Origin of the sequence: Nocardia coffeae, from assembly GCF_019890715.1 — a bacterium.
In the GTDB taxonomy this organism is placed as follows: domain Bacteria; phylum Actinomycetota; class Actinomycetes; order Mycobacteriales; family Mycobacteriaceae; genus Nocardia; species Nocardia jiangxiensis.
The window spans coordinates 172,223-402,908 of the sequence record NZ_JAINZY010000009.1; the positions used below are offsets into that span (position 1 = coordinate 172,223).

The window sequence follows — 230,686 nt, forward strand, 5'->3', positions numbered from 1 at the left end:
CCGCCTCCCGCCCCGCCCGGCTGTCCTGTTTCGGCCTGCACGAGTGGGCGATGGTGTACCGCTCACAGGAGGTGCGTCACCAGCAGGTGCCGCTGCGCCTGGGCAGCGCGGGCACCGACGCGGTGGTGGAGTCGATGTCGTTGCGCTGCACCCACTTCGACGCCTTCCGCTTCTTCACCCCCGACGCGGTCCCCCGCAACACCGACCCCCTGACCCGCGACACCCAGGTCCTGCGCGAACAACCCGGCTGCCTGCACGCCAACATGGACCTGTACAAGTGGGCGTTCAAACTCGTCCCCCTGGTCGACTCGGCGCTGCTGCTGGACGGCTTCGAACTCGCCTGTACCGCACGCGAACTCGATATGCGCGCGAGCCCGTACGACCTGTCCGAGTACGGGTACGAGCCGATCGCCATCGAAACCCCGTCCGGGCGAGCCGATTACGTCCGGCAGCAGTCCGATGTCGCGGATCGGGCCGACGGCCTGCGCACCCGGCTGCTCACGGCGTGCCGGGAACTGCTCACCTGTCTGCCCGAGGACACTCGGCCTCGAGTGTTCTAGACGGGCTTCCAGACCGGCGCACGCTCACAATCGTGGGATCGGCCGCGCACCTGGTGATGTCATCGGAACGGATACGGCTGCGGCGTGAGCGTCAGCGAGGGTTTCCGGAACAGCTCCGGCCGCGAGTCGTACGGCGCGATCACCAACGAGATTTCCCGCAGCTCCTCCAGCGTGCGCGGCAGTCCGCCGAGCGCGCAGATCATTCGCATGGTGATCCCGTCGTCGAACTCGGCGTCGACGGTGCCGGCCGCCTCGGCAACCGCACGCATCTGGGCGGGCACCTCGTCGGGATCGTCGAGGTCGGATTCGTCCCCGGAGTGATAGAACAGGGTCTCCCCGTCGACCGCATAGCTGAAGTTGATGTGCCCGGTCATCGCGACGCTGCTGGTGGCGGCCGCGCCGCCCGTGGTGGACAGGGCCGAAACCGTCTCGACCGGCGGACGCTGCTCGAGCTGCCACAGATAGCCGGTCTCGCCCAGGTCGTCGTAGATGAACGTCCAATCGCCGACGCGCCCGGCGATGAGCACCACGGTGGGATTCAGCGGATCGATCGCGGCCCTGGCCAGTGATGCCCGATCATCGGGACTGCGGGTGGGCAGTACACACGGCCGGATGTCCTCGCGGTCGACGCCCAGCACTGCCAGCGCATCGGCGGGTTCCAGATCACGCACGAGGTGCACCAGGTGGTTCGGATCGTGTTCCTCCCCGGCGAGCGCACTGAGCCAAGTGGGACAACCGGTTTCGTCCAGTTGGTCCGGGGAGAAGTAGGGTTCGGGCATATCCGCGATGATCCGGCATCGCGTCGCTCACCGCATGTCGGCGACGATCGATGCGGCACACAGGATGAGCCGAGTCGCCACGACGCCGAACCGCACGCGCTCGCGCACCGGCAACGCCGCCGGCCGGATGACCGGGGGTTTGCTACGGCCGCTCGCCCGCCGGGAATGCGAACGATCCGCACACCGTTGGGCCTGGATATGACGAATGAGAACGTAGAGCTGAGCCCCACGGACTGGGTACAGGATCAGACGAAGACGATCCTCGAGACGGGAACCACCGCGGGCATCGAGATCGTCGGGTCGCCGATCGTGCTGCTGACGTTGCGTGGCGCGAAGACCGGCAAGCTGCGGTACACCCCGGTGATGCGGGTGGAGCACGAGGGTAGCTACGCGGTCGTCGCGTCCAAGGGCGGCGCGCCCGAGCATCCCGTCTGGTACTACAACATCAAGGCGCACCCGGAGTTCCCGCTGCAGGACGGGACCGTAACCAAGGACTATGCCGCCCGCGAGGTCGAAGGCGCCGAACGCGCCGAATGGTGGGAGCGCGCCGTCGCCGCTTACCCGCCCTACGCCGAATACCAGACCAAGACCGACCGTCTGATTCCGGTCTTCGTGCTCGACCCGAAGTAACGAGCGAATTCGCTCACGCGAATCCGGTTGCCCCACAACCGATTGCCGGTCCGGTCAGACGACCGGACCGGTTTTGCGTTCGATGGGCGGCACAGCATTCGGCGGCGCGGCCGGGTTCCGCGGTCTCATCCGCGTCGCAATCCGTCCAGCAGGATGCTCACCATGTGCTGGTTGTAGGCCAGGTCCTCGCCGGGGACGGGCTGACAGAGCAGGGCCACCGCGTGCACCAACTCGCGCGGGCCGATGTCGTCGCGGATCGCGCCGGTCGCGACCGCCGCATCGATGAGCTCGCCGAGTACCGGTTCGAGTCGTTTCAGCAGATGTCCGGCCAGGTCGTCGAATTTCGGGTCGCCCGAATGGATGGCCGTGGCGAGTCCTCGTTTGGTTCCCACGAATTCGGTGAGGCGGTACAACCACTTCGTCAATGCCTCGACCGGTTCGTGGGCGGCGGACAGGGTCGGACCGGCCGCCACGCAGACGTCGATCTCACGTTCCAGGACGGCCGCGACCAGATCGGACCGCTGCGGGAAATGCCGATACAGCGTGCCGACGCCCAGGCCCGCGCGATCGGTGATCTCCTTCGCGGGCGCGTCCACACCCGAGAGCGCGAAGACGCTCTTGGCCGCTTCGAGGAGCGCGTCGACGTTGCGCTGGGCGTCGGCCCGCCGTCGGCGGGGCGCGGGCACACCATCGGTGGCGCCGGGATCTGCACTGGTGGACGGCGTTGTATCGGTCAATTCGATCCTTCGGTTGCATAACCGGAAAGGTTTTCCGTATAGTTCCGGAATAGCTTTCCGCTTATCTCGAGGGTACGACATCCCGCCTTCGACGACCACATCCCGTCCGCTACCCCAGGAGCAATCCATGCAGTACCGCACGCTCGGCCGCACCGGCATCAGGGTGAGCCCCTACGCCCTCGGCGCCCTGATGTTCGCCACTTCCGTCGGCAATCCCGACCCGGACGACTCGGCGCGGATCATCCACCGGGCACTGGACGCCGGAATCAACTTCATCGACACCTCCGACGCCTACGGCGACTCGGAAGAGGTTGTGGGCAAAGCACTTCGGGGTCGCCGGGACGATGTCGTCCTGGCGACCAAGGTCAGCCGTCCGATCGGCCAGGACCCCAATCACCAGGGCGCCTCGCGACGCTGGATCATGACCGAGGTCGAGAACTCGTTGCGCCGCTTGCAGACCGATCACATCGACCTGTACCAGATCCACCGGCTGGACCCGGAGACCGATATCGAGGAGACCCTCTCGGCGCTGTCCGATCTGATTCGCAGCGGGAAGGTCCGCGCGATCGGATCCTCCAACACTCCGCCCTCGGACATCGTCGAGGCCCAGTGGGTCGCCGAACGGCGCGGATACGAACGATTCCGCACCGAACAGCCGGCCTATTCGATCCTGAACCGCGCCATCGAGAGCGAGGTCCTGCCGATCGCGCAACGCTACGGAATGGGCGTGGTGACCTGGGGCCCGCTCGGGCAGGGACTGCTCACCGGACGCATCCGCAAGGGGCAGGAGACCGATGTGCGCCGCGCCCGAATGCTGGGGGCGCTCACCGACGAAGGCCGCATCGAGGTGGTCGAGCAGCTCATCCCGCTCGCCGCCGAGGCGGGGCTGCCGCTGACCCATCTGGCCATGGCGTTCACCATCGCCCACCCCGGCGTGACCAGCGCCCTGCTCGGTGCCCGCACCATGGAACAGTTCGAGGGCCTGCTGACCGGATTCGAGGTCACCCTGAGCGACGACATCCTCGACCGCATCGACGAGATCGTCCCGCCCGGCACCGACGTCGGCACCCTCGACCAGGCCTACCTGCCCCCGGCCCTGCAGCGACCGCACCTGCGCCGCCGCCCGCTGAGCGAGCGCAGCGCCGCCTGAGGAGGAGGCCGAATCCCACTGCCACTCAGAGGATGACGACCAGACCGGCGAGCGCCGCCTGAGCACCGCGCCGAATCCCACTGTCACTCAGGGGATAACAACCAGACCGGCGAGCGCCACCTGAGCACCGCGCCGAATCCCACTGTCACTCAGGGGATAACAACCAGACCGGCGAGCGCCACCTGAGCACCGCGCCGAATCCCACTGTCACTCAGGGGATAACAACCAGACCGGCGAGCGCCGCCTGAGCACCGCGCCGAACCTCACTGTCGCTCAGGGGATGACGACCGGACCGGCGAGCGGCGCCGGCTCGTCGGCCCAGCGGTGGCCGGTCTCGCGCGGCGTGCGGCCGTGCTCGGTCCACTCGGACAACAGTTCCGCGACCTTGCTGTGCATGATCGTGCGCAACCGGTCGAAGGAGTTCTCCGGGTTGTCGTCGACCTCGCCGAGCAGCAGCCACCAGGCCCAGGCGACCGCGCCGGCGTTGGCGACGAAATCGGGCAGCACGGGGATGCCACGCGCGGCGAGCATGGCCTCCGCCTCCGGCGTGGTGGCGGCGTTCGCGGCCTCGACGATGATGCGGGCGGTGATGTCGTACGAGTTGTCCGGCGTGATCGCGTACGAGATCGCCGCCGGGACAAGGATATCGGCGTCCACCGACAGGATCGCGGCGCGCGGCCGCTGCTCGATGCCGTCGGGCAGGCGCGCACGATCGATCTCGCCGAAACCGTCGCGCAGATCCAGCAGCGCAGGAACGTCCAGTCCGTCGGCGCAGTACAGGGTGCCCGCGGCGTCGGCCAGCGCGGTGACCGTCATCCCGGCCTCGTGCAGGTAGTAGGCCGCGGCCCCGCCCATGGTGCCGATGCCCTGGATCGCGACGGTCGTCGCCGCGGGCGACTGCCCCCAGGAGACCGCGGCGGCGAGGCAGGCGTGCGCGACGCCGTATCCGCCGATCACGTCGCCGAGCAGAAAGCCGCCCTCGACCGCGGCGTTCAGCCCGTTGCGGACCCGTTCCAGGGTGGCGGCCGGGTCGTCGGCGCGACGAATCGCGGCGTGGTAGCTCTGGCCCAGTCCGAGCTTCTCGAAGACCTCATCGATCAGGTGCTGCGGGACGCCCAGGTCCTCGGCGGTCACCCAGTGCGCGTCGATCCACGGGCGCATGGCCTCGCAGAACCGCTCCAGCACCTCGATCGCGCGCGGGTCCTTGGGGTCGAAGTCGATTCCGCCCTTGGCGCCGCCGACCGGCAGATCGAAGGTGGCGGTCTTGTTCGCCATCCCGCGCGCCAGATCCTCCACCTCGGTCACCGTGCAACCCGCCCGCATCCGGGTGCCGCCGGTGGCCAGGCTCGATCGCAGGGTGTGCACCACGAGGTAGCCGACCGCACCGGTGACCGGATCCGTCCACTGCAGACGCATATACGGCTCGGGGCGGCGAATGACAGGAGTGACGACCGTTTCGTTCGGTAGGGCCGGAACGGTCTGCGCAGTCACGTGCGGGGTTCCCTCGATGGGTTCCTGTAGCGTCGTCACGGCGAATCGCCTCCTTCGTCCTCGTGCCCCGTACTGCCGCCCGGAGGCGGCACCGGGTCGCGTAATCTCCCGTTCCGGACGTCGTCGTCCCCTGCCGAACTTGGTGTTCGACGTGCCTCCAGCCTGGGGCTAAACCAGTTTGCCCGTCTATTTACGGTTTATTGACGGCGATATTCAGCGTTCCTTCAGAGCTCCCCGTCACCGGCTGCACGAGGGCACCGTCCCGCCTCTAGGCTCGATGTCATGGAATTGTCGCTGGCCCGTCTGCGGATGTTGCGTGAGTTGCACCGGCGCGGGACGATCACGGCGACCGCGAACGCACTGCACTACACGGTTTCGGCGGTGTCCCAGCAGCTCGCGCAGCTCGAACGTGATGTCGGCACCCGCCTGTTCGAGCGCCGCGGCCGCCGACTGCAGTTCACCGACCTCGGGGTTCTGCTCGCCGAGCACGCCGAGGAGATCCTGGCCGCGGTCGAGCGCGCTACCCAGGCGCTCGAGGAAGCCGGTGAATCGGTGGCGGCCAAACTCACCGCAGGGGTGTGGGCGTCGGTGGCCTCCGGCCTGATACCCGACGCGCTCAACACACTCGCGCGCACCCACCCGGGCATTCTGGTGCGGACCAAGGAATTGGCTCCGGAGGCGACGGCCGCGGCGGTCCGCGACGGCGCGCTGGATCTGTCCTTCGTGCTCGAATACTCGAATTACCCGATGACCTGGGACCGGGATCTCAAGCGCACGGTCATCGCGGTCGAGCGGCTGCACGCCGCGGTTCCGGCCGATGCGGTGGCGATGGCCGGGGTGACGCTGGCCGACCTGGCCGAACATCCGTGGATTCTCGCGCCCGCACGCTCGCACTTCGGGCACGCGGTCCGGCTGGCGTTCCAGTCCGCCGGGCTCGCGCCCCGGATCGACCACGAGGTGGAGGAGCAGGCGACCGCGATGGCGATGGTCGCGTCCGGACTCGGCGTCACTCTGGTGTCCGACCTCGGTCTGGCGCTGCGCCCGCCGGGAGTGGACATCCTCCCCCTCGGCGACGCGCCCACCCGCACCGTCTCGCTGGCCTACCGCACCAACACCGCGCGCCGGGCCGCCCTGCTGCTGGTCGTGGACGCGATCCGGACCGCCGCCGCCGCGAAGGGCCTGGCCGTCGACCCGGAACTGCCCGCTCCCGCCGACGAGATCTCCCCGCCCGCACCGTCCTCGTCGCAGGCCGCCGACAGCCTCGAACTCGGCTGAGGCCCGATCAGTTCAACCAGGGATACGGCATCCGGAGAATTTCGACGGTCCGCTCGGCGACGGCTTCGGCGTGCTGCGGAACGCCGCCAGCCCGCAACCCGCGGGTCAGATGCAGGTGCAGCGATTGCAGGGTGGCGAAGGTATTGGACGCCCAGGCCGGACAGGGCCCCGGCTCCGCTCCGGCGAACGCGTCCTCCAGCACCTCGAACCACTCCAGCGCCTGCGCGCTCGTGAGTGTGGGAGTGCGCAGGACGGTGGTGACAGCGCGGGCCAGGCGGGCGTCCTCGAGTTGGCCGTACCGGTAGTCCGTGTCCTTCGCGGCCATCCGCTGTGCGCACAGGCGCAGGATGTCCGGAGCGCGGGCGGGCAGCGCCTCGGCGAAGGCGACCGCGGCGTCCGCGCCGTGGGCGACCGCGTGCAGCCAGCCCAGTGCGGGGTCGTGGCCGCGGACGTCGCGTTCGCAGGGGTACCAGTGCGCGAAGGATTGGTACCAGCGTTCGACGGCGTCGTCGGGAAACGTGATACCGCGAGCCAGGACGACTCGAAACACCAAGGCGGCGAAGGATCGAGCCTGGATCGCGGGATGGTCGGTCAGACGCCCGGCCATCAGTTCGCCGAGGCGGCCGAGTTCGGAATCCAGCACACCACGCCGCCCCCACACCGAGACGGCGGTGTACCCGAGATCATCCCGCACCACCGGATCCGGGTCTGTCAGCATTTCCACCAGGACATCGGCCAACCGGGGCGCGTCGATCCCCTCGGGCACCGGCCAATCGGCGTTCGCCGCTGCCTGCCAATCGATTCCGCCGATACCGACGTTCGTATTCCCCACTCGGCGATGATAGGCCCGCCCAGCCGTCGGTTCGTTCCGCGAGCGGACTGCGGCGACCGCGCTCAGGCGCCCTTCGCGAACCGCAGGTAGAACGCACCGAAGATGAGAACGATCCCGATGTTGACCATGAGGCGCGCCCAGAAGTGGTTCCGGAACAACAGGATGTCCACTCCGACGATGACCACGATCATCGCAAGCACGTAGACCACGATGGTCACCTGCCTTCCCATACCCCTGGTTCTACACCCGTGCTCGCCGCGAGGTGACCGGATCGGCGGTTCGCCACGATCCGGAAAATCGCTTGTCCCCGAGAGTTCGCTGTGGCGTCATGGATGGCGATGAAGCAGCAACGACCGGACACCGCGCGATCCCTCGCCGACGGGCTCAAACTGCATCGGCATCCGATGCGGGCGCACGATCGCGTCCGCACCGTGATCACGCTGCGGCCCGGGACGCGAGTCCGGTTCAGCACCAATCGTTTTCACGACACCTGGCATGTGCTCTCGGACGATCACGGCGCACGCCTGCTGGCGCGGCTGCTGTGGGGTCTGTCCTATCAGGCCCGGCCGGGCACGGTCGTGCTGATCGATCGCCCGTTCCTGCGGCCGACCCCGTTCGACGCCGATCCGGCCGATCCGATCGTGCTGGTTCCAGGTTGGTGCACCACGTTGGACGAGCAGTCGGCCCGAACTCTGAAAAGCCGCCTGCCCCTGGCGAATCCGGCGGGAACCGTGCGCTGGCGGTCCTTCGGACTGGACCGGACGCTCGAGCCCGTGACACTGGACGCCTGGTGGGACACCTGGTGGGATCGGCACCGGCACCGGCCGGACAGCGGCGACGTCACCCGCCGCGCCGGACTGCTCGTCCTGACCACCGACACACCCGACCAAGCCCGCGCATGGGCGCTACAGGCCGCGCGCCTGGATACCGCGAATGCCTACGGCACCGATCACGCCTACCTGGCCGGATACGACGGCGAGATCCAGATCTTCCGGCGATTCGGCCCGATGGTGAACGTCGCCGTTCAGGCCCGCGCACAGGTGCTGTCCGATGCCGAGGCTCCGACGGACCCCGACGAACTGCGAGCCGCGGTCTGGGATGAGGCCGAAATCGTCAGGGGCGAAGGACATTTGCGAATTCGGGTCTTTCGTGACGGAAACTGGACGCTCGGCTACCAGGCCGCGGACATACTGGCCCGTGCGGATGTGCACTCACTGGAGGATCTGGCGACGGTCGGCGCGGTCGAAACCTATCGCCGCCTGCGCGCGACAGGCGTCCACGGGCTGTGCCCGCGCATGCTGTGGGCGATGGAAGGCGCGCTGATCCATCGCGACTGGCGCAGCGTCCCGATCGAACGCCGCCGCGAACTGCTCGCCGAACTCGGCGAGGAGCCATCGCGGCCGCGCCCGCGCCGACGATCTCGCTCCGGCCGAATTCCGCACCGTCACCGCGCTACCGCACCGAGGATGTTCCGCACCGACTGATTTCACCGATACGGTCGAACCCGCCGGATCGATGCGCCGCAGCACTCAGGACGACTGAACGGACTCGATCCGCGCCAACGTCCGCGCACTGCCGTCGACCTCGAGTTGCACCTGCAACGCGCCGTTGCCCTGCCAGGTGCGGATCAGCACGTCGTCATCGGCCATGACCGGACCGGCGTGTTCGAGGACGACCCGAAACGGCGAGGTCCGCGGGAACCGCGCCAACGCCTCCTCGATCGCCTCCCAGTGCACCGCATTGTTGACATGTCCGTAGCGGTCCACGTCGGTCACCCGCAGCGGGAACTGCCAGCGTTGGCCGTCGCCGTCGGTGCGTTCGGTGAGCGCGGCCCGCCAGCGCAGTCGATGTTCCGTGGTCGCCTCGAGCATCGGCGCCATGAAGCGGTCGCTCATCCGGGCGGGACGTCCGGCCTCGAGGTCGACGTGGATGAGGAACATCTCGGCCTCGATCAGCCCGCCGTTCTCGCTGCGCACCTGGATGCGCATGTTGCACCACCGGTTCGAGAGTGCGGACGGCCACCGTCGCAGATGCACCCGATCACCGAATCCGATCGGCGCGAGCATATCGATCACGGTGCGTCGCACGATCCACCCTTGATGCAGATTCCCCTCGTCCACTGCTTGCAGGTGGTCGTATCCGACATCCTGCAGGTACCGCGCCACCGCATCGAGCCGCAATCGCGCCTCGCCATCGGTGTCCCCCAGCCGTACCGGCCACTCCGTGTGGAACGCCCGGCGCTCATCCGCACAAGGCGGCAGTGGAAATGCGATCTCCGTGGACCGATCGACGGCATCAGTGGTGCTCATGAACGCTCCTTTCGCAGGTCACAGGCGAGCCTACCGACCGAACCCGCCCAGACCCGGCAGGACCCCACAAAGCTGGAACGTGCCCGTCGCATTCCGGAAAACGAACCTACTGGCCAGTTATGTGAGTTACCGTTCCGGATTACCGATGTGAGTGCCGATTCTGCACCCGCACAACGGTGTGACACCGGTTGAGAGGTTGGGGGTTCCGCGATGAGGCGGTTCACGGGAATTCGGCGGTCCAAACCGGTTCTGGTGGTGCTGGCCGCACTGCTCGCGGCGGCGACACTGCCGCTGGGCGGGGCGTCGGCCGATCTGCAATCCGATATCGCCTCGCAGGTCCAGCAATTCCTCGACGTCGGTACGACATCGGTCCCGCGCGCCAACTGCGGACCGGGCTCGCTGCCGGAAACCGGTATGCAGGGCGACGTTTCGGCCGCGGACCGCAACAGCGGCCGCAGCAAACAGGGCTATCGCTGCAACATCTCGATGGTCGGCGGCTACACCGGACGCGGCGCGGGCATCACCTCCACCACCTTCGAGCACTGCTCCTACACCGGCTCGTTCTTCCCCGGCAACATCCTGGGCCCGGCACAGGGCGTGCAGGTGCTGGACGTGGCGGATCCGGCGCATCCGGCGCTGACCGCCACGCTCACCGAACCGGCGATGCTGGCGGGCACCTGGGAGAGCCTGAAGGTCAACGTCGCGCGAAAGCTGTTGGTGGGCACCGGCGTTCCGCTCCTGGAGGGCGCGGGACTGCTGTCGGTCTACGACATCTCCGACTGCGCGCATCCGCGCCTGCTCAATCCCGGTCCGGGCAGCAATCTCGCGATGCCGCTCCCCATCACGACGCACGAGGGCGGTTTCTCCCCCGACGGCCGCACCTACTGGGCCTCGGGTATCGCGCCCGGCTTCGTCAGCGCCGTCGATCTCACCGATCCGACCAATCCGCATGTGATCTGGCAGGGCATGACCGGTATCGAGGCGCACGGGTTCGGGATCAGCCCGGACGGCAACCGGATGTATCTGTCGGCACTGGCCGGATTCACCGTGCTCGATATCAGCGCGGTCCAGCGACGCGATCCGAACCCGCAGGTTAACCACATCGGCCGGGTGTTCTGGACGGACGGCTGGGCCACCCAGCACAGCATTCCGGTCACCTACGGCGGCAAACCGTATCTGTTCACCGTCGACGAGGCGGGCGCGGGCGGGGTGAAACTCGTGGACATCTCCGATGAGCGGAATCCCCGCGTGGTCGACAAGATCAAACTGGAGATCAACCTGCCCGACCATCTGGACAGCCAGTTGGCCTCCTCGATGGGCGGTTCGGTGTTCTCCTACGATCCGCACTACTGCGCGGCCGACCGGCCGGACAATCCGACCGCGCTGGCCTGCGGCTGGGAGTCCTCGGGGATCCGGGTGTTCGACGTGCGAGATCCGTTCCACGCCCGCGAGATCGCCTACTACAACCCGCCCGCGCGCACCGGCCAGAACCTGGATCTGTGGAACTCTCCGCATGCGCTCGCCTCGCTCATCGGACCGCCGGCGCTGGAAGGCTTCTCGATGGCCCGCGCGGTGCTGGACGGGAAATTCGATCCGGCCCAGGCGCTTTCGCCGCGATCGGGGATGCTGGCCTTCGGCGATGTGTCCACGGACTGGTGTTTCGCCCCGCCGGAATGGCACGGCAGTCAGCTGTGGACCACCTGTAACGACAACGGCTTCATGGTCCTGCAACTGGACAACAGCGTGTATTCGCCGCCCGCGAACCAGCATTCGATCGTGGGGTCCTGATGGGCGGTCGGGCCTACCGCATCGCCGCCTATGCGGCTACGGCGCTGATCCTGCTGGTCATCGGCGCCGCGCTGCGCCCGGTGATCCTGCCCGAACATCCCCGTCCCGCACCGATTCTCAACGCTGTCGAAATCGGGTTCGCCCAGGATATGACCGCGCACCACGAGCAGGCGCTGTTCATTGTGCAGCGCCTGGATCCCGGCGTGGACCCGACGGTGTTGCGGCTCGCGCGGCAGATCGATCAGTCCCAGCGCATGGAGATCGGCACCATGCTGGGCTGGCTGCGGCTGGCCGGCGCCTCCCCCATGTCCGACCGTCCGATGGCCTGGATGCATACCGAAACCACTGCCGCACCAGCACATTCCGGTATGTCGATGACCACCGCGAGCATTCCCGCCGCGATCACCATGCCCGGCATGGCCTCCCAGGCCCAACTCGACGCCCTGGCCGCTGCCCGCGGCAACGACGCCGCGGTTCTGTTCCTGCAGTTGATGTATCGCCATCATCTCGGCGGCATCACCATGGCGCGCGCGGCCGACCGGGCGCTGAGCTCCGGCCCGGTCAAGGAGCAGGCCCGAGCGATGCTCACCGCCCAGAGCCAGGAAGCCGGAATCATCGCGCTCATGCTGCAACAACTCGGCGCCGAACCACTGCCCTGACCCGGAGTACCTCAGCCCCCGAAGACGACTCTGCCCGCCGGATTTCCGGCGGGCAGAGTCGTGACGGGTTAAACCGGCGGAAAGCCGGAAGACCCCGTGGAGAACCAATTCCAGAACGCGGACGCGTGTGCCAGAAGCACACTCACCATATCGATGGCGGTACTGCCCATCAAACTTCCTAACATCGGGTCGTCGGTTTGCGCTGCCCATGGTAACGGAAAGGTCACAACCGCCCCTCTCAGCAGCGGCAAGGGCGACGGCCGCGGAGCGGACCCGAATGGGGTAGGTACCGACGAGCTATTACCGCCGAGTAACATGACGGTCGTACTTTTTCCATCCGGCTTTCTCGAAATGAGGCAGTAGATGACAGAGCGGATTCAGGTCGGCGGGCTTCAGGTGGCAGGTGTTCTGCACGACTTCGTGCAGAACGAGGCGCTCCCCGGCACCGGTGTGGATTCCGCCGCGTTCTGGACCGGTGCCGAGCAGGTCATCAACGACCTCGCCCCGCGCAACCGTGCCCTGCTGGCCGAACGCGACGAGATCCAGGGCAAGCTCGACGCCTGGCACGCCGAGAACCCCGGCGCCGGGTACGACAAGACGGCCTACAAGCAGTTCCTGACCGAGATCGGATATCTGCGTCCCGAGCCGGCCGACTTCGCCATCGGCACGCAGAACGTGGACGACGAGATCGCCACCACCGCGGGCCCGCAGCTGGTGGTGCCGGTGATGAACGCGCGTTTCGCGATCAACGCCGCCAACGCGCGCTGGGGTTCGCTCTACGACGCGCTGTACGGCACCGACGCCATCCCCGAGATCGGCGGCGCGGAGAAGGGCTCGGGCTACAACAAGGTCCGCGGTGACAAGGTCATCGAGTGGGCGCGCAACTTCCTCGACGACGCGGTGCCGCTGATCACCGGCTCGCACATCGGCTCGCAGGCGTACAAGATCGTCGACGGCGAACTCGAAGTGACCCTCGAGGACGGCACCGACATCGGCCTGGCCGACGCCTCGGCCCTGGTCGGCTACCTGGGCACCCCCGAATCGCCGACCTCGATCCTGTTGCGCCACAACGGCTTGCACATCGACATCCAGATCGACCCGTCCTCCCCGATCGGCAGCACCGACACCGCCGGGGTCAAGGACGTGGTGCTCGAGTCCGCGGTCACCACGATCATGGACTTCGAGGATTCGGTCGCCGCGGTCGACGCCGAGGACAAGGTGCTCGGCTACACCAACTGGCTGGGCCTGATGAAGGGCGATCTGGCCGAAGAGGTCGCCAAGGGCGGCAAGACCTTCACCCGCACCATGAACCCGGACCGCGTCTACACCGGCCTGGACGGCAAGGACGTTGTGCTGCACGGCCGCTCGCTGCTGTTCGTGCGCAACGTCGGACACCTGATGACCAGCGACGCGATCCTGGACGCGAACGGCGACGAGGTGCCCGAGGGCATCCTGGACGCGCTGTTCACCTCCCTGACCGCGATGCACAGTCTGCGCGGCGAGGCCAAGGTCTCCAACTCGCGCACCGGTTCGGTCTACATCGTCAAGCCGAAGATGCACGGCCCGGACGAGGTGGCCTTCGCCAACGAGCTGTTCGGCCGCGTCGAGGGTGTGCTGGGCCTGCCCGCCAACACCCTCAAGGTCGGCATCATGGACGAGGAGCGCCGCACCACGGTCAACCTGAAGGCGTGTATCGATGCCGCACGCGATCGCGTGGTGTTCATCAACACCGGCTTCCTGGACCGCACCGGCGACGAGATCCACACCTCCATGGTGGCCGGGCCGATGGTCCGCAAGGCCGATATGAAGAAGCAGCAGTGGATCGCCTCCTATGAGGACTGGAACGTCGACACCGGCCTGAGCGCCGCGCTGCCGCACAAGGCCCAGATCGGCAAGGGCATGTGGGCGATGCCGGATCTGATGCACGACATGCTCGAGCAGAAGATCGGCCACCCGCGCTCGGGCGCGACCACCGCGTGGGTGCCCTCGCCGACCGCGGCCACCCTGCACGCGACGCACTACCACCAGGTGGACGTGTTCAAGCGGCAGGCCGAGATCGCCCGCGGCGGCGCGCGTGCCACCGTCGATCAGATCCTGGAGATCCCGCTGTCCGCGAACCCGCACTGGTCCGCCGACGAGATCGCCAACGAGCTGGACAACAACTCGCAGTCCATCCTCGGTTACGTGGTCCGCTGGATCGATCAGGGCGTCGGCTGCTCCAAGGTGCCGGACATCAACGATGTCGCGCTGATGGAAGACCGTGCGACCCTGCGTATTTCGAGCCAGCTGATGGCGAACTGGCTGCGGCACGGCATCGTCACCGCCGAACAGGTCGTGGCCAGCCTGGAGCGGATGGCGCCGGTCGTGGACCGGCAGAACGCCGGAGACGCGAGCTACCGGCCGATGGCTCCGGACTTCGCCGGCAGCGTCGCATTCCAGGCCGCGAAGGAGCTCATTCTCGAGGGCTGTGACCAGCCCAACGGGTACACCGAGCCGATCCTGCACCGTCGTCGTCGCGAGGCCAAGGCGCTGGCCGCCAAGGGCTGAGTCTCGAAACGGGCACCGATCCCAGCCACAGCAGGGACACGACCCCGCAGATCCCCCGGCCGAACCTCGTTCGGCCGGGGGATCATTGGTTTCCGGGGGAAGGCGTGGGGATGGGGAGTGAACGTTACTTCTCGGACCAGTCGTCGTCGACCGGCCAGCCGTTGGCGACCAGGTGCGAACGCACGCGGTCCAGGTCCGATTCGCGGGGCAGTTCGTCGGTGATCTCGCTGATCGCGACTCCGGCGTCGACCCGATCGGCGGGCAGGGCGCCGGCCTCGATGAGGGCGTCGGTCACCTGACGGATCTCTTCCTTCGTCAGACGCCGGGCCAGCAGAGCCAGCAACGGAATGTAGTCGTGCTCCGGAACGCCGTGCGGGTAACCCTCCCGCAACCACTCGACGACTTTGCTCAGTACCTCGGACAAGGCCATGTTCCACCAGTTCTGTCGGGCCGGGGACGGATATCGCTTCGCCTGGTCCGTGCCCGGCCGCCCGCGGCACGGCAGGGACGGGCAACTCCGCTGTCATCGTCGTGCCGCGGCCACGTGAGCGCAAGCCGGGCGGTTGCCGTGCGCCACCCGAACAGACGAGTTGGGCCGGGGCACACCGCGAACGGTGTGCCCCGGCCGGCCGGAACGACAGACTCATCGAACGCCGAGCGAGGTCGAACCCGCTCGGCGGGCGCTCATCCCTTCTTCGGGGGCTTCGCGCCGAACAGTTGGACGTCGAAGGTATGACTGATGAAATCCTTTGCGACGTAAAGGATTCCGAGGAGCACCGCGATCGTCACGACCGCGAAGCACACGTACGCGACCGCCTGGAAGACGGTGTTGCGGCCGCTGGGCGCTCCGTTCGCGGTGGCGGTCTCCATCGACCAGAACCGCACCCCGACCGAGAAGATCAGCGGAATTCCCACACCGAGGACCAGCGCGATCAACATCACCTCGCCGAGCGAGGTCGCAATGGCACTTACTGTATGCATCAGAACCCTCCTCAGGCGGCCGTGGTGGCCTTGTCGGCGGTGGCGACGTCGGACGGCGGGGTGAGCCCGCCCTCCCAGTCCTCGTTGACATTGCTGGTGTCGACCTTGTTCTTCCGCGAACGCAGGTAGATGTAACCCGATGCGGCGACCAGGATCACCGCGTCGATCACCACACCACCCAGTCCGGGGACCAGGTCGGTGATGCCCCAGCACACCGCGCCGACGATGGCAGCCAACGGCAGGGTGATCACCCAGGCGACGGCCATCCGGCCGAGCACGCCCCAGCGCACTTCCGCACCCGGCTTACCCAGGCCGGTGCCCAGGATGGAACCGGTCGCGGCGTGCGTGGTGGACAGCGGCAGACCGAACTGCGCCGAGGTCAGGATGATTGCCGCCGAGGATGTCTCGGCCGCGAATCCCTGCGGTGCGTCGATCTCCACCAGACCCTTGCCCAGGGTGCGGATGATTCGCCAGCCCCCCAGGTAGGTACCCAGCGCGATGGCCAGCGCACAGCAGATCTTGACCCACAGCGGGATATCCTGGCTGTTGTTGGCGGAGCCGTACGCGACCAGGGCCATGAAGATCACGCCCATGGTCTTCTGCGCGTCGTTGGTGCCGTGTGCCAGCGAAACCAGTGCGGCCGAGCCGATCTGGCCGATCCGGAAGCTCTTGCGCACCTTGACCTCGTCCGAGGCCTTGGTCAGCCGGTAGACGATGTAGGTACCGATACCGGCGACGATCGCCGCGACGACCGGTGCCAGCAGGGCCGGAACGACGACCTTGTTGATCAGGCCGGTTTTCTCGTTGCCGGTCCAGATCACCCCGGACACACCGAGAGCGGCCATCGCGGAACCGATCAACCCGCCGAACAGCGCGTGCGTGGAACTGGACGGGATACCGAACAGCCACGTGATCAGGTTCCACAGGATGCCACCGACCAGGCCGGCGAACACGATCTGCAACAACGCCATGCCATGGACATGGTCGATCCGTAGCAATCCGGACGAGACTGTCTTGGCCACCTCCACCGAGAGGAACGCGCCGACCAAATTCAGCGCACCGGACATCGCTACGGCCGTACGTGGACCCAACGCACCCGTGGCGATGGACGTCGCCATCGCATTCGCGGTGTCGTGGAAGCCGTTCGTGAAATCGAACGCCAACGCCGTAACTATAACTATCAGAAGGACAATGAGTTCTGCGCTCACTTGAACAGTTTCATCCTGGCTAGTCCCACTCACCACCGCACGGGCAGCTGTTCATCTGACGTTCAGCTGAACATTCACTACTGGTGATACGGCGGAGTCCCATCGGTCACGTGACGCGTCAAGGCGACTTACGTCGTTCATCTACGGGCGATTCGCGTCATCCCGGAGACATCTTCGTTACTCCATTCGCGCCTCGATCACGAGGCCGGTCCGTCGCTCGAGTCCCGGGAATCGCACGCCGCGTTCAGCATTCGTCCGGTGCGGGCACTCCTTGCAGACGTTGATCCAGCCAGGTGATCAGTCCGGGCCAGCCGGTATCCCCCGCCAGGAAGTGCTCGCCGGGGACGTCGCGATAGATCGCGGTGACACCCAGGGCGCACTGCTGGCGGTACAGCTCCCGGGCTCCCGCGGCGGGGATCCAGAAATCCTGGGCGCCGTTGTACACCAGCAGCGGCATGGTCGATCGGCGCGCGGAGACGTCGGTGGCCTCGAACACCTTCTGCGCCACCGCACTGTGCAGCGGATCGGCGATGTTGGCGGCGATATCGATCGGTGGCGTGATCACCCCCGGCACCTCGATCAGGTTCATGCACACGTTCTTCAGCGGTGAGGTGGTCACCTGCTGTGCCAGGTTGTTCATCGAGGTGAGCACCTCGGGATGTTCGCGCCCGATACCGAATACCGCGGCCATGAAGACGCCGGTCGCGAGGTTGGCGTTCATCGTGGTCGAGAGCATGCGATAGTCCGCGGGCACGCCGCCGACCGCCGCACCGACCGCCGAGGACGCCAATTCCGGTGCGTACTCGGACAACAGCACCGCCGCGGCCCGCGTCGCGATCGCGCCGCCGGAGTACCCCGTCATCGCGAACCGGCTCGAGCCGAATTCGGCCGGAAGCAGTTTGCGCGCACCGCGAATGGCATCCAGCACCGCATGACCGGCCACATACGGCTCCGCGTAGGCCATATCCGGGCCCTCGTGGTCGGGAATCAGCACCGCGTAGCCGCGCAGTACGGCCAGCTGGGTCAGCGGCGGGAAGAAGTCCGCACTGTTGGTGTTGGCCGAATACCCGTGCGCCAGCGTGTAACTCGGCGTGCACTGCCGACCGAGACCGTCGATCGCCAGATTGTTCACCAGCATCGGGCGATCGCCGGGGCCGGTCCACGCTCCCGCGGGCAGCACCAGTGAGGCCGTCGCGAAGGAGGGCTCACCGTGCGCACCGGTGGTGCGGAATTTCAGCTGCAGCACCTGGCGCACCGGCGCCGTCAGCAGCGGTGCGGCCGTCGCGGTGACGTCGCGAGTCTCCACGACGTCGCCGGGGGCGAGGCTCGCCAGTCCCGCCGGACGCGCGTCGAACATCGAATCGCCGATGTCCGACGGTAGTACCGCGGCCCGCAGACTCGCCGGATCCGTTGCGGGGGCCTGAGATCGGGTTTGCGCGGACGCCTTCGGAACCGTCGTCGTGGGCTGCGCGATGTCCGGACGGGGCACCACCGCATCGATCCACTGTTGCAGATCAGGAATGCCGAGCCCGTGCGGCACCGGAATCGACGGTAACGCAGGAGGATTCGGCGCGGGCGGCTGTGCCCGCGCGACAGCGGCGATACCGCCGCAGGAGACGACGACAGCCAGAACGACGACACACCGAGCCCACACGAGCCACCCCGCAATCCACGACGCGTACCGAAACGACGGCGGTGGCACCAGCTTCCAACCCCGTGCCACCGCCGCGAATTATGCAGTCGATCGTATCGCTCCCCATGCCGGAGAAGCCGGGGGTTTTTCGACACCGTGACCGGATCGGATCCGGAAACGTGTGCGGGAATAGTTCCGCCGCGGAACTCGTTGAACACGGCGGCACATGCCCGTCGCACGCGGAAAAAAATGACCCGACAGCGGCGGTAACGCTGTGTCACCATGAAGACGATGTAACAACCGCCTCGGCCGTCCACGGCCGTGGCGCGACTTTCGGCGAATACGGAGAGGAGGTGGCCGATGTCTTCGATGAATACCGTTGTCCCGCAGATGTTCTGCGTGTACCCGGCGCGGTTGTCGAATACCCCGTCGCGTGATGCGCGCAAGGGACTCGCGCTCGGCCGCCTCCCCATCGCGGCCTGACCGCCCCACTCCCCGATCCGAATTCCGCATTTTCACGAAACATGGTGACGCCCATGCCATCCCGCCATGCCGCTGCTGCGGCCCTCGACTCGGACAACTGGATACACACCGAAGTGCTGGTGCTCAACGCCTCCTACGAGGCGCTCACCGAGATCGGCGCCGACCGCGCCGTGGTGCTGCTGATCAGCGACGCCGCGGAGACCGTCGTCGAACGTGCACCCCGGTTCCCGATCCGCTCGCAGCGCATGGAAATCGCACTGCCGGAAACGATTCGGCTGCGGCGCTACGTCTACCTCGAGCATCGGGTGCTGGTGCACGACGAGAGCCGTGCCACGCTCACCGGTGTGCTGCGGCGCGACGAGCACCGGTGCGGGTACTGCACCGGATGGGCCCGGACCGTCGACCACATCCTCCCGCGCAGCCGGGGCGGCCCGAACACCTGGTCCAACCTGATCGCCGCGTGCTCGGACTGCAACACCCGCAAGGCCGATCGCACGCCCGCGGAGGCGGGCATGCGACTGCTGTGGGCGCCCAAGGCGCCCAGCGACCTGGCCCGCGCACAGCGCCGGGTCTGGAAGAACCTCACCACGAGCCACCTGACGACCACCACCACATAGCGACACGAGGAGTTACGCCATGACCAACGCAGTGCAGGAGCCGACCCTGATCGACCTGTTCCCGCTCTCGGATGCCAAGGACTGGCAGGCTGCCGCCTGCCGAGGTGATCCGAACCACGACGCCTGGTTCCCGTACCCGTCGCAGGACTTCGCGTACGCACGCGGGATCTGCGCCGGATGCCCGATCCGGCGCACCTGCGGCGACTTCGCCACCCGTACCGGCCAGTCCGGTGTCTGGGGTGGTCACGAGTACGACCGCGGCCGCATGATCCGGGAGTGAGGGCCCCGCCCCGGCATCACCCGATGCCGGGGTTGTGGCCTGCGCCACTGCCCGTCGGAGCATGCTCGGGCGCGCGGAGCGGCGAATATCGCGTGACCATACACTGAGCGTCGTGGGTACACATCGCAGCATCGGCGGATCACGTGGCATCAGCAAAGGTTTGGTTATTTCCGTGGTAGCCGTGCTGTTACTCGTAGTGGCCGTCATCGGCTGGTTCTGGCTCGGACGGCACTCCGCAGACCAGAATCGCAACGCCGCCGCCGAATGCGTCGAAGGCCCCGCAACCCTCGCAGTCACCGTCGATCCGGCCGTATCCGGGCCGGTACGGGCCGCTGCGGACCGATTCAACGCGACCAAACCCCACGTGCGCGACCACTGCGTCACCATCGCGGTGAACACCCAGTCCTCCGCGGCCATGGTCGCGGGCTTCACCGGCAAGTCCTGGGACACCAAGCTCGGCGCACCGCCTGCCCTGTGGATTCCGGACTCCTCGCGCTCGGTGCAATCCATGCGCATTCCGGGTGTGATCGAGGGCACTCCCGAACCCGTCGCGGTCAGCCCGATCGTGCTGGCCGTACCGGAGCCGCTGCGCCAGGCGCTCACCACCGCCAAGACCGCGTGGTCCGATCTGCCCACACTGCAGCAGGGCTCGATGAGCAAGCTCGGGCTGGGCAGCTGGGGCGGGCTGCGGATGGCCCTGCCGAGCGGGGACGGCGCTCTCGCCGCGGCCGCCTCGGTCGGCGCCGCGGTATCGGGCTCCGATCCACTCACCGACGATTCCGCGCATTCCGGGCAGGTGATCTCGGCGATCTCCCGGCTGGCCCAGGACGCACCACAGTCCGCCGATGCGGCCAGCGCGATGAACACCATCGCGACCTCCGCCGGCAATGTCTCCGCAGCGCCCATCCACGCCGTTGCGGTTACCGAGCAGCAACTCAAAGCCAATGGGGGCCTTGCCGAATACCGTCCCAGCGGCGCCGCACCGGTCGCCGACTTTCCGGCCGCACTCCTGACCGGTTCCTGGGTGGATCAGACTCAGCAGGTGGTCGCCGGAATGTTCGCCGACTATCTGCGCGCCCCGGCGCAGCAGCCGCTGTTCACCGCCGCCGGATTCGGCGCCGCCCCACCGCAGCCCGCGCAGGTTCCCGCCAAATCCGTGCTGGACCAGGTTCATTCGGTCCTGGCCAACCCGGTGCTCGGCGTGCAGTCGACGGTGCTGATCGACACCTCCGCGGCGATGGCCGCCAACGACGGCTCGATGACGCGGCTGAACAACACCATCGGAGCCGTCGAGTCGACCCTGGACACCATGCCCGCCGACTTCGGCGTGGGCGTGTGGACCTACGCCGGTGACACCGGCGGCAATCCCTACCGCATCGTCTCCAAGACCGGGCCGCTGACCGACCAGCATCGTTCCGAACTGGCTCAGGCACTGGGCAATATCTCGGCCACCAGTTCCCAGTCGGATCACACCTACCCGGCGCTGGAGGCGGCCTACAAGAGCGCGGTGAGCGGATACGCCTCGGGCCGAACCAATTCCGTCCTGCTGATCACCGGCGGCCCGAACGACAACTCCTCGCTCACCGGCCAGCAGCTGATCTCCGACCTTACCGCCGACACCGCCCACCACGTCCGCGTCGACGTCATCGTCGTCGGCGGCCAGGGCGCGACGACTCTGCAAACCCTCGCCCAGAAGACCGGCGGCACCTACACGAAGGTCACCACCTCCGACGACCTGTCCTTCGGCACCGCGGTCAACAAGGCACTCACCACCCCCTGACCGTCGGTGCGTCCTCGCCGGTGACCACCGACCCGGGCGCATCCGCCGACGAGACGTCGGGCGAGGCGGGTCAGGGTGCGGCGCCGGACAGCGCGTGCGTGCGATAGAAGTCGAAATGTGCGCGGGCCGCGGCATCCCAGGTGTGGGCGGTCGCGAGCGCGAACCCCGTTGCGGCGCGGGCCGAATCGGCAACCAGGGCCTCGGCAAGTCGATCCGCGAGATCGGCGACGTCCACGGCGTAGCCGACGGTCTCGCCGAATACCTCCCGAAGCACCGGTAGATCACGTGCCACCACAGGACGGCGAGCGGCGAGCGCCTCCATCGCGGCCAGGCCGAATCCCTCCTGCACGGACGGGAAGGCGAAGACGTCGCAGGCAGCGATCAGCGCGGGCAGATCGTCGTCGGCGACGGCACCGAGCACTACCGGTTCGATCCCGAATTCGCCACGGCGACGGTCGAATTCCGCGCGATAGTCGCGGTAGTCGAACAGGGTCTCGCCACCGGCGAAGACCAGGGCCAGATCCGGGCGACGCCGACGCAGCAGCCGATATGCCTCGAGCAGATCGATGCTGCCCTTGCGTGGTTCGATCCCGCCGACGGCGAGAACGTAGGGCCCCAGGCGATCTCGCCACCGTTGCCGGGCCGCGGTGGCCCGCGGCGTCGAAGCGGCGGCCGCGGCGAACCGGTCGGCCCGCACCCCGTTCGCGATCACCGTCGGCTCGAATCCCCACCCGGCCCGCACCTCGTCCGCGACCGCCCGCGATACGCAGATCCGCGCGTACGGTGTGACGATCGCCCGCTCGTGACACTCCGCCAGCACCGGAGTGGTGAAGTGATCGAGATGGTGGATCGTGCGCACGCATCGGCCGACGGCGTTCGCACTGATGCAGTCCTGCGCGTGCACCACGTCGTACTCGGCGGCGGAGAAATTGTCCCGCAGCGCCTCGATGGAGCGGACGATCCGGTCTGCGACCTGCTCACCCGGCACCTCCGGGAACGGCACCAGCCGCAGTCGCACCCGGTCGTCCACCGCGCGGAAGAACCCCTGGTCACCGCCGCGCGCCAGCGACCAGACCGTCACCTGCACACCGAGATCGGTCAGCGCCTCGGCCAGGTTCAGGGTGTGCACCACACCGCCGCGCGGTTTGGTCGAATAGGTCAGCAGGGCCACTCGCACGGCACGCCTCCTCCTGGCTCAGCGGTGAATCACCTGGTACGAGAGGGTGATTCGAGCAGATACGTATCGGTCCGGCGCTCGGCCAGGTGGTCGAGAACCCGGCGCGCCCGGACTATCTCGGCCTCGACGTCGACAGTCGCCACGGCCAGCCCGCCCTTGGATCTGGTGGTGGCGAGAATGTCGCCGCCCGGACCGACCACCTTCGCCTGACCGAGGAATCGCAGCTCGCCCTGCACTCCGGTCTGATTCGAGGACACCACGAAGACCTGGTTCTCGGCGGCTCGTGCGCAGTCGTACAGGTCGAACAGCCGGGACTGACGGTCCGCGGGCAGCCGGGCCGCGCGATCGGTGACGCTGGCGGGCCAGGCCGACAGCGCCGCGATGACGGTCGCGCCGTCGAGAGCGAGGGACCGCGCCGACTCCGGAAAGGTCTTGTCGTAGTCGATCAACATCCCGAGCCGGCCGACCGGGGTGTCGAACGCGCCGAAGACGTCCCCCGCCGCATACGCCAGATGCTCCCCGGCGGGCTGATGAACCTTGCGGTGGGTGCCCAGGACGCCGTCCCCGGACAGGCACACCGCGGTGTTGTACCGCAGGTCACCCGCCGCTTCGGCATAACCGATGCATACCGTCGCCGGACCGGCCGCCGCGATCAGGGCGGCGATCTGCGGACTGGCCGGATCGAGTGCCGGCGGCAGGTCGTCCAGCGCCGGACTGCGCAGATCGCCGAGGTATCCGCCGAGCGCCGCGTCCGGGAACACCAGCAGGTCGACGCCGTCGCGCACGGCGGCCTCGATCAGCCCCAGCGCCTTATCCAGCCCGCGCTCCAGATCGCGGCCGAAGTGGCCCGCGACCGCGCCCAGTGTCACCATCGTCATCTCCGCACTCCTCGTCCGGCAGCGTCGTCCGACCGACTCCCGTCGAACATCCTGCCCCACCATTCCGCCCCGCCGTTCACTCCTTCAGCAGCGTCGACGGCCCGGCGGTCGATCATCCGACCGGGTCAGGCGGCACCGAGACCGGTGACGCCGGAGTCGAGTGCCACCGTGATCGTTCCGTCCGGCCAGCGGAACCGGACACCCGGTTCCGCGGTCAGCCGTCCGCACGGCGCGGCGGTGAGCGGGGCCGGAACCGTGTGCACGGGTTCGGGATCGGCGACGATCATGGCGAACCCGGGGAAGCACCCGAGCCAGGCGCCCATCGAGGCCCCGGCGGGCCGCGGGATCGCCGCGATGTCGAGTTCGGCCCCGGTGCCCGACGCCTCGGCGAGCATGCCCAGTGTTCCGGCCAGGCCCGCCATGCTGACATCCTTCGCCGCCGCCGGACGCAGCCGCCCGATCACCTCCGCCATACCCCGCAGTTCGCCGCCGCTGCGCCGACTCGTACTGTCCCACTGACGATCTCGGTATCCCGGCCGCCACTCACCGCCGAGATCGGCGATCAGCGAAACCCGGTCCCCGGCTTTTCCGCCGCCCGCCCGCACCGGCGCGGGCGTCCTCCCGAGCGCGGTGACCGCCAACGCCGCCGGTACGCCGAGTTGGGTATGCCCGCCCAGGACCGGCACGTCCCAGGCGTCGGCGGCCTCGGCCAAACCGCGCACGATCCGGTCCAGGTGCCCCGCGGTGGGTGCGGCGACCGCGTCGAGCAGACCGACCGGACGCGCACCCATCGCCGTGAGGTCGTTGACGTTCACCAGCACCGAACACCAACCCGCCCACTCCGGATCGCGTTCGACCATCGACGGGAGAATCGCATCGCACGCCGCGATCACGTCCGTCCCCGGCACCGGAGCACCGTCGTCGCCCCGGAACCCCTTGGTGCCCAGCCCATCCGGCTGCCGCAGCAGCGGTGTGAGCAGCGTCCCGAGCGGAGCCTTGGTGGCCTCGACGGCGCGTCGCACGAGCCCGACCGGCCACCGCATGCGGCGATGCGCGCGGTCGCCGACGACCGGCCCGGAACCGGTGTCGTCCCACCCCAGATGCCGGAACAGGGCCACGTGACGGTCCTGCACGGTAGCGTCGAAACGCAGCGCGCCGGCCGATTCGACGTGTGCGCACGCCGCACGCACGAGTGCCGCACCGATTCCCCGGGCGTGCCGGGTGTCCACAACCGCAAGCCTGCTCCCCGACCACCAGCCGATATCCGCTCCGGTGGCCGGGTCACGGTGCGAGACCAACCGGACTCCGCCGAGCACCACGCCGTCCGGTGCCACCGCGACCAGAGTGATCGTCTGCGGGTCGGCATCGAACTCGTCGAGATCCGATCGCGGGAAAAGCTTCTGCCGCTCGACGAATTCGCGGTGACGCAGGCGCAGATGGTCCCGCCGGGCGCGTGCGTCCGCCACGGTGACGAGGAATTCGGGTCGCCGGGCGGGCGGCTCCCCCGCCAGGATCGACAGAGCCGAGGCAGGCGCCGCCGAGGAAGCCGAATACGAAGTGCCGTCGAGCATGTCAGGCTCCCATCACCTGAAGCAGGCTGCACGCTCCGCAGGCCGCGCAACCCGCCTGCTGTGCGGATCCACGCATTCCGGTGCGCAGCAGGTGATCCGCCACCGCGCGGGTCACCCGTTCCAGCACTGCCGGATCCGGCGCCGTCGCCCGGTCGACGTCGACGGCCAGGGTGCCCGCGTGCGGACGGAACGGCACCACGAACGGATACACCCCGGATTCCGCCAATTCGATTGCCCCGGAGATCAATTCGTCCGGATCCTCACCGAGGCCGACCAGCAGATAGGTCGACACCCGGTTGCGTCCGAACACCCGGACCGCCTCGCTCCAGGCCCGGCGGTACTCGGCCAGTGGCACGCTCGCCTTGCCCGGCATCCACCGCCGACGCACCGCGTCGTCGAGCGACTCGACGTGGATACCGATGGCATCGGCCCCCGCCGCGCGCAGGTCGGTCAGGACCGACAGATCCGCGGGCGGCTCGCACTGCACCTGAATCGGCAGATCCGGAACCGCCTCCCGCACCGCCCGCACGCATCGGGCCAGATGACGGGCCCCGCGATCCGGCCCCGCCGAGGTGCCGGTCGTCATGACCATCTGGGTCACACCGTCCAGATCGACTGCGGCGCGGGCGACTTCGGCAAGTTCAGCGGGTTGTTTGACCGCGGTGGTGGCTCCGGCACGCAGCGATGCCTCGATCGAGCAGAATCGGCAGCGCTGATCCTCCCGGTATCGGATGCAGGTCTGCAGCACCGTGGTCGCGAGCACGCTGCGGCCGTGCAGCTTCGCGATCTTCTCGTAGGGCACGCCGGTGGCCGTGGTCCGATCGTAGAACCGCGGCCGTTCCACGGCGGTGACCTCGACGCCGGTATCGGTGCCGTCGAACAACACCCGGTCTCCGTCGAAGACGTACGGGCTGTCCGGATTTCGCGGCACCGCGGCAGGTAGACCGTCGATCAGCAGGTGACCGTCGTCGCTGGGCCCGGCGCCTCCGGTGCGGTGCACAGGGGGCGTGCCGCGAATGCCGATGAGCGTCAGATCCACTCGGGTCGAGGGGGTGTTCACAATCGAACTCCGTTCTCGGGCAGGGCATCCGGCACCGTTGCCGAGGACAGCGTGGTGACGACGGACTCGGCGACGTGTCGCGCATCCCGGTCGATGCCCAGGAAACGTCCCGAACCCCAGGTGTGCATCCAGGGCAGACCGACGAAGCTCAACCCGGGCACCTCGGTGACGCCGCGGGTCTGCATCGGACGACCGCCGCCGTCGAATGCGCTCGCCTCGATCCAGCGGTAGTCGGGCCGATAACCGATGGCCCACACGATGCTTCGCACTCCCGCCGCGGCCAGATCGAGCCCGGTCGGATCCGCGGCGGGAGCCCAGACCGGCTCGTAGCGGGACGGCGGCGGCGCGTCGATCCCGGTGTCCTCGATGTAGCGATCGATATCCGAGCAGATCGAGTTGTACACCGAATCGGCCCGATCGAGTGCCGCGGTCAGCGAGGGAGCGAATGCCAGCTCGGTGTCCTTGCCGCCGATGAGCGTGCCGTACAACGTCATTCCCTCGAGGGCGAAGCGGCGCAGATCCACGTCCCGGCCGCCGTCGCGGCCGGTGACGTAGTGGTTGGTCTTCTCCTGCGCCGCCTTGCCGCCCGGATACTGCTGGGCGGGTGTGTCGTACAACCCCATGTCGGCGAGCCAGGTCATGCAGTCGCGGCCGCGGTAGCGGCGTGCCACCCGCGGTGCGCTGCCGACGGCGAGGTGCACCGACCGCCCGGCCAGGTGCAGATCCTCGGCGATCTGCGCACCGGACTGCCCGGTGCCGACGACGAGCACGGCCCCGTCGGGCAACTGCTCCGGATTGCGGTACTGCTCCGAATGCAGCTGCGCGACAGCGGGATCGATAGCGGCGGCGAACGGCGGCAGGATCGGCAGCGGATATCCGCCGGTCGCCACGACCACCTGTGCGCAGCGGAGCGACTCGACACCGGACGCGGATTCCAACGTCAGTTCGAAACCATCTGCGGTACAACGCAATCGACTGACCTTGGTTTGCGTGCGCAGTGGCGGGTCGAAGGTGTCCAGCCATCCGGCCAGCCACCGCACCACCTCGTCCCGGGTCATGAACCCGTCCGGATCACCGCCTTCGTAGCCATAGCCGGGCAGTCGGCAGTGCCAGTTCGGTGTGACGAGTGTGAAGTTGTCCCAACGAGTGTCGGCCCAGGCGTGCATCGGCGTCCCGGACTCGACCACCAGATGCTCGATCCCGGCCCGGCCCAGATACCAGCTGACCGACAGCCCGGCCTGCCCCGCGCCCACCACCACGACCGGAACGTGATTCGCCGCTGTGGTCATGACGGCGCCTGCTCGGGCAGCGGCGGTTCCAGAGCCACGACCTCCACCAACGCGTCCGCCGGGAAAGCGCTTGCCGCGAAGCGGATCTGCTCCGCGGTGGCCCGAGCCGAGGTGCAGGCGAACCCGAACTTCGCCCGCACCCGCTCGGTCGCATGGTCCAGTGCGGTGACGGACCGGTGCACGAAGTCGTCGACGGTGTATTGCGTTCCGGCCGTGAGGAAGTCGTGGACGACCAGACTCGGCGAGTAGTAGCCCACCGGAGCGCCCCCGGGCCACCGGACGGTGAACGTCATCTCAGGCATGCGCGATCTCCCGCCAAGCAGCGGCCGCGTCGTCGGCGGCGACCAGCGGTCCGTACACGTCGGGCCGACGATCCCGCAGGTGGAACATGCCCGCCCGCATGGCCGTGAACGTGCCATCGACATCGACCTCGGCGACCGCCAGTCCGCTGTCCAGGGCGGTCGTGGCCAGGACGTTGCCGCCCGGGTCGACGATCTTGGCATTGCCCACGTATCGCAGCGAACCGAAGCTGCCCGACTGATTCGACGCCACCCAGAACACCTGATTGTCCAGTGCCCGAGCGGTATCGAACAGATTGAACCGGTAGGTCCACCGGTCGTCCTGCAGATTCTCCGCGGTGGCGGTACGGGCCGCCGGCCATGCCGACAGACTGGCGATGATCTCCGCTCCGCCCAGCGCCATCATCCGCGCGGCTTCGGGAAATGCCTTGTCGTAGCAGATCTGCAAGCCGATCCGCCCGACCGGCGTATCGAAGATGCCGTAACCGTCACCGGCCGCATAGGACATGTTCTCGCCCAACGGCTGATGCACCTTGCGGTAGCTGCCGTAGATCCGTTCTCCGTCCAGCAGAACCGCCGCGTTGTACCGGGTTTCGCCGTCCTCGCCCAGTTCGCAGAAACCGATCGCGACGATCATGTCACCGGCTATTTCGCGGACCCGGGCGAGTTCGGGGCCGTCGAGCCGGATCGCCGGGGGCAGTGAGCGTGTCGTGGTCTTGACGGTATCGCCGTGATTGCCCAGGCTGGACAGATAGCCGCCGATCGCGGCCTCGGGAAAGACCAGGAAATCCACACCGCGACGCCTGGCCCGCGCGACGAAATCGGCGATGGTGGCGAAATTCTGTTCCAGATCCCGGGTGAAGTTGGCGGCAACCGATCCGATGGTGACCATGTTGTACCTCGTTACCGAAGAAATACGGGATCACACCATGTAGGTGGAATTGATGATGGCGCCCTTGCGCGCGTAGTGGATGACCGCATCCTGCACATCCAGCGGATGCGCCGGAACGACACCGGTGATCAGATCTTCTTCGCGAGCACCGTGCAGGGCCAGGCCGAATCGGCAGCAGAACACCGTGCCACCTTCGGCGATGAAAGTCGCCAACGCGTCGTTGATATTCTGCTCACCGGGGAATCCGGAATCACCGGTCTTCGGAAATCCGCGGGTGGCGAGGCAGTTCAGCGCACCCGGTCCGTAGAAATAGATCGCCGACTCGAAACCCTTCCGCAGCGCACGGGTGGCCTGCAGAACCGCCACGAACGCCACCGAGGATTCGTGAGCGATACCGTGGACCAGGGTGAAATAGCTCTCCCCGTTCTCGGCCTGGTAGTCGGGGAATATCTTCGTGCCGCCGTACAGATTCGAACCGGCGGGCAGCGACGGGTGCGGAATCTCGGCGAGGGACTTCTCGATATTCTCGGTGATGGTGGCGTCGAATACGGACATGGGGCACTCCCGGAATGGTGGAGAACGGCAACACGATTGCCGTCGGGGAATATCGGACCACGCGTCGTTGCGGAGACGAATCCGGATCGCGGGACGATCCGATACTGTAGCTGTTCCGGCTACAGTTAGATTTCACGCTCGCCGTATTGCGCAATGGTTACCGATGGAATAAATGCCCCACCGAATTCTGTAACATGGTGTGCCCCAGGCCCTCTCCGGCCCAACGACGCGGGCTGTGCCGCGCAGGTCGCGAACCGGAGAGGCGCCGGATGTGCTCGATCAGTCGGTGTAGGCGTCCAGCGGCGGGCAAGCGCAGACCAGGTTGCGGTCGCCGTAGGCACCATCGATGCGGCGCACCGAGGGCCAGATCTTGGCGCGGGCCGCACCCAGACCCTGTGGGTAGACCGCGGTTTCGCGACTGTAGGGGTGGGTCCATTCGCCGACCAGGCAGGCGGCGGTGTGCGGGGCACCGCGCAGCGGGCTGTCCGCGACGGGCCAGACGCCCGCGGCGACCTGGTCGATCTCGCCCTTGATGGCGATCATCGCGTCGATGAAGGCGTCCAGCTCCTCGAGGTTCTCACTCTCGGTGGGCTCGACCATCAGCGTGCCGGCGACCGGGAAACTCATCGTGGGAGCGTGGAATCCGAAGTCCGCCAACCGCTTCGCCACATCGTCGACGGTGACGCCGGTGCGCTTGGTGATCTCACGCAGATCCAGGATGCATTCGTGGGCGACCACGCCGTCCGATCCGGTGTACAGCACCGGGAAGTGCGAATCCAGCCGCCGCGCAAGGTAATTCGCCGACGCGATGGCGGTCAGGGTGGCACGGCGCAGACCGTCGGCACCCATCATCCGGACGTAGGCCCAGGTGATCGGCAGAATCGAGGCCGAACCGTACCGGGCCGCGGACACCGCGTGCGAACCCGTCTCCAGCGGATCACCGGGCAGATACTTCGCCAGATGTTCGCGCACCGCGACCGGGCCGACGCCCGGACCGCCGCCGCCGTGCGGAATGCAGAAGGTCTTGTGCAGGTTCAGATGCGAGACGTCACCGCCGAACCGGCCCGGACGGGCAAGTCCGACAAGGGCATTCAGATTCGCCCCGTCCACGTAGACCTGACCGCCCGCATCGTGCACCAGGGCGCACAGCTGCGCGACCTCGTGCTCGTACACACCGTGTGTGGACGGATAGGTGATCATGATGCAGGCCAGCCGATCGGCATGATCGGCGATCTTGGCGCGCAGGTCGTCCAGGCCGACATCGCCGTTCTCGCGGCACTTCACGACCTCCACGCGCAGCCCGGCCATCGCCGCCGACGCGGCATTGGTGCCGTGCGCACTGGAGGGAATGAGGCAGGTGTCACGCCGGGCGTCACCGCGATCGAGGTGGTAGCGCCGGATCGCCAGCAGCCCGGCGTATTCGCCCTGACTTCCCGCATTGGGCTGCAGGCTGACCCGGTCGTATCCGGTGATGGCCGCGAGCCAGCTCTCCAGATCCTCGACCACTCGCAGGATGCCGGGCACGTCCTGAACCGGGGCGTACGGGTGCAGACGGGAGAATCCGGGCCAGGTGATCGGCTCCATCTCCGCGGCCGCGTTGAGCTTCATCGTGCACGATCCGAGCGGAATCATGCTGCGGTCCAACGCGATGTCCTTGTCCGAGAGCTGCCGCAGATAGCGCAGCATCGCGGTCTCGGTGTGATACCGGGTGAAGGCCGGATGCGTCAGATACTCCGACCGGCGGTCCTCGATGCCGGGCACCGGCGCGCGATCCGAATCTGCTGTCGCACCGAAGGATTCGAGCACGATACCGATATGTTCGGCGGTGGTCGCCTCATCGCACGCCACCGAGACGTGGTCCGCGTCGACCAGGTGCAGATTCACCCCGCGGCCCTGTGCCTTGCCGACCACGGCCTCCGCGCCACCGGGCACCCGCACCAGCACGGTGTCGAAGAACCGTTCGTGCACAACGGCTTCCCCGAGTCCGGCGGCCAGATCCGCGGCGTGCCGGTGCACCTGACGCGCGATGGCCCGCAGACCGTCCGCGCCGTGATAGGAGGCGTACATGGCGGCCACGATCGCCAGCAGCACCTGGGCGGTGCAGATGTTCGAGGTGGCCTTCTCCCGGCGAATGTGCTGCTCACGGGTCTGCAGCGCGAGCCGGTAGGCGGTGCTGCCGTCGGCGTCGACGGACACTCCGACCAGGCGGCCGGGCAGCTGACGCGCGTGGGCGGTGCGCACCGCGAGATATCCGGCGTGCGGCCCGCCGAATCCCAGCGGCACCCCGAAACGCTGTGTGGTGCCGAAACATACGTCCGCGCCCTGCTCGCCCGGCGGGGTGATCAACGTCAGCGCGAGCAGGTCCGCACCGGCCGCCACCAGCGCGCCACGCTCGTGCGCGGCCTCGATCAGCGCGGTCCAGTCCGCGATGCGGCCGGACGCGCCGGGCGTCTGCACCAGCACGCCGAAGAATTCACCCGCCGGCAATTCTGCCGAGTTCAGATCCGCCTCGACGATCTCGATGCCCAGCGGTTCGGCGCGGGTGTACAGCACGGTGCGCGTCTGCGGGAACAGGTCGGCATCGATCAGCAGCCGCGCGGACTTGCTCGCCCGATTCGCCCTGCGCAGCAACGTCATCGCCTCGGCGGCGGCGGTCGCCTCGTCCAGCATGGACGCGTTCGCCACCTCCATGCCGGTCAGGTCCGAGACCATGGTCTGGAAGTTCAGCAGCGCTTCGAGCCGCCCCTGGCTGATCTCCGGCTGGTACGGCGTGTAGGCGGTGTACCAGGCCGGATTCTCGATCAGATTGCGCACCAGCACCGGCGGAGTCAACGTGTCGTAGTAGCCGAGCCCGATCATCGAGGTTGCGACGGTGTTGGCATGGGCCAGTGCGGCCAGTTCGGCGAGCACCTCGTGTTCGGAGGCGGCCGGAGGCAGTACACCCAGGCCGGTGTCGGCGGCCGGGTCGAGGATGGCGGCGGGGACCGCGCGCCCGGCCAGATCGTCGAGCGAACGCACGCCCACGACGTCGAGGATCTCGGCGAGGTCGGCGGAGTCTGGACCGATATGACGGTCGGCGAAGGGACGGGTCACGGCAACTCCCAGGGGTCGGGCGGCGTCGACGGGCGGGTCGACAACGTCGGGCCCTCCCCCTCTGTCGTGGCGCCTGAGAGATTCGGGGCACGCGCGCGGCGGACCTTTTCCCCATGGGCGGCTGGTCCGCATTGTGTGCGGCCAGCTCTTTCCAGAGGCGCCCACTGCCCGCACGGTCCCTTGTGCCTGAGAGATTGACGGGGAGGTGCTGCTCCTTCGGCGCCCGGGACGAAACCCGGAACTCTCCCGCACGGCATTGGCGCACCGCCAGTCTAGTAGCCCCTGTGTATCGCCTGTGTTACTCCCCCGCCTCTCCGCGACTTCAGCGTGCCGTTGAGTGCCGCGAGACTTGTGCATCGCGCCGACAGCAAGGTAGTCGGTTACTTTCTGGGCGTCCCCGGGGAGTTACCCATGTACTCCGGAAATCAGTTGTCACCTGGCAAGCTCCCCGAAGATGCGGGCGAGCCCCGCGATCGTGGCCGCGGGGCTCGTCGAACTCTCGGATGATCTCTAGCCGGTCTTGCGGTTCTCGCGGACCTTCCGGCGGAACGCCAGTTCGTCCTCGGGACGCTCGGAGGCGGTGTGGCTCTCGGCCCGCTCGGCCGGGAAGGCCGCGATCGCGCCGGTCAGCTCCCGCATCGCACCGCTGACCGCGATGCCGAACACGCCCTGCCCGCCCTGCAGTAAATCGACTACCTCCTCGGGCGAGGCGCATTCGTAGACCGTCGCGCCGTCGGAGAACAGGGTGATACCCGCGAGATCCTCGACTCCGCGACTGCGCAGGTGGTCGACCGCGATACGAATGTTCTGCAGCGAGATGCCCGCGTCGAGCAGTCGCTTGACGATCTTCAGAACCAGGATGTCCTTGAACGAGTACAGCCGCTGGCTGCCCGAACCGGTGGCGCTGCGAATGGACGGGACGACCAGGCCGGTACGAGCCCAGTAGTCCAGCTGCCGATAGGTGATACCGGCCACCTGGCAGGCACTCGGCACCCGGTAACCCACTAGATCGTCGGGCACCGTGTCGTCGGGGAACAGTCCTGGCTGCACCACCGCGGCGGGCCGCGCATCTGCTGCCGTGGCGGGCCGCGCCTGTGATGTCTGCTGCGGTTGGTCTCCCACTGACTACTCCCTCACTGCATCGCCGAAGAGAACAACGGCCTAACTGTCGAGGCTACTCCCTCGATTGTCTCGGCAGCACAGGCATGGAACCAAACTCCGCGCGCGGCGTGTTTCTCGACCTCTACTAGAGGTCGAGAGCACATTCCGGGCTTCAGCTGTCGGTCGCCTTGAAGTCGTCCGGGGAGACCGATTCGAGGAACTCCTTGAACTTCTCGACCTCGTCCTCACGCTCATCCGGCATCACCAACCCCGCTTCCTCCAGCACCGGCTCCTCGGCATAGATCGGGCAACCCACACGCAGTGCGATGGCAACCGAGTCCGAGGGCCGCGCCGAGATCCGCAGATCGTTCTCGAACACCAGGTCCGCGTAGAAGGTGCCTTCCTGCAGATCGACGATCCGGACTTCCTTGAGGGTATGGCCCAGATCGTGGATCAGGATCTTGATCAGGTCGTGGGTCAGCGGGCGAATGGGCGTGACGCCCTCCTGCTCGAGGACGATCGCCGTGGCCTCGGCCTGGCCGATCCAGATGGGTAGGTACCGGTCCCCGGCCACCTCACGGAGCAACAGCACGGGCTGATTCTGAGGTTGCTCGACGCGGATGCCGATCACACGCATTTCAGTCATGACTCGCCACTGCCTCCCATACTCGCGGCCGTCCAGCGTGCCACTACGAAACCGGCCGTATCACCGAGTCTAGGCGAAGATTTCAGCCGCCGAGGGCAGCGCGCACCGACGTCTTCACCAGGCTCGTATGCAACGTGAGTGAGAGCGCCGCGAGTTCGCGCACCGTCTCCTCCGCGCGGGCGCGGGCGTCGGCGTCCCGGCTCTTGGCGATCGGGGCCGCGATCTGAGCGATCATCGCGGCCTCGCGATCGGCGGCCAGTTTGAAGGCCCGCAGATGCCGGGCCTCCAAACCGAATTCGCTCATCGCCTTGGCCGCGCGCGCCAGCGTCACGGCCTCGGTGTTGAAGTATCCAGCCGCGCCCGGAGTGATCAGATTCGCGCGGATCAGCTCGGTGAGAAATTTCTCATCGATACCGGCCTGCTCGATCAGATCCGCACGGGCGATACGGATTTCGCTGTCGAACCGGAGCTCGTCCGGTGTCACCTCACCGGGCACGACGCCCAGGCGCCGGGGTGGAGACAGAGCGCTGCCGGGGCGGACGGGCTCGGGTGCACTCCCCGGTCCATCGGCCCCGTCCGCTCGGGCGCGCGCCTCGCGCACCCCGAGCGTCGCGGCACCGCTGTCGATCGCCTCGAGCTGCTCCTTGATCACCTTCAACGGCAGATACTGATCGCGCTGAGCGGTCAGGACGAACTTCAGCCGCTCGACATCCGCGACCGAGAACCTGCGATAACCCGAAGGTGTGCGCTCCGGGCTGATCAGCCCCTCGGATTCGAGGAAGCGAATCTTGGAGATGGTGATGTCCGGGAAATCCGGACGCAGCAGATCCAGCACGGAGCCGATCGACATCCCTCCGCGGGTCCACTGCGCAGCGCCTGTCATTTCGTACCGGCTCCTACAGCGCGCCTGCCGCATCACTCGCGGCGGGCCGCGGACCGGTCAGGAACACCAACCGGAACTTGCCGATCTGCACCTCGTCACCGTTCTGCAGCTCGGAGGAGTCCACCGGTTCACGGTTGACGTAGGTGCCGTTCAGGCTGCCCACATCCACCACCTGGAAGGTGTCGTCGTCCTGACGGAACTCCGCGTGCCGCCGGCTGACGGTGACATCGTCGAGAAAGATGTCGCTGTCGGGATGACGCCCCGCCGACGTGGTCGGCTGATCCAGCAGGAATCGCGAACCCGCGTTCGGGCCGCGCTTGACCACCAGGAGGGCAGCACCCGCGGGCAGACCCTCGACACCCTGCACCGGCTGTTCGCCGGTCTGCTCACCGGAGCGCGACGCGTCGACCTCGTTGAGGAAGTCAGCGCGGAATACCGACGTCGTCTCGGCCGCGCTCTCCCCGTAACCCGGGTCTTTGTTCTCGCTCACCCTTGCTCTCCTCCTCGAACCGATTATCCGTACAAGCATCCGATTCCGGCATTGCCATCACCCAGCGCGACCGGCTGTCGCGCCCTTGGACATTGCGGCACCGGTCGCCCGCACATCTGTTGGCTTTGACCGTACCCTGCCAGGGCGATCCCGTGCAGGTAGAACTGTGAAGGCTGCTTCAGCCCCCGATAACTCCTTGGTAACCTGCGGCATCGAGCAGTTCGCCGAGCGTTGCATCCAGTGCCGCGGCGTCGGGAACCTCGAGCTCGAACATCCAGCCCTCGCCGTACGGATCGCTGTTGAGAGTCTCCGGCGTGGAATCCAGAACCTCGTTCACCGCAACGACTTTCGCGCTCAGCGGGGAGTAGATGTCCGAGACGCTCTTGGTGGATTCCACCTCCGCGATGCTGTCACCGGCAGGGGCATCGCTGTCCAGCGCAGGCAACTGTACGAACACGATGTCGCCGAGCTGCTGCTGGGCGTAGTCGGTGATGCCGACCTGCACCCGGGTCGGGCCCGTGCGCCGGACCCACTCGTGCTCCTCGGTGTAGCGCAGATCCTCGGGAAGGGCGGTCAATGCTCATGTCCTTTCACGGGGCGTCCTTTCACGGGCGTGGCGATCACTCTAATCGTTGGGGAGAATCACGCGGAGTGGCCGGTATCGTCCGGGCAACCGCGAGGGCCTTGCCGAGATAGAGCAGTCCCGTCCAGATATAGACCGCCGTGCCCCAGATCAGAAATGCCCAGCCGAACGCACGGCTGAAACCTGCCAGCGGCCAGTGCATCCGGCCCGCCAGCAACCACGGCAGCGCCGACATCAACGCGAACGTCGCGGCCTTGCCGAGATAGATCACCTCGGGCGGATCCAGGCGCCTGCGGCGGTAGATCGGCAGGACCGCGGCCAGGATCAGATCGCGCCCGATCAGCACCACCACGAACGGCCACGGGAGGATTCCGCGCACCATCAGTCCGAGCACCGTGGCCACCAGGTAGAGCCGATCCACGAACGGGTCCAGCAGCGCGCCCAGCCGTGAGTACTGATCCAGCAACCGAGCGAGTTTGCCGTCCAGATAATCGGTGACGGCGCTGGCGATGAGCAACGCGAACGCCCACCCGTCGGCTTTCACGACCAGCAGCAGCCACAGCAGGACCGGAACCCCGATCAGCCGCAGCGCGCTGAGCGCGTTGGGCAGGGTGAGGATGCGGTCCTCGCGCCGCGGGGCCGGTGGGGCGCCACCGGATTGGCTCGTCACAGCCTGTTGCTTACCCGAATCGGCCCGGCGTCGCCATTCGGGCACGCCGGAGGGGGTACCGGAGATGTTGCGGGCCGAGTTCCGGACCGTCGGGCGGGGTGAGGAGAATGAGCGGTGAAAGCGTTTCATGCGATGTGCTCGTTCGAGAGGAAGACCATGCCCGACTTCGATTACGACGTCGTAGTGATCGGCTCCGGGTTCGGCGGGAGCGTGAGTGCGCTGCGGCTGACCGAGAAGGGGTACCGGGTGGCCGTCCTCGAGTCCGGTCGCCGCTGGCCCGCCGAGGCCATCCCGAACACGAATTGGAATGTGCGCAAGTCGCTCTGGGCCCCGCGACTGGGCCTGACCGGGCCGCAGCGGATCAGCGTGCTGGGCAAGTGCGCGGTGTTCTCCGCGGCCGGGGTGGGCGGCGGTTCGCTGATCTACGGCAACACCCTGTACGAGCCGCTGCCGAACTTCTACGAGGACCGGCAGTGGGCGCACATCACCGATTGGCGCAGTGAGCTCGCGCCCTATTACGACCAGGCCAAGCGCATGCTCGGCGTGGCGCCGAATCCGCGCACGACCCCCGCCGACGAGGTCATCCGCGCGATCGCCGACGATCTGGGCGTCTCGGACACCTTCCATCCGACCAACGTCGGGGTCTTCTTCAACGAGGACGATCCCGGCGCCGAGGTCGACGATCCGTACTTCGGCGGGGCCGGACCGCGCCGCAACGGCTGCGTGCACTGCGCGCGCTGCTTCACCGGCTGCCCGCACAATGCCAAGAACACCACCCCGACCAACTACCTGTACCTGGCCGAGGAGGCCGGGGCGCACATCTTCGAACTGACCACCGTGGGCAAGGTCCGGCCGATGATCGGCGGCGGCTACGCCATCGAGACCGGCCGCTCGGATCGCTGGGTTCGCAAGCAGCGCAAGACCTTCACCGCCGAGCAGGTGGTCTTCGCCGCGGCCGCGCTGGGCACGCAGAAGCTGCTGCACAAGATGCGCGACGAGAAGGTGCTGCCGAAGCTGTCCCCGCGGCTGGGCGAGCTCACCCGCAGCAACTCCGAGGCGATCCTGAACGTGGTCAGCCGCGACCGGCGCGATTTCGCCGAGGGCATCGCGATCACCTCCTCGATCCACCCCGAACCGGACACCCACATCGAGGTCTGCCACTACGGCAAGGGGCAGAACGCGCTGTTCCCGATGTCGGTGCCGATCGTGGACGGCGGCGCGTTCCGGTTCCTGCGCTTCCTGCTGGCCATGTTCACCCAGCCCATGGTGTTCCTGCGCAGCCTCAACGCCCGGCACGCCTCGGAGAAGTCGGTGATCCTGCTGGTCATGCAGTCGCTGGACAATTCGCTCACCTCGTTTCGGCGCTGGGGCAGGCTCAAGACCAAACAGGGCACCGGCGCACCCAACCCGACCTGGATCCCGATGGCGCACGAGGTCGGCCGCCGCTTCGGCGAGAAGGTCGACGGCGATGTGCACGGCCTGGTGATGGATGTGTTCAACATCCCGGCGACCGCGCACTACATCGGCGGCTGTGTCATCGGCGAAAACCCCGACGACGGCGTGGTCGACCCGTACCAGCGCGTCTTCGGACATCCGGGCCTGCACATCGCCGACGGCTCGGCGGTGACCGCGAATCTGGGCGTGAACCCGTCGCTGACCATCACCGCACAGGCCGAACGCGCCATGGCGTTCTGGCCCAACAAGGGCGCCCCCGATCCGCGCCCGACCCTGGGACGCGCGTATCGGCGCATCGAACCGGTCGCCCCGATCCAGCCGTCGGTCCCGGTCTGGGCCCCCGGCGCACTGCGACTGCCGATCACCCCGGCCGACCCCGCCGTCCCCACCATCTGAGCGACACATTCCCCGCGAGTGAGTTCGACCACGATCCGGCGGGTCCGACTATCCTGTTGACCGTGAGATGCGTGCTCTCCCAACCACAGCGAACGCGCCAGCGGCGAAGCATCTCCGTGCGCCGGAACAGTCAGGCCGAATACGCCAACCCCAAAGTTTTTCGGCGCGGCTCGTCGTTCAGTCCTCGAAGCGCATGGCCGAAGGCCGAGTCTCGAGGGCGCAGCGACGAGCCATTCGGGCGCCGAAAAACCCGCCGGAGCGAAGCGGAGGCCGAAAATACAGAAGGGCGGGTCGCCAATGCTCGTGCGCGTGCAGAACTCCGCGGGGACGCTCGCCGAGCGGGTGCTGATCGATTGGCTGCGCACCTGGAAGGGGCCGGGCGATCCGCACGGCGTCGCCATGGTGAACTGCAGCCTGTTCCACGACAAGCAGCTGCACCAGTTCGACGCGATCGTGTGGACCCCGACCAGCTGCGTGGTCATCGAGGCCGAGGCGCTGGTGGAGCAGGTGTCCGGGGAACTCGAGGTGCCGCTGGACGGTCCCTGGCGGGTCGGCAGCCAGGTCGTCTCCCTGGAGGGCGGCCGGCGCAACCCGATGGACTCCTCGCGTAGGCACACCTATGCGCTACAGGCGTTCCTGGCCGAACGCGGCCTCGGCCAGCGCGTGGTGCAGGGCCTCGTGCTGGTGGTGCCGCCGCAGGGTTCGAATGTGCGGTTGCGGCAACTCTGGGACGATCCCGGATTGCAGGTGGTGATCGGCGACCACCAGCAGCATCTGGCCGACTATCTCGACGCCCTGGCTTCCATGGGACGCGCGCAGTGGACGACCAACGAGGTGGCGCTGGGTTTCCGCGCCCTGAATCTGCTCCCTTATCTGCCCTCGCCGCAGGATCTGGTCGCCGAGGGTTTCGGCGGCCCGGTGGACACCACCCTGTGGCGCGGCGGGCCGCAGCAGGCACAGGCCGAGGCGTTCCGCGAGGAGATGACTCAGACCGAACAGCTCGCGGCAAGACCGGCCACGATGGCCATGCCCTGGTACAGCCCGTGGAAGCTGTACCCCAACGAGCCCGGCGAAATGGATCTGCGCCAAGGGGGCATGCGGGTGCTGCTCACGCTGGGCATGCTCGTCGCGGTGGCGTGGCTGCTGTGGTTCGTGATCACGGCCGTCGTTCAGTTCGCCCCGGGCTGAACGGGATTCGCACCGCGGCGCAGCGTGCCCGGGAGCGCCGCGTACATCGCGGTCACCAGGGCGATGGCGGTGGCGGTGCCGCCGAGTACGTCGGTCGGATAGTGGTAGCCGAAGCCGACCATGCCGATCGCGATCGCCGCCAGTAGCACCACCGTCAGGGCCGTCGCGCCGATCCGGAGCCGCGGCGTCGGCACGATCAGCACGAAAGCCGTTGCGATGGCGATGAATTGCACCGTGTGGCCGCTCGGGTAGGCGAGATAGTGGTGAAGCTGCCTGTGCCACACGTATTTCAGCGCGTAGGTGTTGATCGCGACGACGAGTTCCGGTGCCACCAACAGGAATCCGGCTCGCCACCAGTCCCGTCGCCACGCGTACCACAGCACCCCGAGCAGCAGGACGGCCAGCACGACGAGCGCGTCGCTGGGCGTCACCAGTATCCGGTAGACGGTGTGCTGGGTGTCCAGGGTGGCGTGGATCCGGTCGTCCACCACTCGATCGAATCCGGTCGGCCCGCCACCGACCGGGAAGGCCAGCGGCAGCAGGACGGTGACCAGGACGCCGAGGATCACCACCGTCGCAAGCGAAACGATCCGATAGGACGGCAGAGCGGACGCGCTTTTCACGGCACCGACCTTATCCGCGCCCGTCCGCTCCGCCGTGTGCCGCCGCCGAAGCCCGGTTACCGCCCCTGATGCACGCTCGCATCGTCCAGCATGGCGGCGCGCAACGTGCTCTCGGGCACGCCCAGCGCCTCGACCAGGGTCAGCGCGTGCGGGCGCAGGCGGTCGACCAGTTCGTTCACGCCGCGACGCACCTGTTTCGCCCGATCCACCGACATGAACCGGTGCATGATGTACCAGGCCTGGTTCTGTTCCAGCGAGGAGTAGACGTACAGATCGCACACCGAATCGGCCAGCGCGCGAGCCTGCTCGTCCTCGATGTCGGCGATGCCCTCGATGAACGCCTCGAGCACGAGCCGCTCGATATGCGCCTCACCGGCCAGCAGGATGTGGTCCTGGGCGTTGTTGAACGCCTCGAAGGGCCCGGTCTCCTTGGCGCGGGCCTGCAACCGGTGCGCGGCCGTGCGCACCAGATAGTCCTCGCGGTCGGCGAGCAGTTGCAGCTGCACCGCGCGACGGGACAGATCGCCGTCCTCGACCGAATCGCCGCCCCGGTCCCGCAGTCGCTGAATCAGTTGGCGCACACCGGAACCCTCCCGGGCGACGTCCCGCGCCATGGTCGCGGCGAAACGCACCCAGCCCAGCGCGTCCAGATCACGCACCTCGTCGGCGTAGGCGGTGAGCAGTTCCTTGGCGACCAACTGGGTGAGCACCACGTTGTCGCCCTCGAAGGTGGTGAACACATCGGTGTCGGCCTTCAGCGTCACCAGCCGGTTCTCGGTGAGATAGCCTGCGCCGCCACATGCTTCGCGGCATTCCTGAATGGCCCGGGTGGCGTGCCGGGTCTGCGCGACCTTGAATCCGGCCGCGCGCTTCTCCAGGGCGCGCTGTGCGCCGGGATCCAGATCCTGCCCGGTCTGCACCAGATGCATCCGGCGGACCAGGTCGTTCTGCGCGAAGGACAGCGCGAACGCCCGCGCCACATGCGGCAGCAGCCGACGCTGATGGCTGCGGTAGTCCAGCAGCACGACCTCCTCGCCGGTGTCCGGATCGTCGAACTGACGTCGCTGCTCGGCGTACCGGACCGCGATGCTCAGCGCGACGCGCGCGGCCGCCGCGGCCGCGCCGCCGACGCTGATCCGCCCGCGCACCAGCGTGCCGAGCGTGGTGAAGAATCGGCGGCTCGGGTTCTCGATGTCGGAGCTGTACGCGCCGTCGGGGGCGACGTCGGCGTACCGGTTGAGCAGGTTCTCGCGCGGAATGCGGACGTGGTCGAACCGGATGCGGCCGTTGTCGACGCCGGGCAGGCCGCCCTTGAGCCCGCAGTCCGAGGTGGTCACGCCCGGCAGATCGTTACCTTCGGCGTCGCGCAGCGGCACCAGGAAGCAGTGCACTCCCCTGCCCTCGCCGTCGGTGATCAGCTGGGCGAACACCGCCGCCATCCGCGCGTGTTCGGCCGCGCCGCCGATGTAGTCCTTGCGGGAGGATTCGGTCGGGCTGTGCACGACGAATTCCTCGGTCACCGGATCGTAGGTGGCGGTGGTCTCGAGCTGGGCCACATCGCTGCCGTGCCCGGACTCGGTCATGGCGAAGCAGCCCAGCAGGTCCAGCGACATCAGCCGGGTGACCACGTCGCGATGCCGTTCGGTGCCCAGATTCTCCACCGCGCCGCCGAACAGACCCCACTGCACGCCGCTTTTCACCCATAGCGACAGATCGGTGTAGGCGAGCATCTCCAGCCCGGTCACCGCGCCGCCGGGGTCGGCGGTGCCGCCGTGCTCGCGCCGGAATCCGCGTTCGGCCAGACCGAATTTGGAGACCAGCCGCATCTGCTCGAGCACTCGGTCCCGCGCCGCGTGATAGTCCAGGTAGGGGTCCCCGAACAGCCGCTCGTCGTCCAGCCGCGGCCGGGCCTGCTCGCGCACATCGCGCCAGGGGCCGTCGAGCGCCGCACGAAGAATGTCCGCTGTCTGATTCCCGGGAGATGCCATGCCCCGACCCTAACGACCGGATCCGGGCCGCGCCCCGTGACCGGGCTCACCGCGATGACGTGTCGGAGTGTTCGCGTGACCACAGAATTGCGAGCCGGGCTGACACGAGTGGGGGGCACCCTCTACCTTGCTCTGTGTGAGTGAGGAAGTCGACGCCGAAACCGTTGAGGAGCCGGAAACCCCGCGTCCGCGTCCGCGCTGGCGGCGCGCGGTCGACTGGGTGACCGACCGCATCGTCGCCGAGCGCAAAGCCACCGTCGACGCCGTCCTCGAGGCGCCCGCACCGCTGAAGCCGATCGATCTGTCCGACGACGCCGCCATCACCCAGGTGATGGAGCTGGCCGAGCGGGTCGGCGAAGTGGTGCTCGCCTCGGGCACCGCCGTCACCGACACCACCACGCAGATCGAGTTCGTCGCCGCCACTTACGGTTTGTCGCAGTGCGACATCGACGTCACCTTCAACTCGATCCGCATCTCGGCCGATCGCGGGCCCACCATGCCACCGGCGTCCACCATGCGGATCGTCAACCACCGCACGCTCGACTTCACCCGCCTGGCCGCGGTCGACCGGCTCACCCGCCGCATCCGCCGCGAGGTGGTGCCACCCGAGGACGCGCACGCCGCGCTCGACGAGATCACCTCCGCACCGCACCCCTACAACCGCTGGGTGGCGACCGCGGGCTGGGCACTGCTCGCGGCCTCGATCGGCCTGCTGCTGGGCGGCGGTCCGATCGTCGCCGCATCCAGTTTCGTGGCCACCGCCGCGATCGACCGCACCAATCGCGCGCTGAACTACCGCGGGTTGCCCTCGTTCTTCCAGGCGATCGTCGGCGGCGCGATCGCGACCGTGCCCGCGATCCTGCTCGCCACCTTCGCCGGACGACTGGACACGAATCCGTCGCTGGTCGTCGCGGCCGGAATCACCGTGCTGCTGAGTGGATTACAGCTCGTCGGCTCGGTCGAGGACGCGATCACCGGCGCACCGATCACCGCGGCGGCGCGCATGCTGGATCTGCTCATGATGACCGGCGGGATCATCGCCGGGGTCGCCCTGTCGCTGCGGGCAGCCGACATGTTGAACGCGGTCGCACCGTCGATCGACATGAATTCCTCGGCCAGCATCACCAATCTGCCGCTCAAGCTCATCGCCGGTGCCGTGGCGTCGTTGGCCTTCGCGCTCGCGTGCTACGCCGAACGTCGCGCACTCGCCGCCGCCGCGATCAGTGGTGCGGCCGCGACGCTGTGTTTCCTGCTGGTGCAGCGCTCGAGCTTCGGACCGGTGATGTCCTCGGGTGTGGCCGCCTGCGTGGTGGGTCTGGCCGGTGGTCTGATGGCCCGCCGAGCGCTGACGCCGCCACTGGTCGTCGCGGTCGCCGGAATCACTCCGCTGCTCCCGGGTCTGAGTATCTACCGGGGCCTGTCGGCGCTGCTCAACGATCAGCAGGCCACGGGGCTGAATCAACTGCTCGCCGCATTCGGCGTCGGCTGTGCGCTGGCAGCCGGGGTCACGCTCGGTGAGTGGGGAGCGCGATTCCTGCGTCGGCCGCGAATTCTGCTGCGCTTCCGCGGGATTCACCCGCCGACGTTCGCCACCGGCGAGATGCCGGTGGTGCCGCCGAAGTGAGCGGGTCGCGTATCCCGTTGCCGCGGAGCGCGACTCACGCCCCGATGCTGCGGGCCAGATCCTCGAGCGTCGCGTCGAACAGAATGTCCGGATCACTCACGGCCATCGGATAATTGCCGAAGACCTCCAGGGTGACGTGCCCGTAGATGCGCGCCCAGAAGGTGGTCATCAGGTAGGTGACGCCCAGATCCAGCTTCTCGGCCGGGAACTCCTGCCCCGATTCGGCCAGTACCTCGAGCAGATCGGCCTGGAATCGCTTCAGATCCGGGCACAACGCCTCCGGGATCACCTCGGGCGACGGGGTCACGATGTCGTAGGTGGTCAGCAGCAGACCGGCCGCCTGCAGGAAGATTCGGCCGAAGGGTTCGTCGAATTGCCGCATGGCACTGGCGTTCTCCCCGGCGGGCGAGGCGAACACCAGCGTGAATTCCGGTGCGTGATCCAGCGCCCAGCGCCGGAAGCCCCGGCACACCGCCAGGAGCTGTACGACGCCGTCGTCGGGGAGTTCGGCGACCTGCTGGGCGAGTTCCTCGGCCAGATCGGTGCAGATGTCGCGGCGCAGGGCCGCGACCAAGTCCTCGCGCGAGGCGTAGTAGCGGTACAGCGCCGGGGCGGTGATGCCCAGGGCGCGCGCGATCGCGCGCAGGGTCACCGCCTCCGGGCCCTGTTCCGCGAGAAGGGATCTGGCCACCCGGCGGATGTCCGTGTCACTCACCGCGGGAGCGCGGCCCCGGCGTGCGGGGACACGGGTGGCCTGTCCACTGATCGACCGGGGCCCGTTGTGGTTGGGCACGTTACCTCCTCCGGGCCCGACCGCTCATTCGTAAGCAACCTGCCAGCTCTTGATTCCGTTCAGCCACCCTGAGCGTAGCCGCACCGGCTCGGAAATTTGCCGCAGGTTCGGCATCACGTCGGCGATGGCGTTGAAAATCAGGTCCAGTTGCAGGCGCGCCAGGTTCGCTCCGACGCAGTAGTGGGTGCCGGTGCCACCGAACCCGACGTGCGGATTCTCCTCGCGCAGCACGTCGAATTCGAAGGGCTTCTCGAACCGCTCCTCGTCGAAGTTGGCCGAGGCGTAGAACAATCCGACGCGCTGTCCCTTGGCGACCTGCTGCCCGCCGATCTCGGTGTCCGACAGGGCGGTTCGCTGGAACGCGATGACCGGCGTGGCCCAGCGGACGATCTCGTCCGGCGCGGTGCGCGGGCGCTGCTCCTTGTACAACTCCCACTGCTCGGGGAAGTCGACGAACGCCTTCATCCCGTGCGTGGTGGCGTTGCGGGTGGTCTCGTTGCCCGCGACCGCCAGCAGGATGACGAACCAGGCGAATTCGTCCGAGCCGAGGGATTCACCGTCCATATCGGCGGTGACCAGCTGGCTGACGATGTCGTCGGCCGGACAGCCGCGCCGCTCCTCGGCCAGGTTCCAGGAGTAGCCCATCACTTCGGCGGTGGCCATCTTGTGGTCGCCGCCGAATTCCGGGTCGTCGTAGCCCATCATGGTGTTGGACCACTCGAACAGCTTGCCCCGGTCGGACTGCGGGACGCCGAGCAGTTCCGCGATCGCCTGCAGCGGCAGTTCGGAGGCGATCTCGGTGACGAAGTCGCCGCCGCCGTTCTTCTTGGCCTCGTGCACGATGCGCTCGGCGCGCTCGCGCAGGGCGTTGCGCAGGCTCTCCACCGCGCGCGGGGTGAATCCGCGGGAGATGATCCGGCGCAGTTTGTCGTGCGAGGGCGGATCCTGGTTGACCAGCATGCCGCGCTGGATGTCGATCTCCTCGCGGGCGATGTCCTCGTAGAAGCGGATCACGGCGGTGTTCTCGAAGTTGGAGAACACCTCGGGCTTCTTGGAGATCTCCTTGATGTGGTCGAGCTTGCTGACCACCCAGTAGCCATCGTCGGCGAAGCCGGCGATGTTGTGCGGCTGCTCGACCCACCAGACCGGAGCGGTGCGCCGCAACTCCGCCCACTCAGCGACGGGCAAACGGCTGGCGAGCAGGTCCGGATCGGTGAAGTCGAAGCTGTGTGACAGGGACGGAGCGGACACGGGTACCTCCTTTGGAACACGTTCCGGATGAGTGAACCACACCACACCGATTTTGTGAACACCTATTATTAAACTCCGTAAACCTTTCATTCGGAAGGGTACGGCAAGCGGTGGGTCAGTACGCGCCAGATGGCTGCGGACAACCGAGCCAGCGCGTCACCGCCGTCCTCGTCCGCACGCCAGGCGATCACGTGATCAGGTCGCACCAGCAGCGCGCCGCGATCGCCGATACCGATCGAATCCTCTTGGCCCGCTGTGCATTCGGCGGGCGCGGTGACCGCATCCAGGAATGCGCCGTACCGGTCGAGTGCGCGTGCGGCCCGCAGCCACGGGCGGCCGTTCGCTCCGACGAGCAGCAGGTAGCGACCCTCGCGCACCAGGTCCAGCGTCGAACTGCCGGAGTCGCCGGGCAGTGGCCGGTGCACCAGGCGGGTGCCGACCTCGCCGCGCCAACGCTGTGGTTCGTCGGCCGGGGGCAGGGCCGGGTCCGTGCCGGACATCGGGTAGCGATAGCCGATCGCCACCGCGGCCTCACTCGGCAATTCGGTCCCGGAGCCGTGTCCGGCGCGTGCCATCGCCTGCGCGACCGTCGACTCCCCCACCCCGCGCCGCTCGGGCTCGTAGTCCTCCAGCAGGGCGGGATCGGCGTCGCCGCGCAGGACCGAGACCAGCTTCGCGCTGAGATTCCAGGCGTCCTGAATACCGGTGTTCGCGCCGAAACCCCCGGCCGGCGGGGTGACGTGCGCCGCGTCTCCGAGCAGGAACACCCGGCCCGCACGGTATCTCTCGGCCACCCAGCCACCCATCTGCCACGACCGCGCGCCGGTGATCGACAACTGCGCGGCGGGGATCCCGAGCGCGCGGGAGACCAACGCGGCGTTGCGCGGACCGTCGAACGATGCCGGGTCGGTGCGGCTCGGGTCGTAGTTCACCGAGACCACGCCTCGGTCGTAGCCCGTACGCCAGGTCAGGTACGCCCGTTCGGGCAGTTCCGTCCACGCCATTGCCAGCCGACGCCCCGCCAGCACCGCACGCAGATCCGCGGTGTACCCGATCTCCATGACGTGCGCGATGGTCGGCTCGCCGATTCGCCCGATACCCAGCCGCTCGCGCACCTCGCTCGCCTGCCCGTCCGCTGCCAGCAGATATTCGGCGGCGAGCCGATACTCCCGGCCGTCCGGATCGGCGATCCGCGCACACACGTGCTCGCCGCGGTCCTCGAATCCGATCAGGCGGTGTCCCCACCGCAGGTCGGCGCCCGCGGCACGGGCGTGCGCGCGCACGACCTCCTCGACCTCGGACTGCGCGAGAAGCGCACTCGGACAAGGCGATACCGCGGTCATATCCGCCGCGGCGGGCAGCTGCCAGCGACGCAGTTCGGGCCCGGCCAGGGAGGTGACCTGCGCGGCGTGATCGGCCGGCGGCAGGGCTGCCTGGCGCGCGCAGATGTCCTTGTCCGCACCGACGGAGCGGTACGCCTCCATGGTGCGCGGGTAGAAAACCTTGGCACGCAATCTGTTCGAGATGCCCGTGTGTTTCTCGACCAGGACGGGCACGATGCCGCGCGCGGCCAGAAACAGGGCGGCCGATACCCCGACGATGCTCCCGCCGACGATCAGGACGGGGGTTCGTGGCATCTCGGCCCGCTGTTCGATGGTCATGTGACCATGGTGTTGGCGGGCGGGGAATGACTCCAGCCGGACGCGATCTGCCGTTCGAAACCGTCATCGGCGGACGACTGCTCGAAAGAATCCGCCCACACCGGTGATACTGCGGCGGAAGTCCGCTACGAGTCAGTGACGCACCCGCCACCGGTTCCGGAGGCACCCGCGTGCCATCGACGCGGTTCGCGAGGCCCCTCGAAACAGCTCGCCCCGGGACACCGGTCCCGGGGCGAGCGAGTCGAATTCGATCAGTCCAGTTGCAGTTCCGGCGAGTAGATGTCGAGCCAGGTGTGCAGGTCGACGGTGCGGTCCAGGTTGCCGCGCGTCATCGCGTCCATCCGCAACGGATCCTGGGTCACCGCACTCTGCAACCACGCCCGGTCCACCAGCCCGAACACCGGCGAATCCTTCTCGGCCAGAATCTCTTTCGCCAGCTGCTGCAAGTTCGCCGCGTAGCCCGGGTCCTGCGTCGAGGGGTAGGGGCTCTTGACGCGCTCGACGACCGACTGGGGCAGAACGTGTTTCGCGGCGTGCCGCAGCAGGCTCTTCTCCCGGCCGTCGAAGGTCTTCAGCGACCACGGCGTGTTGTAGACGTACCCGACCAGCCGATGATCGCAGAACGGCACCCGGACCTCGAGTCCGACCGCCATCGACGCGCGGTCCTTGCGGTCCAGCAGCGCCCGCACGAAACGTGTCAGATGCATGTGGCAGACCGTGCGCATGCGGTGCTCGACCTCGGACTCACCATCGAGGTGCTCCACCTCCGCGACCGCCGAGGCGTACTGATCGGAGATGAAGTTCTCCAGCTGAAGACGTTCGCGCAGTTGGGGTTCGAGCATCTGCCAGCGCCCCTCGCCGGTGATCGAGTTGTTGAACGCCAGCCACGGGAAGGTCTCCTCCTTCAACGCGACCTCGTCGTGGAACCAGCGGTAACCACCGAACACCTCATCGGCCGACTCACCCGACAGCGCCACCGTCGACTGCGCGCGAATCGCCTTGAACAGCAAGTAGAGCGAGGAATCCATATCGCCGAGCCCGGCCGGGATGTCGCGGGCGGTGATCACCGCGCGGCGCACCGCCAGATCCGACAGTTCGGACGGGTTGAGCACGACGTCCTCGTGCGCGGAGCGGACCAGTGCGGCGACCTCGCGCACGTACGGCGAGTCGGGGGTGTCGCGCATCTCGTCGGGGACGAAATTCTCCTCCTGATCGGCGAAATCGACGGAGAAGGTGCGCAACTGTTCGCCGTCGCGAGCCAGCCGGGTGGCGGCCAGACCGGTGATGGCGCTGGAATCCAGTCCGCCCGACAGCAATACGCAGCGCGGTACGTCCGAGATGAGCTGGCGGTCCACGATGTCGGTGAGCAGCTCGCGCACCTTCGCGACGGTGTCCTCCTGGCTGTCGGTGTGCTCCACCGCATCCAGCCGCCAGTAAGTGCGCTCGTGAATTCCGTTGCGGTCCACCGTGATCAGCGTGCCGGGCAGGACCTCGTACATGCCCTTCCACAGCGACCACTTGGGCTGCTTGGTGAACGCGAACAGCTCGCGCAGTCCGTCGTTGTCCACGACCTTGCGTGCGCGCGGATTCGCCAGGATCGCCTTGGGCTCCGAGCCGAACAGCACGCCGTCCGGGGTCGGGTAGTAGTAGAACGGCTTGATCCCCATGCGATCGCGGATCATCACCAGTTTCTCGGTGCGCTGATCCCAGATCGCGAAGGCGTACATGCCGTTGAGGTGATCGACCACCGACTCGCCCCACTGCAGGTAGCCGTGCAGCACGACCTCGGTGTCACTGTCGGTCCGGAAGGTGTGGCCCAGCGCCGTCAGCTCGGCGCGCAGCTCGTGGAAGTTGTAGGTCTCCCCGGAGTACACCATGCCGATGTCGCCGGAGGGAGTGTTGATGCTCATCGGCTGGGTGCCGCCGGGCAGGTCGATGATGGCCAGGCGGCGGTGCCCCAGCGCACCGTGTGTCCGCACGAACGTGCCCCGCCCGTCGGGCCCGCGACAGGCCATGGTCTCGGTCATAGCGTCGAGGACACGCTGTTGCTGGGTCAGGTCGGAGTCGAACGACACCCAGCCCGCGATTCCACACATGTTCACGCCCTCCAATTAGTTAGCAACGATAACTACACGTAACTCCGTTGTAACACGCCAACATTCGCCGCCGCTAGACCTTCGTCGCCAGAAAGAAATGGGCCGTGTCGCAGCCTTCCGGGCGCGTCGCGATTCCCGGCCCGCCGACCTCGCCGAATGCCGATTCCCACAATCGAAACGACCGAGCGCTGGACGATTCACGTTGCTGCAAAAGCACTTTCGTGCTACACCGCTCGAATTACCGGACATCACCGACAAACCGAACATCCACGGCAATGCCGACTTGACCTGTCAACGCCATACACGTTGCAACACACCGCGATCCCGACATCCGACGTACCGCCCGACGTCCACATCCACCCAACGCGCCCGGTTCACCAACGAACCCGTGTACGGGCCGGATCGCCACACAGCCGAGGCGTTGAGCCGACCGCCGCCCCGCGACGAAGCAGTCCGAGCGCCACTATCCGGCCCGATCCCAGCGAGCACTCTCATCGCCCGTCGCCCGGGAAGACCCCGGCGCCGCGCGTCCGCGCGTAACCGGACACGTACCCTCTGGACGCCCCGTTCTCGTCCGAAAGTTTGATTCGACGAAGCCGCCGACCAGGTATCGTCAGTGGGAAGTTAGGTAACCCAAAGTAGGCCGGAGCGTTGCCCGGGAACGAAGCGAGGACAGCAGCATATGCCCGACACCACTACTCCCTTCTCCGCGCAGATCCGTACCGCTACCGAGCGGCAACATGCCGATGCGGAGAACTCCACGTTCATGAGCGATATGCTCGGCGGCGGGCTGGGGGTCGCGGCGTTCTACCGGTACACCGGGCAGTTGTGGCATGTCTACAGTGCGCTAGAGGAGCATTGCGACGCACTGGCCGCCGATCCGGTCGCCGGGCCGTTCGTCCGCCCCGAGCTGGCGCGAGTGGCGCACCTGGAAGACGACCTGGCGCATCTCGGCGGCACGGACTGGCGCGAGGATCTGGATCCGCTGCCCGCGACCGCCGCCTATGCCGAACGGGTGCGCGAATGCGCTCAGCAGTGGCCCGCCGGGTATGTCGCGCACCACTACACCCGGTACCTCGGGGATCTGTCCGGCGGGCAGGTCATCCGCGGGACCGCCGAGAAGCTGTGGCAGTTGCCCAAGCGTGGCGATGGCGTGCGGTTCTACGTCTTCGACCAGATTCCGAACCCGGCGGCGTTCAAGCGCGAATATCGCGAACTGCTCGACGCCCTGGCCGTGGACGATCTCGAGAAGCAGCGGGTGCTGGGCGAATGTCAGCGCGCCTTCGATTTCAACTCGGCGATGTTCCGCGAACTGGCCGCGGAATTCCCGACCCGACGGCAGGGCTGAGCCGACCGCACGCATCCGCGGTGCGGGATGCCCACAGATAACCGACCCCTCCGAGAGTTATCTGAAAACCGTTGACACAGATATCAATCGACGCCCTCACGTGGTGATACGTCACACACCACGAAGGGCGCCGTTTGGTTGCGGAGACAACGGCATGCCCGCTAAAGTTACTCACCAGTTAGGCACGACGGTGTTCCTACTGGGCCACAACGTCTGCTAGCGAAGCAGTCCGTCAGCGGCCGATTCTCACGTCCGCATCCACCGCCGAATGTCGGACGAACAGTGCCATGCGCAGCCGAAGTTGTTGCGCCACACAATGTTCGACATGCAGGAGGGGCGATGGTTTCGTATATCGTGACCGGCGGCACCGGATTTCTCGGACGCCGGGTGGTTCAGAATCTGCTCACCGGTGATCCCGAGGCGGTGATCCACATCCTGGTGCGCGAGGCCTCCGCGGCCAAGCTCGCCGAACTGGCGCTCGACTGGCAGGCCACCGACCGGGTCTTCCCGCTGATCGGCGATCTGACCGCGAACAACCTTGGGCTGCATGATGATCCGCCGCAGGCAGAGCACGTGATCCACCTCGGCGCGCTCTACGACATGACCGCCGACGAGGAAACCGCCTACGCCGCCAACGTCCAAGGCACCCGCGCGGTGATCGAGCTGGCCACCCGACTGGACGCGGTGCTGCACCACGTCTCGTCGGTGGCGGTCGCGGGCGATCACCGCGGCCAGTTCTTCGAGGACGATTTCGATCTCGGCCAGAACCTCGAATCTCCTTATCATCGAACCAAATTCGCGGCCGAGAAGTTGGTTCGGGAGACCGAGGGGCTGCGCTGGCGGGTCTATCGCCCGGCCATCATCGCCGGGGATTCGACCACCGGCGAGATGGACAAGATCGACGGGCCCTACTACTTCTTCTCCGCCATCGCCCGGCTGGCCGCACTGCCCTCGGAACTGCCGATGATGCTGCCGGATCTGGGCTGCACCAATATCGTTCCGGTGGATTACGTGGCCGCGGCAATGGGCGAGCTGATCCGCCGCCCGGGCCTGAACCGCCGCACCTTCCACCTGGTCAACCCGGAGCCACAGCCGTTTGCTCAGGTCTACGCCGCACTCGCTCGTGCCGCGGGCGCACCCGCCGGACTGGGCACGCTACCCGGCAGCCAGAGCGCGTTGACCATGTTCGGCAAGATCCCGGGCCTACCGCAGTTACGCGATTATCTGTTGCAGCAGTTCGGTATTCCGGCCGAGGTCGCACCGCACGTCACGTTCGCCTCGGAATTCGTCTCCGATTCCACCCGCGCCCAGCTGCGCGGCATCACCCCGCCCGCGTTCGAGGAGTACGCCGGGACGCTGTGGGAGTTCTGGCGCAGCCGCCTGGACCCGGACCGGGCGCGCCGCACCGACGGCGATCCGCTGCGCGGACGGATCGTGCTGATCACCGGCGCCTCCTCGGGAATCGGCCTGGCCACTGCGCATGCGGTCGCCCGGCGCGGGGCCACGGTGCTGATGGCCGCCCGCAGCACCGACGAACTCGAAGCCGCCGCGGCCGAGGTCCGCGCGAACAGTGGTGCAGCACAGGCATATTCGTGCGACATCACCGATGAGAAGGCGGTCGAGCTGCTGGTCAAGCAGGTGCTCGCGGACCACCGCCACATCGACTACGTGGTCAACAACGCGGGCCGTTCGATCCGCCGATCGGTGCTCAACTCCACCGACCGGATGCACGATTTCGAGCGGACCATGGCGGTGAACTACTTCGGCGCGGTGCGGCTGATCCTGGCGGTGCTGCCGGCGATGCGCGAACGCCGGTTCGGGCATTTCGTCAACATCTCCTCCATCGCCGTGCAGACCAAACTGCCACGTTTCGCCGCGTACGTCGCGAGCAAATCCGCGCTGGACACGTTCAGCGAGATCGCCGCGGTGGAGAACGCCGATGCCGGAATCAGTTTCACCTCGGTGCGGATGCCGCTGGTGCGCACCCCGATGATCGCCCCGACCGACCTGTACCGCTCCCTGCCGGTGCACACCCCGGAGCAGGCCGCGGCGATCGTGGTGCGCGCGTTGACCGAACGTCCGGCCCGCATCGACACCCCGATCGGCACCTTCGCCCAGGTCGTGGACACGGTGATGCCTTCGGTGAAGAAGGCGATCCTGCATCGCGGTTTCCGGATGTTCGGCGAGTCGGCCGCGGCGAAGCCGGGTGGACAGCGTCCGGACACGAGCGGAACCGAAGGCCGAAGCCCACTGCTGGCCCTGGCCCCGATCGTGCAGCCACTCATGGGAATGCCCGGCCCGGCCACTCGCATCACCAACCGAATTCCCGGTCTGCACTGGTGAGGCCCATATCCGCTCCGGCGTGACCGGTCACGCCGGAGCGGATACCGCTTTCGCACGGGATCGGCTCTGGCACAATCACACTGCGGGCAAGGGCCGCGACGGAAATTCACCCGAGTGCAGCCCGCACGCAGTGTCGGTCTGCCAGAGTCGAGGGTTATGAAGCTGCGTCGCCGCCTGATCGAAGCGATGATCGCCGTCATCGGCGTGGTGTTGATGGTCAGCTGCGGGGGTCACGGTACCGCGCCGTCGAACTCCTCGCATGGCAACCCGGTGCCGCTGGTGTCCACCGACGATCTGCCCGCGGCGCAGCCCGGCGAGGTGCATCTGTTCGGCATCAACGATCTGCACGGCAATCTGGAACCGCCCGACGGGAGCAACGGGCACGTCGGCACGTATCAGGCCGGGGGCGCGGCATATCTGGCCACGCACCTGGCGAAGCTGAAGGCGGCCTATCCGGCCAGCGCGATCCTGTCCGCCGGGGACAATGTCAGCGCCAGCCCGCTGGTCTCGGCGCTGTTCCACGACGAGCCCACCATCGACTACCTGGATTCGCTCGGGGTGGCCGCATCCGCGGTCGGCAATCACGAATTCGACCACGGCACAGCCGAATTGACGCGGTTGCAGGAGGGCGGTTGCGCGGCCGACGGCTGCTCCCCCGGACAGCCCTTCACCGGAGCCGCATTTCCCTATCTGGCGGCCAATGTCACCGATGCGTACGGCCAGCTGCCGCCCGGTCTGAAACCGTGGACGATGTTGCAGATCGGCGGCCACAAGATCGGCGTCGTCGGCACCGTCACCCCGGCGACGGCCGATATCGTGATGCCCGACGCCATCCGGGGTTACACCTTCGGCGACGAGGCCGACGCGGTGAACAAGTACGTCCCGGAGATGGTCGCCGCGGGCGCGGAAACCGTGGTGGCGCTGGTACACGACGGCGGCGCGCAGCAGACACACGGCGCGGCGATCGACTACAACGGCTGCGCGAATATCAGCCCGAACGTCGCCGCCCTGGCCAACCACATCGATCCCCGGGTGAAGGTGCTGTTCACCGCGCACACGCATCTGGCCTACAACTGCACCATCGCGGGCAAGGTGGTCACCCAGGCCGCGTCCTACGGCCGCTTGATCACCGACGTCACCCTGCGCTTCCACGACGGCACCGTCGATGCGAAGGCGGTCAATCGCGTGGTCACCCGTACCGTGACCGCCGATCCGGCCGCCGCGAAGCTCGTCGGTTTCTTCGCCGATCAGGCCCGCCCGCGCGCCACGCACGTGATCGGCACCAGCGCCGGGCCGCTGTCCAACGAGCCCACCCCGGGCGGGGATTCACCGCTGGGCGATGTGATCGCCGACGCCATGCTCGCGGCCATGGCGCCCGATCACGCCGTGGCCGCATTCATGAATCCCGGTGGCGTGCGGGCGGATCTGAGCGGCGGCGCGATCACCTACGAGCAGGCGTACACGGTCCAGCCGTTCGGCAATGCGGTGGTGACCGTGGCCCTGACCGGCGAGCAGATCCTGCATCTGCTGGAGCAGCAGTGGGACAACAAGACCACGCCCGGCGTGCTGTCGGTGGCCGGAATCACCTACTCCTATTCCGATTCCGCGCCCACGGGCCACAAGATCCTCGACGACACCGTGCGGATCGCGGGGCAGATCCTGGATCCCCGTGCGGTGTACCAGGTTTCGACGAACAACTTCCTCGCCTCGGGTGGGGACGGGTTCAGCGTCTTCGCTCAGGGGCAGCAGAGCGCGGTCGGTCCGGACGATCTGGCCGCCTTCAACGCCTATCTGGCGGACCGGGCGAAGATCGAACCGCCGACGAGCCGCGTGCAGCGCCGCTGATCACAGCCGGGCGGCCACCGAGGCACAGGCGTCCAGCAGGGCCGGGACGAAGACGTCGGCCTCCAGGACGCAGGCCGCGTGCCCGGCCCTGGCCAGGAAGATCTCCGCACCCGGGATCAGCTTGGCCATCTCCAGCTGCCGATGCACCGGCAGCGCTCGATCGCGCGTCGTGATGACCACTGCCGCAGGCACTTTCAGGGCGCCGAGCCAGGAGGAGGAATCGAAGGCGCCGAGTTCGGCGATGGCCCGCGCCATTCCCCAGCTGCTCACGCTGCGCATCTCCGAGCGGGCCCAGCGATCCAATCGCCCGGTCTCCCAGGAGATCTGTGGCAATCCGGGCAGATGCTCACCGGTGCTCGCGACCCGGCGCGACGCCGTGCCGGAGGTGAGCCGTCCGAATGCGTCCATACCGGCGTGGAAGGCCCGTTCGCGCAAGGTCTCCCGGAACCGATACGTGGTGGCGCACAGCACGATACCGCCGACCCGTTCGGGAAAACGGTGCGCGACGAGCTGGGCGACGATGCCGCCCATGGAGTATCCGGCCAGGATCGGGCGTTCGGCGCCGACCAGATCCGCGACCGCGATCACGTCTTCGGCCAGATCGTCCAGATCGAAACGGGGCGAACGGATTCCGTGTCCGTGCCAACGTTGGTCGAACAGCACCACGCGATACGCGCGGGACAGTTCCTCGAGCGCGGGGAACCAGTTGAGCATCGCGGTGGTGACCATGCCGTGCAACAGGATCAGCGTCGGCGCCCCGGCGGGGCCCGGGATGTCGACCAGATAGGTCCGGCCGCGGCCGGGTAGTTCCACCATCGTCCCGGCGGGCACCCGATCGAGCCGGGTGATCCGGCCGCCCAGCCGACGTCGCAGCGGCCTCGCCGCCGAGAACCGCGCGCCCGCCTGCCGGTTCGCCGCGTTCGGATCGGCCATCGGCTGCCTCCTGGTGCACTGCCCGCGACGGATGAGAACGTGTTCCACCCGATGATCGCATACGCCCGGCGGGCCGATATGCCCGGCTCAGGAGCAGACGGCCACCACGGAAGTCACCACGGACGACATCGGCCGCGAGACGGTGGCCGCCGGAACCTGCGCGGGAAGTGCGTAGAGACTGCGACCGGTGTGCTGCGAGCGCCCCGGGTCCACGACGATTCCCGGCACGACGACCTGATGACCGTCCGCATCGGTGACCAGGGCGGTGAACGGACCCGCTCCGGCGCCGGAGATGGTCCAGAAGTTGTCCGTGCGCCGCGTCAGGGTATGCCCGTCGCCTCCCGCCATGGGACGAATCTCCACCCGGCTCAACGGATTTCCGGTATCGCTGAACTGGATGCCCAGCCAATCGGCCGAGGAGCCGTCCTCGATCCGGTACACCAGATCCGGCGAAGGCGGCGGGTTGTGCACCCGGCCGATGCCGATCTGCGCGACACCCGAACCCGGATCGGCGATCCGCGCGAAGGCCGCGGCGCTCAGATCGTATTGGTGCGCACCGCATCCCGGGCAGTGGTCCACGATCTGCGCCCGCACCGACCCCAGCGGACCGTACAGGTCGACGTATCCGCCGCAGGCCGCGCTGCCGTCGTATTCGTCGGTCGGCACCCCGACGTAGTAACCGTCCGAGGGCAGATCAGGGAACGAACACGCCACGTCCGGGCTGAACGTGTAGTACCGCGCCTGCGCGAGCACCGGCGGATCGACCCGTTCGGTGATCGGAATCCGCTGGGACACCGGCGTTCTCGGCATACTCACGGTGGCCGGTCGCGGCCCCGCATCCGACGCGGCGGTCCGGCAGCCCGTCGGATCCGGACGCACCGCCCACACCGCGGCCGCTACCACCGTCACTGCGATCAGCGACGCCCACAACCACGACCGCACGCTACGAGCATGGTCCTGCTGCGATACCCGATGCATCGACCCGCCTCCACCCTCCACTCGCCGTGTATCTCTCCAGCAAAGCATCAGATACTGAGACAAAGTGGGTGAATCACAAACTCTACCTGCATTACTCGGCGTGTCACCGGCGTGTCAGGGAATGAGTGCAGCGGCTCCCGCAAACTTTCCGCTTGCCAGATCCGAGAGCGCCCGGTCCGCGGCGTCCAACCCGTACGGGTGCACCGTCACCTCGAGCCGATGCGCACCGGCGAAGGTCAGGAATTCGCGGGCATCACCGCGGGTGTTGGCCGTCACCGACCGAATCTCCCGCTCCTGGAACAGGTGACGCTGATAGTTCAGCGCCGGAATGTCGCTGAGATGGATGCCCGCGATCGCCAGCACACCACCGCGGTCCAGCGCCGCCATGGCCGGCGGCACCAGAGTGCCGACCGGCGCGAACAGGATCGCCGCGTCCAGCGGGACCGGCGGCGGATCCGCGGCCCCCTGCGCCGAGGCCGCCCCGAGCGCCACGGCCAGCTCCTGCGCGGCCCGATCACGTGTCATGACATGTATCTGCGCCCCACGCGCCAGCGCCACCTGGGCGGCCAGATGCGCACTGCCGCCGAATCCGTAGATACCCAGCCGCCCGCCCTCGGGCAGCGCAGCGCGCTGCAACGCCCGATATCCGATGATGCCCGCGCACAGCAGCGGCGCCAACTCCGCATCCGTATACCCGGACGGCAGTGGGTGCGCGTAATCGGATGGCACCGTGGTGAATTCGGCATATCCCCCGTCGGCGTCCCAGCCGGTGTAGCGCGATCGCGGACACAGATTCTCCGCGCCGCGACGGCAGAACCGGCACACCCCGCAGGTGTGCCGCAACCACGCGATGCCCACCCGATCCCCGACCGCGAACTCCTCGGTGGCGTCCGCGCCGCGTGCGACCACCTCGCCGACGATCTCGTGCCCGGGTACCACCTCGGGCCGGTGCACCGGCAGATCACCCTCGGCCACATGCAGATCCGTGCGGCACACCCCACAGGCCAGCACCCGCACCAGCAGATCACCCGGACCCGGCTCCGGAACAGGTACCCGAACCCGCGTCAGCGGTCCGCCGGAGATCGGCCCCGGCCGGGTAACCTGCCAGGCGGTCATCTCGCTCGTATCCGCCGCCGGTCGACTCGTCGACTCACTCATGGCTTCACCTCGCTTCCGCTCGGCTGTGCACGTGACCCGCTCATGCCCCGTCCGCACGGCCGATCGGAGGCATTTCCGCTGGCCGCTTGACTTCGAGCACACTCCAGATCGTAGCGTTGCACCCATGCGATTCGCCTTCAAAACCTCACCGCAGAACACCACCTGGGCCGACATCCTGGCGGTCTGGCGGGCCGCGGACCAGATCGACGTCTACGAGTCCGGCTGGACATTCGACCACTTCTATCCGATCTTCTCCGATTCGACCGGCCCCTGCCTCGAGGGCTGGACGACGCTCACCGCGCTTGCCCAGGCCACCACGCGTCTGCGACTGGGCACGCTGGTGACCGGAATCCACTACCGGCACCCCGCGGTGCTGGCGAATATGGCTGCGGCACTGGACATCATCTCCGGCGGGCGGCTCGAACTCGGCATCGGCGCGGGCTGGAACGAGGAGGAGTCCGGCGCGTACGGCATCGAATTGGGCACCGTCCGTGAGCGACTCGACCGTTTCGAGGAGGCATGCCAGGTCCTGATCGGCCTGTTGAGCCAGGAGACAACGGATTTCGACGGCAAGTTCTACCAGTTGAAGGGCGCGCGCAACGAGCCCAAGGGCCCGCAGCAGCCGCACCCGCCGATCTGCATCGGCGGCAACGGCGAGAAGCGCACCCTGCGCATCACCGCCCGTTACGCCCAGCACTGGAACTTCGTCGGCGGTACCCCCGAGGAGTTCGCCCACAAGCGCGAGGTGCTCGCCGCGCACTGTGCCGACATCGGCCGCGATCCGGCCGAGATCACCCTGTCCGCCCATCAGCGGCTGGAGCCCGGTCACAGCTACCCGCAATTCCTGGAGCAGATCGCCGCATTCGAGGACAAGGGCCTGGATCTGGCGATCATCTACATCCCCACCCCGCACGACCCGGCGGTGCTCGAACCGCTGGCCGAGGCGATCCGCGACTCCGGACTGCTGAAGTCCTAGCCCGATCGAGCCGGCCCCCGCGCCGGAGCATGTCCGATGAGCGGGCACGACCATCGTGACCACCGCGATTCCGGCCTACCGTCGAAGCAGTCCTCACTACGGAGTGGGGAGGTCAACGACAGCAGTTTCGGAGGTCCGTGGATGTCGCACGAGGTGGTTCGCCGAGTCGAGGAGGTGGCCGGGAAATTCGCCGCGGCCGCCGATGCGACCGAGCGCGGGGGCAAGCTGTCCGACGAGAGCGTCGCGCTGGTCCGGGAGACCGGCGTGATGCGCCTGCTGCAACCCGCCGAATTCGGTGGATATGCCGCGCATCCTCGCGATTTCGCCGAGGCCGTGATGGCCGTGGCGAAGCGGTGCGGCTCCACCGGCTGGGTGTGCGGGGTCGGCGGCGTACATCCGTGGGAGATGGCGCTACTGGACCGCCGCCTGCAGAACGAGCTGTGGGGCGAGAATCCGGACGTCTGGATGGCCTCCCCGTACGCGCCTCAGGGCACCGCCACGATCACCGACGACGGCTATATCGTCAAGGGCCACTGGAACTTCTCCTCCGGCACCGACCACTGCGACTGGGTCGTGCTGGGCGCGCTGGTGTGCACCGCGGACGGCGCACCGACCACGCCCGGACAGGTGATCCACGTGGTGATCCCGCGCAAGGACTACACGATCATCGACGACTCGTGGGACGTGATCGGCCTGTGCGGCACCGGCAGCAAGGACGTCGTCGTGGACGGCGCCTACGTGCCCGCCTACCGCACGATCGACTCCACCGAGGTAGCCGAGGGTGAACTCGCCGCCGAACGCGCCGGGCGCACCGAAACCCTCTACAAACTCCCCTTCTGGGCGATGTTCCCGCTCGGCATCACCTCCGCGGTGATCGGCATCTGCGAGGGCGCCCTGGCCGCGCATCTGGACTATCAGCGCGAGCGGGTCAATGCGATGGGCACCCGGGTCAAGGACGATCCCTATGTGCTGTCGACGATTTCGGAGGCGGCCGCGGAGATCGCCGCCTCACGCACCCAGCTCATCGACGGTGTGAGCCGCCTCTACGATCTGGCCGACGCGGGCACCCCGATCAGCTTCGAGGACCGTTCGCTGGTGCGCCGCAACCAGGTTCGCAGCGCCTGGCGCGCGGTCGACGCGGTGGACGAGATCTTCGCCCGCTCCGGCGGTAACGCTGCCCGCAAACGCACTCCGCTGCAACGCTTCTGGCGCAACGCCCACGTCGGCCTGCAGCACGCCATCCACACTCCCGGATCGCTGTACCACTCGGTCGCCCTGACCTCCATGGGCGTCGAGCCCGAAGGCCCACTGCGAGCGATGATCTGAGATCCGACGACTGTGCGCCCGTCCGAATCGGACGGGCGCACAGTCGTTCCGGTTCGAGGCGGTCAGTTGACCTGACGCCCGGTACCCTCCCAGTAACGCGCGCGCAACGCCTTCTTGTCCGGCTTACCCAACGGGCTCAACGGAATACTGTCCGCGAACTCGACCGTCTTGGGCGAGTACACCGCACCCTTGTGCTCCTTGACCAGCGCCTGCAACTCCTCGACCTCGACCGTTTTGCCGGGTCGCAGCACCACGATCGCGGTGACCGACTCGCCCCACTTCTCGTCCGGCACACCGATCACCGCCGCGGCGGCCACCGCGGGATGCGCGGACAGCACGTCCTCGACCTCACGCGGGAAGACGTTGAATCCACCCGAGACGATCATGTCCTTCTTGCGATCGACGATGTACAGGTAGCCCTCGTCGTCCTTGCGAGCCACGTCACCGGTGTGCAGCCAGCCGAATTTGGTTGCCTCGGCGGTCTGTTCGGGCTTGTTCAGGTAGCCCTGCATGATCAGCGGACCGCGCACGCAGATCTCACCGGGCTCGCCGTCGGGCACCTCGTTGCCCTCGTCGTCCAGCAACGCCACGTGCAGCCACGGCACCGGACGCCCGCAGCTGGACAGGCGTTCGGGGCGGCTCAGATCGTGATCGGCCTTGCGCAGCGCCGAGATCGCCATCGGGCATTCGGCCTGACCGTAGAACTGGAAGAAGATCGGGCCGAACCGTTCGACGGCCTCGGCCAGCCGCGCCGGGGAGATGGCCGACGCGCCGTAGAAGACGGTCTCCAGACTCGACAGGTCGTACTTGCCCAGGTCCGGATAGTCCAGCAGGGCGTAGAGCATCGTCGGCACGAGCATCGTCGCGGTGATCTTGTACTTCTCGATCGCCTTGCACAGCTTCTCCGGATTGAATCCGGGCAGCACCACGATCGAACCGCCGCGCATACTGGTCGGATTCCAGAACGCGCCGCCCGCGTGGCTCAGCGGCGTGCAGACCAGGAACCTGGTCTCGCTGGGCCATTCCCATTCGGTCATCTGGATGCGCAGCATGGTCGCGGTGCCGCGGTTGCTGATCTGCACGCCCTTGGGCTTGCCGGTGGTGCCGCCGGTGTAGGCGAGGCTGAACACGTCGTCCAGGCTCGTGCTGGGGCCGACGAGTTTCTGCGGCTCGAACTTCTCGGACTCGGCCAGCAGATCGGTGCCCGCCTCGGTGGGGCCGAAGGCGAGCAGATTCTTCAGGCCCGGAACCCGCGGGGCGAGCTGGGCGGCCCGCTCCTCGAAAGCGCTGGGGTCGTAGACCAGGGTGTCGATGCCCGCATCCTCGAGCACGTAGGCGTGATCTTCCAGCGAACCCATCGGATGCAACGCCATCGACCGGATCCCGGACAACGCGTTGGCGCCCTGCGCGATCAGCACCTCGGGCCGGTTCGCGGACAGGACCGCGATCGCCGAACCGGCTGCGATACCCAGGGCCGCATACGCCTGGGTGAAACGGCTGATCTGATCGCGGACCTGCCGGTAGGTGAGCTCGGCGTCCCCGACGTACATCGCCGTCCGATCGGCATAGCGATCCAGGGACCGGATCAGGATGTCGACCGGCAGCGGTTCACGGTGCAGGTAGTCGAGCTCGTCGTGCTGCGGGATGACAGGTGCCATCGGTCATGCGCCTTTCGCTGGGTACCGGACACCTCCAAGTTAGAACACGTTATAGAAATTGCCTAGCTGAATCTTCTGCCTCCGCTCCGCTCCGGCGGGTTTTCGGCGCTGTAAGGCTCGTCCGCGCCGAAAACCTTGGAGTTGGCCTTGCTGAGCCTTTCGCTTCGCGGGCGACCCTCAGCGCACGGAGACGCTTCGCCGGAAAGCTACTGCACAGCGGCCTGGAGACGGACCGGGAGGCTCGCCAGATCGTTCTGCGTGAGCACCAGCAGATTGTGCAGCTCCTCGACCGGAACCGCCAGGTCCAGATCCGGGAAACGCTCGAACAGGGCGGGCAGGGCGATCGCGGCCTCGAGCCGGGCCAGGGCCGCACCCGGGCAGATGTGCGGGCCGTAGCCGAAGGAGATGTTGCGGTGCGCGGTCGGGCGGGTGATGTCGAAATCGTCGGCGTCCGCGCCGTGCACCGCCAGGTCGCGGCCGATCGCCCGATACGACATGACCACGCCCTCCCCCTGCTCGATCACGGTGTCGCCCACGACGATGTCCTCGGTCGCGAACCGCATGAGCAGGTGGATCACCGGACCATCCCAGCGCAGGGTCTCCTCGATCACCTGCTTCCACTCGATCTCGCCACTGCGCACCTGCTTCAGCTGATCGGGATGGGTCAGCAGCGCGCGCACGGCGGAGACGATCAGGCTGACCGTGGTCTCGTGCCCGGCGGCGATCAGGGCGCGCAGATTGCCCTCGATCTCCTCCTCGGTCAGCGGCTCACCACCCTCGTCGGCCTGGATGAACGCACTGGTCAGATCGTCGGTGGGGTGCGCGACGCGCTCGCGCACCATGGCGGTGAAGTACTCGACCATCTCCTCGATGATCCGCAGTCGCTCCTGCTGCGGGGTCAGCAGCGAGAAGAACGCCTTCCACCGCTCGAGCAGCATCGGATGATCCGCGCGATCCACGCCCATCAGTTCGCTGATCACGCGCATCGGCAGCGGATAGGCGAAAACCGCCTTCAGATCGACGATCTCGCCGCCACTCCCCGCCGCGGCGAGATCGTCCAGAAGTTCGGTGGTGAATCGTTCGATCATGGGCCGCAGCGCCTCGAGCCGCCGCGGCGTGAGCGCCTGAGTCGTTTTGATCCGCAGCCGGCGATGTTCGGGTCCGTCGACGGTGAACATCGATCGGCCCGCGTCGATCATGCCGATCAGCGGCCACTCCCGGGTGACCGTGCCGGAGTTCCACAGCGACCAGGAACCGATGTCCTTGACCAGCCGCGGATCGACCAGCAGCTGCCGGGCGATCTGATGATCGGTCACCGTCCAGGCCGGGACACCCAGCAGCTCGATGCGGGTCAGCGGACCCTCGTCGCGTAATCGCGTGGTCTCTCCGGCCAGATCGCCGATCATCGGGTCGATGACGAGCGGACATTGTTTGCTCACGAAATACCTCCGACTGCACGAACCGGTGTGAAATTGACTGGGAGCGAAGACATTCCACGAAGAAACGGCGACGGCCTGCGCACCAGGTTGTGCGCCGGAACCGCCAGATCGATATCGGGCAGCCGATCCAGCAGCACCTCGATACCGGTCCGCGCGATGATCTCGGCGATCTGCTGCGCCGGGAACGGACAGCGGTATTCCCCGTGACTGAACGCGAAATGCGCACTGTTGCCCGCGTGCACGAGATCCGCGCCCTCACCCAGATGCGCGCGCACGTGCGGGTCCGCGTTGGCCGCGCCCAGGCCCAGCAACAGCATGTCTCCGGAGCGAATCACCTTGTCCGCCAACCGGGTATCGCGTGAGGCCCAACGCCCCGCGAGGATCTGATTGGGCGCGTCCTCCCAGAGCGCCTCGTTCATGGCCTGGTCCACGCTGCGCCGCCCGCCACCGAACGCGACGGCGAAACGCTCGTCGGTCAGCATCAGGCCCAGCGAGTTGATCAGCCAGTCCGCCGTGGTCAGATGTCCCGCGGCCAGGACCGCCTGCACGTCGTAGCCGTACTCCTCGTCGGTGAACGGCTCCGGGAATTCGAGCATCGCGGTGATCATGTTGTGGCCCGGACGTTCTCGTTCCCGATGCACCCGGCCGTGCGCGAGTTCGGTGAACCGCTGATAGGCCGCCTGCGCCTGAACGCCCCCGTCGGCGAGGGTCTTCATCGCCCACGCGAGTTCGGGAGCCTCCTCGTCGGAGAAGCCCATCAGCCGCGCCAACGCCAGCACCGGCAGCGGCTCGGCGAATTCGGAGACCAGCTCGGCCTCGCCGCGCCCGCAGAACACGTCGACCATCCGATCGGCGAGATCCTCACAGGTACTGCGCAATTCGAACGGGTCGATGGATTCCAGCGCGGGTTCCACCATCGCCACGTGCCGACGGTGCTCCGCACCCGCGGTGAAGTAGATCGAGGGAATCGGCTGCCCGACCATCGGCAGCAGCGGCCAGTCCGGCGGGATGTTCGGCCACTGATTCCACAGTGCGACATTGCGCGGGAACAGATCCGGATCGCTGGTCACCTGGTGCAGTTCCCGGTAGCCGATGACCAGCCACGCCGGAATCCCGCCCGCCAACTCGACCGCCACCACCGGCCCGTGCGCACTGCGCATCTCCTCGTAGAGCCGATGCGGGTCGGTGTGGAACCGCGGCCCGCTCAGCGGCACCACCGCGGACTCCGGGTGCACCGGGCAGCCGCCGATGTGGTCGTATCCGGCTTCGGGCGTTGTCATGGCGCGGACTCCGGGGTCGGGACGGCACCTGCGTAGAGATGCTCGACGAGGGTGATCAGGACCTGTTTGCCCGAATCTCGGGACCGGGCGTCGCAGTGCACCAGCGGCACGTGCGGATCCAGGTCCAGTGCGGCGCGCACCTCCTCGGGATCGGTGAACCGGGCGCCGAAGTCGTTGCACGCCACCACGAACGGCGTGCGCTGAAATTCGAGCCGATCGATCGCGTACCAGCAGTCGGCGATCCGGTTGGGGTCCACGAGCACGATCGCGCCGAGCGCACCGGTGAACAGCCGGTCCCACAGGAACCAGAACCGCTCCTGACCGGGGGCGCCGAACAGGTACAGCACATGTTCGGCATCGATGGTGATGCGGCCGAAGTCGAAAGCCACCGTGGTGGTGGACTTTCCGGGCACCGCGGACGAATCATCCACGCCCGCTGCGGTATCGGTCATCGTCGCCTCGGTGTCCAGCGGCCGGATCTCGCTGACCGACCGGACCATGGTGGTCTTGCCGACCCCGAAACCACCCACGATGACGATCTTCAGCCCGTGCTGCGCGGTGTCCTGCAGCGGCGCGTCGGAACGGGCGGGCTGATCAAAGTTTGCGGAGTCCAACAAGCACCTTCTCGAGGGTGGAGGCATCGGCCACCCCGGTCCACCCCGCATCGCGGTCGGTGGAGCCGGAATACGGATGCCGCACGGTGATCCGACCGGCGTGCAGCAGATCCGACAGCAGGATCGTGACGATGCCGACCGGCAGACGCAGTTCGGCGGCGATCTCCACCACCGCGGTCGGGGCCCGGCACATGTCCAGGATCGCGACGTGTTCGGATTGCATGCCCGGGGTGGGGGCGCATTCGCTGACCACGAGGGTGACCAGGTCGAACGCATCGGAATCGGGTTTGCTGCGGCCGCCGGTGAGCGTGTAGAGCCGATCGGGCCCCTCGTCCCGGACAGACCTGCTCATCGCGGATACCTCACGCTGTCCCCCCGTTGCGCGGTTGGGCCACCAGATGGTGGCCGAGTTGTTCGACCAGTTCGGCCATGTTGTGCCCGACCAGACCCGCGTCGGCTTCCTCGTTCGCGACCACCGCGAGATGCGTGCCCAGCCCCGACTGCACGATGAACAGGATGCCGCCGTGGAATTCGGTCATCGATTGGCGCACACCACCTTTGGCGTCACCGAATTCGACCGACGCACCGTGCGACAGACTCTGGATACCCGCGGCGATGGCGGCCAGCTGATCGGCCTTGTCGACGGACAGCTCCGGCGTATGGCACATCTTGAGCCCGTCGCTGGACAGTAGCAGCGCATGACGGGCCTGCGGGGTGCGAGACAGCAGCTGTTCGAGCAGCCAGCCCAGCTGGGACGGCGCGGATGTCGTCATGGTTCGTTCTCCACGGTCGGGGACGGGGTGGGGGTGACCGCGGTGTCGCGCCCGCTGATCGCGCGCTGGAATGCCCCCAGCGCAGAGGGTTTCGGCGGCCGGGACACCGGCGCGCTCGGCGGCTCGGCGGGCTCGCCCAGCCCCTCGGGATGTACGGCGGCCAGGGTGCTGCCCTTGCGTCGTTTCGGCAGCGGCGATGCGGTCGGTGCCGTGGCGGTCTCGGTCTCGGGCGACACCGCGGCCGCCGCGAGCGCATGCGCGGCGGTATCCGACCGCGCGGCGGGTAGCTGCTGGAATTCGGTGCGGGAGGAGGCGATCGAAACCGCCGCGGGCGCACCGCGATCCACCCGGACGATCAGATCGCGCGGCACCACCACGACCACCGCGGTGCCACCGATCGCCGAAGGCCGATAGGACACCCGCAGACCGTGCTTGCGGGCCAGATGGCCGACCACCGCGAGACCGAGTCGGGTTCCGGTGAGCGAGGACAGATCCGAACGCTCTCCCGGTCCGGCGCCGGCCACCGCCTCCTCGGCGCGACGCAGCGCGGACTCGCTCATCACCAGACCGCTGTCCTCGATCGTGACCACCACGCCCGCAGGCACTTCGGCGGCGTAGACGTGCACCTCGGTCGTCGGCGGGGAGAAGTTGCAAGCGTTGTCCAGTAGTTCGGCCAGCGCGTGCATCACGCCCTCGGCGGCATGCCCGGCGACGCCGATATCGGCGATGACGCGCAATCGGATTCGCTGGTATCCGGCGATCCGCCCCATCGAGCCGCGCAGAATCGACTCCATCGCAATGGGTTTGGCCCAGCGTCGTCCGGTGCGCGCACCACTGAGCACCGCGATGCTGTCCGCGAGGCGACCGGCCTGTGCCGTGCGGTGATCCAGTTGCAACAGGTCGGCGAGCACCTTCGGCTCACCGTGGCGGTGTTCCATCTCGCGCAGTTCGGCCAGCATGCTGGTGGTCATGGCCTGCATCCGTCCGGCCGCGCCCGCGAAGGCGGCCAGTGCCGAGGCGCGGCGGCGGTCGCTGTGCCGCACCTGCGCGGCCCGGTCCACCACGGCCCGCTCGGCGGCCTCGATCCGCAGGGCGGCATCCTCGCCCACCGCGACCAGCTGCACCGAAAGTTCTTCGCGCACAGCGCCGACCCGCGCGGTGGCCTCCCGGTGCACCGCTTCGAGAGTCCGCTCGGCCTCCTCGGCCAGCGCCCGATACCGGCGCGCCTGCGCCGCGTAATAGACCCCGGCAGCAGCGATCGCGCACACCACCACGGCAGCCGCACTACAACCGATCGCCATCGATACACGCTCGTCGACGGGCGTGACGAACACCGCTCCCAGCACCGCGACCGCCGCGACGACCGCGCACGCGCCGAACGCACCCCCGGCCGCACGCAGATCTCGATTGCCGGAACCGGCAGCCTGACCGTTCGGCGGATTTACTGATACGGCCAACTTCCGCACTTTCCGTTTCGTAACCGACCATTAAACGAAACAGCCCGGGTGTACACCCCGTATACACCCGAATCCCCTGTTAGAGACCCTGATTCATTACGCGCAGCAGCATAACCCGACGGGCAGCACGACGCCACCCGACGAGATCCGACTCAGTCGAGTTACGATCCGGCATTGCCCGCCGAATGAAAGATTCATCTTGAAGTTTGAACCATAAGTACCCCAAGGATTCACACAGAAAACCTAGGACATCCGAACATCTTCACCTCTCGTTCGATATGCCCGATTCGCGCCGATCACGCCGCAATCACGCGCCGATCACGGTGTGGCACAGCGGAGCTCGCCGGTCGGCCACCCGGCTCGCGGACGTGCGTGTGCAGCTCTCGGCGGAGCTGCACACGCACGCAAGTTACCGGCGCATCACACCGGCATCCGGCCGTCGAGCACCCGGTCAGCGAGCACCGAGCAGATGCTCCAGAGCCAGCTGATCGAGCCGCTCGAAGGCCATTCCCCGCGCTCCCGCGGCCTCCGGATCGAACTCCTCGAAGCTGGCGCGGTCTGCCAGCAGTCCCGCCAGACCGTCCGCCGCGGTGGGCACCGCCAGCTCCTCCACGCGCGAATCCCGCAGGGCCTCTTGCACATCCGGATCGGCGCGGAATGCCTTCGCCCGGTCGGCCAGGATGAGATAGTTCCGCATACATCCGGCCGCCGCGGCCCACACCCCGGCGAAATCCTCGGTGCGCGCGGGCTTGAAATCGAAATGGCGCGGACCCTGATAGTCGCTGCGCTCGAGCAGGTCCACCAGCCAGAATGCCTGACGTACATCCCCCGCACCGAAACGCAGGTCCTGATCGTATTTCGGGCCGGTCTGGCCGTTGAGGTCGATATGGAAGAGTTTGCCGTGCCACAGCGCCTGGGCGATGCCGTGCGGAAAATTCAATCCGGCCATCTGCTCATGTCCCACTTCGGGATTCAGGCCGAACAGTTCCGGGAATTCCAGCTCGTCGATGAAGGCCAGCGCGTGGCCGATGGTCGGCAGCAGGATGTCCCCGCGCGGCTCGTTCGGCTTGGGCTCGATGGCGAAGCGGAGGTCGTAGCCCTGTTCCCGAACATGGGTGGCGAGCAGGTCGAACGCCTCCTTCAGCCGATCCAGCGCCAACCGAACATCCTTGGCCCCGCCGGATTCGGCCCCGTCCCGACCACCCCAGGCCACGTAGGTGGACGCACCCAGTTCGACGGCCAGATCGATATTGCGCAGGGTCTTGCGCAGGGCATATCGCCGCACATCGCGATCGTTGGCGGTGAACGCGCCGTCCTTGAACACCGGATGGGTGAACAGGTTGGTGGTGGCCATCGGCACGGCCAGGCCGAACTTGTCCAGCGCCGCACGGAAGCGCGTAATGATCTGCGCGCGTTCGGATTCCGAGGCGTCGAACGGGATCACATCGTTGTCGTGGAAGGTGATGCCGTACGCACCCAGCTCGGCCAGGCGCTCGATCGACTCCACCGGATCCAGGGCCGGGCGCGTCGCATCGCCGAACGGGTCGCGACCCTGCCAGCCGACGGTCCACAGGCCGAAGGTGAAGCGGTCGGCGGGGGTGGGAGTGAACCTGCTCATGGGCGGCTCCGAACTCTGCGCGGGATCGTGAATCCCTATTTGTAAAGTCGAAAAACAAATATAGTGGGCGGTGACCGGGATGGGAAGACCGTCCGCACGAGCACGGCAGGAGCGTGATCATGGCTGTTCAACGCGTCGTCATCGGCGTCGACAGCTCGACGCAGGCGACCAAGGCGCTGGCGGTCGATGTGGACTCGGGCGAGGTACTCGGTCAGGGGCGTGCATCGCATACGGTCAGTACGGGCGAGGCGCGCGAGAGCGATCCGCGGCAGTGGTGGTCGGCGCTGTGCGCGGCCGTCGAGGCAACCGGGTATGCCCCACGGGCCGAGGCGATGTCGATCGGCGGTCAGCAGCACGGCCTGGTGACCTTGGATGCTTCGGGCGAGCCGGTTCGTCCCGCATTACTGTGGAACGACGTGCGCTCCGCACCCCAGGCCGCGGCGCTCGTCGAACGATTCGGCGCGCGGTGGTGGGCCGAACGCGCGGGCTCGGTGCCCAATGCCTCGTTCACCGCCGCCAAGTGGGCCTGGCTCCGCGAGAACGAACCGCGTAATGCCGAAAACGTTGCGGCCGTGCGTCTTCCGCACGACTATCTCACCGAGCGACTGACCGGCGTCGGCGCGACCGATCGGGGTGATGTCTCCGGCACGGCCTGGTGGTCACCCTCGGGATACGACAACGAGGTGCTCGCGGCGATCGGGCTGGACGCCGCGACGCTTCCCGCCCTCGCGCCGCCGGACCGCGCGGTGGGCCTGTCGCGCGCGAACAGTCCTGTACCGCAGGGAATCCCGATCGGGGTGGGCACCGGCGACAATATGGCCGCCGCACTGGGTCTGGGACTCGAGCCGGGCACGCCGGTACTGAGCCTGGGCACGTCCGGCACCGTGTACGCCCGCACCCTCGTCCGCCCCAACGATCCCACCGGCGTGGTCGCCGGATTCGCCGACGCCGGAGGCGACTGGCTGCCGCTGGCGTGCACACTGAACTGCACCCAGGCGATCGACCGCATCGCGACGCTGCTGAGCCTGGACCGGGAGCAGGTGGAACCGGGCGGCAGCGCGGTCGTCCTGCCGTACCTCGACGGCGAGCGCACTCCCCGCCTGCCCTCCGCGAGCGGATTGATCCACGGTCTGCGCCACGACACCACTCCCGGTCAGGTATTGCAGGCCGCCTACGACGGCGCGGTGTATTCCCTGCTCGCAGCACTCGAATCTGTTCTGGCGCCGGGCGACATCTCCGCATCCGCCACATCACCGGACCAGGACGCCCCGCTGCTCCTGATCGGCGGCGGCGCACGCGGAACGGCCTGGCAGCAGACGGTCCTGCACCTGTCCGGCCGCGCGGTTCGCATCCCGCCCGCCGGGGAACTGGTCGCCCTCGGCGCGGCCGCCCAGGCCGCGGCATTGTTGACCGGTGCGGATCCCTATGCGGTCGCGCGCCACTGGGGCACCGCCGAAGGTCCACTGCTGGAACCGATTCCACGAGATGTCGCGGCCTGCGAAAGACTCGCCGAAACCCTCGCGGCCGCCACCCCGCTACTCGACACCACCGCACCACGCCCATCCACGCCGGTGGACGCCGAATGATCGGCCACCCGCACTCACGGATGCACACACCACGCTCGGCCTTCGGCAACGCATCCCCCGGAGCGCACTCGCGGCCCCGCCCGATCGCGGACGCCTCGTGAGCGGCACACGACCGAGGAGGCACGGAGTGAATGCCGTACGGCACAGCAGCACTGCACATTTCGCCGACAGCTCCACTCCTGGCCCGGCTGCCTCACAGCTCGGAATGCGCAGGCACAACCTCGCATTGGTATTGCGGATAGTCGCCACGCACACCGACCTCTCCCGGGCGGACGTAGCAGCCCGCATCGGACTCACCCGTGCGGCGGTCTCGAGCCTGGTCGACGAGCTGATCGCCGCCGAACTCGTCCGCGAGGGCCCCATGGCCTCCTCGGGACGCGCCGGACGCCCCGGGCGCACACTGACGCTCAACGACAGCGGCCCCGCCGGATTCGGCCTGGAGATCGGTGTCGGCCACCTCGGCGCATGCGTCGTCGATCTGGGTGGTGAGGTGCGAGTGTGGCGACGCGTCGAACGCTCGAACGCGCACCGCGATCCCGCCGATGTCCTTGCCGCACTGGCGGATCTGGCCACCGAGGCGCGGACCGAGGCCGAATCGTCGGGACTGCGCCCGCTGTCCCCGATGCTGTCGGCGCCCGGCCTGCCCGGCCCAGGACCCGCAATGCTCACGCACGCACCGAATCTCGGCTGGCACGACGTGCCGATCGCGACGCTCTGGCCCGGCCCCGACACCCCGCACCTGGAGAACGAGGCCAATCTCGGAGCCCTCGCCGAACTGTGGACCGCGCACGCGCCCGCCAATTTCCTGCACGTCTCCGCCGAGGCCGGAATCGGCGCGGCCCTGGTCATCGACGGACGGCTCTACAGCGGATCACGGGGTTTCGCCGGAGAACTCGGCCATATGCCGGTCCATCCGGACGGACCGCGCTGCACCTGCGGCAGCCGCGGCTGCCTGGAGCTGTACGCGAATCAGGAGGCGGTTCTGCACGCGGCCGGTCTGCCCGAACCGACCGCCACCGACCCGGTCACCGTCCTGACCGAACACGCCCGCGCCGGACATCCGGGCGCGCTGGACGCGATCGAACGCGCCGGCGACGCACTGGGTATCGCGCTGGCCGGTGCGATCGGCCTGTTCGACCCCGCCGCGGTGATTCTCGGTGGCGCCTACGCCGAACTCGGCGACTGGCTGCTGCCGCGCATTCGCCGACAGCTCGAAACCCGGCTCACCGTAAGACCTTTCGACGTGCAGACAGTCACCGCATCACCACTGGGCCGACGTGGCCCGATGCTCGGCGCGGCGCTGCATACGGTAAGGGAGGTTCTGCGAAATCCGGCCTCTATCGGCTAGTACCGACACAGGTCATTCCGGCTGCGTCGACAGAGCCGGGCCGAATGTGCGGTGCGCGTTGGCGACCACGGTTCTGCCGAAAGCCAGGTTGCCCGCGGCTCCGACCGCCGCGCCGATTCCGATCGGCAGCGCCTTGCCGAACACGAGCACTCCGCGTCTGAGGATGAATTGGACGATGAACTTCTTCGCCATGGCATTGTCGACATTGCGCACGACCGGGATCTTGTCGGCGACGACATTGGCCCAATCCCTGGCCGACTGACTCGCGTTCTTGCCCAGAATCTCCGTGCCGCTCTCACCGAGCACGACACCGGCGACCAAGGCGCGCTGTTGGTTCGGCGACATCGATTCCATGCCGTGCAGCGCGCCCACCGACGCGGCGTACAGCGCGGAGGCTTCCAGGAAGAAGACGGATTCGATTCCGCTGGCCGCCAATCCGATCAGCGTGCCCACCCCGGGCACGACGGCCGACAGGCCCGCAAGGGTGCCGCTGGCGGTGACGACGATCAGATAGCGCGACTCCAGCCGCTTCTCGATGTCCTCGGGCGAACGCTCCGGATGCCGTTGCCGCATCCGGTCGACATATTTCGCCGCCAACGGCGCCTGCACCCCTGTCCCGCCGCGCAAGAGCAATTCGACAGACTTCTGTATTGCGCGTTCGAACATGACGGCGTTCCTTTCCCTGGCCCGACGCGTTCGTCTCGACACCGCTCGATCTCGCCGAGCATATCGGAGCGCGGTGACACCGGCAGGCATCGCGGAGCGCGGTTGTCGCGCTCACTATCCGAGTGCGGTTGTGGTCACGGATCGCCGGAAGAGTCGATCCGATCGAGATCACATGCTGCCCCGCTTCGAGCCACTCCCCACGCAACGCAACCCGCTCGATCCCGTATTCGTCGCCGCCACAACAACATCCGATCCCACCACAGCCTCCGATGCCGCGCCGACAGGTAGGACATCGATATGCGGCAGATCCACCTCGGGCCCGGCGGCCTCCCGCAGCGCCACCTGCACCGTATCCACGAGCGTCGTCATATCGCAGGCCCGGCGCACCTGCTCATCACTCGACAACAGCGTCGCACCTTCGGGCATCGCGCGTGACGCACCCCACCACCGGTCTCGTAAGGTCCTGACATGGCCGATTCCGCGACAACCCGCCCTCCGGGCCGTCCCGCGCAGATCAGCTGCGAGCAGATCGTCGACGCCGCCCTGTCCGCCGGGAACCTGGACACCCTGACGATGCGCGAACTCGCGAGCCGCCTCGAAGTCACCCACGGCGCGCTGTATCGCTGGGTGAAGAATCGCGATCAGCTGTTCGACCTGGTCAGCGAGGTGCTGATCGATCGCATCCTGCCGCCGGAGGGTCCGCGGGGCGAACAGTGGCGCCCCTGGCTCGCCCGGGTCGCCTGGGCCATGCACGACCAGTTCCTGGCGGTCCCCGGTTACGCGACCCGCATCGCCCGGCCGCACCGGCACACGACCGAATCCTTCGGCCGGATCCGCGCCGCGGTGATCACCGCCTTCACCGAGGCAGGCCTGGCTCCCGAACTGGCCGAGCAGAGCTGGTACATCTTCGTCACCTCGGTGGTGAGCTGGCTTGCGGCCCAGGAGAATCCGCTCGATCTGGGCGAGAACGCCCCCGCTTCGAACTGTTCCTCGACGCTCTGCTGCGCGGCCTGCCCGCCCGCGAACCCGGCGCGGTCCGCGACTGAACGGCGAGCCTTCCCGCACCGCATTCACCGACCCGGCATGCTGTCATCCGAGACGGGTGAACTCTGTGAGAAAGGCATCCCCGCATGCGCATCGTGGCCGAAATCCTGGTCGGACTCCTCGCGGTCCTGCACATCTACATCATGATCATGGAGATGTTCCTGTGGACCACCCCGCGCGTGCGGGCCTCGTTCGGCAGCACCGCCGAATTCGCCGAGCAGACCAAGGTGCTGGCCGCGAATCAGGGCCTCTACAACGGCTTTCTGGCCGCGGGCCTGATCTGGAGTCTGATCGCCGGCGACCCGGTCGGCCATGACGCGGCGATCTTCTTCACCGCCTGCGTCGTGGTCGCGGGACTCTACGGCGGTTTCACCGCCGGGCGGCGCATCCTTCTGGTTCAGGCGCTGCCCGGCGCGATATCCCTGATCGCGGTGTTGCTGGCCGGCTGAGGCCGAACCTTCACTTGGGCTCCGGCAGCGCGAACTGCGCGGGCTCGAAGGTGAAGACGTGATACCGCCGCTCGCCGACGCTGAATCCGGGCACCTCGGTCATCCCGTAATGACGGTGCACGGCAAGCGATTTCCGGTTCGCGTCCTCGACGAAGGCAACGCCCAGATCGAACCGGTCACACAACTGCGCACTGAGTTCCCGCAACAACAGGGTCAGTACGCCGCGCCCCTGGAAGGACGGGTCGACCGCAGCCGGGCCGTAGAGGAAGATCCGCTGGTCACCCACCGCCGCCCGCGCGGCCTCGAGGGTGCGACGCGGCGGGCCGTCGGGCGGATCGACGGTTCCGGAGGTCATCGCGAACCCCGCGAGCCGATCGTCCTGCTCCGCGAGAAATACGCCCGTTCCGGCCTCGAACCGGGCGAGCACCGCCTCGTCCATCGTGCCCTGCACGAAGCCGCGCTCGGCCCGCTCGTCCGGTGAGAGCCCGTCGCCACGCGCGGCTGCCATCAGGCGCAGTATCGCGGCGCGATCGTCCGGTCCCGATCGGCGTATTCGGATCGTCATGCGCCGATCATCGCAGGCCCGCCGGTCCGCGTCGTCGCGCGACCCCCGGGTGATCAGCCGAAGTTCGACCCGGCGGTCATACCGCCGTCGGCGACGAATTCCGACCCGTTGCAGTAGCTGGACTCCGCCGAGGCGAGGAAGACCACGAGACTCGTCACCTCTTCGGGAAGACCCAGGCGCGCAAGCGGATTGGCCGACCTGTCCACCGCGGGTGCGGCACCGGGCTCGGTAACCGGAGCCCCGATCATCGGCGTCATGATGCCGCCCGGATGCACCGAGTTGACCCGCACGCCGTGCGGAGCCAGTTCCAGCGCAGCGGATTTGGTGAGCCCGCGCACCCCGAACTTGGATGCGGTGTACGCGTGCATCCCCGCGACGCCCTGCATCCCCGCGGCGGAGGAAATATTGATCACCGAGGCCGGACGCGAGTCCACCAGCGCGTCCCGGGCCGCGCTCAGACCGAGGAACGGTCCGGTCAGATTCACCGAAAGCACACGCTCCCATTGCTTTTCGGTGTAGACGCCCAACGGGCCGCCGTCCAGCAGACCGGCATTGTTGACCAGGACGTTCAGGCCGCCGAATCGCTCGACCGCGGTCTCGACCGCCGCCGCCCAGTCATCGGCGCGAGTCACGTCGAGATGCACGAAGGCGGCTCGCTCGCCGAGTTCGGCCGCCAGCCGCTCACCGGCATCGTCGGCGATATCGCCCAGCACCACTGCCGCGCCCTCGGCGACGAAGGCACGCGCATGCGATGCGCCCATCCCTCCGGCCGCGCCGGTGATCAGCGCGATACGTCCGGTCAATCGTCCTGCCACAGTTGCTAACTCCTCGTTCGGTCGATCGGGTGAAACCTCGTCGGGTCAGTCCGCGGATGCGGGCTGTTCCAGGCGCAGCACGCAGCGCGTGGTTGTGTAGATCGTGGGCATACATTCGTTGCAGTGGATGCACGCCGATCGGGTCGCGGGATCGGATTGGATGCGGCGCAACAGATCCGGCTCCCGCAGCAGCGCGCGGCCCATGGCCACGAAGTCGAAGCCCTCGGCCCGCGCGAGCTGCATCGTCTCCAGATTCGTGATGCCGCCCAACAGAATCAGCGGCAGCGACAGTTCGCGGCGGAACTGCCGGGCCAGATCCAGCAGGTAGGCGTCGCGATACGGATATTCGCGCAGGAACTTCTTGCCCACCACGCGAAAACCCCATCGCGTCGGCACCGGCAGCGTCTTCGCGAACGCGGCGCGCGGCGCATCGCCGTGGAACAGCAGCATCGGATTGAGCAGGGAACTTCCGGCGGTCAGCTCCAGCGCGTCCAGGCAGCCGTCCTGTTCCAGCCAGGCGGCGACCTGCAGTGACGCGGCCAGGCCGAAACCGCCGCGCACACCGTCCTCCATGTTCAATTTGGCCGTGACCGCCAGTCGCCCGCCCACCGCATCGCGGACCGCGCGAGCGATCTCGCGCGCCAGCCGGGCACGGTTCTCCTCGGATCCGCCGTACCGATCTTTGCGCCGGTTCAGCAGCGGACTCAGGAACGAACTCGCCAGATAGTTGTGCCCGAAGTGGATCTCCACCGCGTCGAATCCGGCCTGCTCGGCGTGACGGGCCGCATCGGCATGTGCCGCAACGAGTTCGGCGATCTCCGACTCGTCGGGAACCTTCATCATCCGCATACCCAGCGGGCTGAACATGCGGCTGGGCGCCAGGGCGGGCACTCGGTTGGACGCGGCGTTCGCGACCGGTCCGGCGTGACCGAGCTGAGCGCTGGCCGCCGCGCCCTCGGCATGCACCGCATCGGTGAGCCTGCGCAGTCCGGGCAGCGCCTCCGGGCGCATCCAGATCTGATGCCGGTCGGTGCGCCCGCCCGGAGCGACGGCGCAGTAGGCGACGGTCGTCATACCGACACCGCCGGAAGCGATTTCGCGGTGGAAGTCGATCAGCTCGTCGGTCACCAGGGCATCCGGGGTGCGGCCCTCGAAGGTCGCGGCCTTGATCACTCTGTTGCGCAACGTGATCGGGCCGAGCTGCGCGGGTGCGAAAATGTCGTTCATCGTTTTTCTCCTGTGGGAGCGGTCAATCCGGCCACCACGAAGTCACGCAGTGTCGCCACCGCATCCGTGGACAGGTCGCAGGCCTGGGATTCGAGATTGCCGAATCGCATGATGATCAGGTCGAAGGCGAGCATCCAGCGGCGGCGGCTCTCGCGTTCGCCCAGTCCGGGCAGCAGCCCGTCCCAGGTGTCGAGCAGGAACCACGGCCGACTGAATCCCATCGGGCGGCGGCCGAGCACGAACTGCGCCATCAACCGCAGGTGCAACCGCCCGACCGGATCGGCGGCCAGTTCCACGAACGGCTCGATCACCGCGTCCACGACCTCGGCCACCCCGGCTCGCCGCGCGGCCAACTCGGTGAGCCGGGCATCCCACAGCGCACCGAGCCGATCCTCGATCAGCGCCGCGACGAGCGCCTCCTTGGAGCCGAAATGGTAATGCACCGCAGCGGAATTCGCGCCCGCCGCCGCGCAGATGCCACGCACGGACACCTCGTCGTACCGCCCGGTCAGCAGTAGCTGTTCCGCGGCGGTGAGCAGCCGCTCACGAGTACCCGTCGAGTTCTCGACCTGCTCAGCCATGTCACCGAGTCAAACACATTTCAAACGATGATTCAATCACTGATTGACTCGCTCGCTTGAAGAGACTCGACGAACTGACGGCGGATGATTGTTGGACAAACCTTGACAGAGCGGCGCAGCTCGCCGACTTCACCGCCGACCTCGCGGGCCAACTACCGCCGAAAGTCTTGTGATCGCGACCAATGAATGTTAACTTCGAAGACCAGATTGTTAGACAATAGTTGAGTAGATCGCGTGGGATGTCGACCAGGACAGCCCGGGGCGTTGCCGTCACGGCGAAGTACTCGAACGCCAGACAGGTGGCTGCGGGATCCGTTGTGCCCGTGGGTAGGTCAAGGAGACGAAGATGTCGACTATCCAGGGCGATCCGACGCCGGACGCACTCGACTCCCGGCGGACACGCAACGCGGTCTTCGGTGCGGCGTTCGGGTTCTTCGTCGACATGTACGACGTGTACCTGCCGACCGTGACGCTGGTGCCCGCGATGATCTACTTCATCCCCGCCGACATGCCGCCGAACACGAAGGCGGTCACCTCGGCACTGGTCTTCGTCGCGACCCTGCTCGGACGGCCGGTGGGTTCGATGATCTTCGGCTACTTCGCCGATACGGTCGGCCGGCGGCGAGTGACGCTCTGGGCGGTGGCCGGATGCACGGTGACGACCGCTCTGATCGCCGTCCTGCCCGGTTACGCCGATATCGGCATCGCCAGCACGGCCCTGCTGATCGTGCTGCGATTCGTCGACGGGGTGTTCATGGGCGGCGGGTACACCGGATCGACGCCGCTGGCCATGGAGGCATCACCGAAGGGGCGGCGCGGCTGGTACGGCGGCTTCATCGGCGGCGGCTCCGCCCTGGCCAACTGCGTGATCGCGGTGGCGACCCTGGTGGTGCTGCAATTCGCCCACGAGGGTGGTCCGCATGCGGCATATACGGTGTGGGGCTGGCGAATTCCGTTCGCGTTCGGCGCGGTGCTGTCGATCATCTTCCTCGTCTACTACGCCCGGTCCGTGGACGAGTCCGCGGCCTGGAAGTCGACCCGGAAAGCGAAGAATCCGATCCGCGAGATCGTGCTGGGGTCGCAGCGTCGTGACTTCCTGCAGATATTCGTGCTGATGACCGGAGTGTGGTTCGCGTCGAGTATGGCCTCGGGAATTCTGCCCACCGCGCTGCACGAGGACAGTCACCTGACCGCGACGCAGGTCACCGGCGTGCTGGTCATCGCGCAGGGGATCCACGCACTGTTCTTTCCGTTCCTGGGACAGCTCAGCGAACGGATCGGCCGACGACGTTTCATCGCCTGGAACGGTGTGGCTGTCGCCGTGATCTGCGCGGGCAGCTTCGCGCTGCTGGCTCTCGGCTGGTCGAGCGGATTCTTCACACTCGTGGTGGTCGCGCTGGTCATCCGGATGACCGGTGGAAGCGTCTTCGCGGTGACGCCGTCCTATCTGTGCGAGCGTTTCCCGGTCGCGGCACGCGGCACCGGCTTCGGACTCGGTTACAGCACACCGCTTCTGGTCACCTCGTTCTACGCCTACTACCAGAATTGGCTGGGACACCTGATACCGCGCGATTTCACCCCGGCCGTGCTGCTCGTGCTCGGCGGCGTGCTGATCACCGGCGGCGCGCTGCTCGGTCCCGAGACGCGCCATGCCGATCTGTCCGACGACTCCGCGCGGATCGAGGGAAATATCGCGGTCGGATGAGTCTCGGTAAGCGGTACCGCGACTACCCCCGCGCTTCGTCCATGCCCTAACGTCCGCAGAGATCGCACTCGACCGGTGAGAAAGGGCGGACCCTCCGCGATGGCCGACTTGACATACGAGAACACGTTGCGGGAGTTGCACACCGACGAAGGAGTGTTGCGGTATCACGAGGCCGGCGACGGCCCGCCCCTGCTGATGCTGCACGGTTCCGGGCCCGGTGTCTCCGGGTGGCGCAACTACCGTGGCAACCTCGCGGTCTTCGCCGAGCATTTCCGTTGTCTGGTACTGGAATTCCCGGGATTCGGGGTGAGCGATCCGACCGATCAGCACCCGATGATGGCCGCGCCCGCGGCGGTGGTGCGCTTCCTGGCCGGGCTGGGCCTGGAGCAGGTCGACGTGATCGGCAACTCGATGGGCGGCATCGTCGCCGCGAATCTCGCTATCGCACAACCGAATCTGTTCCGCCGCATCGTCACCATCGGCGGCGTCGGGCGCAACATCCTGAGCCCCGGCCCCGGCGAGGGCATCAACCTGCTGATGGACTTCACCGACAACCCCACCCGCGAATCCCTGATCAGCTGGCTGCACTCGATGGTCTACGACCGCAGCATCGTCACCGAGGAGATGATCGAGGAACGCTGGGCCCTGGCCACCGAACCCAAAACCCTCGAGTCCGCGCGACGCATGTACAGCCGCAAGGCGATGACCGCCACCGCCGCAGCAGCCGCCTCCTCCGACCAGCCGCCCTACTGGGCGATGCTGCACAAGATCACCGCCCCCACCCTCATCACCTGGGGCCGAGACGACCGAGTGAGCCCCGTCGACATGGCCCTACTCCCCCTGCGCACCCTCCCCCGCGGCGAGATCCACATCTTCCCGAACTGCGGGCACTGGGTGATGATCGAACAGAAAGCAGCCTGGGAAAGCGTGGTCCTCGCCTTCCTCACGCGCCCCGACAGCGAGTGAATCAATCGGCTGATTCAAACGGGAGGGCCGGATCACCGGCCCTCCCGTCGCATGCTCGTCCCCGAAAAGCCGCTCTTTGAATCACCTTTCACCGCAACACATTCGCCGGATCAGCGTTCGTCCGAGGACCGTTCGATCGAGGGGCGTTCGCCCGACGCCCGATACCTCCGGACGCAGTCGAAGCTGCAGAACACGCGATCGTCGCACCGGTAGATCACCCGGTTCGACCGGCCACACCAGTCGCACCACAGATCGTCCACACAGCTCATCGAGCCGCCCCCGCATCCCCCGCCTTCATATGCCGAAGTGCGGTTGATCCGCGGGCACGAGCCGCCGAGCCTGCACGAGCCGAGCCTTCGCCTGCCGCTTGACCGCACAGACGGTCACCGGACAGTCGATTTGCCACTGCATGATCCAATGCGCAAGCTCGGTCGACATCACCGCCAACGGCGAATGATCCGTCGGCGGAAGCATCTCGGCCACACCCCATCACCCCGCCGCCGTCTCGGTGGAAGCCCACGCGCACAACGCATCCCGGACACGACAGATCAGATCCGGTGTCGGATCGTCCACCTCCATCAGAACACGCACATTCGAACAGTTCACCGGCAATGCCCGGTGGGCGCCGGGTGATCGCCGAGGCAATGCACGGTCCGGCCGCGATTTCGACATGGCTCCGCCCCTTCACTTTTCATGGTGTCGATTTGGGTTCCCGGACGACGAAACACTTCGCTCACCGACCTGCGAACCGAATGTCGCATGCTCGGGTACGCTGTGGACCGAGCCGCACCCGAGGGCCAATTCGGTTGAGTGGCTTCTCGATCCATTTTCCCTGTCGCCGGGGTGTCTCCAGGAGACCATTGGACAAACCGAGATCTCAAGCGCACCATGCAAATGCATCGCAGGTTTTCCGAAACCCCAGAGCGGTTCGCAGCGTTCCACCCGATTCTTCGCACCGTGCAAACCGCCATCGCTCACCATGCAAACGGAGGGACCGTGACGACGAACGACAGCAGCGATGACAACTCGACCACATTGCCGCGACGGCAGCTGGGCCAATACCTCAAAGAGAACCGGTTGGGAGCCGGTCTGAAACTCGAAGAGGTTGCACCACTGATGCAATGGTCCGCGTCCAAACTGTCACGTATCGAAGCGGGCAAGTCCCCCAACGTGCGAGTTGTCGATGTCGAAGCGCTGTGCAGGATTTACGACATCGAGGACGAGGAGGTGGTGGCCGGACTCATCGGTCTGGCGAAACAGAGCGCCGGAAAGAGTTGGTGGCAGGCGTATGACGACATCATCAGCGGCAATTTCGATCTCTACGTAGGGATGGAATCCAGCGCCAAACACATCCAGATCTTTCGGCCCGACATGCCAAGCGGACTGTTCCAAACAGCTGGATACGCCCACGGTGTCGACCGTGTCTACTTCCCATCCATCACAGAGGAGGAGCTGGCTCGCCGGATCGAACTGAAGACCAAACGGCAAGCATTGATTACGCGCAAGACCAATCCGGTCACAATCGAACTGATAATCCAGGAAGGCGCGTTGCGCACCGTCGTCAGCGGACCCGATGTAATGCGCGATGAACTTCTACACCTGGCGAACATGCCGATCAACGTGACCGTGAGGGTCCTACCGTTCGAGGTAGGGTTTCCCGCTGGTCTCCCTACCGGTCCATTCACCATTCTGGACTTCGGCCAGGACGCAAAGGGGCGTGACGTGTCACCCACTGTGGTCTACATCGAGTCCTACGCTGGTGACATGTACTTGGAGCGCGCCAAGGATGTGGGAAGGTATCGTCAGGCGTACAGCGTCATCCAGCAATCGTCGCTTGACGTTGCATCCAGCAAACGCCTGTTGAGGCAGGTAGCGAAGGAGTTTCGAGCGTGAACGTCGATCTGTCGAGCGCCAAATGGTTCAAGTCCAGCCGCAGTGGCGGCGGCAAGGACTGCATTGAGGCGGCCTTCCTCGATGGTGGTCTGGTGGGTGTGCGCGACTCCAAGAACCCGACAGGCCCCGCACTGGTCTTCACCCCAAGCGAGTGGGACTCCTTCACCACAAGCATCCAGGGCGGCGGGTTCGACCAGTCCTGAACAGCGAATAGACCGCAACGGCCCGGTTCCGCCATCTCGGAACCGGGCCGTTGCCATATCTACACCAGGGTCGTATCTTCAGGTACACCAACAGGTTCCAGCCAAGGGGGCACGATGAACCTCAGCGACGCACCATGGTTCAAGAGCAACTACAGCGTGGGCGGCGAGGACTGCGCCGATGTTGCTTTCCACGGGAAAGGCGCAGTCGGCCTGCGTGATTCCAAGAATTGGACGCCGTCACCACCGGACTGAACAGTGAAATGTTCGAACGTCCCGAAACAGACATCTCGTCGAAAACGGTTCGTAGAAAAACGAGTAATGCCACTACGAGTCCCATGAAACCGAATGTTCACCGGTGACCGGACACGCCATCCATATTTGGGACATCTGTCGACCACACGCGTTCGCTTGTTCTACGGTGGTACTCGCCGATCCTCGGATCGGTCACAATCACAACCCCCGTTGAATTGCCGACGCGGTCAGTCGGATTGAAACCAGTCCAACTGCTATCCGATAGCTATGGCACTAGCTCGAGCTCGATCCGACCAAACACTGCGCGAATGTGTTCAGAGGGGAACAGCGGGGAACTCTCAACTGGGCAGCGGATATTCGCACCGACACGGCAGTACCGGTGCAGGGGAGGAACTATGGCAGACCGGGTAGGTGTCCAGCCCGCCGACGTGCACGCCGCAGCGGATTGGCTCACGTCGTCGGCGCGTGAATTCAGCGATGATCTCACCCAGCTGATGCGTCAGGTGCACGGGTTCATCGGTAGTGAGTGGACAGGACCAGCGGCTGGATCTCACCATGACGCGTGGTCGGATTGGGCGCGGGGCGCACGCGAAGTGATCGCAGCCCTGGAACGTGAAGCGGGGGCGCTGCATTCGGCCGCGAACGGATTCACCACACTCGATCGACACCGAGCCGACGCGATCAGAACGATCGATCCGGAGGTGACGTAGTTGGATACGAACGGCGGCTACCGGATCGACCTCGTAGGCATGCAGACGTTGATCGACAAAGCCAACGCCCTCGAGCAGCAGATGGAAGATCGCCTACGGGCGATCGAGAAGCGCGTCACCGAACTCCATGTCGACTGGATCGGCCAAGCGGCCCAAGCACATTCGGACGCACATACCCAATGGCAGACCGGCGCAGGCGAAATGCACGACGCGCTCACTACGCTGCGCGAGGCACTGGACCGAGCGCGGACGATCTACGAAGAGGTCGGCCACGTCAATCACGGTATGTGGCCATGACTTCACCGACCTTTCCGACCATCGCCTGCCGTGCAGATGACTACACATCCGCGAGTGAGAGCTTCGGCGGGTGCAGCTCCACCACCACTGAAATCCACGTCGATCTGCTCAGAACCCTGGCGGGATACGGCGGAATGGCGGGCAGCGACAGTGTCGGCACCACGTGGGCCGCGTCCTACGACGCCGCTGCCGGATCCGCGCTGCAGGCGTCCTCCCACTTGGTGTCCACATGTGTGCGGGTCGAAAACCTACTCGCCGCGGGCGTCTACAACCACGCATCCGGCGACGCCGATGCCCATATCAATGGCGGTAACTCACCCGCACCACCGACCGCCGCAGTCGATCCGTGCCTCGCCATCATGGTCCCCTCGGCCGCAGGTGGAGGTGGTGCGGATCCGTCCGGGTGGCCGGTGATCAAGCAAGTGTCCGGGCTGCTCTGGCCGAACGGACACCAAGACCGGCTACGAGCTGCCAAGGAAGTCTGGTACGCCGCAGCAGCCGACCTCGGCCAAGCGATGGACACGATTCCGATCGCGGTCGGGCTGCTGGAAAACCAGATGTCGCCGGAGATTCCCGCCGCTGTGGCGAAGTCCAGCGAGGTGCTCGGCAACTTTCAGGATCTCCAAAAAGCGTTCTACGACTTGGGTGATGCCTGCGCCACCTACGCACAGGCCCTCGATGACGCACACCACGCGATCCTCGAAGAACTGCGCAAAATGGCCGAGGAAACGGCCGCGTGGGAAGTGGGCATGGCCGTGCTCATCCCGCTCACCGACGGACTGTCCGAGCTCGGCAACGGCCTCGCCGCCGAACGGGTCACGGTCTATGCCACACGTATCGGTCGCGTCATCGCCGAGCTGGCCGGGAAGGTCGCCGGGCTCGCCGGTCGCGTCACCGAGGGAGTCACCACCAAACTCACCGCACTGTGGAAGAAGCTCGCCGAGTGGTTGGAGAAGGCCGCCACGAAATTCCGCGGATCGGACGATCCACCTCCCGCCGGTGTCACGCCGAAACCGCCCGCGGTCAAACCGGCCGTCAGCGACCCGAAACTGAACAACATCATCGACGATATGTACAAGGGCGTGAACAACGCCAACCGAACCGGCGACGGAACCACTGCGGATGCGGTGCGGAACGAGCTGAAATCCCTCGAACCGACCGAGGGCAAATGGCACTTGACCAAGGCTGTGGATTATCAGCGTGGACTGGTCAAATGGTTGAACGACAGGAACAACACCAATCCCGCAGACCGGGCCGTCGCCATCCGGGAACTGCGGAACCTGATGGACGCACTGGCCGGACGATAAAAGGACTGGGTGAACCATGAGCGAAGACAGCGACAACGAAATCCTGGAGATGCTGCACACCTGGACACGCAGCCTCACCCCGGAATTGGCGGCATTCATCGAAGGACTCGGCACACTGGAACCCGATATTCGCCCGCTGATCGCCGAGCACATCCATGACTACGACGAGATGCTGCCCAGTCTGCTCATGGCCGATATCGCTCGATGGACCAGCCGCACCGCACACGAGAGCGTTGATCCCGCCGCACGACTGGGCCCTCTGCTCACACGGCTGGAACAAGCCTGGGGCGACGGACAGAATGCGGTCTCGGATCTGATCGCCACCTCGTTCGTGGAAAATGTCTACGACCAGCCGCAGGTCGTCCGATTACTCGGTCCGAAGCTGACACGCTACTACCGCATCTATACCGGTCAGGCCCATGCGGTTGCGAGCGAAAAACGACCAATTCCAAAGGTTGTCAAGCAGATCGCCCGAAAACTGAGGCGGTCATGAGCTACCTGGACGATTGGGAGGAACACCTCGAACGCAATATCGCCGAGATCCGCAGCAACGGACGGCAATTGAGCAAGGCTGCGTCAGCTGTCCGAGGTCGCAGCGAAACGCGCGGCGTGACAGTCGAAGTCGACGCCAGCGGCAACATAACGAACCTGCAGATCGCACCCGGCGCGATGCGCTGGACCAACACGCAGCTGACCAACACGCTGCTGGACTGCCATCGCAGAGCCCGAACCGAAGCACGGACAAAGGTCGAACGACTCGTGCGCAACGCAGACCCACGAATCCGACAGCAGGCCAACCGATTACGGAGCAGTCGCACCGATCCGGAGCCGTCACGGCCGATGACCGAGGAGGAGATCCAGGCAGCCGACGATGCCTACTTCGAACACATGAACCGTAGGGGCTGGCGTCCGTAACGACATCACCCCCGGTGACGAATCCAAGTGGATCAGACTGCGCGACAACGGAAACAGCACCACAGTCGCGGTAAAACAGATCACCAGCGACGCCATCGACGGCACCCACGAGGTGGAGGTGAGCGTCGACGACTTCGCCACCACCAACGAACTTCTCGAACTGACGGGCTTCGAGGCGAAGTCCTACATGAAACCCAGCGGATCAGCTTCACTCTCGACGGCGCACAACTCGAAATCGACACCTGGCCGCACATCCCGCCCTACCTCGAGATCGAAGCCGCCACAAAGCAAGACGTGCTCCGAGTCGCCGCCCAACTCGGCTACACCGAATCCGACCTCACTGGCGAGAACACGATCAAGATCTACGCCCGCCACGGCATCGACCTCAACACCGTTCGCGAGCTTCGTTTCTGAGTAATTCTCTGCCCGCCGCTCCGAGCGATACTCGCCGATCTGCGGACAGTGCTGGCCGAACCCGGTGTGTCAGAGGATGAATCGACCACGGAGCTGTACACGGATGCTGTCGTGGCAGCAGGTGAATACCGGGTCCGGCACAGACATCGTGATTGACGACCGGTTCGGGATGCAAAGGGGCGGTGGATAATTCATCATGTCGCGGCCGGTGGCGGCCTCTGGGAGTCCTGCTGGACGGCGGCTGCCTCCTCTTCGGCGGGCAGGCGGTTCAGCAGTGTGCGCACCATGGCGGGGACCTGAGTGTCGAGTTCTGTCGGTATCGGGCGGTCGGCGGTGAGATATCGCCGCACCGCGGCGTAGGGCAGGTCGACGACGGTGAGAAGGATCGTCGCTGTCGGCAATCCGGTTGTGGCGCGTAACGAGTGGACGAGTGCGCGGACGGCGGCGTCCCATCGAGCCGTTTCCGCCGCGCGCTCCTCGCGCGCGGCGGCGGGCCAGTTCTGCGGAGCGAGGTGGTGGGCACCGGCGAGCAGGACCTGCGCGTCGAGCGGGCTGCTGCGGCACCACCGCACGATGTGGCCTGCGATCGCGGCGGCTGCCTCGACCGGATCGTCCTGGTCGAGCAGGACGTAGGCGTCCCGGTGCAGGTGCTCGATGGCTCTGTTCCACAGGGCAGCCAGCAGCGATGGCCGGTCGGCGAAGCGATGGTAGACCGATCCGCTCGGCGCACCGGATTCACGGATCACCGCGGACATCGTGACCCCGGCGGGGCCCTGGGTGGCCAGCAGTCGTGCGGCAGCGTCGAGGATCGCCGCGGTGTCGTGTACGAATCTCACCACGCTGTAGAGAGTACTCTCCAGAACTCGTTGTAGAGTGAAGTCTCTACAACGAGGAGAGGCCGGTCATGACCATCACCGCCGAGGACGTCTACCAACTCGCTCCGTTCGTCCGCACTCTCGGAGTGGAGTTCTCCGAACTCACACCCTCCGCGGTCATCGCCCGCCTGAGCCACAAGGTCGAGCTGTCGACAACAGGGGGTGGCCTGCACGGTGGCGCCCTGATGGGGTTGGCCGACGCGGCTGCCGCAGTCTGCGCCGCTCTCAATTCCGCCCCGGGGGCGCTGCCCGCGACGACCGATTCGACGACGCACTTCCTGCGTCCGATCCACGGAGCGGCGCATGCGGTCGCCGCGCCGATACGCGTGAGCCGCACCGCGGTGGTGGTCGGCGTGCAGATCGCGGACGAGTCCGGCGCGCTGTGCGTTCATGTGATCCAAACTGTGCAGACACGCGTTCCACAACCGGCCGCCGCAGCCGAAGAAGAGTGATCCCAGGAATTCATCATGAGGCACAACCGTTTTCGCGTTACTGCTGCTGCCGTGGTGGTCGCGACGTCCGTCGTCGCGGCAGGATGTAGCGGGCAGCGGTTCACGGCCCCGGATGTTCGGGTCCCGACGCCGCACGCCGGCTTCGATTATCAGATCGGCGCCGCATACCGGCCGCCGTCCGGAGCCACCGTTGTTTCGCGTGACTACACGGCAGAACCCGTCGCCGGCCTCTACAACATCTGTTATGTGAATGCCTTCCAGGCCCAGCCGAGAGCCGAGAGCGACTGGGGCGACAATCTGTTGCTGCACGACGGGAACGGCACTGTGGTCATCGATCCCGGCTGGCACGAGGCGTTGCTCGACCTGACCACCGCGGACAAGCGACAGCGAATCGCCGACACGGTCAACGGCTGGATAGATACGTGTGCCGACAAAGGATTCCAGGGCGTCGAGCCGGACAACTTCGACAGTTACACCCGATCGCAGAACCTGCTCACGGCGGACGAGGCGCAACAATACATCCGGTTGCTGTCAGCGCACGCCCACGACAAGGGTCTGGCGATCGCGCAGAAGAACACCTCCGAACTGTCCGGCAACCGCCGCCAGAACGGGCTGGACTTCGCGGTCGCCGAGGAGTGCGCGGAGAACAACGAGTGCGGCGCCTACGCCGATGCCTTCAGCGACCGGGTGGAGGTGATCGAATACACCGATGACGGTCTGGCCCAGGCATGTTCGGGTTTCGGGGATCGTCTGAGCATCGTCGAGCGCGACAGGCAGGTGTCGGCGCCGGGCGACAGCGAATACGTCCGCAGGACATGTTGAATCGGGATGAGGTCAGCGGCCTGTCGCGCCGTCGATTGGCGGTGTCAGCCTTTCACCGGCGGCAACACGCCGACACCCACGATCTCAGGCTGGAATCTAGGCTCCCGGCATGAGCATGGCCCAAACCGAGAAAAGCCGACCGGGGAACCGACGGTTGCGGTCACGGCTTCCCAGGTATCTACTGCTCGTCTGCACCATCGTGGCCTGCCTCGGGATACTCGTCTCGGCAAGCAACCCGGCCAGCGCCGAGCCGATGTCGTTGTCGCCGTTGCTGATCCTCGGGGGGACATTCGTGGTGGTTGTGGTGTGGTGCGTGGTCATCCTCTACCCGATCCTGGCAGTCCGATCCCGACGACTTCGGGTACCTGAGCTCGGCCCCCTGGCTGCTCCCGCACTGATAGTCGCGCTCACGGCCATTCTATGGAGCGCAGACCTGTCAATGACTGTGCGCTGGCACTTCTCGGCGCACGCCTTCGACGATGCGGCACGGCAGGTGAGTGCCGGGATCGATCCACGGACGTTCGAAGGTGACCGCCTCGGCCTCTATCGCATTCGCGGCGTGGAACGCCGCGACGACGGCATCTACTTCAGGACTGGCCCGATGGGGTCCTATTGCTCGATGGGAAGTGGCTTTGCCAATCTTTCTGGCCACCGGCCCGCGACAGTCACATCCCATCACCTCACCGGCGACTGGTATTGGTTCTGTTTCAACAGCGCGAGTGTCGTAGTGCCCGACCACCCCATCGGCGGAGCGTACTAGCCGGTGACGAAACCGCCGGCCCGAAGCGACGAAGGCCAACAGGCCTGAGCATCGTCGAGCGCGACAGGCAGGTGTCGGCGCCGGGCGACAGCGAATACGTCCGCAGGACATGTTGAATCCGGAGGAAATCAGCGGCCGGTCGTGCCGTCGATCAGCTCGCGGAGGATGTCCGCGTGACCGGCGTGGCGGCCGGTCTCCTCGATCATGTGCGTGAGTGCCCAGCGGACAGTGGGAGCGGGACGGCCCGGTCGCGGAATCTGCGCGCCGAGATCGGTGCAGCGGTCGAGGATTTCGTTGGCTTGCACGACCGCCTCGCGATAGCGGGCCACGACGTCGGTCACGGTGTCGGTCGGTGCGGCGTGGAACGTCTTCTGCCAGTTGGTGACCGGGTCCCCGAGAAATATCGAGCGCTCGACGAACGTGAGATGCCGGAGCAGTCCGAGCAGATTGGTGCCCGAGGGCACCGCGGCCGTTCGTACCTGCGGTTCGGGGGCGTCCTGAACTTTCGCGACGATCGAGGCGCGCAGATAATCGAGAAAGCCGCGCAGCACCTCGGCCTCGCTGCCGCCGGTCCGGGGTGGTGGAGTGTCGTTGCGGCGCTTGGCGGTTGGCACGGTGGTCTCCTTCGCGGGGTGAGGGTCGGTCGGTGCGCCAGTCTCATCCGGCGCACCGCGATCTGGCACGAAATATTGCTGTTCTGACAAAATGCGGCCTCGTCGACCCTGTGTGCCTCGCAGCGGCAACGATCCCCGACTCAGCCGACCCGCTGCTCGGGTCGCGGCGTGATCGGCGATCCGGCCGAGGCTCCGGAGTCGGGCACCCCCGCGTAGTCGGGCAGCTCGACGCCGTTGATCGCACGCCCGACCAGCTCGGTGAACCATTCGCCGGTGAAATCGGGGATCGGCTCGGCGTCCGGCCCGGGGACCTCGCGGCTGCGGGCGTTCAACCGCCCGATCTCCTGGTTGGCTTCGACGAACGAGCGCATCCGCTTCTCGTAGGCGGCGAACCCGACCTCCGGATCCCAATCGGCGGCGGCCAGTTCTCCGGCAAGCAGATAGGCGCCGACCAGGGCCAGGCCGGTGCCCTGCCCGGACATCGGCGACGAGCTGAACGCCGCGTCCCCGAGCAGCCCGACCCGTCCGCTGGACCAGCGGTCCATCACCACCTGGGCGACCTGATCGAGGTAGAAGTCCGGGGTGTCGTCCAGGTGCGCGAGGATGTCCGGGGTCAACCAGCCCAGGCCCGCCATCCGCTCACGCAGCAGGACCTTCTGGGCCGCGACGTCACGGTAGTCGACGTCGAAATCGGCCGAGGCGAAGTAGAACATGGACATCGCCCGGGTGGCGTCCTGGATGGGGCGCAGGAGGGCGGAGCGTCCGGATTCCTGGTATTCGAGCAGCCAGCGGTCCAGCCCGAATTCGTTGGGCACACTGTAGAAGGCCAGCACATGCCCGAGGTGGTGGAGGAACTGCTCGTGCGGCCCGAAGACCATCGCTCGCAGCGACGAATGCAGCCCGTCCGCCCCGACCACCAGGTCGAAGCGCCGCCGGTCGCCGCCCGCGAAGACGATGTCGACACCGTCCGCGTCCTGGGTGAGCTCGGCGATCCGGTCGCCGAAGAGGTACTCGACACCATCGCGGGTGTCCTCGTAGAGCACCCGGGCCAGGTCGCCGCGCAGGATCTCGATCTCCGCGATGAACCCGTCGCCACCGTCGTCTTCGACAGCGAAGGTCTCCAGCACTTTCCCGTCCGCGTCGACGGTGTACGCGCCGGCGGTGTCGGTGCAGGCCGCGCGCACCGCCGCGTCCAGTCCCATGCGCGCGATGGCCTCCTTGGCCACCCCGCGCGCGTCCACCGCCTGACCGCCCGGACGCAGTTCGGGAGCCCGCTCCACCACTGTCACCTCGGCTCCGCGTCGACGCAGCCAGTGGGCCAGCGCGGGGCCCGCGATGCTCGCGCCCGCCACCAACACGCGGGGACCGCTCACCCGCTCCCCCGTCCGGATCTCGGAGTCGTCGACGCCCATCATTGCCTCCCTGTGTTTCCTCCCGCGCTGGAACGTCCAGCACAGGCCCACCGCTGTCGGTGCATTCAGCGGTATCGACGACGGATCCACGCGGAATTCATCGGTACAGCCGGAATCGCGTCGACGCTCTTCGCGCACAGCCGAACTCGGCCTCCCGGGCGACAACGCACGCTGGGCCGGAACGAGCAGGTGCGGCTTGCTGATCCGAGCGCGACCTCGAAGCAGCGATCGGAAATCTAGCGGCGCTAGACAAACTGGCATACGAGTGTTACCGTTGCTCCAGTTTCTAGCGATGCTAGATTTCCGGAAAGGGAAGCCGAAATGCTCGTTGTCACCGGCCAGATCATCGCCGCCGTCGCCGTTCTCGCCAATGCCGTCGTCTACGGCACCGATGTCTGCGGGGCCGTCATCACGCGGTCCGTCTACCGCAAGCTCGATGACGCGACCGTGACCATCAGTGCGGGATGGGGGCACTACTACGGCGATAGACGCATGCCGGTCTTCGGTGCGGGCGGTGTGGTCACCGCGGTGCTCACGCTGCTGATCGCGCTGTTGGCCGGACAGACCGGCGCCGCTGTCGCGGCGGGCATCACCGTGGCGGCGCTGCTGACCTGGCTCGCCTTCTACGTCCGCATCGCCAAGCCGATCAACACCCAGCAGACCGCCGCTGCGCAGAGCGGCATCATTCCGGCCAATGCCCGTGCGCTGCAGGACAAGTGGGACAGCATTCTGAAGTACCGGGTCGCCCTGCAGTTCATTGCCATCGCCGGACTGTGCGCCGCGCTGATCCTGTTCTGATCTCCGCGTACCCGACAACTTCCGGCCGATCGCCGGGGCACATCCGATATCGAATTCACCGAGGAGTAATCGACATGACCTTCACCGCCAATGAACAGCAGTTCCTCGCGGAGGCCGGGATCGGCCGACTGGCCACGGTGTCGCCGGACGGCGTCGTGCAGAACAACCCGACCAGCTATCGGGTGAACGCCGACGGCACGATCGACATCGGAGGTATGCGGATGCGGGCCAGCCGCAAGTACCGCAACGTCGAGGCGGGAAGCCGGGTGTCGTTCGTCGTCGACCAGCAGGTTTCCTTGGAGCCGTACGTGATTCGCGGCATCGAGGTACGCGGCACGGCCGAGGCGCTCGATGACGAGGAGCCGCCGTTCCCGCCCCAGGAACGCGCGGTCATCCGGATTCGCCCCGACCGGATCATCTCCTGGGGCATCGACGGCGGATCCTTCGACTTCACCAGTCGCGGCGCCGAATAGTCGGATAAACCAGGCGATCCGTCGCGAAAGGCACTGGATCACAAGCACTTCGCGATCTTTCTACTGACCGGACAAGCCCGGAGCCGCTCAGCCGAGCAGCTCCGGGCTTGTTCTCATGCCGGAGCGGCAACCGCCACCGAAGTCAGCACTGACCTATTTTATGTACCGTCACATAGCGGTACGCTGATTGTCGGCTCATTCGATGGAAAGGCTACCGCGATGGCAACCGATCAGGCTCCCCCTGAGACATCGATGTCTGGCGATGCGCTACATGCCGAGGATGTCGGTTATCACAAGTCGTTACACCCGCGCCAGCTGCAGATGATCGCGATCGGGGGCGCGATCGGCACGGGTCTGTTTCTCGGTGCGGGCGGCCGTCTGGCGACCGCGGGACCAGGACTCTTCTTGGTCTACGCAGTCTGTGGACTGTTCGTCTTCTTCATCCTGCGAGCGCTCGGCGAGTTGGTACTGCATCGCCCGTCGTCGGGCTCGTTCGTCTCCTACGGCCGGGAGTTCTATGGCGAGAAGCTCGCCTTCATCGCCGGGTGGATGTATTTCTTCCAGTGGTCCATGACCGGCATCGTGGACATCACGGCGATCGCCACGTACGTCCACTACTGGGGTGCCACACAAGCGATTCCGCAATGGGTGATAGCTCTGATCGCCCTCACCATCGTGGTCGGTATCAACCTGATTTCGGTCCGATGGTTCGGGGAGCTGGAGTTCTGGGCCGCGCTGGTCAAGGTCATCGCGCTGGTGACGTTCCTCGTGGTCGGCACCGTATTTCTCGCCGGCAGATTCACCATTCAGGGCGACCGTACCGGTTTGGGGATGGTGTCCGCACACGGCGGACTGTTCCCGACCGGCATGTTGCCTCTCGTCTTCGTGACCACCGGTGTCGTGTTCGCCTACGCGGCAGTCGAATTGGTCGGCATTGCCGCCGGCGAAACCGAGAACCCGGAGAAGATCATGCCCCGAGCAATCAACTCCGTCATCGCCCGCGTGGCACTGTTCTACGTCGGATCACTGGTGCTACTCGGATTGCTGCTGCCCTATACGGCTTTCAAGTCGGGTGAGAGCCCGTTCGTCACCTTCTTCGCGAAACTCGGCATCCACGGCGCCGGGTCCATCATGAACGTGGTCGTACTGACCGCAGCATTCTCCAGCCTGAATGCCGGACTGTATTCCACTGGCAGGATCCTGCGGTCGATGTCGATGAACGGCAGTGCCCCTACCGCGGCATCGCGGATGTCTTCCTCCGGAGTGCCGTACGTCGGCGTTCTGGCGACCGCCACCATCGCACTGGTGGGAGTGGGGCTCGACGCGGTCGTTCCGGACAAGGCATTCGAAATCGTGTTGAACATGTCGACACTCGGCACGATGACCTCGTGGGCGACAATCGTGCTCTGCCAACTTCAACTGTGGCGCTGGGCACGCACAGGACGCGCACAACGCCCGGCGTTCCGGCTGATGGGTGCCCCGTACACGAGTATCGCGACGCTGATCTTCCTGGCGGTCGTCGTCGTGCTGATGGCCGTCAGCGACGATGCTGTGCAGCGTGGCGCTGTCCTTGCTGCTGTGTGCGTTATGGCGCCGCTGCTGATTGTCGGTTGGTTCCTCGTACGCGGGCGAGTGTTGAAGGCGATGCAAGAGCGTATCGGATTCACCGGCCAGTTCCCGATAGTCGCAGAACGACCGCTGCAACACGAGGCAGGTCGACCCACCACATCGCAGGAGGAACAGTGAGTCGGCTGGACCGCGCCCTCGGCAAGGTCGAGTGAGCTATTCGAATCAGTGGCTGGTCAGTGCCTGGCCCGGTCGCAATACCGTTCCGCACTCCCCCGTCTTCTGGTAGTCGGACAGCAGGTGCGAGAGGACATCGCTCGAATACGCACGCAGTTGCAGGAGTTGCCGGTCACCGTGCACGACGTCTTTGCGGACCCAGTCCTCGTCGGGGCTCGAAGTGTCCTGGGACTGCTGGAGTCGGTAGTAGTCGCGGGACATCCGTGGATCGACGGTGAGCCCGTTCTGCATCCAAAGTCCATGGCTGTGTACGAAAGTGGGCTCGAGGTCCTCGAATACGTAGTCGGCGAGGCTGACATGGGCCGTACCGGCTTTGATGTCCGCGATCCGCGAATCGGTGAGCCCGGCCATATCGATCAGCCGTAGTCGCGATGTCAGCGAACTTCCGCCCATGTCAGGCGCCAGCAATGTGCCCTTGTCCAGGTTCAGGATGTCGGCGTAGCCGTTGAAGTAGCGTCCGAATCGAAGCGCGATCCAGCACAGCGGCACATCGGAATTGCCGCGATAGGTCTCGGCATTGCCCGCCCATGCCACACCGGACGGGATCAGCGCGGCGACCAGGACCAGCGCGACCAGCGCCCGACCACGCCTGCCCAGCACGGCCAGCACCTCCGCCGCGGAGATCACGACGACGAATGCGCCCAGCGCCCACACCGGGGTGGCGAACCGGAACTGCGCCATCCAATCGGGGCGCAGCACGCAGTAGGAAAGGATCGCCAGCGCCAGCGGAACCAACAGGGCGACAAGGCTTTCGCGCCGCTTACTCGCCCAGACGAGGGCGAGCACGACCACTCCGGCGCCCGCGACGACCGCCGGCGTGCCCGCATAGTGCACCAGGTCCGTGACCCTGGTCAGATCGTGCACGGTCGGCACCGACTGATGCTTGGCGACCGCCGTGTTCGCCACGAGCCGGCCGAACTCACTGATCCGCCACGCCAGATACGCGCCGAACGGAATCGCAAATGCCACACCGGAATACAGCACATTGCGCAGCGCGGTGAGCCAGGTGGCACGCCGCACCAGGATCAGCGAAACCAGCGGGTATGCGGCCAGGTAGATCATGCCGTCGGGCCGGGTCAACGCCGCGAACGCCGCCAGTGCCCCGGCCGTCACCGTGACCGCCGGTGTCCACAACCGCTGATCCAGCACCGCCAGAAACAGGCGGACGGCCAGAACACACACGGTCAGCGCGAACAGCGCGTTCTCCAGACCGGAGAAACACCAGATCACGAACGACGGAATCAACGCCAGCACAACGCCGGTGACGAGGGTGACCAGCGCGGGCCACCGCGTCACTCGTCGCGCGGCGAGGTGACACGCGACCAGGATTCCGGCACAGCAGAGCAGTCCGATCGCCTTCGGATACAGCACGAAGTCCGGGATGCCGAAAATGGAGCCGGAGTCGAACAGATGGCACCATTTGCCCACCACGAGCACCAGCAGCCACGTGGGATCGGAAAACCCTTCGACGGGTTGCGCCCCGGGCTGCAGCACCGGCCCCAGACCTGCGGCGACGCTGCGCGCATAGGCGAACGTGATTCCCGCATCGTCCACTACCCAGTTGCCGTACTGCGCCGCCCGCCATGCCAGCAACGCCACGCCGCTCAGCACCGCGGCCACCGCTGCCCACACCGACCGGCCACGCTCTTGCCGCACATCTTCCGACACCCCGGCGGAAGTTTGCGGCCGAGATGTCACTACCTCGATCATTCGTCAGAACCCACGTTCGAAAGCTGTTGCCAGGGAAGGCAACAGCCTTCGTCCACTGGCGATTGTCCATGGACTCCGATTGATCCTGATGCACAGCTGGGCAGCTGTCAATTTGGTTGTCACCAACAGCGGCACGGCCGATGCACGCGCCGTTCGCGCCGGTGTCGGCCGGAAAGCCGTTCCGCTCCCGGCAATCCACGGGCACCACCTGTGGTGTTCATCACCCGCCGGCGTTCCGAATTCCGTTCTCCGGGTGGGTGTCCGACGAGCGGAGGCGATCGGCACAACGCCGATCGCCTCCGATTCGCGAAAAACTATTCGGCAGTGAGCAATTCGGCGGCCTGCGAACCGATGAACATCGTCGGCGCGTGAGTGTGGCCACGCACCAGCACCGGCATGATCGACGCATCGGCGACTCGCAAGCCCTCGACGCCGCGCACTCGCAGCTGCGGATCGACCACACTGCCCTCATCCGAACCCATCCGGCAGGTGCCGGCGGGGTGATAGAGGGTGTGGGAGTAGCCGTTGAGGGTTTTGGCCCGGGTCTCCTCCGACTCCGGCGCGCCGGGCGCGTCCGGCGGGTAACACAGGCCGCGCAGCACCTCTCGCATCGCGGCGGTATCGGCCAGTTCGGAGCAGACCTTCAGACCGGCCATGAGGGCCGCGCGGTCTCTGTCGTCGCTGAGATACTTCGGATCGATGAGCGGCTTGGCCAGCGGATCCTTCGAGGCGAGCGTGATCGTGCCGCGGCTGTGCGGGCGCAGCAGCACCGCGGCCAGGACGACGGCGTGTTCGGTGGGATCCGCGAGCCCCTCGTGGAAGAACGGCGCCGGCGCGAAGACCAACTCCAGGTCGGGATATTCGAGTTCGGCCGAGCTGCGGATGAATCCGTAGGCCTCACCGACATTGGAGGTGAGCATGCCGCGATGACGCAGCAGATAGTTCAGCAGCTGGACCGGTTTCTCGGCGTCGAACAGCGAATCGGAATCCACGCGGTATCCCAGCGCCGCGGTGAGGTGGTCCTGCAGATTGGCGCCGACCTCGGGAGCGTGCTGACGCACCTCGATCCCGTGCTCGTCGAGTTGCGCGCGATCGCCGATACCCGAGAGCATCAGCAGTTGCGGAGTGTTGATCGCGCCGCCGCACAGGATGACCTCCTTGCGCGCGGTGATCGTCCGCAACGATCCGCGGTGTGAATACTCCACGCCCACAGCGCGATTCCCGTCGAACAGCACCCGGGTCGCGGTCGCCTCGGCGAGCACGGTGAGGTTGTCGCGCTTCATCGCCGGACGCAGATATCCGTCGGCGGTGCTCCAGCGGCGGCCACCGCGCTGGGTCACCATGGTCCGCGTGAAGCCTTGTGGCTCAGGAAGATTCGGCTCCTCCACGGTGTGACCGCGTTCGGCGACCGCCCGCAGGAATACCGAGGTGGACGAGCGCGGGCTGCGCTGGTGGGAGACGTGCAGCGGTCCGGCGATGCCGTGATCGTCGCGGGCGGAACCCTCGACGTTCTCGATGGTGCGGAAATGCTTTACCGCCGAAGCGAATCCCCAGCCGGGCCCGGCGGCCTGTTCCCAGTCGTCGTAGTCGGCCTCGAATCCGCGCACCCACATCATGGCGTTCATCGACGAGGAGCCGCCGAAGGTCTTGCCGCGCGGCCAGTACACCGACCGTCCGTCCAGCCCCGGCTGCGGTTCGGTGGCATAGTTCCAGTCGTAATCGCCCTGGAACAGTTTGGCGAAACCGGCGGGGATGTGAATGAACTTGTCCTTGTCCGCCTTACCGGCTTCCAGCACCACCACCGACCGCTTCGGATCCGCACTCAGTCGCGCTGCGAGCACCGCTCCCGCCGACCCCGAGCCCACGATCACATAATCCGCACCGACATCTTCGGTCACCCTCGCCGCCTTTCGTACGCCTAGTGAGAAGATACGAGAGATTCACCATCATCGCGGCAGGAATGCGCCACGGCGGCGACGCGATTCCCCGAATCTCGCGGCCCGTCGACCGCGACCGCCAACCCGACCGCAGACAGCGACGCAGGGCTCAGTGACCGCGATATCGCTATGCAGGCCAACGCGATCCAGTTCCACGAGCGCGATGCGGCATCGTTGCCATCACGAGGGTATGCGCACCGGAATATTCTCATCGCGGGAACGATTGCCACACTAGTGATTTCGCGCCTGAATCGCATGAATCGTGGGCCCGCGGACCGCCCGGGTCGAGGTGCTCGACCGAATTCGACGGTGGCGAGCATGCGACGAGCGAGGCCATCGCATCATGACTTCTTATATATGGCCTGGTATATACTAACCAATAGATATTGCCGCGATAGCGTCGAACCCCTGGTCACCCACGGGCGACATGCCCGCGACCGAGGTTGGCGGTCCAGCCTCGCGCGGTACTGCACGCCAGAGGTAGTGAGGTAGTCATGCCCGAACCCGCGTTCCTTCCCGAGCCGTTCACCGCCCATGCCTCCCCCGAGGCGCTCGCGGACCTGGGCGCCCGACTGCGGGCCACGCGCTGGCCGGACGCGCCCGAGGACGTCGGCTGGTCACTCGGCACGGACCTCACCTACCTCCGCGACCTGGTCGCCTACTGGGCCGACGGCTTCGACTGGGCAGCCCAGGAGAAGGCGCTGTCCGAATTCCCGCGCTTCCGCACCCGGCTCGACGGACTCGGCATTCACTACGTGCACGCACGGGCCGTCAACCCGGTCGGCCCGGTGCTGCCGCTGGTGCTGTGCCACGGCTGGCCGGACTCGTTCTGGCGCTACACGAAGATCATTCCGCTGCTGACCGACCCCGGAGCGCACGGCGGCGACCCCGCCGACGCGTTCGACGTGGTCGTGCCCGACATGCCCGGCTACGGATACTCCGACCGCCCTACCGGCCCACCACTGGACTCGATCGCCGTCGCGGATCTGTGGGCCCGGCTGCTGGACGGCCTCGGCTACCAGCGGTTCGGCACCGTCGGCGGCGACATCGGCAGCGCCGTGAGCAACTTCCTGGCGCTGAACCACCCCGAGCGGGTCACGGCGGTCCACCGTATGGACGCCGGGGTGCCGGTCTACGCGGGAGACCCCGCCGACCTGACGCCCGAGGAGCGCACCTGGATGGCGGACATGGCGACCTGGGGCACGGCCGAGGGCGCTTACATGGCGATGCACCGCACCAAACCACAGACCGCGGCAGTCGGGCTCACCGACTCCCCAGCAGGGCTCGCCGCGTGGATCGTCGAGAAGATGCGGGGCTGGAGCGACTGCGACGGCGACATCTCGCGGTCCTTCACAATGGACGAGGTCCTCACCAACGTCACGATCTACTGGCTCACCGAGACCATCGGCACCTCGATGCGGATGTATCGCGCGAACAGCGAGATCCCGACCGCACAGCATGCCCGCCGGGTCGAGGTCCCCTCCGGCTTCACGGTGTTCCCCGGCAACATCAGCCGGGCGCCAAGGACGTGGCTGGAACGCACCACCAATCTCGTGCGGTTCACCCAGGCCCCGCGCGGCGGACACTTCGCGCCGCTCGAAGAGCCCGAGTTCTACGCGGAGGAACTACGTGCCTTCTTCCGCCCCTACCGCGCCTGATTCCGCCGAGTGCCGGACGTTACATGCCCTTATACGAGGAACAGGAGAGTCCTACTCTGTGGGAATGACGGCTGATCAGAACGTGCCCAGCGGTGTCGAGGTCGCGATGCTGCTGCGGCGGGCGCAGCTGCGCAAGCAGATGGCCTGCGAAGCGGCGCTCGCTCAGGTGGGGATGACGTTGCCACAGTGGGGAATTCTGCTCGCCGTCGTGGCCGAACCTGATTCCTCCACCCACGCGCTGGCACTGTTCACCGGGCAGTCCGATCAATCCGCCGGCGCGGTGGTCGCCCGCCTCGAACAGCGCGGGTTACTCGCGCGCAGGCCCGGTGTCGGTAAGGCGATTCTGCACAGGATCACCCCCGATGGCGACGAACTCGTGCGACACTGCAACGCCATTGTCGAGGACGTGATGGCCCCTCTGATCGTCGGTCTCAGCGATCGGAGCCTGCGGAGCCTGCGAACCTCGTTGCAGTCGATTGCGGAGGCCGCCCTCCCGACGCCGACCAGGTCGGACGCCGTCGGCCTCAGCGGGCTGTCCGGGGGCCGAGACGCCGACGGGATCCTCAGCTGAATTCGACGGTGGCGAGCATGCGGCGGGCGAGCTCTTCGGGATCGCCTTCGCCGAGTCGCGAATCCTCCAGTGCGCCTTCACGCCACAGCGAGGCGTAGCCGTGGACCAGGGACCAGGCGGCGAGTTCCACGTCCCGGCGGCGTTCGGGCGCCACGCCGGTACCCGCGACGCCCTCGCGCAGGTACGCACCGGAGCGGGTTCGGGCGGCGATCAGTTGTTCGTTGCCGGTGTCGAGCAGGTCATGGCGGAACATGACTTCGAAGTGGCCCGGGTGCACGCGAGCGAATCGAATATAGGCGATCGCCACCTCGCGGAAATCCGCTCCGGCACTGTGTAGTTCGTCGGCGAGCAGGCCGAACCCCTCGATCGCGAGTTCGGTCAGCATGCCCTGGCGGTTCCCGAAGTGGTGCGCGGGGGCCGCATGCGAGACTCCGGCGCGCTGCGCGAGGGCGCGCAACGACACCGCATCGATACCCTCGGCCGCGATCTGCTCGGCCGCCTCGGCCAGCAATACCGCCCGCAGATCTCCGTGGTGATAGCGGTTCCTGGTCACCCGATGATCATGACCCACAATCTAGACATTGACAAGTTTCACGTCCGAGCCTAATCTAGCCATCGTCAAGATTCATCGGCTACTCAGGAGACCCTGATGGCACCTTTCATCGTTCTCGTGGTCGTCAGCGGCATCGCTCGCTTGGTCGGCCTCCTGCTCCCGGGCTGGCTCGATTCCTGGTCGCACGCCGTCCGCCTCGGCCTCGCGGCAATGTTCGTCCTGACCGCCAGCGCTCATTTCCTACAGCCCCGTCGCGACGCGCTCATCGAGATGGTTCCCCCGCGCCTACCTGCCGCGGCCAATCTGGTCACCTTGACCGGAATACTCGAATTGGCCGGTGCCGCAGGTCTTCTCATTCCACCCGTCGCACCCGTCGCGGCATTCTGCCTCGTGGCGTTACTCGTGCTGATGTTCCCGGCCAATGTCCGCGCGGCGCGCGCCCACGTCGGCCTGAAAACCGTTCCACTCCCGGCACGTACGGCGCTACAGGTCCTGTTCATCGCCGCCTGCGTCGTCGCCGCGTTCTGAATCCCGTTCTCCGAGAACGCGTTCATATGACACCGATGGTGCCGCAGCTCGTCAGCGGATTTGCGCACCATCGGGGAAATCGGTGGAACGAGTCAATGTCTCCCAGGTCGCGATGTCCTCATCGACGGATGCGCGGCCGGCGCTGACCAGACGTAGGGCGTCGGAGCCCAACAGCAGGTGCGCCGGGGGATTCGGGTCATCGAGAACGGTCAGCACGGCCGTTGCGGCCTTGACCGGATCGCCGAGCTGGTTGCCGCTGGCGGCCTGACGCGCGGTGCGGATCGGGTCGAACAACTCGTCGTAGTCGGCGATGGCGCGTTCGGCGCGAACCATGGACCGACCCGCCCAATCGGTGCGGAACGAACCGGGTTCGATTGCGGTGACGTGGATTCCGAATCCGGCCACCTCCTTGCCGACGGTCTCGAGAATCCCCTCCAGGGCGTATTTGCTGCCGCAGTAGGCGGACAGCCCCGGCACCGTCATCAGCCCGCCCATCGATGTGACAGCCAGAATGTGCCCGCTCCGACGCTCACGCATCCCCGGCAGTACCGCGCGAATGGTGGCCGCGGCCCCGAAGACGTTGACCTCGAACTGATCTCGCAACACCGACAGCGGCGTCTCCTCGAACGTGCCCTCGACGCCGTATCCGGCGTTGGCGATCACTACGTCGATCCCGCCGAAGGTGTTCTCGACCTCGGCGACCACCTCGAACACCTGTCGTTCGTCCGTGACATCCAACAACCGCGCGTACGCCCGCCCCGGCGCCAGAGCCTCGAACGCGGCCACGTCGTCAGGCTTGCGCACGGTGCCGCACACACGGTGACCTGCTTCGAGCGCACCCGCGGCGAAGGCGCGACCGAGCCCGCTACTGACACCGGTGATGAGAAAGAGTTTCGCCATGCCACAAAGTCTACACAGCGTTGATTTTTCTGCACGTGACGTAGATTACGCCAGGTAGGGACGGTACCCTCGGCTGCATGGCCACCAGTACGTCCCGCCGACGACACCGCGACACCCTGCGCAAAGGCGAGTTGCGCGAGAAAGCCATCCTCGACACCGCGGAATCCCTGCTGGCCGATCCCGGCCCCGACGCCATGACCGTCGAGGACATCGCTCGCGGGGCGGGCATCTCCCGCGGCTCGCTGTACTTCTACTTCGGGTCCAAGAACGAGGTCCTCACCGCACTCGTGGCCCGCACCCTCGAACAGCTCCGGTCCACCGCCCTGGTGCCGACCGCCGACACCGATCTCCCCCCGCGCGAGGCCATCGCCCTGGCCGTGCAAGGCACCGAAAGCATGTGGCGCGAACACGGTTCGGTCATGCGCACCGCCGTCGAATATTCCGCCCTCGTCCCCGAAATCGGCGACCTGTGGACCGAGGCCATCGCCACCAGCCGCGACGCCCTGACCCTGATCCTCGTCCGCGCCGGCCTCCCAGACGGCCCCGCCCCCACCGACGCCCCTGCCCTGGCCCAATCCCTCTGCTGGATGACCGAGAGAACCTTCTACCGCACCATCGTCGAATCCCCCGACCAACTCCCCACCACCGCCCGCACCTGCACCGAAATCTGGCACCGCGTCATCCCGGACAGCAACACCTGACGCAACGACAACGGGCCGCACCGTCCGTGACGATGCGGCCCGAGTATTCGGCGGATCAGTCCTCCGCGACGACCACGCGGACGTCGATGTTGCCGCGGGTGGCGTTGGAGTACGGGCAGACCTGGTGGGCGGTATCGGCCAGTTCCTGGGCCTGCTCGCGGGTCAGGTGCGGGAGGGAGACCTCGAGGGTCACCTCGAGCGTGAAACCGCCCGCGTCGTTGGAGCCGATGCCAACCCGGGCGCCGACGGCCGAGTCGTCGATGTTCGCCTTGGCCTTGCCGCCGACCAGGCGCAGGGCCGAGTGGAAGCACGCCGCGTATCCGGCGGCGAAGAGCTGCTCCGGGTTGGTGCCCTCGCCCGAGCCGCCCATCTCCTTCGGAATCGACAGCGCCACATCGATTTTGCCGTCGGTGGTGCGGGTCTGGCCGTTACGGCCGTCGCCGGTGGACAGCGCCTCTGCCGTGTACAGGACCTGCATCTCAGTTCTCCTTCGCGGTGTTGGCGCTCAGTGCGCCGTTGAGGCGCTGCAACAGGTGGTACAGCGTCCCGATATCTTCCGATGACATTCCGGCGGCCTCGCCGATCTCGGCGGGAAGACCGCAGGCCTTGGCGCGCAGCCGCCGACCGGGTTCGGTGAGTTCGATCTCGACGCGGCGCTCATCGGCCGCCGAACGATTCCGTGTCACCAAACCGGCCGCCTCGAGCCTCTTGAGCAGCGGCGACAATGTTCCCGAATCCAGCCCCAGCGCCGCACACAACTCACCGACGCTGCGACCTTCGCGCTGCTCCCACAGCGCCAGCATCACCAGATACTGCGGATAGGTCAGCCCCATCGCCTCGAGCTTCGGCCGGTACACCGCCGTCATCGACCGCGATGCCGAGTACAGCGCGAAGCACAGTTGCTGATCCAGAGCCAGTTGATCGGTCACACACAACAATGTAGTACACAACTTAGTTGTGCACAACCATTGTTTGTAGAGCTGCGTCACACCAGGCCATCGAGACCGCAGCGACGACCACACCCCCATCGGCCGTAACCCACCACGCCGAGGGGCTACCGAATCACCTCAGCCGGAGACAACCGCGGACACGGCACCCAGAGCGGGGCGCGGCGCGCGGCCCAGGATCTCGGCAAGGTCCCCGGTCGGCGTCCCGGTCCATCCACCACGGAACGCGCGATACACACCCAGTAGAACTTCGGTGAACTCCCCCGGAATCTCTTGCCCGGCAAGAGCATTCAGGAACTGCTCGTCCTCGATGGGCTGATAGCCGACAGGTTCCGCCGCGATCGTGGACGCCAGCTTCGCCAGATCGTCCCAGTCGATGCTGTCCGCGGCGGTCAGCGTGTAGCACCGCCCACGATGCCGGTCGGAGACGAGCACCCGAGCGGCAGCCTCGGCCAGGTCATCGATATGAGCCGGTGCGGTGCGCGAGCGTCCGGCCGGAGCCGCGAGCGTTCCGGCGGCGATGTCCGTCTCGGGAACCAGATGGCGCAGCTGTTCCAGAACAGGCCGACCGAACAGCTCCCCACTGGCACCGGCGACCTCGCCGACGTCCACGCCATCGCCGCCGCGGTGCTGGCCGTCGACGCCCACCCCGCCCCCGACGACACGGACCGAGCCCGCCGCGTCACCATCGTCCTGGACGGCCTACGCCCACCCGGCTCGTCGGCCACCCCGCGACGACACTGAATCTCCGGCGGACCTCAGACCGGCGACGGCGGGATGTTCGCCAAACGTTCGGCCTCGGCATCGACCGCGGCGGCGTCCATGTACGCCTCGGTGGTCAACTCGAGCATGCTGGCCCAGCGAGTGATGCGCGGGCGCCAGCGCTGGATGTAGGCGCGAGCGTTCGCGGCCTCGGCGACGTTCCCGCCCGCCTCGGCCGAGTTCTGCGCCGCCATGGCCGCGGACACCGTGTTCTCGGCCAGCGCGAGCTGTTCGCGACAGTGGTCGGGGGTGAAGATCTCCTCGCGGACGGTGTCCGCCTCCACCTGCAAGTTGCTGATCAGGCTGCGCAACCGCGGATCGAGCGGCTGAATGCTGGGCCGCCCCGCGTCGGCGGCGGCCTTGGCCCGGCGCGCCCGGCGTTCGGTGTCGCGGCGCTCCCACTCCTCCAGCTGCTCCCGGTACTCCTCGACCGCGGCCTCGGTCACCGAGCGATAGACCAGCCGCGCGGTCAGCGACATCCGCTCCGCGCCTTCGTGATCGAGGATCACCGCGCCGACGTGCTCGAACGGCTGTCCGGGATCGGGCAGGTCCTCCACCCGGGCGTCCAGTACGTCGTGATAGTGCTGTTCGGTGACGTCGTCGCAGGTGATGTCGAACAGCGCGGTGCCGACCTCCACGAAGGTGCGGCAGACGCGCCCGGTGACCTCCTCCGGCGAACCGAATTGTCCCCCACCGTGATCCACCCGGCTGGTGCCGTCGAACCTGGTGTAGGTGATCTCCCAGCTATAGGTTTCGGGCCCGTTCATCGCTGTCCTCCGTCGGCACATGATCGGTTGGCCTGCAGATCGATCCGGTAGGCACCGTAGCCCACCACCGGGATCGACAGGCCGGAGATCAACTAGTCCGCAGGCAGTTCGATGCCCTCCGCGGCGGCCTTGGCGGCCACCTCCTCCGGAAATACATTGCGGAACAGGTACAGATCCTGCCCCAGACGCCACCCCGGCGCCAGCGCAACCGCATAGCGTTCGAAGTAACCGAGCTGTTTACCCATCAGAATCAGCTGCTCGGGCCCCGCAGCACCGCGGCGCTTGCCGAATTCGATCAATCGCGCGGCAACCTTACCCATGTCCAGTTTGGCGAGCTTGCCCGAAAGCACCGGCGCGAGCGCGGTCGCGAGCTGGCGGCCGATGGTCGCATCGTCACCGGAGTCCGCCTCGACCAGATCCAACTCCCGCAACGCCCGTGCGACCGGCCGGAAATCGCCGTCGATGGCACTGGCGTGGAACAGCGCGCGCACGAAATCCCGCCACGGCGGCGACATCGTGCCGACGATGCCGAAATCGAGCATCGCCGCACGCCCGTCGTCCAGCAGCCACAAATTGCCCGCATGGACGTCACCGTGGAAAAGCCCGTGCACCACAACGCTTTCCAGCCACGCCTTGACCAACCGGCGAATCAGCAGCTCCGGATCCGGATGCACCGCACGGATATCGTCGAACCGGTCCAGCGGCAACCCGCTCATCCGTTCCATGCACAACACCCGCGGACCCGAATACTCCGGGTACACCTCGGGAATCGCGACACTGGCATTGTCGCCGAAGGCGCGCAGATTCTCCCGGGCGCGAACCTGGTTGCCCGCCTCGTTCCGGAAATCCAGTTCGGCGACGGTCGTCTCATACAGATCGCGCACCACACCACCGGCATTGGCGACCCGGGCGTTCTCCGACCGGCGCTCCATCATCCGGGCCAGCCGGAACGCCGCGCGCAGATCGACGATCATGCGCCGGGCGATATCGGGCCGCTGCACCTTCACCACGGCGGGACGGCCGTCGGCCAGAACACACCCGTGCACCTGCGCCACCGAGGCCGCCGACAACGGAGTGTCGTCGAACTCGCGGAACAGCTCGTCGATCGGACGGCCCAGATCGGCCTCGACGATCTTGCGTGCGTCGACACCCGGGAACGGCGGCACATCGTCCAGGCAGCGCAGACAGGCATCGGCCAGTTCGGGCGGGAACGCACCGGGTGAGGAGGCGATCAGCTGGCCCAGTTTGACGAACATCGGACCGAGCGCCTCGAAGCCGTCGACCACACCGTCGGCCATGGCATGCCGGCGCTTGGCCTTACGCAGCCCACCGCGCACCACCCGGCGTACCACACAGCCGCCCAGCACCGTACCGATGGCCGCAGTGCGCCGGAATTCGGCGAATCCGAACTTCTCCAGGGCCGGACGGACCACCTGCTCGCCGGACCGAGCCGAGGCCGTCGCCGATCCCGCCGTCACCGTGCGACCGCCGCACCTGCGCGGCCGTTCCACTGCGCGCTGTCCGATATTGCGACCATCTCCTCGCTCGCCGTCCGGGAGCAGGGCTCCACGGACATCGCCGCTCCGAATGCCGCACCCTCCCGAACACCGGCATCCAGGTGTACGGCACAGAGTGTACGGCCCGTCGCCGGGGCGCCGGTTCACACCGGCACGCCGAGTCCGGCCGCCAGAACCGGCCAGGATCGCTTCAGCGCGTCCTGCCAATACCCCCAGGAATGGGTGCCGGCCGGTTCGAAGTCGAAGGTCGCGGGGATGCCGAGCTGCCCGAGACGGGTCCGCAGATTGTGCGTGCACCAGTTCACCGCCGCCTCGATGACGCCGCCGATCACCATCTGATCGGCATAACCGGATACTCCCGGCAGCATGTGCGGACCGTTGTAGGTGTCGTACATCCCCGCAATGCCCGATCCGCTCGAGATGAACAGCTTCAGCCCGCGCAACCCGGCGGCGTGCAGGTACGGATCGTTGGCGGCCCACATCGGATCGTCGTCGGGTCCGTACATGTTCTGCGTATCGCCGCCGCCCCAGTCCTCGACGGCGAGTTTGACGAATTCCCGGCCGATCGGATCGCTGATCTGCGCGCATCCGCTGTAGGCGGCCACCGCGCGGTACAGGCCGGGCTTCGCGATCGGCAGTTGCAGCACCGAAGTCCCCGAAGTGGACAGTCCCGCAACGGCGTTCGCACCCGTCGTGGCGAAGCTCGCCGCGATCAGCGGCGGCAGTTCCTCGGTGAGGAACGTCTTCCATTTGTACAGGCCGAGTTTCGGGTCGCGCGCCCGCCAATCGGTGTAGTAACTCCACCGGCCGCCGACCGGCTGCACCACGATCACCTGTTTACCGGAGAGGAAACGTTGCACATCGGTATTGCGCTGCCAGGTCGCCGAATCCTGCCCTCCCCCACCGCCGTTGAGCAGATACAGCACGCCCGCGGGCGCTTTCGGATCGACCGGCCGCTGGACGTTCACCATGATATTGGTGTTCATCGCCGCCGAATGCACCCGCAGCTGAACGGTATTCGCGTTCACCGCCCAGGTACCGGTGACGGCCGAGCCGTCGGGCGCCTCGGCCGCACTCGGCGCCGCGGTCGACACAGCGACCGCGACGCTCACCACGGCCGCGAATACGCCGGTACGCAACATATTTCGAATCATCGAAACTCTCTGTACTGTTCCCCGGCCCGTACCGGGAAAGGTGGTGCGACGCGCGTATGCCTGCCGGGCAGCGGAATTCGCTTCGCCCGGCAGGCACACGCACGATGGAGGGATCGGCCGTCAGAGCTTCCCGCCGCCGCCGAGCAGCCACGGGTTGAAGGTGCACTTCAACGGCACGCTGGGATCGAGGGTGTTGAGGATGATCGACAGCACCCGCGGGGAGTACATCATCGTGAGGTGATCGGACAGGTCCTGATCACAGCCGTCCTGCAGGGTGATGTTGTGCACCGTCGCACCCGGGCCGGGCTGCAGGAACGTCAGGTTGTACGGGGTGGTGACCTCGTCGTAGCGGGTGCCCACGACCGTGTAGTTCACCCCGGGCATGGTGTCGCCGCCCGCATTGAGCTTGTTGACGAAGTCCGAGCCGACGGTCTGCTGAATTCCGGAGTGTCCGACGAAGATCTCGATCAGGCCCAGCACGTCGATGCCGAAGTTGTTGATGGCCCGGCCGAGTGCGCCGATACCGTCCAGCGTGGTGCCGTGATTGGTGGCGCCGAAGGTCATCTCGTGATCGACCTTCGCCGCGCCGCCCTCGTACTTCAGGTACCACCGCGACATCGCCCCGCCCTGCGAGTGGCCCACGATGTTCACCTTCGGCGCACCGGTCGAGGCCAGCACGCGATCGACGAAGGTCGCCAGCTGCTTGGCCGAGTCCGGGATGTTCTCGGTGCCGTTCGCGCCCGGCAGCACCGATCCCAGTCCGCCACCGGCCAGCAGATTCGACTCGCCGTAGTTGAACGTGTAGACGCAGTACCCGGCATCCTTGATCGGCTGACTGACGTACGCGAAGTTGTCGTAGGCGTTCTCCCACGTCCCGTGGACCAGCACCACCGGTTCGGGATGCTGCGCGGTCGGCTTGCAGTTCCAGTCGTTGGTCCCCGGCGGGGCCACATTCGGATGCAGCAGCGAATAGCCGAAGGCGGCAAGGAATGCCGTACTCGCCGGGCCGTAACCGACGGTGTCGGAGGATGTTCCGCCCTGCGAGCCCGAGCTCGAGCCCGAACCGCCGTAGCAGTCGCCCGATCCGTTGCCCGACCCCGCACCGCTGCCCGAGGTGCAGGCCGAACCCGTACCGGCACTACCGGTGTCGACGATCGGCTTGGCGGCCTTGTTCTTCAGCCCCTTGGCGATGAAGTCCGCGAGCGTTTGCCCGGTCGGGTGCTGGGCCGGAGCCGGCGCCTGCGCCGGATCGGCATTCGCCCCGACGCAGCCGAAGCCCACGGTGAGCAGTGTGACACCCATGAGGACCACAGCACGCAAGGACCGGGCGCGGGTAGTTCGTCTCATTCCAAACCTTCCTGCAGAACCACGACGTTCTCGGTTTCGTTGCCCGCGAAGCGATTTGCGGGCATCCGAACTGCGCTCACGCTAGGGTCCGGCAACAGGGCTTCGATATGGTGTGACCAGGGCTCTTCGAAATCTCACTAGTGCGCTCGACAGTGCCGGTGAGAGTCCACAATCCTGGGCGAATACATTGCCGGGGCAGAACCGCCCCGGTGCACGCCGCACTTACCGAATCGATCACCGCCGGACCGGAATTCCGTTCCCATCACGAAACGATCACGAATACTGCGATCCAGCGCGGCGACAACCGCCCGGCGTTCGACTCCTCAGCGCGCCTCGACGGCGATTCTGCTGGCCTCACCGTGAAATGCCTTCGCAATGGCATTCCATGCCGCGGGAAGTTCGTCGGTGAAGGACGGCCACGCGTGCGTGCCGGTCGGCTCGTATTCGACGGTCGCCGGAATGCGCAGTTGCGCAAGACGTTCCGCGAACCGCTCGGTGCATGCCAACGCACCGGCTTCGAGTGCGACGCCGCCACCGGACTGTTGCAGCGCGCCGAGCACGTTCGGCGCATCGGCGATGGCCTCGAGATCGGGCAGACCGGGCACACCGGTCGCGGCCGAGAGATAGATCGCGGTGCCGCGCAACGTCGCCGCACCGAGGAAGCTGTCGTGCGCGAGCCAGGCCGGGGAATTCGGCGGCCCCCACAGATTTTCGGGATTTCCGCCGCGCGAGGCCACGGTGATGCGAGTGACCGCCTCGCCGACATTGTCCGCGGTGGAATAACACCCGCTGATCCCGGCGACCGCGCGGAAGAAACCCGGATGCCGCTGCGCGAGCATCATCGCGCCCTGCGCGCCCATCGAGACGCCCGCGACCGCGCGGCGACCGTCGGTGTGCAGATAGGACTCCACGATCGGCGGCAGCTCATCGATCAGGAATGTCTCCCACCGGTTCAGGCCCAGGGTGCGGTCGTAATGCTCCCAGTCGCTGTACATGCTGCCGACGCCGTCACCGGTCAGCACCACGTCCACCGGTTTGTCCGCGAAGAATTCCGCGGCATGTCCCTTGGTCAGCCAGTCGGAGGTCGGCGAGCCGTCCACGCCGTCCAGCAGATACAACGCCGGATGCGGTCCCGGGCCCGCGCCGCGCAGGACGTCGACCGGGATCACCCGGCGCATCGAGCCCGAGCGCACATACAGGCGCTCCCAGTGCGCTCCGCGAGTCTCGGTGCGCACCAGGGCCGATCGACTCGACGCCGCACCCAGGGCGGGCGGACCGGCAGGCACCGGATCGGCGCAGACGGGCGCGGCGAGGATAGCGGTGGCCAGCAATGCCGCCACCGTGCCGAGGGACGTACGAACGGTCATAACACGCCGGAACCGGCGTCGCGCACGAGCCCGCGCGCATGATCCCGATCGATCCTGGCGGTGCTCACACGTACTCCTTCGGGCAAGGCAAAGCATCCTCGGTGGTCACAGGGGAATGACCGGGCGCGGAGCCCCGCCGGACGCTGGGGTGAGGGTTGCGTCCGGCGGGTCGGGTCCACCCGCACATGCACCGGAGGGCGGGAGGGGTTGGAAGTCCAGTTGCCGTGGTGCGTACGTGCGTTGCCGGGTGGGTGGTTTCGGGGCACCACCCGGCGGTGGCTGGTGTGACGACCGGACCGGCGCACTCCTTCCTGTTCCGGGTACGGTGCCGACACCTTTTCGCGGCGCCGACCGCGCAAACACCGGCGCCGCATGCAGATCACGATACGGCTACGGAACCGGTTCGTGGGCGGTACGTCAGCGATCCGATGACAATTCATGAATTGCTCGCCGAACGCCTAGGGGTGACACACAAATGCCCATCCGGATGCGTTTCCGGCCGCTTTCACACCGAATTCCCGGACGCCACATTGCGATCGCCCGAACCCGGCCGGGATGCGCGGGGTTTCAGCACCCGTCGGGAGCCGGAATCCCTTGCAGCCGTTGGTCGACCCAGGCCGCGGCCTCGGGATAGCCGAGCGCGTCGGCGATCAGATGTTCGCCCAGCACACTCCGGTAGACCGCCCGCGCCCCGAGCGCGCACTGCTGTGCGTAGTAGTCCCGAGCGCCCTCGGCGGGGATCCAGAACTCCTGCTCACCCTGGTAGACGTACAGCGGCACAGGCGATTTCATCCCGTTCATCGCGGTGATCGTGTAGATCCGGTCGGCCAGGGGACTGTGCAGCGCATCGGGCATGTCCGCGGCCACGTCGGCGGGCAGCATCAGCACACCGGCCGCGCCGAACGTGCTGTCGCAGGTGTCCTTCAACGGTGAGATCGCCGCCCAGCGCGCCAGATTGTTCATCCGGGACAGGATCTCCGGACGCTCCCTGGCCACGCCGAACGTCGCGGCCAGGAACACGCCCGAGGCCAGATTCGCGTTCATGCTGCGGGCCAGCATCCGATAGTCGGCGGGGACCCCACCCAGCGCCGCACCGACGATCACCGTCGCCAATTCCGGTGCGTAGGAACCGATCAGCGCGACCGCGCCACGGGTGGCGATGGCCCCGCCGGAGTAACCGTGCATGGCGAAACGACTGGCCCCGAATTCTTCCGGGCGCAGGTTGCGCACCGCGCGAATCGAATCGAGTACCGCATGTCCGGCGACATAGGGTTCGGCATAGGCCATCCGCGGCCCCTCGTGATCCGGGATCAACACGGCGTATCCGCGCAGCACCGCCAGTTGCGTCGTCGGCGGGAGGTCGTCGCCGAGGCTGGAATGCGCGTTGAAGCCGTGGGCCAGGGTGTAACCCGGGGTGCAGGCGCGTCCGAGCGCATCGATCGCCAGGTTGTTCACCACCACCGGCCGCTCCCCCGACCCCGCCCACGCCGCGGCCGGAATCACCAGTGTGGCAGTGCCGAACGAGGGTCCGCCGTAGGCGTCCGTGGTCCGGAATTTCAGCAGCAGCACCTGCTGCACCGGCACCGCCAACAGTGGCGCCGCCGTCGCGGTCACATCGCGGACGGCGATGATCGCGCCGGGCGCTTCGGCGGCCAGGTTCGCGGGCCACTGGTCGAACAGCGGATCCCCGACATCGGAGGGCATCACCGCCTGCTGCAGTCGCGCCAGCTCCGCCGAGGTACCCGGCGGAGCCGCGATCGGATCCGACGGCGGCACGATCGGCGGCGCGGGCACCACCGCGTCGATCCACTGCTGCACCGCGTCGATACCGGGCAACGCCGGAATCGCCGGAGGCGCGGGCGGATTCGGTGGACCGACAGGTATCGGCCCGGCGTGTGCGAAGGCCGTGGCCGAGCCGCAGACCAGTACGAACACGATGAGTAGGACACGCCAAGCACGCATCACGCACCCCCAAGACGGACTCACCCCGGTGCGCTTCCAACCGCGCACCCATCCCCGACAATGAGCCCGCCACACCGCGTCGTTCGAGCGTACGTCGGCCGAATGTCCTGCCAGCTCGTCGTTTTCCGATCGTATGCACGGTGAGTCCGGTTCGAGATCGCCGCACCCCAGCCGAATCGCGGCTACGGCAAGGGATCACGAACGCATCGGCGCGCACTCCCCGTCGTGGCAACGGACATATCCGGAGCGGAGAGCGCACACGCCGATGCACGGCACACCGGTAGCAAACTTTTTGATTCCAACCGACCGGTCGCTATTTCCGTGCTGTCGCACTTTTCGCCGCGACTGCACTAACAAACCCCTCACCTGCGGCGATAATCCTAGGTAAGCAATCGGATCATCCGATCCTCGACCTGGCGAGCGAGCGTATGTGCATCCGATCGTGCATCGGCAAATACGGATTCGGAGTTGGCTTGCCTGAGTGGCGAATTCGCGGTAGATCTTCGAGAGTGACAGTCGATCGCGTGCAGATTTCGCCGCTGCGGCACAGCTGGGAGCAGATACCGGAGACCGCGCGGGCCGCGGTCGAGGTGTTGACCGGCCCGATCCTTCGGGTGGATTCGGTCAACGCGGGATTCAGTAGTCATCTCGCCGCCGTGATCGAAACCGCGAGAGAACGCACCTTCGTCAAGGGCATTCCGCTGGACGATCCGGAGGTGTGGTCACAACGCCGCGAGGCGAACCTGTGGTCCTACGTGTTCCCGATCGGTCCGCCGATGCGCTGGCACGTCACCGCCGGAGGCTGGGATCTGCTCGGATTCCATTACCTTCCGGGCCATTTCGCCGACTACCGGATCGATGCGGATCTCGCGGCCACCGCCCGGACGATGACCGCGCTCGCCCAGTTGCCCTGCCCGGCCGACCTCGAGATCGTCGACGCGGTCCAGCGGTGGGGTCGCTACGCACCCGACCCCGACGAGCGCATACTGTTCGCCGGATCGACACTGCTGCATACCGATTGGAACTACTCCAACGTCATCATCAGCGAGGACGGCGACGCCCGGCTGGTCGACTGGCCGTGGGCCACCCGCGGCGCCGCCTGGATCGATCCGGCGTGCTGGATCGTCTGGCTCATCCTGGCCGGGCACGAACCGGCCGAGGCCGAACAGTGGGCGGCGCGAACCGCGGCCTGGCACACCGCGACCCGGCATCAGCTGTGGGCGTTCTCCGCGGCGCTCGCGGGAGAATGGGAGACCACCGCGCATCGCCGTCCGAACGTCTGGACGCACAGCCTGCGTGACGCGGCGCGCCGCTGGGCCGACCATCGCGCCATGTCCTGAGCCTCGTCCCCGAGAGGGGTCAGGCCGCACCGCCGTTCGCCCGAGCGGCGATCACGCCGTCCAGATGGTTCGCGGTGATCTGCCGCGCGGCATTGGCCACCGCCGTGATCATGCAGGTGCCGAACGCGCCGTGCCGATCGAAAAGGGTTGCGCTGCCGACCGCGATGCCACGCTCGCTCAGATGGTTGTCGGCCTCGAGGCCGATATCCGCGCCGATCGGCATGCGTGCGAGCGCCATCGTCAGATCGGTGTTGATGAAACCCACCCCGGCGTCGGACCAGTTGGTCACCATGCTCGTCTGTTCGCCGGCCATCGCGGCGCGCACGAACGGCGAGAGCTCCTGGCCCGCCACCACCGGGACCGGGTTCTGCCAGCTGCGTTTGCGACCGGCGTCCTCGTGCTCGGAGGGCACCCGGGACCACTCACCCGCGCCGTCACTGCGCCACAGCGGCGCATCGGGCCCGTGCGAGAGCGGCGCGATGTCCAGCGGCGGCGGAACCGGTTGTTGTTCGCGCTTCCAGATCACCCCGGGTGGCTCCTGCGAGGGCTGCAGGAACACCACCGACGCCCGCGCCGCGGGAACGCCGTCCTCCAGCACCGTGGCATCGGCGAGCCGAATGCGGCGGCCGTCGCGCACCCGGTGCGTGGTCACCGTGAGTTCTCGCATGTGCGCGGGTTTGAACATGTCGACGGTCAGCCGCACCGGGACGAAACCGTCCGTCCCGTGCGCCCGTTCGAGTTCCCGCGCCAGCAGCCCACACAGCGCCGGCCCGACCACCTGCTCGGCCGACCACTGACTCGCCGCTATCGCACGCGGCGCGAATCGGTCGCCGACCGCGTCGAAGTAGCCGTACATATCGCTCGCGAGCTCACTCATGGCGCCACGTCCTGCCCGTTCTCCCGGTCACCGCGTAACCGATCTTGCTTCTCAGGCAGATATAGCACGCATGTGAAACGTGTTCTCATCGCACCCTCCACAGGACGCCGGAACATGCTCGTACCACCGCGCTGCGAGATTGGCGCCGAAGCGATTTCGCAGCAGATTTGAACTGGCGTCCAGATAGCAACACAACAATGCGGTAACTATGGCCCCGCACGACAACGACACCGCTGAACAGCAATCCGACAGCACCCGAAACGCGCACTGCGACTGCACAATCGATGTTGCAGATGTACTTGCATATGCGCGCTACACGGTCCTAGACTCGAACCGCAAGGCAGTACAGGGGACTACCAGACAGCCGTAGGGTGAACCAGGAGCCAATTTCCGGTCACCAGCCCACCCGCGGCGTGGCGTCAGGGGCGTTCGAATGAACCAGCCATTGGACCTCGGCCGGCTCGGAATCATTGATAGAAACCGGACCGAGCGCAATGTTTATTCGCGGGAGACCGCAACCCGTTTCGTCATCGATGCGGTCGAGTCCACCGGCGCGGCCACACGTGACGATTTCGATGTCGAACGGATCGTCAGCACCGCGCACGCGATGATGAACGATTGGAATTTCACGTCGTTGCAGCCAGAGGCGTTCTGGCGCATCGCATCCAGCTGCATCAAGCAGTAATAGATATATAGGAAGTACACCGTCGACGACGGAACCGCCGAGTAATGCCGACGGTTCCGTCGTCGACTGTTTCCATTAGATCCAGGGCCCGCCGACGCGAGCCCACCCGCATTCGGGCATTCCGGGCGTACGACCCGGAATGCTCACCCGAATCCGGCTATTTCAGCTTCTCTGCTTCCTCGGCCATCAGCCGCCGCGACCGATCCGGCGGCTCGGCCTGCACGCTGAGCCTGTCCATGACCTGGCGGTACATCTCCAGATCCTGCTGACGATCCAGGTACAGCGAACTGGTCAACTGCTCCAGGTACACGATGTCGGGCAGTTCGGGCTCGGCGAACCGCAACATCGTGAACGAACTCCCCGCCGCCGCATTGCCGCCCGCGGCGTACGGCAGCACCTGGATGGTCACATTCGGCCACGACGACACCTCGACCAGATGCTCCAGCTGCGCCCGCAGCACCTCGGTGCCGCCGATCGGCCGGTGCAACACCGACTCGTCGATGACCGCCCACAGCGTCGGTCCGCCGCGCCGATCCAGGATCTCCTGCCGACGCCGGCGCAACTCGACCCGGCGCGCGGTGTCCACGCTCTCGTGTCCGAGCGCGACGACCGCGCGGGTGTACTCCTCGGTCTGCAAGAGCCCGGGAACGAGTTGCCCTTCGAAGGTTCTGATCGACTTCGACGCGTGTTCGAGGCCGAGGTACGTCTCGAACCACGGCGGCAGAAGGTCGCTGTATCGATGCCACCATCCGGGCTGGTTCGCCTTGCGAACGAGTTCGAGCAACGTTTCGCGCTCCACGGCGTCGTTCACACCGTAGAGAGTCAACAGATCCCGGATGTCACGCTCTTTGAAACCGGTGCGCCCCAGCTCGAGTCGGCTGATCTTGGCATGCGAGCCACGGATGGCTTCGCCAGCCGCCTCGCGGGTGATGTCGGCCTGCTCGCGTAGTTTGCGGAGCTGCCCGCCGACCGCGATCCGTAGCGCCGTTGGACCACGTTCGGCGGCAAGCGATTCCACACGGCCGATCCGGCCGGGTTCTGCGACCATTGAAATCCACTCCGATGCTCGACGACAACGGCAGTGCAGGCCACCCAGACCCCGTCGCAAACCGACACCGCGCCGAAGTAATGCTACAGCTCACCCGGCCAGATCGTCGAATTCCCCGCTCTTCGCGCCGCGCAGGAATGCGTCGATTTCCGGACGGGTGTAGACCAATACGGCCCCCTCCGGATCGCGGGAGTTACGCACGGCCACCAGGCCGTTCGCCATATCGGCAACCTCGACGCAGTTGCCGCTGGGGTTGCTGAAGGTGCTCTTACGCCATGCCAGGTCGGACGTGCGACCAATGCCTGCTGCTGTGCTCTCGGCCATTTCTGTCTCCTCGCTAGACGATTCCGAACCTGCCGCCCTCGGCGGCCCTGCCGGTGCTTGCAGATGTTCGCGCAAATGTTCTTGCAAATGAACCGACGATCTGACGATAGCACGCCGGTTGCCTCGGATCGAGGGTTCACCTGACCGAAAGGGCAAGGGCGGCAAGTGCTTTGATCTTGACATGTCAATAGCCGATGAGCTGCGACAATTCGCTCAATAGCGACCGGTTGGTCGGTTAGAAGCTTCCATATGGGTGAGATTTCACAAACTTCACGCCTCTGAAACACCGCCCTACGACAGTGCAGATGTACTTGCATCTGCACTGTACGGAGTCTTAAACTCGTCCAGGACGACATGGCCGGACAACGCCGGAGGGTTGGGCCCCCGCGCCAGTATCGCCACCGCAATTCACGAGCGAACGGCTAGAGGCGTCCCATGACATATGTGTTTCAGCAGCAAGGCACCCGCGATCGCGCCGCGAGCATGGCGCCGCCGGGCGAATGCACCGTGGAACCCTGGGATCTGACCTATCGCCGCGCTCGCGCCATCCTGCACGCGCACGACCGCCACCTCGGTTGCCGCCAGTGGATCGCCGCGGCGGCCTATCTCTCCGCCGGCCTGGACGACGAGTAAGCGTCAAGTCGGGTAAACGCGAAAACCGCTCCACAGCAGAGCATTCCGGCGATATTCGTCGAGTGATGCGTCCTACCATGGGATATGACGCATCATCCGAATCGGTCTCGCGGAACGAGGGCATCATGATCCTCACAGCTGTACAGGAAGTGGTTCTCGCTCAGGTCTCGAATCCGACGCCCGAGGCTCCTCCCCTGGCGGGCAAGTTCATGCAACTGCTGCACTACGGCACCTGGTTCGCCCTACTGTCCGGAAGCGCCGCGCTCATCTTCGCCGGCGCCCGCTTCGGCTGGGAGAAGTGGGACAACGGCCGCGTCGAATCACCGAAGATGGTGGCCGGGGCGCTGATCGGCGGCGTCGTGGCGACCAGCGCGGGCACCCTGATGAATTCGGTCCTGGGGTCGTAGCCGGCAACCGTGCGGATACAGTCGGTGCCATCCGTCGTCGAGCATGATGGGAGAGGCACGGTGGCAGGTCGGCGCACCGACACCCGCGACCGAATCCGCACGCTGGCAATGGAGTTGTTCTCCGCACAGGGCTACGACCAGACCTCCGTGCGGGAGATCGCCGAGCGCCTGGGCATCACCAAGGCCGCGATCTACTACCACTTTCCCGCCAAGGAGGACATCGTCGTCAGCCTGGCCGACGATCTGCGCACCGAGGTCGAGGAGATCCTCACCTGGGCCGCCGCCCAGCCGCCCGGCCGGGAAACCGGCCGAGAGATCCTGCGGCGCTACGGGATGGTGCTGCACGACACCGGGCGCGAGATGACCCGGTTCATGTACGAGAACCAGGCCGCGTTCCGGCGGCTCGGCGTGGGATCGGCGCTGCGGTACCAGTTCCGGCAGGTCGCGGACGCCGTCACCGGAGCCGATCGCGATCCGCTGGCGATTTTCCATGCGCGCCAAGCGCTTCTGGCGATCTCCTGGAGCGTGGGCATGATGGGCGATGTCGAGCTGACCGACGAACAGTGCCGCGCCGCAGCCGTTTCCCTCGCGCTGGACATCTACGACCGGACCGTGAGCAACACCTGAAATCAGTGCTGGCCACCGAATTTCGATTCACAGCAAACCGATCGCGTGTCCAGTAGCCGCGTGTCCCCGCCGATGCCGCACAATGAGGGCGCAGTTGCTCTTCGGCAAGAGGGAAGTTCATGTTCGCGCGTAAGACCCTGATGATCTCGCTGTTCGTACCGATTCTCGTCGCCGGTTGCTCCGCACACACCACGAAATCGGTTACCCAGGCGGTCAAACCCGCCAACGCCAAATTCGCCACCTCCGTACCGGCCGGTCCAGGACCGTCGGGCACCTATACGGTCCAGGCCCAACCCGCCCCCGGCACATGTCATTTCGGGAAGTCCTCGGACGGGCAGCCACTGCCCGACCCGAATTGCACTCCGGGAGCGACCAATCCGAAGGTCACCGCCGACACGCAGGCACAGACCATCTGTCGTAGCGGCTACACCTCCACGATCCGGCCACCGGCCAACATCACCGGCCGGGAGAAGGACGCCAACGCGAAGTCGTACGGCTACACCGGATCTCTGCACGACGCCGAATACGACCACCTGATCTCACTCGAGCTCGGCGGCGATCCCAACGACGCGCGCAATCTCTGGGTCGAGCCGCCCTCGCCCGGACACAAGCCCGGTGCGGGCCCCAACAACCCGAAGGACGGCGTGGAGAATCAGCTGCACTCGCTGGTGTGCTCGGGCAAGGTCGCGCTCACCGACGCCCAGAGCGCCATCGCCGGTGACTGGACCACCGCACTGGCGAAGGTCGGCCATCCCAGCGGCAAGTGATCACGCCCGGATCCCGGTCACCAAGCTGACCAGTGCGGGCACCAGCCCCTCCCGTGGATCCCGGTTCGGCGCCGGGCGGCCGTGTGCCCGAAGATAATCGGGCACGTCGGTCCGCTCGGCCCGCCAGCCGTGTGCGGTGAGCCAGGCGGTGACCTCACTGCGCGGTTCGTTGTAGATCAGCGCGGTCCACTGCCCGTTGCTGCCGGTCTCGGTCTCGTCGGGCATCTGCCCGATGGCCGCGGCCGCCTCCTCGGGGAGCGGGTCCATCTGTTCCACCGCCACACGGCTGCCCGCGGCACTCAGCGCATCGATGGTGTCGAACAGTTGCTCCTGAGCGTCGGCCGGGAGATAGATGAGTAGTCCCTCGACCAGCCAGGCGGTCGGCCGCGCGGGATCGAATCCCTGCTCGCGCAACGCGCCCGGCCAATCCTGCCGCAGGTCGGCGGCCACCTCGCGGCGGTCGACGAGCGGCTTGTCCCCGTTGGCGGCCAAGGTCTCCCGTTTGAACTCGAGCACCTGCGGCCGATCCAGCTCGTAGACGATCGTGTCCTCGGGCCAGCGCAGGCGATAGGCGCGCGCGTCCAGGCCCGCGGCCAGGATGACCACCTGCCGGATGCCCGCATCGATCGCGGCGGCCACGAAATCGTCGAAGTAACGAGTGCGTGCGGCCTGGAATTCCTGGAAGGCCCGGCCGAATTCGGATTCGGCGAGCAATTCGGCGGGCTCGCCGCCGTCCAGCATCGGAGACCACTCCGGGCCCGCCGCGCGAACGAAGATCTCCGCGAACGGATCCACGGCCAGCGCCGAGGGATCCCGGCCGGCCAGTGCGCGCGCCGCGGCCACGAACAGTGCGGTGGATCCGACGCTGGTGGTGATGTCCCAGGAGTCTCCCTCGGTACGCATGATCCCCACGGTACCGATCGCGCCGGGACGCCGCCTACGCTCGATAACTGCGCGCCACCAGGGCCGATCGTAGGTACCACAGCCCCGAGGGCTGATTCGGATCGAATCCGGTGAGCTGTCCCACACGCTTGAGGCGGTAGTCGATCGTGTTGGTGTGCACGTGTAGTCCGCGCGCGGTGCGACCGCGGTTGAGGTTGTTGGCGATATGGCGTTGCAGGGTGGTCAGCAGGTCCGGGTGGTTCTCCAGCGGGTCCAGCAGGGACCCTAGATATTCGCGGCCGGGCCCAGGCCGGGTGAGCTGGTATTCCAGTGCCAGATCGTCGAATCGGTAGAGTCCGTCCACACAGTCGAGCCGATGCACGATGTCCAGCAGTTCGTGTGCGCGGTCCGCGCCGTCGGGAATCTCCGCGGCCTTCGCGCGCACCGCGGTGGCACGGATCGGCACCTGCGCGGCCCGCGACAGGCAGGTCACCAGTTCGTCGAGTTGCGCACTGTCCAGGGTGTTCTCGGGGATCAGCACCGTGCCGCCGTCCACGCTCAACAGCGAGAGCACCGATTCGCCGCAGCGCGTGGCCAATTCGGCCTGTACCCGCCGAAGTTTGCGGCGGGCCACGACCTTCCGGTCCACGCGCGGGTTGCGTTCCTCCGGATGCGACGGGATCGACAGGGCCAGAACGTGGTACGAGGGTGCGATCTCGATACCGCATTCGCGTGCCATGGTCGCGCTGGAATGCCCGCCCAGCAGTGCGGAGGTCAGCGTGTGCACCGCGGTGTGGTGTTCGCTCACCACCGCGCGGTACTCCTTGACGTACGCCACCGAGACGGTCGAGGTGAGCGTGCCCAGGATCTCCAGCATCCGCCGCGCGGTGGCCAGCACGGTGTCGTAGTCCTCGGCGGTGGCCTGCGCGAACACCAGATCGAAACCGATGTTGAAGCCCTCGTGCACCGCCCGGTGGATGGTGTCGATCGGAATGCCTTCGCGGGCCCACTCGGCGGCCGCCGCCTGCACCCGCTCGGTCTTGGCGGCGATGTCACCGCCGTCGAGCATGCTCGTGGTCATCTCCACACACAGGCGGGTGATAGTGGCGACGTCGCCGTGCAGGACATCGTCCGGCAGCGTGCCGCAGGGAGCGACATTGGCGATGAAGTGATCGACCATCTGCCGTGACAGGCTCCAGACGTCCTGCAGCGGCTGGGAGACCGGACGTCCGGAGACGGTCAGATCGACGGCCGAGGGTGTGACGGTCATGGTGGCTCCTTCCGCGCCCGCGGTAATCGCGCACCGATTACAGTATCGGCCGATACTTCCGTCCTGAACAGACGAGCGCGGGCCTTGTCGCCCGGGTGCATCCGCCCATACCGAGTCTGTGACGGGTCACAATCGACCTCCGCGACGTCTTGCGGTAGCTCGCGTCCGAAACCAATACACGTATACACATGCGTTAGTGACTGAAAGATAGCTCAGCCCGCGTTTCGGCCGGTACCCGTGCCGCGGGCGGCCTACAATAGTGAATCGCCGGACCCAGGGACCCGATACCGACGGGATCCGTACGGTTCACGCCACAATATTTATCCATCTACGTCCCTGCCGGTTTCCCAACAGCAACTGCTCCCGCTTAGGCTGGCTCATCGTGGTTTCACCGATCGATGTCGCGAAGCGATTAGTCCTCGGGCGCCCGTTCCGCAGTGATCGACTCGGTGAGACGCTCCTGTCCAAGCGCATCGCCCTACCGATCTTCGCGAGCGACGCGCTGTCCTCGGTCGCGTACGCGACGCAGGAGATCCTGCTGATCCTCACTCTGGGCGGCGTGCTCTACCTGCATCTGGCCTGGTGGGTGTCCGCGGCGGTGGCCGTGCTGCTCGCCGTGGTGGTGCTGTCCTATCGGCAGGTCGTGCAGGCCTACCCCTCCGGCGGCGGATCCTACGAGGTGGCCGCGGAGAACCTCGGCCCCGGTGCGGGACTCGTGGTCGCCGCGGCGTCGCTGGTCGACTACATCATGACCGTCGCGGTGTCGGTGGCCTCCGGTGTGGACAACATCATCTCCGCGCTGCCGGACCTCAATGCGTATCGGGTGGCGATCAATATCGGCTTCATCGCCCTGCTGACCGCGATGAATCTGCGCGGCGTCCGGGAATCGGGCCGGACCTTCGCCATCCCGGTCTACGGATTCGTCATCGGCGTGCTCGTGATGACCGTCGTCGGACTGGGGCAGGCCATGTTCGGGCATGCGCCGGTGGCCGAAAGCGCCCATTACGAGATCCGCCCCGAACAGGTCGGTCTGTCCTCGGCCGCGGTGGCGTTCCTGCTGCTGCGGGCCTTCTCCTCCGGCTGTACCGCCCTGACCGGGGCCGAGGCCATCTCCAACGGCGTCCCGGCATTCCGCAAACCGAAGGCGCTCAACGCCGCCCGCACCATGACGGCGATGGGCGGGCTGGCCATCGCGCTGTTCGGCGGCGTGACGGCCCTGGCGATGATCTCGCACACCAGGGTCACCGAGAACACCTGCGATATCACCAACTTCCCCGGCAACTGCAACACCGACGCGCAGAAGACGGTCATCGCGCAGATCTCCGCGGCGGTGTTCGGCGGGCACAGCATCGCGTTCTACTACCTGATGGTGACCACGGCCCTGATCCTGATCCTGGCGGCCAACACCGCGTACAACGGCTTCCCGCTGCTGAACTCGATCCTGGCCCAGCGCCGGTACATGCCCCGCCAGCTGCACACCCGCGGCGATCGGCTGGCCTTCTCCAACGGCATCATCCTGCTGGCGGTCGTCGCGGGCGGGCTCATCTACGCCTTCCACGGATCGACCACGCGACTGATCCAGCTGTACATCGTCGGCGTGTTCACCTCGTTCACGCTGTGCCAGGCGGGCATGGTGCGGCACTGGAACCGGGAACTGCGCACCGCGAAGACGCCGGCCGAGCGCGCGCGCATCCACCGGGGGCGGATCATCAACGCCTTCGGATCCTGTTTCACCGGCGTGGTGCTGGTCGTGGTGATGGTCACCAAGTTCACCCACGGCGCGTATCTGGTGGTGTTCGCGATCCCGGTCCTGGTGGCGATCATGGCGAGTATCCATCGGCACTATTCGCGGGTGCGCGCCGAACTCGACGTCGACCCCGACGAGCTCGAGACGCTGCCCGGCCGCGTGCACGCGATCGTGCTGGTCTCCAGCTGGCACAAGGCGACTCAGCGCGCGGTGCAGTTCGCCCGCGCGACCCGGCCCGACACGCTCACCGCGATCTCGGTGAACGTGGACGACTCCGATACCCGCCAGCTCACGCGCGACTGGGAGAAGGCGGGGGTGCCGATCCCGCTGAAGGTGGTCGAATCGCCCTATCGCGAAATCACCCGGCCCATCATCGAATACATCAAGCGGGTGCGAACTTCCCGCCCGCGCGACGTGGTCGCGATCTACATCCCCGAGTACGTGGTAGGCCGCTGGTGGGAGAACCTGCTGCACAATCAGAGTTCGCTGCGGCTCAAGGCGCGGCTGCTGTTCGTGCCCGGCGTGATGGTGACCAGCGTGCCCTATCAGCTGCGCTCGTCGCGTTCGCGGTCCTCCGAACGAATTCAGCACAGCCCCGGCGAGATCCGTCGCGGCATCACCGGATCAGGGTGAGACACAACCAATCCGCGAACAGGCCGATCAGCAGGTACAGCACCGTGGTCACCCGCAACCAGCGGGTGACCGCCTGCATGTGCCGTTGTCGCGCGCGCAGGGACCGGTAGGTGTGTGACGGGAGATCGGGAGCCTCCGCGCGCTGCGCGGCCTCACGGGCCCAGGTCTCGGTGAAGAAGGAGGAGAACAGAATCGCGGTTGCCACCGCGACGACGAGTACCCCCCAGACCATTACTCCTTTCAATCACATACCCGGTCAGCCGTCCAACCGAGGTGTTCCGATCCAGCTCAGCGACTCTTTCGTGGGACGCCGCTACGCCATTCGCCGAATCGGACAGTAAAATGGAACACGTTATAGTTCACGGTGGAGTTCGAACCGCCGGTACCTGTTGACCACTCACTCCCCCTGGCGGCCGGCCCGGAAACATGTTCCAGATACAGAAGGAATCGCGATGGTGTGGGATCTGACCACGGACGTGCTGATCGTCGGCTTCGGTGCGGCCGGTGCATGTGCGGGGTTGGAGGCGCGAGCGGCGGGAGCGCGGGTGCTGGCCGTGGATCGCTTCAACGGCGGCGGCGCCACCGAACTGTCCGGCGGCATCGTCTACGCGGGTGGCGGCACCGCGATTCAGCGCGAAGCCGGGATCAGCGATACGCCCGAGGCGATGCTCGCCTACCTGACCCGCGAGGTCGGTGACGCGGTCCGGCCCGAGACGCTGCGCAGATTCGTCGATTCGAGTCCCGAGATGATCGAGTGGCTGATGGGGCACGGCGTGCCGTTCGAGGCGTCGGTGTGTCCGTACAAGACCTCGTATCCGGACAACCGGTACTACCTGTACTACTCCGGCAGTGAATGTTCCGGGGAATTCCGCGCCGTGACGCCGCCCGTGCAGCGCGGACATCGCGCGAAGGGGAAGGGCGCGTCGGGCAAGAAGATCTATCAGCCGCTCGCTCGCGCCGCGATGCGCGCCGGTGTCGAACTGCGCCCGCACACCAGGGTGGTGGCGCTGGAGAGTGATGACGGCGGCCGGATCATCGGCGTCCGGGCGCGCACCATGGCCGATGCGCCGTCGGCGATCCGCAAGCGGTTCGCCGCGATGGCCGCGATCGCCGCCAAACCCGGGATCTACTATCCGCCCTTGCGCCGGGTGCTGGAAGGCCGACTCGACGCGCTCGAGCGACGGTATTCGCGTGAGGTCCGGATTCGCGCCGACCGTGGCGTGATCCTCTGTGCTGGTGGCTATATCGCCAATCGGAAACTGCTCGAGCAGCACGCGCCCGGATACACCGGCGGTCTCGCACTGGGCACCACCGGGGACGACGGATCCGGTATCGAACTCGGCGTGGCCGCCGGTGGTGTGGCCGAGCGGATGGACAACGTCTCGGCGTGGCGATTCATCGCGCCGCCGAGTGCGTTCTACGGCGGGTTGCTGGTGAACGAGCAGGGGCAGCGGTTCATCGATGAGACCCGTTACGGTGCGTCGGTCGGCAACGCCCTGGTCCGCGGTCAGGGCGGAAAGGGCTGGCTGCTGGTCGATGCCGAGATCATGCGGCGCGCTCGTGGACAGCTGGCGGACGAGGCCATCTGGTTCCAGCGGTTGCAGGCCGAATCGCTGTTGCGCACCTCGGCGATTCGCGCGGACACCGTCGAGGAGGTGGCGCGTCGCGCCGGAGTCGGCCCGGAGGGATTGGCGGCGACGATCCGTAGACACAACGAGGCCATCGCCGGCGGCGAACCCGATCCGATGGGCAAACCGAGTGAGTTCACCCAGCCGATCGAACAGGGGCCGTACACGTTGCTGGACGTCTCGGTCCGGCCGAAACTGACCAACCCGTGCCCCATGTTCAGCCTCGGCGGCCTCGCCGTGGACGAGGACACCGGTGCGGTGCGATCGGCGACGGGCGAGCCGATTCCGGGACTGTACGCGGCGGGGCGCACCGCGATCGGGATCTGTTCGGAGTCCTATGTCAGCGGCCTGTCGATCGCGGACTGTGTGTTCTCCGGCCGACGCGCCGGGCATTCGGTATCGGCCCGGCCGTCCCGAGTCGGCGGGCCGTCCGCAGCGTCGGACTGACCACCGGGGATACCCGGCCGCACCCGAGGTCCGTTCATCCCGTTCGCCCGTCTCGCGCTCCCGGCGCTCGCGCACCCGGCGTGGACGCTACAGTTCTGGGCAATCGAAGATCGACGAGAGCAGCGGATGCGCGAATCACAGCTGATGGCCAATGACGCGGCCTTCTTCTATCTGGCGCGGTCGGGCCGGATGACCGACTGGCCGATGTGGTGGGTGTTCGACAGTGGCGATGGTCCTGCCCCCACCGGCGAACAGGTCACCGAGTATTTCGGTGCGCGAGCAGCGGCGCTGGAGCCGTTACGGCGGCGGATCGTCGAAGCGCCGGGCGGGCTGACGCACCCGTTCTGGGCGCTCGATGACAGCCCGATCGAAAGTCATGTCGTCACGCATCCCGACGGCCTGGATTGGGCCGCGTGCCAGGACCGGATGGCGGAGGTCCTGACCGAGCCGCTGGACGCGCGGGTGTGCGCCTGGCGCTTGCACGTATTTCCGGGAGTTCGCGGCATCGAGACGCTGAGCGGCGCGGGGACCGTGGTCATGATGCACACCAGCCATGCGCTGATGGCCGGTCCGGCGATGACCTCGCTGGGCGAGGCGTTGTTCGCGGCCGATCCCGCGCCGGTGCGGATCGAGGGGCAGCCCGGCGCGGCGCGACGTCTCCGGCTGTGGCCCGCCGTGGTGGCCGACGCGATCCGGATACCTTGGCGCACAGTGCGATTCCTGGCCGGGGCCCGTGCGCTGAGTCGGCGGACGGTACCCGAGGGCGAGGCCGATTGGTCGGTCATCTCCGCACGTACCAGGACGGTGCTCAATCAGCGCATCGGCCCGGACCGCGCGCTGCGCACCGTCCCGCTGGATCTCGCGGCGGTGCGCAGCCCCGGGGTCACCGTCACCGCCATCGGACTGACGGCGATATCGCTTGCGCTGCAACGCTATTTCGACGAGCACACGCTGCCGTGCCCGGAGGACCTGTCGGCCTTCGTCACGATCGCGATCCCCGGCGAGCAGGTGCTCGGGGTGAATCGGATCGGCGCCGACGTGGTGGATCTGCATCCCGGTGAGCCGGACATCGCCGCGCGTGCCCGCGCCGTGGACGAAACCCTCAGGGCGCGTCGCGGATCGGCGTCGAGCCCCCGTGAGCTGGCCCGGCTGCAGCTGATCGACGGCCTGCCCAGTCGCACCTACCGGACGAAATTCGGCACCCTGCCACCCGCGGACCCGCCGCCGCTCCCACCGGCACATACGATTCTGACGAGTATCCGCTGCGATTCGGATACCGCGTTGTCGTTGCTGGACAGCCGATTCCGATTCGCGGGCATGTTGCCGCCGGTGTATCCGGACATCGCGCTGGCGCACTCGTTCGTCGGCGCGGGTGATGTCTTCGCGGTCTCGGTGGCCTGCGATCCGGCGATCGTCACCGATCCGGACGTCTACTGCGACCTGCTGCGCAAAGCCTTCGCCGAGCTGGCCGCCCTCGCCTGAGATCTGCTGTCGCGGACGCGCTGTGCGCCAGGGCTTTCAGCCGTCGATGCGGTGTCCGGCCTGCTCCAGCGCGTCCTTGGCCTCGACGAGGCGATGTTCGGGGACCAGCACCAGATCCGCGTGGTAGGTGGAGGTCACGAAGACCGGGATGCCCGCCTCGGTGAGCGGTCCGACGACCGCGGCGGGCATGGTGGTGTCCCGGCCGTGCCGGGCGGGGTCGCCGTACAGACCGATCCAGATCTCCCCTTCGGCCCACGGCGGCGCATCGCGGACCACGGTCAATCCCTCGGGAGCCCGGACCAGCGCGATCCACTCGTCGTCCTCGGGAAACGTTGCCTCGGCGACGTATTCGACCGCGAATCGGGAAGGGACGACGTGCAGCCGCTGGACGCTCATCCGGTCATCCTAGGCCGCGCGACGCACGCTCCCGGCGCACGGCCCGAGGTGCGGGCCCTGTGCACGAAGATGCCGGTGGGGTGGACGACACTGGAGTGCGCACGGTCCGGCGATCCACAGCCCGAGGAGGTGCGTGATCATGGTCGACGACGTCGAGAAGCGCTGGCACGATCCGGGCATGTACCGGCGTGCGGTCGGATACTGCGCGGGCGTGCTGATCGTCGCGGCGCTGCTGTTCCTGGCGATCGATGAGTGGGCGCGCCGGCGCGAATCCTGCGGGCCGTCACCGCGCACCTTCTGCGACGGCACCTCGCAGGCGGCGATCATCGGCGGTCCCGGCCTGGTGCTGGTCGTCGGCACGCTCGGCGCGTTCGTCGGCACGTACCGCGTCTGGCGGCAGCATCGCGCTTGGCCGATCTGGCAGGGCGCGGGCTGGTTCCTGATGGTCGTGACCCTCGCCTACCTCTCGATCGGCACGGGCAGCGTCATGAGCTGAACGCGCACGGCGAGGTCGGCGGATTTCGGCGGTTGCCCGGCGAGCGAATGGTGATCCGGCGCGGATTCGGACCGGATGCGGAGGATTTCGCGGCGAGCGGCCGTCTGCGTGGACCGGATGCGGCGTCGGTCGGCAGCCTGGTCTGCGGGCGGGACGTACCCGCCCTGAGCAGCACAGAGGAGTTCTCCCATGATTCTGGTAACCGGAGCGACCGGCACCGTGGGACGTGCGGTGGTCGATCACCTGCTGGCCGCGGGCGCGCCGGTGCGGGCGCTGACCCGACGTCCCGAAACCGCCGCACTCCCCGAAGGCGTGGACGTCGTGCGGGGAGATCCGGCGGATCCGAACAGCCTCGACGGCGTCATGGCCGGGGTCGATCGCGTCTTCCTGCTGACCACCGGGCCGGATCTGGCCGCGCACGATGCCACCCTGGCGCGGGCGGCCGCCGACGCCGGGGTGAGTCGCATCGTGAAACTGTCCTCGGGCCGCACCGGCGATCCCGCGGCCGACGATCCGATCCCCACCTGGCATCGCGCCGGGGAACAGGCAGTGCGCGAGAGCGGAGTGGCGTGGACCATGTTGCGGCCCTTGGGTTTCATGTCCAACGCCCTGCACTGGGCCGGGACGGTGCGCGCGCAGGACACCGTGCGCGCACCGTTCGGACAGGGGCGCATCGCCGTCATCGATCCCGAGGACATCGCGGCGGTGGCGACCGTGGTGCTCACCGAATCGGGCCACGACGGCCGGATCCGCACGCTCAGCGGTCCCGAACCGCTCTCCCCGGCCAATCAGACCGCGATCCTGGCCGAGGTGCTGGACCGACCGCTGCGCTATGCGGAGACGACGCCGGCCGAGGCACGGGCCGGGCTGCTGGGCGCGGGTCTGGACGAGACGATGGCCGATGCGGTGATGGCGTTGCGCGCCACCGCACTCGAGGCGTTCACCTCGATGGTGCATCCCGACGTCGAGGAGATCACCGGCCGCGCGCCGCGCACCTTCCGGGACTGGGCGCGGGCGCACCGGGACGAATTCTGATCGAAGAACTCAGGCGTGCACCGATTCCCGGCGACGTGCCAGGCTGTTCACCACCGGATATCCGGCGCAGACCAGCACGGTCCACACCACGCCGACGATGATCGCCGTGCGACCGCTGTCGGTGAAGAACAGCAGGACCACGACCAGGCCCAGGAAGGCCAGGGCCAGGACGGTGCTGACCGGCGCACCGGGCAGACGGTAGTCCGAGGCCGGGAGCTGCCCGCGCCGGACGCGCGCGCGATACACCATGTGGCACAACAGGATCACGCCCCACACCACGATGATGCCGATGGTGCTGACCGAGGTGATGTAGGCGAACGCCTGCTTCGGCGAGATCACGTTGACGATCACGCCGATCACCATCGCCGCGGCCGAGGCGATGATGCCCGCGTACGGCACCTGCCGACTGCTCAGCGCACCCAGCCCGCGCGGCGCCTCACCGTGTTGCGCGAGGCTGCGCAGCATGCGTCCGGTGGAGTAGATGCCCGAGTTGCAGGAGGACAGCGCCGCGGTCAGCAGGACGAAGTTGATCAGATCGGCGGCACCCGGGATGCCGACCTTCTCGAAGACCGCCACGAACGGGCTTTCGCCGGAGTGGAAGCTGGTCCAGCTGAGCACCGACATGATGATCACCAGCGCACCGACATAGAACAGCCCGATCCGCAGCGGCAGGGTGTTGATCGCCTTGCGGAGCGTCTTGCGAGGTTCGCGGGCCTCTCCCGCGGTCACACCCACCAATTCCACACCGACATAGGCGAACACAACGATCTGCAACGCCAGCAGGGCCTGCCAGGGGCCCTTCGGGAAGACCCCGCCATCGGCCCACAGATTCGTCACGGACGGATTCGGCGCGTGCCCGAATCCGATGACCAGCACGCCGATGCCGATCACGATCATCGCCATGATGGCGAAGATCTTGATCGCGGAGAACCAGAACTCGCCCTCACCGAAGAACTTCACCGAGATCAGATTCGCCGCGAACAGCACGGCCAGCACCACCAGCGCGGTCGCCCACTGCGGCACCGCGAACCAGCGTTGCACATAATTTCCGGCGACGGTGATCTCGGCCATGCAGGTGCTCACCCACACGGCCCAGTACGTCCAGCCGGTCACGAATCCCGCGAAGCGCCCGAGGAATTCGTGCGCGTACTCCGCGAAACTGCCCGATACGGGGCGATAGGTCAGCAGCTCCCCCAGCGCTCGCATGATCACGAAGATCGCCACACCCGCCACCAGGTAGCACAGGATCAGCGCCGGACCCGCCTGTTCGATGGCGCCGCCCGCGCCCCAGAACAGGCCGGTGCCGATGGCGCCGCCGATCGCGATCATCTGCACGGTGCGCGGGTTCAGGCCCCGCTTGTAGCCTTCTTCCTCGTCCACGGGTTCTGCGGTCACCGTGCCCGGCGCCGCACTCCGATCCATCGTCATGCAACGAACGTACCGGGCGAGCGTTCAGCTCGCAGAGCGCCATATCGAATGTTTCACCCTGTCACCAGGCAGCTAACGAGTGGTTCACTCCATGACGCGACAACAGCGATGTGACGCGATCACAGTGGTGCATTCCATAACAACTGCTGATTGCATCCGGAACAGTTGTAGTTTCACAATGCTTGTGTGCCTACAACTGTTGCGGGGTTGAGCGCGCGCGGCAAGACCATCGTGCTGGTGACGTGCTGCCTGAGCCTGCTGATCTCGTCGATGGACGCCACCATCGTCAACGTCGCGATCCCGTCCATCCGCGGCGAGATGCACGCGCCGCTGTCGCGGCTGCAGTGGATCGTCGACATCTACACCCTGACCCTGGCCAGTCTGCTGATGCTCTCGGGCGCGACCGCCGACCGGTGGGGCCGTCGGCGGATGTTCCGCATCGGACTGACCATCTTCGCGATCGGCTCGCTGCTGTGCAGCCTCGCACCCACCATCAATGTGCTGATCGGCGCGCGATTCGTGCAGGCCATCGGCGGATCGATGCTCAACCCGGTGGCGATGTCCATCATCACCACCGTCTTCACCGACCGCGTCGAGCGCGCCCGCGCCGTCGGCGTCTGGGGTGCGGTGGTCGGCGTGTCCACCGCGCTGGGGCCGATGGTGGGCGGGGTGCTGATCGATGCGCTGGGCTGGCAGTCGGTGTTCTGGATCAACCTGCCGATCTGCGCGGTCGCCCTGGTGCTGACGACGCTGTTCGTGCCCGAGTCCAAGGCGTCCAAGGCTCGCGGCATCGATCCGCTCGGACAGGCGCTGGCGATCGTCGTCATGTTCACGCTGGTGTTCGGGCTCATCGAGCACAAGCCGATCATGCTGATCATCACCGCGATCGCGCTGGCAGCGTTCTGCTACGTGGAATGGCGGCATCACACACCGTTCATCGACCTGCGCTTCTTCCGCAGCTTCCCCTTCGCCTCGGCGACCATGATCGCGGTGTGCGCCTTCGCCTGCCTGGGCGCGTTCCTGTTCAGCGCCTCGCTGTATCTGCAAGGGACGCGGCACTATTCGGCCGTGCACACCGGTCTGCTGTATCTGCCCATGGCCCTGGGCATGCTGATCTGCTCGCCGTTGTCGGGGCGGTTGGTCGGCCGCTACGGCACCCGGCCGTCGCTGGTCGTCGCGGGCACGCTGCTGGCGATCTCCACGATCTCGTTGACCACGCTGCGCGCCGATACGCCGGTGTGGGCGCTGATCCTGATGTTCGCCGTGTTCGGCGTGGGTTTCGGCATGGTCAACGCGCCGATCACCACCTCCGCGGTGAGCGGGATGCCGCTGGATCAGGCGGGCGCGGCCTCGGCGGTCGCCTCCACCAGCCGCCAGATCGGCGTCAGCCTGGGCGTGGCCTTGTGTGGCCTGCTGACCGGTGCGAGTCTGTGGTGGGTCCTGGCCGTCCTCGCGGTCGGTGTCATCGTGCTCGGCTTCTCGGCCAGCACCGGCTGGGCCCGGCGCTCCCAGCAGGGGGTCGCCCATCTGCTCGAACAGAAAGTTCCCACCCATGCCGGATGACGTCCCGACTCCCGACGAGGTGTGGCGGATGCTGCTGCAGACCGTCGGGACCCGCGACAAATGGAAGCGGGCCATCACCGAACGCACGGGACTGCCGTTCAGCCGGATCAAGATCCTGCGCCAGCTGCGCTGCGGTCCGATGACGGTCAAGGAACTCGCCGCCGCGGCCGCGATGGACGCGCCCGCCGCCACGGTGACGGTCAACGACCTCGAGGAACGCGGCCTGGTGCTGCGCTCGGTGGATCCGGCCAACCGGCGCACGAAGGTCGTCTCCATCACCGAACTCGGCGGCCAGGTGGTGGCCGACGCCCTCGGCACGCACGACCCCGCACCGGAATCTATTGCCGCACTGTCGGAATCGGACCTGCGCGCACTGCGCGACCTGCTGCGCAAACTCGATCGCTGAACCGGTCCCGGATCCGGTCCACAGCAAACCTCGAGCTCGAGTACTCACCCGCGGGCGCATCCGCGCAATAGGGTGTGCCCCATGACCCCCTTGCAGCAGTACATGGCCGAGGAGATCGCGACCGATCACGCGGACGGCATCCTCGATCGGCGCGAGGCACTGCGTCGCCTGGGCATGATGGGGCTCGGGGCCGCCGCGGCCTCGGCGCTACTGGCCGCCTGCTCGACGAATCAAAGTGACAGCCAAGCACATTCGACATCCTCGGCCGCTCCCGCTTCGGGTCCGCCCGGAGCGGCGGGTGCGCTCGAATCCAGCGCCGTCACCTTCGCGGGCCCGCAGGGGCGCACCCTGCAGGCGGCGTGGGCGCAGGCGAAGAACCCGCGCGGGGGTGTGCTGGTGATCCACGAGAACACCGGGCTCACCGATTTCATCCGCTCGGTCACCGGACGTTTCGCGGGCATCGGCTACAGCGCCCTGGCGGTCGACCTGCTGTCCGAAGAAGGCGGCACCGCAACGTTTTCCGAGCCCGCGGCGGCCACCGCGGCGCTGAGCAAGATCCCGCAGGACCGGTTCGTCGCGGATCTGCAGGCCGGTGTCCAGGAGCTCGCGCGCCGCGTGCCGGACAAGAAGCTGGGCGTGACCGGATTCTGTTTCGGCGGCGGGCTGACCTGGATGCTGCTCACCGCGGGCACGCCGAATATCGCCGCGGCCACGCCGTTCTACGGCCCCTTCCCGACCGGCGGGGATCTGTCCCGGTCCAAGGCCGCGGTACTGGCGATCTACGGATCGCTCGACGCCCGGGTCGGGGCCACCCGCCCGGCCGCGGAGGCCGCACTGCAGCAGGCCGGTCTGCCGCACGAGACCTTCATCGCGCAGGGCGCGGACCACGCGTTCTTCAACGACACCGGCCCGCGCTACAACGCCGCCGGGGCCGCGCAGGCGTGGCGTCGCGTCACCGACTGGTACGGACGTTACCTGGGCTGAGTTCCGGCGCTGCCCGGGTCGAGGGCCGCCAGCACGTCGCGCACGACGACGTCCACGTCGCGGGTGGCGTCGACGGTGCGCCCGTACTCCTGCGCGGTCAACGGCTGCAGGATCGCCAGTTGGGAGTCCAGCAGTTCGACGTGCATGAAATGTCCTGTGCGCGTTGTCATTCGGCGAACCAGCTCCGCGCGCGGCACGTCCAGCGCGACGAAGTACAGCCCGGACGCCGCGGCCCGGAGCCGGTCGCGGTACTCGTGTTTGAGGGCCGAGCAACTGACCACCGCGCCGCGGTCCTCGTGCGCGGCCAGCCAGTGGCCCATGGCGTCGAGCCAGGGCATGCGGTCCGCGTCATCGAGCGGGATCCCGGCCGTCATCTTGGCGATATTGGCCGCCGGATGCAGATCGTCGCCGTCGGCGTAGGCCAGGCCGAGGGCGGTCGCCAGTCGCTCCCCGACCGTCGTCTTACCGGATCCGGACACGCCCATCACGGCGATGAGCGGTTGCGATGTGGTCATGCGGTGACCATAACGACACTGGACGCACGGGCTCGTCTCGGCACCGGCCGCCCGATCGCGACCGGGCGTTCGGACGGAATCGGACACTCGATTAGGCTCGATTCGTGGCGCAGGAGAAGACTCCGGAGTGGGCGGCCGACAAGGGCACCGGCTTCGAATTGGGCACCGACGGTCCGCGCGTGATCATGGCAGGCGTGGACGGGACCGAGGCGTCCTGGCGTGCCGCGGCCTACGCCGGTGGTCTGGCCAGACGGCAGAACGCGCTGTTGGCACTGGTCTACGTCCAGCCGTACATGGCGATGTCCGGGGTGTACGGCGCCGATGTGCAGGGCGCGACCGCCGAGGTCGCCGACGACCTCGCCCGGGAGATCTCCGAGCACGCCGAACGGGTCAAGAGCGTCTACACCACGCGCTGGAAGTTCTTCACCCGGCGCGGCGATCCGTACACCGGATTGGCCCAGGCCGCCGACGAACTCAAGGCCGATGCGGTGATCGTCGGGGCATCGGAGAAGGCCGGGCACCGATTCATCGGCTCGGTGGCGGTCCGGCTGGTCAAGGCCGGGCGATGGCCGGTGACCGTGGTGCCCTGACCGGGAGCGCTCAGATGCGGGTCAGTTCGAACAGCCGGAAAGGGCGTTCGGGAACCATCTTCTGCTCCATCGTGTAACCGGGCCAGCGCTGGATTGCCCGCTCCCAGGCCCGATCTCGCTCCGCGCCGGTCAGCCGCCGCACGCGCACCTTGAAACGTTCTCCGCGACTGTGGATCTCGGCGTGATCGGCGGCAGCGAGGTTGGCCGACCACGAAGGATGCTGCGGTCGGCCCCAATTGGAGCCGACCAGCAGGAAATCGTCCTGTCCCTCCGGCACGTAGAGCAGCGAAACCGTGCGCGGCACACCGGATTTGCGTCCGAGGACGGTGAGTTCCATGGAGGGCAGACCGGCCACGTCCAACACCCCGTGCCGCCCCCGGCTGATCCGGCGCACGAGACGTTCCAGCACGACGACGAAGGGTGCGATGCGCATGACCGTCCGGCGACGTCCCAGCGCGCGACCTACGGCGGGTAGCGGGGTCCTCAGTACGCGGCTCACCGTATCCCTCCGTCATGTCGTGGCACTCTCTCCGATGCTAACGGGTTGACTGCCCCGTTTATTCCGGCGCGACCGCCTCGGCCCTCATGTGCCGGTGAGGAATTCGCTCATCGCGCCCGCGACGGCGGCGGGTTGGTCGATCATGGACAGCACGTAGGCGTCGTCGATCTCGCGCAGTCGCCCCTTGGGCAGCAACCGCGCCAGGCGGAAACCGTGCTCGCGCGGCATCACCTTGCCCGCCGAGGACCACAGCACCAGCGCCTCGCCCGCGAACTCGCACAGCGCCTCCGTGTGGGCGATCAAATCGGCGCGCGGCGGCAGGGACTTTCCGTATTTGCGCAGATCGCGGCGGACTGCGGCGCTGCGGAGACCCGGTTCGGTCCAGCCGCGCACCAGATCGTCGGGCAGCGGATGACGCGCCATCCAGCCGAGCATCACCGGCAGTCGCCGCAGCCGAGCGATACGCAACTGACGCAACGCCAGCGTGAGGCCGCCCGGAGCATAGGCCGCGACGACGGTCATCTTGCCCGGCAGTCCGGGTGGGAAATTGTCGAATGCCTCACAGGGCAGCACGATCAGCCGCGAGACACGCTCGTCGAGACCGTAGGCGGTCAGGAACAACCCGCCACCCCAGTCGGTGTGCACCAGCGTCACCCCGTGCAGATCCAGCGCCGCGAGGAAATCGTCGATCACCTGATTCAGGCCGCGCATGCTCAGGTCCGCGTCCGGGCGCATGGGTTCGGGATGGGCGCCCAACGGCAGCGTCGGGCGGATGTACCGGAACCCCTCGGGTAGCAGCGGCAGCACCCGATCCCACTGCGTGTGATTCATCAACACCCCGTGCAGCAGCACCACCGGCGGACCCTGCCCCACCTCGGTGTAGTGCACCCGGCCCGCCGCGATCTCGACAACTGGCATTCGAACCGACCCCTTCGCTAGAACGATTGCTCTAGAGCATGTGTTCTAGTGTGGTGGTATGGCGGAGAACATGTCAACCGGCACTCGCGCGCGAATCATCACCGCCGCGACGGAGCTGATGCGTCGTCAGGGCTACGGCGCGACCACCGTCAAGGAGCTCACCGTCGCGGCCGGTGCGCCGATCGGCTCGCTGTACCACCACTTCCCGGAGGGCAAGGAGCAGATCGCCGCGGAAGCGCTGCGCACCAGCGGTGCGGCCTACATTCAGTTACTGCCGCTGCTGATGGATCCGTACGACGATCTGCGCGAGGCGGTTCCGGCCGCGTTCACCGCCGCGGCGGCCGATATGGAGCAGTCCGGATGGATGAACATGTGTCCGGTCGGCACCGTCGCCGGGGAGATCGCCGACAGCCGGCCCGCGCTGCGCGAGGTGGCCGCGGAGGTCGTCGAATCCTGGATCGAGCAGGGCACCGACTACCTGGTGGGACGCGGTGTCCGTCGTGGTCCGGCGCGCGAGCTGATGGTGGCGATGTTGGGCGCACTGGAGGGAGCGTTCATCCTGAGCAGGACGTTGCACTCCCCCGAGCCGTTGCACGCGGCCGGACGAGCCATGAGCGCTCAGCTCGAGATCGCCCTGCGGGCCGGCGCCGACACGTCCGACGACGACGCCGACCGGGGAAAAGCCCTACGCGACGGTGAATTCCGTTGACGTACCGGTGAATCGGGTGCGCTTACCCGCGACGTCTCGGCTGTCGCCGGTGTAGCAAATGCGGTAGCGGCCCGGCCGGGTTCCGTTCGGCACGGTCCACTGGATGCGCACGATCGAGGCGGCGGGCTGGCCGTCCGGACGCCGCCAGTGCATCTCGGTGCACCAGTCGTTGTCGTCCTGAATGCGTTGCCAGTCCGCGCCGTTCGCGCGTTGGACTTCGAAATAGGTTCCGCCGGTGTGGAAGTCGTTGTTCGGATGGGCGCCGCAGAACTCGACCGCGATGGTCTGCCCCGCAACACCGTTCGACGGTCGGGTCAGCACATCGCCGAAGGCTCGCCCGGCGACGGGGACGTCCGGCGGGACCGGCGGCAGCAGGTTCGGTTGCGGTCCGGACGCCCAGTCCAGCGGCGCCGGGCCGCGGCCCGGATCGGTACGCGCGGCCAGAGCCCGTGCCAGCCGGTCGAATTCCTGCATATACGCCGGCAGCGTCCAGCGGCCGAACTGGGTCTCCCCGCCCTCGTATTGCTGGGAGACGTACTCCTCGGGCGTGGTCACGTACTGGCTGTAGCCGTTCGCGTACCCCTGCATGAGCACGTGTTCGAGCGGTACGCCGAGCGCATGGGCGACCAGACGCCGGATCCGCAGCCCGGCGACGATGGTGTATTCCGCTGGGCCGCAGGCCAATACCAGATCACCGATCCGCATGATCTGGAGCATCAGCACCTGCGGATTCCACGGCCGCGGCGGCAGGATGCCCAGCGGGGCGGCGATCAGCTTGGGCGCCTGGACATCTCGCATCCACTGTTCGATCGGGGCGTCGATGCCACCGAGCGCGGCAACCATCGGATTCGTATCCCCCTCCTGCAGGAACGACAGCTGACTGTTCCAGTTGTCCTCCTCGCTGGTCGCCATGGCGGACGCGCCCATCATCGCCGGGGCGGTGCGGGCGGGTTTGCCATCGGGGGTATAGGAGCCATCGATGGCGACATCGGCCATGTTCACGTAGTGCGCGACCGCGTCCACGCCGCCGCGGCTCATGGTGCGCGCAGAGGCGAAGGCCGCGCGTCCGGCCCGGTACTGCCGTTCGCCGATGATCGTGCAGTTGAGCCGGTTGTTCTCGGTCGGCCCGGACGGATGCATGGGGATGCAGTTCAGGTTGGGCGTCATATCGCCCGCATTGGTCTGCGCGAACGCTGCCAGGAAGCGCGGCTGTCCGTCACCGTGCCGCACACCCATCTCGTCGTGTTCCCAGCGGTAGCTGGCGTAACCCTTGTTGTCGGTGGAGATGAGCGTATTGCGGTCGGTCAGCGAGGTGCCGTGGGTGGCGAACCAGGTGATCGCCCCGACGTCCCGGCCGCCCTGACGCAGCCGCAGCACGGTCACCGAGGGGTCGACCGCACCGGGGAAGACCGCCTTGTCCGGCGCCGGATCGAGTTCGAAGGCGACCCGGGAGCGGTTGGCGCTGGCATCGTGGAGTTCACCATGCCCGAGCATGATCGTCCCGGGGGCGAGGCGATCGTGGGCCTGTCCGATCGCGGTGACGATCCCGTTCACCTCGGCCTCGAAAGAGTTCGACTGAAACCCGTACGCGGCAAGGGAATACGCGTATTCGCGGGCGGTCCCGCCGCACGAGTTGTGGTTGTGCGTGGCGTTGATGTTGACGTTGCGCTCGGTGTACAGGTTCCCGAATCGCCTGGCCAGCCGCTGCAGCACCTCGAGGTGCACCGACTGGAACAGGCACGCGTTGTCCGCGGTGACGAAGGCGATGCGATCCCCGCTGGCCCGATCCACGACGATGTAGGCGCGCACCCAACATCGCGAGAGCAGTCCGGTGGCGACCTGATCGGCCTCGGAGTAGCCCATCATGCCCTGGCCCGCGGGCGCGCCGGTGATATCCCCGATCCCGCAGCCGATCAGGTACCCCTGATCGTCGGCCTGGTGACGCAGCGGTTGTGCGCCTGCGGGATTCGCCGCGGTCATACCCGCCGCCATCGCCGCGGCCGCAGTACCGGCCAATACCGATCGACGCGAAACCGTCACCGAGGGCTCCTTCGTGTCGTGACGCGCGGAAGTGACGCCCGACTCGTGCGGGCGGCACTGTGTTCCACACCATGCCGTATTCCTGTTCGGCGCAGCGTACTGGTCAATCGTCCAGTACGCCAGCCCGCAGCTACATCATCGAGGGAATGCGCCGGTCAGGCCACGCGGCACACCGAGAAGCTCCTCCGCGCACACATACGGCAAACGCCCGGCGAGATCGGATTCGCGATCTCACCGGGCGTTCGCCGACCGGTGCCGGCTCACGGAACACCGGACGGTTCGTGCGAGACGGTTCAGATGTTGCCCGCGTAGGTGGCTGCGCTGCCGAGGATGCCGGCGGCCGCGCTACCAGTGGCGCTGAGCCCGGCGATGATGAGAGCGAGAAGCATGGAGCGACCTTTCGATTTTCTGGAGACATCCGAAAAGTACAGCCGCGCAAGAGGAGTGACAATGGATGTAACCCCACTCTGCTGGAACTCTGTGTCGACTGACAGATGGTTCCCAGCAAACTCGATTTCGGCGGTTCCGCGGACTCAGCAGATCTCGGCGGTCAATGGGAGATCGGTCACCGAACCGCCCACGTGGAGGGTGAACGCACCCGGTTCCACGGCCCATCCCTGCCCGGTCCAGTGCTCGAACGACCGCTGCGGCAGGGTGATCTCGGCGCGACGCGATTCCCCCGGGTCCGCGGTCACCGTGGCGAATGCCGCCAGCCAGCGCACCGGCCGATCGATCGTGCTGTCCGCGCGCGACAGATACGCCTGTGCGACGTACTTGCCGGGCCGGTCCCCGGTATTGCGGACCGTGACCGTCGCGGTCCGCGCGGACACCGCGAGATCGCTCAGTTCCCAACTCGTGTAGCCCAGACCGTGCCCGAACGGATACGCGGGCTCGACACCCGAGCGCAGCCACGCGCGATAGCCGATGTGCACGCCCTCCCCGTAGGTCAGCGTGCCGTCGGCGGACGGTGTGGTGTCCAGCACCGGCACATCGGCCATCGTCACCGGCCAGGTGGTGGGCAACCGGCCACCCGGTTCGCGTACGCCGGTCAGCACGTCGGCCAGGGCGCCGCCGAACTCCTGCCCCGGGAACCAGGACAGCAGTACCGCGGCGACCTCCTCGCGCCACGGCATCTCCACCGGCGCACCGGAATTCACCACCACGACGGTTCGCAGATTCACCGCCGCGACCGCCGAGACGAGTTCGTCCTGACGGCCCGGCAAGCGCAACGTGGTCCGGTCGGCGCCCTCGCTCTCGATCTGCTCGGTGGTGCCGACCACCACGACCGCGACGTCCGCGGCGCGCGCGGCCTGCACCGCGGCCTCGAACTCCTCGGCCGCGGAACGGCGAGGCGGAGTCACACCCAGGGTGATGCCCAGGAAGACGCCGAGTCCCGGCAGGGCCAGCAGATTCTCGATGGTGATCCGGATGTCGACCACCTGCCCGGCGCGCAACGTCCGAGTGACCGCCCGCTGCGGCGGATGCAGCAGCGCCGCAACGGGATCCGCCCCCGACATGGTCAATTCGCCCTCGTCGGCGAGCTCCCCGTCCAACTCGAGCCGGACCCGTCCCATCGCGCCCACGCCGATGCGCCACTCGCCACTCGTCTCCGCACGCAGCCGGGTGCGCAATTCGATCGAGGTGGCCCGCTCGGCCGTCGCATCCCCGAACAGCACGAGAGCGCCGGTGGCGCGGTGCTGGCGGCCGATCTCCTCGCCGTCGGCGAGATATCGCAGCGCGAGACCGGCAGTGCCGGTGTCCGGATCGGTGATCAGTTCGGGCGCGACGGCGCTCAGTCCTTCGGTGAGCCATACGCCCGGCGTGTGGGTCACGGGCAGCACCGCGCTCAGACCCGTCAGCGGCGTGGTGGTGTGCGCGGGAATCACGGTCGCACTGCCGCCGCCCATGAATCGCGGATCGGCCGCGCCCGGCCCGAGCAGTGCGATGGTGTGCCCGGCCGCGGGTGCGCGCAGCGGCAGCACACCGTCGTTGCGCACCAGCACCATCGCGGCGGCGGCCGCGCGCCGCACCAGTTCAGCGGCCTGCTTATCGCCGAATTCCGGTGTGGGACGGGGTGATCCGTCCAGAGCGCCGACTCGGATGGCGAAACGCAGTATGCGCCTCACTTTCTCGTCGATCGCGGACTCGGGAATCTCGCCCGCGCGCACGGCCGCCTCCAGCGGAGCTCCCCACAGCATCGGCGGGCCGGGCATACACAGATCGGTGCCCGCCGCCGCGCCCTCGGTGGAGCGCACCGCGGTCCAGTCCGAGACCACCACACCGTCGAAACCCCAAGCGCCCTTCAGTGGTTCGTCCAGCAGCGAATTCTCGGTCATGGTCGTGCCGTCCACGGAGTTGTAGGCGGCCATCACCATCCACGCACCGGCCGCGACACTGCGCTCGAACGGATACAGATACAGCTCACGCAGGGCGCGATCGTCCACGCGCACATCCACGCTGAATCGGTCGGTCTCCGAATCGTTGGCCACATAGTGTTTCGGGCAGGCCGACACACCGTGTGCCTGAACCGCCCGCACATAGGCATCGGCCATCTCCGCGCTCAGCATCGGGTCCTCGGAGAAACACTCGAAATGCCTACCGCCCAAGGGGGATCGATGCAGATTGATGGTCGGCCCGAGCACGGCGTACACATCCTTCGCGCGCGCCTGCGCGGCGATCAACGCCCCGATCTCGTCGAGCAATTCCCGATCCCAGGTCGCCGCGAGCGCGGTACCCGAGGGCAGGCTCACCGACGGTTCCCGCTCGTCCCAGTTCTCCCCGCGCACCCCCGAGGGACCGTCGGACACCGGCATCTCGGCCAGCCCGATCCCGGTATGCCCAGCCATCCGGAACATCCCCGCACCCGAGATCAGCCGCACCTTGTCCGCCAGATCCAGTTTTCCCAGCAGTTCCTCGATCCGCTCCCGCATACCGACCCCGTTCGTCGCGACTCGACCGCCGCCACCGACGCTACCCGACCGACCAACCGGTCCGATGCGCAAACGCCCGCCGCGCCGAGTGGGCAATGCTTGACCTTCGGGTTACCCGAAGCTCCATGATGACCCGCGTGACCGAATCGGAATTCGAGGACGGGTCGGACGAACTCGTCACGATCGGAGTATTGGCCAGGGCGAGCGGGCTCACCGCGACGGCGCTGCGGTTCTACGACGACTGCGGATTGTTGCCGCCCGCGCGGGTGGACTCCGCCAGCGGGTACCGGTATTACACGCCGGGGCAGCGGGAGCGGGCGGTGACCATCCGGCGGCTGCGGGAGATCGGGATGTCGCTCGAGACCGTGGCCGCGGTGCTGGCAGGTGGCGTCGAGGTCGGCGGGCGGCTGTTGGACGAGCACGTCGCGGAGCTCGAACGCCGGGCGAACGAGGCCGCGGCGGCGGCCGAGGCCATCAAGTACGCCCTGCGCGCCGAATCCGATCCGCGTCTCGTCGCGGTCGGCGGGCGAGAGTTCGTCGAGGCGATCGAACAGGTCCGGTCGGCGGCCGCACAGGACACCTCGATCGCGGTGCTGACCGGGATTCTCATCGAGGCCGACGGGGACTCGGTGGTGTTGACCGCGACGGATCGTTATCGGCTCACCACCCGGTCGCTGGTTCCCGTGCGAGCGGCGGCCCGGCCCTGGTCACTGGTCGTTCCGGCAGCCGACCTCTCCGCGCGGGTCACCCGGCCGCGCGAGCGGGAACAGATCCTGATCTCCTCGATCGCCGACGCACTCGTGCTGACCGGAACCGAGGAAATCCGTTGTCCGGCCATCACCGAGCCGTATCCGGACTATCGGCGCATGCTCGCAGAACTGCCTCCGGCCCGCACTCGCGTGGTGGTGGCCCGCGATCCACTGCTGGCGGCCGCCGAGGAGGCCGGGACGCGAACCCTGCACTGCGTGATCGATGCCGGCGCATTGCGAACATCGATCCGGACGAACGGTCCGGAGCATCGAATTCCCGCTGCCGTCAACGGAATGCGAACCGCACTGGCCTTCGATCCGGGCACCCTGTCCCCCGCGCTGCGCACGGCGGTCGGCCCCGAGATCATGCTCGACATCACCGCACCGGATCAACCGGTCGTCATCCGCTCGGCCGCCGCGGGAGATCTCACCACCCTCGCCATGCCCACCCGTACGTCGATCACCGAGAAGGACCACCCGTGAACACCACCGCACCCGACGACACCATGACCGCCATCACCGCCGCGGTCCAGCGCGGCCACGACGGCGCCCCCGACGCGGCCCGCACGGCGCTTCTGAACCTGTGGGACACGATGGGCCCGCTCGGCGACCCACTACACCGCTGCACCCTCGCCCACTATCTCGCCGACCTGTACGACGACGCCGCCCAGGCGCTGATCTGGGACGTCCGGGCACTGGACGCGGCCGGTGCGCTCACCGACGAGCGCACCCGGCGGCACCACCCGGCCCTGCGGGTACGCGGCTTCTACCCCTCCCTGCACCTGAACCTGGCCGACAACCTGCGCCGCCTGGGCTCGTTCGAGGCCGCACACCAGCACCTGGACGCCGCGCGCGAATATTTCGACGCGCTCGGCGCGGATCCCTACGGCGACGGCATCCGGTCCGCCGCCGACGAGGTCGCCGAGGCGGTGCGCGCCCGTTCGACCGAGCGCCGGGACAGCGCGCCGAACGGGCGTTCCTGAGTCCTCCCCGCCACAATCGTCGATGCACTCGATTCAAAAATCCTGTACACCAAGCATTTACGGACCATAGTTGAATCCGGCGTCAACTTTGAATACCGTATCGAGTACCGCGACCGCGGTGCAGACACTCGGCAGGCGAGGTGGGCGCGAAACGTGAGTACACAGACCCCGGTACAGGACTGGACGGCGCTGGGCAGCCGGCAGATCGCGGTCAACGGGATCGAACTCCGAGTCGTCGAACACGGCGAGGGGCCGCTGGTGGTCTTCTGCCACGGCTTCCCCGAACTCGGATTCTCCTGGCGGCATCAGGTCTTCGCCTTCGCCGAGGCCGGATTCCGCACGCTGACCCCCGATATGCGCGGTTACGGCGGCAGCTCGCGGCCGGATCGGATCCAGGACTACGCCATGGCCACCCTCTGCGGTGATCTGGTCGGCCTGCTCGATGCGGTCGGCGCGCAGGACGCGATATTCGTCGGACACGACTGGGGCGCCTCGGTCGTGTGGCAGACCGCGCTGCGGCATCCGGACCGGGTGCGGGCGGTGGCCGGTCTGAGCGTTCCGGTCGCACCTCGCCCCAAGGCGCCGCCGATCTCGATCTTCCGCTCCCGGCTGGGCGAGAACTTCTACATGTGCTGGTTCCAGGAGCCGGGCGTCGCGGATGCGGCCCTCGCGGCCGATGTGCGGCGCACCCTGCTGCGCGACGAGGTGGTGAGCGCCGGCGACATGACCGGCGGAAGCGCGAATCCGCAACCGCCGCAGTGGCTTTCCGAAGCCGAACTGCAGTATTACGTCGACGCGTTCACCGAGACCGGTTTCACCGGCGGGCTGAACTACTACCGCAACCTCGACCGCGACTGGGAACTGTCCGCCGATCTGGCCGGGGCGAAGATCACCGCACCCGCCTACTTCATCGCGGGCGCGGACGACGCGGTGCTGCGCTTCACCCCACTGGCCAAGATGGACGCCGTCCTGACCGACCTGCGCGGCACCCTGCTACTCGACGGCGCGGGCCACTGGATCCAGCAGGAACGCGCCGACGAGGTCAGCACCGCTCTGATCGATTTCGCCCACAGCGTGCCCGGGAACTGATCCCGCGCGCCGAACTACAGTTGGAATTCACTCCGATGCCGCAGCGGTGCGGCACGCATCGATGGGAGACCCGATGGACCTGTTCACCGGTTCCGAACGCGCTCAGCGGTATGTCGAGGACCTCACGGCCTTCATGGATGAGCGCGTCTATCCGGCCGAAGCCGTCTATCAGGAGCAGATGCGCGCCGCCGGCGACCCGCACCACCACCCGCAGATCCTCGAGGATCTCAAGTCGCAGGCGCGCGAGCGCGGGCTGTGGAATCTGTTCCACCCGCATCCGGAATGGGGTCCCGGTCTGACCAATCTGGAATACGCGCCGCTGGCCGAGATCATGGGCCGCAGCCCGGCGCTGGCCCCCGAGGCGTGCAACTGCGCGGCCCCCGATACCGGGAACATGGAAGTGTTCACGTTGTTCGGCACCGAGGAGCACAAACAGCGCTGGCTCGAACCGCTGCTGGCCGGGACCATCCGCTCCGCATTCGCGATGACCGAACCGGGCGTGGCGAGTTCGGATGCGACCAATATCGAGATGAGCATGCGCCGCGACGGCGACGACTATGTCCTCGATGGCCGAAAGTGGTTCGCCTCCAACGCCTTGCACGCCAACTGCAAGGTACTGATCGTGATGGGCAAGACCGATCCGGAGGCCCCGCCGCACCGCCAGCAGTCCATGCTGGTCGTGCCGATCGACGCGCCCGGGGTACAGGTGGTCCGGAATCTGCCGGTCTTCGGATATTCCGATCGCGAGGGCCACGCGGAGATCGTGTTCGACAACGTGCGCGTTCCGAGCAGCGACGTACTCGCCGGTCCGGGTGAGGGTTTCGCGATCAGCCAGGCCCGGCTCGGACCCGGCCGCATCCACCACTGCATGCGGGCCATCGGCATGGCCGAGCGCGCCCTGGAACTGATGTGCCGTCGCGCGGAATCGCGCACCACTTTCGGCGCGAAGCTCAGCGAACGCGCCAACATCCAGGATTGGATCGCCGAGGCGCGCATCGAGATCGAGCAGACCCGCCTGCTCACCCTCAAGGCGGCTTGGATGATGGACACCGTCGGCAACAAGCAGGCGCGGGTGGAGATCGCCGCGATCAAGGTCGCCGCGCCGAATATGGCGCTGAAGATCGTCGACCGGGCGATTCAGCTGCACGGCGCGGGCGGGGTCACCGAGGACTTCCCGCTCGCGAGCTTCTGGGCGCATCTGCGCACGCTGCGCCTGGCCGACGGCCCCGACGAGGTGCACAAGCGCAGTATCGCGCGGGCCGAGCTGGGCAAGTACCGGCAGCGCGGCCCCAAGGCGTGAGCGGGCGGCCGGACCGCCGCGTTCACTCCGACTCGATCCGCAGGGCGTTGACCCACAGGGCGGTCAGGGTCTCGACCAGCTTCTCGAACGGGATCCGCTGGTCCAGGACGAAGACCAGGTAGGCCATCCGGCTGACCATCCCCGAGAGCGCGTGCGCGGTGATCGTCGGATCCAGATCGGCGGCGGCCCGGCCGGATCGCTGCAGTGCCCGGATCATTCGCGCATTGCGCTGGACGAAGGCGCGGCTGCGTTCGATGCGCATCCGCCGGAAGTTCTCGTCGACCTGGGCGACCTGCTCGAAGACCGCCATCAGACGCGCATTTCGCTTGTAGGACAGCAGATATTCGCGGTTCGCGGCCTCGATCAGCGCGCTCGGGTCGGTGATGCCGCTGCGCTCGCGCACGTGCGGATGCAGCATCTCCTCCTGCACCTGCTCGACCACCGCGGCGAAGATCTCGTCCTTACCGTCGAAATAGGTGTAGAACGAGCCCGAGGCCACGCCCGCGGTCGCGGAGATGTCGGAGATCTTCGCCTCGAGGTAGCCGTCGCGTTCGAACACCTTCCGCGCGGCCTCGATCAGCGCCGTGCGGGTCCGGATCCCCCGTCGCGTGCGGGGCGCGGGGCGGCCGGATTCCCCTTGGCCCGCAACGGTTTCCGAAACCACCCCGATCACCCGCTCCCGTACGCCGACGTCTCGCTTGCCGATCGCCACGCTATCACCGCAGGAATCGAATCCGACGTCGACTTCGGAAAGCGCGACTCGTTCGCATCCTGGTCGCCGAATCCGGAATCCGCCGGTGAGCCGTCACATTCACGGCATACTCACAGTAGGAATTGATATGCACTATGCATATAATATGCATCGTGCATACGAGGCGGGCGTGCACGTTTGCGTGTGGTATACCGACATTCGCATATCGCACGCCGAGGCGAAAGGACCGCATGGACAAGCTCACGGACCTGCTCGAGTTCGAGACGATGCTGCTCGGTCGCTACAGCCTGACCTCGCAGCGCGGTGCGGGTCGCCTGGATCGCAGCGCGTACACGCTGCTGTACCGGCTGCGCATGGAAGGCGCGATGTCCATCGGCCAGTTGAGCGAGGCCCTGGGTCTGGACGCCTCGACGGTGAATCGGCAGACCGCGGCCATGCGTCGCGCGGGACTGGTCGACCGGATTCCGGATCCGGACGGCGGGATGGCCCGCAAATTCCAGGTCAGTGCGCAGGGGGCCGAACAACTCGAGGCCGATCGGGCCGCCGCGGTCGGCCATCTGGACACCATCCTCGCGGACTGGTCCCGAGATGATCTGGGCGCGCTGGTCGGCTATCTCGAGCGGCTGAACACCGATATCGAGCATTATCACGGCCGTCCCTGGCCACGTCCCTGAGCGGATCTAGTCCGGCGTATCCGCGGTGGTCGCATGGGCCGGAATGTGCCGGGCGAACACCGCCCACAGCGCGATCCCGACGACCGTCGCACCCGCACCGATCTCGCAGACCCGCAACCAGCCGCCGGATTGGTAGGCCGTACCCGCGGTGACCGATCCAGCGACGCCGCCGAGGAAGTACATCACCATGTACGCCGTGGTGAGCCGACTGCGGGCGGCCGGGTCCAGCGCGTAGATCGCGCTCTGATTGGACAGCTGGATGCCCTGGATTCCGAAGTCGAAGACCAGCAGCGCCACGATCAGCGCGATGATCGAATGTCCGCCCCAGGCCAGCAGCGCCCAGCTGATCAGCAGCACCACCCACACCAGCGTCGTCACCGGACGCAGATGTCCCCGATCGGACAACCGGCCCACCACCGGCGCGCCCAGCGCCCCGGCCACACCGGCGATGCCGAACAGCCCGATGACGACCTCCGAATAGTGATAGTGGCTCCCGTGCCCACCGGCCAGCAGGAAGGCCAGCGCGGTCCACACACCCGAAAAGCACGCCATCGCAACGAAACCCAGCACCATGCGATGGCGCAGCATCGGGTGCAGGCGGATCAGCGACAGGATCGAGACGAGCACCTCGCGATAACGTTCACCACTCGCGGCCCGGCCCGTCGCGGGCGTGAGCAGATAGACACTCACCGACATCACCAGCTGAATCGCCCCCGCCACGACCAGCACCGTGCGCCAGCCGCCCAGTTGCGCGATCGCGCCGGAGAGCACCCGCGAGGACAGGATGCCCAGCAGCAGCCCGCTCATCACCGTGCCGACGACCTGACCGCGACGTCCCGGTTCGGCCAGTGACGAAGACCACGGCACCACGACCTGCGCCGCGGAGGCGGTGATCCCGGTGACGAACACGGCCACCAGCAGCGTCGGGAAGTTCGGCGCGACGGCCGAGACGACCAGAGCCACCACCGAGGCGGCCAGCAGCCCCGGAACCATCCGGCGGCGTTCGAGGAAATCCCCCAGCGGCACCAGCAGCGCCAGCCCGCACAGATATCCCACCTGAGCGCCGCTGACCAGCAACGCCGCGGTGGCGGTCGAGATGCGCAGATCGCTCGCGACCTGTTGCAGCAGCGGCTGCAGATAGTAGAGACACCCCGCGGACGATCCCGCGGTCACCGCGAACACCAGCACGAGCAGACGGGTGAGCCGGGCCTGCTGCGGCGCGGCGACGGTCGAAACACTCACTCCATCCATGGTCCGGCACCCGGCCGATCAATGGAAGCGATGGATTTCGATACCCCTATCACTGTCGTAGATATCGTCGATAGGCTCGCGAGATGGAATTGCGTCAGATCGAATGCTTCCTGGCCTGCCGGGAGGCCGGATCGTTCACCGCGGCGGCGCGTTCACTGAATCTGGTGCAGTCCGCTGTGTCGACCAGCGTGGCGAAACTCGAACGAGAGCTGGGCACGCGGCTGTTCGACCGGACTCCGGGCGGGCTGGAACTCACCGAGGCCGGACGCGCCATCGCCGCACCGGCCCGATCGATGGTGCGCTCCCGGCGCGAGATCGTCGAGGCGATCGCCGCGGCCCGCGGCGAGGTCCGCGGCGAGGTGGTGATCGGCAATCTGATGAACATCCGCTCCCTGGACCTGGCCGCCGTACTCGCCGATATGCATCGGCGCTATCCGGCGCTGACCCTGCAGATGCGGCAGAGCATCTCGGGGATGAGCGGCAATATCGCCGGACTGCGCGACGGCAGTCTCGATATCGCCCTGCTGGCCGGTTCGGCCGAGGAGATACCGGGCCTGAACCTGTATCCGATCATCGAGGAGACCGTGGTGCTGTGCGTGCGGTCGGACCATCCGCTCGCCGGGCGGCCGTTCCCGCCCGCGGCGCTGGCCGGAACGCGGTTCATCGACTATCCGCCGGGCTGGGGTATCCGGACCATTGCCGATGAACGATTCCCGTTGCGCCGCAGCGTGATCGAGGTCGCCGATCAGGAGTTCGCCCTGGAGTTGGCCGTTCAGGACTTCGGGGTCACGCTGGTGCCGCGCTCGGTCGCCGAACGCCGGCACGATCTGGTCCACATCGATCCCGCGGACGGCGTGATCCCCTGGAAACTGACCGTGGCGCACGATGCGCAGCGCACTCCGTCGCATGCGGCGCAGACCGTCATCGAGACGCTGCGGAACCTCGGGTGAGCTCACCCATCGGGCAGTAGCGCCGCGATCCGGTGCGGATCGGCGAGTACGTCGATCTCGGCGATTCGACCGCCCGTCACGGTGAACGCCATGAGGGACGCCGCCCGGTCGTCGACGGTGACCAGGGCCCCGGCCGCACCGTTCACCAGGATCGGCCGCAGCACCGCACGCGGATGCGCGAATCGCACCGCCTGCGCCGCGGCATCGTCGGATCCGGTACTCTCCCAGAGCTTTCCGGCTCCCAGATCACCGCGCAGGACGACATCCGGGGCCAGGACCCGCACCAGCGCGGCGAGATCTCCGCGCCGAGCCGCGGCGAAGAAGGCGTCCACGACGCGACGTTGATCCTCCGGGGAGCCTTCGGGCGCGGGGACCGAACGGATGCGGCGTCGCGCCCGGCTGGCCAGTTGCCGCGCCGCCTCGGGCGAGCGGTCCAGAATCGCAGCGATCTCGCCGAACGGCACCGCGAAACTGTCGTGCAGGACGAAGGCGACCCGTTCGGCGGGGTCCAGGTGATCGAGTACCACCTGCAATGCCAGACCGATCGAATCCGTCAGCAGCGCTTGGGTTTCCGGTGTCGCATGACCGTCGGCGGTGACGATCGGATCGGGCAGGCGCACCCCGATCGGAACTTCGTGCCGCGCGCTGCGCGAGCGCAGCAGATCCAGGCAGGTGTGTGCCAGGGCCGTCGTCAGCCAGCCGCCCGGATTGTGCACCGCATCCTCGGATGTGCGCCGAGTGCGCAACCACACCTCCTGCAGCGCATCGTCCGCATCGCTCACCGAACCCAGCATTCGATAGGCCATGGCCCGCAGCCGGGCCCGGCTCTGTTCGAGTTCTCGCGTGAGGGAATCGACCATCTGTCACATCTCCCGGACGGCATCCGCCATAGGTGTGAGAGGTATTCACCAGCCTAGTCAGGAGGGCCGCCGAAATGGCCGCATCGACGCTGTCTTCGCCCACCACGCGCACCCGCTCGATCGTCTACTGGACCGCCACCGTGCTCATCGCCGCCGAACTCGGCGTGGGCGGCGTCTGGGACATCGCGCGTATCCCCTATGTCCGCGATCTGGTCGTGCACCTGGGATATCCCACGTATTTCCTGGTACTGCTGGGCGTCTGGAAGATTCTCGGTGCGATCGCGCTGCTGATTCCCGGACGTCCGGTGGTCAAGGAATGGGCGTATGCGGGCACGTTCTTCGTCTACACCGGAGCCATCGCGTCTCATCTGACCGAGCGGTATGCGGTCGGCGAGGTGGCCGTGCTGACGGTGATGACCGTGCTGACGGTCCTGTCGTGGGCCCTGCGCCCGCCGAGCCGACGACCGGGGCCCGCTGTTCGCTGAGGGCGTGGCGCGACCCCTGGGCCGATCCGCCGCGTCAGGATATCCTTACGGCATGACGAAGGCAGAGGTACCGGACGAGGGCGGGGCCGCATGGCGTCGGCTCACCTCTCGTCGCGGCGGATCACGAAGCGGTGACGACGCACTCACCGCACTGGCCGATATCGGCGCGGTGCGCAGGCTGCTGGATCAATGGGAACTCGACGCGGTGCGGATCGCGCGCCGCCGAAACAAGTCCTGGGCCGAAATCGCCACATATCTGGGCGTGACCAGGCAGTCGGCCTGGGAGCGCTGGCGGGATCTGGATTCCGAACCCGCGCCCGGGGGCGTCGAATCCTCCCGTCCGGCAGTGGAATCGGCCGCGGCCGAGGTCAGCGAGTGGGAAAGGGATCTGCTCGAGGCCGGCGCTCGCGATCGGCGCCGGCGCGCGAACGTCGAGGTGCCCTCGGTCGTCGGACTCGAATGGGCCGCGGCCCTGCGCGCGCTCACCGGCAAGGGTCTGGCCCCCGCGAGCGCCGATCCGGATACGGCACTGCCGGATCCGGCCGAAGCGGGCTGGTTCGTCACCGATCAGAGCCCGGAATCCGGCGCCCGGGTGGCCGGCGGTTCGGCCGTGCGACTGTGGTTGCGGCGAAACGACGGCGGCTCCGGTGTGCGCGAGCCGCGTCAGCCGATGCCGCCGTTGCGATCGATTCCGGAGCTGCCCGAACCGACCGGTCGGACCGCGAGCTGACTCGGCTGTGGCGGTCGTCACCGAAACAGGCCGCCGCACTCGCGATTCCGCGCTGTCGCGACCGGTTGGCAGCAAGCTGGCATCGCCATCTCGAGGTCCACACAGGCTGGTGCCGATGAATGAAGTATGGACTCGATATTGCCGCGCTCGGCGCGACGTGGATGGCTGTGGGTCGTCGTCGGCGCTGTGGCCGTCGTGGCGATCATCGTGGGCGTGATCGCGACGCCGCTGGCTCGGGCCGCGGCGCATAATTCCGTTGCCGCACAGCACAGTAGCGCACCCACCGCATCGGCGGTCGCGGTACCTGTGCCGAGCCTGCCGATTCCGCAGTTGCCGAGTGGTTCGGCGGGCACCGCGCCGCAGGTGTCACCGGAGGCGTTGGCTCAGAAGATGCAGGCTGCGATTCAGTCCGCCTCCCCCGGCACGCAGGTCGGCATCGATGTGGTGGACACCACCTCCGGCGCGACGGTCGCCGATCTGGACAGTGGTCAGCAGTTCTACACCGCATCGGTGGTCAAACTGCTGATCGCCCTGGACGAACTGAATTCCCGAGGCTGGCAGACCGATCCGGCCACCACCGCGCAGCTCGAGCAGATGCTCTCGGCCAGCGACGACGATATCGCCGATACGCTGTGGGACGCCGACGGCGGCGATGCGATCGTCACCCGGATGGCCGATCTGATGGGCCTGACCGGCACCAGCGCGCCGAGCGATGCCAGCCAGTGGGGTGAAACACTCACCACCGCACAGGATGTCGTGACCGTGTACCGGTATCTGCTGAGCACGGTCCCGCAACCGGCCCGCGATGTCATCATGACCGGGCTGCAGGGCGCCGAGCAGACCGCCGCCGACGGCACCGACCAGTACTTCGGCATCCCCGACGGACTCACCGGCGCGGATTGGGCCATCAAACAGGGCTGGATGTCCCTGGACGACTCCACCACTCTGGACACCACCGGCCTGGTCGGTGCGGGAGCCGGGCAGCCGCTGCGTTACGTGGTCGTGGTGCTGAGCCGCCAGCCCGCGGGCGTCAGCTGGACCACCGGGGGTAATGCGCTCACCGCGGGAGTGCGCGTCCTACAGGGAACCGTCGACTGACTCTCCGCGGATCCGTTACTGCCGCAACGTGCGAACCCATTCGCGGCTGGTCGTCAGACACCGATCACGAGCGGCGGCGAACAGCCCGACGCTCCGCACGCCCGGCCAGTCGGCGGGCAGCATGGACGGCGGCAGACCCGGATCGACATACGGGATGATGCGCCATTCGTCCAGCAGCGGAACGAATTCCACGAATGCCTCGCGCGGGGTGAGTTGCCGGGCGTCGGCGGATTTCGCATGGTGCGCGAGGAATTCGCGATGGCGCGCCGCGATGCCGTCCAGATCCCACCACCGGGCCGCGGCCTCGGCCATCGAGTCCGGAACCACCGCCGAGGTGGCCAGGAAGGTCGTCACACAGTCCGACAGGCCCAGTGCGGCAACGATATCGGTGACCTCGGCGGCGAGGTACTCCGGTGCGATCCACAGCCCCGGGGAGACGGTTCCGCAACCGATCCAGCCGAGTCGGCGACGCAGCTGATGCCTTGTCGCACGCAGGGTTTCGGGGATGGTGAAGGAGATCAACCGCCACGGATCGGCGTCGGTCATCTGCCGGAATCCGAAGATGCGGCGATCACCGCGCGCGTACATCGCCTCGGCCTGGGCGGTCAGGCGGTATCCGGCGCGACCGTCGCGGACCGCGGGCGCCAGTACGCCCCGGCGTTTGAGCCGGGTCACCGCGATCCTGGTCGCATCGGCGGCAATGCCCAACTCCCGCATCAGCTCCACGAGTTCGGCGATGGCCGCCCACCCGCCCAGTTCACCTCGATACGCTCCCAGGACGGTGCGGATGAGTGAGGTCGCGCTGCCTGGACGGGAGTCGAAATCGTCCAGGATCGCGTGCTCAGGCGATGAGTTCGTCACGGATCGCCAGTATGCCCGCGGCCACCTCACCGAAGCTCGTACTCAACGGGCTCAATCCGATTCGCAGCCCGCGCGGCGGCCGGAAGTCGGGAATCACGCCGCGACTCCACAGTTTCCCGGTGATCTCGGCGAACCTCGGATGATCGATGATGACGTGACCACCGCGCCGAGCCGGATCCTGCGGCGATCCGATCTCCGCGCCGAGCGGAGCCAGCAGCTCGCGCACGAGATCCAGGGAATATTCGGTCAGCGCAATGGATTTCGCGCGCACGGCGGCCATGCCGACCCTACCTATCAGGGCCAGGGTGTCCTGGATCGCCAGCATGCCCAGAATCGGGGGCGTACCGCTGATCATCTGCCGAATCCCTTGCGCCGGTCGATATCCCTGCGCCATCTCGAACGGCTGCTCGCGGCCCATCCAGCCCCACACCGGTTGCCGGAACCGGTCCTGATGTTCGGCGCGGACGTAGGCGAACGCGGGTGATCCCGGACCGCCGTTGAGATATTTGTAGGTACATCCGACCGCGAGATCCACTGCCCAGGAATCGAGTTCGAGCGGTACCGAGCCGACCGAGTGGCACAGGTCCAGCAACAGCAGCGCGCCCGCGTCGTGCGTCACCCGCGCCGCGCCCGCGGCATCCAGCAGATATCCGGAGCGATACGCGACGTGTCCGAGAACGACCAGCGCCGTGCGTTCGGAGACGACCGCGGACAGCTCCTCGACGCCGACCCCGCCGCGCGGATCCGATTCGATCCAGCGCAGGGTCAGATCGTGGTCCTGCGCAATGGATTCCAGGATGTAGCGGTCGGTGGGGAAATTGTCCCGGTCCACGACGATCTCGGTTCGGCCGGGCCGCAGCGCGATCGCACCGCGGGCCAGCTTGTACAGCAGCACGGTCGTGGAATCGCCGATGGTGGCCTGGCCCGGAGCCGCACCCAGGACGGTATCGGCGAGCATGTCCCCGATGGTGATCGGCAGGTCGAACCATTGTTCGTCCCAGCCGCGGATCAGCCGCCCGCCCCACGCGTCGGTGACGAACGAGCCGATCCGCTCGGCACTGGCCCGCAGCGGGCGGCCCAGCGAATTGCCGTCCAGATAGGCGATCACCGCCGGATCATCCGAGCCGACGAACAGAGCGCGGCAGGCGCGCAACGGATCTCGCGCATCCAGTTCGGCGGCGCGGGCGAGCAGTGCAGTGGTCATCGACTTCCGATCTCTGTGCGGACCGCGAACAGTTCGGGAAAGAAGCTCAGCTCCAGCGCTTTACGCAAGAATCCCACACCGCTCGATCCGCCGGTGCCGGGTTTGGTCCCGATGGTGCGCAGGACGGTGCGCATATGCCGGAAGCGCCACAGCTGGAAGTTCTCCTCGAGGTCGACGAACTCCTCGAATGCCTCGTACGCCGCCCAGTGTTCGCGATGATGTTCGTAGACGAAGCCGATCAGCGGGATCAGCTCCGGATTCATCGTGTAGGGCGCGCTCACCACCCGGGTCAGCGCGGACTCGGGCACGGCGTAGCCGAGGCGGGACAGACAGTGCCAGAACGCGTCGTACAGACTCGGTTCACCGAGCAGGCCGCTCAGCAGCGCACGAGCCGCCGGATCGTCGTCGAAGATCTCCAGCATGTCCGCGTTCTTCGCGCCGAGTACGAATTCGACCGCGCGATACTGGTAGGACTGGAATCCCGAGGAATTGCCCAGGAAGCCGCGGAACTGGGCGTATTCGGTGGGCGTGAGCGTCGCCAGGACCGACCACTGTTCGGTCAGCGTCCTCTGGATGTGTTTGACCCGCGCCACGCCCTTGAGCGCCGCGCCCAGATCGTCCTCGTCCAGGGCCGCACGCGCGGCGAGGATTTCGTGCAGGACAAGTTTGAGCCACAGCTCGCTGGTCTGATGCTGGATGATGAACAGCATTTCGTCGTGATGTTCGGGGCGGCTCACCGGTTTCTGGGCGCTGAGCAGCGTGTCCAGGTCCAGATATTCGCCGTAGCTCAGGCGCGAGCGGAAATCCCGGACGACGCCCGGTTCGATGGCCCTGCTGCCGGAATGTGCGCCCATGCTGACCTCACCGATATTCGACTACCCTCACATATTACATAATTCTGACGACCGCCGCGTCCATGTCATCGGGAGCCGCTCGTGCACACACCCACAGCCCATGTCGACATCGTCTTCGCCCCGGATACCGTGGCGGATCGCCGTACCGTCGCCGACCTGATCGATCGCGCACTGCACGCCCGAGGGCTGACCGGTGACGTCGTATTCGCAGCGGACGCAGCGCAATTCACCGCCGCGACCGAATCCGCGGCGCAACGCGGCGAGTTCATCGCGATTCCCGGCGACGGCGCCGAATTCACCGCGCCGGCCACCGGAGCGATCCGGGTGGATCTCGGACGCGCGCCCGCCGACCGGTCCGCCGGCATCCGGGCGCACATCCGCGAGCGCGGCCTCGACGGCCTGCGCTTCGCCGTGGACAGCTGGTATCACCACCGCCTGCATCCGGCCACCGTCGTGCCCTACGGCGACCAGCACGAGCAGCACGCCGACCTGCGCACCCCCGACGGGAGCGGCCCATTTCCCACTGTCGCGCTGTTCCACGGCGGCTATTGGCGGTCCCGCTGGGCCGCGGATCTCATGGACGCCCTCGCGATCGATCTGACCGCCCGGGGATATCTCAGCTGGAACGTGGAATACCGCCGCCCCGATGAATATGGTTGGGTGGCAACGACTCACGACATCGCCGCCGCCGTGCGGGCGCTCGGCGAGATCGAGGCGGCCGATCCGGCGCGCATCGTGCTGGCCGGACATTCGGCCGGGGCGCAGCTGGCCCTGCGGGCCGCGGCCGACGCGGTCGCCGAGCACGCGACCGTTCACCCGATCCTCGCGATCAGCCTGGCCGGTGTACTGGATCTGCGCCTGGCCGACGCGCGCGGCCTCAGCGAGAACGCGACCGCCGGCGCGCTGGGCGGCCACCGGTCCGCACAACCGGAGATCTATCGACGCTCGTCTCCCATCGACCGGCTACCGCTGGGCCTGCCGCACCTGGTCGTCAGCGCCGTGCACGACGATCCGAACCTCCTGGAGATGAGCCGCGAATACCATTCCACGGCAACGACATTCGATGATCCTGTGACGTACATCGAGGGACCGGGCAACCACTTCGCCGTCATCGACCCGACGGACGAACTCTGGTCCCGCACGGCCGCCGAGATCGCGCGAGCGACAAATCATGACAGATAAACTGTACAGTTCACACTGTCTAATCTAGACTGGCGAACACATCCAGCCGACGGAAGGACCACCACCATGCGCTTCGCCGTCCACTACATCGATTTCCTGCCGGGCGACCCCGCCGCCCTGGGCCCCACCCTGTCCCGCACCGCCGTCGCCGCCGAGCAGGCCGGCGCCGAGATATTCACCCTGGCCGACCACTTCTTCCAGATGGAGGCCGTGGGCAAGGCCGAGGATCCGTTCCTCGAGGGATACACCAGTATGGGTTTCCTGGCCGGGCGGACCGAGAAGATCACCCTGTCCATGCTGGTCACCGGCGTCACCTACCGTTATCCGGGCCTGTTGGCCAAGATCGCCACCACCCTGGACGTGCTGTCCGGCGGCCGATCCATGCTGGGCCTGGGCGCGGCCTGGTACGAGCGCGAACACACCGCCCTGGGCGTGCCGTACCCGCCGCTGCGGGACCGGTTCGAGATGCTCGAGGAGACCCTGCAGATCTGTCTGCAGATGTGGAGCGAGAACGACGGCCCGTACCAGGGCAAGCACTACCAGTTGGCGGAGACCATCTGCCGACCGCAGCCGATCCGCAGCACCGAAGGCGGCACGATCAGGCAGCGCCCGCCGATCCTGCTCGGCGGCAGCGGTGAGAAGAAGACGCTGCGCATGGTCGCCCAGTACGCCGATGTCTGGCATACCAACGCACCGCTGCCCGAACTGCCGCACAAGATCGAGGTACTGCACCGGCACTGCGCGACATTCGACCGCAACCCTGCCGAAATCCGTATGCACACCGGACATTTCACCGATCCGTTCACCGACACCGACGCCTACCTGAAGAACGCGGAGGCATGCGCCGCCCTGGGATTCGACCTGCTCAACGTCGGCCCGCTGCCCGGCAACCCGGACCCCGCGGGCTGGGTCGAACGATTCGGCGAGCAGATCGCCCCCCGCCTCGCCGAAATCGGCTGATCAGACCCCGGCGAACGCCCCCGATACCCGGCGACCTCCCGACATTCGACCACAACGGGATTGTATGAGACCCCGAGTCCCATATATCCTGGAGGGACGAGCCGGCGTATCGCACCCGCAGGAACCGGGGTGGATCGCCGGCACTGGCTCAGGAGGCACCGATGACGTTGTCCGATACCCGGCGCGCCGATCCGTTCGGCGCGCACTACCGCGACATGCTGGCGACACTGTCCGACGGATCGGTGCACCGGAATTTCGACCCCTATCTCGACATCGATTGGGACAGTCCGGAACTGGCGATCGACCCGGACGACCCGCGCTGGGTGCTCGATCCCGAGATCGATCCGCTCGGCGCGACCGACTGGTATCGGGCGCTGCCGCTGGACCGGCAGATCGAGATCGGCCGATGGCGCGTGGCCAACGTGGTCAAGGTCGGCCTGGCCTTCGAGACGGTGCTGATCCGCGGCCTGATGCAGTACGTGCTCAAACTGCCCAACGGGGCGCCGGAATTCCGGTACTGCATGCACGAGATGACCGAGGAGTGCAACCACATCCAGATGTTCCAGGAGCTGGTCAACCGGATCGGCGTCGACGTCCCCGGTATGCGGCCGGCCTTCCGGGCGCTGTCGCCGTTCATCGGCGTCGCGGGCGGATATGCGCACGTCATCCTGGTCATCGGCATCCTGGGCGGCGAGGAGCCCATCGACCATTACCAGAAGGCGATGATCCGGGCCGGAGACCGCCTGCCGCCCGCGGTGCTGCGCACGATGCAGATCCACATCGCCGAGGAGGCCCGGCACATCTCCTTCGCGCACGAATTCCTCAACGCCCACATCGCCAAGCTGGGGCCGTCCGGAAAAGCGGTGTGCGCCTTGGCATTCCCGCTGGCCATGCGCTGGCTCGCGGGTGAGATCATGACCCCGCCGCAATCCTTCGCGACCCGATTCGGCATCCCCCGCGAGGTCTTCCGCGAGGCATTCTGGCGAGCGCCGCACTCCCGCCGGATCCTGTCCAGCTACTTCGACGACGTCCGCAAACTGGCCGACGACCTGGGCCTGCGTCCTCCGCTGGCGCGTAAGGTCTGGAAACTACTGCACATCGACGGCGACTCGTCCCGCTATCGCAGCGAGCCCCCTCGCCGGCTCAACCCGCCGACCGCCAGCCCCGCCGCATCCTGACACCGCCACCCGGCCGGACCACGGTGCGGGGATCAGGACTGCGCTTCGGCGGTGGCCAGCGCCTCGATCAGTTGCAGCAGCGGCAGATTCGGGTCCAGGACGACGTCGTGCGTGCGGGCCACGCCGTCCAGAACGTTCCAGGCGTAGCTCGCCACCTCGGCGATCAGCCGCTGCCGGGACAGCGGCTGGTTCGGATCACGGGACCAGCGGGTGACCGTGGCCTCGGTCATCGAGACGATGGCGAAGGTCATGGTGTCCACCACCGGCGGGTCGGCGACGCCGACCACACCGCCCAGACCGGTCACCAGGCGCGCGGCACGCCGGGTGATGTTGCTCAGCAGACCGCTCAGGGCGTCGCTGCCCTCCTCGTCGCCCTCGGCAGGGCCGGTGCGCAGGAATTCGTGCAGACGCGGATGGTCGCAGATCCAGTCGACGACCACGCCCACCGCGCGGGTCAGGATCTCGGCGATCGAGCCCTCACCGATGTCCAGGGCCGCGTCCAGGGCGTCGGTGAAACGATCACCGATCGCCGAACGCACCCGGCGATCGAGTTCCTCGCGGCCCGAGAACTGGCGGTACAGCACCGATTTGGCCAGACCCGCGCGAGCGGCGATCTGCCGGGCAGAGATGTCCGCACCGGCGGGAGTCTCCTCCACCAGCTCGATGGCCGCCTGAACGATCAGCGCCCGGCGTTGGTCGTTGTGCGGCTGCCAGCGCGTCTGTCGACCGCCCGCCACCTCCGGGGACGCAGCTGCTGTGGACACCCCAGCAGTCTAGGCCCAGGCCACCCGCGCCCGTGCCGGTCGCGCGGAGATCAGCGCGAGTCCTGCCAGCGCGCGATCGCACGGCCGATCTCGGTCACGGGCGGTTCGCGGTACATCCACTCCCGCGCCAGCCGGTGCCAGTTGTTCGTACAGTGCAGCTGCCCCAGCGCGGCCAGGGTGAACAGATCCACCCGGCGCGAGAACACGTGTTCGGGAGGCAGCCGCTGACTGCGCATGCCGCGGAACTCCGCCGAGCGCGGATCGACCGCCAGAACCACCGCGCCGGTGGCGAATTCGGGATCGAGGGTGATCTGCTCGTCGAGCAGATGCCAGCCGGTCGCGGCCCAGACATAATCCAGGCATTCCCGCACGGTCACATCCGAATCCGGATCGATGATCCCCCGGCTCGCCCACCCGTCGTACAGATCCTGGCCGCGATGTTCGGCCGCGGCCTGCAGTGCCGCGCGCTCGAGCTCGACGTGTGCGGGGTCCATGCTGTGGTAGAGCCCGAAATCCACGAAGGCCAGGCGCCCGTCGGCGCCGAGCAGGATATTGCCCGGATGCGGGTCGCCGCAGAATTCGTAATCGGTGAACACCGGATCGATGTAGAAGCGATAGATCAGCTCGCCGAGCCGGTCGCGCTCGGCGTCGGGCAGGTCCCGGAGCCGGTCGAAGGACCGGCCGTCCACGAATTCGGTGACCAGAACGCTTGGCCCGCAATACTCTTCGATGCTGTCCGGCACGGTGATGTACGGGTGGCCGCGATAGCGCTGCGCCACGCGATGCTGATTGCGGGCCTCGCGGGGATAGTCGAGTTCACTGCCGATGTTGCGGGCGATCTCGTCCAGTACGTCACCGTCGGCCGCGCTCGGCAGAATGGACTTCCAGAGCCTGCTGAACATCGCCAGATTGCGCATGTCCGCCTCGACGGCCTCGTCCACGCCCGGATATTTGACCTTGACCGCGACCTCCCGGCCATCACGCAACCTGGCTCGGTAGACCTGTCCGATCGAGGCCGCGGCGACGGCGGTCTCGTCGAAATCGGCGAACACTCGCGACAACGGACCCAGATCGTCCTCGATGACCGTCCGCATCCGGTCGAACGGCACCTCCGGCGCGTGGTCGCGCAGCTCGGCGAGCTTGCCGCGGAACATCTCCCGATGTTCGGCGGGCAGCAGATCGACGTCCAGCACCGAGAGCATCTGCCCCAATTTCATTGCCGCACCGCGCAACCCGCCGAGTACCGTGACCAGCTGCTGCGCCGCCTGCAGGGTGGAGCGTTCGGCCAGGACCTGCCGGGCCTGCTCGGTGCGGCCCAGCATCGACAACCGCGTGCCCACCCCGCGGATGGTCTGTTCCGCGGCCAGCCTGCCCAGTTTGCCGCCGCGCGCCAGACGGCCTTTCGGCACCCGAGCACCCATTGTCCGAACCTCCCTCACCCGCGCCGCGACGCGCGGGTGCGCCACACTCTTCGCAATTTTCCCGATCTCGGCAACCCGAGCCGGTCTAAGCTGAGCGCTGCTCATCTTTTCCCATCGCAGGCAGGAGGGTAGCGATGCCGCCGAAATCTGTTGGCCAGCGTCGCCGTCCGACCCAGGAACGCGCCAGGGCGACCAGGGAACTCATCCTGGACACCGCCGCCCGGCTGTTCGGCGAGCGCGGTATCGCCGACACCTCCACCAACCGGATCGCCGCCGAGGCCGGGATCAGCATCGGCACCGTCTACCGCTATTTCTCCGATCGCGCGGTCATCGTCGAGGAGTTGTTGCGCCGTCTGCTGGAGAGCGTCGAACAGCGGCTCACGCAGCATGCGCTGGGACTGTCCGATCGGTCCATCCTGGAACAGGTGACCCGCATCCTCGAGGTCATCACCGACGAGTTGGTGGACAACGCCCGGCTGGTGCGGGCCCTGGTGGCCGGAGTCCAGTTCTACAACAGCGGAATTCCCGAGTTCGAGCCGCGACTGCGGTTGCTGGTGAAGGTTATGGTCATCCAGATCCTCGGTCCCGGTGACGATCACCGTTACGACATGACCAGCTTCGTGCTGATGAACACCTGTTTCGCCGCCGTGCTGCGGGCCTCGGCGCTCGAGGTGGACAGCACCGAGCGGCACGAGGCCATCACCATGACCGCCCAGATGATCGCGGCCTGGTGCGAGGCCCAGCTCGCCGCACAGGCCGCGTGACACGCCGCCGATCGTTCCCGCGCGCCACTGGACACCCGGCAGAGGCCAAAGGTGAGCACTCTGCCATCTATCGGGGTCACCGCCACTCCGCAAGACCGTCCATCCACTGCCATATGCGCTGGTAGGCGACGTAATTAGCACCCGCTGAGAATTACCCGAAGAGGAGTAGAAGGTGAGCTACCGCTCGGATTACCGTCTTCGATAGGGCAGACGCTCGGTAACAGCAAAGCAGCCGACCGACCGGATGCCCGCCCCGCGTGCAATCGGCGCGGGGACGACGGTGACAGGAGGTCACACGTGACGATCGACAGCCTCGCCCGCCTCGAACCGCATGCTCTGAAACAGCCGATGTCCCCGTCGGTGCGCGAAGTAGACACACTCACCCGCATCGTGCTGGCCCGGCTCGCCGAATCCGCCGAAATCTCCGAGCAGTCCGAGCAGTTCATCGCCGCGGATATCAAGAACGTCGTGCGGGCCTGCGCCGAGTTGATGATCCAGGGCATGAACGGCGGTCCGCTCCCCTGCCCCGCCGAACGACTGGAGAACGCCGCGGCCGGATGCGCCCGCGCCGACATACCCATCGATGCGGTGTTGTCCGCGATTCGCACGGGGTCCACCGTGGTACTGGACCAGATGTTCGCGCGCACCAGTCCCGCGAACTGTGGCGGCGTGCATACCGCCACCATGACGATCCTCGAACTGTCGAAAGTGTTCACCGCCGCGGTCGGCATGGCGTACGTGCGCGAGCGTCGCGCCGAGGCCGCCGAACAGCAAACCGCAGCGCACAGCCTGACCTCCGCGCTGCTCGCCGGAACCAGTACCGCGACGGCCGGGGCACGCGAATTGCCGGTCGCCGACCGGTATTTCGTCCTGGCTCTGGGCTTGGCGGCCCATCCCGACGAGTCCCGCCCGCATCTGGACCGCCAGGTCGTCGCCCGGCGCAAGCTGCGTCGGGTACAGGCCGAGCTGGCGACCGTCCTCACGGGCGAGGCGCTGTCCCTGCTGTCCGTCGACGGCGGCACCGTTCTCGTACCGTCCACGGCCGCAACCGATTCCGAGCTCGAGGGCTTGGTCGGCGAGCTGTCCCGCGCGGCCCAGACACCGATCACCGTCACGGTCGTCACCGCCTGCCCGCACGAGGTCCCCGCCGCCGCCCATCTGGCCCACGAACTACTGGACACCGTGCAACATCTGGGCCTGGGCCCCGGCCTGTACCGATTCACCGAACTGGCCCTGCAATACCAGCTGACCCGCCCCGGAATCGCCCGCGACGCACTCGAAACCCAGCTCACCCCCCTGGACGAACACCCCGATCTCCTGGAAACCCTGCGGATCTACATCGCCGCCAACCTCAGCCGCGTCCGCACCGCCCGCCTACTGGACGTCCACCCCAACACCGTCGACTACCGCCTCCGCCGCATCGCGGGCCTGACCGGTTTCGACCCATCCCAGACCACCGGCCTGTGGTACCTACACTCGGCCCTGGTCGCCCGCATGGGCAGACACCCCACCCCCGCAACACCCCTGAGCCTGCCCGCCGCACACGACACGAACCGCCTCGACAGCGACTGCGCCTGACCCGAACCACCTGTCCGCCAAGCTTTCCCCGGTCGGCACCTTCGCGATCCCGACCGGCCTCGGTAGGAAATCCGAGGCCGTCCAGGTTGATTCCCGGTCGATGAAGTGCCGCTGCAAAGTCGTGCCCGGCGATTACCCAGTGCGGTTGCGCATCTCGCCGCGATACCCTCTGTACGAGGTGACGAGCCACGACAGTCCAGCCGATTCGGCACGCACCGAAGGGGACACATGCACAGATCCGATGCCGCGAGCAGCCGCGATCCACGGCGGCCCGCTTCGGCGTTCCGCAAACGTGCCCGGTTCGGCCGGGCAAACCGATGGTGACCCGACGACGGATCGTGGTGGCCGGGACGTCCGGATCGGGTAAAACCACACTGGCCCGACGGATCTCCCGGCAACTGGACATACCGCACATCGAACTCGACGCCATCCACCATCAACCGGGATGGATTCCGATGCCCGAGAACGAATTCCGCGCCGCGGTCGCCGAGCAGATCACCGGCCGGGCATGGGTGGCCGACGGCAACTACAACGGCAAACTCGGAGATCTGCTGTGGCGCAGCGCCGATACCGTGATCTGGTTCGATCTGCCGCGAACCCTGGTTCTGCGGCAGACCGTCCTGCGGACGCTCGGCCGGGTACTCACCCGGCGCACGCTGTGGAACGGCAACCGGGAGAGTTGGCGAGATCTCATCTCGCTCGATCCGCAACGGTCGATCATCGTCTGGTCCTGGAAATCACATCCCACCAACCGAATACGTTGCGAGGCCGCGCAGGACGACCCGGCTTACCGGCACATCGAATTCGTCCGCATCCGATCGCATCGCGACGCCGACGCATTTCTCGCCGACCTCCGCCGCTCGATGTGAACCGCCGCATCGCCCGCAGTCGGGATCCACGTTTCCGGTTCGTCGGAACCTGACACCGACGAACCGCTGAGCGATCGATCGGCAGTGCGTGCCGTCGATTGGCACGGGCACCGCGCACGGTGCCGCGCGCGAATGGTCCCGCCCGCAGGAGCGAGGCCGGTATCAGGCACCGGCGGCGGTCGGGATCGGGGTGAAGCGGCTTTCGACGGGCGGCAATCCGTAGTGGCCGCGCAGTGTGGTGGCGGTGTATTCGGTTCGGAACAGGCCGCGCTGCTGGAGGATCGGGACTACGCGGTCGACGAAATCGGTGAGGCCGCCGGGCAGGTATGGGGGCATGATGTTGAACCCGTCGGCCGCACCGCCCTCGAACCAGGATTGCAGTTCGTCGGCGATCTGCTCCGGGGTTCCGGCGAAGGTGCGATGTCCGCGGCCGCCGCCGAGTTTGCCGATCAACTGCCGGACGGTGAGATCCTCGCGTTCGGCGAGTTCCTTCACGAGGGTGAATCTGCTCTTGCCGCCCTGGATGTCGCTCTCGGCGGGCAGCGGGGGCAGCGGTGCGTCGAGTGCGTGTTCGGTCAGGTCGACACCGAGCATGCTCGACAGCTGCCGCAGGGCGTAATCGGGCGAGATCAGATCGGTGAACTCCTGTTCCAGCGCCCGCGCCTGCTCGGCGGTGTCGGCGATGAACGGCACCAGACCGGGCAGCACCTTCAGCTCCTCCGGCGACCGGCCGTACCGGGGCAGCCGGGACTTCAGATCCTGGTAGAAGCGGCGGCCCTCCTCCAGGGTGCGCTGTGCGGTGAACACCGCCTCGGCGTGCCGGGCGGCGAATTCCTTTCCGCTCTCGGACGATCCGGCCTGCACCAGCAACGGACGCCCCTGCGGACTGCGCGGCGAATTCAGCGGGCCGCGCACCCGGAATCGCTCACCGCTGTAATCGATCCGGTGCACCTTGTCCGGATCGGCGAAGACGCCGGAGGTGGTTCGAAGCTCTAGCGCATCGGATTCCCAACTGTCCCAGAGATTCAGCGCGACATCGAGGAACTCCTCCGCGCGCTCGTAGCGCCGGGCATGTTCGGGAATGGCGTCGTATCCGAAGTTGTACGCCTCCTCGGCATTTCCGGAGGTGACGATATTCCACCCCGCCCGGCCGTGGCTGATGTGATCGAGCGAGGTGAATTTGCGTGCCAGATTGAACGGTTCGTTGTAACTGGTCGACGCGGTCGCGATCAGCCCGACGTGCTCGGTCGCCGTGGCGATCGCCGACAGCAGGGTGATCGGCTCGAACACCGCCGGCGCGTTGCGCTCGATGCGCGGGCCCACGGCCAGGTTGTCGGCGAAGAACACCGAGTCCAGCCGCCCGCGTTCGGCGATGCGGCCCAGCTCCCGGAAGTGCTCGACGTCCAGCAGCCGATGTTCCTCGGTGCGCGGATGCCGCCAGGCGGCCTCGTGGTGGCCGACGCCCATCAGAAAGGCGTTGATGTGAAAGGTCTTGCCGGAGTGCGACATCGATGTGAATCCTTCGGTGTTTACTGACCGGAACCGGGGCGCCAGCGCGAGAGTCGGCGTTCGACCGCCAGGAGTACGCCGTTGAACACCAGCCCCACCAGAGAGATGGCGATGATGCCGGAATACATGTCGGGGATCTGGAAGTTCTGCTGGGCCGCGGTGATCAGATAGCCGAGTCCGGCTCGGGCGCCGATCATTTCGGCGGCGATCAGCACCAGGATCGAGCTGGAGGCGGCCATGCGCAGACCGGTGAAGATCGCGGGCAGCGCCGCGGGCAGGATCACCTTCTGGAACAGCCGCACCGAGGAGAACCCCAGCGACGTAGCGGATTTCACCAGCAGCGGGTCGACCGTGCGGACACCGGTGATCGTATTGAGCAGGATCGGGAAGAACGCCGCGTACAGCACCAGTGCGACCTTGGAGGTCTCGCCGATGCCGAGGATCAGCACGAACACCGGCAGCAGCGCCAGGGCGGCGGTGTTGCGGAACAGTTCCAGGATCGGTCCGAGGAACTCGGCCACCGGCCGGTACCAGGCGATGGCCACGCCCACGGGCACCGCGGCGACCACGGCAAGCGCGAAACCGACGAGTGACCGACCGAGGCTGGCGGAGACGTGCTCCCACATCTGCCCGTTCCGGACCAGCTCCGCGAACGACTGCGCGACCGTGGAGAACGGCGGCAGGAACACCGGGTCGACCAGCCCTATCCGCGGCGCGATCTCCCACAACGCCAGGAACAGCGCGATCGCGACCAGTGGTTTGCCGAACCGCCACGCGATCCGGCCGATCGCACGCGCCAGCCGCACAGCGGTATACCCGCCTGGTGCGGCGGCATCGGCTCGTGCCGCAGCGGGATCCACGCCGCCGGATCGCAGCGCATCCGGATGCTGTTGTCCGACAACGGAATCCGTAGTCGGTGCTGTGCCGAGCCGGGCGATTTCGTCCGGCGTGGATGCGGCGAGCTGCTGTATATCGAGCGCCTGGTCGGCGCTGGACAGTGCACTAGACATGTGCGGACCTCCGGTCGGTTCCCTGCGGGGACGCCGCGGCGTCGGCGAGCTGTTCGGCCCGCGTGACCTCGGTGTGCAGCAGCGTCCAGATGTGGTGGCGGATTTCCCGGAACCGCTCGGAGGAGCGGATGTCCGTCTCGGTGTCGCGGCCCGGATCGTCCGAACGATCGAGATCGACCTCGACGACGGCCTTGACCCGAGCCGGGCGCGAGGTCAGCACCGCGACGCGCTGGCCCAGGTACACCGCCTCGTCGATGCCGTGGGTGATGAACAGAATGGTCTTGCCGGTGCTACGCCAGATCCGTAGCAGTTCGTCCTGCAACGTCTCCCGCGTCTGGGCGTCGAGTGCGGCGAACGGCTCGTCCATCAGCAGCACTTCCGGGTCGAACGCCAGGCTGCGAGCGATGGCCACGCGCTGCTTCATACCGCCGGACAACTCGTGCGGATAGCGATCTCCGAACCCCTCGAGCCCCACCAGTTGCAGGTAGTGCTCCGCGATCGAGCGACGCTCCCGACGGCGAATCCCCTTGGCCTCGAGGCCGAATTCGATATTGCCCCGCGCGGTGCGCCACGGCAGCAGCGCGTACTGCTGGAAGACGATGCCACGATCCAGACCGGGCCCGGTGATCGGCCGCCCGTCCAGCAGCAACTGCCCGGCGCTGGGCTTGCTCAGACCACCCACCAGATCCAGCAGCGTCGATTTACCCGAACCGCTGGGACCGACCAGCACGAGGAATTCACCGTCGTTCAGTTCCAGCCCGATATCGTCGAGCGCGGTGAAATTCTCCCGCGTGCCACGAACCCGGAACTCCTTGCGCACTCCGCTCAGCACGAGTTTCGCCGATGTGCTCATTTGGCCACCTTCTCGCCGCCGGGTCCGCTGATCGGCGGATATGTACCGTTGGCATAGGGATTGAACTTGTTGGTGTAGATGTCCTTCGCGGTGACCTTGCCCGCCGTCAACTGGTGATTGCGCACCAGCCAGTCGATCCAGATCTGCAGTTCCTTGTCCGCGATCACCGCTCCGGGAACGGGAATGCCGGAACTCTTGTAGTACTTCAGCAGGCCGCTGTTCTCGTTGCGGCCGCGCTTGTGGATGATGTCGGCGAAACGTGCCACCACCTGATCTCGCGGCGTCACCTGCAGCCAGCGGATCGCGCGGGCGGTGCCCTGCACGAAATCCCCGACCGCGTCCGCATGCCGCTGAATGAAGTCGTTGCGGAACACGTATGTGCCGTAATCGAATTGACCGAACAGATTCTTGTCGGTGTAGAGCGTGTGAATTCCGCCGCGAGCGACGGCGGTTTCCAGGAATACCCCCTGCAGGGCGGCCACGTCGATCTGCCCCGTGCGCAATGCCTCCTCGGTGCTGGCCGGCGGCAGCACCACGAGTTGGACCCGGGCGATCTCCGGGTCGCTCAGTCCCTGCTCGTGCAACCACTCGCGGGTGATGAATTCGTGGTGCGCGCCGAGAGTGTTGACGCCGACCTTCTTGCCGATCAGGTCCCGCGCGGTCGCGATCCCGGAGTCGTCGCGCACGAAATAACCGGTGTAGGACTGCTCGTCGGCCCCGTAGGAGCTGAGCACCGAGGTGACCGGCGCCCCACCGGCGATCAGTTTGACCACGGCGCCGTTGAACGCGCTGCCGAATTCGAGCTGTTGCGTGGCCGCGGCCTGGATATTCGCCGGACCGCTGGTGGTGTCTCCCTGCCATTGCAGCCGGGTCTCGGCGAAGTACCCCAGATCCGCGGCCAGCTCGAAGGGCGTGACGGTGCCGGTGGAACCCTGATACCGCAGGACGGTCTTACCGTCCGCGGTGGTGCTCACCCCGTGGGTGCCGCACGCGCTCAGCGCGGCGACGGCGAGTGGGACGGCCAGAGTGCAGGCGAGGGCGCGCACCATGCGCGATCGCCGTAATCGGAACAGCATGAGGTGGAACTTTCACTGAATACGCCTGTGATACAGCGTGTTACGGATCTACTGAACCAGCGGTACGCCACGGGACATACCGATGCGGTGGGTGCGGCGCCGGACCGGCGCCGACGATCAGCCGCGACAGCCGGCCGAGGCCAGGCGCATCAGATCGACGGTGCGGCGCCGGGTCAGCGGAACGATCAGGATCATCCCAGCTCCTTTGCAACCGTAGGGAACACGTCGTATCGACGAACTATGGCCGCATGCCCGGCCTGCGACAAGGGTTGTGCGCAGCGCGAGCCCATACCTGTTCCGGTCGCCCGGTGGTGTGGGCGCGCCGCGCGTGCATACGGATTAAGGTCTGTGGTGAGAACTGGATTGTGAAACCCTGCGAGGAGCCGACCGGGTGCTGCGAGACGCTACCGTTGCCGCTGCGGTGATCGTGATGACCGTGACCACCGCGCAGCCCGGCGCCGCCGCCCCGCTGCCGTGGGCGCCCGCGCCCGTGAACGCCTGTGGCGAAGCCGGTTTGGATCCGCAGGCCCGCACGCCGAATCCGGCCGTCCCGGTCCCGCCACCCGCACCGGCACAGCCGCCGACCATCCAGGTTCAGGTGGTGCAGCCCAAGATCACGCCGGTGAAGATTCCCAAGCAGGTGCACAACACCCGGATCGCACCGGCGGCGCTCCCGGCCGATCTGTGCGCCAATCCGTGCCCGCAACTGGCCGGTGGGCGCACGCGGACCTCGTATCCGATCCCGCCGGGCACGCCGACCTGGCCCGAAGGTCCGCCGAAGCCGGCGACCACGACGTCGCCGACCACCACGCCGCCCAGCACCACACCCCCGGCCAGTTCCGCACCCCCGACCCCGTGGCAGCTGCCGAAGCTGCAGATCGTCCCGCAGCCGGAGGTGATCCCGCTGCCCGTCACACTGCTCGGCCCGGACGTCACCGGCCCACGCCCGCAACCACTTCCGCCCGTGGTTCACCCGCCGGTGCAACCAGCACCCGTCACGCACGCGCTCGAGCCGTTCCGGATCGGGGACGTCTACCCCGTGACGCAGCTGACCGGACCCGGATCGCAGAACCGCACCGATGTGCGCTGGCAGGTGAACGACACCGATCTGGGCCTGATGTGGGAATCCGCACCGGGCCGGGTCGCCGTCGCCTTCGGCGACACGTTCGGCACCGGATTCCAGGACGGCGGGCCCAGCGGCGGGGACTGGCGCAGCAATGTCCTGGGCTTCAGCTCCGATCACGATCTCGCGCACGGGATGAAGATCGACACCATGGTCTCCGACGCGCCGTGTCACGCCACCGAGGTGCTCGGCAGTTACAAGGTGAACAACTTCGAGATCACCGTCATCCCGACGTCCGGTTTCGCGCTGGGTGACCGGCAGTACCTGAGCTATATGTCGGTGGCGCGCTGGTCCAAGAAGCCGAGTCGCTGGTGGACCAACTACGGCGGCCTCGCCTATTCCGACGACGGCGGGCAGACCTGGGTGGACGACGAGCACGTCCGGTGGGACAACGTCTTCGGTCAGGGCCAGTTCCAGGTGGTGGCGATGGCGCCGCACGACGGATACGTCTACATGTTCGGCACACCCAACGGACGTTTCGGCACCATCGCCCTCGCCCGCGTCCCGCAGGCCGACGTGCTGAACAAATCGGCATACCAATATTGGATCGATGGCTTCTGGCGACCCACCCTCCAGGCGCCCTCACCGGGCGGCACGGGGATGGAACTGTCGGCCAGCCCGATCATGTCCGGCATCGCCGGGGAGCTGTCGGTCCGCTACGACACCGCCGCGGGCCGCTGGGAGATGAGCTACCTCGACGCGGACAACAACGTTCTGGTGCTGCGTCGATCCACCACCCCGCAGGGCCTGTGGTCCGCCCCCGCCACCCTGCTGAGCACCGCGGACTACCCCTCGGGATACGGCGGCTTCATGCACCCCTGGTCCACCGGCAACGACCTGTACTTCACCCTGTCCGAATGGCGGCACTACAACGTCTACCTCATGCACGCAGCCATTCACTGACCTCGGCCCACAGCTGCCCGTCTCATGACCGAAATATCAAGCGACACAAGCCGATAGATCCCCGAACCGGCAGGAGACGCCATGACCATCGAACATCGACCGGTTGCCGACGAGGGCGAGCTCGATCACCTCGCCGCGCTGGACGATCTCCTCGCGAGTACCGGATTGTCGGCAGCCGACGCCGGGGGTGCGGTCGACTTCGAGGGACAGGATCCGATTCTCGCGGCGCGACATCGGCTGGGCGCGTCCATCGGCATTCCGCTGATGGGTGCGGCCGTCGGCGCGGTCGCGGTGCATCGTCGGCGCGGTGGGCCCGCGCAGGATCTGCACCTGGACCTGCGCCAGGCCGTGCACGGCATCACCCCGCACGCGTTCTGGCATCCCACCCTCGCCGGTGAGCTGCCGCCGTTCCCGCTGGTCGCGGACAATCCGTTCCTGCTCGCGCCGTATCGCACCGCTGACGGTCGCACCGTGATGGCCTCGGGGGTGTACCCGCATCTGGCGGCGAAATGGTGCCGATTCCTGGACGTCCCACCGGATTACGCGAAGGTCGCCGCGGCGTTCGCCGCACGCGACGCCTTCGAACTCGAGGAGGCCGCGAACGCGGCCGGGCTCCCGCTGTGTGTGGCGCGGACCCCGGAGGAATGGCTCGCACACCCGCAGGGCGCGCTGCTGGCCACCCGGCCGGTGATCGGACTACAGCGCATCGCGGACGCACCGGTAGCCGACTTCGGTTCGGCCGCACGGCCTTTGGATGACATCCGGGTACTGTCCTTCACCCACGCCATCGCCGGTCCGACCGTCGGGCGCACCCTCGCCGAACAGGGTGCGGACGTGCTGTGCGCCACCCGCCCCAACGACTACGAGCACGATTTCATCTATGCCGAGGCCAATGTCGGCTCCCGCAGCGCCTACGTCGACCTGAATACCGACTCCGGCCGCGAACGCGCCGAGCGGCTGCTGGCGGATGCGCACATCGTGGTCAACAACCATCGCGGCGACAAACTCGAGCGGCTCGGCCTGGATCCGGCGCAGCTCGCGGCCCGCTATCCGGGGATCATCGTCGTCTCGGTCACCTGCTACGGCTCCGAAGGCCCGTGGCGGGCCCGCGGCGGCTTCGACATGAACGGCTCGGCCGCCTCGGGCCTGATGAGCATCGAGGGCGGCGACGAGCATCCGAAACTCCCCGTCACCGGCATGATCAACGATTTCATCACCGGCTACATGGGGGCCATCGGCGCACTGGCCGCACTCGTGAAACGCAGTACCGAGGGCGGTTCGTGGCATGTCACGGTCAACCTCACCCGCACCGCGATGTGGTATCGAACGCTCGGCCTGGTCGATCCGGCCGACGCGGGCTCGGCCGACCGGCACACGCTGCTCGACCCCGCCGCCTACGACGCCGCGAGCCCGCTGGGCGACGTGCACATGCTCGCTCCGCCGGTGCGTTTCTCGCACACCGCCCCCGCCTGGCCGGACCCGCCGCTGGTGCCTCGCGGCTCGAGCCGCCCGCAGTGGCGAACCGTATGAGCCGACCTTTCCGTCAGCGTGAGCGAGCGGATTGGGCAACAATGTCCCCGGAAGGTCGATCCGAACAAAGGATTACACAGATGCGACGACCAGCATGGACACGTGTGGCAGCAGCCGTGGCAGTCGCGACCCCCGCGGCGTTCGCGGTACTCGTGATGCCCGCGGCCTCGGCCGCACCCGCGTTGGCGGCGCCGGACGTGCAGTTCACGGCGTCCGGACCGGGCACGGTCACCGCGACCGTGCACAACAAGAACACCCAGCAGGGCACCGTGTGCTGGGCGACCGACACCGACAACAAGACCGTCTTCGGCAGCGGCGGCCAGGACTCGTACGCCGGTCCCGGCCGGACGATCACCGTCTCGATCCGGAATCTGCCGAACGGCCCGATCCACGCGCAAGCGTTCTGCGCGTACCACACCCCGCCGCTGGGCTCACACGACTACACCTCGTCCACGGCGCCCACGACGGTCACCGTCACCGGCGGCGCACCCACCGGCAGCGCCGGCTAGCCACCGGCTGCCATTGCGCAACGGCCGGGCTCGCGGCGTCCATCACGCCGCGCGCCCGGCCGCTCTCTTCTCCGGTTTGTGGCCGGATATCCTTGGGGCTCAGCTGATTTCGAGCTTCGCACGGTAGTTTCGCAGCACCACTGTCAGGCAGGCCAGTGCGACCAGCGCCCCGGCCACGAGCATCACCGGATAGCCGAGCCCGGTGGTCTGATTCAGCAGGGCCAGCAGAGCGGGCAGGCCGAAGCCGATGTAACAGACCGAATAGAAGACCGCGGTCAGCCCCGCCAGATCCTGCGGTTCGGCGATGCGCTCGACCTCTTGCAACCCGGCGACCAGTCCGATGCCGTTCCCGGCACCCAGCACCGCCGCCGCGACCAGTGCGATCCAGAGCGTCAGTGTGGTCGCCGCGACCGCCGCGAGCACCATTCCGGCCGTGACCAGCACCAGCGCGAGCGCCGCGATCCGCGCCACCCCGGGACGATCGATCCGCCGGGCCACCGACTGGATCAGGAATCCGCAGCCCAGGGTCAACACCGTGAGCAGCGCCGAGAAGCCGATCTGCAGGCTGTGCGCCTTTCCGGCCAACAGCGTCGGCAGGACCGCGTAGGCCGTGCCGACCGAAGCGAACACCCACACCGCCACCGGCAGCGCGACGCCCAGGAACCGATGGTGTCCGGGCGAGGGAATACGCAGATCGTCCCGCAGACGCCCCGGATTCGATTGCCGCACCACGGTTTCCGGAACACGCATCACCCAGGCCGCGCCCACCACGCACAGCGCGACATTCACCAGATACGCCAGCGAATGCGGCCACGGCGCCCACTGCGCCAGCACTCCGGCCACACCCGCGCCGAGTGCGAATCCCGCGGTCAGACTCATCGCCGAACGCCGCGCACCGGTCCCGACCGCCGCCGACGACGAGTACGGCGGCTGCGACAACTCCTTGACCCAGCTACCGCCCACGGCCATCGCCAGCCCCAGCGCCACCCCCGAGAGCACCCGGCCGACCGACAGCAGCGCCACCGAATCGGCCCCCACGGCCAGCAGCAACGACGCCGCCGCGGCGATGAACGGCGCCGGACGCATGAGCCTGCGCCGTCCGAACCGATCCGAGAGCGGGCCACCGATCAGCAGGGCGGGCACGATGCCCAGCACGTAGTCGAACAGCAGGACGTCCACCGTGGTGACCGACAGCCCGTGGTTCTTGTACATCACCAGCAGCGGCGTGAATTCGTTACCGCCCCAGGCGATCACGAACATCGCCGCACCCACGCCCCGCCAGGCCCGCGGCGCGGCGACCACATCGGGCGCGCGCTCGACCTCGACCACCGAACTCGTCATCACAAACCCCGCAATTCCAACTGGTGCACCCCGGACAGATGCTCGACGAGTAGCACGGCGAAGCCGTCGGCGTCACCGGACTCGATCGCATCGGCCAGGCGTGCGTGCTCCGCCACGATCTGCGCCGCATTACCCGAACGGCGTTGCACCGCAAGGCTGTTCATTCGGCGCTGCCGCTCCCGCAACGAGTCGTAGAACCCGGTCAGGAGCGGATTGCCCGCGGCGGCCACGGCCCCGCGGTGGAATTCGGTGTCCAGGGCCGCGAACTGCTCCAGATCCCCCGCCGCAGCAAGCTCACGCTGCGATTCGATCACCGAGCGCAACTCCGCCAGCAGCGCGGTCCGGTCGAGGGTGGCCAGCGCCCGGACCGCGGCCGTCTCCACGACGTACCGAGCGTGCGCGACATGTTCGGCCTCCCCCGGCGGCACCGGCACCACCAGCGCACCGCGCTTGGGATACAGCCGCATCCACCCTTCCGCCTCCAGCCGCAGAAATGCCTCGCGCACCGGAGTGCGCGAGGTTCCCAGATCGGCCGCGACCTCCCCCTCGCTGATCAATTCGCCACCGGGCAGCGCACCGCCCAGGATCCGCTCCTTGACCTCTCGATAGGCCCGCTCAGCGGATGAATACGTCATAGACACAAGATGCATCTTAGTGACCCGTCACGCCGCATCCCGGACGGCCCCCGGAAACACCCACGTCACAACCGATGCACGGCCTCCACTCACCTCACGCGACCCGTCATCGCCGGTCCTCGTCAGCAGTCCAACCGACGCGCCCGCTCACGGCTCACGGCTCACGACTCACGACTCACGACTCACGACTCACGACTCACGACTCACGGATGCATACGCGCGCCCTTGCTCACCTTGTCCACGACGTTGCGCGGTCCGTAGACGGCGAGTCCGACCAGGTCGAGCGAATCCGTGCCGACCGCGCGCACCGCGGCTCGGTTGGCGGCGTCGTGGCCGGTGGCGAACAGGTCCGAGGTGAACACCGCCGTGTGCAGTCCGCGCGCGAGCGCCTTCGAGTGCGCGGACTGCAGCGTCTCCTTGCCGGCCTCGAAGACGAGGACCGGCTGCCGGAACATCGGCAGGTACGCGGTGCCGTCGGCATCCTCGTACGGTTCGCCGATCACCTCGGGCAGCATCGTCCCCAGCCCGCTGACCAGGAAGGACGTCACATTCAACCGCTGCCACACCGGCAGGTCGTCGCGCAGCAGGACCGCGATCTTGGTATCGAAACGCACATTCTCCATGCGACGACTCTGCGCCGGTCGGGTCCGCGAAGGCTTGTACGATTCTGGCATGGTTGCCGGCGCAGTCGAGGAGGTCCGGGCCTGGCAACCCCGGGTTCCGGGCATCGTCGAGGTGTTCCATGCCCGATTCGTCGAGCACGTCTATCCGATGCACGCGCATGACGCGTGGACTCTGCTCATCGTCGACGAGGGCGCGGTCCGCTACGACCTGGACCGGCACGAATACGGCGTGCTGGGTTCGGCGGTCTCGCTGCTGCCGCCGCACGTCCCGCACAACGGTCAGGCCGCGACCGCGCACGGATTCCGCAAGCGGGTTCTCTACCTCGACACCGATCACCTGCCCGAGACGATGATCGGCTCCGCGGTCGACACACCGACGTTCGCCGATCCGCTACTGCACCTGCGCATCCGCCAGCTGCATGCCGTACTCGCCACTCCGGGTGAGGAATTCGAGGCCGCCGGACGTCTCACACTCATCCACGATCGCCTCGACACCTTGTTGCAGGGGATCGATCCACCAGCTCGGCACGCCGATCCCGGACTCGCGCACCGCCTCCGAGATCTGCTCGATTCCCATGTTGCGCAGGGTGTTTCCCTTGAGGAGGCCGCAGCCGAACTCCATGCCGACCCCACCCACCTGATCCGCGCCTTCGGCCGCGAGTTCGGCATGCCACCCCACCGGTACCTGATCGCGCGGCGGGTCGATCTGGCCCGGCCACTGCTACTGCGCGGCATGCCGACGCGAGATGTGGCTGCCGCCACGGGTTTTCACGACCAGCCGCATCTGACCCGGCACTTCAAACGGATCCTCGGTACGACACCGGCCCGGTACGCGCGCAGTGGTCCCGCGTACTGAACGCCCCCCGATCGACAGCCACCGAGGTGCGCTGAGATCGGATCATCGCCGATCGCCATACCGGAGCTCACGGTTGGGATGTTTCGAGTCCGATCAGCCGTAGCGCGAAATCGGCATAGCGCGTGGCGAGTTGCTCCGGCGTAACGGACCCGTCGAGCCGAAACCATTGCGGCAGTGCGGTACACATGGTCGCGATCGCGCGGCCCGCGATGTGAATCCGGTCGTCGGCCGGGCCGTGTGCATCGGCGGCCTCGGCGATCGCCGCATCGAGTTGATATTGGATCTCGTTGCGGGAAGCGGTGATTCGTCTGCGGTTCGGTGCGGTCAGGCTGCGCATCTCGCTGGCGCCGATGAATGCCAGCTTCCTGCGGTGGGTGTGGAACAGCGCGAGGGCCTCGACGGTATACGCCAGCCGATCGACCGGTGTCCGGCCCTGCCCGCGTGCGGCCGGTACCCGCCAGTGCAACTCGTCCATGGTCAGATCGAAGGCTCGCACCAGCAACTGCTGCTTGTCGGGGTAGTGATGGTAGACACCGGGCACACTCATCCCCGCCCGGTCCGCGATCGAACGCATCGTCGCACCGTGGTACCCCGTCTCCACGAACGAATCGACGGCCGCCTCAAGCACCGGATCGGTGGGCAGCGGCGGGAATTCACGCCAATTGCGGTCGGATCGCTCGGCGACGGTCATCGTGCGGCCTCGTTCGGGACGATCGGGCCGCGGTGCGGAATCCCGCTCACCGATCAGCAGCGGCACGGTCGTGCCCAACTCCTTCGCCAGAGTTCGCAGCCGCGGTACCGACACGCCGGTCCGGCCGTTCTCGATGGCGCTGAGGGTGGCCGGGCTGACGCCGATGCGGCGCGCGGTCTCACGCAGGGAGATACCGGCCGCGGTCCGCGCGGCTCGCAGCCGAGCGCCGATATCGTCTGCGGAACGGTCCCCGGAATCCATTTGTTCAGGATATCCGAACACTCGAAGTCCGCACATCCTCGCTTTTGACAGAGGTAATCGCTGCATGGCAATGTTCCTACGAACCCCAGCCGAGCGTACGTTCGGGCCGACAGGTGAGGAGTGACTGTGGCGATCGATCTGTCCCACCCAGCCGAAATTCGCGAACTGGCCGAGCGCACGCGCGAATTCGTCCGCACCACGATCCTGCCGATCGAGGACGCGCACGGCGGCGACATCGCCGCGGCGGGCGGGGACGCGAACCGGGTCGAGATGCAGCAGGCCGCCCGCGACGCGGGCGTCTTCGCACCGCATGCGCCGGTCGAGTACGGCGGCCACGGTCTGGGCATGTCGGATCGGGCGCCGGTCTTCGAGGAGGCCGGATACTCACTGTTCGGCCCGACCGCCCTGAATATCGCGGCGCCCGACGAGGGCAATGTGCACATGCTCGCCCACATCGCCGATCCCGAGCAGAAACAGCAGTTCCTCGAACCCCTCGCCCGCGGCGACGTCCGTTCGGCGTTCGCGATGACCGAACCGGCTCCCGGTGCGGGTTCGGACCCCTCGGCCCTGGCCACCCGCGCGGTGCGCGCGGAGGGCGGCTGGCGGATCAACGGCCACAAGTGGTTCATCACCGGCGCCGACGGCGCGGGTTTCTTCATCATCATGGCCCGCACCACCGGTGAGCCGGGCGAGCGCGGCGGGGCGACGATGTTCCTGGCCCCGGCCGACACTCCCGGCATCCGCGTGGAACGCCACATCGAGACCTTGGACAAGTCGATGATCGGCGGCCACTGCGAGGTGTTCTTCGACGACGTGCTGGTCCCGGATTCGGCGGTGCTGGGTGCGGTCGACCGTGGTTTCGAATACGCGCAGGTGCGCTTGGGCCCGGCCCGGATGACGCATGTGATGCGCTGGCTGGGCGCGGCTCGCCGTGGCCACGACGTCGCGGTAGCGCATGTGGCCGAGCGACAGGGCTTCGGATCGCGGCTGGGCGATCTGGGCATGATCCAGAAGATGATCGCCGACAACGAGATCGATATCGCGGCCACCCGCGCACTGCTCACCCGGGCGTGCTGGGAACTCGATCGAGGCGAGCCCGCCGCCAACGCCACCTCCATCGCGAAAACCTTTGCCGCGGAAGCGATCTTCCGGATCGTCGATCGCAGCGTGCAGATGTGCGGCGGCCTGGGCGTATCCGGAGATCTGCCGCTGGCGCGACTCTCGCGGGAAGTACGCCCGTTCCGCATCTACGACGGCCCCTCGGAAGTACACCGCTGGGCCATCGCCAAACGCGCCGTCGGTGCGGCCCGCCGCGCACGCCGCGAGGCCGAGTCGCAGTAATTCGCCTTCACTCCCACGGCCGCACACCTCCTGTGCGGCCGGTCCGGCGCGGACGGCACGCCAGTTCAGCGGGATGTCGTCCGGCGTAGCCGTCGAGCACGCCTGCCCGTCGCTGCGGACGATGCATGTGTACCGCCTCTCGGGTGAGCGTGACGGCCAATGGGTGTCCCGGAGTACGGATTTCGGCGGTTCTCCGTGGCCGGTAACACTTCGCGGTAGCAGTGACGCTGTGTGACTGTATATTTCACGCGGCGTCGTCGGCGCATCCGATCCCGCTCGACGATGCTCGGCCACCCGACCAGCCGCAGAACGGTCCGTCAGCTGCGGCAGGATCGCATTCGTTCCGGCGACTGCGTTCGAGCCGATCACTCGAGGAGTGGGCCATGACCCAGAGCGACCGGGCAGACATGGCGGAGAATCCTGTTCCGCCTGGTCGATCCGAGAATCGCGGACGGCCGCCGATCGCTCGACGGCCGGTGTTCGTGATCGCGGCGGTGGCGGCGATCGCGCATCTGCTGGTGGCCACACGCTTCGGCTGGCATCGCGACGAGTTCTACTACGTCCTGTGCGGCAGGCATCCGGACTGGGGTTATGTCGATCAGCCGCCGTTGGCCCCGCTGCTGGCGCGGCTGGCCGCCGATCTGCCCGGCGGGGTGCTGCCGCTGCGACTGCTGGCGATCGCAGCGCAGATCGGTTGTGTCCTACTGGCTTCCGTACTGGCCGCCGAATTCGGCGGTCGGCGGCGTGCGCAGACCCTGACCGCGGCGGCGGTCGCCGCGTGCCCGGTGTTCGTGGCGGCTTCGATGCTGTTCGGCACCACGGTGCTCGATCAGCTGGGCTGGGTGGCGGTACTCGTACTGACGGCCAGGGCCCTGCGGTTGGGCACGACCCGTGCCTGGCTCGCCGCGGGGCTGGTGGCCGGTATCGGATTGCAGACCAAGGACACTCTCGCGGTGCTGCTGATCGGCATCGTCGTGGGCCTGCTGGCGTTCCGACGGGATGCGCTGCGCGGTCGCGGCCCCTGGCTGGCCGGGGTGCTGGCGATCCTGATCGCGGTGCCGAACATCATCTGGGACGCGCGGCATCAGTGGGCGAATCTGCACATGGCGCAGGCGCTGGCCGACCAGCAGGGCGGCCCGCTCGGTGCGCTGACCCAGATCCCGACACTGGTCTTGCTGCTGGCCGGTCCGCCGTTGATCGTTCTGTGGTATTCCGGTGTGCGCCAACTGATTTCACATGACGGACGGGAACACCGCTGGCTGCCGGCGGCCTCGGTCGTAGTCCTGCTGCTGTTCACCGTCAGCGGCGGCAAGGTCTACTACGCCGCCCCGGTGCTGGCCGGACTGTTCGCGGCCGGGGCGGTACGGGTCGAGCGGCTCACGCCCGGACGTCGGCGCTGGCCGCTCGCGGTGGCCGTATCCGCGGTACTCGCGATCGTGATCGGCCTGCCGGTGCTCCCGCCCCGCGCGGAGACCGCGTTGCGGCCGGTCAACCCGCAGGCCATGGAGACCTACGGCTGGCCCGGATTCGTCGACCAGATCGCCCGTGCCGCAGCGCCATTGCCCGCCGAGGCCCCCATCTTCGCCAGCAACTACGGGGAGGCCGGCGCGGTGAGCATCCTGGGCCCCGCGGCCGGACTGCACCGAACGGTGCTCAGCGGCCACAACAACTACCTGCTCTGGGGTCCGCCGCCGGGCACACCCGACACCGTCCTGTGCGTGGGCCAGTGGAACACCACCTACCTTCACCGCTTCTGGTCCCGGGTCACCGAGGTCGCACCCCTGACGCTGCCGGACGGGCTGACCGATCAGGAGACCGCTCAGCACGCCGCCATCTACCTGTGCACCCAGCCCCGCGGCACCTGGGCCCAGCTGTGGCCCGACCTGCGCCACCTCGACTGAGACCGACCCGTATCACGAGCATTCGTCTACTGCTCAACGGTTTCGGGCCAACCGGAATCCACACCGACTCTGCCGGGCAGATCTGTTCACTCGGTGGACGGGAGACGACACGAAGTGAGGCGGGCCCTCCTCGGGCCCGCCCGCTCGTCTAGCTGTAGTTGTAGAACCCGCGACCGGTCTTGCGACCCAGGCGACCGGCGTCGACCATGCGGCGCAACAGGGCCGGAGGCGCGTAGTGCGGTTCGGCGAATTCGGCGTACAGCGACTCCGACGCGGCCAGCGCGATATCCAGGCCGACGGTGTCCAGCAGCGTCAGCGGGCCCATCGGGTAACCGCAGCCGCCCTTCATCGCGTCGTCGATGTCCTCGGCCGACGCGTAGCCCGATTCGAGCATCCGCACCGCCTGACACAGGTACGGGATCAGCAGCGCGTTGACGATGAACCCGGACCGGTCACCGGCCTGCACGGTGGTCTTGTTCAGCGTGTTCTTCGCGTAATCGGTGACCGCGGCGGCGGTTTCCGGCGAGGTGACCAGCGTCGAGATGATCTCCACCAGCGGCATCACCGGGACCGGGTTGAAGAAGTGCATGCCCAGCACCTGCTCCGGACGCTGGGTCGCGCCCGCGACCTTGATCACCGGAATCGAGGAGGTGTTGGTGGCCAGAATTCCGGCGGGCTTGACGATCTTGTCGAGCTTGCCGAAGATTTCGTACTTCAGCGCTTCGATCTCCGGAGCCGCCTCCACCACCAGATCACGATCGGCGAAGTCGTCGATGTCCAGCGTCACCCGCACGCGCGCGATCGCCGCGTCGGCGTCCTCCTGGCTGATCCTGCCCTTGCTCACACCGCGCGAGATCGACGCGGCGACCCGCTGCTGCGCGGCTTCGACCAGCTCCTGCTTCGTCTCGAGGACCAGGACCTCACTTCCGGCCTTGGCGCATACCTCGGCAATGCCCGCGCCCATCGTGCCGCCACCGATCACACCGATCAGCTTCACAGTCACCACTCCAAATCCTGTTCGACAACAGTTCCCGGCCCAGGGCCACAGCTCAGGATACGAAGGGCCGGGACAACGCCCGCCACCCCACTACCTCATGGGACATTCCTCACAACTCGGGCCGTAATTTGAATTCTCAAAAACCGAGAAGATAATCTCGATCCAACGAGAGGATCATTCTCGTACAATCAGCGCCGGTCGGGCCGGTACCGATGCGCAGGCCACGGGCGGAAAGGATCCCCGCATGACCGTCACCGACAACGACCTCCCCCTCCTCGCCGACGGCGATCCACAACCGGTCGTCGCCGAGATCGACGGGATCCCGATCTCGGGACTACTCGCGCGGGCGCGTAATCCGCGCGCGACCCTGGTCGCACTGCACGGCGGCGCGACGACGTCGCTGTACTTCGACTGCCCGGGACATCCCGACCTGTCACTGCTGCGCACAGCGGCCGCCGCCGGATTCACGGTGCTGGCCCTGGACCGGCCCGGCTACGGCAGATCGCACCCGTACGGCGCTCAACTGGCAGACCCGCAACTACGCGTCGAACTCATGTACCGCGCCATCGACCATCATCTGGACCCGGCATCGCGCGGCGCCGGGGTATTCCTGCTGGCGCATTCGGCCGGATGCGAGACCGCGGTCCGGATGGCCGCCGACCCCGAGCGCGGTCCGCAACTCCTGGGCCTGGAACTCTCGGGCACCGGACGGCAGCGGCAGCCCGCGGCCGAGGAGATCCTCGCCGTGCGACCCCGGCCCGACAATGTGAAGGTGGGCCGGTTGCTGTGGGAGCCCGCGCGGCTGTACCCGCCCGAACATGTCGGCGGCGGGCTGATCGGTTCCAGCGGACCGGGATTCGAAGGGAAGCTGGTGCAGGAGTGGGCGGCCGAGCACTTCCCGGAACTGGGCCCGCGCGTGCGGATTCCGGTGCGTTTCACCGTCGCCGACCATGAGCAGGTCTGGCGCAACGATCCCGCCGGCCTGCTCGAGGTCGCCGAACTGTTCTCCGCCGTCCCGCGCCTGGTGCTGAACATCCAGCAGAACTCCGGGCACAACATCAGCATCGGGCATACCGCGACGGCCTACCACCTCGAGGTCCTGGCCTTCGCCGCCGAGTGCATCGTCGCCCGGGAGAGCGGCGAATTCAGCGGTCCGGCACGGCAATTCGACGGCATGTCCGCCGGGAGCTGAGTCGGCGGACGGGCTGGTCACCGGCAGCATCGTCGCCGGTTCCGAATCGGCCGCGCGGGACCGGCTCGAGGTCAGGTCCGCAGGGCGGCGAGTGCGCCTTCCAGTGCGCCGAGGCAGGTGGTTTGGACCTGCTCCCGAGTGAGGGAGTCGTGCTCGAGCCATTCCAGGCAGAGAGTGTGCACGAACATGAGCCATGCGGTGAGCAGGGAGGACATCAGTTCGCGAGCGGGCCCGGCCGGCCCGAGGGCGGCGAGCATCACCTCGCGCATGGCGGTGTGTTCGCCGAAGACGATCGCCTGGACGACCGGATCGCCGGACAGGGCGCGGTTGGCGGCCAGGACCGTATTGCGATTCGTCGCGAAGTACTCCAGATGCGCGTCGAGCCCCGCGGCCACCTGGTCGGTCAGCGGGAGCTCGGGATCGATGTGCACCACCGCCTGCAGCGCCTCGGCCGCGCGCCGGTAGATCGCGGCAAACAGGGCGCTCTTGGTCGGAAAATGGCGGTAGAGCAGGGCGCGGGACACCCCGGCCCGTTCGGCGATCCGATCCATCTGCACCCGGTCGTAGGGCAGTTCGGCGAACACCTGCGCGCCGACGTCGAGCAGTTCGGCGCGACGTTGTTCGGGCGTCAGTCGGCGACGAGGCGGCATCAGCCCAGATTAGTTGACGCGTGTGTACTAGTGCGGTTACGCTCGAAACACTAGTTGACACATGTCTACTAGCTCAGGGGAAGGGGCAACCGTGCGAACCGTATTGCGTTGGTTCCTCAGCATTTTCGGCGTCGCCTGCGCACTCATCGCGCTGGCGCACATCTTCATCGGACCACGCACGATCATCGGCGCGAACACCCCGAACGCCACCCTGGACGGGGATATGCGCATGGTGATGGTGCTGTTCCTGGCCTACGGGCTGCTGTGCGCCTGGGCCGCACGGGATCTGGACCGTTACGCGGGCCTGATCCACCTGCTGATGCTGGTGTTCTTCGTCGGCGGGCTGGTCCGGTTGCTGACCGTGGCCTACGTCGGCTGGCCGCACTGGTTCTACATCGCCATGATCGTCGTCGAAATCGTTGTGCCGCTGATCTATTCGCCGCTGCTTCGGCAGGTCACCGGTCGGCCGATCGGCGCGGACCTGGCCGAACTGACGCACTAGGTCCGGCAGGACTCGAATGCCGTTCGCGGAGCGGGCCCGCGGTGGCGTGGACGTCCGCGGCGAACCGCCCCGGACGTCCACGCCGCCGATTCGCCGCCACTAACGGCTGATCCGCCGGGGAACCGTTGCCGCAGTGAGCTTGTCGGGGTTGCGAACGGCGTAGAAGGTGGTGATGACGTCGTTCACCACCTCGATCAGATACACCCCTTCCAACCGATCACCGGAGTAGACGGCCATCGCCGGAGTGCTGTTGCAGTTGACCGTCTCGATCCGCAGACCGGGTGCGTTCTCGGCCTTGCGGAACAGATCGATCAGATACCGGGCGACCCGCGCCGCACCCAACACCGGCCGCCGCGCCGCCACGGCCTTGCCGCCGCTGTCTGCGATGAACGCGACGTCCGGGGCCAGCAGGTCGAGCAGTCCGCGCGTGTCCCCCGTGCTCGTCGCGGTCATGAACTGTTCGGTGATCCGGGTGATCCGCGCGGCATCCACCGGTTCGAAACGTCTGCGCCGCGCCCGCACGTGCTCGCGAGCACGGTGTGCCACCTGACGCACCGTCATGACCGATTTGCCCACCGCGGCGGCGACATCCGGGTACTCGAAACCGAACACCTCGCGCAGCACGAAGACGGCCCGTTCGTCGGGGCCGAGGGTTTCCAACAGGACGAGCATGGCCATCGACACCGATTCGGCGAGCACCACATCGGCCGAGGCGTCCGGTTCCGCGAGTTGCAGCGGTTCGGGCAGCCACGGGCCGACGTAGTCCTCGCGTCTGCGGGCGCCGGCGCGCACCGCGTTCAGCGCTTGGCGGGTCACCAATCGGGCCAGATACGACCTGGTGTCGCGGACCGTCGTCAGATCCACCTCGGCCCAGCGCAGATAGCTGTCCTGCAGGACGTCGTCGGATTCGGTTGCCGAACCGAGGATTTCGTAGACGATCGTGAACAGCAGCGGCCGCAGCAGGGTGAACCGCTCGGCATGCTCGTCGGCGCTCATGACGAGGTCACCGAGGGCGCGACATCGCGCGAATCGGGGCGCGGGCCGCCCTTCACCCATACCAGCGAACCGGGCTTGCGCGCCTCGCGGCGAATCTTTCCCACGGCGAAATTGCAGGTCACCTCCTTGATCCTGGCACCCGCGCGACCGCCGATGTACAGATTCATCGCGGTGTCGTCCTTGTGCGCGAGCTGCCGGACGCCGATGCGGCGGCCCAGGCTCAGGCATGTTCCGGTCAGAGCAACGTCGACCACAGCCGGAGGGGTTCCCGTGATATGGCTCGACACCGTCTCGGCGGCCTGCGCGCCGAGTGCCCCGGCGGCCTGGCTGCTCATCCGCAGCGGCTGCCCCGACGGTGCGGCGGCGTCACCGGTCGCGACGATACGGTCGTCATCGATGCTGGTCAACGTCTCATCGGTGAGCAACCTGCCGATCGCGTCGGTGCGTAGCCCGCTCGCGGCCGCCAGCTGTGGCACACCGAAACCTGTCGTCCAGATGGTCAGGCCACTCGGGTGCACCGCGCCACCGGACAGTACGACGGCATCCGCGCGCACCTCGCCGACCGGATCGGATTCGAGGACCGAAACACCGTGCCGCGACAACCATTTCGCGACGTATCGGCGACCCGACGCACTCAGCGAGGGCATCAACGTCCCACCGCAGACGAGCGTCACGCCCCATCCCTGCTCGGCCAGTTCGGCGGCCGTTTCGATACCGGTCGGCCCGCCGCCGACCACGGTGATCGGCGCATCGGCGGGCAGCTCGTCCAACCGGGCCCGCAACCGCCGCGCGGACTCGAATTCACCCATACGGCAGGCGAATTCGTCCCCACCGGGCACCGAAGGCACGGCCTCGGTGCTGCCGACCGCATAGACGAGGTGGTCGTATCCCAGCCCACGCCCCGACGCCAATCGCACTGCGCGAGTGACGGTGTCGATCCGCGCGGCACTGTCGACCACCAGCTCGATCCCCGCACCGAGCAACGTCTCGTAATCGATCGTCGCCACACCGGTCCCGGCCACCAGCTGATGCAACCGCACCCGGTCCACGAAGGCCGGACGCGGATTGACCATCGTGATGTGAACGTCCTCCCGCTTGCGCAACCGATTGGCCGCCACCGTCCCCGCATACCCGCCCCCGACGACGACCACCCTGTGCCGTGTGTTGTGTTCAGTCATGCCCCCGAGACACCGCCGACCGGCGAAATATGACAGCACACGAATGTGATACACATCACACGACAGACAGCTGTCGAATTCACTCCTGGCTCAGGCGGCGAGTTCGACGCCGAGGATACGGTCCAGGGCGCGAGCGCCCGGATCGGTGAGTTGCAGGGCACGGCGAGTGTTGTGCCGCACCACCCAACCGGCTGATTCCATCCGGGTCAGCACCGCCGCGCCGAGGGCTCCGCTGAGGTGGTGGCGCTGTTCGCTCCAGTCGACGCAGAAACGCAGCAGCGGCCGACGTTGGGCGCGAGCGGCGCCCAGGTCGATGCCCAGGGCCGCGAAGACCGGCTCGGCGTCGGGGCCCAACTCGTACGGGTGCGCGCGCACCGGAGCGGACAACCGGTCCCCGTCGGCGCGTTCGGCCCCGGGCAGACCGTCGGTGCGAATCAGTGCCCCGTGGTCGAGCAGCGCCTCGGTGACCGCGACGCCGAGCCGACCGGCCAGGTGGTCGTAACAGCTACGAGCACGACGCAGGGCCGCCGCCCGCCCGGACTCCCGCAGTGAACGCACCGGACGGGTCGGCGCGAGCGCGGCCACCGCCTCGAGCGCCGTACCCACCCGCGCATCGGCCAGCCGGTAGTAACGATGACGGCCGGACCGTTCCACACTCAGCAATCCCCCGTCCACCAGCCGCGCGAGATGCTCACTGGCCGTGGAAGCCGCAACCCCCGCCTCCGCCGCGAGCACCGACGACGGCAGCGCCCGACCATCGGCCAGGCTCATCAGAACCCGCGCCCGCGTAGCATCCGCCAACAGCGCCCCGATCGCCGCGACATCGGCATATCCGTACAGCGGCCGCTCATCCGTCATCCCACCAGTCTGCCCCGCCGACACTTCGGCGCACACCGAACTATGCGCGCATCCCGACGCCGACACCCACCGTCCGGCCGGACGCACAAGGTTTGTCGGGGTGAGGTTCTCCGGCCGAGCGAACTTCCGCGAGGCAACCTTCGTTGGTGCAGCCACATTCCAGGGGGCAGACTTCGGATCGGAGGCGGTAACCTTCGCCGAACCGAAGCAATGGGGTCCGCCCTCACCAGAGTTCGATTGGAACGCCGACCCGACCACGAAGCCCTTGAACGTTGAGCCCGACAGCTGGCCACCAGCAGTTCAGGGTCGAATCGGCCGCGAAGCCCATTCTTCGGCGCACACCGAAGTTTTTCGGGGAAACACTTGGTGGCATGAGCATTTCGAGCCCGGATGTCGGGCACTCTCAGCGGGTTCGGCCGGGCCGGGTACTGGGTGTGATGTGTGCGGGCATGTTTCTGGTGTTGCTGGACGTCACTATCGTCAATGTCGCGCTGCCCAGCATCGGTCACGGACTGCATTCGGATGTGGCGATGTTGCAGTGGGTCGTCGACGGATATGTCGTCGCCATCGCCGGACTGCTCCTGGCGGGCGGGACGATCGGCGACCGGATCGGGCACCGACGTGTACTGCTCACCGGATTCGCGGTATTCGGTGCGGCCTCGCTGATCTGCGCGCTCGCACCGAATATCGGAGTGCTGATCGGGGCGCGAATCGTGCAGGGGGTGGGCGGGGCGCTGCTGTTGCCCGGCACGATGGCGGTCATCGTGGAGGTGTTCCCGGATCGCGGTGACCAAGCGCGGGCGCTGGGCGCCTGGGCGGCGATCTCCTCGCTGGCCCTGCCCGCGGGGCCGCTGCTGGGCGGGCTGCTCACGGGCTGGTTCGGGTGGCGTCCGGTGTTCTGGATCAATGTGCCGCTGACCGCGCTGGTCATCCTCGCGACACTGCGCACGGTGCCGGATCGTCCGGGCGTGGATCGCGAGCGGATCGATCCGGTCGGTCTGGCCGGATTCGTCGTCGGACTGGGCGGACTGGTGTTCACCGTCATCTCGATCGGCCACCACGCCGGTTGGCCCACGATCACCGCCGCGGCCGTCGTAACCGCCGCGGCCCTGACCACCGCGCTGATCTCCTCCGCACGCGGCGCGAATCCGGTCCTTCCCCTGGACCTGTTGCGCCGCAAGGATTTCCTGAGCCCCAACGTGGTGGCACTGACCATGAACCTGATCTTCAACGGGCTGCTGTTCGTGACCACGCTGTATCTGCAGGACGTCCAGGGCTGCTCGCCACTGCTGTCCGGGCTGGCGGTGCTGCCGCTCGCGGTGCCACTGGTCGTGCTCGCGCCGGTATCGGGCCGCATCACCGCGCGACGCGGTCCGCGCGCGGCCGTCGCCACCGGATGCGTCGTCGCGATCGCGGGAACACTACTGCTGACCCGGCTGACGGCCGACGGCGGAATCGGTTGGCTGCTGGCCGGATTCGGACTTCTGGGCTGCGGTGCGGGACTGGTCACCGCCTCGGTGGTGGCGGCGGTGGTACGTGCGACACCACCCGATCGCTCCGGGCTGGCGACGGGCACCTCCAATACCGCTCGGCAGATCGGCACCGCCGGCGGTGTGGCGATCTTCGGCGCGATCGCGGGCTCCCCCACCGGCGCACATTTCATCGGCGCGATCCACCTGCTGGCCATCGCCTCCGCAGCAGGCTGGGCCGTAGCGCTGGCCGCGACCGTCTACGGCGTCGCGGGACGTGCGGCAAACGAATGAATCCGACGCCCGCACAAGCCGACACAGCACCGCTTCCCTCCCGTTGACCGGCCGCCAGGCTAGGCTGTTCGAACGAACGAGCGAAAGCAGACGGTTCGCGGCACAGCTTGCCGCCCGGACGCGTGGCGGGCACCGAAAGTAAATGCCCGATACCGACCCGAGCGGCAACCCCGAGAACCCGCCGAAACGGAGCGACACCAGCAACACAGTTCGCGGCCCGTCTCGCCGCTCGGACGCGTGGCGGGTGCGAGGAACGAGTACCCGACACGGGGCCGAGCGGCGAGACTCGGGGGGCCGCGAACCCGCCGGAGCGAAGCGGAGGCCGAAAATACAGGTGGTGAGGATGAGCCGGACCGTGGACGGGCATACCGGCGTGCCCGACGACCTGCGCGACACCGTCACGTTCGAACTCGAGGAGATCGACGAGACGGTGGCCGCGATGGTCGCCGAGCAGGCACAGGAGCGTCCGCGCGACGGTGAGTTCATCACCCAGCGGCTCGGCCTGGACGGCGAACGCCCCGAAACGCTCACCCTCATCGGGGCCCGCTACGAACTGTCCCGAGATCGCGTGCGCCAGTTGTACACTCGCGCCGTCGGCCAGATGGTCCGCCGGGTGCAGGCCACCGGCCTGCCCGACACCGCGATCTTCGCCGCCCGCTATCCGGTCGACTGGGGTGATCAGCGGCTGGTGCGGACCCTGCTCGGCGAGATCTACGCGACCGACACCGATATCGCCGGACAGGATCTGGCCTACCTGCGGCTGCGGCTGGCCGGGCACGCCCTGATGGACGCGAAACGCGTGGCGGGCTTCGTCTTCCAGCAGATCGCCGGATGGCAGCAGCGCGGCCGCTGGCACGCCGTCCCGCGATTCACCGAACCGGTTGCCGGACAGCTGATTCCACTGATCCGGCACACGGACTGGGCGAGCGGGGACCCCACACCGCTGCCGGAGCTGCCACTGACCACGGTGGACACCGCCGACGACGCCCGCGGTTCGATCTTCGCCGAGAAGCTCAGCCGCGAAACGAGTTTCGACACGGCCCTGGAAGCGCGGCTGCTGCGCATGCTCGACGAGAGCGAACAGGTCGCCACCTACACCGAACGTCCGCTCGCGGTCGACTATCGCCTCGACGAGGTCGACCGGCTGCACTACCCCACCGCTGCCGCCCGGCTCACCGACGGACGGGCACTGCTGATCGATGTCGTCCCGCTGGCCCGGATCGCGGTGCACGGCAACCGGATCAAACTAGCGGCCGCTCGCGCCGCGGCACACGAGCGCGGCTGGGGTCACCTGGTGTTCACCGGAAGCCGGATGAGCGAACCGGACCTGCGCGCGCACACGGTGCCCGCACCTGCGGAGAACATTCTGCGCAACCGACTGGCCGAGGGGCCGGTGGACTGGACCGAATTCCGCCGCTACCGCGACGAGACCGATATCCAGCTCACCGATCTGAGCGCCATGGTGCTGCGGCACGGCTGGCGCTGGGAGCGCGGACCGTTCCGGCTGATCCGCCAGGGTTGATCAGACCGAACCCGTTCACCCACAGTGCCGTTCGCCGGATGTTCGCCGATCGGCTCAGCGCAGGATCATCGCCGAGGCGACGAAGGCCACGATCACCATCAAGGCGAAGCAGGTGATCAACTGCCAGTGCATGACCGCCGTGCGCTGGCGCGCGACCGTCAGACGCAACGTGGCATCGATCCGGCCGTGATCGGCGAGGCGACGGCGCGCGCCGTCGAGTTCCTCGGCGACCTGCTCGGCCCGCTCGAGCCGGTGCATGAGCTTGTGCACCTGTTTGGCCTTGTCCCGAGTCGCCTTGCGCGCCAAGGCCAGCGCCGTGCGCTGATTCACCAGTTCCTGACGCTGCTGCGCGATCACCGCGGCCTGCGTCCGCGTGTGCTGCTCCCACGTGCTCACCGTCGCCCAACCTCCTGCGGTCTCGTCGCGATATCCGAAGGCAACCTCCGCGGCGACCCACTCCTGCATGAATTCCCGCACCGTCCACGCCTGTTCCCGCGGCCGTGCGAGCCCGTTCGAACCGGACTCGAGCAGGCCGGACACCACCCGGTAGTCACAACCATCGGCCGCGAAGTCGTCCACGGCCACACCCGGCACCTGCGCCACCCAGAATCCGGGCGGGCACAGCCACAACACCTCGTCGACACCCACCGCGCGCAGCCGGGCCGTGCGCTCGAGCGCGAATCCGACATGCACCGGCGCGCTGCACACTTCGATCGCGCAGATCCGAGATCCACTGCGCCACAACAGACCCGGAGTCTGCGCGCCCACCGACTTGTCGACCTCGGCGTCGTCGGCGCCCTCGGCCAACAGCCGTCCGCGCAGCCAGTACTTGAACCGCTGCACATCCCAGTGACAGTCGCCGCAGCCGGGCTCGCGACACCGATCTCCCGGCTGATGTCCACGCGGATTCGGTTCCACCGCAGGAAGATCCGCGGGTCCGGGCGCGGTCAGCAGTAAGGCCTGCCCGGGCCCGGCATCGTTGCGTTTCTCACGTTCGACCATGCCCGCACCTCGACGCTCGGCTCCGGCACGTGCCGACGGTTCGGCCGTGCCCACTACCCGCTCGCTACGCTCGCCCATGCGATCCATCGCCCCTACACCGTGCACCGGCGGCACATCCGAAACCGCCCCCTCTAGAGTGCCGTAAAGATCGCCGGTCGGCACCGCCTCCTGACTACTTTCGTTATGCAACCGGGAGCCGCGCGTGATCATGAGAGCCCCGCGCGGCACCGAACGGTCTCGCCGAGACGATTTCGACCTTGGCGCGCCGAACCCCGCCCGTTACGCTGCGCTGGTGACTCCCACCGAATACACGAATGTATCGTCGCCGCTCCGCGCCGCGCGGGTGGCTAATTCGGTGGCGTTCGCACTACAGGGTTTCTTCCTGGCCGTGATCCTCACCGAGCTACCGCAGGCGCAGTCGCGGTTCGGCCTGAGCGACACCCTGATCCTGGTCGCGGTGGTGGTGATCTCATTGCTGGCGGCGGTGGGAAGTGTTGTGGCCGAACAACTTGCCGTGCGCTGGTCCAGCCGGGTGACGTTGCGGATCGGACTCGGACTGATCGCGGTCACCGGCGTGCTGATCGCCTTCGCACCGGACAAGGCGGTGCTGTTCGCGGCATTGAGCGGGTACGGCGTCGCGGTCGGCATCGTCGATGCCAGCACCAATATGCAGGCGGTGTTCATCCAGCACGGATACGGACGGTTCGTGCTGTCGTCGTTCTACGCCGCGTGGAGCGCCGGATCGATCCTGGGTGCGCTGTTCGTCTCCGGCTGCGAGAAATTCCACGTCACGCGGACCGAGGCGGTATTCGTCGCGGCGCTGGTGGTGCTGGTGGCCGGGCTCGTGTTCGGACCGCGACTGCTGGGCACGCGCCAGGCCGAGGCCGAGCCCACCGAGGCCGCGCATGCGGCGGTCGTACCGCTGCGGGCCTATCTGGCGCTGGGTATCGCGATGGCGCTGGTGTTCGCCATCGACCTGGCGGTCGGCAACTGGTCGGCGCTGTATCTGAAGAACGAACTGCTGTCCTCCTCGGCGACCGCGGCGCTGGCACTGGCCGCCTATCAGGGGGCTTCGCTGCTGACCAGGCTCACCGGGGATCTGTGGGTGCGGCGGTTCGGGCCGCGTCCGGTCGTGGTCGTCGCGGCCGCGATCGGCGTGATCGGGCTGCTGATCGTGGTGAGCGCGCCCGGACCCGTGGCCGCGCTGATCGGATTCCTGATCGCCGGAATCGGCCTGCCGGTGATCGCGCCGCTGTGCTTCAGCGAAGCCGGACGACTCACCGGCGGCTCCGGACTCGACGCGGTGATCGCGCGCCTGAACCTGTTCAACTACGCGGGCACGCTGATCGGCGGCGGCGTGGTGGGTGCGGTGTCCGACGTATCGAGCCTGCGCATCGGATTCGTCATACCGCTGCTGTTCGCCGCCGCACTGGTGCTGTTCGCCCGCACATTCCACGCGCGCACCGCCGCCACAGCGGGCGAACCGGACGTGGAGGCGGCGTAACCGGCACGTCTGCGCCCCGGCCGATGCGCGATGTGGTGCCATGGACCTGTGAACGACACCCTGGTGACCGTGGACCGCGCCGGACTCTGGGACGCGGAGGCCATCTCCGACGTCGCCGCGGCCACCTTCCCGCTCGCCTGCCCGCCCGGACTCGACACGGCCGATATCGAGACCTACATCGATGAGGCCCTCTCGGACGAACGGTTCGGCGACTATCTCAGCGATCCGAATCGCACGGTGCTCAAGGCAGTATCCGGCGGGCAGATCGTCGGCTACACCATGCTGATCGCGGACGGCCCCACCGATCCGGTCGTCGCGAGCGCCGTGGAACTGCGGCCGGTGCTGGAGATCAACAAGATGTACGTCCTGTCCGGTCAGCACGGCACCGGCGTATCGACCGCCCTGATGAACGCGGCCCTGGACCACGCCCGCGACAACGGCTACGCGGGCGTGTGGCTGGGCGTCAACCAGGACAACGCCCGCGCCCAGCGGTTCTACGCCAAGCGCGGATTCCGGACCGTGGGCACGCGCACCTTCACCGTCGGCGCGACGGTGTGCCACGACTATCTGATGGAACGGGCCCTCGAGCCTGCTGCGTCGAGCTGAATCCCGTTCCGGCCGATCAGCGCAGCAGCTTGGTCTTCAGCGCGGCGATATCGGCGTCGGTCAGCTTCAGGCCCTGGTGGACGTAGTTGTCGAAGGTGCCGTAGGACTTGTCGACCTGGTCGAAGGCCGCGTCGAGCGCCGACTGGGTGACGCCGTTGACCATGTCGCCGTCACGTGCGTTGCGGTAGTAGTTCGACAGCAGATAGTCGTAGTCGACCGTTTTGCGGTCCACGCCCAGGACGGTCAGCAGCACCGCGGACATCCAACCGGTGCGGTCCTTGCCGGCGGTGCAGTGGTAGAGCACCGCACCGTCGGAGGTGCGGGCGATGTCGTGCAGGACATCGGCGAAGGCCTGATTCGCACCCGGTGCGGTGATGAACGCCCGGTACAGGTCGGCGCCGGCGAACAGGGTCGAGACGAGCACCTGCGGCGGAGCCTGGCCGATGACGTCGTTCCAGTTCTCGGTCGCGCCCGCGGGCACCCGGTCCGGGGACAGCAGGCGCTCGTAGGAGGTCCGCAGATCGTGGACGGAGCGGACCTTGCGTGCGGTCAGCGCGGCCAGGTCGGCGTCGGTGGCCTTGGTCAGCTCGCCGGTGCGGTACACCAGGCCGGAGCGGACCACGCGACCGGCGGTCGTGCGGTAACCGCCGATGTCACGGGCGTTGACCACGCCCTGCACCGGGACGGCGCGCGCGGCGGTGTCGGTCACGACCGAGATGGTCGCCGTGGGCGGGTCGGCGGCCAGGGCGGTGCCCACCGCGGGCCCCACGGCGATCGCCGTAGCGGCGGCCAGCGCGGCCACGACACGAATCGAACGATGGACCATCACAGCTCCGATCTGCTCGGGTCGGCGAGCCGCACGATACCGGCCGCCACCATCCTGGACGAACGTCCAGAATTTCGATACCGCGGGTCACGGTACCCGAGCCGCGCTCGATCAGCTCGCGGGCACCTCGTACCGCGACAGCGCGAGCAGCCGGGAAATCGCCCGCAGATACTTCTTGCGATAGCCGCCGTCGAGCATCTCCTGGGAGAAGATCGCGTCCAGCTTGGCCCCGGACACCGTCACCGGAATTCCCGCGTCGTACAGCCGGTCCGCCAGCACGACCACCCGCAACGCCACCGCCTGATCGGTCACCTCGTGCACACCGGCGATGAACACCGCGCTCACTTCGGAGATCAACGCGCCGAATCGCGAGGGATGCAGTGTGCTCAGATGCCGCAGCAGCGCGTCGAAGTCGTCGAGCGTGGCACCCGGTGTGGCCGCGGCCTTCTCCGCCAGCAACTCGGGCGCGGTCGGTTCCGGCGCGGGCGGCAGATCGCGGTGCCGGTAGTCCGGGCCGTCCACGCGGACCGCCTCGAACAGCGAACCCAGCTTCTTGATCTCCCGCAGGAAATCCTGGGCCGCGAAACGCCCCTCACCGAGCTGGCTGGGCAGCGTATTGGACGTCGCCGCGACCGAGACCCCGCGCGCGGTCAACTCGGTCAGCAGCCGCGAGACCAGCGTGGTGTCGCCGGGATCGTCGAGTTCGAACTCATCGATGCACAGCACGCTGTTGCTCGCGAGCCGCTCCACCGCGTTCGTGAAACCCAGCGCGCCCACCAGATTGGTGAGCTCGCCGAAGGTGCCGAACGATTTCGGCGCGGGCGAGGCGTGGAAGATCGAGGCCAGCAGGTGCGTCTTGCCGACGCCGAATCCGCCGTCCAGATACAGGCCCGCACCCTGGACGTGCTTCTTCTTGCCGAACAGGCTCTTACGGTTCGCGGTGGCGTGGATCGAGGCGACGCGCCCGGCGAAATCGCGCGCCTTGCGCACCGCCTCGGCCTGACTCGGCTCGTTCGGGTCTGGAATGTAGGAGTCGAAGCTCACCTCGTCGAATGTGGGCGGGGGCACCATCTGGGCGATGAGCTGATCGGCCGGAACCTCCGGATGGCGATCGACGAGGCGTTGCTGCACGCAAGTAGCGTACTGACGTGGTGTGATCGGTGCTTATGCAGCGTGTGCCCAATGCGATCCAGTTCACAACACTGGGGCCCGACGAGCTCCTGCGCCTCTACGCCTATCCGGCATCGCTCGAATCCCCTTGGATCCGAGTCAACTTCGTCACCAGTATCGACGGCGCCGCCACCGTGGACGGACGGTCCGGCGCGCTGGGCAGTCCGGCCGACCACGCGGTGTTCGAGATCCTGCGGGATCTGGCCGACGTGGTCCTGGTCGGCGCGGGAACCGCGCGCCAGGAGAACTACGGCGGCGCCCACACCGACGCACACCGCCGGTTGCGGCTGTTCCACCACGGCCTCGGCGGCAGTCCGGACGGCGCGCCGCCCCCGATCGCGGTGGTGACCGCGAGCGCGTCCCTGGATCCGGCCGGACGGCTGTTCACCGACACGACCCGCCCGCCGATGATCCTCACCACCGCCGCCGCACCGGCCGATCGCAAACGCGCACTCACCGATGCGGGTGCGGAAGTGATCGAATGCGGCGAGACCTCGGTGGCCGCAGCGGACATTCGCGCGGCACTGGCCCAGCGCGGCCTGCTGCGGGTGCTGTGCGAAGGCGGCCCGTCGCTGTTCGGCGACCTGATTGCCGCGGGCGTCGTCGAGGAACTCTGTCTCACCGCATCACCGCTGCTCATCGGCGGTACGGCGGGCCGAATTGCGGTGTCCCCCAAGGCGTTGCCGACCCCGATGACGTTGCGTCACGCGCTGCTGGACGACGACGGCACGATCCTGACCCGCTGGGAACGCGCCCGCACCCAAGGCTGAAAGCGCCCGCCGGACCTGGCAGGGTGTAATACATGCGCAGGACTCGAGCCGCACTGCTGGCATCGTCATCGCTGACGATCCTCCTCACCGCCGCCTGCGGCGCCGGCCCGTCCGACCGTCCGGGAATCGCCGAGGTCCGCCCGCATTCCGGTGGCGCGGCCGCCACCACCAGCCCGACCCCCGCGACGCCGCCGCCGGCCGAGGCGCCCAAGACGGATCTGGGCTGGCACGACTGCGCGGCGGCCACGTTCAACGCGCTGGGCCTGGGCGCGCCACCGGCCGGACTGATCTTCGAATGCGCCGACTACTCCACCGCGATCGATGCCGGGGGCGCGGTACTGGGCACCTTCCGCAACGCCGCCGTACGCGCGCGCCTGCCGCAGACGCCCGCGAACGCCGCGCCGCTGGTACTCACCTCCGGCGCGGACCGCTCCTCCACCGCGACACTCGCCGGACTGGCCACCGGCCCCACCTCCGCGGTGCTGGCCGCGCATCCGATCGTCGCGGTGGACCGGCGCGGGATCGGCAGTTCCCAGCCGATCAACTGCCTGACCGACGACACCCGGCGCAGCCTCGCGGACAACGACCAGTCCGCCGGGGGAAACCAGATCGACGCGATGGCCAACGTCAGCAAGGACGCGACCATCGCCTGCCAGGATTTCCTGCAGCCCTACCAGGGCACCTTCGACGCCGGGCATGCCGCCGACGACCTCGATCAACTGCGCAAACAGTGGCAGGTCGACCACATCGCACTGCTGGGCGCCGGCGACGGCTCACGGGTCGCGCTGGCCTACGCCGCCAAATACGGCGAGCATCTGGCCCGGCTCGTGCTGGACTCCCCCGTGGCCGCCAACGTCGATTCGGCTACCCGTGCCGAACAGCGCGTCAAGGGGTCCGAAGCCGCACTGACCGCATTCGCACAACGTTGCGCGGCGTTGAACTGCTCGCTGGGCAGCGATCCGCGCGGCGCGATCATCGCACTGGTCGACCGCGCGGCCGCCGGTCAACTCGGCGGCGTCTCGGCGAATGCCCTGTTGACCGCCATTTCCGGATTCCTCGCCGATCCCCGGGCCGATCAGGCCAACCACACCGCCGAGCTGGCCGACGCGCTGTCCGACGCGGGACACGGCGACAACGCCGCACTGAATCAGCTGATCGGCCGGGAGTCGGCCGCCACCGACTCCGACGGGCAGTTCGTCTCGAACTGCAGCGACAACCAGAAACCGGCCACCCCCGATCGGGTGAAACAACTCGAAACCGTCTGGGCCAAGCAGTATCCCGTCTTCGGCAAAGCCGCCGCGATCGGTCTCATGGCGTGCACGGCCTGGCCGACGCCGAATGCCGCGCAGCTGCCCACCACGTTCGATCTGCCGACCCTGGTTCTGGGCAACGACGCGAATCCCGTCGCGGGCCGCGATGCGCGCCCCTCGGTGACGGGGGCGCTCGGGTCGGCGGGTGCGCGCACGTCGACCGTCACCTGGCAGGGCTGGGGTTACCCGGTGTTCTCGCACTCGGCCTGTGTGCAGCAGAGCGTGGTCGGCTACCTGAAGGACGGGACGTTGCCCGCCGACGGGACGACCTGCCCCGCCTGACCCCGTTTCGGCGGGTCCGAGCAACGGTCCGGGTACTTTCCGGTGTACCGTGCCCCAGTGTTCCTTCGTCAGCTCGAGCCGCGCACCGCTCGTACGACCTCCGAGGTCCTGAATTTCGCGCTTTGGCCGTTCGCGGTCATGACAGTGCTGCACCAGGTCTTCGTCAAGGCGACGAACTTCAACATCACCGACGACTTCGCCCCCGTGTACAAGGCGTCCCTGGCGTTCCTGAACGGAAAGTCGATCTACGCCGAGAACTTCGACCTGGTCGATCCGCACTACCTGTATCCGCCGGGTGGCACGCTGCTCATCGCGCCGCTGGCGATCATCGACCCGGACCGGTCGAAGTGGTGCTTCGACTCGCTCAACGCGATCGCGATGCTGGTCGCCTGGTACCTGCTGCTCAAGCTGTTCAAGCTGAGCATCAAGTCCTATGCCGCGCCGCTGACGCTGCTGCTCATGTTCTCGTCCGAAACCGTCATCAACACACTGGCTTTCGGCAATGTGAACGGGTGCATCCTGCTCGCGGAGGTCGTCTTCATCGCGCTGCTGCTCGCCCGGCGGGAACTCTGGGCCGGTGTCGTGATGGGTTTGGCGATAACCGTGAAGCCGACGATCGCCCCGATGTTGCTGATACCGCTGATGCGTCGCCAGTGGAAGGTCTTCCTGCCCGCACTCGGGGTGCCGATCGCGCTGACAGCCATCGCGCTGCCGCTGATCAAGGATCCGATGGACTATGTGCATCGAACCCTGCCGTACTCGATACAGGCCCGCGACTACTTCAACAGCTCGATTCCGGGCATCTCCGCCTACTTGGGTCTGCCGTCGCTGCTGACCTGGAGCATCCGGATCGGCATGGGCGTGCTCGTACTGGTCTCGCTGTGGCTGCTGTACCGGTACTACCGCCACGACGAACTGTTCTTCATCTGCACCACTTCCGGCATCCTGCTGCTGGCCGAATTCCTGATCAGCGGTCTGGGCCAGCAGTACTACTCGATGCTGCTGTTCCCGTTCCTGATGACGGTGGTGCTGCGCAATTCGGTACTGCGCAACTGGCCCGCCTGGCTGGCGATATTCGGCTTCACCACGTTCGACAAGTGGCTGCTGGACCACTGGCAGGTCATCGGCCGGGATCTGGAGTATCTGCGGATAACCTTCGGCTGGGGGCTGCTGCTGTTCGTGACGTTCTGCGTGCTCGGCGACCGGTATCTGACCGCGCGACGCGAGGGACGGCTCGACTCCGGGATCGATCCGACGTTCCTGCTGCCCGAACACAACGGTGCGCCCGTGCCGGATGCGCCGCAGACCCCGCGGATTCCCGTCCCCGACACCGCCGCGACGATCGGTCCGGCGGACCCGGACGACGAGGAGCCCAGCAACGCACCGAACGAGGCCGGCGTCCTGCACTGAGCAGCGTCGGCCGGTCCCCCGGCAATCGCTGGACGAGCGCGCCCAGCGGTATCCATCATTACAACGCGCCCTTCCGAGGTGTCCGATTCGCATTACTGTGACCCGGACATTCACACCAACATCCTCTGGGAGCTGCAGTGTTGTCGAAAGTTGTTGCGGTGGGCGCGTTGTCACTGGGGCTCATGGGCGGCCTCGCCGGTATCGCCGGGGCCGATCCGATAGTTCCCGGACCTCATTCGGTCGGCCCGTTCACTCAGTCGGGCGAACCGACCGGCAAGGCCGCGTGTCAGCAGGCGTCGATCGCGAGCGGCCATTACAGCGGCTGCTTCGAATACCCGTCCGGCAGCGGGAAGTGGTTCTACAACCCGCCGTCGGCAGGCTGAGCCCGGATTGTTCGCCGCCGTGCTCGGCACTGCGGCCGGGCGGCCACCATCTCATTAGAATCGGGCTATGAGTTCCGAGTCCGAAACGTCGTTGCCCGCACCCAGGATCGTGCTGACCCCGCAGGAATGGCGAGCCAAACTCGATCCGCAGGAGTACGCGGTGCTGCGCGAAGCCGGTACCGAGCGGCCCTACACCGGTGAATACACCGATACCGAGACCACCGGTGTCTACGGATGCCGGGCCTGCGGCGCGGAACTGTTCCGCAGCACCGAGAAGTTCCATTCGCACTGCGGCTGGCCCTCGTTCTTCGATCCGGCCGACTCGGACGCGGTACTCCTGCGCACCGACGACTCAATGGGGATGCGCCGTGTCGAGGTGCTGTGCGCGAACTGCCACAGCCACCTCGGCCACGTCTTCGAGGGGGAGGGATATCCGACCCCGACAGACAAGCGGTACTGCATCAACTCCATCTCGCTGCGCCTGCAGCCGACGGACGGCCCCACCAGCTGAAACACCGCTTCCGGACGCTCGCGGACGCCTGGTGAACGTGTGCGCCACCGAACTCCACCGAGAGGGCATGACATGTCACTGAGGGTTCGAGAAGGCGGCATCACTTTGGAGTTCACCTTCGAAGAGCTGATGAAGTACCACGGACCGGCGGCCCCGGGCGGTGTGGCACACGGCTATACCGCCATGCAGGTGGCTCTGCCGCAGTTGGCGCCGCTGGTCGATCGCCGAGAAGTCAAGGTACGGACCGGATTCCGCGGCCCCGGCGGGCGAGATGCCATCGAGATGGTGCTGCGTGCGGTCACCGAGGGGCAGTACATGGTCACCCCTCTGCTACGCATGCCCGGACGCGGGCCCCTGCTCGAGGACTACGTCTGGGAGTTCACCTACCGCGGCGATCGCGTGAGTGTGCAGCTACGCGATGACGGCTTGGTCACCGAGGAATTCATCGTCCTGGCACGCAAGCCCGATCGAACCGCCACCGAGGAAGCACACCTCACGCGACTCAAGGCAGAGATGGCCGACCGCCTGTTGAGCCGCCCCGCCGACGATGTCTACGAGGTGATCTGAGGCCGCGCTCGGGCGATCGGCGACAGCGACTACGGGTTTGCGCGGCGCTCTCGGATGTGCGGCTGTTCCAGCAATCGGGCTGCGGAGTGATGGACTTTTTCGAGCGCGGTGAGCAGGCATCGGCGTTCGGCGTCGGTGAGATCCGCGGTGATCAGGTTCTCCAGCGATGCGCGGCTGCTTTCGACGCGGTCTCGAAGCTCGTGACCCTTGTCGGTGAGCCACAGCCGGACGAGCCGGTTGTCATCCGGGTCACCGCGGCGGGTCAGCAATCCGGTCTCGGTCATGCGGTTGGCCATTTTCGCGATCGTCGGCGTGGTGACGTTCAGCGCGGCGGCGACCTCGCCGGGTGTGCGGCCGTCGTGGTCCCAGAGCACGCCGAGCACCAAATCCTGGCCCGGATAGAGCCCGTACGGGCGCACGCTGCGCTCGACCAGCGCCCGCAACAGCTTCGAGGTCCGGCTGTGCAGGTCGAGAAATGCGGGCATCAAGCCTCCTGAGCCGAAGCGAGGCCATCGTCGGCCCGCGCTTGTCATCGGATCGTTAGCCGTCTATCGTTTTTCGATAGACGGCTAACGATTGGAGTTGTGATGATACTTCTCACCGGAGCGACCGGAACCATCGGTCGCGAACTCGTGCACGCCCTTGCCGCGCGGGACGTCGAGTTCCGCATCTTCGTCCGCGATCCACGACGTGCAGACGGCTTGCCCGAGCGCGCTCGCCGCGTGGTCGGCGACCTGGACGATCCGAACACCTACGCACCCGCGCTCGACGGTGCCGACCGCTTGTTCCTGCTCGTTCCAGGGATCGGCCTCGACCACACCCGCGACATGGTCGCCGCGGCACGGACGGCCGGGGTCGGCCGGATCGTGCTGCTGTCGTCCTACAACGTGATGGGCGATCCGATCCCCGCGATGGGGCGCTGGCACCACGAACGCGAGAGCATCGTGAGAGCCGCGGGCCTGCCGTATACGATCCTGCGACCGGGCGGCTTGATGACCAACGCCCTGGAATGGGCGCCGGTCATCCGCGCCGGAGGCGTGGTGGACGACCCCACCGGTCCCGGCCGATACGCGCCGGTCGATCCGGGCGATATCGCCGCGGTCGCCGCCATGGCTCTCACCGAAGACGGCCACGACGGCATGGAGTACTACCTCACCGGCGACGAGATGTTCACCATCGCCGACCAGATCGCGGTCATCGCGGCGGCGATCGGCCACGACATCGACGTGCGCGAGGCCGCCACCCCCGAGCAGGCCGTCGCGTCCCGATATCCCCACGGCGCACCCCCGGCCCTGGCCGCCGCAATCCTCGAAGGCTTCACCCTCATGCGCCGGGACACCACCGGATTTCGCACCGACACCATCGAACGTCTCCTGGGCCGCCGACCCCGGAACTTCACCGACTGGTGCACACGCAACATCGACGCGTTCCGCACGAATCAGACCGCCCGCACCCCATGATCGAACCTCGACCTGTAGACCGCTCGGCCGGACACGACCAAGCCTGCGGCCGGTCGGTTACCGGTCCGAGGCACGGTCGCCGTTGCCGAGGATGTTCTCGGTAGCGGTCCGGATTCCGTCTTGTATACGTTCTTCGGATACGGCATCCAATCCGGCTGCCGCGCGCACGGAAGGCTCGGCCAGTTGCCAGCCCAGGCGCAGGGCGACCACATTGGCGGCAGCCAGCCGAGCCTCGGCTTCGTCGTCGTATCGGGCACCGGCCTTCTCGATCAGCTCGGCCACGCCGGGGAACTGATGCTGCAGGCGACCAACGGGATAGCCGTCCATCAGGGCGCGCGTGATCACTCGCCATTGCCGTCGGGTTTCGGCCTCGGCCAGCGACGGGTCCGCGTCGGCCTTTCGCGCGGCGGCCGAGCGGGCAGCGAGGTAGTCCAGGACCGCGCCGACGAGTAGGTCCTTGGTGCCGAAATGCCGGAAGACCAGCGCTGGATTGACAGTGGCGCGCGCAGCGATGTCACGCGTGGACGTGGCCGCGGGGCCACGCTCGGCGAACAGGTCGGCGGCGTGTTCGAGAACTGCGGCTACCACTTGGTCTCGGCCTACCGGTTTGCCCTGTTCACGTGGTGTCGCCATGGCCTCCGATCTTAGTGTTTTCTCAGCTCAGGACTGTAATCGAGTGATTACACTCGAATACGCAGGTGTAATCGCTTGATTACAGTGGCGTTCCCCCAGGCGACGCCGTACTCGAAACAATGGAGAGATCAGGAGTCATGAACACACATGTGATCGTTCACAAGCTGGGGCTGCACATCGGAGCGCGCATCGACGGCGTGCGCCTGGACGGCAACTTGGATCCGATGGTGGTTGCCGACATCAACCAAGCACTGCTGGAGCACAAGGTGATTTTCTTCCGCGACCAGCACCACCTCGACGATGAGCAACAGTACGCATTCGGCGAACTACTGGGCACGCCCTTCGCTCATCACGCCCAGCGTGACGGCGACCGGATCACGCCGATCGATTCCGGAACCGCCAGAGCAACCAGCTGGCACACCGATATGACGTTCATGATGAACTTCCCCAAGGCGTCGATACTGCGTGCAGTGAAGTTGCCCGCCTACGGTGGCACCACATTGTGGGCGTCCACCGCGGCGGCTTACCAATCACTTCCCGGTCCGTTGAAGCAGCTGGCCGAATCGCTGCGGGCGATACACGGCAACCGGGTCGGCTTCGTCCAGCAGGCCGGATCACCCGAACTCGTGGACAAGGCGAAGGCCGCCTCGTTCGCGGCGGCATTCACAGGGCCGGACATTCGGACCGAGCACCCGGTAGTGCGGGTTCACCCGGAGACCGGGGAACGCGTCCTGCTTCTCGGGCGGTTCGCGGATCGACTCGTCGGCTTCGACACACGCGAATCGCAAGCACTGATACAGCTTCTGCAGGACCACATCACCGTGCCGGAACACAGCATTCGCTGGAACTGGAACTACGGTGACGTCGCCATCTGGGACAACCGCGCCACACAGCATCGCGCGGTCTCCGACTACGGCGACCAACACCGCCTATTACACCGGGTCACCCTCGCCGGCGATGTCCCCGTCGACATCCACGGCCAACCGAGCACCTCGCTCAGCGGCGCCGATGCCTATCCCACTGCGGGCCAGGAGGATCCGATCCTCAGGCGAAAGATCATGAAAGACCAGGCGACACAGAACGTTTGATCAATACCCGTCCTCCGGTACGGGTTGTCGACTCAGGCGACGAGAACATCGAGAACGAGCACGACCGACGTCACGATCGAGAACGCGAGGAAGACCATGGCTCCCAGCATGTTCCGGTCGCCGCTGCGGATGTGGGCGACGATCGCGCCGCCGAAGTAGAGCACCAGCCCGATCGCGGCGGCGATCGCGAAGGGCGGGAACCAGATGCCCCCGATGAGACCGACCGTCGCGGCGATCTGCAGGCTCCCGAGCGCGGTGAGCTGAGAAGTGGTGAGGTGGACCGCTTCCGCGAATTGGCGTATCCACGCTGGGCGAACGAACTTCATCACTCCGGACTGGAGCATCGCCAGAGCGAGCAGGACGGACAGGATCAGGGCTGCGATATGCATGATGGCAACGCTAGAAATCCGATAGGTACCCTTTGGTAACCTTCGGGTCGTGAGCCCTCCTGCCGGAATCATGTTCATGTCCGACTGTCCTGCGCGCACAGCACTCGAGGTCATCGCGAACAAGTGGTCCGTAGTCACCCTGTACGCGCTCGAAGACGGCCCCAAACGACACAGTGAACTTGTCGCCCTGTCCGGCGGAATCTCCCGAAAGGTGCTGACTCAGACCCTGCGCCGCCTGCAGAGCAACGGCCTCATCGATCGACAGCGGTACGCCGAAGCGCCCCCACGGGTGGAATACCGCCTGACCCCGCTCGGCCGGACACTCCAGGAGCCGATAGCGATGCTGACGGAGTGGGCGCAGACATACGGAGAAGCACTCGTCGACTTCCAGGAGGCGACAGCCGCGGACCAGACGCACTAGGTTCCGGACAGAGCCAGGCAACCGAATGCTTCGGCGTGTCATTGATCACCACGCCGAAGCGCATTCGATTGTCGTGCGTTTTCGCGAACGAATTCAGGCTGATCGTCCGTGAGCGGGTACTGCATCAACTCCATCTCGCTGCGCCTGCACCCCTCGGACGACGCAACACACTGAGGCGACGGGGGAACAGTACGGCGTGGGGCTCGCACTGCGCATGACCCGATTTACCGGGGCTCGCGATGCGTGCCCCGAACCGGTAGTGCGTCGGAGTGCGGCCGCGCTCAGGGCAGCGCGGTGATCAACTGCTCGAGTTCGACGCGCGGGCCGGTGAAGAACGGCACCTCCTCGCGCACGTGCCGCCGGGCCTCGGTGGCCCGCAGATCGCGCATCAGATCGACGATGCGGTGCAGTTCGGGCGCCTCGAACGCGAGGATCCACTCGTAATCGCCGAGGGCGAAGGCGGGGACGGTGTTGGCCCGCACGTCGGGATAGTCGCGGGCCTCCTTGCCGTGGTCGGCCAGCATCTTGCGGCGCTCGGCGTCGGGCAGCAGGTACCAGTCGTACGAGCGCACGAACGGGTAGACGCACACGTAGTTGCCCGGCTCCTCACCGGCCAGGAAGGCCGGGATGTGGCTCTTGTTGAACTCGGCCGGGCGGTGCACCGCGGCATTGCTCCACACCGGGGCGCTGGCCCGGCCCAGTGCGGTGGTGCGGCGCAGATCGGCGTAGGCGGCCTGCAGATCCTCGATGCGCTCGGCGTGCCACCAGACCATGAAGTCGGCATCGGCGCGCATCCCGGCGACGTCGTACAGGCCGCGCACGACGACGCCCTTGTCGGCGAGACCGTCGAAGAACGCGCGCGCCTCCTTGATCGCCGCCTCGCGGTCCTCCCCCAATGCCCCGGGCTGCACCTGGAACACCGAGAACATCAGATACCGGATGGTCGAATTGAGCGCCTGGTAATCGAGTCGTGCCATACCCATATGGTGCCACTGCGGATCACCCGGTCACACAGCCGCACCGTTTACCGGCGAACACGCCGCGGACATCGAGTGCGGATCCAGGTAACGGGTGCGGGAATCCGATGGTTATGGACTTGTAATGCCCTGTGTGCCAACGTTTTCCGCATGACGCCACCCACCATCCGCCGCGGTTCAGTTCGTTTGCCCCGCGAGGATCTGCTCGGCGGCGGCCGTACCCGAGGCCGCACAGGCCGGGACGCCGACGCCGTGCAGGTAAGCGCCCGCCAGCGCCAGTCCGGGCACCGCGCCGACCGCAGATTCGATCGTGGACACGAGGTCGGCGTGCCCGGGTGCGTATTGCGGCAGGCCGCCGCGCCAGCGCTGGACGGCCGCGGTGACCGGCTGTACCGAGATACCGGTCACCGTCGCCAGATCCTCGGTCGCGGCGGCGACAAGTTCGGCGTCGGACAGCGCCAGCAGACTGTCGTCACCGAACCGGCCGAACGAGGCACGCACGATCGCGACGGCACGATCGGCCAGATGCGGCCACTTACGACTGGAGAGCGTGAAAGCCTTGGCTCGCAACGATTCTCCGGTGGCGACCAGGATGCCGGAGTTCTCCGGCAGCGGGGTATCCGCCGGCAGGGCCAGCGCCACCACCGCCGAGGAGGACAGCTCGATGCGCGACGTCGCGCGCGCGGCCTCGGGCAGTACCGGGGCCAGCAGATCGGCGGTGACGGGTGCGGGCGTGGCGAGGACGATCGCGTCACACTCCCCCACCGGCGCCAACCGCCAGCCACGCGGAGTGCGGGTCAGATCCTGTGCGGTGGTATCGATCTCGAGTTCCGGGGCGGCCGCGGAAAACAGCGCGTCGAGCAGGACGCGGTAACCGTCGCGGATGCCACCGAAGACCGGTGCGGTCGAGGGCGGCGGCAATGCCCGCGACACCGCCTCGGACAGATTCGACGCTCCCGCATCCAGCGCGGCGGCCAGGCCCGGCAACGCCGAACGCACCCCGATCGAATTCGCCAGTCCCGCATACACTCCGCCCAGCAGCGGCTCGACGCTACGGCTCACCACCTGTGCGCCGAACCGTTCGGCGACCAGATCCGCCACCGAGACGTCATCGCCGGGCGTCCAGTGCAGCGGTCGGTCCGGTTCCGCGGCGATCTGCCGCAGCGTCGCCTCGTCGACCAGTCCGGCCATGGATTCCGCGTCTGCGGGAATGCCCATCAGCGTGCCGGTCGGCAGCGGATGCGCCGCGCCGCCGGACCAGATCAGTGGCCGTCGTCCGGAGGGATGCACCAGCTGGTCCTCGAGACCCAATTCGCGCAGCAGAGCCGGGATTTCGGGACGTCGCCCGACGAATGCCTCCGCGCCTAGGTCCACCGGCCCGCCCGCGAGAACGCCGGTATGCAGTGTCCCCCCGATCCGGTCGCGCCGTTCCACGAGTACCAGTTCGAGCCCGGCTCCCAGCGCCGCCCGCAACCGATAGGCCGCGACCAGCCCGCTGATCCCCGCACCGATCACCGCGACCCGCATCGACCACACTCCTCACCGCACCGACGAAACTGCCTCACCGAGCCCGTACCGAACCTACTCGGCGAGCCCGAACACCCGCTGCAACAGCCGCCCGGCTCACGGCCTCCCACCGCGCCGCACGGCCGATGCATCACACCACCGGCTCCAGGATCCGACCGGCCTGTCCTGGGGCGCAGCCACCGAGCGCGCACGCAGACCTTCGACGACACTGCCCGCGTCGAGGGCGCGCCCTTCGCCGAGGATTACCGCCACCACCTGCGGCTGACACAGCACACCCGATGGTTCGCCCCGGCACGCGTGCTCCCGCAATCGACCGGCGGGGTGAACCTGTCCGCAGACATCGAGCACACGGGGCCGAGGTGGTCAACCGCAAGCGCGGGCGATCAGGACGCGCCGCTTCTGGCTGAGGCCCTACACCGGCAGGCTGTGGATCAGCTCGACGGCGGCGGTGAGGGCACCCGGATCGGTATCGGGCAGGACGCCGTGGCCGAGGTTGAAGATGTGGCCTGCCGCGCCCAAGGTGATCGCCTCGTCCGCCTCGTGGGCGATGCGGCGCACCTCGCGCTCGACCACCTCGGGTCCGGCGAACAGCGTCGCGGGATCGAGGTTGCCCTGCAACGCCTTTCCCGGGCCGACGCGGCGCACGGCCTCGGTCAGCGGGAGGCGCCAGTCCACCCCGACCACATCGGCTCCGGCCTCGCCCATCGCGCCGAGCAGCTCACCGGTGCCGACGCCGAAGTGGATGCGCGGCAGGTCCGGTCCGGCCACCGCGGCGACCTCGGCGAAGACCCGCTCCGAATGCGGCAGGACGAACTCGCGGTACTGCGCCAGCGACAGCGCACCCGCCCAGGAGTCGAACAGCTGCATCGCGTCGACCCCTGCGGCGAGTTGGGCGCGCAGGAACTCGATGGTGATATCGGTGAGCACACCGAGGAGTTCGTGCCAGATGTCCGGGTCGGCGAGCATCATGGCCTTGGTGCGCTCGTGATTCTTACTGGGCCCGCCCTCGACCAGATAGGACGCGAGAGTGAAAGGGGCACCGGCGAATCCGATCAACGGTGTGTCGCCGAGCTCACCCACCAGCAGCCGCACGGCCTCGGCGATCGCACCGACCTCCTCGTGCCGCAGCCGCGGCAGCGCCCGCACATCGGCGGTCGAACGCACCGGATTCGCCACGACCGGACCCACGCCGGACACGATGTCCAGATCGATTCCCGCCGCCTTGAGCGGAACGACGATGTCGGAGAACAGGATCGCCGCATCCACCCCGTGCCGCCGAACCGGCTGCAGGGTGATCTCGCAGACCAGCTCCGGATCGAAACAGGACTCCAGCATGCCGATCCCGGCACGCACCTCGCGGTACTCCGGCAGCGACCGCCCGGCCTGCCGCATGAACCAGACGGGACGCCGCTTCGGACTCGCCCCGGTGGCAGCGGCGAGGAACGGCGCGTCGGACAACCGGCGACGTATTGGTGTGCTCATCACGGCCATCGTATGCGAACCACCACCCCGGCCCCGGACAGCGGTGACCAGCCACACGACTCCGCACCCCGCCGACCGGTGCGGTACCGGAAACGAACGCCCACAGCCGCCCAGACGCGAGGCGGACCCCCGACACCACTCCGTGCTTCCCCGCAGATCACCACTCGTCCCTCGTTCGGCCGATCGCACGAAATGCCAACCCCGGTTTACAACGCGGCTTGCCGCCCGGACACATGGTGGGCGAGCAAAACCAGGACCCGATACCGCGCCGAGCCGCACACGGCCGAAACACAGAACAGATGCCTCACACCTTGTTCTGCCAACCCCGTTGAACGCCAACACAAGCTTGCGGCGCGGTAAGCCCAAGGCACCGCAATCCCGCCCGGCAAAGCGAATGCCAAAAGCACAGAACAGATCCCACGCACCTCATGCCACCAACCCGGAACAACGCCGACGTCAGGTTTGCGGCGCGGCTAGCCGCTCGGACGCGTGGCGAGTCCGAGGAACGGGTGCCGGACACCGGGCAGAGCGGTGAACCTCCGGGCGCCGCGAACACACCGGGGCAGAGCGGAGGCAAAAATTCCAGCGGGCCGAAATTAGGGCGCGCCTCCGGTCTCAGCGACCGGTTCGGGGATAGGTTCACATTCGTGACACCGCTCGACTTCCGCGACGGCGCCGCACCGACCCCGGGCCCAGCCGGCGAACCTGCCCAGTTTCGCGCCGCGGTCGATGCGATGGGCACCGCTTCCGTACATCCCCGGATCGAGCTTGCACCGATTCGGCCGCCGCAACGCCTGGCCCCGTATTCCTATGCCATCGGTGCCGAAGTCAAGCACCCCGAGACCAATGTGATTCCGGTCGATTCCGAGGACGACGCGTTCGGCCGTCTGATCCTCCTGCACGACCCGAACGGCCAGGATGCCTGGCACGGGGTGTTCCGGATGGTCGCCTACATCCAGGCCGACATCGATGCGGCCCTGGCCGGGGATCCGCTGTTGCCGGAGGTCGCGTGGAGCTGGCTGGTGGACGCGCTGGAGTCGCGCGGAGAGTCGTTCACGGCGCTGGGCGGCACGGTCACCTCGACCAGTTCGATCCGGTACGGCGATATCGCCGGGCCGCCGCGCGCCTATCAGCTGGAGTTGCGCGCCTCGTGGACGGTGGACTCCCCCGAGCTCGGACCGCATGTCGAGGCTTTCTGCGAAGTGCTGGCCTACGCGGCCGGTCTGCCGCCCGCGGGCATAACCCATTTGCGGCCGCGTCCGCAGAATACCGACGACCAGTTCTGACCGCGACGTAAAGTTCTTGCCTATGTCAGTTGCCGACGAGTCCGCGAAATTCCAGGGTGAGAGCCGGGACGATACCGCCGTCCCGCTGCTCGAACCTGCCGAGGGCGTACCCCCGGTCACGGATACGGCGCGGGCCGTCGAGGAGGTCGCGGCGCGTTTGGCCGCGGGGAGCGGACCGCTGGCGGTGGACGCCGAACGGGCTTCGGGTTTCCGGTATTCCAATCGTGCTTATCTGATTCAGTTGCGACGCACGGGTTCCGGCACCGTTCTCATCGATCCGATTCCGGTGGCCGATGCGCTCGAGCCGCTGGCGGAGGCGATCAACGGTCTGGAATGGGTGCTGCATTCGGCCGATCAGGACCTACCCGGGCTGGCCGAACTGGGTTTACATCCGGCGCGTTTGTTCGACACCGAATTGGGCGGGCGTCTGGCCGGATTCGAGCGGGTGGGCCTGGCCGCGATGGTGGATAAATTGCTCGGCCGCGAGTTGCGCAAGGGACACGGCGCCGCCGACTGGTCGACCCGCCCGCTTCCCGATGATTGGCTCAACTACGCGGCCCTGGATGTGGAACTGCTGCTCGAATTGCGCGAGGCGGTCGATGAATCGCTCCGCGAGCAGGGCAAGAATGATTGGGCCGCACAGGAATTCGAGCACGTCCGGACGATCGAACCGACCACGCCGAAGCCGGATCGGTGGCGGCGCACCTCGGGTATTCACACTCTCCGTCGTCCGCGCCAGTTGGCGGTGGTCCGTGAATTGTGGTCCACCCGCGACGTTTTGGCCAGGAGCCGGGATGTGGCCCCCGCGCGGATCCTGCCGGATTCGGCGATCGTGGCGGCCGCAACCGCTGATCCGAAGAATATCGGCGCATTGCGTGCCCTGCCGGTCTTCGGCGGACCACGACAGCGCCGGTACTCGCGGGACTGGCTCGGCGCGGTGGAACGCGCACGCGCCCTGCCGGATTCGGACCTGCCCACACTCAGCCAGCCCTTCGACGGCCCGCCGCCGGTGAACCGCTGGGAGCGGCGTGACCCGGTCGCCTCGGCCCGGCTCACCGCCGCCCGCGCGGCCATGGGCGAGCTGTCGACGCGCTACACGGTTCCGGTGGAGAATCTGCTGACCCCGGACCTGCTGCGCCGCCTCTGCTGGGACGGGCTGCCCGAATTCCGTTCCGGCGCAGTGCCGGACGACCCGGCCCGTGCCATCGACGATTATCTGACCGCCGGCGGGGCCCGACCCTGGCAGCGCGAACTGGATGTCGCGCCGCTGGCCGCGGCCCTGTTCACCACCGAGCCCGCCCCGCCCGCTCGCGACCGGTGAGGCTGTCCCGGGGCGAGACCCATCACGCCCCGGGACGCCGAGTCACCGCGGTACGGAGTCCTCAGACTCCGCCGAGCCACCCGGTGATGCGCTGCGCGATGTCGGGGGCGGTGAGGCCGAGCTCTTCGTGGATCTGTGCGCGCGAGGCATGGTCCAGGAACCGTTGCGGCACACCGATATCGCGGGTGGGTACGTCGATGCCGCCGGCACGCAGCCGCGCGGAGACCGTGGAGCCGATGCCGCCGTGCAGGCCCCCGTCCTCCACAGTGACCACCAGGCGGTAGTTCTCGGCCAGTTTCATGACGGTGTCCGAAACCGGCAGGACCCAGCGCGGATCGACGACGGTCACCGAAATCCCTTCCGGCGCCAGCAGATCTGCGACCTGCATCGCGGTCCGCGCGAAGGGACCGACTGCGACGAGCAGGACGTCACCGCGCACGGTCTGCGCCGAACCGCCCTCGGGCATCCGTAGCACATCGACCCCGTCGAGCCGCTCCATCGCCGAGATATCCTCCGCGACAGCACTCTTCGGGAATCGCAGCACGGTCGGGCCGTCGGCGACGGTGAGCGCCTCGGCCAGTTCCTCGCGCAACGTCGCCGCATCGCGCGGTGCGGCGACCCGGATACCGGGCACGATGCCCAGCACCGACAGGTCCCACATGCCGTTGTGGCTCGCGCCGTCCTCGCCGGTGATGCCGGCGCGGTCCAGAACGAGCGTCACCGGCAGCTTGAGCAGCGCGACGTCCATGATCAGCTGATCGAAGGCGCGGTTGAGGAAGGTGGAGTACACCGCCACGACCGGATGCAACCCGCCCAGCGCCAGACCGGCCGCCGAGGTCATCGCATGCTGCTCGGCGATGCCAACATCGAACATCCGATCCGGGAACCGCTCCCCGAACGGGGTCAGCCCGGTCGGACCGGGCATGGCCGCGGTGATCGCCACCACGTCCTCGCGCTGTTCGGCCTGCCGGATCAGCTCGTCGGAGAACACCGAGGTCCAGCTGACCGACTTGGCGGCGGTGGACTTACCGGTCTCGGGATCGATCGAGCCGATCGAATGCATCTGATCGGCCTCGTGGTCCTCGGCCGGTTGATAGCCGCGGCCCTTCTGGGTGACGACGTGCACCACAACCGGACCGCCGAAATCCTTGGCGCGCCTGAACGCGGCCTCGAGTGCGACGGTGTCGTGGCCGTCGACCGGGCCGAGATATTTCAGGCCCAGATCGCTGAACAGTTCCTGCGGCGCGACGGCGTCCTTGATCCCGGCCTTGAGCGCGTGCAGCATCGAGTACGCCGATCCGCCCACCCGCGGAATCCCCTGTACGAACCGCTTGGTCGCGTCGAGGGCCTGCTCGTAGGCGGGCTGCATGCGCAGTGCGCCGAGCCGATCTGCCAGGCCGCCGATCGTCGGCGAGTAGGACCGGCCGTTGTCGTTGACGACGATCACCACCGAACGGTCCTGTCCGGCGGCGATATTGTTCAGCGCCTCCCAGCACATGCCGCCGGTGAGCGCGCCGTCGCCGACCACCGCGACGACGTGGCGGCGCTGCTTGGTCAGCGCGAACGCCTTCGCCAGACCGTCTGCGTAGGACAGCGAGGCCGAGGCGTGCGAGGACTCCACCCAGTCGTGCGCGCTCTCCGCGCGACTCGGATACCCCGACAGGCCGCCCTGCTTGCGCAACCGGTCGAAGCTGTCCTTGCGGCCGGTGAGCATCTTGTGCACGTAGGCCTGGTGGCCGGTGTCGAAGATGATCGGATCGGCCGGGGAGTCGAAGATCCGGTGCAGCGCGATCGTCATCTCCACCACACCCAGGTTCGGCCCTAGATGACCACCGGTGACGGCGACCTTCTGGACCAGGAACTCACGAATCTCCTGCGCCAGCTCGGCCAGTTCCGGTGCCGTCAGCCGGCGCAGGTCCTCGGGCGTCTCGACCCGGGAAAGCACTCCCACCGCTATCGCTCCCTACTCCGGAGGTGTCGTCTGTTCCGAACAGTCTACGGAGCCGTTCGGGGAACCGATGACCGGAACAGCGACCTGTCCGCGACACACCGGCGAGCAGTCGGCCACGTCACACCGATTCACCCTCTCGGGCAATCCTCGTCACACGCACCGGCCGGCCCGTTGCCCCGGGCGCGGCGGCATCACTGGCGAACCGGCTCGAGCAGCGCCACGCATTCGACGTGATGGGTCGCCGGGAAGGCGTCGAAGGCACGCAGGCGGGTGGGCGCGTAGCCGTGCGCACGGTAGAGCGAGATGTCGCGGGCGAAAGCCGCGGGATCACAGCCGATGTGCACGATGCGTGCCGGTTCCGCCGCCGTGAGCGGGATGATCACCGCCTTGCCCGCCCCGGCCCGCGGCGGGTCCAGAACCACGACATCCGGTGTGGCACGGTGAATTCCGTCACTCAACCAGCGTTCGACGCGTTGCACACCCAGGCTCACCCATGGCATGTCTGCGAGCGCGGCCGAGCCGTCCGCCACGGCCGCCCGCGCCGACTCGACGCCGAACACCGCACCGCCGGACCCCACCGCCGACCCGAGCCGCGCGGCGAAAACACCTGCGCCGCAGTACAGATCCCAGGCACGCATCCCCGGCGAGGGATCCGCCCACTCCGCGACGACATCCGAATAACATTGCGCCGCACCGCGATGCGGCTGCCAGAACGCCGTCGCCGACACCTCCCACCGGCGACCGGCCACATACTGCACCGCCCGGCCGCTCCCCTCGACGACCTGTTCACGCCGGGGTGCATGCGCCGCCGCGCGTCGAGCCGAGGCGCTACGACGATCACTGCCGCCGCGTCGGCGGTCACCGGACCGGTCCGCGCGCCCCTGGCCACCGTGTGCGCGCCGCCGATCACGAGACCGTCGATCGTCCCCGGAAGGATTCGACGCTCGCCCGGTCTCGTCGTGACCGCGGGTGAGATCCGCGGGCGCGAGCTCGACGATATGACGCACCCCGTCGCCGTCCACCGCCACCACGAGATCCGCCTCCGGAGTCCAGCTCCGCCCGGCGATCCCGTCCATCGCCCCCGAAACCGGTTGGGGGCATCGCAGATCCGTGATGATCCCGGTACTACGAAAGCCGTGCACACCCGCGCATCCCCGCGCATCCACCGCCAGCCGGATCCGGGTGCGCCACCCGCCGTCCACACCGCCGCCCGCCGCCGCGCCGAAAGGAACGGATTCCACCTCGACGTCGGTCTCCCACCCCGCCACCCGCCGCAACTGCTCGAGCACCACGGCCGCTTTCAACTCCCGCTGCGCCGCGGGCGTGGCGAAGGAGAAATCACAACATCCCGCACCGCCGGGCCCCGACACCGGACACGTCGCCGGAACCCGATCCGCGGACGCCTCGAGAATCTCCACCGCCTCCGCCCGGCAGAACGACCCGCCCCGATCCTCGCTCACCCGGGCCCGCACCAACTCCCCCGGCAGACCGTGCCGCACGAACAACACCCGCCCCTCGTGCCGCGCCACACAGAACCCGCCGTGTCCGGGAGCCCCCAACCGAACCTCGAAAACCGAACCCTCCCAGCCGGCTTCACCGTGACCAGTCATCCGCACGCCCCTCCCCAATCGGTTCGACGACGACGCCCGCCGTCGCGCTCATCGGCGCAGACGCACCGAACGAACCACGCCGTACCGAGATCGCTTCCGGACGACCGCATTCCCCACGACGGCGCACGGGTCGGCCCGTCGACGCTCCCTGACCGGACGCCCGCACCACGCCCCCGACCGAGGCGGAGAAATCGCGCATGGTCGCCGTGACCTGCTCGAACGAATCGAGGCGGACGGACAGCACCGGGCGCACCGAGAGGGCGGCGAGCGGGCCGCTCGAGCGCGCCGAAGCAACCGGGAGACGGCGGCGAGCGGGCCAGGGCCCGCACGTCCGGAAAGCGGTCGGTCCGTGACGGTGGTCGGGCGCAAGGCGAGCGCGCTCGGCGGCGGCAGTCCGCGTCGAGGGGAACATTCCGGTCAGCATAGGACTGTGACGGCGACGACCTCGCAGCATGTCGGTGGTTTCGACGGATGCGTCCAGGGGAACGTCGGTGCCAGGACCAGCAGCGGGTACGGTTCCTGCTGAACGAATCAGACCGCACACCACGGTTTCCGGAATGGGGTTGGCACGGTGTACGTAGTGATCATGGGGTGTGGCCGCGTGGGCTCCGCCCTCGCACGCGCACTGGTGCGGATCGGCCACCAGGTGGCCGTGATCGATCGCGACCCCAGCGCCTTCCTCCGCCTGGGCAAGGACTTCCCGGGCGAACAGGTGACCGGCGTCGGCTTCGATCGGGATGTGCTGCAGCGCGCCGGAATCGAGCGCGCGGGAGCCTTCGCGGCGGTCTCCTCCGGCGACAACTCCAACATCATCGCCGCGCGGGTCGCGCGGGAGACGTTCGGCGTGGAGCGGGTGGTGGCGCGGATCTACGACGCCAAACGCGCCGCGGTCTACGAACGTCTCGGCATCCCCACCATCGCCACCGTGCCGTGGACCACCGACCGGTTCCTGCGCACCCTGATCGGCGACGAGAACACCTCCGCCACCTGGCGCGACCCCACCGGCACGGTCGCGATCACCGAACTGACCCTGCACGAGGACTGGTTCGGGCACACCGTGCAGACCCTGGAGGACGCCATCGGCGCGCGCGTCACGTTCATCATCCGCTTCGGCCAGGGGGTGCTGCCCACCGCCAAGACGCTGTTGCAGGCCGACGACACCATCTACGTGGCCGCCACCTCCGGCCACGTCGGCGAGGCGGTCGCCCTCGCCGCTACCGCACCCTCGAGCGAGGAGGAGTCGTGAAGGTAGTCATCGCGGGGGCGGGCGCGGTCGGCCGCTCCATCGCCCAGGAACTACTGCGCGGCAGCCACGAGGTGATGCTCATCGAGCGCCGAATCGATCACATCGACCAGGCCGCCGTCCCGGCCGCGGTCTGGGTGCACGGCGACGCCTGCGAGCTGGAACTGCTCGAAGAGGCGGGGCTGCAGGATTACGAGGTGGCGATCTCGGCCACCGGCGACGACAAGGCGAACCTGGTGTTCAGCCTGCTCGCCAAGACCGAATTCGGCATTCGGCGGGTCGTGGCCCGGGTCAACGACCCGCGCAACGAGTGGCTCTTCGATGCGTCCTGGGGCGTCGACGTCGCGGTCTCGACGCCGCGACTGCTGGCCTCACTGGCCGAGGAGGCCGTCTCGGTGGGCGATCTGGTCCGGCTGATGACGCTGCGGCAGGGCCAGGCCAATCTGGTGGAGATCACCCTGCCCGTGGACACCCCCCTGGCCGGGCGCGCGGTGCGAACCCTGACGTTGCCGCGTGATGCGGCCCTGGTGACGATTCTGCGCGGCGGCCGGGTCATCGTGCCGCAGCCGGACGATCCGCTCGAGGGTGAGGACGAACTGTTGTTCGTGGCGTCGGTGGAGGCCGAGGACGAACTACGTAGCGCCCTGGGCGTCAACGGTTTTCGCACCCCCGCGGTCTCCTGAGCGCCGTCAGGCGCATTCCGGCAGCAGTTCGCTCTCCTCCAGCCGCGCGCGCAGCTTGTTCAGCGCGCGATGCTGCATGACCCGCACCACTCCCGGGCTGGTGCCGATCGCCTCGGCGGTCTGCGCCGCGGTCCAGCCCAACATCAGACGCATCACCAGCACCTCGCGATGCGCGGGCGCGAGAATCTGCATGAGTTCGAAGGTGGCGTGCCGCTGCTCGGCCGCCAGCGCCATCTCCTCGGGTCCCGGCAGGGTCGAGGGCCGGTCCGGGAAGTCCGGCACCGGATAGGTGGCCTGCTGTGCGGGACGACGGAACACATCGGCCACCTTGTTGGCCGAGATGCCGTACACGAACGCCAGGAACGACTTGCCCTGATCGCGGTAGCGCGGAATCGCCTGCACGGTCGCCAGACAGATCTCCTGGGCGACGTCGTCGGCGGTGACCTGAAGGTTCCCGCCCGAGCCCAGCCGCGCCGCGCAGTAGCGCCGCACCAGTGGCTGCACGATGCGCACGATGTCGGTCACCGCCCGGTCGTCTCCGGCCGCGGCCGGGCCGATCAGCCGATCCAGTTCCGCGGCGACCCGCTGGCTCTCCGAACGAACGGGGGCGGGCGCACCGTGCCGCGACGATCCGGCCGTCCGCGTCGTCGATGCCGCCGGGTTCTCCTGCGTGATCACTCGGATCCCTTTCGCCGATTCTCCGTACCTCTCACAGAGAATCCTGCTGTGATCCGGGCCTACCGACCAGGCACCCCAGGGGTGGATTCACCCTCACCCCACCGAATTTCCCACCCGGCGGGCGAGTGTTCGCTCAGTCGCGCTCGACCGGCGCGTGCCCCGCGCGACGCACGGCCCACACCGTGACCAGCAGCGCGACCGCCGTCAACGGCCAGCCCATGCCGATCCGGGTGACCGCGAGCAGACCGGTGCTGTTGTCGTTGTAGAAATGCGATTGGACCAGGTAGCGGGCACCGAACACGAGAACCCAGACCAGTGTCGCGACGTCGTAGAGCCGCAGCGCCCGGCGATCCGAACGCCACTCGGTGCCGTGCCCGTTCAGCACACCCCAGATCACCCCGGCCAGCGGCCAGCGCACCACCAGTGAGGCCAGGAACACCCCCGCGTACAGCAGGCTGGCCCAGATGCCGAACAGGAAGAAGCCCTTGGCCGCACCCATCCGATAGGCGATGAACGCGCACACGCCCACCCCCAGGAATCCGGAGATGGCGGGCTGAATGGGATTGCGTCGCACCAGTCGCCAGACCAGGATCGCGGCCGCGACGCCCAGGGCGGTCCAGATGGCCGCGGCCAGGCCCCACAGTGCGTTCGCCGGGACGAACACCACCACCGGCAGCGTCGAATAGATCAGGCCGCTGACGCCACCGAGCTGCTCCAGCAGCGTGTCTTCGGGATCGTCGCGATCCTCGGCGTCTACATCGTCGAAGTCGGGGTCCTCGGCCGCGGAGTCGAACCGCGCACCGGGCGCGGTATCGCCGCGTAGGGCGTGGCGCGGCCCGCGATCAATGGGTGTGGTGGACGAGCCGGGCTCGTCGGGGGACACGGCGCGGCGCTCGTCGTCGGCGACAAGAGCGCCCTCGTCGTTCGTGGGTGTCGACATACGTCAGGAATTCCCGCGGAGTTCGTAGTAGGGGTTGAAGATCACCTTGGCGCCATCACGTTCACCGATGCGGCCGCGAACCAGGATACGACGTCCCGGCTCGATGCCGGGAATGCGACGCCGGCCGATCCACACCAGGGTGATCGCATCGGTGCCGTCGAAGAATTCGGCCTCGAGGCAGGCGCTGGCCGCCTTCGGACAGGCCTCCACACTGCGCAGCCGGCCCAGCATGGTGACTTCCTCGCCACGACGGCACTCGGCGGCCTGACAGGCTCCCGACGCCTCGGAGGTCTCGGCCAGCTCCTGAGCGTCGAGCCGGTCCAGATCGGCCGTCAGCCGGTAACCCAGACGCCGGAAGTACCCGCTGTCGGGTCCGGCCTTGCGCACGAGCGCACCTGAACCCGCCCTGTTTCTGCCGGAGAAAGGCATGTTGCAACACTTCCTGCACTGCTGACGGCGCGGGCGCCATCGGATTTCCGTACGACGGGCCGGTTGGCCGTACACCGCCACTGTAGATCGAGCCCACCAGGCCCGCTACGGTGCCCGGCCCTCATGTGACGGCCATTGCACCGGCGATGCTGTCACCCCAGTGATACCCCCGGCCCCAACCAGTCAACCCACCTCGACCGGATCCGCGCTGACGAGGCGAAACGCTTCGCAGCACTCCGCGGCCACCGACCGCCGGACAGCCCGCCCGGACGAGCGCACCGACCGCCGGACGCCCTGCCCGGCCGCGCCATCGGCTGCCGGACGACGTCCGGATCCACCTGGCGTCTCCTGCGGCCACCTCCCGGCGGCCACCCACGCGCCGACCTGCCGAGACGTTTCCGCCCGACGGGCTCGGCCCAGGCGGGTGCGCCACCCACTACGCTCGGCCCGTGCCCGATCTCTCCCGCCCGGCGATCGTCGTCGGCCTGCCCGGAACCGGCTCCGATGCCGACTTCGCCCGACGCGCGTTCGAACCTGCCTGTGCCGCAAGGGATCTGCCGTTCGTCGCGGTGGAGCCCGATCCGCGGGACGTGGTGGCCAGCTGCCGGGCCGCGCTCGACGAGGCCGCCCGCTCCGGTCCGGTGCTCGCGGCGGGGATCTCCCTGGGGGCCGCCATCGCCGTCGAATGGGCCTGTGCGCGAGCCGAATCCGCGTTCGGAGTGATCGCGGCGCTGCCCGCCTGGACCGGGGCCGACACCACCGGCTGCCCGGCCGCGCTCAGCGCCGCGGCCACCGCCGCCCAGTTGCGTGCGGACGGCCTGGAGGCCGTGGTCGAGCGGATGCGTCAGAGCAGTCCGGCCTGGCTTGCGCAGGCGCTGACGCAATCCTGGCGCGGTCAGTGGCCGGATCTGCCCCGAGCCCTGGAGGAGGCCGCCGGCTATGCCTGGCCGACAGCGGAAACCCTTGCGGGACTGACAGTTCCGACCGTCATCGTCTCGGCGGTGGACGATCCGGTCCATCCGGCCGCGGTCGCCGCGGACTGGGCCGAGCTGATTCCGCACGCCGAACTGCGTCGCATCACCCTGGCCGAGATGGGCGCGGATCCGGCGGTACTGGGCGCCCACGGCCTCGACGGTCTGCTGGACCGCCGGGCCGGGGCGACCAGCGACCGCTAGTTCAGGCCGAGCTGCTGCATCGCCGAACCCTCCGAACCGCGGCGCGGTCTCTCGGTTTCGGGCGTGACCGCCGGGTAACTGCCCGTCGCGTGCGCCTGCGCGGCAGCGGCCTGCGCCGCCAGCGCCTGCTGCTGGGCCTCCACCTGCTGCTGATGTGCGGCCTGCAACTGATCGGCCAGTTCCTGCGGGAGCACCACCGGCAGCGGATCGCGCACCGGCAGCGGATCCTCACCGCGCCGGATCACCGTCTCGGCGAGCACGCTGCGGGCCGCCTGAACCAGCGGCTGCCCCTCGTCCACCGCCCCGGACGGCCCGGCCGCGACCAGGCGCACCATCCACCGATACCCGTCGACCCCGATGAACCGCAGATCGGCACCGTCGGTGACCGCGTGTAGTTCGCGACCCCACGGCCCGGTCTGCACGGACACCTGAGCGCCGTCGTTGCGCAGCGATTCGGCCAGATCCGCGGCCACCATGCGCCACTGTCCGGGCGATTTGGGCGCGGCGTAGGCGGCCACGGTCAAGCGGCCGTACTCGGTGGCCAGGTGGACCGCCTGCGGCGTGCCGTCGGGGGTCATCTCCACCTGCAACTGCCCACCCTGGGGCACCGGCACGATGACCGAGCCGAGGTCCAGGCGCTGGTCGGTCACGTCGTCGAGCAGATCGGCCACGTCGTCGAAATCGTAGGGGCCGGTACCCGGACCCTCGTCCGGCTCCTCGACCTCGTCCTCGTACCGCGTTGCCGCGTAGGACCGTTGACGATGGGCAGCCGGTTGCTCGTAGACCGGCTCGTCGTAGTCGTCGCCGTCCTCGTCGTAATCGTCGTACTCCGCCTCGTCGTACTCGTCCTCGTAGGCGTAGTCGTCGTATTCACCCGCGCCGCGGGCGTCGTCTCCGGAGCGTTTCTTCCGTCCGAACATCTTCATGCCTCCTCGCCGGCCGGGCCTTCCCCACCGGCACTACTCCCATTATCGAGGCTGGCGTGTCCGCCGCTTGACCCGTATCCCCCCGCGCCGCGCACGGTGTCGTCGAGCCGGTCGACCGCCACGAAATCGACCAGCTCCACCCGCTGCACGAGCAGCTGGGCGATGCGGTCCCCACGACGCAGTTCGATCGCCGTGCGGAGGTCGTGGTTGATCAGGCAGACCTTGATCTCACCGCGGTATCCGGCATCGATCGTGCCAGGGGTGTTGACGATCGAAAGTCCGGTCTTGGCGGCCAGTCCGGAACGCGGATGGATGAGGCCGACCGTGCCGGTGGGCAGGGCGATCGCGATGCCGGTTCCCACGAGCACCCGCTCGCCCGGCTCCAGGATGACGTCCTCGGTGGTGCACAGGTCCACGCCCGCATCGTCCGGGTGCGCACGCGTGGGCACGGGGATGCCGGGATCGAGCCGCAGCAGGGGGATGGATGGAATACCGGTCACATCCAGGGAGCCTACGCGGTCACCCGGTCACCGACTGACCTAGTCTGATGTGGTGTCCGACCAGCCTGCGCAGGTAACCATGCCGAACGAGAAGACCGCCGCCCCCGTGTACTCCGAACGCCAGTGGGCGCCGCTGTGGTGGTGGCCGGTGGGCCTGGGTGTCGTGGCCCTGTTGGCGGCCACCCTGCACTTGGGCGCGCCAGGAATCCACGCCTGGCTGCCGTACGTCCTTCTGGTTCCGGTGCCGGTGTGGGTGTTGCTGTGGATGGGCCGCCATCGAGTGGAGGTCGCGCCGGATGCGAACGGAACTCTCGAATTGCGCACGGACAAGGCTCATCTACCGGTAACGTATGTTGCTCGGGCAGCGGTTGTACCGACCAGCGCCAAGAGCGCCGCGATGGGCCGTCAGCTCGACCCTGCCGCCTTCGTGCAGCATCGACCCTGGATCGGGCCCATGGTGCTGCTCGTCCTCGACGACCCGGACGATCCGACGCCGTACTGGCTGATCAGTGCCCGTCACCCGGACAAGGTCCTGGCCGCCCTGGGCATCGAACCGCGCAAGGCGTAGCGCCTGGCGTATCCGCGCAGCACAGGTAGATGCCGCGCTCGGCGTACCGAGCGCGGGCTGTCGGATGTATTTCCCGTGGGCTGCGCGGGGAGCTGGGTGAAGCGTGGGCGGCTGTTCGCGCGGCCGTGCGGCACATACGCGGACACCGTCCTGTGATGCGTCTGCGCCCTGTTCAGGCAGCGCAGTCCATGCAGATGAGCTGTCCGCCGGCCTCGCTGGCGAGTCGGCTGCGGTGATGAACCAGGAAGCAGCTCGTACAGGTGAACTCGTCGGCCTGCTTCGGGATCACCCGTACCGAGAGCACTTCCTCGGACAGATCCGCCCCGGGAAGCTCGAACGACTCCGCGGTATCGGATTCGTCGACATCCACGACGGCGGACGCGGCCTCGTTGCGACGGGCCTTCAGCTCCTCGAGCGAGTCCTCGGAAACCTCATCGGATTCGGTGCGCCTAGGTGCGTCATAGTCGGTTGCCATGTCGTATCCCCTCGTCCTTACTTCGTATATCCCGGACCGGTTCCCTCCGCACCGATCCCTGACGGAATCGGCTCGGCGAGTACCGCCCCGCCGGTGGTGTACGTCACGTGTACACCCGTCGCACACCGGTCCGGATCTGCGGAATCCGTTCCGGATCGCGCTCGGTAAACGCAGGACATGCCCTGGTTGTTCCCGATAACGCACACCTGATTCACCTCGGTCGATTCGTATCAGGCCGCCAGACAATAGCGGACGTACGGCCAAAAGTCGCAATCAAAACACTCGTGAGTCGAAACTGAGGGGCAATCGACACGTCACACGGGGACCGACACGATTCGGTGTCCACTCCTGACACGCCCCGTGACCGACACGAGACCCGATCTTTACGTCCGAGGCGTCCGAGGCTCCGAGGCCAAATACTCGGTTGTGCCCAACCAACTCGTATGGTGTGCATGTGGTTTCACTGATCACCGAAGGCAGCCCGATCGACAAGAAGGGGCGTCCGTTCCTGAGACGGCGCTATCAGCCGTGGGTCGCGATGGTTGCGATCCTGGCGCTGATCTGCGCAATCATCTGGATCAAGGCGCTGACGACCGAGGACCACAGCCATACCGCCATGGTCTGCAACTCGCCGTCGCCGGCCACCGACCCGAAGTCGGCCCAACCGATGGGGCTGGGCGAACGGGTCTCGCCCTCGCGCCTGCACGATGTGGAACCGGCAGCGCTGGCACAGTCCAAGGTGCGTGTCTACAACGCCTCGGGTGAACGCGGCCTCGCCGAACACATCGCCACGAGCCTGCGCGACTACGGCTTCGCCAGCCCGCCCCCGCCGCAGTACTCCAACGATCCGGTCTACGTCAACGGCGACCTGAACTGCACCGGCCAGATCCGCTTCGGCGTCAGCGGCCGCCCCGCCGCCGCGGCGGTGCAACTCGTCGCCCCCTGCGCGGAACTGATCGAGGACCAGCGCAAGGACGACACCGTCGACCTGGCCCTGGGCTCCGTGTTCGGCAACGACCTGCAGCCCAGCGACAACGCCGAGGAAGTGCTCAAGGCCCTCAAGGCCCCGGCCCCGGGCAACCCCGCAGTCGACTCCGGCCTCCTGGACGCCGCCCGCACCGCCAACTGCTGAGCTGTGTCTTTGGCCTCCGCTTCGCTCCGGCGGGTTTGCGGCGCCCTTGGGCTCACCGCCCGGCCCCGTGTCGGGCACTCGTTCCTCGCACCCGCCACGCGTCCGGGCGGCAAGCCGCGCCGCAAACCAGGTGTCGGCGTTGTCCGGGGTCGGCGGAATCAGGTGTGTGCGGTCTACTCCCGTTGACTTGGGCGAGCCAGGAGTATGGCGTTCGCGCTGGACTCCACAGCGAGCGATGAGTTGGGTTACGGGACGGGTTTCGCGACGCCGAGGTCGTCGAAGAGTTCCAGGAGTTCATCGGCTATGCCGGGGGCTGCCGCGACGACGAGTTCACCGGTTTTCGCGACCGTTCCGGCCGCGGGCAGGCGCAGGCGGGCGCCCGCTTCCGCGGCGATCAGCGCGCCCGCGGCCCAGTCCCAGGTGTTGAGGCCGTGCTCGTAGTGGGCGTCGACCAGACCGGCCGCGACCATGCACAGGTCCAGGGCCGCCGAGCCGATCCGCCGGATATCGCGCACCCGGGGTAGCACTTCGGCGATGAGCTGGCCCTGCCGGGCGCGACGTTCGGCGCTGTACCCGAAGCCGGTCGCCAGCAGCGCCATCGAGATCGTGTCGACCTCGGTGCAGCGCAGTGCGGTGACCACTCCGTCCGGGCCGATCCGCTCGGCTCCCGCGCCCAGGCCCGCGCTGTACACCTGATCCCCGGCCACGTCGGCGACCGCGCCGGCCAGCGACCGGCCGTCCCACATGGCGGCGACGGACACCGAGTAGGCCGGGATGCCGTACATGAAGTTCACGGTGCCGTCGATCGGGTCGACGACCCAGACGATCTGCGACCCGTCGCCGACGCTGCCGCCGCCCTCCTCGCCGTACACGCGCTCACCGGGGCGCAGCTCGGCGAGCAGGGTGCGGATCAGCTCCTCGGTCTCGGTGTCCACGACGGTGACCGGGTCGGTCGGGGTGCTCTTGGACTGCACGGCGTCGGCGCGCAACGCGCCCGCCGCGCCGCGGACCTGGGTCCGCCGCAGCCGTACGTGCGCTGCTGCGGTTTGCGCGAGATGTACTGCGACACTGCGCAATTCGGCAATCTGTTCGGGGGTCGGGGCAGGGGCGGCAGAGATGGTCGATTCCGGCACGACCTCCATCGCATCACAGATGTCCCGCACCGCGCATTAGGCTTGTCATGCACGACACAGATCGTCCGTCGCGCACTCCACCGCACATCGGCGTGTATCGTGCCGCGCGCACTTGTTTCGGCCCGGCATCACAGGAACGAGGAGTCGTCAATGTCCACTCGGGGACAAGCATTCGGGATAGACATCGGAGGGAGCGGCGTCAAGGGAGCGGTGGTGGATCTGACCACCGGAGACCTCGCACACGAGCGCATCAAGATCGCCACGCCGCATCCGGCCACACCGAACGCCATCGCCGAGACGGTCTCCGAACTGGTGACCAAGGCCGACTGGGACGGCCCGGTCGGCATCACCCTGCCCAGCGTGATGGTCAACGGCATCGCCCGCACCGCCGCCAACATCGATTCCAGCTGGGTTGACACCGACGCTCGCCAACTGTTCTCGCTGGCGCTGGGCGGGCGCGAGGTGGTGGTGCTCAACGACGCGGACGCCGCCGGGATGGCCGAGGACCAGTACGGCGCGGCCAAGAACATCGACGGTCTGGTCATGCTACTGACCTTCGGCACCGGCATCGGTTCGGCGTTGATGTACCGCGGCACGCTGATGCCGAACACGGAATTCGGACACATCGATATCGGCGGCAAGGAGGCCGAGCACCGGGCCGCCTCCTCGGTCAAGGAACGAAAGAATCTGTCCTACAAGCAATGGGCAGCGCAGGTGACCAAGGTGCTGGTGACGCTGGAAAATCTGCTCTGGCCTGATGTGTTCGTGGCGGGCGGCGGCATCAGCCGTGACGCCGAGCATTGGATCCCGTTGCTGGGCAATCGAACTCCGGTGGTGGCCGCGCACCTGCGCAACACCGCGGGCATCGTGGGGGCCGCAATGGCCGTCGATGCCGGTATCGCGCCGTAAGCACATCGTTCGGATAGTTACAATGGAACGCATGCCCGGCGGTGAGCCGGAAACCGACCCCGGCACGAGAGCCGGGATACCCGACAGAACCGCTCCGCCGGAATGACCACTCTGGCGTGACGCCGCACGAACACAGTCACGAAAGGGCGTACGTGGTAGCCACGAATACCCGACAGACCGCCGAATCGGCCGACGAGGCCGACTCCGCAGACAACACCGCCGCACGGCCGGTCCGAAAGGCTGCCGCGAAGAAGGCTCCGGCCAAGAAGGCCGTAGCCAAGAAGGCGCCGGCCAAGAAGGTAGGTGCCAAGGCTGCGGCCAAGAAGGCGCCTGCCAAGAAGGGCACGACCAAGAAGGCCGGGCCCGACGGCGAGGGCGAGGAGAACCCGGACGAAGAGGGCATCGACCTCGAGGATCTGGGCGATCTGGAAGTCTCCGAGGACGACCTCACCGAAGAGGAGGTCGTCGAGGAGGCCGCCGAGGAAGAGGAGGCCGAGGCCGACGAGCCCACCGCGGCCGACAAGGCCTCCGGCGACTTCGTCTGGGACGAGGAGGAGTCCGAGGCGCTACGCCAGGCCCGCAAGGACGCCGAGCTCACCGCCTCTGCCGACTCGGTCCGCGCCTACCTCAAGCAGATCGGCAAGGTCGCGCTGCTCAACGCGGAGGAGGAGGTCGAGCTCGCCAAACGCATCGAGGCCGGGCTCTACGCCACCGAGAAGTTCCGCGAGCTGTCCGAGAAGGGCGACAAGCTGCCGGTCACCACGCGCCGCGATCTGAACTGGATCATGCGCGACGGCAACCGCGCCAAGAACCACCTGCTCGAGGCCAACCTGCGTCTGGTCGTCTCGCTGGCCAAGCGCTACACCGGTCGCGGCATGGCGTTCCTGGACCTGATCCAGGAGGGCAACCTGGGTCTGATCCGCGCGGTGGAGAAGTTCGACTACACCAAGGGCTACAAGTTCTCCACGTATGCCACCTGGTGGATCCGTCAGGCGATCACCCGCGCGATGGCCGACCAGGCCCGCACCATTCGTATTCCGGTGCACATGGTCGAGGTCATCAACAAGCTGGGCCGTATCCAGCGCGAGCTGCTGCAGGACCTGGGCCGCGAGCCCACGCCCGAGGAGCTGGCCAAGGAAATGGACATCACCCCGGAGAAGGTCCTCGAGATCCAGCAGTACGCCCGCGAGCCCATCTCGCTGGATCAGACCATCGGCGACGAGGGCGATTCCCAGCTCGGTGACTTCATCGAGGATTCCGAGGCGGTCGTCGCGGTCGACGCGGTGAGCTTCACGCTGCTGCAGGATCAGTTGCAGTCGGTGCTCGAGACGCTGTCCGAGCGCGAGGCGGGCGTGGTCCGGTTGCGCTTCGGCCTCACCGACGGCCAGCCGCGCACCCTCGACGAGATCGGTCAGGTGTACGGGGTCACCCGTGAGCGCATCCGGCAGATCGAGTCGAAGACGATGAGCAAGCTGCGTCATCCGAGCCGGTCCCAGGTGCTGCGGGACTACCTGGACTAGGACATCCGAACGACGGGCGCGCCGCCGGGAAGACCCGGCGGCGCGCCCGTATTCGTACACATCACCAATTCGATTGTCACGCAACATCTTCGGTGACAATTTCGCGGACTCCCCGCCGACATGCCTTCGCCGACAACACAAATGCTGGCAAACTGGTCAATTGTGGAGCAGTTGGTGTTGGTTTTCGTTCTGGCGTTCGCGACAATTCTGGCTCAACCATTGGGCCGCAAGACAGGTCTCGCACCGGCTGTGCTGATGACCGTCTTCGGTCTGGTGCTGGCCATCATTCCGCAGGTTCCGAATGTGACGCTGTCGCCGGAGTTGATCCTGCCGCTGGTGCTCCCGCCGCTGTTGTACGCCTCGGCCCGGCGCACGTCCTGGCAGCAGTTCGCCGGTAATGCGAGCCCGATTCTGCTGCGCGCCGTCGGGCTCGTCGTCGCGACGGCCGCGGCCGTGGCCGCGGTGTTCCACCTCTGGTATCCGTCGATTCCGGTGGCCGCTGCGCTGGCACTGGGCGCGGTGGTGGCGCCACCGGATCCGGTCGCGGTGAGCGCGCTGGCCGACCGGCTCGGCCTGCCCCGCCGTCTGATGTCGGTGCTCGAAGGTGAGGGCCTGTTCAACGACGTCACCGCGATCGTGCTCTACAACGTCGCCATCCAGGCCGTGGCGACCGGCAAGATCTCCACGCTGCACACGATTCTGGAATTCGTGATCTCCGCGGTGGTCGCGATCGTGGTCGGGTTGGTACTGGGCTGGGTGGGCAGCCGGATCATGCGCCGGCTCTCGGAGGCTCCCTGGCAGGTGGCGCTGGGTCTGCTGCTGCCGTTCGCCGCCTACGGCCTGAGCGAGGCCGCACACGGTTCCGCGGTGCTGTCGGTTCTGGTGTGCGCGCTGTATCTGACCGATGCCGCAACGGATTTCAGCGACAGCGACTACCGCATCGTCGGCGATTCGTTCTGGGACGTCATCGATATGCTGGTGACCGGATTCGCCTTCGGGCTGATCGGTCTCGAACTGAGTTCGGTCCTGGCAGCCACCGGGCCCGAATGGTCCAAGATGCTGGCCGGGGCGGGCATCGTCATCGCGGTCGTGGTCGGACTGCGGCTGGTGTGGCTGATGATCAGCACCCTCATCGTGCGAGGCGTGTTCCACAGCAGCACCACCGACGAACCGCACACCTGGCGCGAGACGGTGGTGACGTGGTGGGCCGGTATGCGCGGGGTGGCGACGGTCGCGCTGGCCCTGGCCGTCCCGTTGACCACCGACTCCGGTGCGCAGTTCCCCGGACGTTCGGAAATCCTGTTCACCGCGTTCGCGGTCGTGCTGTTCACCCTGCTGCTGCAGGGCACGACCCTGCCGTCGGTGGTGCGCGTGAGTCACGTCCAGGCGGATACCGAGATCGAGCGCGCCCTCGAACGCGGGCTGTGGGTGCGGATCCTGCGGGCCGAGCTGACCCGGCTGGACGAACTGGTCGACAACGAGCAACTGCCGCCCGCGGTCTCCCAGCGCCTGCGCGAGGGCTTCGAACGTCGTCTGGCGACCGCGGATCCGGCGACGGCGGGCGATGTGAAGGATGCCGACAAACCACTGCGGTTCTCCAATACGATCCGCGCGATCAGCAACGAGGTGCTCGAGGCGGGACGTTCCGAGGCGATGACCGCCCGGCGCGAGCCAGGTATGCCGCCGGAGCTGGTGGACCGCATGATGCGCCGACTCGACCTGCGACCGCCGCCGTTCCTGTAGTATCGCCCGCCCCGGGATGCGGCGCACCCGATCCGCGGGCGATCGTACCGAATGGTGATATCGCTTGTGCGACTGGATGTTCCACACGAGTCGTCCGATACCGGTCTGCGGTCGCCCGAGGTTCGCCCGGTCGGCGAGCCGCGGCGTTCCAGTGCCATTGACGTACTCGCGACACGCCGACCGATCGCGCGGTCACCGCGACCTGGTATGGACCTGGGCCGTTCGGTTTCCACATCCCAGCAATTTACCGGAAGTTTCTAGTTTAAATTTGCTACCAGCGAGTATGCGGCTACTGTTCGGTGATGTCGCCGCCGATCGATGAGGCGATGACTGGCTAGCAAGGAGTCGGCATGCCCGCTATCGACCAATTCACCTATGGGTGGCTCACACCCGGTCTCGCCTATCTACTCTCCGTCATCGGGTCGTTGCTGGCGTTGCGGTGCATGACCCGCGCACGCATCAGCCCGCAGCCCCGCGGCTGGATCATCACCGCGGCCGTCGCACTGGGCGGCACGGGCATCTGGGTCATGCATTTCGTTGCGATGCTCGGCTTTTCGATCCACGGCGCGACCATCCGGTACAACATCCCCATCACGCTGCTGAGCGCGGCGCTCGCGATCGCCGTGGTGTGGATCGGGCTCTGGGTCGTGGTCCGACGACAGGGTGAGCCCGCCTCGCTGCTGACCGGCGGCACGGCCACCGGACTGGGCGTGGCCGCGATGCACTACGCGGGCATGTACGCGATGAAGTCCGATGCCGCAATGGAATACGACCCCTGGATGGTGCTGCTCTCGATCGCCATCGCGATCCTCGCCTCGACCGCGGCACTGTGGTTCGCCCTGCACGTGCAGGGCGTCCTGGCCGCCATCGGCGCCGCGATGATCATGGGTATCGCGGTCTGCGGAATGCACTACACCGGCATGTACGCCATGCACACCCACCTGTCGGACCAGATGCACATGCCTTCGGGCGCAACGGCCCAGGCACTGCTCACCCCCCTGATCATCGGCGTGAGCATGGTGACGATCCTGCTGTTCCTGCAAGTGGGCATCACCGATCCCGACGAGCCCGACCTCTCGCGCGTGCAGGGCCAGCACGCGAGCCGCTACTGGCCCAGCCGGGACTGACCGATCCGCTGCCCGATTTCGAGGGCGCGTCGCCGCGCGGGCACTCCCCGGGCGCGCAAGGATGATCCTGTGCCCGCCTCCCCGCTGATCCACTACCGGTCCCCCTGGACCCGGACCGTCGATGTCGGTGCGGTCCGCGGGGCACTGCGCGGCTGGTGGCACTCCCCCGGGCGGACCCTGCGGGCGCTACGCGCGGCCCGCCACCATCTCGGCGCCGCACCGGCCTCCTGCGCCTATGCGTTCACGCTGTTCGTCACCTGGTGGACCCTGCGCGGGATCAGCGACGTCGCCGGGCAC

224 protein-coding genes, 1 pseudogene and 1 riboswitch (2 of these 226 cut by a window edge) are annotated in these 230,686 nt (G+C 67.4%); of the genes and pseudogenes, 109 read left to right on the plus strand and 116 right to left on the minus strand.

Translation table 11 applies throughout. From position 1 onward, the window contains the following. Positions 1-560: the 3' portion of a 3-methyladenine DNA glycosylase gene (locus tag K7711_RS29180; protein ID WP_235747963.1), read on the plus strand. It extends 409 nt beyond the left edge of the window; 560 of the gene's 969 nt are visible here — the last part of the coding sequence; its start codon lies beyond the left edge, outside the window; the stop codon is at positions 558-560. Positions 561-619: 59 nt separating this feature from the next. Here K7711_RS29180 and K7711_RS29185 read toward each other — a convergent pair whose 3' ends face one another. Continuing rightward, positions 620-1,339, minus strand: coding sequence for a hypothetical protein (locus K7711_RS29185; protein ID WP_222972670.1), 720 nt, complete (start codon positions 1,337-1,339; stop codon positions 620-622). A 198-nt stretch (positions 1,340-1,537) separates the two neighbouring features. Between K7711_RS29185 and K7711_RS29190 the strand changes: the two genes are divergently transcribed. After that, entirely contained in the window at positions 1,538-1,969 is a 432-nt protein-coding gene (locus K7711_RS29190; protein WP_222972671.1) for a nitroreductase family deazaflavin-dependent oxidoreductase, read from the plus strand. A 125-nt stretch (positions 1,970-2,094) separates the two neighbouring features. On the opposite strand, the gene K7711_RS29195 is transcribed toward K7711_RS29190, so the two are convergent. Further along, positions 2,095-2,706: a TetR/AcrR family transcriptional regulator gene (locus K7711_RS29195; protein WP_235747964.1), complete on the minus strand. Its 612-nt coding sequence runs from the start codon at positions 2,704-2,706 to the stop codon at positions 2,095-2,097. A gap of 127 nt (positions 2,707-2,833) precedes the next feature. Here K7711_RS29195 and K7711_RS29200 point away from each other — a divergent pair, with 127 nt between their 5' ends. Next, positions 2,834-3,856, plus strand: coding sequence for an aldo/keto reductase (locus tag K7711_RS29200; protein ID WP_222972673.1), 1,023 nt, complete (start codon positions 2,834-2,836; stop codon positions 3,854-3,856). A 273-nt stretch (positions 3,857-4,129) separates the two neighbouring features. Here the strand turns inward: K7711_RS29200 and K7711_RS29205 are convergent, their stop codons facing one another. Next, the gene (locus K7711_RS29205) at positions 4,130-5,272 is read right to left on the minus strand and encodes a Glu/Leu/Phe/Val dehydrogenase dimerization domain-containing protein (RefSeq protein ID WP_222973124.1); all 1,143 of its coding nucleotides are present in this window, start codon (positions 5,270-5,272) and stop codon (positions 4,130-4,132) included. 357 nt (positions 5,273-5,629) lie between these two features. On the opposite strand from K7711_RS29205, the gene K7711_RS29210 reads away from it, so the two are divergent. Continuing rightward, a complete protein-coding gene (locus tag K7711_RS29210) occupies positions 5,630-6,622 on the plus strand; it encodes a LysR family transcriptional regulator (protein WP_222972674.1) in 993 nt (330 codons plus the stop codon). A gap of 7 nt (positions 6,623-6,629) precedes the next feature. Here K7711_RS29210 and K7711_RS29215 read toward each other — a convergent pair whose 3' ends face one another. Both K7711_RS29215 and K7711_RS29220 read right to left on the minus strand, forming a co-directional pair. Next, complete coding sequence (locus K7711_RS29215; protein WP_222972675.1) at positions 6,630-7,454, minus strand: DUF2785 domain-containing protein; 825 nt, start codon at positions 7,452-7,454, stop codon at positions 6,630-6,632. A 62-nt stretch (positions 7,455-7,516) separates the two neighbouring features. Beyond that, entirely contained in the window at positions 7,517-7,684 is a 168-nt protein-coding gene (locus K7711_RS29220; RefSeq protein ID WP_222972676.1) for a hypothetical protein, read from the minus strand. 108 nt (positions 7,685-7,792) lie between these two features. Between K7711_RS29220 and K7711_RS29225 the strand changes: the two genes are divergently transcribed. Further along, positions 7,793-8,938, plus strand: a complete 1,146-nt coding sequence (locus K7711_RS29225) for a TfoX/Sxy family DNA transformation protein (RefSeq protein WP_222972677.1) — start codon at positions 7,793-7,795, stop codon at positions 8,936-8,938. A 45-nt stretch (positions 8,939-8,983) separates the two neighbouring features. On the opposite strand, the gene K7711_RS29230 is transcribed toward K7711_RS29225, so the two are convergent. Continuing rightward, complete coding sequence (locus tag K7711_RS29230; protein ID WP_222972678.1) at positions 8,984-9,763, minus strand: acyl-[acyl-carrier-protein] thioesterase; 780 nt, start codon at positions 9,761-9,763, stop codon at positions 8,984-8,986. 210 nt (positions 9,764-9,973) lie between these two features. Here K7711_RS29230 and K7711_RS29235 point away from each other — a divergent pair, with 210 nt between their 5' ends. From K7711_RS29235 to K7711_RS29245, 3 genes are all read left to right on the plus strand, one after another. Continuing rightward, positions 9,974-11,551: an LVIVD repeat-containing protein gene (locus K7711_RS29235; RefSeq protein ID WP_222972679.1), complete on the plus strand. Its 1,578-nt coding sequence runs from the start codon at positions 9,974-9,976 to the stop codon at positions 11,549-11,551. Further along, positions 11,551-12,210 (plus strand): DUF305 domain-containing protein, encoded by a 660-nt coding sequence (locus K7711_RS29240; protein WP_222972680.1) that lies wholly within the window; start codon positions 11,551-11,553, stop codon positions 12,208-12,210. The genes K7711_RS29235 and K7711_RS29240 overlap by 1 nt, the downstream gene beginning before the upstream one ends. 363 nt (positions 12,211-12,573) lie before the next feature. Next, complete coding sequence (locus tag K7711_RS29245; protein WP_222972681.1) at positions 12,574-14,757, plus strand: malate synthase G; 2,184 nt, start codon at positions 12,574-12,576, stop codon at positions 14,755-14,757. Positions 14,758-14,881: 124 nt separating this feature from the next. Here K7711_RS29245 and K7711_RS29250 read toward each other — a convergent pair whose 3' ends face one another. From K7711_RS29250 to K7711_RS29265, 4 genes are all read right to left on the minus strand, one after another. After that, on the minus strand, positions 14,882-15,187 hold the full coding sequence (locus tag K7711_RS29250; protein WP_222972682.1) for a DUF3349 domain-containing protein: 306 nt from the start codon (positions 15,185-15,187) through the stop codon (positions 14,882-14,884). Positions 15,188-15,441: 254 nt separating this feature from the next. After that, entirely contained in the window at positions 15,442-15,738 is a 297-nt protein-coding gene (locus K7711_RS29255; protein ID WP_222972683.1) for a hypothetical protein, read from the minus strand. 11 nt (positions 15,739-15,749) lie between these two features. Beyond that, positions 15,750-16,946: an inorganic phosphate transporter gene (locus K7711_RS29260; RefSeq protein WP_222972684.1), complete on the minus strand. Its 1,197-nt coding sequence runs from the start codon at positions 16,944-16,946 to the stop codon at positions 15,750-15,752. 244 nt (positions 16,947-17,190) lie between these two features. After that, positions 17,191-18,486 carry a lipase family protein gene (locus K7711_RS29265; RefSeq protein ID WP_308014999.1) on the minus strand — a complete coding sequence of 432 codons (1,296 nt, stop codon included), beginning with the start codon at positions 18,484-18,486 and terminating at the stop codon, positions 17,191-17,193. Positions 18,487-18,939: 453 nt separating this feature from the next. On the opposite strand from K7711_RS29265, the gene K7711_RS48570 reads away from it, so the two are divergent. The 4 genes from K7711_RS48570 to K7711_RS29280 all read left to right on the plus strand — a co-directional run bounded on the left by K7711_RS48570 (position 18,940) and on the right by K7711_RS29280 (position 21,739). Further along, positions 18,940-19,062 (plus strand): hypothetical protein, encoded by a 123-nt coding sequence (locus tag K7711_RS48570; RefSeq protein ID WP_268929498.1) that lies wholly within the window; start codon positions 18,940-18,942, stop codon positions 19,060-19,062. 53 nt (positions 19,063-19,115) lie between these two features. Continuing rightward, positions 19,116-19,679: an HNH endonuclease gene (locus K7711_RS29270; RefSeq protein WP_222972685.1), complete on the plus strand. Its 564-nt coding sequence runs from the start codon at positions 19,116-19,118 to the stop codon at positions 19,677-19,679. Positions 19,680-19,698: 19 nt separating this feature from the next. Further along, positions 19,699-19,959: a WhiB family transcriptional regulator gene (locus K7711_RS29275; protein WP_222972686.1), complete on the plus strand. Its 261-nt coding sequence runs from the start codon at positions 19,699-19,701 to the stop codon at positions 19,957-19,959. A gap of 112 nt (positions 19,960-20,071) precedes the next feature. Next, positions 20,072-21,739, plus strand: coding sequence for a VWA domain-containing protein (locus K7711_RS29280; protein ID WP_308015000.1), 1,668 nt, complete (start codon positions 20,072-20,074; stop codon positions 21,737-21,739). Positions 21,740-21,809: 70 nt separating this feature from the next. On the opposite strand, the gene K7711_RS29285 is transcribed toward K7711_RS29280, so the two are convergent. From K7711_RS29285 to K7711_RS29355, 15 genes are all read right to left on the minus strand, one after another. Then, on the minus strand, positions 21,810-22,916 hold the full coding sequence (locus K7711_RS29285) for an MSMEG_0565 family glycosyltransferase (protein ID WP_222972687.1): 1,107 nt from the start codon (positions 22,914-22,916) through the stop codon (positions 21,810-21,812). Positions 22,917-22,945: 29 nt separating this feature from the next. Then, entirely contained in the window at positions 22,946-23,794 is an 849-nt protein-coding gene (locus tag K7711_RS29290) for a carbon-nitrogen hydrolase family protein (protein ID WP_222972688.1), read from the minus strand. A gap of 125 nt (positions 23,795-23,919) precedes the next feature. Next, positions 23,920-25,365 (minus strand): MSMEG_0567/sll0787 family protein, encoded by a 1,446-nt coding sequence (locus tag K7711_RS29295; protein WP_222972689.1) that lies wholly within the window; start codon positions 25,363-25,365, stop codon positions 23,920-23,922. 1 nt (position 25,366) lies between these two features. Beyond that, positions 25,367-26,425, minus strand: coding sequence for an MSMEG_0568 family radical SAM protein (locus K7711_RS29300; protein WP_222972690.1), 1,059 nt, complete (start codon positions 26,423-26,425; stop codon positions 25,367-25,369). Next, the gene (locus K7711_RS29305; protein ID WP_222972691.1) at positions 26,422-27,714 is read right to left on the minus strand and encodes an MSMEG_0569 family flavin-dependent oxidoreductase; all 1,293 of its coding nucleotides are present in this window, start codon (positions 27,712-27,714) and stop codon (positions 26,422-26,424) included. The genes K7711_RS29300 and K7711_RS29305 overlap by 4 nt, the downstream gene beginning before the upstream one ends. Beyond that, positions 27,711-28,016, minus strand: coding sequence for an MSMEG_0570 family nitrogen starvation response protein (locus tag K7711_RS29310; RefSeq protein WP_222972692.1), 306 nt, complete (start codon positions 28,014-28,016; stop codon positions 27,711-27,713). The genes K7711_RS29305 and K7711_RS29310 overlap by 4 nt, the downstream gene beginning before the upstream one ends. Then, on the minus strand, positions 28,009-28,905 hold the full coding sequence (locus tag K7711_RS29315) for a carbon-nitrogen hydrolase family protein (protein WP_222972693.1): 897 nt from the start codon (positions 28,903-28,905) through the stop codon (positions 28,009-28,011). The genes K7711_RS29310 and K7711_RS29315 overlap by 8 nt, the downstream gene beginning before the upstream one ends. Positions 28,906-28,935: 30 nt before the next feature. Continuing rightward, a complete protein-coding gene (locus tag K7711_RS29320; protein WP_040823293.1) occupies positions 28,936-29,460 on the minus strand; it encodes an MSMEG_0572/Sll0783 family nitrogen starvation response protein in 525 nt (174 codons plus the stop codon). Between the two features lie 279 nt (positions 29,461-29,739). Then, positions 29,740-32,553: an aminomethyl-transferring glycine dehydrogenase gene (gene gcvP, locus K7711_RS29325; protein WP_372460203.1), complete on the minus strand. Its 2,814-nt coding sequence runs from the start codon at positions 32,551-32,553 to the stop codon at positions 29,740-29,742. 163 nt (positions 32,554-32,716) lie between these two features. Then, a riboswitch (glycine riboswitch) is annotated at positions 32,717-32,812 on the minus strand. A 251-nt stretch (positions 32,813-33,063) separates the two neighbouring features. Next, positions 33,064-33,675: a MerR family transcriptional regulator gene (locus tag K7711_RS29330; RefSeq protein ID WP_067664384.1), complete on the minus strand. Its 612-nt coding sequence runs from the start codon at positions 33,673-33,675 to the stop codon at positions 33,064-33,066. A gap of 151 nt (positions 33,676-33,826) precedes the next feature. After that, the gene (locus tag K7711_RS29335; RefSeq protein ID WP_040823298.1) at positions 33,827-34,300 is read right to left on the minus strand and encodes a bifunctional nuclease family protein; all 474 of its coding nucleotides are present in this window, start codon (positions 34,298-34,300) and stop codon (positions 33,827-33,829) included. An 82-nt stretch (positions 34,301-34,382) separates the two neighbouring features. Then, complete coding sequence (ftsR, locus tag K7711_RS29340; protein ID WP_235747966.1) at positions 34,383-35,183, minus strand: transcriptional regulator FtsR; 801 nt, start codon at positions 35,181-35,183, stop codon at positions 34,383-34,385. Positions 35,184-35,196: 13 nt separating this feature from the next. After that, a complete protein-coding gene (gene odhI / locus K7711_RS29345; RefSeq protein WP_040823302.1) occupies positions 35,197-35,673 on the minus strand; it encodes an oxoglutarate dehydrogenase inhibitor Odhl in 477 nt (158 codons plus the stop codon). Between the two features lie 178 nt (positions 35,674-35,851). Continuing rightward, positions 35,852-36,250, minus strand: coding sequence for a glycine cleavage system protein GcvH (gene gcvH / locus K7711_RS29350; protein WP_222972694.1), 399 nt, complete (start codon positions 36,248-36,250; stop codon positions 35,852-35,854). A 43-nt stretch (positions 36,251-36,293) separates the two neighbouring features. Then, positions 36,294-36,926 (minus strand): CDP-alcohol phosphatidyltransferase family protein, encoded by a 633-nt coding sequence (locus K7711_RS29355; RefSeq protein WP_308015001.1) that lies wholly within the window; start codon positions 36,924-36,926, stop codon positions 36,294-36,296. 156 nt (positions 36,927-37,082) lie between these two features. On the opposite strand from K7711_RS29355, the gene K7711_RS29360 reads away from it, so the two are divergent. Beyond that, complete coding sequence (locus tag K7711_RS29360; RefSeq protein ID WP_222972696.1) at positions 37,083-38,777, plus strand: GMC oxidoreductase; 1,695 nt, start codon at positions 37,083-37,085, stop codon at positions 38,775-38,777. A gap of 309 nt (positions 38,778-39,086) precedes the next feature. Beyond that, entirely contained in the window at positions 39,087-39,965 is an 879-nt protein-coding gene (locus K7711_RS29365; RefSeq protein ID WP_308015002.1) for a nuclease-related domain-containing protein, read from the plus strand. On the opposite strand, the gene K7711_RS49045 is transcribed toward K7711_RS29365, so the two are convergent. Both K7711_RS49045 and K7711_RS29375 read right to left on the minus strand, forming a co-directional pair. Next, a complete protein-coding gene (locus K7711_RS49045) occupies positions 39,947-40,588 on the minus strand; it encodes a phosphatase PAP2 family protein (RefSeq protein ID WP_222972698.1) in 642 nt (213 codons plus the stop codon). The two genes, K7711_RS29365 and K7711_RS49045, sit on opposite strands and share 19 nt — an antisense overlap. Positions 40,589-40,644: 56 nt before the next feature. Next, a complete protein-coding gene (locus K7711_RS29375) occupies positions 40,645-42,576 on the minus strand; it encodes an acyl-CoA dehydrogenase family protein (protein ID WP_222972699.1) in 1,932 nt (643 codons plus the stop codon). A gap of 220 nt (positions 42,577-42,796) precedes the next feature. Here K7711_RS29375 and K7711_RS29380 point away from each other — a divergent pair, with 220 nt between their 5' ends. Then, on the plus strand, positions 42,797-44,200 hold the full coding sequence (locus K7711_RS29380; protein ID WP_222973138.1) for a threonine/serine exporter family protein: 1,404 nt from the start codon (positions 42,797-42,799) through the stop codon (positions 44,198-44,200). Between the two features lie 34 nt (positions 44,201-44,234). Here K7711_RS29380 and K7711_RS29385 read toward each other — a convergent pair whose 3' ends face one another. The 4 genes from K7711_RS29385 to asnB form a co-directional block, all read right to left on the minus strand. Then, the gene (locus K7711_RS29385; protein ID WP_308015003.1) at positions 44,235-44,993 is read right to left on the minus strand and encodes a TetR/AcrR family transcriptional regulator; all 759 of its coding nucleotides are present in this window, start codon (positions 44,991-44,993) and stop codon (positions 44,235-44,237) included. A 24-nt stretch (positions 44,994-45,017) separates the two neighbouring features. Further along, positions 45,018-46,244, minus strand: a complete 1,227-nt coding sequence (locus tag K7711_RS29390; protein WP_222972700.1) for a cytochrome P450 — start codon at positions 46,242-46,244, stop codon at positions 45,018-45,020. Between the two features lie 86 nt (positions 46,245-46,330). Beyond that, positions 46,331-47,905, minus strand: a complete 1,575-nt coding sequence (locus K7711_RS29395; RefSeq protein WP_222972701.1) for an FAD-dependent monooxygenase — start codon at positions 47,903-47,905, stop codon at positions 46,331-46,333. A 251-nt stretch (positions 47,906-48,156) separates the two neighbouring features. After that, positions 48,157-50,001 carry an asparagine synthase (glutamine-hydrolyzing) gene (gene asnB, locus K7711_RS29400; protein WP_222972702.1) on the minus strand — a complete coding sequence of 615 codons (1,845 nt, stop codon included), beginning with the start codon at positions 49,999-50,001 and terminating at the stop codon, positions 48,157-48,159. Positions 50,002-50,683: 682 nt separating this feature from the next. Here asnB and K7711_RS29405 point away from each other — a divergent pair. The 3 genes from K7711_RS29405 to K7711_RS29415 all read left to right on the plus strand — a co-directional run bounded on the left by K7711_RS29405 (position 50,684) and on the right by K7711_RS29415 (position 55,537). Next, positions 50,684-51,349, plus strand: coding sequence for a biliverdin-producing heme oxygenase (locus tag K7711_RS29405; RefSeq protein WP_222972703.1), 666 nt, complete (start codon positions 50,684-50,686; stop codon positions 51,347-51,349). 339 nt (positions 51,350-51,688) lie between these two features. Beyond that, positions 51,689-53,692, plus strand: a complete 2,004-nt coding sequence (locus K7711_RS29410; protein WP_222972704.1) for an SDR family oxidoreductase — start codon at positions 51,689-51,691, stop codon at positions 53,690-53,692. Between the two features lie 156 nt (positions 53,693-53,848). Then, on the plus strand, positions 53,849-55,537 hold the full coding sequence (locus K7711_RS29415; RefSeq protein WP_235747967.1) for a bifunctional metallophosphatase/5'-nucleotidase: 1,689 nt from the start codon (positions 53,849-53,851) through the stop codon (positions 55,535-55,537). Here K7711_RS29415 and K7711_RS29420 read toward each other — a convergent pair whose 3' ends face one another. The 3 genes from K7711_RS29420 to K7711_RS29430 all read right to left on the minus strand — a co-directional run bounded on the left by K7711_RS29420 (position 55,538) and on the right by K7711_RS29430 (position 58,564). Further along, a complete protein-coding gene (locus K7711_RS29420) occupies positions 55,538-56,470 on the minus strand; it encodes an alpha/beta fold hydrolase (RefSeq protein WP_222972705.1) in 933 nt (310 codons plus the stop codon). An 87-nt stretch (positions 56,471-56,557) separates the two neighbouring features. Continuing rightward, the gene (locus K7711_RS29425; RefSeq protein WP_222972706.1) at positions 56,558-57,448 is read right to left on the minus strand and encodes an expansin EXLX1 family cellulose-binding protein; all 891 of its coding nucleotides are present in this window, start codon (positions 57,446-57,448) and stop codon (positions 56,558-56,560) included. A gap of 114 nt (positions 57,449-57,562) precedes the next feature. After that, complete coding sequence (locus K7711_RS29430; protein WP_222973143.1) at positions 57,563-58,564, minus strand: zinc-binding alcohol dehydrogenase family protein; 1,002 nt, start codon at positions 58,562-58,564, stop codon at positions 57,563-57,565. 166 nt (positions 58,565-58,730) lie between these two features. On the opposite strand from K7711_RS29430, the gene K7711_RS29435 reads away from it, so the two are divergent. Together K7711_RS29435 and K7711_RS29440 are read left to right on the plus strand one after the other, a co-directional pair. Then, positions 58,731-59,582, plus strand: coding sequence for an LLM class F420-dependent oxidoreductase (locus K7711_RS29435; protein WP_222972707.1), 852 nt, complete (start codon positions 58,731-58,733; stop codon positions 59,580-59,582). 141 nt (positions 59,583-59,723) lie between these two features. Then, the gene (locus tag K7711_RS29440) at positions 59,724-60,908 is read left to right on the plus strand and encodes an acyl-CoA dehydrogenase family protein (RefSeq protein ID WP_222972708.1); all 1,185 of its coding nucleotides are present in this window, start codon (positions 59,724-59,726) and stop codon (positions 60,906-60,908) included. A 62-nt stretch (positions 60,909-60,970) separates the two neighbouring features. Here the strand turns inward: K7711_RS29440 and K7711_RS29445 are convergent, their stop codons facing one another. The 8 genes from K7711_RS29445 to xylA all read right to left on the minus strand — a co-directional run bounded on the left by K7711_RS29445 (position 60,971) and on the right by xylA (position 69,747). Further along, entirely contained in the window at positions 60,971-62,566 is a 1,596-nt protein-coding gene (locus tag K7711_RS29445; RefSeq protein WP_222972709.1) for an AMP-binding protein, read from the minus strand. A 206-nt stretch (positions 62,567-62,772) separates the two neighbouring features. After that, on the minus strand, positions 62,773-64,005 hold the full coding sequence (locus K7711_RS29450) for a cytochrome P450 family protein (protein ID WP_308015006.1): 1,233 nt from the start codon (positions 64,003-64,005) through the stop codon (positions 62,773-62,775). After that, positions 64,002-65,285: a cytochrome P450 family protein gene (locus K7711_RS29455; protein ID WP_040823318.1), complete on the minus strand. Its 1,284-nt coding sequence runs from the start codon at positions 65,283-65,285 to the stop codon at positions 64,002-64,004. The genes K7711_RS29450 and K7711_RS29455 overlap by 4 nt, the downstream gene beginning before the upstream one ends. After that, positions 65,282-65,899 carry a GTP-binding protein gene (locus K7711_RS29460; RefSeq protein WP_235747968.1) on the minus strand — a complete coding sequence of 206 codons (618 nt, stop codon included), beginning with the start codon at positions 65,897-65,899 and terminating at the stop codon, positions 65,282-65,284. The genes K7711_RS29455 and K7711_RS29460 overlap by 4 nt, the downstream gene beginning before the upstream one ends. Next, positions 65,880-66,251, minus strand: coding sequence for a DUF742 domain-containing protein (locus K7711_RS29465; RefSeq protein WP_040823322.1), 372 nt, complete (start codon positions 66,249-66,251; stop codon positions 65,880-65,882). The genes K7711_RS29460 and K7711_RS29465 overlap by 20 nt, the downstream gene beginning before the upstream one ends. Positions 66,252-66,261: 10 nt before the next feature. Further along, complete coding sequence (locus K7711_RS29470) at positions 66,262-66,672, minus strand: roadblock/LC7 domain-containing protein (RefSeq protein ID WP_222972711.1); 411 nt, start codon at positions 66,670-66,672, stop codon at positions 66,262-66,264. Next, positions 66,669-68,129 carry a sensor histidine kinase gene (locus K7711_RS29475; RefSeq protein WP_235747969.1) on the minus strand — a complete coding sequence of 487 codons (1,461 nt, stop codon included), beginning with the start codon at positions 68,127-68,129 and terminating at the stop codon, positions 66,669-66,671. The genes K7711_RS29470 and K7711_RS29475 overlap by 4 nt, the downstream gene beginning before the upstream one ends. Before the next feature lie 451 nt (positions 68,130-68,580). Continuing rightward, positions 68,581-69,747, minus strand: coding sequence for a xylose isomerase (xylA, locus tag K7711_RS29480; RefSeq protein WP_222972712.1), 1,167 nt, complete (start codon positions 69,745-69,747; stop codon positions 68,581-68,583). Between the two features lie 119 nt (positions 69,748-69,866). Between xylA and xylB the strand changes: the two genes are divergently transcribed. Both xylB and K7711_RS29490 read left to right on the plus strand, forming a co-directional pair. Next, positions 69,867-71,333: a xylulokinase gene (xylB, locus tag K7711_RS29485; RefSeq protein ID WP_222972713.1), complete on the plus strand. Its 1,467-nt coding sequence runs from the start codon at positions 69,867-69,869 to the stop codon at positions 71,331-71,333. A 127-nt stretch (positions 71,334-71,460) separates the two neighbouring features. Further along, positions 71,461-72,681 (plus strand): ROK family transcriptional regulator, encoded by a 1,221-nt coding sequence (locus K7711_RS29490; protein ID WP_222972714.1) that lies wholly within the window; start codon positions 71,461-71,463, stop codon positions 72,679-72,681. A 12-nt stretch (positions 72,682-72,693) separates the two neighbouring features. Here the strand turns inward: K7711_RS29490 and K7711_RS29495 are convergent, their stop codons facing one another. Beyond that, positions 72,694-73,347 carry a hypothetical protein gene (locus tag K7711_RS29495; RefSeq protein WP_222972715.1) on the minus strand — a complete coding sequence of 218 codons (654 nt, stop codon included), beginning with the start codon at positions 73,345-73,347 and terminating at the stop codon, positions 72,694-72,696. A 168-nt stretch (positions 73,348-73,515) separates the two neighbouring features. Then, on the minus strand, positions 73,516-73,773 hold the full coding sequence (locus tag K7711_RS29500) for a hypothetical protein (protein ID WP_222972716.1): 258 nt from the start codon (positions 73,771-73,773) through the stop codon (positions 73,516-73,518). Positions 73,774-73,815: 42 nt separating this feature from the next. Between K7711_RS29500 and K7711_RS29505 the strand changes: the two genes are divergently transcribed. Continuing rightward, complete coding sequence (locus tag K7711_RS29505) at positions 73,816-74,538, plus strand: TetR/AcrR family transcriptional regulator (protein ID WP_222972717.1); 723 nt, start codon at positions 73,816-73,818, stop codon at positions 74,536-74,538. Then, positions 74,478-74,840, plus strand: coding sequence for a DUF1304 domain-containing protein (locus K7711_RS29510; protein WP_222972718.1), 363 nt, complete (start codon positions 74,478-74,480; stop codon positions 74,838-74,840). The genes K7711_RS29505 and K7711_RS29510 overlap by 61 nt, the downstream gene beginning before the upstream one ends. Before the next feature lie 10 nt (positions 74,841-74,850). Here K7711_RS29510 and K7711_RS29515 read toward each other — a convergent pair whose 3' ends face one another. The 4 genes from K7711_RS29515 to K7711_RS29530 are packed head-to-tail and all read right to left on the minus strand — an operon-like array spanning position 74,851 to position 78,028. After that, the gene (locus tag K7711_RS29515; protein WP_222972719.1) at positions 74,851-75,405 is read right to left on the minus strand and encodes a GNAT family N-acetyltransferase; all 555 of its coding nucleotides are present in this window, start codon (positions 75,403-75,405) and stop codon (positions 74,851-74,853) included. Positions 75,406-75,458: 53 nt separating this feature from the next. Further along, positions 75,459-76,220 carry a glucose 1-dehydrogenase gene (locus K7711_RS29520; RefSeq protein WP_222972720.1) on the minus strand — a complete coding sequence of 254 codons (762 nt, stop codon included), beginning with the start codon at positions 76,218-76,220 and terminating at the stop codon, positions 75,459-75,461. A gap of 45 nt (positions 76,221-76,265) precedes the next feature. Continuing rightward, entirely contained in the window at positions 76,266-77,447 is a 1,182-nt protein-coding gene (locus tag K7711_RS29525) for an NADH:flavin oxidoreductase (protein WP_222972721.1), read from the minus strand. Then, the gene (locus K7711_RS29530; RefSeq protein WP_222972722.1) at positions 77,444-78,028 is read right to left on the minus strand and encodes a TetR/AcrR family transcriptional regulator; all 585 of its coding nucleotides are present in this window, start codon (positions 78,026-78,028) and stop codon (positions 77,444-77,446) included. Before K7711_RS29530 ends, K7711_RS29525 begins: the two co-directional genes overlap by 4 nt. Before the next feature lie 346 nt (positions 78,029-78,374). Between K7711_RS29530 and K7711_RS29535 the strand changes: the two genes are divergently transcribed. The 10 genes from K7711_RS29535 to K7711_RS29580 all read left to right on the plus strand — a co-directional run bounded on the left by K7711_RS29535 (position 78,375) and on the right by K7711_RS29580 (position 86,276). Next, a complete protein-coding gene (locus K7711_RS29535; protein ID WP_222972723.1) occupies positions 78,375-79,733 on the plus strand; it encodes an MFS transporter in 1,359 nt (452 codons plus the stop codon). Positions 79,734-79,832: 99 nt separating this feature from the next. Further along, positions 79,833-80,699 (plus strand): alpha/beta fold hydrolase, encoded by an 867-nt coding sequence (locus K7711_RS29540; RefSeq protein WP_222972724.1) that lies wholly within the window; start codon positions 79,833-79,835, stop codon positions 80,697-80,699. A 996-nt stretch (positions 80,700-81,695) separates the two neighbouring features. Next, a complete protein-coding gene (locus tag K7711_RS29545) occupies positions 81,696-82,592 on the plus strand; it encodes a helix-turn-helix domain-containing protein (RefSeq protein ID WP_308015007.1) in 897 nt (298 codons plus the stop codon). Next, positions 82,589-82,795: a DUF397 domain-containing protein gene (locus K7711_RS29550; RefSeq protein ID WP_222972725.1), complete on the plus strand. Its 207-nt coding sequence runs from the start codon at positions 82,589-82,591 to the stop codon at positions 82,793-82,795. The genes K7711_RS29545 and K7711_RS29550 overlap by 4 nt, the downstream gene beginning before the upstream one ends. A gap of 114 nt (positions 82,796-82,909) precedes the next feature. Continuing rightward, entirely contained in the window at positions 82,910-83,047 is a 138-nt protein-coding gene (locus K7711_RS29555; protein ID WP_222972726.1) for a DUF397 domain-containing protein, read from the plus strand. Positions 83,048-83,442: 395 nt separating this feature from the next. Beyond that, the gene (locus tag K7711_RS29560; RefSeq protein WP_222972727.1) at positions 83,443-83,757 is read left to right on the plus strand and encodes a WXG100 family type VII secretion target; all 315 of its coding nucleotides are present in this window, start codon (positions 83,443-83,445) and stop codon (positions 83,755-83,757) included. Then, positions 83,758-84,054: a WXG100 family type VII secretion target gene (locus K7711_RS29565; RefSeq protein ID WP_222972728.1), complete on the plus strand. Its 297-nt coding sequence runs from the start codon at positions 83,758-83,760 to the stop codon at positions 84,052-84,054. Beyond that, positions 84,051-85,361 (plus strand): WXG100-like domain-containing protein, encoded by a 1,311-nt coding sequence (locus K7711_RS29570; RefSeq protein ID WP_222972729.1) that lies wholly within the window; start codon positions 84,051-84,053, stop codon positions 85,359-85,361. Before K7711_RS29565 ends, K7711_RS29570 begins: the two co-directional genes overlap by 4 nt. Positions 85,362-85,377: 16 nt before the next feature. After that, positions 85,378-85,854: a DUF7674 family protein gene (locus tag K7711_RS29575; protein ID WP_222972730.1), complete on the plus strand. Its 477-nt coding sequence runs from the start codon at positions 85,378-85,380 to the stop codon at positions 85,852-85,854. After that, positions 85,851-86,276, plus strand: coding sequence for a YbaB/EbfC family nucleoid-associated protein (locus K7711_RS29580; RefSeq protein WP_222972731.1), 426 nt, complete (start codon positions 85,851-85,853; stop codon positions 86,274-86,276). The genes K7711_RS29575 and K7711_RS29580 overlap by 4 nt, the downstream gene beginning before the upstream one ends. 608 nt (positions 86,277-86,884) lie before the next feature. Here the strand turns inward: K7711_RS29580 and K7711_RS29585 are convergent. After that, positions 86,885-87,529, minus strand: a complete 645-nt coding sequence (locus K7711_RS29585) for a TetR/AcrR family transcriptional regulator (RefSeq protein WP_222972732.1) — start codon at positions 87,527-87,529, stop codon at positions 86,885-86,887. 65 nt (positions 87,530-87,594) lie between these two features. On the opposite strand from K7711_RS29585, the gene K7711_RS29590 reads away from it, so the two are divergent. The 3 genes from K7711_RS29590 (at position 87,595) to K7711_RS29600 (ending at position 89,599) form a co-directional block, all read left to right on the plus strand. After that, positions 87,595-88,017, plus strand: coding sequence for a PaaI family thioesterase (locus K7711_RS29590; protein ID WP_222972733.1), 423 nt, complete (start codon positions 87,595-87,597; stop codon positions 88,015-88,017). Positions 88,018-88,032: 15 nt separating this feature from the next. After that, on the plus strand, positions 88,033-88,839 hold the full coding sequence (locus K7711_RS29595; RefSeq protein WP_222972734.1) for an endo alpha-1,4 polygalactosaminidase: 807 nt from the start codon (positions 88,033-88,035) through the stop codon (positions 88,837-88,839). A gap of 109 nt (positions 88,840-88,948) precedes the next feature. Continuing rightward, entirely contained in the window at positions 88,949-89,599 is a 651-nt protein-coding gene (locus K7711_RS29600) for a hypothetical protein (protein WP_222972735.1), read from the plus strand. A 128-nt stretch (positions 89,600-89,727) separates the two neighbouring features. On the opposite strand, the gene K7711_RS29605 is transcribed toward K7711_RS29600, so the two are convergent. Next, entirely contained in the window at positions 89,728-90,213 is a 486-nt protein-coding gene (locus K7711_RS29605; protein WP_222972736.1) for a DinB family protein, read from the minus strand. A gap of 140 nt (positions 90,214-90,353) precedes the next feature. Then, complete coding sequence (locus K7711_RS29610) at positions 90,354-91,625, minus strand: FAD-dependent monooxygenase (RefSeq protein ID WP_235747970.1); 1,272 nt, start codon at positions 91,623-91,625, stop codon at positions 90,354-90,356. A 321-nt stretch (positions 91,626-91,946) separates the two neighbouring features. Between K7711_RS29610 and K7711_RS29615 the strand changes: the two genes are divergently transcribed. The 3 genes from K7711_RS29615 (at position 91,947) to K7711_RS29625 (ending at position 94,642) form a co-directional block, all read left to right on the plus strand. Next, complete coding sequence (locus K7711_RS29615) at positions 91,947-92,423, plus strand: DUF1772 domain-containing protein (RefSeq protein WP_222972738.1); 477 nt, start codon at positions 91,947-91,949, stop codon at positions 92,421-92,423. Positions 92,424-92,497: 74 nt separating this feature from the next. Further along, positions 92,498-92,896: a PPOX class F420-dependent oxidoreductase gene (locus K7711_RS29620; protein WP_222972741.1), complete on the plus strand. Its 399-nt coding sequence runs from the start codon at positions 92,498-92,500 to the stop codon at positions 92,894-92,896. A 219-nt stretch (positions 92,897-93,115) separates the two neighbouring features. Continuing rightward, complete coding sequence (locus tag K7711_RS29625) at positions 93,116-94,642, plus strand: amino acid permease (protein WP_222972743.1); 1,527 nt, start codon at positions 93,116-93,118, stop codon at positions 94,640-94,642. Positions 94,643-94,687: 45 nt separating this feature from the next. Here the strand turns inward: K7711_RS29625 and K7711_RS29630 are convergent, their stop codons facing one another. Both K7711_RS29630 and K7711_RS29635 read right to left on the minus strand, forming a co-directional pair. Then, the gene (locus K7711_RS29630; RefSeq protein ID WP_308015008.1) at positions 94,688-96,355 is read right to left on the minus strand and encodes a hypothetical protein; all 1,668 of its coding nucleotides are present in this window, start codon (positions 96,353-96,355) and stop codon (positions 94,688-94,690) included. A gap of 368 nt (positions 96,356-96,723) precedes the next feature. Beyond that, entirely contained in the window at positions 96,724-98,307 is a 1,584-nt protein-coding gene (locus tag K7711_RS29635; protein ID WP_222972744.1) for a GMC family oxidoreductase, read from the minus strand. A 533-nt stretch (positions 98,308-98,840) separates the two neighbouring features. Here K7711_RS29635 and K7711_RS29640 point away from each other — a divergent pair. After that, the gene (locus K7711_RS29640; RefSeq protein WP_222972746.1) at positions 98,841-100,004 is read left to right on the plus strand and encodes an epoxide hydrolase; all 1,164 of its coding nucleotides are present in this window, start codon (positions 98,841-98,843) and stop codon (positions 100,002-100,004) included. A gap of 64 nt (positions 100,005-100,068) precedes the next feature. After that, the gene (locus K7711_RS29645; protein ID WP_222972748.1) at positions 100,069-100,575 is read left to right on the plus strand and encodes a MarR family winged helix-turn-helix transcriptional regulator; all 507 of its coding nucleotides are present in this window, start codon (positions 100,069-100,071) and stop codon (positions 100,573-100,575) included. Here K7711_RS29645 and K7711_RS29650 read toward each other — a convergent pair. Then, positions 100,568-101,128, minus strand: coding sequence for a TetR/AcrR family transcriptional regulator (locus K7711_RS29650; RefSeq protein WP_222972750.1), 561 nt, complete (start codon positions 101,126-101,128; stop codon positions 100,568-100,570). The genes K7711_RS29645 and K7711_RS29650 overlap by 8 nt on opposite strands. Positions 101,129-101,224: 96 nt before the next feature. On the opposite strand from K7711_RS29650, the gene K7711_RS29655 reads away from it, so the two are divergent. After that, positions 101,225-101,656: a DoxX family protein gene (locus K7711_RS29655; protein WP_222972752.1), complete on the plus strand. Its 432-nt coding sequence runs from the start codon at positions 101,225-101,227 to the stop codon at positions 101,654-101,656. Between the two features lie 51 nt (positions 101,657-101,707). Here the strand turns inward: K7711_RS29655 and K7711_RS29660 are convergent, their stop codons facing one another. Beyond that, entirely contained in the window at positions 101,708-102,556 is an 849-nt protein-coding gene (locus tag K7711_RS29660) for an oxidoreductase (protein ID WP_222972754.1), read from the minus strand. 77 nt (positions 102,557-102,633) lie between these two features. Between K7711_RS29660 and K7711_RS29665 the strand changes: the two genes are divergently transcribed. Then, positions 102,634-103,257 (plus strand): TetR/AcrR family transcriptional regulator, encoded by a 624-nt coding sequence (locus K7711_RS29665; protein ID WP_222972755.1) that lies wholly within the window; start codon positions 102,634-102,636, stop codon positions 103,255-103,257. Between the two features lie 55 nt (positions 103,258-103,312). Here the strand turns inward: K7711_RS29665 and K7711_RS29670 are convergent, their stop codons facing one another. From K7711_RS29670 to K7711_RS29710, 9 genes are all read right to left on the minus strand, one after another. Next, positions 103,313-103,735, minus strand: a complete 423-nt coding sequence (locus tag K7711_RS29670) for an organic hydroperoxide resistance protein (RefSeq protein WP_040823384.1) — start codon at positions 103,733-103,735, stop codon at positions 103,313-103,315. 1 nt (position 103,736) lies between these two features. Further along, positions 103,737-104,186 (minus strand): MarR family winged helix-turn-helix transcriptional regulator, encoded by a 450-nt coding sequence (locus K7711_RS29675; protein WP_308015009.1) that lies wholly within the window; start codon positions 104,184-104,186, stop codon positions 103,737-103,739. Between the two features lie 138 nt (positions 104,187-104,324). After that, positions 104,325-104,852, minus strand: coding sequence for a Rossmann-fold NAD(P)-binding domain-containing protein (locus tag K7711_RS29680; RefSeq protein ID WP_222972759.1), 528 nt, complete (start codon positions 104,850-104,852; stop codon positions 104,325-104,327). 110 nt (positions 104,853-104,962) lie between these two features. Further along, positions 104,963-105,733, minus strand: coding sequence for a hypothetical protein (locus tag K7711_RS29685; protein WP_222972765.1), 771 nt, complete (start codon positions 105,731-105,733; stop codon positions 104,963-104,965). Between the two features lie 92 nt (positions 105,734-105,825). Then, positions 105,826-107,211: an ABC1 kinase family protein gene (locus K7711_RS29690; RefSeq protein WP_222972770.1), complete on the minus strand. Its 1,386-nt coding sequence runs from the start codon at positions 107,209-107,211 to the stop codon at positions 105,826-105,828. A 182-nt stretch (positions 107,212-107,393) separates the two neighbouring features. Beyond that, the gene (locus K7711_RS29695; protein ID WP_235747971.1) at positions 107,394-108,392 is read right to left on the minus strand and encodes an alpha/beta hydrolase; all 999 of its coding nucleotides are present in this window, start codon (positions 108,390-108,392) and stop codon (positions 107,394-107,396) included. A gap of 132 nt (positions 108,393-108,524) precedes the next feature. Beyond that, positions 108,525-109,751 (minus strand): esterase/lipase family protein, encoded by a 1,227-nt coding sequence (locus K7711_RS29700; protein ID WP_222972779.1) that lies wholly within the window; start codon positions 109,749-109,751, stop codon positions 108,525-108,527. A gap of 323 nt (positions 109,752-110,074) precedes the next feature. Further along, the gene (locus K7711_RS29705) at positions 110,075-111,118 is read right to left on the minus strand and encodes an alpha/beta hydrolase (RefSeq protein WP_222972781.1); all 1,044 of its coding nucleotides are present in this window, start codon (positions 111,116-111,118) and stop codon (positions 110,075-110,077) included. 567 nt (positions 111,119-111,685) lie between these two features. Beyond that, the gene (locus K7711_RS29710) at positions 111,686-113,080 is read right to left on the minus strand and encodes a lipase family protein (RefSeq protein ID WP_222972782.1); all 1,395 of its coding nucleotides are present in this window, start codon (positions 113,078-113,080) and stop codon (positions 111,686-111,688) included. A 524-nt stretch (positions 113,081-113,604) separates the two neighbouring features. On the opposite strand from K7711_RS29710, the gene K7711_RS29715 reads away from it, so the two are divergent. Next, positions 113,605-114,420 (plus strand): phosphotransferase family protein, encoded by an 816-nt coding sequence (locus K7711_RS29715; protein ID WP_222972784.1) that lies wholly within the window; start codon positions 113,605-113,607, stop codon positions 114,418-114,420. 19 nt (positions 114,421-114,439) lie between these two features. On the opposite strand, the gene K7711_RS29720 is transcribed toward K7711_RS29715, so the two are convergent. Then, positions 114,440-115,297: an acyl-CoA thioesterase domain-containing protein gene (locus K7711_RS29720; RefSeq protein ID WP_235747972.1), complete on the minus strand. Its 858-nt coding sequence runs from the start codon at positions 115,295-115,297 to the stop codon at positions 114,440-114,442. 445 nt (positions 115,298-115,742) lie between these two features. Between K7711_RS29720 and K7711_RS29725 the strand changes: the two genes are divergently transcribed. Continuing rightward, positions 115,743-115,982 (plus strand): hypothetical protein, encoded by a 240-nt coding sequence (locus K7711_RS29725; RefSeq protein ID WP_235747973.1) that lies wholly within the window; start codon positions 115,743-115,745, stop codon positions 115,980-115,982. A 157-nt stretch (positions 115,983-116,139) separates the two neighbouring features. On the opposite strand, the gene K7711_RS29730 is transcribed toward K7711_RS29725, so the two are convergent. Continuing rightward, positions 116,140-117,030: a Sco1979 family transcriptional regulator gene (locus K7711_RS29730; RefSeq protein ID WP_222972785.1), complete on the minus strand. Its 891-nt coding sequence runs from the start codon at positions 117,028-117,030 to the stop codon at positions 116,140-116,142. Between the two features lie 90 nt (positions 117,031-117,120). Continuing rightward, complete coding sequence (locus tag K7711_RS29735) at positions 117,121-117,354, minus strand: DUF397 domain-containing protein (protein ID WP_051193176.1); 234 nt, start codon at positions 117,352-117,354, stop codon at positions 117,121-117,123. Positions 117,355-117,789: 435 nt separating this feature from the next. Here K7711_RS29735 and K7711_RS29740 point away from each other — a divergent pair, with 435 nt between their 5' ends. From K7711_RS29740 to K7711_RS29755, 4 genes are all read left to right on the plus strand, one after another. Next, complete coding sequence (locus K7711_RS29740) at positions 117,790-117,987, plus strand: hypothetical protein (RefSeq protein ID WP_222973227.1); 198 nt, start codon at positions 117,790-117,792, stop codon at positions 117,985-117,987. Between the two features lie 125 nt (positions 117,988-118,112). Continuing rightward, a complete protein-coding gene (locus K7711_RS29745) occupies positions 118,113-118,394 on the plus strand; it encodes a hypothetical protein (protein ID WP_222972796.1) in 282 nt (93 codons plus the stop codon). Between the two features lie 60 nt (positions 118,395-118,454). After that, positions 118,455-119,021 carry a TetR/AcrR family transcriptional regulator gene (locus K7711_RS29750; protein WP_308015010.1) on the plus strand — a complete coding sequence of 189 codons (567 nt, stop codon included), beginning with the start codon at positions 118,455-118,457 and terminating at the stop codon, positions 119,019-119,021. A 119-nt stretch (positions 119,022-119,140) separates the two neighbouring features. Next, positions 119,141-119,788: a hypothetical protein gene (locus tag K7711_RS29755; protein ID WP_222972798.1), complete on the plus strand. Its 648-nt coding sequence runs from the start codon at positions 119,141-119,143 to the stop codon at positions 119,786-119,788. On the opposite strand, the gene K7711_RS29760 is transcribed toward K7711_RS29755, so the two are convergent. Further along, positions 119,789-120,691 carry a class I SAM-dependent methyltransferase gene (locus K7711_RS29760; RefSeq protein WP_222972799.1) on the minus strand — a complete coding sequence of 301 codons (903 nt, stop codon included), beginning with the start codon at positions 120,689-120,691 and terminating at the stop codon, positions 119,789-119,791. Between the two features lie 34 nt (positions 120,692-120,725). Then, positions 120,726-121,940, minus strand: coding sequence for a PucR family transcriptional regulator (locus tag K7711_RS29765; RefSeq protein WP_235747974.1), 1,215 nt, complete (start codon positions 121,938-121,940; stop codon positions 120,726-120,728). A gap of 382 nt (positions 121,941-122,322) precedes the next feature. Here K7711_RS29765 and K7711_RS29770 point away from each other — a divergent pair, with 382 nt between their 5' ends. Then, positions 122,323-124,320, plus strand: a complete 1,998-nt coding sequence (locus tag K7711_RS29770; RefSeq protein ID WP_222972801.1) for an APC family permease — start codon at positions 122,323-122,325, stop codon at positions 124,318-124,320. On the opposite strand, the gene K7711_RS29775 is transcribed toward K7711_RS29770, so the two are convergent. Then, the gene (locus K7711_RS29775; RefSeq protein ID WP_222972803.1) at positions 124,304-124,552 is read right to left on the minus strand and encodes a hypothetical protein; all 249 of its coding nucleotides are present in this window, start codon (positions 124,550-124,552) and stop codon (positions 124,304-124,306) included. The two genes, K7711_RS29770 and K7711_RS29775, sit on opposite strands and share 17 nt — an antisense overlap. Positions 124,553-124,772: 220 nt before the next feature. Between K7711_RS29775 and K7711_RS29780 the strand changes: the two genes are divergently transcribed. After that, complete coding sequence (locus K7711_RS29780) at positions 124,773-126,395, plus strand: FAD-binding protein (protein ID WP_222972804.1); 1,623 nt, start codon at positions 124,773-124,775, stop codon at positions 126,393-126,395. A 126-nt stretch (positions 126,396-126,521) separates the two neighbouring features. Then, positions 126,522-127,877: a wax ester/triacylglycerol synthase domain-containing protein gene (locus K7711_RS29785; RefSeq protein WP_222972806.1), complete on the plus strand. Its 1,356-nt coding sequence runs from the start codon at positions 126,522-126,524 to the stop codon at positions 127,875-127,877. 36 nt (positions 127,878-127,913) lie between these two features. On the opposite strand, the gene K7711_RS29790 is transcribed toward K7711_RS29785, so the two are convergent. After that, positions 127,914-128,273, minus strand: a complete 360-nt coding sequence (locus K7711_RS29790; RefSeq protein ID WP_222972807.1) for an ACT domain-containing protein — start codon at positions 128,271-128,273, stop codon at positions 127,914-127,916. Positions 128,274-128,412: 139 nt separating this feature from the next. On the opposite strand from K7711_RS29790, the gene K7711_RS29795 reads away from it, so the two are divergent. After that, a complete protein-coding gene (locus K7711_RS29795; RefSeq protein WP_222972809.1) occupies positions 128,413-128,769 on the plus strand; it encodes a hypothetical protein in 357 nt (118 codons plus the stop codon). A gap of 189 nt (positions 128,770-128,958) precedes the next feature. Further along, a complete protein-coding gene (locus K7711_RS29800) occupies positions 128,959-129,804 on the plus strand; it encodes an SDR family oxidoreductase (RefSeq protein ID WP_222972810.1) in 846 nt (281 codons plus the stop codon). A gap of 9 nt (positions 129,805-129,813) precedes the next feature. On the opposite strand, the gene K7711_RS29805 is transcribed toward K7711_RS29800, so the two are convergent. Further along, positions 129,814-131,232, minus strand: coding sequence for an amino acid permease (locus K7711_RS29805; protein ID WP_372460204.1), 1,419 nt, complete (start codon positions 131,230-131,232; stop codon positions 129,814-129,816). Positions 131,233-131,418: 186 nt separating this feature from the next. On the opposite strand from K7711_RS29805, the gene K7711_RS29810 reads away from it, so the two are divergent. From K7711_RS29810 to K7711_RS29820, 3 genes are all read left to right on the plus strand, one after another. After that, positions 131,419-132,795: an MFS transporter gene (locus K7711_RS29810; protein ID WP_222972811.1), complete on the plus strand. Its 1,377-nt coding sequence runs from the start codon at positions 131,419-131,421 to the stop codon at positions 132,793-132,795. Further along, on the plus strand, positions 132,785-133,201 hold the full coding sequence (locus K7711_RS29815; protein WP_222972813.1) for a MarR family winged helix-turn-helix transcriptional regulator: 417 nt from the start codon (positions 132,785-132,787) through the stop codon (positions 133,199-133,201). Before K7711_RS29810 ends, K7711_RS29815 begins: the two co-directional genes overlap by 11 nt. A gap of 81 nt (positions 133,202-133,282) precedes the next feature. Further along, positions 133,283-134,185, plus strand: coding sequence for a dienelactone hydrolase family protein (locus tag K7711_RS29820; protein ID WP_222972815.1), 903 nt, complete (start codon positions 133,283-133,285; stop codon positions 134,183-134,185). On the opposite strand, the gene K7711_RS29825 is transcribed toward K7711_RS29820, so the two are convergent. Further along, a complete protein-coding gene (locus K7711_RS29825; RefSeq protein WP_222972817.1) occupies positions 134,173-134,700 on the minus strand; it encodes a gluconokinase in 528 nt (175 codons plus the stop codon). The two genes, K7711_RS29820 and K7711_RS29825, sit on opposite strands and share 13 nt — an antisense overlap. A gap of 104 nt (positions 134,701-134,804) precedes the next feature. Here K7711_RS29825 and K7711_RS29830 point away from each other — a divergent pair, with 104 nt between their 5' ends. Continuing rightward, positions 134,805-135,290, plus strand: a complete 486-nt coding sequence (locus K7711_RS29830; protein WP_245567832.1) for a universal stress protein — start codon at positions 134,805-134,807, stop codon at positions 135,288-135,290. 10 nt (positions 135,291-135,300) lie between these two features. On the opposite strand, the gene K7711_RS29835 is transcribed toward K7711_RS29830, so the two are convergent. Continuing rightward, entirely contained in the window at positions 135,301-135,789 is a 489-nt protein-coding gene (locus tag K7711_RS29835) for a nitroreductase family deazaflavin-dependent oxidoreductase (RefSeq protein WP_308015011.1), read from the minus strand. Between the two features lie 84 nt (positions 135,790-135,873). Further along, positions 135,874-136,707 carry an alpha/beta fold hydrolase gene (locus tag K7711_RS29840; protein ID WP_222972818.1) on the minus strand — a complete coding sequence of 278 codons (834 nt, stop codon included), beginning with the start codon at positions 136,705-136,707 and terminating at the stop codon, positions 135,874-135,876. A gap of 58 nt (positions 136,708-136,765) precedes the next feature. Between K7711_RS29840 and K7711_RS29845 the strand changes: the two genes are divergently transcribed. Then, complete coding sequence (locus K7711_RS29845) at positions 136,766-137,416, plus strand: TetR/AcrR family transcriptional regulator (protein ID WP_235747975.1); 651 nt, start codon at positions 136,766-136,768, stop codon at positions 137,414-137,416. Here K7711_RS29845 and K7711_RS29850 read toward each other — a convergent pair. Then, positions 137,393-139,456 (minus strand): neutral/alkaline ceramidase, encoded by a 2,064-nt coding sequence (locus tag K7711_RS29850; RefSeq protein WP_222972820.1) that lies wholly within the window; start codon positions 139,454-139,456, stop codon positions 137,393-137,395. The two genes, K7711_RS29845 and K7711_RS29850, sit on opposite strands and share 24 nt — an antisense overlap. Positions 139,457-139,989: 533 nt before the next feature. Continuing rightward, positions 139,990-142,386 carry a beta-glucosidase family protein gene (locus tag K7711_RS29855; RefSeq protein WP_222972823.1) on the minus strand — a complete coding sequence of 799 codons (2,397 nt, stop codon included), beginning with the start codon at positions 142,384-142,386 and terminating at the stop codon, positions 139,990-139,992. Between the two features lie 137 nt (positions 142,387-142,523). Between K7711_RS29855 and K7711_RS29860 the strand changes: the two genes are divergently transcribed. From K7711_RS29860 to K7711_RS29875, 4 genes are all read left to right on the plus strand, one after another. Further along, on the plus strand, positions 142,524-143,618 hold the full coding sequence (locus tag K7711_RS29860; protein ID WP_308015012.1) for a DNA polymerase III subunit beta family protein: 1,095 nt from the start codon (positions 142,524-142,526) through the stop codon (positions 143,616-143,618). 23 nt (positions 143,619-143,641) lie between these two features. Continuing rightward, positions 143,642-144,118 carry a hypothetical protein gene (locus K7711_RS29865; RefSeq protein WP_222973189.1) on the plus strand — a complete coding sequence of 159 codons (477 nt, stop codon included), beginning with the start codon at positions 143,642-143,644 and terminating at the stop codon, positions 144,116-144,118. 153 nt (positions 144,119-144,271) lie between these two features. After that, positions 144,272-145,207 carry an alpha/beta fold hydrolase gene (locus tag K7711_RS29870; RefSeq protein WP_222972825.1) on the plus strand — a complete coding sequence of 312 codons (936 nt, stop codon included), beginning with the start codon at positions 144,272-144,274 and terminating at the stop codon, positions 145,205-145,207. 73 nt (positions 145,208-145,280) lie between these two features. Beyond that, complete coding sequence (locus K7711_RS29875; RefSeq protein ID WP_222972827.1) at positions 145,281-146,507, plus strand: acyl-CoA dehydrogenase family protein; 1,227 nt, start codon at positions 145,281-145,283, stop codon at positions 146,505-146,507. Between the two features lie 22 nt (positions 146,508-146,529). Here K7711_RS29875 and K7711_RS29880 read toward each other — a convergent pair whose 3' ends face one another. After that, positions 146,530-147,219, minus strand: coding sequence for a TetR/AcrR family transcriptional regulator (locus K7711_RS29880; RefSeq protein ID WP_308015013.1), 690 nt, complete (start codon positions 147,217-147,219; stop codon positions 146,530-146,532). Positions 147,220-147,449: 230 nt separating this feature from the next. On the opposite strand from K7711_RS29880, the gene K7711_RS29885 reads away from it, so the two are divergent. Beyond that, entirely contained in the window at positions 147,450-147,893 is a 444-nt protein-coding gene (locus K7711_RS29885) for a MarR family winged helix-turn-helix transcriptional regulator (RefSeq protein WP_222972829.1), read from the plus strand. A gap of 6 nt (positions 147,894-147,899) precedes the next feature. Here K7711_RS29885 and K7711_RS29890 read toward each other — a convergent pair whose 3' ends face one another. Next, positions 147,900-149,144 carry an MFS transporter gene (locus K7711_RS29890; RefSeq protein WP_222972831.1) on the minus strand — a complete coding sequence of 415 codons (1,245 nt, stop codon included), beginning with the start codon at positions 149,142-149,144 and terminating at the stop codon, positions 147,900-147,902. Between the two features lie 83 nt (positions 149,145-149,227). Here K7711_RS29890 and K7711_RS29895 point away from each other — a divergent pair, with 83 nt between their 5' ends. Next, positions 149,228-150,094, plus strand: a complete 867-nt coding sequence (locus tag K7711_RS29895; RefSeq protein WP_222972837.1) for a LysR family transcriptional regulator — start codon at positions 149,228-149,230, stop codon at positions 150,092-150,094. A gap of 2 nt (positions 150,095-150,096) precedes the next feature. On the opposite strand, the gene K7711_RS29900 is transcribed toward K7711_RS29895, so the two are convergent. Continuing rightward, positions 150,097-150,954: a sigma-70 family RNA polymerase sigma factor gene (locus K7711_RS29900; protein WP_222972839.1), complete on the minus strand. Its 858-nt coding sequence runs from the start codon at positions 150,952-150,954 to the stop codon at positions 150,097-150,099. Between the two features lie 74 nt (positions 150,955-151,028). On the opposite strand from K7711_RS29900, the gene K7711_RS29905 reads away from it, so the two are divergent. From K7711_RS29905 to K7711_RS29915, 3 genes are all read left to right on the plus strand, one after another. Then, a complete protein-coding gene (locus K7711_RS29905; protein WP_222972841.1) occupies positions 151,029-151,439 on the plus strand; it encodes a DoxX family protein in 411 nt (136 codons plus the stop codon). Between the two features lie 52 nt (positions 151,440-151,491). Beyond that, complete coding sequence (locus K7711_RS29910) at positions 151,492-152,169, plus strand: PASTA domain-containing protein (protein WP_222972843.1); 678 nt, start codon at positions 151,492-151,494, stop codon at positions 152,167-152,169. Between the two features lie 126 nt (positions 152,170-152,295). Further along, positions 152,296-153,267 (plus strand): serine hydrolase, encoded by a 972-nt coding sequence (locus K7711_RS29915; protein WP_222972845.1) that lies wholly within the window; start codon positions 152,296-152,298, stop codon positions 153,265-153,267. A 15-nt stretch (positions 153,268-153,282) separates the two neighbouring features. Here the strand turns inward: K7711_RS29915 and K7711_RS29920 are convergent, their stop codons facing one another. The 3 genes from K7711_RS29920 to K7711_RS29930 are packed head-to-tail and all read right to left on the minus strand — an operon-like array spanning position 153,283 to position 156,186. Then, positions 153,283-154,128: a PaaX family transcriptional regulator gene (locus K7711_RS29920; RefSeq protein ID WP_222972847.1), complete on the minus strand. Its 846-nt coding sequence runs from the start codon at positions 154,126-154,128 to the stop codon at positions 153,283-153,285. Then, entirely contained in the window at positions 154,109-155,332 is a 1,224-nt protein-coding gene (locus tag K7711_RS29925) for a kynureninase (RefSeq protein WP_222972849.1), read from the minus strand. The genes K7711_RS29920 and K7711_RS29925 overlap by 20 nt, the downstream gene beginning before the upstream one ends. After that, on the minus strand, positions 155,329-156,186 hold the full coding sequence (locus K7711_RS29930; RefSeq protein ID WP_222972851.1) for a tryptophan 2,3-dioxygenase: 858 nt from the start codon (positions 156,184-156,186) through the stop codon (positions 155,329-155,331). The genes K7711_RS29925 and K7711_RS29930 overlap by 4 nt, the downstream gene beginning before the upstream one ends. An 81-nt stretch (positions 156,187-156,267) precedes the next feature. Here K7711_RS29930 and K7711_RS29935 point away from each other — a divergent pair, with 81 nt between their 5' ends. From K7711_RS29935 to K7711_RS29945, 3 genes are all read left to right on the plus strand, one after another. After that, the gene (locus K7711_RS29935; protein ID WP_222972857.1) at positions 156,268-157,368 is read left to right on the plus strand and encodes an alpha/beta hydrolase family protein; all 1,101 of its coding nucleotides are present in this window, start codon (positions 156,268-156,270) and stop codon (positions 157,366-157,368) included. Positions 157,369-157,434: 66 nt separating this feature from the next. Beyond that, positions 157,435-158,328: an LLM class F420-dependent oxidoreductase gene (locus K7711_RS29940; protein ID WP_222972858.1), complete on the plus strand. Its 894-nt coding sequence runs from the start codon at positions 157,435-157,437 to the stop codon at positions 158,326-158,328. Positions 158,329-158,489: 161 nt separating this feature from the next. Then, positions 158,490-159,506: an AurF N-oxygenase family protein gene (locus K7711_RS29945; protein WP_222972860.1), complete on the plus strand. Its 1,017-nt coding sequence runs from the start codon at positions 158,490-158,492 to the stop codon at positions 159,504-159,506. Between the two features lie 32 nt (positions 159,507-159,538). Here the strand turns inward: K7711_RS29945 and K7711_RS29950 are convergent, their stop codons facing one another. Together K7711_RS29950 and K7711_RS29955 are read right to left on the minus strand one after the other, a co-directional pair. After that, the gene (locus K7711_RS29950; protein ID WP_308015015.1) at positions 159,539-160,270 is read right to left on the minus strand and encodes a TetR/AcrR family transcriptional regulator; all 732 of its coding nucleotides are present in this window, start codon (positions 160,268-160,270) and stop codon (positions 159,539-159,541) included. A 50-nt stretch (positions 160,271-160,320) separates the two neighbouring features. Further along, positions 160,321-161,691 (minus strand): ABC1 kinase family protein, encoded by a 1,371-nt coding sequence (locus K7711_RS29955; protein ID WP_222972862.1) that lies wholly within the window; start codon positions 161,689-161,691, stop codon positions 160,321-160,323. Between the two features lie 134 nt (positions 161,692-161,825). Between K7711_RS29955 and K7711_RS29960 the strand changes: the two genes are divergently transcribed. The 3 genes from K7711_RS29960 (at position 161,826) to K7711_RS29970 (ending at position 164,902) form a co-directional block, all read left to right on the plus strand. Then, on the plus strand, positions 161,826-162,455 hold the full coding sequence (locus tag K7711_RS29960) for a TetR/AcrR family transcriptional regulator (protein WP_222972864.1): 630 nt from the start codon (positions 161,826-161,828) through the stop codon (positions 162,453-162,455). A gap of 297 nt (positions 162,456-162,752) precedes the next feature. Then, positions 162,753-164,033 (plus strand): PucR family transcriptional regulator, encoded by a 1,281-nt coding sequence (locus tag K7711_RS29965; RefSeq protein ID WP_308015016.1) that lies wholly within the window; start codon positions 162,753-162,755, stop codon positions 164,031-164,033. A gap of 317 nt (positions 164,034-164,350) precedes the next feature. After that, positions 164,351-164,902 (plus strand): P-loop NTPase family protein, encoded by a 552-nt coding sequence (locus K7711_RS29970; RefSeq protein WP_222972866.1) that lies wholly within the window; start codon positions 164,351-164,353, stop codon positions 164,900-164,902. 162 nt (positions 164,903-165,064) lie between these two features. On the opposite strand, the gene K7711_RS29975 is transcribed toward K7711_RS29970, so the two are convergent. From K7711_RS29975 to K7711_RS29990, 4 genes are read right to left on the minus strand one after another with little or no spacing between them, the layout of a single operon-like run. After that, positions 165,065-166,411: an LLM class flavin-dependent oxidoreductase gene (locus K7711_RS29975; RefSeq protein WP_222972868.1), complete on the minus strand. Its 1,347-nt coding sequence runs from the start codon at positions 166,409-166,411 to the stop codon at positions 165,065-165,067. Between the two features lie 20 nt (positions 166,412-166,431). Further along, the gene (locus K7711_RS29980; RefSeq protein ID WP_222972870.1) at positions 166,432-167,421 is read right to left on the minus strand and encodes an ABC transporter permease; all 990 of its coding nucleotides are present in this window, start codon (positions 167,419-167,421) and stop codon (positions 166,432-166,434) included. After that, on the minus strand, positions 167,414-168,274 hold the full coding sequence (locus tag K7711_RS29985) for an ABC transporter ATP-binding protein (RefSeq protein WP_222972872.1): 861 nt from the start codon (positions 168,272-168,274) through the stop codon (positions 167,414-167,416). Before K7711_RS29985 ends, K7711_RS29980 begins: the two co-directional genes overlap by 8 nt. Next, positions 168,271-169,323, minus strand: coding sequence for an ABC transporter substrate-binding protein (locus K7711_RS29990; RefSeq protein WP_235747976.1), 1,053 nt, complete (start codon positions 169,321-169,323; stop codon positions 168,271-168,273). The genes K7711_RS29985 and K7711_RS29990 overlap by 4 nt, the downstream gene beginning before the upstream one ends. 418 nt (positions 169,324-169,741) lie before the next feature. On the opposite strand from K7711_RS29990, the gene K7711_RS29995 reads away from it, so the two are divergent. The 3 genes from K7711_RS29995 to K7711_RS30005 all read left to right on the plus strand — a co-directional run bounded on the left by K7711_RS29995 (position 169,742) and on the right by K7711_RS30005 (position 173,415). Then, on the plus strand, positions 169,742-171,376 hold the full coding sequence (locus K7711_RS29995; RefSeq protein ID WP_308015017.1) for a glycoside hydrolase family 183 protein: 1,635 nt from the start codon (positions 169,742-169,744) through the stop codon (positions 171,374-171,376). An 81-nt stretch (positions 171,377-171,457) separates the two neighbouring features. Beyond that, positions 171,458-172,906, plus strand: a complete 1,449-nt coding sequence (locus K7711_RS30000; protein ID WP_222972877.1) for a CoA transferase — start codon at positions 171,458-171,460, stop codon at positions 172,904-172,906. An 80-nt stretch (positions 172,907-172,986) separates the two neighbouring features. Next, positions 172,987-173,415: a hypothetical protein gene (locus K7711_RS30005; protein WP_157186311.1), complete on the plus strand. Its 429-nt coding sequence runs from the start codon at positions 172,987-172,989 to the stop codon at positions 173,413-173,415. Between the two features lie 99 nt (positions 173,416-173,514). Here K7711_RS30005 and K7711_RS30010 read toward each other — a convergent pair whose 3' ends face one another. From K7711_RS30010 to K7711_RS30020, 3 genes are all read right to left on the minus strand, one after another. Beyond that, positions 173,515-174,756, minus strand: coding sequence for an MFS transporter (locus tag K7711_RS30010; protein ID WP_222972878.1), 1,242 nt, complete (start codon positions 174,754-174,756; stop codon positions 173,515-173,517). Then, the gene (locus K7711_RS30015) at positions 174,756-175,391 is read right to left on the minus strand and encodes a GntR family transcriptional regulator (protein WP_222972880.1); all 636 of its coding nucleotides are present in this window, start codon (positions 175,389-175,391) and stop codon (positions 174,756-174,758) included. The genes K7711_RS30010 and K7711_RS30015 overlap by 1 nt, the downstream gene beginning before the upstream one ends. A gap of 203 nt (positions 175,392-175,594) precedes the next feature. Continuing rightward, positions 175,595-176,014: a DUF2000 domain-containing protein gene (locus tag K7711_RS30020; protein ID WP_222972882.1), complete on the minus strand. Its 420-nt coding sequence runs from the start codon at positions 176,012-176,014 to the stop codon at positions 175,595-175,597. A 49-nt stretch (positions 176,015-176,063) separates the two neighbouring features. Here K7711_RS30020 and K7711_RS30025 point away from each other — a divergent pair, with 49 nt between their 5' ends. After that, complete coding sequence (locus K7711_RS30025) at positions 176,064-176,870, plus strand: helix-turn-helix domain-containing protein (RefSeq protein WP_222972884.1); 807 nt, start codon at positions 176,064-176,066, stop codon at positions 176,868-176,870. Between the two features lie 67 nt (positions 176,871-176,937). Here K7711_RS30025 and K7711_RS30030 read toward each other — a convergent pair whose 3' ends face one another. After that, entirely contained in the window at positions 176,938-177,822 is an 885-nt protein-coding gene (locus K7711_RS30030) for a TetR-type transcription factor C-terminal domain-containing protein (RefSeq protein ID WP_222972886.1), read from the minus strand. A 126-nt stretch (positions 177,823-177,948) separates the two neighbouring features. Here K7711_RS30030 and K7711_RS30035 point away from each other — a divergent pair, with 126 nt between their 5' ends. Continuing rightward, positions 177,949-179,163, plus strand: coding sequence for an acyl-CoA dehydrogenase family protein (locus K7711_RS30035; RefSeq protein ID WP_222972888.1), 1,215 nt, complete (start codon positions 177,949-177,951; stop codon positions 179,161-179,163). Between the two features lie 383 nt (positions 179,164-179,546). Further along, entirely contained in the window at positions 179,547-181,064 is a 1,518-nt protein-coding gene (locus K7711_RS30040; protein ID WP_235747977.1) for a glycosyltransferase family 39 protein, read from the plus strand. A 148-nt stretch (positions 181,065-181,212) separates the two neighbouring features. Here K7711_RS30040 and K7711_RS30045 read toward each other — a convergent pair whose 3' ends face one another. Continuing rightward, positions 181,213-182,061, minus strand: a complete 849-nt coding sequence (locus K7711_RS30045) for a 3-hydroxybutyryl-CoA dehydrogenase (RefSeq protein WP_222973201.1) — start codon at positions 182,059-182,061, stop codon at positions 181,213-181,215. 244 nt (positions 182,062-182,305) lie between these two features. Between K7711_RS30045 and K7711_RS30050 the strand changes: the two genes are divergently transcribed. Next, positions 182,306-183,253: an alpha/beta hydrolase gene (locus tag K7711_RS30050; RefSeq protein ID WP_222972890.1), complete on the plus strand. Its 948-nt coding sequence runs from the start codon at positions 182,306-182,308 to the stop codon at positions 183,251-183,253. 71 nt (positions 183,254-183,324) lie between these two features. Here the strand turns inward: K7711_RS30050 and K7711_RS30055 are convergent, their stop codons facing one another. Continuing rightward, a complete protein-coding gene (locus K7711_RS30055) occupies positions 183,325-183,903 on the minus strand; it encodes a TetR/AcrR family transcriptional regulator (RefSeq protein ID WP_222972892.1) in 579 nt (192 codons plus the stop codon). Between the two features lie 91 nt (positions 183,904-183,994). On the opposite strand from K7711_RS30055, the gene K7711_RS30060 reads away from it, so the two are divergent. Further along, positions 183,995-184,405, plus strand: a complete 411-nt coding sequence (locus K7711_RS30060) for a DUF4345 domain-containing protein (protein ID WP_308015018.1) — start codon at positions 183,995-183,997, stop codon at positions 184,403-184,405. Between the two features lie 99 nt (positions 184,406-184,504). Here the strand turns inward: K7711_RS30060 and sigJ are convergent, their stop codons facing one another. From sigJ to K7711_RS30075, 3 genes are all read right to left on the minus strand, one after another. Further along, positions 184,505-185,401 carry an RNA polymerase sigma factor SigJ gene (gene sigJ, locus K7711_RS30065; RefSeq protein ID WP_222972898.1) on the minus strand — a complete coding sequence of 299 codons (897 nt, stop codon included), beginning with the start codon at positions 185,399-185,401 and terminating at the stop codon, positions 184,505-184,507. Next, positions 185,398-186,579 (minus strand): NAD(P)/FAD-dependent oxidoreductase, encoded by a 1,182-nt coding sequence (locus tag K7711_RS30070; RefSeq protein ID WP_222972899.1) that lies wholly within the window; start codon positions 186,577-186,579, stop codon positions 185,398-185,400. The genes sigJ and K7711_RS30070 overlap by 4 nt, the downstream gene beginning before the upstream one ends. Before the next feature lie 90 nt (positions 186,580-186,669). Then, positions 186,670-187,437 carry an ArsR/SmtB family transcription factor gene (locus K7711_RS30075; RefSeq protein WP_222972901.1) on the minus strand — a complete coding sequence of 256 codons (768 nt, stop codon included), beginning with the start codon at positions 187,435-187,437 and terminating at the stop codon, positions 186,670-186,672. 100 nt (positions 187,438-187,537) lie between these two features. Here K7711_RS30075 and K7711_RS49375 point away from each other — a divergent pair. From K7711_RS49375 to K7711_RS30085, 3 genes and pseudogenes are all read left to right on the plus strand, one after another. Beyond that, positions 187,538-187,618 (plus strand): annotated as a pseudogene (locus tag K7711_RS49375) (pentapeptide repeat-containing protein); the annotation flags it as partial. A 190-nt stretch (positions 187,619-187,808) separates the two neighbouring features. Then, complete coding sequence (locus K7711_RS30080; RefSeq protein WP_235747978.1) at positions 187,809-189,200, plus strand: MFS transporter; 1,392 nt, start codon at positions 187,809-187,811, stop codon at positions 189,198-189,200. Between the two features lie 343 nt (positions 189,201-189,543). Continuing rightward, positions 189,544-190,722 carry a sigma-70 family RNA polymerase sigma factor gene (locus tag K7711_RS30085; protein WP_222972907.1) on the plus strand — a complete coding sequence of 393 codons (1,179 nt, stop codon included), beginning with the start codon at positions 189,544-189,546 and terminating at the stop codon, positions 190,720-190,722. Between the two features lie 54 nt (positions 190,723-190,776). Here the strand turns inward: K7711_RS30085 and K7711_RS30090 are convergent, their stop codons facing one another. Continuing rightward, a complete protein-coding gene (locus tag K7711_RS30090; protein ID WP_235747979.1) occupies positions 190,777-191,724 on the minus strand; it encodes a hypothetical protein in 948 nt (315 codons plus the stop codon). Positions 191,725-192,016: 292 nt separating this feature from the next. Here K7711_RS30090 and K7711_RS30095 point away from each other — a divergent pair, with 292 nt between their 5' ends. Continuing rightward, positions 192,017-193,228, plus strand: coding sequence for an MFS transporter (locus K7711_RS30095; RefSeq protein WP_308015019.1), 1,212 nt, complete (start codon positions 192,017-192,019; stop codon positions 193,226-193,228). Between the two features lie 48 nt (positions 193,229-193,276). Beyond that, a complete protein-coding gene (locus tag K7711_RS30100; protein ID WP_308015020.1) occupies positions 193,277-193,834 on the plus strand; it encodes a GNAT family N-acetyltransferase in 558 nt (185 codons plus the stop codon). Between the two features lie 16 nt (positions 193,835-193,850). Here K7711_RS30100 and K7711_RS30105 read toward each other — a convergent pair whose 3' ends face one another. Continuing rightward, on the minus strand, positions 193,851-194,660 hold the full coding sequence (locus K7711_RS30105; protein WP_222972915.1) for a tyrosine-protein phosphatase: 810 nt from the start codon (positions 194,658-194,660) through the stop codon (positions 193,851-193,853). Positions 194,661-194,771: 111 nt separating this feature from the next. Continuing rightward, the gene (gene zapE, locus K7711_RS30110; protein WP_222972921.1) at positions 194,772-195,791 is read right to left on the minus strand and encodes a cell division protein ZapE; all 1,020 of its coding nucleotides are present in this window, start codon (positions 195,789-195,791) and stop codon (positions 194,772-194,774) included. Positions 195,792-195,826: 35 nt separating this feature from the next. Between zapE and K7711_RS30115 the strand changes: the two genes are divergently transcribed. The 6 genes from K7711_RS30115 to K7711_RS30140 all read left to right on the plus strand — a co-directional run bounded on the left by K7711_RS30115 (position 195,827) and on the right by K7711_RS30140 (position 201,063). Then, positions 195,827-196,600 carry a pyrimidine reductase family protein gene (locus tag K7711_RS30115; protein ID WP_040823536.1) on the plus strand — a complete coding sequence of 258 codons (774 nt, stop codon included), beginning with the start codon at positions 195,827-195,829 and terminating at the stop codon, positions 196,598-196,600. 32 nt (positions 196,601-196,632) lie between these two features. Then, positions 196,633-198,192 (plus strand): alpha/beta hydrolase, encoded by a 1,560-nt coding sequence (locus K7711_RS30120; RefSeq protein ID WP_222972923.1) that lies wholly within the window; start codon positions 196,633-196,635, stop codon positions 198,190-198,192. Between the two features lie 57 nt (positions 198,193-198,249). Then, entirely contained in the window at positions 198,250-199,602 is a 1,353-nt protein-coding gene (locus tag K7711_RS30125) for a glycosyltransferase family 87 protein (RefSeq protein ID WP_222972930.1), read from the plus strand. 137 nt (positions 199,603-199,739) lie between these two features. Further along, positions 199,740-199,985 carry a hypothetical protein gene (locus K7711_RS30130; RefSeq protein WP_222972932.1) on the plus strand — a complete coding sequence of 82 codons (246 nt, stop codon included), beginning with the start codon at positions 199,740-199,742 and terminating at the stop codon, positions 199,983-199,985. Between the two features lie 67 nt (positions 199,986-200,052). After that, a complete protein-coding gene (msrB, locus tag K7711_RS30135; protein ID WP_222972934.1) occupies positions 200,053-200,496 on the plus strand; it encodes a peptide-methionine (R)-S-oxide reductase MsrB in 444 nt (147 codons plus the stop codon). Positions 200,497-200,568: 72 nt separating this feature from the next. Beyond that, on the plus strand, positions 200,569-201,063 hold the full coding sequence (locus K7711_RS30140) for a hypothetical protein (protein ID WP_222972936.1): 495 nt from the start codon (positions 200,569-200,571) through the stop codon (positions 201,061-201,063). A gap of 29 nt (positions 201,064-201,092) precedes the next feature. Here the strand turns inward: K7711_RS30140 and K7711_RS30145 are convergent, their stop codons facing one another. Next, a complete protein-coding gene (locus K7711_RS30145; protein WP_222972938.1) occupies positions 201,093-201,548 on the minus strand; it encodes a MarR family winged helix-turn-helix transcriptional regulator in 456 nt (151 codons plus the stop codon). 102 nt (positions 201,549-201,650) lie between these two features. On the opposite strand from K7711_RS30145, the gene K7711_RS30150 reads away from it, so the two are divergent. After that, positions 201,651-202,523, plus strand: coding sequence for an SDR family oxidoreductase (locus K7711_RS30150; protein WP_222972940.1), 873 nt, complete (start codon positions 201,651-201,653; stop codon positions 202,521-202,523). A 57-nt stretch (positions 202,524-202,580) separates the two neighbouring features. Here K7711_RS30150 and K7711_RS30155 read toward each other — a convergent pair whose 3' ends face one another. Next, positions 202,581-203,156, minus strand: a complete 576-nt coding sequence (locus tag K7711_RS30155; protein ID WP_222972942.1) for a TetR/AcrR family transcriptional regulator — start codon at positions 203,154-203,156, stop codon at positions 202,581-202,583. Between the two features lie 137 nt (positions 203,157-203,293). Here K7711_RS30155 and K7711_RS30160 point away from each other — a divergent pair, with 137 nt between their 5' ends. Further along, on the plus strand, positions 203,294-204,244 hold the full coding sequence (locus tag K7711_RS30160; protein ID WP_222972948.1) for a TauD/TfdA dioxygenase family protein: 951 nt from the start codon (positions 203,294-203,296) through the stop codon (positions 204,242-204,244). Positions 204,245-204,276: 32 nt separating this feature from the next. Here the strand turns inward: K7711_RS30160 and K7711_RS30165 are convergent, their stop codons facing one another. After that, complete coding sequence (locus K7711_RS30165) at positions 204,277-204,633, minus strand: DoxX family protein (protein WP_222972954.1); 357 nt, start codon at positions 204,631-204,633, stop codon at positions 204,277-204,279. Positions 204,634-204,682: 49 nt separating this feature from the next. Here K7711_RS30165 and K7711_RS30170 point away from each other — a divergent pair, with 49 nt between their 5' ends. After that, a complete protein-coding gene (locus K7711_RS30170; RefSeq protein WP_308015021.1) occupies positions 204,683-205,054 on the plus strand; it encodes a winged helix-turn-helix transcriptional regulator in 372 nt (123 codons plus the stop codon). Between the two features lie 281 nt (positions 205,055-205,335). Here K7711_RS30170 and hemQ read toward each other — a convergent pair whose 3' ends face one another. From hemQ to hemE, 3 genes are all read right to left on the minus strand, one after another. Further along, complete coding sequence (gene hemQ / locus K7711_RS30175; protein WP_222972956.1) at positions 205,336-206,031, minus strand: hydrogen peroxide-dependent heme synthase; 696 nt, start codon at positions 206,029-206,031, stop codon at positions 205,336-205,338. Between the two features lie 177 nt (positions 206,032-206,208). Further along, positions 206,209-207,558 (minus strand): protoporphyrinogen oxidase, encoded by a 1,350-nt coding sequence (locus K7711_RS30180; RefSeq protein ID WP_222972958.1) that lies wholly within the window; start codon positions 207,556-207,558, stop codon positions 206,209-206,211. A 411-nt stretch (positions 207,559-207,969) separates the two neighbouring features. Then, entirely contained in the window at positions 207,970-209,049 is a 1,080-nt protein-coding gene (gene hemE / locus K7711_RS30185; protein ID WP_222972960.1) for a uroporphyrinogen decarboxylase, read from the minus strand. A 638-nt stretch (positions 209,050-209,687) separates the two neighbouring features. Here hemE and K7711_RS30190 point away from each other — a divergent pair. Together K7711_RS30190 and K7711_RS30195 are read left to right on the plus strand one after the other, a co-directional pair. Then, positions 209,688-210,326 carry a DUF3000 domain-containing protein gene (locus K7711_RS30190; RefSeq protein WP_083895691.1) on the plus strand — a complete coding sequence of 213 codons (639 nt, stop codon included), beginning with the start codon at positions 209,688-209,690 and terminating at the stop codon, positions 210,324-210,326. Positions 210,327-210,348: 22 nt separating this feature from the next. Beyond that, positions 210,349-211,647, plus strand: a complete 1,299-nt coding sequence (locus K7711_RS30195) for an HRDC domain-containing protein (protein WP_222972961.1) — start codon at positions 210,349-210,351, stop codon at positions 211,645-211,647. Positions 211,648-211,708: 61 nt separating this feature from the next. Here the strand turns inward: K7711_RS30195 and dxs are convergent, their stop codons facing one another. Then, positions 211,709-213,598, minus strand: a complete 1,890-nt coding sequence (dxs, locus tag K7711_RS30200; RefSeq protein ID WP_222972963.1) for a 1-deoxy-D-xylulose-5-phosphate synthase — start codon at positions 213,596-213,598, stop codon at positions 211,709-211,711. Positions 213,599-213,789: 191 nt separating this feature from the next. Then, on the minus strand, positions 213,790-215,208 hold the full coding sequence (locus K7711_RS30205) for a class I SAM-dependent RNA methyltransferase (protein ID WP_222972965.1): 1,419 nt from the start codon (positions 215,206-215,208) through the stop codon (positions 213,790-213,792). Between the two features lie 571 nt (positions 215,209-215,779). Between K7711_RS30205 and K7711_RS30210 the strand changes: the two genes are divergently transcribed. Both K7711_RS30210 and K7711_RS30215 read left to right on the plus strand, forming a co-directional pair. Beyond that, complete coding sequence (locus tag K7711_RS30210; RefSeq protein WP_040823563.1) at positions 215,780-216,454, plus strand: potassium channel family protein; 675 nt, start codon at positions 215,780-215,782, stop codon at positions 216,452-216,454. Beyond that, positions 216,451-217,134 (plus strand): potassium channel family protein, encoded by a 684-nt coding sequence (locus K7711_RS30215; protein WP_222972966.1) that lies wholly within the window; start codon positions 216,451-216,453, stop codon positions 217,132-217,134. The genes K7711_RS30210 and K7711_RS30215 overlap by 4 nt, the downstream gene beginning before the upstream one ends. A gap of 6 nt (positions 217,135-217,140) precedes the next feature. On the opposite strand, the gene shbA is transcribed toward K7711_RS30215, so the two are convergent. The 3 genes from shbA to K7711_RS30230 form a co-directional block, all read right to left on the minus strand. After that, a complete protein-coding gene (shbA, locus tag K7711_RS30220) occupies positions 217,141-217,812 on the minus strand; it encodes an RNA polymerase sigma factor ShbA (RefSeq protein ID WP_308015022.1) in 672 nt (223 codons plus the stop codon). A 133-nt stretch (positions 217,813-217,945) separates the two neighbouring features. Next, positions 217,946-218,533: a DUF3159 domain-containing protein gene (locus K7711_RS30225; RefSeq protein WP_235748055.1), complete on the minus strand. Its 588-nt coding sequence runs from the start codon at positions 218,531-218,533 to the stop codon at positions 217,946-217,948. 222 nt (positions 218,534-218,755) lie between these two features. Continuing rightward, entirely contained in the window at positions 218,756-219,139 is a 384-nt protein-coding gene (locus K7711_RS30230) for an OB-fold nucleic acid binding domain-containing protein (protein ID WP_040823568.1), read from the minus strand. A 491-nt stretch (positions 219,140-219,630) separates the two neighbouring features. Between K7711_RS30230 and K7711_RS30235 the strand changes: the two genes are divergently transcribed. After that, positions 219,631-220,356, plus strand: coding sequence for an alpha/beta fold hydrolase (locus K7711_RS30235; RefSeq protein ID WP_222972968.1), 726 nt, complete (start codon positions 219,631-219,633; stop codon positions 220,354-220,356). Here K7711_RS30235 and K7711_RS30240 read toward each other — a convergent pair. Together K7711_RS30240 and dut are read right to left on the minus strand one after the other, a co-directional pair. Next, on the minus strand, positions 220,353-221,276 hold the full coding sequence (locus K7711_RS30240) for a DUF3710 domain-containing protein (protein WP_372460205.1): 924 nt from the start codon (positions 221,274-221,276) through the stop codon (positions 220,353-220,355). The genes K7711_RS30235 and K7711_RS30240 overlap by 4 nt on opposite strands. Positions 221,277-221,278: 2 nt before the next feature. Continuing rightward, positions 221,279-221,782, minus strand: coding sequence for a dUTP diphosphatase (gene dut, locus K7711_RS30245; RefSeq protein WP_083895692.1), 504 nt, complete (start codon positions 221,780-221,782; stop codon positions 221,279-221,281). Positions 221,783-221,861: 79 nt separating this feature from the next. Between dut and K7711_RS30250 the strand changes: the two genes are divergently transcribed. Next, the gene (locus tag K7711_RS30250; RefSeq protein WP_040823573.1) at positions 221,862-222,350 is read left to right on the plus strand and encodes a DUF3093 domain-containing protein; all 489 of its coding nucleotides are present in this window, start codon (positions 221,862-221,864) and stop codon (positions 222,348-222,350) included. Positions 222,351-222,522: 172 nt separating this feature from the next. Here K7711_RS30250 and K7711_RS30255 read toward each other — a convergent pair whose 3' ends face one another. Next, complete coding sequence (locus K7711_RS30255; protein WP_040823574.1) at positions 222,523-222,825, minus strand: DUF4193 domain-containing protein; 303 nt, start codon at positions 222,823-222,825, stop codon at positions 222,523-222,525. 454 nt (positions 222,826-223,279) lie between these two features. Here K7711_RS30255 and cei point away from each other — a divergent pair, with 454 nt between their 5' ends. After that, on the plus strand, positions 223,280-223,957 hold the full coding sequence (gene cei, locus K7711_RS30260; protein ID WP_222972972.1) for an envelope integrity protein Cei: 678 nt from the start codon (positions 223,280-223,282) through the stop codon (positions 223,955-223,957). 245 nt (positions 223,958-224,202) lie between these two features. On the opposite strand, the gene K7711_RS30265 is transcribed toward cei, so the two are convergent. Continuing rightward, positions 224,203-225,099 carry an inositol monophosphatase family protein gene (locus K7711_RS30265; protein ID WP_222973216.1) on the minus strand — a complete coding sequence of 299 codons (897 nt, stop codon included), beginning with the start codon at positions 225,097-225,099 and terminating at the stop codon, positions 224,203-224,205. A 141-nt stretch (positions 225,100-225,240) separates the two neighbouring features. On the opposite strand from K7711_RS30265, the gene ppgK reads away from it, so the two are divergent. From ppgK to K7711_RS30290, 5 genes are all read left to right on the plus strand, one after another. Continuing rightward, positions 225,241-225,999, plus strand: a complete 759-nt coding sequence (ppgK, locus tag K7711_RS30270; RefSeq protein ID WP_222972974.1) for a polyphosphate--glucose phosphotransferase — start codon at positions 225,241-225,243, stop codon at positions 225,997-225,999. Between the two features lie 152 nt (positions 226,000-226,151). Continuing rightward, the gene (locus K7711_RS30275; RefSeq protein WP_222972976.1) at positions 226,152-227,519 is read left to right on the plus strand and encodes an RNA polymerase sigma factor; all 1,368 of its coding nucleotides are present in this window, start codon (positions 226,152-226,154) and stop codon (positions 227,517-227,519) included. 174 nt (positions 227,520-227,693) lie between these two features. Then, positions 227,694-229,262: a Na+/H+ antiporter gene (locus K7711_RS30280; protein WP_308015024.1), complete on the plus strand. Its 1,569-nt coding sequence runs from the start codon at positions 227,694-227,696 to the stop codon at positions 229,260-229,262. 350 nt (positions 229,263-229,612) lie between these two features. Beyond that, positions 229,613-230,389, plus strand: coding sequence for an MHYT domain-containing protein (locus K7711_RS30285; protein WP_222972989.1), 777 nt, complete (start codon positions 229,613-229,615; stop codon positions 230,387-230,389). 69 nt (positions 230,390-230,458) lie between these two features. Continuing rightward, positions 230,459-230,686: the 5' portion of a rhomboid-like protein gene (locus tag K7711_RS30290; protein ID WP_222972991.1), read on the plus strand. It continues 579 nt past the right edge of the window; the window shows 228 of its 807 coding nt (coding positions 1-228); the start codon lies at positions 230,459-230,461; the stop codon falls past the right edge of the window.

Excerpts from the sequence above, each read along its gene's own strand:
- K7711_RS29220 (WP_222972676.1), bottom strand. The coding sequence starts at position 7,684 with ATGGGAAGGCAGGTGACCATCGTGGTCTACGTGCTTGCGATGATCGTG.
- K7711_RS30155 (WP_222972942.1), bottom strand. The coding sequence starts at position 203,156 with ATGGCGACACCACGTGAACAGGGCAAACCGGTAGGCCGAGACCAAGTG.
- K7711_RS29570 (WP_222972729.1), top strand. The coding sequence starts at position 84,051 with ATGACTTCACCGACCTTTCCGACCATCGCCTGCCGTGCAGATGACTAC.
- K7711_RS29315 (WP_222972693.1), bottom strand. The coding sequence starts at position 28,905 with ATGGTCACCATCGGATCGGTTGCCGCCAACTTCACCCGGGATCTGGAA.
- K7711_RS48570 (WP_268929498.1), top strand. The coding sequence starts at position 18,940 with ATGTCTTCGATGAATACCGTTGTCCCGCAGATGTTCTGCGTGTACCCG.
- ftsR (WP_235747966.1), bottom strand. The coding sequence starts at position 35,183 with ATGACAGGCGCTGCGCAGTGGACCCGCGGAGGGATGTCGATCGGCTCC.
- K7711_RS29620 (WP_222972741.1), top strand. The coding sequence starts at position 92,498 with ATGACCTTCACCGCCAATGAACAGCAGTTCCTCGCGGAGGCCGGGATC.
- K7711_RS29505 (WP_222972717.1), top strand. The coding sequence starts at position 73,816 with ATGGCCGATTCCGCGACAACCCGCCCTCCGGGCCGTCCCGCGCAGATC.
- K7711_RS29745 (WP_222972796.1), top strand. The coding sequence starts at position 118,113 with ATGATCCTCACAGCTGTACAGGAAGTGGTTCTCGCTCAGGTCTCGAAT.
- K7711_RS30165 (WP_222972954.1), bottom strand. The coding sequence starts at position 204,633 with ATGCATATCGCAGCCCTGATCCTGTCCGTCCTGCTCGCTCTGGCGATG.
- K7711_RS29425 (WP_222972706.1), bottom strand. The coding sequence starts at position 57,448 with ATGCATCGGGTATCGCAGCAGGACCATGCTCGTAGCGTGCGGTCGTGG.
- K7711_RS29775 (WP_222972803.1), bottom strand. The coding sequence starts at position 124,552 with ATGGTCTGGGGGGTACTCGTCGTCGCGGTGGCAACCGCGATTCTGTTC.
- K7711_RS29420 (WP_222972705.1), bottom strand. The coding sequence starts at position 56,470 with ATGGCCGATCCGAACGCGGCGAACCGGCAGGCGGGCGCGCGGTTCTCG.
- asnB (WP_222972702.1), bottom strand. The coding sequence starts at position 50,001 with ATGTGTGGAATCGCGGGCTGGGTGTCGTTCGACTCCGACCTGACCCAG.
- K7711_RS29250 (WP_222972682.1), bottom strand. The coding sequence starts at position 15,187 with ATGGCCTTGTCCGAGGTACTGAGCAAAGTCGTCGAGTGGTTGCGGGAG.
- K7711_RS30000 (WP_222972877.1), top strand. The coding sequence starts at position 171,458 with ATGACCATCGAACATCGACCGGTTGCCGACGAGGGCGAGCTCGATCAC.
- K7711_RS29205 (WP_222973124.1), bottom strand. The coding sequence starts at position 5,272 with ATGCGTCTGCAGTGGACGGATCCGGTCACCGGTGCGGTCGGCTACCTC.
- K7711_RS29590 (WP_222972733.1), top strand. The coding sequence starts at position 87,595 with ATGACCATCACCGCCGAGGACGTCTACCAACTCGCTCCGTTCGTCCGC.
- K7711_RS29515 (WP_222972719.1), bottom strand. The coding sequence starts at position 75,405 with ATGACGATCCGAATACGCCGATCGGGACCGGACGATCGCGCCGCGATA.
- K7711_RS29575 (WP_222972730.1), top strand. The coding sequence starts at position 85,378 with ATGAGCGAAGACAGCGACAACGAAATCCTGGAGATGCTGCACACCTGG.
- K7711_RS30205 (WP_222972965.1), bottom strand. The coding sequence starts at position 215,208 with ATGACTGGTCACGGTGAAGCCGGCTGGGAGGGTTCGGTTTTCGAGGTT.
- K7711_RS29840 (WP_222972818.1), bottom strand. The coding sequence starts at position 136,707 with ATGCCAGTTGTCGAGATCGCGGCGGGCCGGGTGCACTACACCGAGGTG.
- K7711_RS29525 (WP_222972721.1), bottom strand. The coding sequence starts at position 77,447 with ATGAACGACATTTTCGCACCCGCGCAGCTCGGCCCGATCACGTTGCGC.
- K7711_RS29500 (WP_222972716.1), bottom strand. The coding sequence starts at position 73,773 with ATGCCCGAAGGTGCGACGCTGTTGTCGAGTGATGAGCAGGTGCGCCGG.
- K7711_RS30115 (WP_040823536.1), top strand. The coding sequence starts at position 195,827 with ATGCAGCGTGTGCCCAATGCGATCCAGTTCACAACACTGGGGCCCGAC.
- K7711_RS29805 (WP_372460204.1), bottom strand. The coding sequence starts at position 131,232 with ATGACGATGGATCGGAGTGCGGCGCCGGGCACGGTGACCGCAGAACCC.
- K7711_RS29885 (WP_222972829.1), top strand. The coding sequence starts at position 147,450 with ATGGACAAGCTCACGGACCTGCTCGAGTTCGAGACGATGCTGCTCGGT.
- K7711_RS30075 (WP_222972901.1), bottom strand. The coding sequence starts at position 187,437 with ATGACGGATGAGCGGCCGCTGTACGGATATGCCGATGTCGCGGCGATC.
- xylA (WP_222972712.1), bottom strand. The coding sequence starts at position 69,747 with ATGAGCAGGTTCACTCCCACCCCCGCCGACCGCTTCACCTTCGGCCTG.
- K7711_RS29785 (WP_222972806.1), top strand. The coding sequence starts at position 126,522 with ATGCGCGAATCACAGCTGATGGCCAATGACGCGGCCTTCTTCTATCTG.
- K7711_RS29895 (WP_222972837.1), top strand. The coding sequence starts at position 149,228 with ATGGAATTGCGTCAGATCGAATGCTTCCTGGCCTGCCGGGAGGCCGGA.
- K7711_RS29305 (WP_222972691.1), bottom strand. The coding sequence starts at position 27,714 with ATGACCACAGCGGCGAATCACGTTCCGGTCGTGGTGGTGGGCGCGGGG.
- K7711_RS29255 (WP_222972683.1), bottom strand. The coding sequence starts at position 15,738 with ATGCATACAGTAAGTGCCATTGCGACCTCGCTCGGCGAGGTGATGTTG.
- K7711_RS30030 (WP_222972886.1), bottom strand. The coding sequence starts at position 177,822 with ATGGATTCCGGGGACCGTTCCGCAGACGATATCGGCGCTCGGCTGCGA.
- K7711_RS29560 (WP_222972727.1), top strand. The coding sequence starts at position 83,443 with ATGGCAGACCGGGTAGGTGTCCAGCCCGCCGACGTGCACGCCGCAGCG.
- K7711_RS29985 (WP_222972872.1), bottom strand. The coding sequence starts at position 168,274 with ATGAGCACATCGGCGAAACTCGTGCTGAGCGGAGTGCGCAAGGAGTTC.
- K7711_RS29820 (WP_222972815.1), top strand. The coding sequence starts at position 133,283 with ATGACCCCCTTGCAGCAGTACATGGCCGAGGAGATCGCGACCGATCAC.
- K7711_RS29905 (WP_222972841.1), top strand. The coding sequence starts at position 151,029 with ATGGCCGCATCGACGCTGTCTTCGCCCACCACGCGCACCCGCTCGATC.
- K7711_RS29245 (WP_222972681.1), top strand. The coding sequence starts at position 12,574 with ATGACAGAGCGGATTCAGGTCGGCGGGCTTCAGGTGGCAGGTGTTCTG.
- K7711_RS29925 (WP_222972849.1), bottom strand. The coding sequence starts at position 155,332 with ATGACCACTGCACTGCTCGCCCGCGCCGCCGAACTGGATGCGCGAGAT.
- K7711_RS29720 (WP_235747972.1), bottom strand. The coding sequence starts at position 115,297 with ATGAGTGAGCTCGCGAGCGATATGTACGGCTACTTCGACGCGGTCGGC.
- K7711_RS29940 (WP_222972858.1), top strand. The coding sequence starts at position 157,435 with ATGCGCTTCGCCGTCCACTACATCGATTTCCTGCCGGGCGACCCCGCC.
- K7711_RS29470 (WP_222972711.1), bottom strand. The coding sequence starts at position 66,672 with ATGACGACATCCGCGCCGTCCCAGCTGGGCTGGCTGCTCGAACAGCTG.
- K7711_RS30050 (WP_222972890.1), top strand. The coding sequence starts at position 182,306 with ATGACCGTCACCGACAACGACCTCCCCCTCCTCGCCGACGGCGATCCA.
- K7711_RS29730 (WP_222972785.1), bottom strand. The coding sequence starts at position 117,030 with ATGGTCGCAGAACCCGGCCGGATCGGCCGTGTGGAATCGCTTGCCGCC.
- K7711_RS29670 (WP_040823384.1), bottom strand. The coding sequence starts at position 103,735 with ATGCAGGTCCTGTACACGGCAGAGGCGCTGTCCACCGGCGACGGCCGT.
- K7711_RS29710 (WP_222972782.1), bottom strand. The coding sequence starts at position 113,080 with ATGCGTGCTTGGCGTGTCCTACTCATCGTGTTCGTACTGGTCTGCGGC.
- K7711_RS29200 (WP_222972673.1), top strand. The coding sequence starts at position 2,834 with ATGCAGTACCGCACGCTCGGCCGCACCGGCATCAGGGTGAGCCCCTAC.
- K7711_RS29975 (WP_222972868.1), bottom strand. The coding sequence starts at position 166,411 with ATGTCGCACTCCGGCAAGACCTTTCACATCAACGCCTTTCTGATGGGC.
- K7711_RS29825 (WP_222972817.1), bottom strand. The coding sequence starts at position 134,700 with ATGACCACATCGCAACCGCTCATCGCCGTGATGGGCGTGTCCGGATCC.
- K7711_RS29225 (WP_222972677.1), top strand. The coding sequence starts at position 7,793 with ATGAAGCAGCAACGACCGGACACCGCGCGATCCCTCGCCGACGGGCTC.
- K7711_RS29800 (WP_222972810.1), top strand. The coding sequence starts at position 128,959 with ATGATTCTGGTAACCGGAGCGACCGGCACCGTGGGACGTGCGGTGGTC.
- K7711_RS29555 (WP_222972726.1), top strand. The coding sequence starts at position 82,910 with ATGAACCTCAGCGACGCACCATGGTTCAAGAGCAACTACAGCGTGGGC.
- K7711_RS29235 (WP_222972679.1), top strand. The coding sequence starts at position 9,974 with ATGAGGCGGTTCACGGGAATTCGGCGGTCCAAACCGGTTCTGGTGGTG.
- K7711_RS29435 (WP_222972707.1), top strand. The coding sequence starts at position 58,731 with ATGCGATTCGCCTTCAAAACCTCACCGCAGAACACCACCTGGGCCGAC.
- K7711_RS29915 (WP_222972845.1), top strand. The coding sequence starts at position 152,296 with ATGGACTCGATATTGCCGCGCTCGGCGCGACGTGGATGGCTGTGGGTC.
- K7711_RS29600 (WP_222972735.1), top strand. The coding sequence starts at position 88,949 with ATGAGCATGGCCCAAACCGAGAAAAGCCGACCGGGGAACCGACGGTTG.
- K7711_RS29855 (WP_222972823.1), bottom strand. The coding sequence starts at position 142,386 with ATGCGGGAGCGGATCGAGGAACTGCTGGGAAAACTGGATCTGGCGGAC.
- K7711_RS29240 (WP_222972680.1), top strand. The coding sequence starts at position 11,551 with ATGGGCGGTCGGGCCTACCGCATCGCCGCCTATGCGGCTACGGCGCTG.
- K7711_RS29685 (WP_222972765.1), bottom strand. The coding sequence starts at position 105,733 with ATGAACGGGCCCGAAACCTATAGCTGGGAGATCACCTACACCAGGTTC.
- K7711_RS30250 (WP_040823573.1), top strand. The coding sequence starts at position 221,862 with ATGCCGAACGAGAAGACCGCCGCCCCCGTGTACTCCGAACGCCAGTGG.
- K7711_RS30240 (WP_372460205.1), bottom strand. The coding sequence starts at position 221,276 with ATGTTCGGACGGAAGAAACGCTCCGGAGACGACGCCCGCGGCGCGGGT.
- K7711_RS30180 (WP_222972958.1), bottom strand. The coding sequence starts at position 207,558 with ATGCGGGTCGCGGTGATCGGTGCGGGGATCAGCGGGCTGGTCGCGGCC.
- K7711_RS29980 (WP_222972870.1), bottom strand. The coding sequence starts at position 167,421 with ATGTCTAGTGCACTGTCCAGCGCCGACCAGGCGCTCGATATACAGCAG.
- K7711_RS29780 (WP_222972804.1), top strand. The coding sequence starts at position 124,773 with ATGGTGTGGGATCTGACCACGGACGTGCTGATCGTCGGCTTCGGTGCG.
- K7711_RS29510 (WP_222972718.1), top strand. The coding sequence starts at position 74,478 with ATGCGCATCGTGGCCGAAATCCTGGTCGGACTCCTCGCGGTCCTGCAC.
- K7711_RS29310 (WP_222972692.1), bottom strand. The coding sequence starts at position 28,016 with ATGCCTGAGATGACGTTCACCGTCCGGTGGCCCGGGGGCGCTCCGGTG.
- K7711_RS29290 (WP_222972688.1), bottom strand. The coding sequence starts at position 23,794 with ATGACGATGGTGACACTGGGCGCGGTCGCGGGCCACTTCGGCCGCGAT.
- K7711_RS30145 (WP_222972938.1), bottom strand. The coding sequence starts at position 201,548 with ATGCCCGCATTTCTCGACCTGCACAGCCGGACCTCGAAGCTGTTGCGG.
- K7711_RS29275 (WP_222972686.1), top strand. The coding sequence starts at position 19,699 with ATGACCAACGCAGTGCAGGAGCCGACCCTGATCGACCTGTTCCCGCTC.
- K7711_RS29530 (WP_222972722.1), bottom strand. The coding sequence starts at position 78,028 with ATGGCTGAGCAGGTCGAGAACTCGACGGGTACTCGTGAGCGGCTGCTC.
- K7711_RS29190 (WP_222972671.1), top strand. The coding sequence starts at position 1,538 with ATGACGAATGAGAACGTAGAGCTGAGCCCCACGGACTGGGTACAGGAT.
- K7711_RS29185 (WP_222972670.1), bottom strand. The coding sequence starts at position 1,339 with ATGCCCGAACCCTACTTCTCCCCGGACCAACTGGACGAAACCGGTTGT.
- K7711_RS30285 (WP_222972989.1), top strand. The coding sequence starts at position 229,613 with ATGCCCGCTATCGACCAATTCACCTATGGGTGGCTCACACCCGGTCTC.
- K7711_RS30005 (WP_157186311.1), top strand. The coding sequence starts at position 172,987 with ATGCGACGACCAGCATGGACACGTGTGGCAGCAGCCGTGGCAGTCGCG.
- K7711_RS30150 (WP_222972940.1), top strand. The coding sequence starts at position 201,651 with ATGATACTTCTCACCGGAGCGACCGGAACCATCGGTCGCGAACTCGTG.
- K7711_RS29375 (WP_222972699.1), bottom strand. The coding sequence starts at position 42,576 with ATGGCATCTCCCGGGAATCAGACAGCGGACATTCTTCGTGCGGCGCTC.
- K7711_RS29640 (WP_222972746.1), top strand. The coding sequence starts at position 98,841 with ATGCCCGAACCCGCGTTCCTTCCCGAGCCGTTCACCGCCCATGCCTCC.
- K7711_RS30160 (WP_222972948.1), top strand. The coding sequence starts at position 203,294 with ATGAACACACATGTGATCGTTCACAAGCTGGGGCTGCACATCGGAGCG.
- K7711_RS29410 (WP_222972704.1), top strand. The coding sequence starts at position 51,689 with ATGGTTTCGTATATCGTGACCGGCGGCACCGGATTTCTCGGACGCCGG.
- K7711_RS29395 (WP_222972701.1), bottom strand. The coding sequence starts at position 47,905 with ATGACCATCGAACAGCGGGCCGAGATGCCACGAACCCCCGTCCTGATC.
- sigJ (WP_222972898.1), bottom strand. The coding sequence starts at position 185,401 with ATGAGCGCCGACGAGCATGCCGAGCGGTTCACCCTGCTGCGGCCGCTG.
- K7711_RS29900 (WP_222972839.1), bottom strand. The coding sequence starts at position 150,954 with ATGGTCGATTCCCTCACGCGAGAACTCGAACAGAGCCGGGCCCGGCTG.
- K7711_RS29210 (WP_222972674.1), top strand. The coding sequence starts at position 5,630 with ATGGAATTGTCGCTGGCCCGTCTGCGGATGTTGCGTGAGTTGCACCGG.
- K7711_RS29360 (WP_222972696.1), top strand. The coding sequence starts at position 37,083 with ATGCCCGACTTCGATTACGACGTCGTAGTGATCGGCTCCGGGTTCGGC.
- K7711_RS29270 (WP_222972685.1), top strand. The coding sequence starts at position 19,116 with ATGCCATCCCGCCATGCCGCTGCTGCGGCCCTCGACTCGGACAACTGG.
- K7711_RS29295 (WP_222972689.1), bottom strand. The coding sequence starts at position 25,365 with ATGCTCGACGGCACTTCGTATTCGGCTTCCTCGGCGGCGCCTGCCTCG.
- K7711_RS29865 (WP_222973189.1), top strand. The coding sequence starts at position 143,642 with ATGACCGCCATCACCGCCGCGGTCCAGCGCGGCCACGACGGCGCCCCC.
- K7711_RS30010 (WP_222972878.1), bottom strand. The coding sequence starts at position 174,756 with ATGACGAGTTCGGTGGTCGAGGTCGAGCGCGCGCCCGATGTGGTCGCC.
- K7711_RS29645 (WP_222972748.1), top strand. The coding sequence starts at position 100,069 with ATGACGGCTGATCAGAACGTGCCCAGCGGTGTCGAGGTCGCGATGCTG.
- hemE (WP_222972960.1), bottom strand. The coding sequence starts at position 209,049 with ATGGCCGTGATGAGCACACCAATACGTCGCCGGTTGTCCGACGCGCCG.
- K7711_RS29430 (WP_222973143.1), bottom strand. The coding sequence starts at position 58,564 with ATGACCGCCTGGCAGGTTACCCGGCCGGGGCCGATCTCCGGCGGACCG.
- K7711_RS29440 (WP_222972708.1), top strand. The coding sequence starts at position 59,724 with ATGTCGCACGAGGTGGTTCGCCGAGTCGAGGAGGTGGCCGGGAAATTC.
- K7711_RS30025 (WP_222972884.1), top strand. The coding sequence starts at position 176,064 with ATGGTTGCCGGCGCAGTCGAGGAGGTCCGGGCCTGGCAACCCCGGGTT.
- K7711_RS29405 (WP_222972703.1), top strand. The coding sequence starts at position 50,684 with ATGCCCGACACCACTACTCCCTTCTCCGCGCAGATCCGTACCGCTACC.
- K7711_RS29455 (WP_040823318.1), bottom strand. The coding sequence starts at position 65,285 with ATGACAACGCCCGAAGCCGGATACGACCACATCGGCGGCTGCCCGGTG.
- K7711_RS29230 (WP_222972678.1), bottom strand. The coding sequence starts at position 9,763 with ATGAGCACCACTGATGCCGTCGATCGGTCCACGGAGATCGCATTTCCA.
- K7711_RS29740 (WP_222973227.1), top strand. The coding sequence starts at position 117,790 with ATGACATATGTGTTTCAGCAGCAAGGCACCCGCGATCGCGCCGCGAGC.
- K7711_RS29535 (WP_222972723.1), top strand. The coding sequence starts at position 78,375 with ATGTCGACTATCCAGGGCGATCCGACGCCGGACGCACTCGACTCCCGG.
- K7711_RS30140 (WP_222972936.1), top strand. The coding sequence starts at position 200,569 with ATGTCACTGAGGGTTCGAGAAGGCGGCATCACTTTGGAGTTCACCTTC.
- K7711_RS29760 (WP_222972799.1), bottom strand. The coding sequence starts at position 120,691 with ATGCGTACCGAGGGAGACTCCTGGGACATCACCACCAGCGTCGGATCC.
- K7711_RS30055 (WP_222972892.1), bottom strand. The coding sequence starts at position 183,903 with ATGCCGCCTCGTCGCCGACTGACGCCCGAACAACGTCGCGCCGAACTG.
- K7711_RS29765 (WP_235747974.1), bottom strand. The coding sequence starts at position 121,940 with ATGACCGTCACACCCTCGGCCGTCGATCTGACCGTCTCCGGACGTCCG.
- K7711_RS29700 (WP_222972779.1), bottom strand. The coding sequence starts at position 109,751 with ATGAGACGAACTACCCGCGCCCGGTCCTTGCGTGCTGTGGTCCTCATG.
- K7711_RS29625 (WP_222972743.1), top strand. The coding sequence starts at position 93,116 with ATGGCAACCGATCAGGCTCCCCCTGAGACATCGATGTCTGGCGATGCG.
- K7711_RS29735 (WP_051193176.1), bottom strand. The coding sequence starts at position 117,354 with ATGGCCGAGAGCACAGCAGCAGGCATTGGTCGCACGTCCGACCTGGCA.
- K7711_RS29755 (WP_222972798.1), top strand. The coding sequence starts at position 119,141 with ATGTTCGCGCGTAAGACCCTGATGATCTCGCTGTTCGTACCGATTCTC.
- K7711_RS29790 (WP_222972807.1), bottom strand. The coding sequence starts at position 128,273 with ATGAGCGTCCAGCGGCTGCACGTCGTCCCTTCCCGATTCGCGGTCGAA.
- K7711_RS29960 (WP_222972864.1), top strand. The coding sequence starts at position 161,826 with ATGCCGCCGAAATCTGTTGGCCAGCGTCGCCGTCCGACCCAGGAACGC.
- K7711_RS29580 (WP_222972731.1), top strand. The coding sequence starts at position 85,851 with ATGAGCTACCTGGACGATTGGGAGGAACACCTCGAACGCAATATCGCC.
- K7711_RS29815 (WP_222972813.1), top strand. The coding sequence starts at position 132,785 with ATGCCGGATGACGTCCCGACTCCCGACGAGGTGTGGCGGATGCTGCTG.
- K7711_RS30090 (WP_235747979.1), bottom strand. The coding sequence starts at position 191,724 with ATGGTCGAACGTGAGAAACGCAACGATGCCGGGCCCGGGCAGGCCTTA.
- K7711_RS29875 (WP_222972827.1), top strand. The coding sequence starts at position 145,281 with ATGGACCTGTTCACCGGTTCCGAACGCGCTCAGCGGTATGTCGAGGAC.
- K7711_RS30015 (WP_222972880.1), bottom strand. The coding sequence starts at position 175,391 with ATGACGTATTCATCCGCTGAGCGGGCCTATCGAGAGGTCAAGGAGCGG.
- xylB (WP_222972713.1), top strand. The coding sequence starts at position 69,867 with ATGGCTGTTCAACGCGTCGTCATCGGCGTCGACAGCTCGACGCAGGCG.
- K7711_RS29845 (WP_235747975.1), top strand. The coding sequence starts at position 136,766 with ATGGCGGAGAACATGTCAACCGGCACTCGCGCGCGAATCATCACCGCC.
- K7711_RS29930 (WP_222972851.1), bottom strand. The coding sequence starts at position 156,186 with ATGGGCGCACATTCCGGCAGCAGGGCCATCGAACCGGGCGTCGTCCGG.
- msrB (WP_222972934.1), top strand. The coding sequence starts at position 200,053 with ATGAGTTCCGAGTCCGAAACGTCGTTGCCCGCACCCAGGATCGTGCTG.
- K7711_RS29705 (WP_222972781.1), bottom strand. The coding sequence starts at position 111,118 with ATGACCGTTCGTACGTCCCTCGGCACGGTGGCGGCATTGCTGGCCACC.
- K7711_RS30120 (WP_222972923.1), top strand. The coding sequence starts at position 196,633 with ATGCGCAGGACTCGAGCCGCACTGCTGGCATCGTCATCGCTGACGATC.
- K7711_RS29990 (WP_235747976.1), bottom strand. The coding sequence starts at position 169,323 with ATGGTGCGCGCCCTCGCCTGCACTCTGGCCGTCCCACTCGCCGTCGCC.
- K7711_RS29945 (WP_222972860.1), top strand. The coding sequence starts at position 158,490 with ATGACGTTGTCCGATACCCGGCGCGCCGATCCGTTCGGCGCGCACTAC.
- K7711_RS29955 (WP_222972862.1), bottom strand. The coding sequence starts at position 161,691 with ATGGGTGCTCGGGTGCCGAAAGGCCGTCTGGCGCGCGGCGGCAAACTG.
- K7711_RS30020 (WP_222972882.1), bottom strand. The coding sequence starts at position 176,014 with ATGGAGAATGTGCGTTTCGATACCAAGATCGCGGTCCTGCTGCGCGAC.
- K7711_RS29660 (WP_222972754.1), bottom strand. The coding sequence starts at position 102,556 with ATGGCGAAACTCTTTCTCATCACCGGTGTCAGTAGCGGGCTCGGTCGC.
- K7711_RS29415 (WP_235747967.1), top strand. The coding sequence starts at position 53,849 with ATGAAGCTGCGTCGCCGCCTGATCGAAGCGATGATCGCCGTCATCGGC.
- K7711_RS30040 (WP_235747977.1), top strand. The coding sequence starts at position 179,547 with ATGACCCAGAGCGACCGGGCAGACATGGCGGAGAATCCTGTTCCGCCT.
- hemQ (WP_222972956.1), bottom strand. The coding sequence starts at position 206,031 with ATGGCACGACTCGATTACCAGGCGCTCAATTCGACCATCCGGTATCTG.
- K7711_RS30085 (WP_222972907.1), top strand. The coding sequence starts at position 189,544 with ATGAGCCGGACCGTGGACGGGCATACCGGCGTGCCCGACGACCTGCGC.
- K7711_RS29890 (WP_222972831.1), bottom strand. The coding sequence starts at position 149,144 with ATGGATGGAGTGAGTGTTTCGACCGTCGCCGCGCCGCAGCAGGCCCGG.
- K7711_RS30080 (WP_235747978.1), top strand. The coding sequence starts at position 187,809 with ATGAGCATTTCGAGCCCGGATGTCGGGCACTCTCAGCGGGTTCGGCCG.
- K7711_RS29795 (WP_222972809.1), top strand. The coding sequence starts at position 128,413 with ATGGTCGACGACGTCGAGAAGCGCTGGCACGATCCGGGCATGTACCGG.
- K7711_RS29540 (WP_222972724.1), top strand. The coding sequence starts at position 79,833 with ATGGCCGACTTGACATACGAGAACACGTTGCGGGAGTTGCACACCGAC.
- K7711_RS29970 (WP_222972866.1), top strand. The coding sequence starts at position 164,351 with ATGGTGACCCGACGACGGATCGTGGTGGCCGGGACGTCCGGATCGGGT.
- K7711_RS29695 (WP_235747971.1), bottom strand. The coding sequence starts at position 108,392 with ATGTTGCGTACCGGCGTATTCGCGGCCGTGGTGAGCGTCGCGGTCGCT.
- K7711_RS29495 (WP_222972715.1), bottom strand. The coding sequence starts at position 73,347 with ATGTTCGAACGCGCAATACAGAAGTCTGTCGAATTGCTCTTGCGCGGC.
- K7711_RS30265 (WP_222973216.1), bottom strand. The coding sequence starts at position 225,099 with ATGGAGGTCGTGCCGGAATCGACCATCTCTGCCGCCCCTGCCCCGACC.
- ppgK (WP_222972974.1), top strand. The coding sequence starts at position 225,241 with ATGTCCACTCGGGGACAAGCATTCGGGATAGACATCGGAGGGAGCGGC.
- K7711_RS29595 (WP_222972734.1), top strand. The coding sequence starts at position 88,033 with ATGAGGCACAACCGTTTTCGCGTTACTGCTGCTGCCGTGGTGGTCGCG.
- K7711_RS30105 (WP_222972915.1), bottom strand. The coding sequence starts at position 194,660 with ATGGTCCATCGTTCGATTCGTGTCGTGGCCGCGCTGGCCGCCGCTACG.
- K7711_RS29610 (WP_235747970.1), bottom strand. The coding sequence starts at position 91,625 with ATGGGCGTCGACGACTCCGAGATCCGGACGGGGGAGCGGGTGAGCGGT.
- K7711_RS29910 (WP_222972843.1), top strand. The coding sequence starts at position 151,492 with ATGACGAAGGCAGAGGTACCGGACGAGGGCGGGGCCGCATGGCGTCGG.
- K7711_RS29335 (WP_040823298.1), bottom strand. The coding sequence starts at position 34,300 with ATGACTGAAATGCGTGTGATCGGCATCCGCGTCGAGCAACCTCAGAAT.
- K7711_RS30070 (WP_222972899.1), bottom strand. The coding sequence starts at position 186,579 with ATGACTGAACACAACACACGGCACAGGGTGGTCGTCGTCGGGGGCGGG.
- K7711_RS29665 (WP_222972755.1), top strand. The coding sequence starts at position 102,634 with ATGGCCACCAGTACGTCCCGCCGACGACACCGCGACACCCTGCGCAAA.
- K7711_RS30195 (WP_222972961.1), top strand. The coding sequence starts at position 210,349 with ATGTCAGTTGCCGACGAGTCCGCGAAATTCCAGGGTGAGAGCCGGGAC.
- K7711_RS29445 (WP_222972709.1), bottom strand. The coding sequence starts at position 62,566 with ATGGCACCTGTCATCCCGCAGCACGACGAGCTCGACTACCTGCACCGT.
- K7711_RS30255 (WP_040823574.1), bottom strand. The coding sequence starts at position 222,825 with ATGGCAACCGACTATGACGCACCTAGGCGCACCGAATCCGATGAGGTT.
- K7711_RS29615 (WP_222972738.1), top strand. The coding sequence starts at position 91,947 with ATGCTCGTTGTCACCGGCCAGATCATCGCCGCCGTCGCCGTTCTCGCC.
- K7711_RS29655 (WP_222972752.1), top strand. The coding sequence starts at position 101,225 with ATGGCACCTTTCATCGTTCTCGTGGTCGTCAGCGGCATCGCTCGCTTG.
- K7711_RS29320 (WP_040823293.1), bottom strand. The coding sequence starts at position 29,460 with ATGTCCGTATTCGACGCCACCATCACCGAGAATATCGAGAAGTCCCTC.
- K7711_RS29465 (WP_040823322.1), bottom strand. The coding sequence starts at position 66,251 with ATGAGCAGGTCTGTCCGGGACGAGGGGCCCGATCGGCTCTACACGCTC.